We start from the raw sequence: 230,686 nt of genomic DNA, 5'->3' as shown, positions 1-230,686 counted from the left end.
GAAATTTCCGAGGCGCTGGGAGTTCCGAAAGAAGATGTGGTTTTTGCTTTAGACGCCATCCAGGACCCGGTCTCCTTGTTCGAGCCAATCTACCATGACGGCGGGGACCCGATTTATGTGATGGACCAGATTAGCGACGATAAGAATAAAGATGTCTCTTGGATTGAGGAAATTGCATTGCGGGAAGCGATGCGCAAACTGGGCCAGCGCGAGAAGCGGATATTGTCCATGCGTTTCTTCGAGGGCAAGACCCAGATGGAGGTCGCCGATGAGATTGGGATCTCTCAAGCCCAGGTTTCCAGACTTGAGAAATCGGCCATCCAGCAAATGCAAAAGCATGTGAAGACCTGAGTAACAGCGATAGATGAACCAGGGGTATCCAGGAGGCTATAAACCCTTCTGGATACCCCTTTGTATGTAGAACTGTATTGGAAAATATATATTGCATTGCATGTTGCCAAGCCCGAACAACATATATTGGACTATATGTCTGAAAGTACAGGGGTGGCGAGGTGAACGAGGATTCAATAGGCACAGGCAAAAAAATGAAAATCTCCGATTTTCAGACCAAGGATGTCATTAATATTGTTGATGGCAAGCGGCTTGGGCAAATCAGTGATCTGGAGCTCGATCTGCGCCGCGGAGTCATTGACGCAATCATTGTGCCCGGGTATACACGCTTTATGGGGCTCTTTGGAGGTGGCGCTGATTTGATCATTCCCTGGAGGAATATCGTTAAGATTGGTGCTGATGTTGTGCTCGTAAAGATAGAGGAGTCCAGAATGCCCCAAGGTCAGGAAGAGCGGGAAACGATGTATTTGGAACGGGGAGACCGCAGTGAAAGGCGCACATATTAACCGGGTGCGTCTTTTTTTGGCGGAAACGGGTATAGAGCTTATGTAAGAAGTACAGCCCATAACCGGGAGATTGTTCGGGGGTTTTGAAAAGTACTTGAGTAAGCTTCGAGGTCTTAACAACACTTTATGGGGAGGTCTTGTGGTACACTTAGGCGGAGGTGAGAAGATGGAACCGTTCGTACAAATCGACAGAACGCCTGTGCAGCTTCATCTGGAGCCGTGGTGTTCAGCACATGCCCAAATTACTGCCGGCTTTACAGGAAGACAAGGTGGTGCGGGCAAGGCGCCGTATGACAGCTTCAACTGTGCTCTTCATGTCGGCGATGATGTGGAAGATGTGATCAGCAACCGGAGGATGCTCGCCGAGAGTCTCGGTTTTACACTGGATTCATGGACATGCGGGGAACAAACTCATGGGAAAAATATTGCGGTTGTTACCAAAGAGAACCAAGGATACGGCAATCTGGACAGAGCAAGCGCCTTTCAGTCCACTGATGGGCTGCTGACCAATGTGCCGGGGGTGCTGCTGACTTCCTTTTATGCGGACTGTGTGCCGCTATATTTCTATGATCCTTTGCAGCAGGTGGCCGGTCTTGCGCATGCGGGCTGGAAAGGGACTGTAGCAGAAATTGCCGGGGCTATGGTCAGCACAATGGGTGAGGTCTACGGCAGCCGTCCAAAGGATATCCTGACAGCCATTGGACCTTCTATCGGTGAATGCTGTTATGAGGTCGATGATTATGTAATGAATCATGTCCGCCGGTTGGAGGATGAACTTAGCACACTGAATTTGGCTGAAAACGCTCCGGTCTTATACAGAAAGTCGGATGCAGATGACAGCAAAAGCATGCTGAACTTGAAAGAAATGAATCGACGCATTATGATTAAAGCAGGAATATTGCCGACTCATATCGAATGTACAACTTGGTGTACAAGCTGTAACAGTGATCTCTTCTTCTCATACCGCAAGGAAAACGGAGTTACAGGAAGAATGACGAGCTGGATCGGAATAAAGGAGAGCTGAAAGTTGGGTTTGACACTGCAAGAAAGAATAGCCGAGGTCGAGGAACGTGTGGAACGGGCTTGCGCGGCAAGCGGCAGGGATGCAAGTGACGTCAAGGTTATCGCAGTGACGAAATATGTATCGCTGGAAACGGTATCCGCTGTGCTGGAAGCGGGTCTTGAGGACATTGCTGAAAGCCGCTGGCAGAACGCCGAACATAAATGGAACGCCCTGGGCAACAAAGGTACATGGCATTTCATCGGTCATTTGCAGACCAATAAGGTAAAGGACGTTATCGGCAAATTTCAATATATACACTCTTTGGACCGGTTATCGCTGGCACAGGAATTGCACAAGAAGGCTGAGGCCGCCGGTATAGACGTAAACGTCTTCCTTCAGGTTAATATCTCGGGAGAAGATACGAAATTTGGTTTACCTCCTGAAGCGGTACCTGAATTTTTGCGTGAAATCGCTCCTCTGCATCGTGTGAAAGTAATCGGCCTTATGACGATGGCGCCTTATGAAGGGGACCCCGAGCTTACCCGCCCGGTCTTTCGCGGACTCCGCGAACTGCGCGATGCGCTCAATCTGCTAGCTTTGACACCTGAGCCTATACAAGAGCTGTCGATGGGAATGTCGAATGATTTTGAAGTGGCGATACAGGAAGGAGCCACCTGGGTGCGCCTGGGAACGGTATTAGTAGGTCATGAGGAGGGAGCTTGATGGGCGTGATGAACCGGTTTATGAGCTTTTTGGGCTTGCAGGAGGAAGAGGAGATTGTGGAGCGGGAGCAGATTTCCCGTGAAGAGGATGAATACGAGCCCGCCCCTGTAGAAAACCGTAAAAACCAGCGGGCCAACGTCGTCAGTATCCATTCGCAAAAAAATGTGAAGGTAGTGCTTTATGAGCCCCGTTCTTATGACGAAGCTCAGGAAATTGCCGACCATCTCCGTTCGCACCGCACAGTCGTAATTAATTTGCAGCGCGTGCGGAATGACCAGGCAATGCGGATTATTGATTTTCTCAGCGGAACTGTTTATGCCCTGGGTGGAGGAATCTCCAAAATTGGGGGCAATATATTTATGTGCACACCGGATACGGTCGAAATTCAAGGTTCCATAACGGAAATTCTGGGTGACGATCAAGACTACAACAGAATGAGGTGAACGGGCTTTGTCCCAAATCGATTTAATTATTAATTTACTTTTCAAGATCTACTACTACATGATTTTCTTCTATATCCTCATGTCCTGGCTGCCCAATGTCCGTGACAATTTCATCGGAGAGCTGCTCGGCAAGCTCGTGGAGCCTTTTCTGAGTCCATTCCGCCGGATTATTCCGCCGCTGTTCGGAACGCTGGATATTTCCCCGATCATCGCGCTGATTGTGCTTCAATTTGCGGAAGGCGGCGTGCACTCCATTGTGGGCCTGCTCTTCCGTTAATGACATGAAGAATGAAATCTATGGTCATTTTCACCCTGACGAACGGCAATTTGTGGACAAGGCCTGGGAATGGGTCACTCATGCAGGAGAGTATCATGAGCTCAAGCTGACTGAATTTCTCGATCCCCGTCAGAGTTATATTCTGCAGAGTCTTGTGAACCGTCATCCCGATGTTACTATAAGATGGGAGGGCGGCTCAGAAAATGCTGAGCGGAAACGGGCAATGGTGGCACCAGATTACCGTGACCTTTCAGAAGAAGATATGGAACTCAAGGTGCTTGCCATCACCTCCGGGGAACAGAAGTTTTTGGCTTTGGAGCATGGCGATTATATGGGTTCAATTCTTGGACTGGGCATCAAAAGAGGCAAAATCGGTGATATTCATGTGCTTGAGGATGGCTGTCATGTTGTAGTGGCAGCGGATATCGCTAATTTCCTGGACGTGAATTTAACCGGAGTACACCGGATTAATGTCAGCACAGAGATACTGCCATTGTCCGGCTTGCGGAGCAGTGAGGTTAAGCTTGAGATCATGGAGTTGACTGTGGCTTCCTTGCGGCTTGATGGGATCGCTGCGGATGTGACCCGGCTCAGCCGGAGCAAGATACTTGCCCCGATCAAAGCCGGAAGGGTCCGGGTGAACTGGAAGGTGGAGGAAGACCCCTCCTGTGGACTTAAAGACGGCGATATGGTCTCCATTCAAGGTTTTGGCCGTTTTAAGGTTCTGGAGATCGGAAGTTTGACGAAAAAAGGCCGTTACCGGGTTCAGGTTGGCAAATTTGTCTGAATCGTTTGCAGGAATCCGGATTTGCTTGTCGAAATTCATTATCTCTAGGGAAGCAAACATTTTGAAAGCTGGGCGCCGATACTTGTAGAAGAGGCGGATCCTTAAACGGCATTCGGAATGATAACCAGCCTTATTTTTCTTGCAGAAACACTTGCCGCTTTATCCAGGCGGGTATGTTCGTTTCTTCTTAAAGTACAGTCTTTCTTCTTTGTCTGCCGGGACAAATTATGTTTTATGGGCATAAGAGGTCCGAAATTTCTAGGAGGTGCACAGCATGCCATTAACGCCGCTCGATATACATAACAAGGAATTCTCCCGGAGAATCCGCGGTTATGATGAAGACGAGGTCAACGAATTTCTGGATCAGGTAATCAAGGATTACGAAAGTGTCATTCGTGAGAACAAGGAGCTGCACAATCAGCTATTGTCTATTCAAGAGCGCCTTGATCATTTTGTGAATATTGAAGAAAGCTTGTCCAAGACAATCATCGTCGCACAGGAAGCAGCAGATGATGTCAAGAACAACTCCAAAAAGGAGTCACAGCTGATTATCAAGGAAGCGGAAAAGAACGCTGACCGGATTATCAACGAAGCGTTATCCAAATCCCGGAAAGTAGCGATTGAGACGGAAGAATTGCGCAAGCAAGCCTCTATCTACCGCACCCGTTTCCGGACTCTCGTCGAAGCACAGCTTGAACTGCTGTCACAGGATGATTGGAATGCCCTGGAGAGCCGAGAAGTCAGCGAGAACGTGCTTTAACCTTCTAATAAAGCTGAGCATATCATGAGAGATGAATATCTCTTGTTTTCCGGCCACTGCTATACCGTGGTTATGAATATTGACATTTTGTCTTAAAACGTCTATAACTAAAACATATCTGTACCATAATCATTCGATGACGGGACAAGTACGATAAGGTTACGTTCTCCAGAGAGTCGGTGTTTGCTGCGAGCCGATTGTTCACACCTTGCCGGAAGATCTTCCCCTAGAAGCTGAGCTGAAGCGTTAATTCGTGCGTAAGTTTAGCCGTCTGCCGGACGTTATCCCGGACCCGTGCGTTTAGATTGTCTGCGCGGAACTGAGATTGTGCTGAATACACTCCCCCTGAGGATGTGCGTGAAGCGCAGAATTAGGGTGGTATCGCGAGCGTCGTCTCGCCCCTTAGGGGGCGGGATGGCGCTCGTTTTTGTTGTTGCGGGGTGCGATCCCCCTAAATCCCCCTTTCCAAGGGGGACCCCAAGGGCTGGCCGCCCTCTGGACACCCGCAACAAGGGCATTGTGTAGAGAGTGGCGTCCGCGGACGGGTAGGGATTTGTTCGACGGGGGAGCGGCCCTTCTTAGGCTCCCCTGGCGGGTACGCCTGCGGGGCCTTTCCTGCTCAAGAGCAAAAGCAAAGACGGCTTGCGGCGGCTGCGCCCCGCCGCGGGGCACCCCGGCCCAGCGCTGCCCTAACGGGATCGCGGGCCGGGGGCCCAAGGCAAGAGCAAGGGCAAAGACAGCTTGCGGCGGCTGCGCCCCGCCGCGGGGGCAACCCGACCCAGCGCTGCCCTGACGGGATCGCGGGCCGGGGGCCCAAGGCAAGGGCAAGGGCAAAGGCAAGAGCAAAGCCTGCGAGCGGGCTGCGCGCCTAGCGTGTTTGAGGTAAAGCGGGCCGCTTGCGGCGACAAGCGGGGACAACACCAAAATGAACTCTACATCCACCTCTCCCTGGAGTTTAGACAATATTCCGGGTGTCCAGAGGGCCGGGGCCCTCGGGGTCCCCCTTGGCTAAGGGGGATTTAGGGGGATCGAGCAGCTTTATAGACTAAACCAAGGAAGGATTGACCAGCAATGCAAAAAGTAGATGTCAGAGAAAAAGCGCGGGCAAGAGATGTCCGCATTCTGAAGAAATGGAGCGATGAGAATACGTTCCGCAGATCCATGGAGAACCGTGAGGGCCGTCCGAACTATGTGTTCTATGAAGGACCTCCAACAGCTAACGGCGTACCGCATATCGGGCATGTGCTGGGCCGGGTCATCAAGGATTTCATCGGCCGCTACCAGACGATGAAGGGGTACCGCGTTGTGCGCAAAGCGGGCTGGGACACTCACGGCCTGCCGGTTGAACTCGGCGTGCAGAAGAAACTCGGAATCTCCGGCAAGCAGGAAATTGAAGAGTACGGCGTGGAGAAGTTCATCAAAGAGTGCAAACAGAGCGTGTTCGGCTACGAGAAGCAGTGGCGTGAGTTCACGGAAGCTATCGGCTATTGGACCGATCTGGATAACCCGTATGTGACGTTGGATAATACGTACATCGAAAGCGTGTGGAACATCCTGGCTACGGTGCATGAGAAAGGTCTGCTGTACCGCGGACACCGCGTCAGCCCGTACTGTCCGAGCTGCCAGACAACGCTGAGCTCCCATGAAGTGGCGCAGGGTTATAAGACGGTGAAGGACCTCAGTGCAACGGCCAAGTTCAAGCTGGATGGCAGCGGCGACTATGTGCTGGCCTGGACGACCACCCCTTGGACGCTTCCGGCGCATATGGCGCTGGCAATGAACCCGGAGATGGAATATGTCCGTGCGCAGCAGGAAGACTGCGTATACGTGCTGGCCAAGAACCTCGTGGAAGAGGTGCTGAAAGGGGAGTATACGGTTCTTTCAACGCATAAAGGCTCTGAATTTATCGGTCAAAGCTATACCCCGCCGTTTAGCTATATTCAGGCGGAGAAACATAATGTGATCGTTGGTGCATCCTTCGTAACGGATTCCAGCGGTACCGGGATCGTGCATATGGCTCCGGCACATGGTGAGGATGACTATAAGAGCTGCCGCGACAACGGCATCAGCTTTGTCAATGTGGTGGATACTTCCGGTAAATATACTGACGTGGTAAGTGATTTTGCCGGACGGTTTGTGAAAGATTGCGATTTAGATATCATCAAGGTGCTGTCCGAAAAAGGGCTGCTGTACAATAAAGAGAAATACGAGCACAGCTATCCGTTCTGCTGGCGCTGCGATTCTCCGCTGCTGTATTATGCGACAGACAGCTGGTTCATCAAAACGACAGCGATCAAAGATCAGCTGATCGCCAACAACAACAGCGTAGACTGGTATCCTGACCATGTGCGTGAAGGCCGCTTCGGCAAGTTCCTGGAAGAGCTGGTGGACTGGAATATCAGCCGCAACCGCTACTGGGGCACACCGCTGAATGTTTGGGTTTGCCAGGACACAGGCAAAGAATTTGCGCCGCACAGCATCGCTGAACTCCGCTCGATGGCGATCGGCGAAGTCGCTGAGGATATCGAGCTGCATAAGCCATATGTAGACAACATCAAGCTGCGCAGCCCGTTCAGCGAAGGCGGCGTGATGGTGCGTACATCTGAGGTCATCGACGTATGGTTTGACAGCGGCTCGATGCCGTTTGCCCAAAGCCACTATCCGTTCGAGAATGAAGACAGATTCGCCGACCAGTATCCGGCAGATATGATCTGTGAAGGAATTGACCAGACACGCGGCTGGTTCTACAGCCTGCTTGCGGTATCGACGTTGTTCAAGGGCAAAGCGCCTTACAAGGCAGTTATTGCCCACGGCCACATCTTCGATGAGAACGGCCAAAAAATGTCCAAATCCAAAGGCAACGTCATTGACCCTTGGGAAATCATGAACGAATACGGCACCGATGCCTTCCGCTGGGCAATTCTGTCCGACAGTGCGCCGTGGAATAACAAACGTTTCTCGCGCGGTCTGGTCGGGGAGACCAAATCCAAGGTTGTGGATACGCTGGTCAACACGCACGCGTTCCTGACGCTTTATGCCGGTATTGACGGGTACGACCCTGCAGAGCATCCTTTCAAGGTATCCGGACATAAGCTCGACCGCTGGATTCTCTCCCGCTTGAACAGTCTGATTCTAGTTGTGGAAAAAGGCCTCGCCATCAACGACTTCGTTAATTCGTCCAAAGCGATTGAGAACTTCGTGGATGAACTGAGTAACTGGTATATCCGCCGCTCACGCGACCGGTTCTGGGGAAGCGGGCTTGGCGAAGAGAAGCTGGACGCTTACCGTACGCTGACACATGTGCTGCTCACAACGGCTACGCTGATGGCACCGTTCACACCGATGCTGTCGGAAGATATCTATACCAACCTTGGCGGCGGGGAAAGCGTACATTTGGCGGATTATCCGGCTGCCGACGAGAGTCTGATCGATCTTGAGCTGGAGCGGGATATGGAGAGTGCCAGAGGCATTGTCGAGCTTGCCCGCAACGTGCGCAACGAGACTGGCATCAAGACACGCCAGCCGCTGTCCGAGCTGATCGTTTCCCTGGACGGCAGCTTTGATGTAACGGATTATGAAGAGATCATCAAGGATGAAATCAATGTCAAGGGAATTGTGCTGGAGAACAGCGACAGCGGGTTTGTTGATTTTACGCTGAAGCTGAACCTGAAGGTAGCCGGTAAAAAATACGGCAAGAGCGTAGGCTTCCTGCAAGGCTACCTGAAAGGGATGGACAGTGACGCTACCCGCAAAGCGGTACAGGACGGCGTGATTGCCATCGTGTCGCCGGAAGGGGAAGAGCTGCAGATTACTGCCGAGGAGCTGCTTGTTGAGAAGCAGGCCAAACCGGGTTTTGCATCAGCTTCCGGTTACGGGCTCACGGTAGCACTGAACACGGAAATCACTCCTGAACTTGAGCAGGAGGGCTGGGTCCGCGAAATTGTCCGTGCAGTGCAGGATTACCGCAAACGCCTGGATCTGGCGATCGAGAAACGGATTGCGCTCACGCTGCAGCTGGATGATGAGCTGAAAGCGGCAGTGACTGCTTTTGAACATGTATTGCGTGAAAATGTGCTAGTGACTACCGTTGAGTTTGACGGAGCGCATCCATTTGAATCGGTGGATGCCGGCGGCAGATCCATTGGTATCCATATCGGAGCCTAAAGAGAAGCTAAATGCTGATCCCCGTATCGCTTGTCTCCAAATGACATATACTAGCGGCATAAGAAGAAACGTCCAGGCCTTTAGCATAGGGCAGGGGTTTTCGAGAATGGTGGTATGTGTACCGCTAATCAGGAAGCCGTTTCTGCGGAAATATGAGGATCTTTACTGAGAACCTTATATTTATGCGCAAAATGACGAGCCCCGTGTTCGGGGAGAGATTGCCTCTCCCCGAACCGGGCTCGTTTATTTTGTGGACGTTAGGGAAGGAGCAAGAGTGTTTTGGAGGGTCGGAAAGAAGGAAGCAAAAGCTCCGGGCAGCAGGGAGAAATCTCCGCCGCAACTGGCGAGGGCAGCGGACCGGATCAGGCGCCGGATTTCAAACGGGAGACTGAAGCGGGAGCAGAGGCCCTTTCCCCGGATGAAAAATTGAGCGCGGTATACCGGCTGACATTGGGGCTGGCCCGGGAGATGGAAAAATCGCGGATTGCTGAATATACACAGCTGCTGCATTCGCCCTGGCGGCTGATCTGGCTGAACATAATATCAGGGATAGCGCGCGGGGTGGGGATTGCCCTCGGATTCACTTTTTTTGCAGCGACGATCATTTATGTACTGCAGATGCTGGGGGCGCTGAACCTGCCGATTATCGGAGATTATATTGCAGATATTGTGCGGATCGTACAGCACCAGCTGGAGCTTAAGACTTTTTAGGGGTTAGTGAATCATTGATCTGGCGTGTGTACCTAAAAAAGGAGCAGCACATGGCTACTCCCTTTCCTTTTTAGCGGACGGATCCAGCAGGTAGCTGCCTTCCTCGGTGTCCATATAATGGCGGTAACTGGTTCCTTTGATGATGGTCAAATGGTTTCCGGCGATATCGGTTGCCACAAAGTTCTCCCACGGCTCTACGAAGCCTTCGGTTTCGTCGGCCTCAATCTCCATATCGTTGTAAGAGCTGATATCATTGCCTTCGGCCATGGCCGGGGAGTTGGAGCTGCCCCAGCTTTCGACGATCTGCCAGGCATCTTCGCCGTCAAAACCGTTTTGCTCATCGCGTTCGTCAAGGCTGGTGCGTCCAAAAGGCGGGGACAGCAGCTCTTCTTCGACCGGCCGGGTAAACGGTGCGTTCTGGCGCGGGGCATGCTCCTTGCTGTATCTGGTGGATGGAATGGCTGAGAGCCGCTCATATGGAATCGGGTTGCCGCTGGCGATACAAATTCCGTAGGTGCCCTCATCCATGGCCTGCAGGGCGGCTTCGATATCGTCCAATTCATGCTCGTCGCGCTCCAGCAGGGAAATATCTATCGAGCGGTTATACAGCTCAGTGGCGGCATCGCCGGGATGGTTGTCGATTTCGGACAATTCCCCGGTTGTATCGCGCATGGCTTCCTGCAGACCGTAATGCTCGTTATTTTGCAGCCTGTGGCGGATTTCCTCCTGCTGCTGCTGCAGCGCTGCCCGCAGCTGCGAGAGCTGCTGTGATGTCAGATGGCTCATAGGCGAGTGCTCCTTTCAGATGCTTTTGTCATAACGTACGCTTCCCGGCATTCCTGCCGGTTCGTTCTTTGATAGCTTGACCGGAGAAGCGTCTTTTTAGCGATGGTAAATAGTCCCCCGGCCTTAAAAGGGTTATACGGTCCGCAATAGACGGCTTCTTGAGGCCTGTGCTACAATATACAAGTCTTTATTCAGTATTCGTACCGCTATAACGCGGGAAAAATAAGAACGGAGTGACAACTTCTGTGGTGTACTATCTGATTGCGCTAATTGTGTTTTTGATTGACCAGGGTACCAAATATGTGATTGCTACCCGGCTGGAGCTCGGCGAGCAGATTCCGGTCATAAACGACTTCTTCATTATTACCTCCCACCGCAATAGTGGAGCCGCATTCGGAATTCTTGAAGGACAGCAATGGTTTTTCTTTATAGTTACGGTTGTTGTTGTCGTCGGAATTGTCTGGTATATGAACAAGGCCAAAGCCTCGCGGAAGCTGCTTCCTACCGCTCTGGCATTGGTGCTGGGCGGAGCAATAGGCAACTTTTTGGACCGGATGCTGAACGGTGAGGTTGTTGACTTCCTGATGTTCAACTTCGGGAGCTACACCTTCCCTATTTTTAATGTCGCCGACTCCTGCATCGTGATTGGGGTTGGACTGATTATTCTCGATACACTGCTGGATATGAAGAGCGGAGACGAAATCATCGAAGTTAAGGAATCAAAGGAAGTAAAAGAAGGGAATGAATGATTTGAACAAGGACGTCAATGAGCAGGCAGGTGCAATTGCCTACGAAGAAGAAAGGGACGTCACGGAGTGGATTGTTTCCGGAGAGAATGCCCGGGAGCGGGTTGATAAATATATTACGGAGGCCTGGGAAGAAGAAATTTCACGCTCTCAGGTACAACTGTGGATCAGTAGCGGACATGTTAAGGTTAACGGTTCTCCGGTTAAGGCCAACTATAAGCTGAACGAAGGCGATGTTATCGCTGTTACGGTTCCAGAGGCTGAAGTTACCGATCTGATTGCGGAGGATATTCCGCTTGAAGTGGTCTACGAGGACAGCGATGTTATTGTAATCAATAAGCCTCGCGGCATGGTTGTGCATCCGGCAGCAGGGCATCCGTCCGGCACGCTGGTCAATGCGCTGATGTTTCATTGCAAGGATCTGTCCGGCATCAATGGCGAGATTCGTCCCGGGATTGTGCACCGCATTGATAAAGATACTTCCGGTCTGATTATGGCAGCCAAAAATGATGCCAGCCATGCTTCACTCGCTGCCCAGCTCAAAGAGCACAGTGTAACACGCCGCTACATCGCAGTGGTGCATGGTAATCTGGCCCATAGCCAAGGAACCGTAGACGCTCCGATTGGCCGTGACCCGCATGACCGCAAGCTGTACACGGTAACCGAGAAAAACAGCAAACGTTCCGTGACCCATTTTACCGTGCTGGAACGCTTTGGCGACTGCACACTACTGGAACTGCAGCTGGAGACCGGACGGACGCATCAGATCCGCGTGCACATGAAGTTTATCGGGCATCCGCTGGTCGGCGATCCGGTATACGGGCGCAGCAAGGGGATTATGATGAATGGACAGGCTCTGCATGCCGCCGTACTGGGCTTTAAGCATCCTTCCACGGGTGAGTATATGGAGTTCAGCAGACCGATTCCGGCAGATATGGAAGAAGTATTGTTTACGCTGCGCAGCAGATAAGTACAAATGAAGTGATCATAAATCCATGGTTTTGGAGACGATTTTGCTTCATATTTAATGATATATTTAATAATAGCCAGGAGATGAGAACAAAATTATGAGTATCGAACAGTATCAAGAGACTTTCATTCAGACTAATTTTGCGGACCGCATCGGCGGTGCGAACTACGGCAAAGATACAGCCATTTACAAATTCGAGAAAATCAAACGCGCCAAAGCATCGGCGAAACAGGATTTTCCTAATATTGAATTGATCGACATGGGCGTCGGCGAACCTGACGAGATGGCGGATGAAGGCATTGTTGCAAGACTTGCCATTGAAGCGGCCAAAGAAGAAAACCGCGGTTATTCCGACAACGGAATTCCTGAATTCAAAGCTGCCGCTGCAGCTTACCTAAAGGATGTATTTCGTGTAGAGGGGATCGACCCTGTAAACGAGGTTGTGCATTCCATCGGCTCGAAGCCGGCATTGGCCATGCTGCCATCCTGCTTTATCAATCCGGGTGACATCACCATTATGACGGTTCCGGGTTATCCGGTACTGGGTACCCACACCAAATATTTGGGTGGACAAGTCTATACGGTGGAACTCAAGAGAGAGAACAACTTTCTGCCTGATCTGAATTCCATTCCGGAAGATATTGCACGCAAAGCGAAGCTGCTCTACCTGAACTATCCGAATAACCCTACGGGTGCCAGCGCAACTCCTGAATTTTTCAGCGCCGTTGTAGACTGGGCCAAAAAATATAACGTCGTAGTCATCCATGACGCTCCGTATGCAGCGCTGACTTATGACGGTGTGAAGCCGTTGAGCTTCCTGTCCGTACCCGGCGCGAAGGATGTCGGCGTAGAACTGCATTCGCTCTCCAAGTCCTACAACATGACAGGCTGGAGAATCGGGTTCGTTGCCGGCAACCCGCTGGTCGTGAAGGCATTCAGCGATGTGAAGGACAACAATGACTCCGGCCAGTTCATCGCGATTCAGAAGGCTGCTGCCTACGGTCTGGAACACCCTGAGATTACCGAAGCGATTGCCGCCAAGTATTCCCGCCGCCACAACATGCTGGTCGATGCGCTGAACAGCCTGGGCTTCAAGGCAGAGAAACCAAAAGGTTCCTTCTTCCTGTACGTAGCAGCACCAAAAGGTGTCAAAGGCGGACGCCGCTTCGAATCCGGCGAAGACTTCTCGCAGTTCCTGATCCGTGAGAAGCTGATCTCTACTGTGCCTTGGGATGATGCAGGCCCATTTGTTCGTTTCTCCGTGACCTTTATCGCCAAAGGTGAAGAGGATGAGAAACGTGTAATCTCCGAAATTCAAAGACGCCTCAGCGACGTTGAATTCGAATTCTAAAATAACGGACAACTAAGAAGCCGCCGCAGAGAAATCTGCGGCGGCTTCTTGTTGCAGCACGCTCAAGGTAGGCGGTAAGAATTTCTATGAAAATTGTTAATATAACGGAATAAGGACTCTCCATTATCTTCGACAGCAACCCCTTGCTTCAGCGGGCGCAGCATTGCCTGGTACGGCTCCGGCACCCAAATATATTGATGGATATACGGTGTCAGCTTGAAACCTTTCCGTTCCCAGAAATGAATACGCTCAAGATGCGCAGCTGTGTTTCCGGCTTCCACTTCAATGATAATTCCACCGGCGTTATGCACTTGTTCAGCCCAGTGAATGATTTTTTCCAGGAACAATGAACCAAGGCCTTCTCCGCGTGACTTCTTGGCAACTGCCAGATAATCAATGATAAGCCGCTTGTCGGCCGTCCCTCCAACGATCCCGGTTACAGCCATTGCTACAACCTGTCCATCAGATAGGCCTGCATGCAAATACGCTATTCCTCTGTCCAGCATATTGTGCAGAATTCCTGCCGGTTTGGCCCCGCTGGGAAAAGCCTCCTGATACATGGGTTCAATTAACTCCCATAAGCTATCATTCCAATGCGCAGCTGTGATAAATTCCAGTTCCATTATCAGTCGCCTCCGGTCTTTATCATATCAGAGCGGAAGCAGGGAGGTAAAACAAGCAGAGGGTCTTGATCATCATCAGTTTCATGAAATAAGCTGATATTCTTTCTGCTTCTTTACTTAAACTGAAAAATTTCACGTTTAGGTGGAAGCAGCGGAGGGGATTTTGGAACTGTAGGAGCGAATGCGTCCGCCTTTAGGTTTGGATTTCTACCGCTAGTAGCGGTACCAATCAAGAAATCCAAATCTAACAGCGGCCGAAAGTCCAAACATTCCCGCAGTCTGCGTCCTCTCACCTATACAATCTAATATTTTCAGTTCCACTCTCTCCCATTTGACACAAGCCATGACTTCTGTCATAATTCTGTTAAATGAATATGCGCCTTTAATTCAGTCCCGTGAGGCTGGCAAGGTAACGTGAATCGAGGTTCGCGACTTAAGAAAGGAATCCGTATGAGTACGGAGGGTCTTTTTATGCGCGCGGACACGCCATCTTTTTGAATCTGCGGATTTCACTCCTTGCCTGCTTTGGGCAAGGAGTTTTTTGATTTCCGGGAGCTTGAACGGGCGTACAAGCAGGAGGATGACGGATTATGGTTACTGAGAAAAACGTAATTATGGACGAAACAGCAATTCGCCGCGCACTGTCGCGCATTGCCCATGAGATTTTGGAGAAAAACAAAGGTATCGAGAATTGTCTGCTGGTGGGCATCCGGACACGCGGAATTTACCTGGCCCAGCGAATCGCAGAACGTATCAAGGAAATTGAAGGTGTTGATATTCCTTACGGCGAGCTGGACATTACACATTACCGCGATGACCGCGAAGGCGGAGATAACCGGGAAGAGATGGACCGGGCGGTAGTGAAGAGCTACCTGACCCTGCCAGAAGGCAGCAGCGGCATCCACGACAAAAAAGTAATTTTGTTCGACGATGTGCTGTACACCGGACGCACGATCCGCGCGGCGATGGATGCTCTGATGGATTGCGGACGGCCAAGGATGATCCAACTCGCTGTACTGGCTGACCGTGGACACCGGGAGCTTCCGATCCGTCCGGACTACATCGGCAAGAACGTACCTACCTCCAGGCATGAGCAGATCGAAGTGGCGCTGACCGAATTCGACGGCAAGGATGAAGTTTACATTATTTCAAACCGGGAGGAACGATAACAATGATGACGGCAACCAAGGTGAAGGAACGCAGTCTGCTGGGGATTAAAGAGCTGGACAGCTCGGAAATCCATGAGCTATTGGAGAGAACAGCGTACTGGGACAATCAGGCCGAGAAGCTGACCCCGGTACTGAGATCACATTTTGTTGCCAACATGTTTTTTGAGAACAGCACGCGTACCCGCTTTTCCTTCGAAATGGCCGAGAAACGCCTTGGTGTTCAGGTGCTGAATTTCACGGCTGCGGCTTCCAGTGTAGAAAAAGGCGAGTCGATCTACGATACAGTACGCACACTGGAATCAATGGGGATCGATGCCGGAGTTGTGCGTTTGAAGCCTGCGGGCGTGCTGCAGCAGCTGGCCGAGAAGGTGTCCATTCCGCTGATTAATGCCGGAGACGGCAATAACGAGCATCCGACGCAAGCGCTGCTGGACCTGTATACAATGAGCAAAAATTTTGGCGGGCTGAAGGGCCTCAAAGTTTCGATTATAGGGGATATTATGCATAGCCGGGTTGCACGCTCGAACCTCTGGGGACTGACAAAGATGGGGGCCAAGGTGCAGTTCTGCGCGCCGGAGAATATGCAGGCGCCGGAGCTAGCTGCCTACGCCCCTTATGTGAGTATGGAAGAAGCGCTTAAGGCTGATGTAGTCATGATGCTGCGGGTTCAGCTTGAGCGCCATGCATCCGGCATACTACTGTCTGCCGAGGAATACCGGAAACAGTATGGATTGACGGAAGAACGGGCGGCCCGGCTCGATAAGAACACGATCATTATGCATCCGGCTCCGGTGAACCGCAACGTAGAGATTGATGACGCAGTGGTCGAAAGCAGCCAATCGCGGATTTTCCCGCAGATGTCGAACGGCGTGCCTGTGCGGATGGCCGTGATGGAGAGAGCCCTTCAATAGCATCTCTTCAAGTTTAAAAAAGCTGACATAAATACACTAATAAATATACACAAAGATGAATTTTTATTATATAATAATCAGAGAGCTTGCGGCTGCGGCCTGCAGGTAAAAGGAGAATCATAACCGTGATCATTAGAAACGCCAGCGTGCTCAACCAGGAAGGCGAGTTAGAGACTAGACATATCGTAGTTAAGGACGGCGTAATTTCCGCAATTGAGAGTAATCTGGATGCGCTCGATGAATCCACTGAAATCATAGAAGCCGAAGGCAAACTGCTGATCCCGGGACTGATTGATATGCATGTGCATCTCCGCGAGCCTGGCTTTGAGCATAAAGAAACGGTAGAAACCGGAGCCCGTTCGGCTGCCAAGGGCGGATTTACTACCATCGCCTGCATGCCGAATACACGCCCGGTAACGGACAGCCCGGAAATCGTACAGTTTGTGAAGGATAAAGCGCGCGAAGCCGGACTGGTGAAGGTGCTCCCTTATGCGGCGATCACGAAAAATGAGCTGGGACGCGAGCTGACCGATTTTGCCGCACTTAAGGAAGCTGGAGCCATTGGTTTCACGGACGACGGAGTAGGCGTACAGACTGCCCAGATGATGAAGGATGCCATGAAATTGGCTGCCGGACTGGATATGCCTGTAATCGCGCATTGTGAGGACGACTCGCTGGTGGAAGGCTGTGCGGTTAACGAAGGCAAGTTTGCAACTGCGCATGGTCTCAAAGGCATTCCGAACGAGTCGGAAGCGATCCATGTCGGACGCGATATTCTGCTGGCTGAAGCAACCGGTGTTCACTATCATGTCTGCCACGTCAGCACGGAACAATCGGTGCGGCTGATCCGCCAGGCCAAACAAATCGGCATCCTTGTGACCGCGGAGGTATGCCCGCATCATCTGCTGCTGTCGGAGGAAGACATTCCGGGGATGGATGCCAATTGGAAAATGAACCCGCCGCTGCGTTCGCGCCGCGACGTGGAAGCCTGCATTGAGGGTCTGCTGGACGGGACGCTGGATATCATCGTGACCGATCATGCACCGCACAGCGAGGAAGAAAAAGCGAAAGGCATGCAGCTTGCACCGTTTGGCATTGTCGGATTTGAGACAGCATTCCCGCTGCTCTACACCGCTTTTGTGGCAACCGGCAAATGGGATCTGTCCCTGCTGGTGCAGCGGATGACCGCTGATCCGGCCCGGGTGTTCCGGCTGAATACAGGCCATCTCACGGTTGGGGCGCCTGCCGATTTGACGCTGATCGACCTCAAGGAGGAGCAGGAAGTAGATCCGGCTTCATTTGCCAGCAAAGGACGCAATACTCCCTTTGCCGGATGGAAGCTTAAAGGCTGGCCGGTTATGACATGGGTAGACGGCACAGCGGTATGGACAAAAGCTAATTAATGAACTGGTGGAGCGAAGATGCCGGCTGTATGGGGCAAGGTGAACATGCGGCGGCATTTTGGCGCGTTACACTCCGCTAATGATGCAAGGCATAGAATCAGACTACAGAAACAAGAAGGAGTGGATGGGAATGCAGGCGAGATTGCTGCTACAGGACGGAACGCTGTTTACAGGCACCGCATTTGGTGCTGAAGGCGAAAAGACGGGCGAGGTTGTATTTAACACAGGAATTACGGGATATCAGGAGGTGCTGTCGGACCCTTCGTACTGCGGTCAAATCGTCACAATGACTTATCCGCTGATCGGAAATTACGGCATTACCCGTGATGATTTCGAATCTGTGCGTCCTTTTGTACACGGTTTTGTTGTACGCCGCCATGAGGAAGTGCCAAGCAACTGGCGCGCCGAATACAGCGTGGATGACCTGCTGAAGGAATATGGCATTCCCGGAATCAGCGAGATCGACACGCGGATGCTGACCCGCATTATCCGCCACCACGGCACGATGAAGGCCATTCTAACCACTTCCAACAAACGTGTGGAAGAACTCATGGAAATGATGGGCGACACGACCATTGAGGAGCTGCGCAATCAGGTAGCCCGGACATCTACAACCAAAACGTACAGCAGCCCTGGGAACAAAGAACGGATCGTGCTGGTCGATTACGGCGCGAAGACCGGTATCCTGCGCGAACTGAACAGCCGCGGCTGTGATGTTGTAGTCGTGCCGCATGATGTGACTGCAGATGAGATCCGCCGCCTGAACCCGGATGGCATTCAGCTCTCCAACGGCCCTGGGGACCCTAAAGACGTGCCGTATGCCGTCAACACGATCTCCGAGCTGCTCGGCGAATACCCGATCTTCGGCATCTGCCTGGGTCACCAATTGTTCGCCCTGGCTTGCGGCGCCGACACAGAGAAGCTGAAATTCGGCCACCGCGGCGGGAACCACCCGGTTAAGGAACTGGAGAGCGGACGCTGCTTCATTACCTCGCAGAACCATGGCTACACAGTAAACGAGGATTCAGTTGTCAATACCGAGCTTGAGGTTACGCATATCAACAACAATGACAAGACAGTCGAAGGACTCAAACATACCCGCTACCCCGCATTTTCGGTGCAATACCATCCGGAAGCGGCGCCGGGACCGCATGACAGCAGCTATTTGTTCGACCGTTTCCTGCAAATGATTGCTGATCACAAAGCGAAGACGCCAGCAGGCTCACGCCAGGCCCAGCTTGCCGCAAATGCCAGAATCACGGCACCACAACCCAAAGCACAGCTTGAAGCCGTGAAAGGAGCTCTATAACATGCCAAAAAACGATAAACTTAAAAAGATTCTCGTCATCGGCTCCGGCCCGATTGTCATCGGCCAGGCTGCCGAGTTTGACTACGCAGGAACACAGGCCTGCCAGGCGCTCAAAGAAGAAGGCGTGGAGGTTGTGCTGATCAACAGCAACCCGGCCACGATCATGACCGATACCAATATGGCCGACAAGGTATACATCGAGCCGATTACACTTGAGTTTGTTACGGCGATTATCCGCCAGGAACGCCCGGATGGCCTGCTGCCGACACTGGGCGGACAGACCGGCCTGAACATGGCCGTTGAACTGGCCCGCGCAGGTGTGCTGCAGTCGGAGAACGTGAAGCTGCTGGGCACACAGCTGGAATCCATCGAGAAGGCAGAAGACCGTGATTTGTTCCGTGAGCTGATGCGCGAGCTGGATCAGCCGGTACCGGAGAGCACAATTATCACGACTGTGGAAGAAGCGATGGGTTTTGCCGCAGGAATCGGCTACCCGCTAATCGTTCGTCCAGCCTATACGCTCGGTGGAACCGGCGGCGGCATTTGCGACAACGAGGAAGAGCTGCGTGAAACCGTCAAAGCGGGTATCCGTTACAGCCCGATCGGTCAATGTCTGGTGGAGAAGAGCATCGCCGGCATGAAGGAAGTTGAATATGAGGTTATGCGGGACGCGAACGACAACTGTATCGTTGTCTGCAATATGGAGAACTTTGATCCTGTCGGCGTACATACAGGCGACAGTATCGTTGTGGCACCAAGCCAGACGTTGTCCGACCGCGAATACCAAATGCTGCGCAGCGCGTCACTCAAGATCATCCGCGCGCTGAATATCGAAGGCGGCTGCAACGTGCAGTTCGCACTTGATCCGCAAAGCTATCAATATTATGTAATTGAAGTAAATCCCCGGGTCAGCCGCTCCTCGGCGCTGGCGTCGAAGGCGACCGGTTACCCGATTGCCAAAATGGCAGCCAAAATCGCTCTCGGCTACACTCTGGATGAAATCGTTAACCCGGTTACAGGACAGACATACGCCTGCTTCGAGCCGACACTGGACTATATCGTCAGCAAAATTCCGCGTTGGCCGTTTGACAAGTTCACATCGGCGAACCGTAAACTGGGCACGCAGATGAAAGCAACCGGTGAAGTCATGGCGATTGGCCGTACCTTTGAAGAGTCGATTCATAAAGCAGTCCGTTCCCTGGAAATCGGTGTCCACCGTTTCCGCCTGCCGGGCGCAGAGCAGCTGGAAGACAGCGTGCTGCGGGGTCGTCTCGCCAAAGCGGATGACGAGCGGCTGTTCCTGATCGCGGAAGCGTTCCGCCGCGGCTATGGCCTGCAGGAGATTCAGGATATCACCAGCATTGATTGGTGGTTCCTGTCCAAGATTGAAGGCCTGGTGAACTTCGAGGATGTGCTGCGCAGCGAAGAGACGCTGAGTGCCGAAACCTTGTATCAAGCGAAACGCAAAGGGTTCACTGACCGGGCAATTGCCGAGATCCGGGCGGAAGGACGTCCGGGCGGAGCTCAGACGAAGGAAGTGGATGTTCGTGCCATGCGCCTTGCGCAGGGACTAACTCCGGTCTTCAAAATGGTAGATACATGTGCGGCTGAATTCGAAGCCTCCACACCTTACTACTACTCCACTTATGAGACGGAGAATGAGGTTATCCATTCCGACAAGCAGAAGGTTATCGTGCTCGGGTCCGGACCTATCCGGATCGGTCAGGGGATTGAATTCGATTATAGTACCGTACATGCGGTCTGGGCGATCCAGAAAGCCGGCTATGAAGCTGTAATCATCAACAACAACCCTGAAACGGTATCGACCGACTTCAACACCTCGGACCGGCTCTATTTTGAACCGTTGTTCTTCGAGGATGTCATGAATGTCATCACCCAGGAGAATCCGATTGGCGTTATCGTCCAGTTCGGAGGACAAACTGCCATTAACCTTGCTGCGCCGCTGGCTGCAGCCGGTGTAAATATTCTCGGCACCAGTCTGGAAAGCATCGACGAAGCTGAAAACCGCAAGAAATTCGAAGCGCTTTTGGCCCGACTGAATATTGCACAACCTAAAGGCAAGACGGTAACCGATGTGAGTCAAGCCGTAGAAACAGCGCAATCGCTGGGATATCCGGTACTTGTACGTCCTTCCTATGTACTGGGCGGCCGTGCAATGGAGATTGTCTACAACGATGCGGAATTGCTGAGCTACATGGTTGAAGCGGTGAAGGTGAATCCGGAGCATCCGGTGCTGATCGACCGCTACATGCTGGGCAAAGAGGTCGAAGTTGACGCGATTTGCGACGGGGAGACCGTAGTCATCCCTGGTATTATGGAGCATGTAGAACGTGCGGGTGTCCACTCCGGTGACTCCATCGCTGTCTACCCGCCGCAATATCTGGATGAAGGCCTGAAGCAGAAAATAAGCGAAATCACCATCAAGATTGCCAAGGAACTGAAAACGATTGGCCTTGTCAACATCCAGTTCGTTATTTACCAGAATGAAGTATATGTGATCGAAGTGAATCCGCGCTCTTCGCGTACGGTTCCTTTCCTGAGCAAGGTAACTGGCATTCCTATGGCTCATCTGGCTACCAAGATCATTCTCGGCGGCAAGCTGAAAGACGATGGCTACACCGAAGGCCTCTGGCCGGAAAGCGACTATGTGTCGGTAAAAGTGCCGGTGTTCTCTTTTGCCAAGCTGCGCAGAGTAGAGCCTACCTTAGGACCGGAAATGAAATCGACCGGCGAAGTCATGGGCCGCGACAAGCTGTATGCCAAAGCGCTCTATAAAGGTCTGATCGGAGCAGGCATGAAAATTCCGGCAACCGGAGCAATCATCGTTACGGTAGCAGACAAAGACAAAGCTGAGGCAGTTGAGCTGATGAAGGGCTTCCACGCCATGGGCTACAAAATCATTGCCACCGGCGGTACGGCGCAAGCCCTTGAACAGGCAGGCCTGAACGTGATGAACGTCAACAAGCTGGATGAAGGAGAGCCGACAATCCTTGATCTGATCCGCGGTGGTCAGGCCAACTTCGTCTTCAATACGCTGACTAAAGGCAAAACGCCGGAGCGTGACGGCTTCCGCATCCGCCGTGAAGCGGTAGAGAACGGTGTCGTATGTATGACCTCACTGGATACGGTAACGGCGCTGCTGATCATGCTGCAGACGATCAACTTCTCGTCGCAGTCCATGCCAGCTTTTGTCGGACAATAACCTATAGATGTATGAGCAGCCCATTCGGGCATGCCACTGGAACGGTTTGCGTTATCGCAGACCGTTCCGCTATGCCCGGGGACCCGGTAACCGTTAATAAATGACCAAAGGAGCTGAACCGTACGTGAAACAGATGGACCCACAGCAGCTTGAACACGAGAATATCGGAGAAATTACCAGACGGGATGAAATGGCTGGACGGCTGATGATTGCCCTGGATTATCCTGATGCAGCGCAAGCGAGGTTGCTCATTGAGAAGCTGGAAGGCATTCCTTGTTACATGAAGGTTGGGATGCAGCTGTTCTATACAGCCGGACCAGACTTCATTAGAGAACTGAAGGCCCGCGGTTATTCCGTGTTCGTCGATGTCAAAATGCATGATATCCCCAATACGGTGCGGGGTGGGGCGGAGAGCCTTACGATGCTCGGTGTGGATATGTTCAACGTACACGCCTCCGGCGGCTCGGCCATGATGGCTGCAGCGCTGGACGGGGCTGCTCAGGCGGTCAGCCTGCACCCGTCGCTGAGAATGCCGCTGATTATCGCAGTGACACAGCTCACCAGCACCAGTCAGGCAGTGATGAACAGCGAGATTGGCATTGCCGGGAATGTAGCGGACACCGTGGTGCGTTACGCCAAGCTGGCGGCTGGAGCCGGCCTGCACGGCGTGGTAGCTTCACCGCAGGAGTCGGCGGCGATCACTGCCGCATGCGGCCCGGAGTTCCGCACGGTTACCCCGGGCATTCGTCCGGCAGGGTCTTCCCTGGATGATCAGTCCCGGGTGATGACACCGGGACAAGCCATCCGGCAAGGCAGCCACTACCTTGTAGTGGGCCGGCCTATTACGGCTGCGGCGGATCCGCGCGCAGCCGCACTATCTATTATTGAGGAGATGACTCAAGCATGAGCACATTATCGAATACAAGCCAGCAAGTCGCCAGCTATCTGCTGGAGATTGGCGCAGTGGCGCTGCGTCCGCAGGAGCCTTTTACCTGGACCTCCGGCATCAAGTCGCCGATCTATTGCGACAATCGCCTGACCATGTCCGTTCCGGCAGTTCGCGGCTACATTGCCGCTGGCTTCGCAGAGCTGATCAGAGCCAGCTACCCGGACGCTGAAGTGATTGCGGGCACAGCAACTGCGGGTATTCCGCATGCGGCCTGGGTGGCCGACAAGCTGGATCTGCCGATGGCATATATCCGTGACAAAGCCAAAGGCCACGGCAAGCAGAACCAGATCGAAGGCATTATCTCTCCCGGACAGAAGGTCGTTGTGATCGAGGACCTGATTTCTACCGGCGGCAGCTCCATTAAGGCGGCGCAGGCCGTACAGGAAGCTGGAGGAGAGGTGCTGGCCGTGCTGGCCATCTTCAGCTATGAGCTGGACCGGGCCACTGAGGCATTTGCGGCAGCTGGTGTACCGCTGCAAAGCTTGTCCAACTACAGCACATTGATTGATGTAGCGCTGAGTCAAGGCACAATCGCTGACACCGATGTAGCGCTGCTGCAGTCCTGGCGCAAAGATCCGGCCTCGTTCGGCGTGTAGCAGAATTATATCCGGCAATGTTTCTCAGGCCCTCACCGCAAGGTGAGGGCCTTGCTGTTTTTTTATTGGCGGATACCGTATTCGGCGGCTTATATTTTAAAAACTGGGCATGATAACTTCAGGGAAGGAAGACATCCATTATCGTAACAAAGGAGAAGAAGGCATCATGAACTGGATATACTTCGCGAAGCTGTTCAGGACGAGATTTCAAGCAGGCTGCCTGGCCAAGAGGCTGGAGCAGGACGGCTGGATTTACGGCTATCATGATCCGCGATTTGTGGAAATTTATCGCTCCCGCAAGGGCCGCTACGGTGTACGTTTCCTGCTCTGAATAAATTAACAAAATCATCCTTGACTTTAGTGCCTGGTATATTGTATATTAACTATTGTCGCTGTTTGAATATGATTACTGACGCGGGGTGGAGCAGCCCGGTAGCTCGTCGGGCTCATAACCCGAAGGCCGCAGGTTCAAATCCTGCCCCCGCAACCAATTTATTTTCCTACAGCCATTGTATATCATACGGATACTTTAGATCCGGGCCCTTAGCTCAGTTGGTTAGAGCGGTCGGCTCATAACCGATTGGTCACAGGTTCGAGTCCTGTAGGGCCCACTTCACTAAACCCCTTGCCTAGCAAGGGGTTTTTGCTATATGTAGGCTCGTCGGAGCGAATATGCTTGAGTGGGGAAAGGCCATTTTTTTAAGCTTGCTAACGGATTTGCTAACGGAGACTTTTATTCCACAAGTTCAAGCTGCTTTTCTGCGAATTTATTGAGTTCATTTTCAATTCTGTCAACGGCCTCTTCCTGCATGATTGGGAGAAGATGTGAGTACCTCTCATTGAACATTGCAGGAGTCATTCCCAATCTTTCGGCAGCCACCTTCGGATTGATTCCAATTGCAAGCAGGAACGAAGCATGGGTATGCCGCTGATCGTGAAATCGGATCTTTTTAACCCCGGCTTTACGAACTAGAACATCCATACCTTCAGTGATTCGCTTCGGCTTAATATAACCTCCTCCGGGATAGCAGCACACCAGGTCATTATCCTCGTAGGCTTCCCCATATTCCTTTCTGTACGCTTCAATTTGTGAATAGCGCTCCTGGAGATCATCTATAATATTCTGAAAGAGCTTGACCCGCCGGATCGAATCATTAGTCTTGGGCCGCTGGATCACCAATCCATCCCGCGTCCAGTTCGCTGTTTGAATAACCTTTAACTCTTTCTTCTCGAAGTCAATATCTTTCCACCGCAGCCCCAGAATTTCACCACGCCGCATTCCCGTATATACTGCTAATGAAAAGGCAATGTAATGAACATGATGCTTCGACGATTGCAGAAATTGAGTGAATTCTTCAATGGTCCAGAACTGCATTTCTTTCTGTTCGTTTGCATTTACCTTGCTACGCATAGATATTTTTGCCCATGATGTCTTCAGCCAGTAACCCTGATTCGGTATATGCTGGCGGAAGCTTATGCGGACGCCAATAACTCGGAAATGGAGTGAATTCCCAGTCGCTGGGGATTAGGCCCACTGGTTTAGGATTGATGTTTTTTGTTTACATAATGTTCCAATCATGATAATCTCTTTCTAATGTTATAATATGAAAGGTGGAAAATAGTTGCTTGAAAAGGTTAAAAAGATTAGTAATCCATTAACCATTGTTGCTATATTTGCCAGTCTAGCAGAAGTGGCGGGTACTGTTTCATTAGGGCTTATTGACCTGGAAATACAAAAGGTTTTTATTTGGTATGTGATGGGATTCCCTGTCTTGTTGGTTTTGGCATTTTTCTTTACTCTTAATTGGAACACAAAGGTGATGTATGCTCCTGGAGATTACGCAGATGAAGACAATTTTATGAGTATTATAAGAAAAGGGAAATTAGCAAAAGAAGAAATGCTAGAAGAATTCAGTGAGGCTACTGAGCTCATTGACAAGACAAAAAAAGAAATTTTATTTGAAATTCTAAATGAAATTGGTGATATGGATACTAAAAATAAAAAGTTCGTAGAAGAACTGATAGATCAAAAACTAGGTGTAATATCAAATAAGATTGAAGAGACCAAAAGCAACGTTAATGTTTTCAATGAAGGCTTTGCCCTGGTTGATATAAGTAAACTTACTATGGCCGAATTAGAAGTTTTTAATGCAATATCAAATGAACCTCATATTAGCATAAAAAATTTGTCAAAGCTACTTGATTTACCACATAATAATGTGATGTCAATCTTATATCAATTAAGAAATAAAGGTGTAATTAGCCTAAGAGCGATAAGAAGGAAGATCAATGAAGACAAAAGTGCATAATACCGAAAAATATCAGTCCAATAGAATCGTACTCCCTCCTTAATAGGTGGGAGTTTTTTGAGTTTTCTAGTCTCACTACCCGCGAAATACTTTCCACATCATTAATCGGTACCCACACTGACCCATCAATCTAACTTAGTGTAGACGATCTAGGTAATAATGCATGTTACAATGGCTGTGCACCTATCCGAGTTTGCCTTAATAAGATGTTGGGAAGTTGCATAATTTTAGGGAGGTAGACAACGGATGAAGAAGAAACGGCCTACAATAAAGAAGATAAGAGCAGGCTCCACTCAGGCACAGAGACACGTACATGAATTTGAAGGGAGCACTAAACTGGCTGAAGAAGGTGCAGATCGGCACAACCACCGGTTCGCAGGTGTTACAGGACAGGCGATTCGGGCAGGAGCAAGTCATGTCCATGAGATTGATTTGGAAAGAACCGATTTCTTTAACCATTTTCATAATTTGAAGAAGATTAGAACAGGACCAGCTATTCCAGTAGGAAACGGCAAACATGTCCATTTTGTTACGGGTCAAACTACTTTAAATGATGGTCACGTACACAAGTTCAATTTCGCAACATTGATTCAAGCGCCTCTCGTATAAATAGGATTAATATGGAATTATGTAGTCTAAATGGATAAGGATAGGCTCTAAGAGCTTGTCCTTTTTTGGTTTACGGCTGCCGGACAAACTTCCTCCGTTGCTAGCGAGACTGGATTGTGAGATTATAGGGAAGTATAAATTTGAGATGGAATAGAGGCAGGCGGAAAATGCTTAAAACGATCTTTAAAAATTATCCTTTGTGGTTCATGATTATTTGGGGTTGTGTAATGATTGGGTTTGTTGTGTTGTTTATAACGGGCATCAACCTGTCGCTAATGATGGCAGGGCTCATGATCCTATATATTGCAAACACAATTCGTGCCTGGAAAAATGAACGGATTATGGGTGTTATTTCTTTGGTGCTGGTTGTTGTATTTGCAGCAGCAACATACGTAACATTCATGGCGGATAAATAAACCAGACCGGCTGAATGCATAACAACACATTTCCATTTCACCCAAGCAGTGAAGGACATTCTGCATATTCTATGCTGTACTCACTTTTGAAGGAGGAATGGGAAATGGGTTCATGTGGATGCGGAGAAAATGTAGGTCATGTTGGCGGTATTGGCACATCGACTGCGGCAATTCTGGTATTGTTTATTTTGCTCGTAATTATTACCAAATCATTCTGGCTGTAACTTCTGCTTATCTAGCTTCCTAAGTTACACACACACAAATGCAGCGGCTGCCAAGAGTATTGTTTCTGCTCAGGCTTCCGCTGCTTTATTGTTTACCGGTTTATCCGCCGGATCTCTCATAAGGCAGGTTCAAGGTATCGAAACTGTAGGTTACCTGCTGGAACTTTACTTCCGTAGCCTTATGAAAAGTAAAGGTGCTGTCACACACCACGCAGGCCAGTACTACAGCTTCCGCGGTATCTGCAACTAATTTAAGCTGGAACTTCTTTTTTTTGAACTCCTGATTGAACAGCCGGTCTACATACAGCAGGCCTTCTTCATAATGAATTGTAAAATGCCAGCCCATTGGCGGAAAGCAGTACACCCCCGCGAAGTGTCTATATTGTTCATAGTCCGCGGCGTCCGCAAGTTCCGGTTTGACTATTATGGAGGTCGCCCCAGTGTACAGAATGCTTCTCAGGCCCTTTACAAGGCGGGCTACAGGGCTGGCATCGTTATTGCTGAGTACAATTACGGTGAGGTCCCCGGATATGTACCGTTGCAGGGTGCAGGTGTATCCATAAATATTCCCGTCCATAAACATTTCTTCAGCAGGCTCACCCTTTACACAACAGCCATATCCCACCGAAGCCTCCAGGTACCACAAATATCCGTAAGGAGTAAGCATACGTTCATAGGCTTCCTTGCTTATTACTGTGCCGCTGCCCAGCGCCTTGGTCCATGTGAACAAATCGGCCGCAGTGGAATAGAGAAATCCGCTTCCAAAGGCACCAGACATATCGTAATACTCTGCACAGACTACGCCTTCACCCGAGCAGGAATACCCGTATGCCTTATTGGGGAGAATCTCCTCATTGCAGCTTATTCCGGTATGTTTAAGTCCGAGCGGAGCAAATAAAAATTTCTCGTAATAAGCGCCGATCTCCATGCCCGACACAATCTCAACGATTCTGGCGAGGAAGACAAAATTCGAGTTGCTCTTCTGCACTTGCTGTCCAGGTTCACCTTGCAACGGTTCGTGATTTAACCACTCCCGAATGCTCTCGGCAGAAAGCCGGTCTCTTGGACTATATTGGCTCAGCTCTGTGTAATCCGGTATCCCCGAGGTGCAGGACAGTAAATGATGAATGGTGATGCGGTCTCCGTGTCTATAACCGGGAAAATAAGTTTCCATAGGATCGTTCAGGCGAAGCTTCTGCCGGTCATACAGCTGCAATACAGCCGCTGCCGTGAACAGCTTAGTGATGCTGCCTATATTATAAATAGTGGAGGGGGTATTCGGCATGGCATACTCATGATTTCCGTAGCCATATCCCTTCTCCAATAAAATACGATCTCCTTGGGCAACCAGCACGGTTCCGCTAAAGCGTTCCGCATCCTCCCAGGTTTGCATGTATTGTTCCAGCCTGATTTGAATATTTGTCATGTCTACCTCCTAATTCCTGTATTGCTCTATTGTATAAGGCATGACAACAACTGAATTGTAAAAAACGGACAGACTTAGTTCATATTTTTGATATATTCACTGGGAAGCAGCCCGCAGATGCTTTGAAATTCATGTATGAAATGAGCCTGATCATAATATCCGGTCTGCAGTGCGGCATCGGTCAAGTTTTTGCCTCCTATCCTGTTCAGCATCCCGAGAACGCTTTGAAAGCGCATGATTCGCGTAAAGGTTTTGGTACCTACGCCGGTGCGTTCATAGAAGATTCTCCTCAGCTGCCGTTCACTGACGCATTCTCTTCGTGCGAGCTCTTTGACCGTGAGAATTCCCTGAGCTTGCCAAATTTGGACAAGGGCGTTCTGAAAAAGATCATCCCCGGCCGGGCAGTCACTTAATCTGGAAAGAAGGCTGCGGTCGGTCAGAAGTATAAAGTGTTCCGTGGAAGCAGCAGTCTGCAGATGGCCGGTTAACTCCGTCTGGAGTTCTTTCCATATCTCGCTTAGGTCAAGGATTTGGTTCGTGAATAAATCAGCCGGTTCCCTCAAGAAAGCCTGCAGCCCTCCCGGATAAAATCGGATTCCGAAGGTGTGCAGGCGGTCATACGCCAGATCCACATAAAGTGACCGGTCCAACGTGCCAACGATCATGCCATGAAGGGTTGCCCTATCTTGTCCTATCTGGAATACGATATCGATGCAGCCGTCGGGGGCAATCATTTCCTTCCTGCCGGATATTGAAATTGGGCTTAGGGAGTCTTGGGAACTGCGGATGGCAGACATCCAGTAACAGTATACATATTTATGTAATTTAACACTTGGCCTCCATTCGTTATATTTACCGGGCAAGTTAAGAATGGAGGAGCGGGCTTGAACTGGGACAAAGGGGGAGCTCATCAAATGTCCTCCTAATCTGAAAGATCATCAAAGATAAAAATATAGAGCAGAATACCCGCTACAACAAGCGCAGATACCCATCTGAGGATAAGCGGTTTGGAGGCATCTTTCCCGAAGAAGCTGGTTATGAAGGAACCATTGTATATTTTTACTTTATATTATAGCAAATATTATCTACTGCCTATAAAAAAGAGGCGGCAGCGAATCGTTTGATGAGTATTAACATTCAGGGGACATGGATCGCATTTTACCTTGGTGTATTAGTGATTGAAGAATATATTGGGATAAAGGAGGAAGTCCGATGTTTTATGACCAGACACCGTATAAAGTCAAAGTGGAATGGGGACAAAGAGGAGCGCGGGCCGCGTCTGAACGTGGGGACATTGTGATCATAGTTGATGTGCTCAGCTTCTCTTCTACGGTAGTGACTGCGGTTCAGCACAAGGCTAATGTCTTTCCGTATCCCCCGCCAATCAATGAGAATGCCAAAGCCTATGCCAGAGCCAACAGTGCGGAAATCGTCTGGGGAAGAGCGGAGGCGATAAGAGAAGGCGGGCATTCCCTGTCACCATTGTCGTTTAGTTCTGCTGATTTTGGCCGTGACTTTGTATTATGTTCATTAAATGGTGCTGCTTGTACATGGATTGCTTCACAGGTGCCGGCGCTGCTCATCGGGTGTTTCCTTAATGCGTCTGCCGTGGCTGAGGTTGCTAACCGTTTAATGCAGCAATTGCAGGCAAACATCACTGTGGTTCCCTGCGGTGAAAGGTGGTCCGATGTTAGGGATGGTGAAAATAATTTGCGTCCAGGCATTGAAGATTATTTAGGTGCAGGTCTGATTCTTTCCCAATTAACCGGCAGCAAATCTCCTGAGGCTGAGGTCTGTATTGGAGCTTTGAAGTACTCCAGCAAAACCATCAGGGAGCTTATATGGGATTGTGCGAGTGCCCGTGAACTCCGTGAGCGCGGGTATGAAGACGATGTGACCTATTGCTGCCAGGTGAATATTAGCAGTGCTGTGCCTATTCTTCAAGATACCCGTTTTATAAATGCTAAGGATCTTATTTCATAGACCAGATTTCCCCATTGGATGAAGTCCAGGTTCTATCGCCGATAGTAATATTCCATGAGTAGCTTGCGGATTTCTGATCCAAAGAGGCCTTCCAGGATAAACCGTTCCATTCTCCCTCAGGTCTATCCATGATGGGGGTCCAATGACGTCCATTGTCTTGCGTTGCATAGAAGAGTAGAGAGGTTTCAGTCTGGCCTTTCTCGTTCAGCAGCCCGATCTCATTCAGTAGGACGATTCCATAATTTGTAGAGGTGAAAAATATAGGAGAGGCAGGATTAAACTGAACGGCAGCGTATTTGGAAGGTACTTCAAGCTGCTCTTTGGTCCAGTGAATTCCGCCATCGGTTGTCTTATATAGTCCAATATCGCCTTGTCGTGGAGAATGGATCGTAATCCATCCAGTGTCCTTCGTCTTAAACTTGAGGTCTCCAATGGGGCCGCTTGGCAAAGTGCCGCTCAAGGAATCGCTCAGCTTATGCCAGGATATGCCTCTGTCATTACTCATATAGATACGGTTATCTGCCTGATACATTCCTGAACCTGCAGAAGTTGCCTTCCAGCTATACCCAGCTTCTAAAGAATATTGGAATGTACGGATGTTATTATCTTCATCTATGTTACCGGCTTGCGGACTGTATGCGAACATAAGCTGGATTACGGACATAAGAACCCAGAGTGTTTTCATGGAAATCCCCTCCTCCTCCCATAGTAAAGGAATAAATTGGGAGATAGGTTACAGAGAGATGAAAGAAAGGTTAATTTCCTTTTATGAAACTTTTTGGATTTGGAAGCGTTTTATTGAGTATACACAGAAAAAGGAGATGGAGAATATGTCTGAGCAAAAGAAAATTCAAGAGCTTGAGCGCCGGATAGCTACGCTGGAGAATCAAGGCGGGCATCCACCCGGCAATGACCCCGGAAAAATATTGCGCAGGGTAATATGGGGGATTCTGATCGTGTTTTTCCTGCTGACGGCAATAGGCGTAATGCAGTTTGTGAGTGCAGGCTAGCCAGCGTGTTCATTCGTTCTTCTCATGAACGCATAGTGTAAGTCAGACAAGCGCTATCAGGATGAACAAGAATACATGCTGCGATTTCTACGATACTATCATAGGGACTAGGGCGTGTCTTCAAAGCGCTTGACCCGCCAAAACCTGCTGCTGTATGCCCTAAGGAATCATGGGTACAGTAGCATTTTCTGATCACACGCGGAGAAAGGCATTTCGCCACTAGGTAGTTTTTTCGGTGGAGGCTTACGTTTCGGTGTTTCAGAGACTTCGCACTTCTTCCGAAGGCGTGTGTGCGTCCGGAAAGTTTATTCCTGACTCTAGCATGAATGGACCGAGTTGCACTTATTTGGAGATTTTAGCCTGTTACAGTAGGAAAACGGACTCCAGCGCAGTTATTTCTCCCTGATGGCCGCTTCTTGATAGAATGCAGAGCAGATAATGTCGTCTGGGTCCGCAAAAGAGAATAAACAGGGGTTTTACTCTCCATAGCGTCTCCTGAGTCCGTCCCTCGAGTACACGAACCCGCTGCAGGCTTTTAGGGGCCCTACTTTCAAATCTCTGCTTCCCCAGAGCTCTTCCAGTTTGAAGACACGCTCTAGTAAAAGATTCAGTTCATCTTCAGCGGGATTTCATTAGGGCTTAAGCTAACGGGCTTATAGTATACACATACCCCCCTTATTAATAGATATGGACCCTGCCGGACGCCGGCGGGGTCACTTTTTTTGTCCATGGGTTCCCTTAATCTTCTTCCTTCGGTTCTTGCAGCAGAATGGAGAAGGTCTGGGTTTCATGATCGACCTCAATGGTCTCAATGCCAACAAAATCCGGGATATCGGGATGAACTGCATCCACGCTGTAATCCGGATGGGTCATTAATAACTGGATGACTTGAATGGCGTCCATTTCGTTCCCCCTTACGGGTAAATTCACCCTATACATAAGGTCTCTGCATTTCATTATGCATAGACTTATTATCCCCGCAGCGTTTACCGAATATGTCGGTGGATTAAATTTCTGTCTTCGTTCCTTTCCATCACAGCCATCAATTGCCCCTGGAACACTCGCCTCTGAATCTGGTCAATCCGCTGCATGGCCAGCTCAGCAGGGACCTGAAAGGTTGAAGCGATATATTGGACGGCATCTTCACGGAGTTCAGGTAATGTTCTGGCGGAAATCATGGAGTAAGGCATCGCCGCATAAAGGATAAAACGCTCGGATTCATCCTCCTGTGACTGTGTGAACTGTTCGGGCATCAGCGTGTGGTTACCGGCATGGCGAAGCAAATGGCAGAGCTCATGGAGGAACTCAAGACGCTGCAGCCCGGGAGGAAGGCGGCTGTCAATAAACATGCTGTACATGCCTGCAGAGGCTTCAATGCTCTTGCTTCTTACATCCAGATAATGAATCCAGATATTCAGCCGCTCCGATATGTACTCGATGGAGATTTGCGACGGCTGTTGCACGTTCAACCGCTGATATAAATCTTCAGTCCATTTCTCCAGGGCGGTCATTTGATAGTAGGATTGCATGGGAATCACCTCGATATAGGATCGTATGTTCGTATTATTGGCCAAAAGAAAAGCCCAAAGGGCTCAAGGATAACCGGAACTCATGTTCTTATGTATATAAGCATAAATCAATCAAACTACAATATCAAGTGTTTTTCCCAAGTTGGGGTGTGGGCTCTGCTGGAGCATTTGGACCAGATTCTGGCTTTGGATCTCAGTCGTTTTTGTGGCAATATTCATGACTTGCAGCCCTGCAGCCTGGTGTAGGGACGCTTGACTCATCGCCATTGATAATGCAGCAATGTCCATGTTGCACCTCCTGAAAGTTTTTTGAAGCTTTACTACTTTAGATGCTGCGTCACAAAAAACTCGCTTCGGAAGCATGCGCTAAGTTTTGTGAGCAATGCTTCCTGAAAGTTCTTCGTACAAAGCTCACATCGAAAGCATACGCTAAGTTTTTTGAAGCTCCACTGCTTTGAATTTACATACTGTATATCGACAATGACAGGCCGATACTTTAGGTGAATGACATTTCTTTGCCGTTTGGCCCATACGGTAGATCAGGCTTTGACATATTCTGTGCTGTATTCAATATTCACGAGGAGGAATTTAAATAATGGGTGTAGATTATGGTTGCGGTTGCGGTAATAACGTCGGTGGAGTAAACCAAGGTCCTCCGGTAGTTGTGCCGGTAGTAAGTCCATGGACATCGACAACCTCCATTCTGGTTCTCTTTATTCTTCTGGTAATTATTACAAAAGCCTGTATATTCTAAATCAGACTCAATCGAATGCTGCCCCGTCAGGCATATGCCAGATGGGGCTATTTCTTTTTTTTACGGGCTGTGGGTCCAATCTGACGTTTGATTCTTCCCGTGGTTTCGTCGACTTCAATGATATAGAGTTCTTTTACCGTGCCTGCAAGTGCAAACCATTCCTTGAAGGCTTCTTCCTCAGACATGGGCCCGTAAAGCCTTTTTCCCCGATAACAAATATAGAACACCTTGGCTCTCCGCGCGTGGAATATTATCCCACTTTATATTACGCCTAATTCACGGAAGATTGCATAAAGAACGTTTGTTCGCATATAATACATACAAATATTCCTGGGCTTTCTAAAGGAGGCGGTTTACATGAGTGCAAAAGAATTGGAGAAGCTGATCGGGCAGGTTATTGAGATCATATATGAGGACAAGTCGGGGAACATCACCCAGCGCAGAATTGAGGTTCATGGGATTAAAGGCGGGCTGCTCCGGGCCACTTGTCTGACCACGGGCGGTCCAAGGGTATTCCGGACAGCAAACATCCTTGCCTGGCGACAGGCAAAGGCCCGTTATGCTGATGATACAGCGCGCAAGCTGCTGAGGATCATGTACCATTTCAGCAACCATTTCCGGAGGATGCCAACACTGCCAGAGCTTGCAAGGCTCAGCGGGCGGACACCGGCGGGAATCTATTCCGGATTTCGCGAGCTGGTGCTGGAGGGTCATATCCAATGGCAGCCGCCACAGCCAATAGAATCGGCGGTTATTTTGGTGGCCTGGGAAACTCCCGAGCCTGGAGCGCATACTTCGATCAGCGGCCACTGGAGGGACTGAAGCAATCTGCGTAGCGCTATTTACACAAAGAAACGGATACCCTCCGGGAGGACGGCATCCGTTTCTTTGTTATTTGAACATGAATTCTACCTTTGTTCCGTCGGCAAAATCCTCCAGCTGATTGCCTACCCAGCTTCCTGCCCCGCGGTTATCGCTTGGCGTTATGTATTCAATGTCGGCTCCGGCGCCGCCTTCGTCACACATGGCCATCGGCCATTCATCACGGTCGTAGCCTTTTTTGGTCGGCACCCCTTTTAAGGATTCCTTGCGGTTCGCTTCGGCTTCTCCCCGGTTGATGGTGCAGATCGCCGATTCTCCGCTGCTGATTGCCTCCTGGATATGTCCGGCTGTCTCCGGGTAACGATCCGCCGGGAATTCGAGCTGGACTACCTCGGAGTCTTCCGAAGAAGGCGTCGTGACGTTCTGGTCATTATCTTCAAACCAGTAAGCTGCCAGGACCAACAGTGCAATGATGATAAGACTGGGGATGAATTTCTTCTTTTTCACATCTGCTCCTCCTAAAAGTTTTGTGAGCATAGCTTCGTGGACTCGGTTTCGTTAAAACTGGCATCGGAAGCATAGGCTTAATTAGTATAGCGTAAATTCAGTGTCCTTTAGTATACTAAGTTAGGAAAATGAAGGGGGGACAGGAAGATGGGAAAAGAGATTTCAATTGAAGACCAGACGCTTATCGCCTCTGCGGTAGAGATTATCAAGAAACGGTATGAGTGGGAGCGGCATCATGTCAGTGCGGCCCTGCGCACCAAGACGGGAGAGATCTTCACGGCGGTTCACCTCGAGGCCAGCCTCTCCCGGGTTACTGTGTGTGCGGAAGCGATGGTGATCGGCAAGGCAATTTCCGAGGGGTACAAGGAGTTCGATACCATCGTTGCAGTGAGGCACCCGGACCCGGACAGCGAGGACAGAGAGATCAAGGTTGTCTCACCTTGCGGCATGTGCCGGGAGCTGATCGCTGACTATGGCAAGGATTGCAAGGTCATTCTAATCGAGGATGACAACCTGACCAAGGTCGACATTATTGATTTGCTGCCTTTGCGGTATGCGAGGTAGGAGGCAGCCGTACCGGCATTATACATACGTCTAGAGTCGATGAGATCGGCAGGCCATGCTAACCCAGGCCGGAGACACAAACCAAAGAGCCTTCGGGCTCTTTTTTGCTAGCACTGGAAACGGAGAGCGGAGCCGTTTCTTTGTGGGAACCGATAATTTTGTCCGTTTGTTGTCCATCCGCCGCCACTTTGTCCCATACCTTGTCATAACATGGTATAAAACCAAGGGAGGGTGAACAAGGATGGAACAGCGTATACTCCGGGGTATGCTCGATTCGGCTTCAATGCTGGTGAATGATGCCCAGTGGCAGGCAGCATTCAGCAGTCTGCTTAGAACTCCGGCGGACACCGAACTGGCGCCTCCGGCCTTGAAGCTGCTGAATACGTTATATTCGCTGCAAGGCACAGCGATCCTCAGCGGGCAGCATGATTATCTGGAGAGTCCGGATGAATTCAGCAACAAGCTGAAGAATACCTGCGGACAATCTGCCGCGCTCCACGGCTATGAGCTGGGTGCGATCAACAATCAGACAGAGACAGTTATAGAGAGCCAGCGTCAGGCGGTGGTGGACAGTGCAGTGCGCTGGCATAAGGCGGGCGGAATTGTGACGATGAGCTACCATGCCCATTTACCGGGTACGGCTCCGGCCTGGTCCAATGTCTCTATGAGTCTTAGCGAAGGTGATTTTGCCAAATACCTCACTCCCGGCACCGCTCAATACAATGCGTTAATGAAGGATCTGGACAAGACGGCCCTTTCTTTAAAAAAACTGAGGGATGCCGGTGTGCCCGTGTTATGGAGACCGTACCATGAAATGAACGGCGGATGGTTCTGGTGGGGGCAAAAACGCCGCTTTACCGAGCTTTGGAACCTTATGTTCGAACGGTATACGGTTTATCATAAGCTGCATAATCTGCTCTGGGTGTGGAGCCCGAATGCCAAAAATCAGTGGTGTGACGAGCCTGCGGGTTATTATCCCGGTGCGGGAAGAGTGGATGTGCTGGCGCTGGATATTTATGAGGGTGATTTCAAAAAGAGTCACCACGACACCCTTTGGGATCTGGGGCGGGGCAAGCTGATAGCCATTGGGGAGAACGGGCAGCTGCCGTCCCCGGCCCTGCTGGCAGGTTCGCAGAATAAATGGTCGTACCAGATGACCTGGGGCAAATTGCTGTACGAGAATAACAGCGATGCGGTTATTAAGTCTTTTATGAAGGACAGCTTTGTACTCACGCGGTCAGAGTATACGGTCAAGGCTGCGGAACCAGTCACGGCGCCTCCGGCAACTTCGTTGCCAGGACTTCGGGGAGAGTATTACAATAATGCGTCACTTAGCGGCAATCCGGCGCTGGTCCGCACCGATGCCAATATTAATTTCATCTGGAAGCAGGGTGCTCCCGATCCGGCGGTTCCGGCCAATTTATTCTCAGTGCGCTGGAGCGGCAGACTGAAGGCGGGCTACAGCGAGGGCTATACGATTTACACTTCCTCAGACGACGGCATCCGGGTGTGGGTTGACGGAGTGCTGGTGATTGACAGCTGGATGAAGCAAAGCGGGCAGGAGCGCAAGGGCAGCATCGGCCTGATTGCCGGCAAGCTGCATGAGCTGAAGGTGGAGTATTATGAGAACCAGGGCGATGCGAAGGCGGTGTTAATGTGGGAAAGCTCCAGCCAGCCTAAAGGCGTTATTCCGGCCGGAGCGTTGTATCTTCCGTAACGGCTGCCGCAAAAGCTTAGATTTGCTCGCGGTAGCTGATGTTGTTGGCAATTTTTTCGTTGCGGACAGCGCCTCGCAGCACATCCTTCACAGACTGCACCTTGCGGATTTTCCGGAACAAAAGCTGTGGTGATGAAGGATCATCGGAGAACACGGTAAGCGTTCCGATTCCAAGCAGACGGTCCGGAATGGACTGGGCCACCGAGAAATCATTTACCCGCAGCAGTTCAACTTCTTCGAGATCCTTGCCGATAAGTCCGGTCTTGACCATAATCCGCTGACTGGTGATCGTGTAGGTAGTTGTGTTAAGGCCTATGAGGCCTTTGAGGCGGTCGGAAATGCCGGCGGGTTTGCCCTCCCACAGCTCGACTTCCGGACCTGAGCCGGAGCCGGACATTCCTTTAGCCGACGTTTGGTGCGGTGCCGCTGGAACCGTTCCATCGACAGGTGCTCCGCATTTTCCGCAAAATTTGGCACTCTGCTTGTTTTCTGCGCCACAGGCTGTGCAATAAGCCATAAGGGATCTTCCTCTCTTATTCCGGATGAAATGATTATAGTATACCATTAGATTTCCGGTCACGGCCGGAGATCTTTTTACCCATGAATACGCTTAATTTTAGGAAAATGTTTCATTCGGGGCCATTTTACAATATTTTCATTTGCACTTTGCAAAAGCCGCCATTATTCTGTTAAGTGGAGGGATTCAAAAATGAGAAAAGCTTTACTGACAGGATTACTTATGGTGGTGGTTATCCTCAGCGCCTGCAGCAATAATAGTTCAGCCCCTGCATCAGCGGAAGAAGCGCAGGAGACCGTACAAAACTTCTACGACAAGATGTCAAAATTCGATGAAAAGGGCAAGTCTTCCCTGGATAATTTCAACACTACTTTAACCTCTTATTCGACAGGAAAAGCCTCGGATAAGGAGCTGGAGAAAGCGGTTGATCAATTTCAGGATACGACATCGGAAATTTCCGATGAGGTGGGGGATGTGAAGATTTCCAAAAGCCTGCCTGAAGAGGTTCAAAAACTACTGAGTGAATCAATGATCGCTTTTAAAAGCGCGTACTCCATTAAAGAGCAAGCCTCGAAAAGCGCCGTTTCTCCCGACGTTACGGCCGATGAGTTCAATGCAATGAACCAGCAGGCGGATGTGGCGATGCTGTATGGCATTTCCAAGCTGAACGAAGCAAGGGCTGCCGTAGGGCTGATCGAAGACGAGATCGGTACAGAAGCTGCGGGGACTGCGGATGCGGAGTCTGGTAAAGCAGTGGGCAGTACGGACGTAAAGCTGGCTCCGACGACAGAGAATAGCACAAATTCCGGGACATCGACCGTTACCGGCGGCAAATAAGGAATACGCACAATTAATGTTGAGGTCCGTCCTTACAAAATGGTAAAAGGCGCTTCACAGCTACAGGCTGTGTGCGCCTTTTTATTCGTTATTGGGAATGGAGCAGCCGATTTTTTCATTTACAATATATAGTATTATAGATCTATTTTGTGGAAAACAGTCACTTCCCTCTGTCATTTATTTCTGGTTGATTAAAAAGCGGAACTGCGGATATAATACAAACATACGTTCGTGTTATATAGAGCATAAGTGATGTATTAACCATCGGGGGGGAATGGCAATGACACTCGGCAAGAAGCTGAAAGGCAATGGCCTGTGGGAGAGCAGCCGGATGATGCTGCCGGAGCATAAAAGCCGGATTATAAGAGACGAACGGGAAACGTTGCGCACGATTAAGCCGATTCTGGATGAACAGAAGCTGGAAGAGATCGAGTGTACGCTGGCTCTGTCGCTGCGGGCGCATGTCCGTGTGACGGTTGTTCTGTTTGATCCTTTTGAGCGCAAGCTGCTGAGCGGCTTTGTGACCTCCATTCACACCCACTCGCGCGAATTCAAGCTGCAGTGGGCGGAGGAATGGAAATGGGTCAACGTGGATGATATTTTAGAAGTCTACATCGTTTGATGATCGGTTGCCGGAATGCATGCGGATTATATTTTTTTGTAGGAGAAGACCATCATCAGAAGTGCCGCTGCTCCATAGAAGCCGGTGATCCAGCCATTCCCCGAATTGCTGTAAACGTTCAGGACCTCTATCTTTTGAATGATGCCCATATACCACATCAACATGTACAGGACATTGAACAGATTAGGGGGAACAACAACGGTGAGGCTGGCGGATGCAACGGCAAACGTAATTCCCACAATGAGCGAAAGTATCCCGGCGTACTGAGCGTGTACGAATAAATTGAACAAGGTCCCGGAGAAAAATAAGGCAAGCAGCAGTATATACATGATTATTTTACTGAAATAGTATTTATTCTTATAGGCTACAGTGGCGTAAATATAGGCCTCTTGCTTGTGAAACCCGCTGCCTGACAGAATAAACAGAGGCATTAGGGAGGCCAGCCGGAATCCTATCGCATGCAAGCTGTATATGGACGGGAAATACTGGGCAGCAAGCAAAGGGAGCACCAGCAGCATTAGCTTTTCAGATCCCCTGAAGGCAATCCTCAGTTCGTAAGGGATGATGCTGATGAATTGGGCCTTAAAAGGTTCTGGAGCCGGGGCCGTATAGGCTGGATTCACCGGTACTAGAGATTTCGCCAGTTTCCGGGCTGAGCTGCGGTTTGCTTTTGCCGGTTTGACCCGGGTACGGGAGGTTCCGAAGATCCTTTCATAGCTTGTTAAGGCAACGAGCAGATGCATAAATATAAACGCAACCAGCACGATAACGATCCGGCTGATCACAAATTTGAACTCCCAAGTCATGGTGTACATCTGAAAAGTGTTGTTATAATCGCCGATCGTCTCAAAAAAGGAAATGGAAGGATCATTTGGACGGGGCAGCGCAAAGTACTGCCTGAACTGGCTGAATACATTCTTAACGATAAACTGCAGACCGGTAACATCGAAGTACGGATTGATCTCTGTTTTGTTCGCACCGGCGAATACGATGGAGAGATAGGCGTAGGACAGGATAAACAACAGCAGATTGCCGAGATTTCTGCGCAGCGGGGGGAGTAGCTCTATGCAAACCGTCACGCTGGATAATACATAGATAAAGGGTAAAATCAGCAGTACAAAAGGCGCTATGTAGGAAAGAGGCTCAATCGCATAACTTTCGCCCCTGCTGAGCTGCATGATCAGAGCCATGACTTCAACGGCCATGGCAACCAGCGCAAGGTAGAGGAAATTTGCCAAACGTTTGGATTCCGCATATTGATGCACATTTAGGGGAGAGGTAGTATAGTACATCTCCAGTTGCAGCGTAACATCTTTTCCGATGGAGTTTCGGATCAGGAAGATGCCCCCGAATAGCAGCAGACAGTTAAAAAACAACACCACCAGCAGACCCATCCATACGGAGTTATAGGTCCCTCTGTAGTGCCCGTCAAGGAGACTGTTTTTAATAACGGTGGTTAGGCTGCCGGTAGTATCACTCGCCGGAAAGTAATAATAAGTACAGCACGCAAAAACAACGATTGTCCACAGAAAGCTTGCTCTTCGTATGCGTTCTTTCACCAGGACCAGAGATACAGACAGGAGATTTAAGGCGGAGGCTCTTGTCATGCTGGTGATTCTCCTTTGATCTTATCCTGGTGGATGAGATAGAGGTAGACATCCTCAAGGGTGGGATAGACCGGCTCGGCCCCGGCGCTTGGCGGTGTTGAAGAAAGGACACGGACCTCAATTCCGTCGCTAGATCTACTGCTGCTGCTGCATATGTATTTGTCCTGAAGGGTAGCAAGCCCGCTGTAATCCACGTTCATCTTCCATACCAGGCCTTCTACAGGTTCTGTCAATTGGTTCACGGCTCCAGCCGCCAGAATTCTGCCTTGCTTCATGATAATAATGTTACCTGCCAGTGCTTCAATATCGGACACAATATGGGTGGAGTAGATCACGGTTGCGTCTTGCGCGGCCTTGGTAATGAGATTCTTCAAATTCACCCGTTCGTCGGGATCGAGTCCCACCGAGGGTTCATCCAGCAGCAGAAACTTGGGATTGTTAAGCAAAGCCTGGGCAATGCCGATCCGCTGCCTCATCCCGCCGGAGTAGCTGGCGATATGCTGGTCACCGACTTCATTCAAGTTAAGCGCACTTAACAGCTCTTGTATTCTGCCGGCTGCATGCCTCTTGGATAATCCTTTTAGAGCGGCAACATACATCAGGAATTCTCGGCCTGACAAGGCCGGGAACAGTCCAAAGGTTTGCGGCAAATAGCCGATCCTGCTTTTATACTCGTTCTGAATCGTGTTGATATCCACACCGTTGCAGTAGACAGTTCCGCTTGTCGGCTTTTTGGCCATGGTCAGAATATTCATCAAGGTGGACTTGCCTGCTCCGTTTGGTCCCAGCAGACCGTAAACCCCTTCGTGAAATTCCAAATCAACCGGATACAGTGCATGGCTGTTATTCCGGTACACTTGTTCTACATTATGAATAGTGATGTTCACATTTGCCCCCCAAACCCAGTTCAAGTTTTCAAAATACAAAAGGCACTCCTCGTGGAAGTGCCCTGTAAGGTCATGGCAATAATCTCCCTGTGAAGAGTTTCACAAATGGATTTTACCATGTGAATCTATTATTTTCCACATCTGATATGAACTGCTTATCCCGGTATTTCATTTCAATTTACGCCGGTTGCCTCCGTCTTCTCATAAGCGATCAGGGTAACGGCCTTGTTGCCTGTAATTTGGGCAATTGCCGCTTCGGCCTGGCGGATCACCTCCACGGCATCTTCCTGATCGGCAAGTACAGCCACCTTGTAGCTATCGCTGTGAATCTCCATTGTGTTATCCCACCCTTCATTGTTATTTTAGCCTTTTCCTGCGGAAATCATCCACCGGGAGCTTGATCAAGACAGGTATACAAGCAATGCAGCATGAGAAGGCATTTACTATACCAGGGGGTGATTATATGCTGACATTGGATCAGGTTAAGAGTAAATCTGCCGGATCGCTGGGCAAACTTCATCCCGTGCTGCAAGCTGCTGCGGATGAGTTGATCCAGCGGAGCTATGCCAAGGGTGTACCCATCATCATTACTCAGGGGATGCGCACAATTGCAGAGCAGAATGCGCTTTATGCGCAGGGCAGAACCAAGAAGGGACCAATTGTTACGAATGCCCGGGGAGGCAGCAGTTATCATAATTACGGATTGGCCATTGATTTTGCGCTGCTGCTGCCGGATGGCAACAACGTGTCCTGGGATATGAACCGGGACGGAGACAGCGATAAGGTTGCAGATTGGCAGGAAGTGGCTGAGGTAGCTAAACAGCTGGGGTTTGAATGGGGCGGTGATTGGACTTCCTTTAAAGACTATCCCCATCTGCAGATGACCTTCGGACTTACAACCGCTCAGCTACTGGCCGGAAAGCGTCCGACTGAACAACAGGTGCAAGAGGCTCTGGCCAAGATCAACGGAAATGAACCGGCAGAGGAGCAGGGGATCACCATCATGCTGAACGGGGGTAAGCTCACAACCGGACTTGTGGAGAACGGGACAACGTATGCGCCTGTGCGGGCAGTGGCGGAAGCGCTTGGCGCCAAGGTAACTTATGATGCCGCAAGCAAGACCGTCAACCTCGTTAAGGAATAACTTGTATGAATAGATGCCGCACCTTGTGGGGAAATTATCAGCGACAAACCATGAAGGGGGCATAACAACTTGAAGAAGCTGATCACAAGCCTTGCATGCGGTACAGTATTATCGATGAGTTTGCTTGGAGCCGGTTACGCAGCGAATGCTGCGGGTACGGGAGGAATGGGCTCGGCAGTTCCTGATACGGGAATAAACGGACTGAAGACTGAGAACAGAACAGAGAATAGAACAGGCAACACCATGGGCAACATGGGGACCAGAACCGGAGCCCCTATGCTTAACCAGGAAGACAATACCCTGATGAACCGGACTACAGGAACGACACACAGGAACGATTCGATCATGAACGATAAGATCCGTACAGGAACAAACGACACCTTGACACAATATCCGGATACCTCGCGTGGCACCAAATACCGGGCGACCAGCACCACTACAGCTGCCACAACCAACGGCAGAGGCTCCAACTGGGGCTGGCTAGGACTCGTAGGCCTGCTGGGGCTGGCCGGTATGCGCAGCAGAAGCGGTGAACGCGATCGCCACTAGCACCCGTGCGCTTGAACTTGACCCGTCCCGGCTCCGGCCGGGATGTTTTTTTGCAAATAAAATTTTTGGGATTTTGATTGCGTGTTTGCTGGATACGTGATATTATATTTCTTGTCGCGTTACAACGCACATTTCATGCCGGGGTGGCGGAACAGGCAGACGCACAGGACTTAAAATCCTGCGGTACGTGAGTACCGTACGGGTTCGACCCCCGTCCTCGGCATCAATAGTAATAGTGAAAAGGCGCATTCAAGTGAATGCGCCTTTTCTTTGCACGTAAGTTAGAAAAAGGATAATGTAATTAGAGAATCGAATTAAGAATGTGTTGAAATCTGTAGTTCATTAAAAAGATAAAGAGCATCTTTAAATCCCTGCAAATAGATGGAGCGCTCAAGAATGGCTTGAAGCGACAACTGAGTGTCCTCATACAGGAAAGCAGCTTTCTGCTGTTCCTCGGGGAGAGCGTTCCTAAGTTGCTGAAAGCACTGATCGCTTTCCAGTAAAAGCACTTTATAGTTAGTATCGGTGTCCAACAGTTCACGGTACATCGCTTCAAGCCGTATGCGAATCAGTGGATCAGTTAAAGCTTCTAAAGATTCAAACAAACAGGACACCTCCAAGTTTTTTAACTTTATAAGGTCATTATATAACCTTGTGGAGTTAATTGTAAAGCTGAATTTTAACTCTATAAGGTCAATTGGTTGTCTGCAATTATCATACATAATAGTTGGAGGGGAACATTTTGTTGAAAAGCAATTTAAGAGTTCTAATGGCTAAACATCGCATAGACGACATCACCGAATTAATGGAGAAATCAGGTCTTAGTCGAAATTCAATTAATAAGCTGTACAGAGAAGCCAACCTAGAGACTATTAAGTTGGAGACGCTATTTAAACTTTGTGATATGTTTCAATGCAAGCTGTCAGACTTAATTGAGTATGTGCCAGAAGAATAGATGGTTATTGAAGGAGCACTCGGGAGAGTGCTTTTATTATGGCTTTAGCCAGTTGAGTACGCGAAGCGTGCGAAACAAAAAGGGGCTGACCCAAAAGCCATGAAATGGCTGCTTGGGTCAGCCCTTTTTTAACGTAGGAGATACGTAAGCTTTTTGGGTGGACGCTCCGCGAACGGACCGTTGTTCCAATCGCTGTTGTCCCCAGATTTTATTTATTCTCCTTAGCGGTGAAAATCCGGGGACAAAGGCGACCGCTGCCGCTTCTCCACAATCGTTCCGTCCTCTCCGCTGTTTAAGCGGGAATTGGATCTACAATCTTTAAAAAACGCAAAAAAAGAAACCATCCTTTGGTAAAATGGAGTTACCACACAACCATTTCAAAGGAGAGGTTTCTTTTGTACATTCAATATACCATGGACCAACTTTGCTTGCCAATGGATCTGGAGGAAGATATTCCAGAACATCACCTCGTTCGTATCGTCAACGCCGCCGTTAACCGGCTGGACGACGGCATTTTTGACGTGGCCTACCCGGGTGGTGGCCGTGACAGCTACCATCCTAAAATGCTGACCAAAGTCATTATTTACGCCTACACGCAGCGCATCTATTCCTCTCGCCAAATCGCCAAATCCATTCGGGAGAACATCCCCTTCATGTGGCTCGCCGGTCGGCAGCGGCCAGACTTTCGGACGTTGAATCGATTTCGTTCCCAGCGGATGAAGAACGTTCTCGAAACCGTATTTACCGCCGTGCTTCAATTTCTGGCTGACGAAAAATACGTTTCCCTCGAGCATTACTTTGTGGACGGAACCAAAATCGAGGCGAACGCCAATCGCTACACGTTTGTTTGGGGAAAAGCCGTCAGTAAACACAAAGCCACACTGCAGGACAAGGTACATGCCCTGTTCGCTGACATTGAAACGGCAGAAGAGCAGGAAGAACAAGAGAATCCAGGTAAAGATCTGGCTGAACTCGGCACAGATTCCGAAGTGAGCAGCGTGAAACTTGAACAGGTGGTGCAAAAGCTCGAAGCTCAGCTGGCCCAAAAACCGAAAGACAAGCCCTTGAAAAAGGCTGTTCGGAAGCTGCGCAAGGATTTGCTTCCCCGACTGCTGAAGTACGAACAATACCAAAAGCTGCTTGGTGACCGGAACAGTTTCAGCAAGACAGATCCAGATGCAACGTTTATGCGGATGAAAGAAGACCACATGCGAAATGGCCAGCTGAAACCGGGATACAATGTGCAAATCGGGACCGAAAACCAATTTATTTTAGCCTACAGTTTACACCAAAGACCGACCGATACCCGCTGTTTAGAGCCGCATATGGAAAAAGCGCAGCAGATCCTCGGAAAACTGCCAAAGACAGTCATTGCGGATGCAGGCTACGGCAGCGAAGAAAACTACGCCTATCTGGAAAAGAAAGAGATTCAGGCGGTGGTGAAGTACGGCAGCTACCACAAGGAAAAGAGCAAGGCCTGGAAAACGAATGTTGGTAAAATCGAGAACTGGACATACGATGCAGCCGAGGATAACTGGACGTGCCCAGCCGGGAAAATGCTGCATTTCCACAGGGAAAGCAAGGAGACCTTAGAGAGCGGCTATGAAATTCGTAGACGTCATTACCGAAGCAGCTCCTGTGACGGCTGCCCCCTAAAGGAGCGTTGCACGAAAGCGGCAGGAAATCGGGAGGTGGTCGTCAGTCTGGAACGGCTGCGATACCAGAACCAAGCGCGGGAACGGTTGCGGAGTGAAGAGGGCTACGCCTTAGCTGTACGTCGAATGACGGAGCCAGAAAGTGTATTTGGACAACTAAAAAATAACCGGGGCTTCCGGCGTTTTCTGCTTCGCGGGATAGAAAAAGTGACGCTAGAGGTCGGTTGGCTTTCGCTTGCCCACAATCTACTGAAGCGAGCAGCCATGGACCAAAAACATAGAGCAGCGCTCCTCCAATAACAGGAGGAGCGCTGCTCTATTGACTTTTATGCTTTTAAAATTGAAGGTGGCCTGTCTCCGCTCATAGAAAATCTACTTTTGAGACAGCCCCGTAGTGATGCTTATAGCAAAAAACCACCTGATGCGAGCGTTATAATAGGAGTGTTCAAGCTACTATGTATAACGAAAGGAGAAGGTGGTTTTTTGTGGCACAAGCAGAGAAGGCATGGCACACACCAAATGGATGTGCAAATACCATATCGTATTCACCCCAAAGTATAGACGAAAGGTGATCTACAATCAATACAAGGAAAGTATCCGTGATATCCTAAAGCAACTCTGTGGCTATAAAGGGGTAGAGATTATCGAGGGACACCTCATGCCAGATCATATCCACATGCTGGTCAGTATCCCACCGAAAATGAGTGTATCTAGTTTTATGGGATACCTAAAAGGGAAAAGTGCGCTGATGATCTTCGATAAGCATGCAAATTTAAAGTATAAGTATGGAAATCGTCATTTTTGGGCGGAAGGCTATTACGTAAGCACCGTAGGACTCAACGAGGCAACAATTAAGAAATACATCCAAGAGCAGGAAAGTCACGATATTGCGCTGGATAAGCTGAGTGTGAAAGAGTACGAAAACCCCTTTAAGGGGTAGCCGGTAGTCCAAGCACCCCTTCAGGGGTAGGCAAAAGAGGCAAAGGCATAGTAGCTTGAACGAAGTGAAAGCCAGCGCCTTTAGACGCTAGCCGGCACCAGAGGCTTATAGCCTCAGAGCAAACCACCCGTTTGACGGGTGGTTTTGATTTTTGTCAGATAAATGTTCTTCAAATAGATCTTATATTGATAAATTCAAGACAATGCATTTGAAGTCGTGCCTAACGTAAGCGTCAAATAAATAACCAACGGCTGTTCCAGCGCCGGGGAATATTGCTGTGCCAAGTGCTGCTCCGAGCGGAAGATCAAAGTGATCGGCATCGACTCCATCAGCGGAGTTCGAAAATCTCTCGATTATATTGTGAGCTTGATCCGTGAATGCGGAAATCCACCAGAAGATATTAAAAATGTAATTGATTGTGTGGTTCAACTTCAGTCAATATATAGAGAAGAGCATATTAGTACCGAGAGTGATATTACCGGAATATGGCTTGCTTTCATGTCTAGCCTGAGGACTTGCCGGGGACAGTATGCCGGGTATTTAGGAGTTCGTTTTTCTGATTTTTTAAAAGTGAGCAGTGATATGTTTACAAGAATCAAGCGCGGAATGAGCGTTACAAAATCGCGCGAAATACGGGAGAATTATATGTTTACACGGACTGCCGAGGAGATAAGGGCCAACGACAGCCGGTATAATTACTTTGGCCAATTCGGAAATTCTCATGTCGGAAGTCCATTTAACATTATTGAACCGTTTGCGAACCGCTTGAATGATTCTGATGTATCCCCAGTCCGAAATTCCGTCGTTAGAATTTGCTGTATTTATAATGATTGCGACGAACTGCTTGAGTCCGGAAACCGTTTTAAAATCAAAAAAATCAGTTATCCCGTGCCGCTGCAAGCGTTGTTTGAAGGAATATTTCCTGACGGAGCGACGGTTGTAAAACTGGACCATGAGGGATCGCCCTTTACGATGCTGAGCGGGAAAGAAGATGCCTTTCTTCGCGATTTTTATCCCGGTAACATTCAGTATTGCATTGTCATCAATGGATCGGCTGCAAGCCACCCGCTATGAGTCCGGAGGCACCTGGGAATTCTGCATGAAGAGGTGGTTAGCAATGAAGATTATGATTGTGGAAGATGATGAGACCATTCGTGAAGAATTATCAATACTGGTGTCGTTTAACGGTTACTCGGTATGCGCACCGGTCCATTTCTCCAATATCCTTGAAGAAGTCGCGTTGGAGAATCCGAATCTGATTCTGTTGGATATCAACTTACCTGGTATTGACGGTTTTAAGCTTTGTTCACTAATACGCGAGGAATCGGGCATTCCGATTATTTTTGTAACGAGCCGGAATACAGATATGGATGAATTAAACGGCATTATGAGAGGCGGAGATGATTTTATTACCAAGCCTTATAATGCTTCTATTTTGCTTGCCCGTATTACGGCATTACTCAGACGTGCGTTCCCGAACGAGAATAAAGATTATCTGTCCTGCAGGGATGTCTACTTCTATTCGGACACAGGTAAAGTCCATTATCATGGCGAGAGTGTGGAGTTGACGAAAAATGAAAGCAAGATACTAGCTTATCTGTTCAAGCATCAGGGACAAATGGTCTCCAGAGCAGATCTGGTGGAATATTTATGGGACAATCAATTGTATATTGATGACAATGCTTTAAGTGTTCATGTCACAAGGCTCCGCAGCAAGCTCAGCCAGATTGGCATCGATAACTTGATTCAGACTAAATATGGGCAAGGATACAAAGTATGAAGAAAAGCCAATATCTTAAGGATCAGCTGTTAGTAGGTGTACTGAATGTCTTTGGCATGCTGACTTTAACCTTGCTCCTGCTCACGCTCAATATTCAGTTTGAAGAGGTACTATTAATTATTCTGGTGTGGCTTGCAGGTGCAGTAATGTATAGCTTTCTTGATTACCGTGGAAAGAACAAAAGAATTAGCCGGACGTTTGCTCTTCTGGAGGAACTTGAACATAAGTATTTGTTGTCGGAAGTTATGGATGTTCCGGATACAGGTGAAGGCTTAGCTTATTTCAAAATATTGAAGGCGTGCAACAAATCTATGCTGGAAAAAGTATCGGCAACGAAACGTGAACGGAAAGAGTACAAGGATTACATTGAGCAATGGATTCATGAGGTGAAAACACCGATCGCCGCCATTCAGATTATGTGTGCCAATAATAAGTCGGAACTCTCATCGAAAGTACTTTCCGAACTGCAAAAAATCGATCTGTATGCCGAGCAGGCCCTGTACTATGCCCGCAGCGACGAAGCAGAACGCGATTTTCTGGTAAAAGAGGTTTCGGTTACCGATATGGTTCATCAAGCCATCGCCGACAATAAACAGATTTTGCTCAGAAACAATGTCCATGTTGACGTAGAGTCCTCACCTCATACTGTTTATACAGACCGTAAATGGGTGGAGTTCATTCTGAAGCAGCTGATTACAAATGCCGTACAGTACCGAAATGTGCACTCTCCGGAAATTCGATTTCAAGTCGTTCCGGCTTCCAGTGGCTTGGCACTCACGGTAAAAGACAATGGTATAGGCATCAATGAGAGCGATTTACCCCGGATTTTCGACAAGGGCTTTACCGGCGAGAACGGAAGGATCCGGAAGAAATCAACGGGGATGGGCTTGTATATATGCAAGCGCTTAGGCGATAAGCTGGGAATACATCTGGAGGCGGAATCTTATCCGGATGAAGGAACTTCTATTATCTTGGAATTTCCGAAAGGAAGCTTCACCAAAGTGTAGCGGACAGGAACTCGAATCTTTCAAAGATGAAAGATTTTAGAAAGCATTCCGGATACAATGTTTTACCTGCTCAAGGTACACTGTAGTGGAGGTGAAAAACATGAGTGAGTTACTGAAAATCGAGCATGTAGAGAAATATTACGGTAATGGTCCTTCCGTTACGAAGGCGATCGATGATCTCAGCTTCGCGGTCAAACAGGGAGAATTTATTGGTATTATGGGTGCATCCGGATCGGGGAAAACAACGCTCCTGAATTGCATCTCTACAATTGATACGGTTAGTGCAGGTCACATTTATCTTTCGGAAACCGATTTGACGGAAATACCGGAAAGCGAGCTCGCGCGTTTTCGCCGGAGGAACCTCGGTTTTATATTTCAACATTTCAATTTGCTGGATACCTTGACCATTGGTGAGAACATTGCTCTTGCGCTTACGATTAACAAGACTCCCCCCCATGAAATCGATGTGCGTGTCCGGCAAATCACCGTTCAGTTAGGCATTCATGATATTCTGCATAAATTTCCTTATCAAACATCGGGAGGGCAGCAGCAGCGCTGTGCCTGTGCGCGGGCGATGGTGAACGATCCCAAGCTTATCCTTGCCGATGAGCCGACCGGAGCGCTGGACAGCAGATCATCACAAATGCTGCTGGATACCATACAAAGCATGAACGAGCAGCTGGATGCCACAATTCTGATGGTAACCCATGACGCTTTCTCTGCGAGTTATACCAAGAGAGTGCTCTTTCTCAAAGATGGGCGGATATTTAATGAAATCTATCGCGGCAGTAAATCCAGGAAGCAGTTTTTCAATGAGATACTGGATGTGATGGCCCTGCTTGGGGGGGACCTGTTCGATGTACGCTAAAATGATCCTGCGGAATATCAAGCGCTCCAGAAAAGATTATTTGATCTATATGGTCACACTGATTTTCTGTGTCGGGCTGTTCTATGCATTTATGGCTTTATCAAGCCGTTACTATAATCCCTCACTGGGAGAAGAATTCACCTTCTCCTCGGTCCGCGGGGATATGACATTGCCTATACTGGCGATTACAGCCATTCTCTTATTTTTGATTAAATACGTAAATGACTACATGATTAAGCGGAAGCAAAAAGAATTTGCAATTCAGACCATTCTGGGCATGGAGCAAAAGACTACAGCGAAGCTTTTTTTTGTAGAGACGCTTGCCATGGGGGGAATTGCGGTTAGCCTTGGAATCATTATGGGATGTTTTCTCTCTCAATTGATTACGGCTATGCTGCTAAGCACCTATGACCAGCCCTTCAAATTCACCTTTCCTCTTTATACCGACACGCTGTTGTTCACTCTATTGTTCTTTGGTTTGGCATTTGGCCTGATCGGATGCCTGAACATCAGGTCCATTCGGAGAATCAAGATTATTGATATGCTGCATGCCGATAAGAAAACGGAAACGGATTACAAGAGCAGCGCCTGGATGTCCGTCTGGGTCATTCTGGCCGCCGCCACGGCAGCATTAATGCTGTTCCGGGGGATTTATATCTTCCGGAAATTCTATTCGGACAGCTTGCCCGAAAGCCTCCAAATATCTCTGTACGGCAGCGTAATATCTCCGGCAATTATGGTCTTGTCCGTAATATATTTTGGACTCGGGAGATGCTTTTCTAAGCGGTTGGGCTTCAATGGCCTGTTGGGAACTCTGATGACTCTTGGTATTTTTAATGTGGTATTTTCTTTTCGGGTATCCCGAAGCTCTCATGTAACCGTAAGTTCAAATGTTGAGATTGCAGCCGCCTTTTTTTTCGTGGCGCTCAATGTTTGCGGCTTCTTCTACTTCCTGAACCGCTGGATAGCCTATTTGAAAGAGAAATCCCCCGGACTTACATATAACGGTGAGAATCTGTTTCTCTTTGGACAGATAATGGCCAAATTAAAAACGACATCCAAAACCATGTCCATCATTTGTCTTATACTGGCGCTGTCTCTATTTCTGTTTGCCTTGGAGCCGGTCATGACGGGGTGGATGAGCGGTCATTTGGAGAAAAAAAGCAAGTATGACGTTCAAGTGTTCAGCCAGTACAACAATATCCGATACGAGAAGAACATAGCTCAGGCCGACTATGGCTTTGTGGCCGAATTCTTAAAGCACAGGAATGTCCAGTTTGCCGGGATCCTTGAATTCACCAGCTATTTCGTTAACCGTGAGAATTTCAATAAGAGAAATAAATATCAGTTCCCCGTGTTGGCACTCTCGCTATCCGACTATAACTTTCTGCGAAGCTTGAATAATCTGGAGCCTATCCGGCTGAGCGAAGAGGAATTTACGACTCAGTGGAATGCGTTAGCAGATCCAAAAGTGATCAACGGATTCTTGAACGAGCATCGGCAGCTCCGTGCAGAGACGGCGGACCTTGTCATATCCTCCGCGCCTTTTTATCAGGATGATCTGGGACCGTATTTGTATAACACCTACACAGAGGCATTATATGTATTTCCGGATAAAGTCTGTGCGGAGCTTATGCCTGCTAATCAATTGCTCTTCATTAATACTGCAGATCCGCTGCCCTATAAGGATGCAGAACAATTGAGAACTCTCTTTGATCAAACTGTTCGTACTGCTGATGCTACAACAGGAAATTCAAGTGAGATCAGGCTAAGCACTCTGCAGATCAATGACAGTACGGCAGGAGGATTCACAACAAAGGCAATGCTGAACTATACAGGCGTAGTACTGCTGATTATCTGCTTCACTGTTTTGTCTTTGCAGCAGCTTTCAGACTCTTCAGATTTTAAATACAGGTTCAGCATCTTAAGAAATATGGGAATATCCGAGCGACAATTAAACCGTATTATTTTGAAGCAAATGGGGATCTGGTTCGGTACACCCGTTCTGATGGCCTTTATTATTAACATCCTTTTAATATTCTTCATGATTGACAGCTTTTACGCAGAACTGTCCGCTTATATCGGAATACAGAGTGTATTGACGAGTAGTTTTGCAGCGCTGTCTGCCGTTATAGTGCTATTGGGTTGCTATTTTATAAGTACGTGGATATTGTTTAAACGCAATATCGCATAATGATTAATGGTTGCTATGCTTTCCTAGTCGAGTTATTGTTCATCCGAAGCAGCGGTTTGTTAACTAAATTCGAAAATGAGAAGGGGAAAAGACATTGATCAGAGTAGCGATATGTGACGATGAAATCCGGATTCACGAAAGGTTGCAGCGGTACTTCTCACAGCTGCAAATCGAGACCTCTTACGATTTCAAAATCCACTTTTTCGAAGCAGCTGAAGAATTGCTTGCTTATTATAAGGATGCCGGATCATACGCTTTTCATATTGTAATTATGGATATGGAGATGAACGGGATGAGCGGTTTGGAAGCTGCAAAGACCATCCGTTCCTTTCCGGATTACGATGTCCAATTTATTTTTATCACCCATTATCCAAAGTATATGTTGAGCAGCTTTGAGGTCCAGCCATTTCAATTCTTAGTGAAGCCAATGGATTATGATCTGTTTAAGTATACATTCAATCGATTGTGCAGCTATCTGTTTGCGAACGATAGCCGCTTCGTGACCATGAAGTCGGAGAATGGCTATATTGTCTTGCGTAAGCCCGAGATCATAGCCTTAGCTAAGATCAAGCACAGCCTGCTTCAGAATAAAATCAAAGTCGTGACCATCCATCATAACTTTTGCGTGACAGGGACACTGACGGAGTGCCTGGCGAGAATCAATGAACCGTTCAAGCTGATTCACCGGTCGGTTGTCATTAATTTGGAGCATGTTCGCAGATTTACAGCCACTTCAGTCATTATGTCCAACGATGAAGAATTTCCTATAGGCCGTACCCAGGCCGGCACTGTCAAAAATGCTTTCGCTGAATTTATTGTGGGAAGTTCCAGAATATGAGCAGCCTCTTTTTATACAGCATGTTGTGGTCGACTGGAATAATAGTTGTGCAATTAGTATTGACGCATCAATATTTTAAGATAGTGTCAAATAACTGTTCAACTGGGAAATGGTTAAAGTTCACGCCTTGTTCCATTTGTGGAATATTTATTTATTTGCTGTGCTATTTCTTGTCATTTGGATATGAGACATCACTGCTGTTCTATCTCAGTATCTTTCTTATTGCGCATGCCTATATTGATTCCCTCGGACTGAGAATGTCTTATAGCGCGATTTATATTTTTGTGTGCCTAATCTTGGAGTTTGCTTCGGCATGTTGGGTTTCGGAACAGCAAATACCGGAACTGGGCATTTCGTCCGGCATAAATTATCGTCAACTCGTTTTCATCTATGCTTCACTGCCTAAACTTCTCCTGGTGCTGCTGCTCAGGATTTATAGGCATAGCCAAAGCTGCCGTATTAACAAAAGTGACTATCTGATTATGCCGGTAATTATTGCTATCAATATGTATGTAATACATCGTCTCTGTCTAGATCAGCCGCAAAGAATATCTATCTCTGTCACTGTAACTTGCATATTTCTGATTACTGTGTTCTTAATCCTGATAATCGAGCGGTTAATGAGGAATTACACATTGGAGGGCGAAAATCATCTGTTGCAGCAACACAAAGAATACTATGATGTAATTTCGAATGAATCCACCAGTTCTATTGAAGAAATCAAACGAATTGTACACGATACCAACAAGCAGTTGCTATACATACAGACATGTATTCAGGAAAAGGAGTACCATGAAGCCCTTGTGCACACGAATAAAATGCTAAGAGAGCTCAACGAATCTGATAAAAGAATTTTTACGGGGAATCTAGTAATTGACGCTTTAGTGAGTAACATGCTTAACATTGCCCAAGAAAACCATATTAACGTACAGCATGAAATCTATATTGGCGCATCAGATATCAAGATTGATCCTTATGACTTATGTATTTCTCTTGGAAATGTTCTTGATAATGCACTGGAAGCAGTCAGCCTTGTTCCTGAACAAGAAAAGAGATTCATCCGTCTGCAAATCAATTCTGCCAATCAGGTTCTGCTCATTCATGTCTCCAACTCCAGGCCAGATTGTACATGCAGCAAGAAGCACCTTACCTATAAGAATGCTAAATTCCACGGATTGGGTTTAGGTAATGTCCAGAATGTGACTTCCAAGTACGGCGGATATTTGAGAAAAATTACAAATTACAAGCAATTTGAAGTCTTTGTTGTCCTTCCGCTTAGCAGATAACAATATTTTATAAACAGCCTCCGACCGGAGGGCTAATACATACTTTTGCTTGAAAAAGAACCTAATCCAAAAGGTGGGAGACCCCCTAAAGACAATTGAAAGATGCTCAATGCCATGCTTTGGGTAGCACGTACAGGTGCACCGTGGCGTGATATGCCAGAACATTACGGCTCCTGGTCTTCCGTGTATACTCGGTTCCGCCGATGGCAAAAGGCCGCAGTATGGGATCGAATATTAGAAAAAGTTTGAATCTGACTTCGAGAGCGTAATGATTGATGCAACGATTGTTCGCATCCATCAGCACGGAGCTGGAGCAAAAGGGGGCAACAATTCCAGGCTATGGGACGATTAATTGCCATCATAAGCAGAGGTATTAAAAAACCGCAATGCTCTTTTGCAAAAGAGTATCGCGGATTTTTATTTTCCCCTTTATTTTTTGAACATGACTACTGTGCATCAAAAATATTAATAAATTTTTGTGTAGCTGTTGACAGAGGCATCCCTTTTTTTGTTGCTATTCCCAGACTTCTTGAGGGTATCTTTTCCGCAATCACTAACTCATATAGCAGTTTGCTTTTCAATTCTTTTTGAACATAATCCTTCATAATGCAAGCAATCCCTAATCCCTTAATGGCGAATTCTACCATCAAATCCATGTTGCTTAGTTCGATTTGTGGGTCTATAGCGATTCCGTGAGAACGAAAATATTCATCAATATATTCTCGTGTACTCCCACCCTGTTGAAGGAGGATAATAGGGTAGTTTTCTGTAAGCTTTTGAATGGATAAAGATTCATAACAAAGATGTTTATACTTTTCGCCTACAACGAAACAGTCCTTCATTTGTAAGGTTTTGATAATATCAAGATTACTTTCATCCGTATTGTAGAGATTCAAAATACCGATATCAATTTCGCCTACGTTTAATAGCCTCGCTATTTCATGACTCGAATCATCTTTTATATACATTTTGATATTTGGGTATTCACGATTATATTGGCTGATATATTGTAATAAATCGTATTTGCATACCGCACTGCATACTGATATCCGTAATTGTCCCGCCTGCATCTGCTTCAGTTCAGAAAACTTCCGCTCGGCTGTCAGCATCAGACCGTAACCCTGCTCGATGTACTGAAACATAATTTCTCCCTCAACGGTCAGTGAAACACCTTTTGCATTTCTATAAAATAACCGCCCCCCAAGTTTCTCCTCTAATTGCTTTATGGATTGACTTATTGCGGGCTGAGAGCTAAATAACTCCTTCGCAGCTTTAGAGATACTTCCCAATTTTGCAGTCGTATAAAAAATTTTATAAAGCTCTAAATTAATAGACATATAAGAATTCAGTATACCTCCTATCCGAAAATCGTATTTCACTTATATCTATTTATTCAATATAATGAGCTGAAAGAATGTAGTCAATGACTTATCCGCAAGGGAGGCGACAAATATGTCACTACTGTATTATCTGCTTTCATTTTTATCGGGGATTTCTCTAACCTTACAGGTTGGAATAAATGGACAGCTTCGCTCAAAAGTCGGAAGTCCAATTCTCTCCTCTTTCATTAGTTTTGCTGTAGGGGCATTGGGTCTTGCTCTTGTGTTTTGCTATACTTTAGCAAACGGTACCTATACATTGTCGGGTGAAAATACGATTAAGGGTGTCCGTTGGTGGATGTTAACAGGTGGTCTATTTGGTGCGTTTTATATATTCACAACCATATTTGCTTCTCCTAAAATCGGATTTGCCAATATGTTCAGCCTGGTAATCTGTGGTCAAATCATTCTTGCCATTTTATTTGACCATTTCGGTCTTTTAGGAAATGATGTTCACCTAATCAACCCTTATAGAATTGTGGGTGTAGTTTTACTTGTGTCGGGCGTGTACATCATACAAAAGCATTGAATGAATTGTATTTTACATATTGGAGGGTCATCATTGGACATTACTGATTTTCAAGAGTGGGTAAAACAGTATTATCAAGACAGAGGCTGGTCGGATTTGGATATATTCATTCGTATTGGCTTTTTAGCCGAAGAAACGGGTGAGGTTGCAAGAGCTATCCGGGCACTGGAAATCGGCAGAGATCGGCCTGATGAGAGCAGAGGATCATTTGAAGAAAATAAAAGCCAATTAACGGAAGAACTTGGGGATGTGCTTGGAAATCTTATTGTTATCGCAAACAAGTATGATATTTCATTAGAGGAAATATTCCACTCCCATAAGAAAAAGCTAGCCCAAAGGTATTCATGAGCGGGTATTTCCGCAAACCAGAATAATAGCGAATTCTGTGTGCTTCAAACGGGCTGCCACAGCCGCACAGGATTCCCTGCTAGAGGTCCTCATCTGAGCTATCTGTTCTTAACAAAACAGATAGCTCAAATGAGGATTTTTTTATGGCGTCACTCGTAAACAAAATCAACGCATAACATCGGCTCGTTTAATTTCACTGCCCAACCAGGAAACTTTTAAACTGATGGAGGATGACTTTCATCCCCGCACCTATGAGATACGTATAGATGCAGCAAAAGCTAAGACGCTAGTTCCCGCACAATTTTTGACTGAATTTGTTCTCTCTGAAAAAATTTTGGAATTTAGTGTGATTTCCTATTACCAATGTAATGGTATATATGAGGCCGCTTTTGAGAAACTGCGAAAAGCTATAGATTCTACATATTTATTTATCCTCCAGCTTTTCATAGTAATCTGCAATGTAAAGGAGATGATTAGTGGAAACAGGAAGTATAGGATGAATACCGTCGCCGCCTCATTGAGAAAGATTGCCAGGAATCGACAATCAAGAGGACCTCAAAAGGATTAGCTTATATGTTGCGGATCAGAGTTCAGAGTAATAATAAAACAATTCTAAGGAGGAATTTCTATGAAATTCGGCAAAAAATTAATTGCTAGTACTTCTATTATTGTGGCATCTCTGGCGGTTGCAGTAACTGCGTTTGCAAATACGGACACCAAAAATGTAAACGGCTATGGTACTCTGAAGGGTACCTTGTCGGCTTCGGGCTCCACTGCAAATTATTCGACTTCGGTAAGTTCTAACAGTGACAGAGCCTACCTGACAATCGCCGGCTCTGCACAAAATGTAAACGGCACTACGGTTATTACGAAGTCGCAGATCAATAGTTCAAGAGGCGCGACCAGCTACAATGGATATTTGTCACCGTTAGGGTCGAACGTATATGTTGTTTATGGGACACACGGGGTGCAAGGCGGCAGCACATATAGTGCGGATGCTGTTTTCACATATACACATCTCTAATCATTGATGGTTATTTGAAATAAGTTTATGCCATGCAGAATAGAACTGAGGAGATACGCTCTATCTGCATGGGCATAAACTTTTTTCTATGTAGTACATAAGTAATTTGTACTTATATTTGACGATTGTAAAAAACTCATTGACATCTATTTTTGACGATTGTAAAATATTGAAAAAAGACAATTGTCAAAAAAGGAGCAGGCTACATGAAAATAAAGAAACTTCCAGAGGCCGAGTTTGAAATTATGCGGGTGGCCTGGGCCAATGAACCACCTATTACGACAGCGACGATAATGGAACAGCTTGGTAAAGAGCGCGAGTGGAAAGCTCCAACGGTGATCTCCCTTATGCTGCGGCTGGTGGAACGAGGGTTTTTACGTACGGAGAAGGAAGGCAAAGAACGCACGTACTACCCTTTGGTCGATAAGGATGTGTATCTCGCTTTGGAGACGGAGCATTTCTTGAAGCAATATCATGATGATTCATTTTTAAGCTTCGTTAACACACTTTATAACGAGAAGCGTCCGAGTGACAAGGAACTGGATGAGCTGCTGAAGTGGGCGAAGGAAAGGAGGGAGTGACAATGCATAGCTTTCTCATCACTCTGCTCGAATGTTCGGTCTCTATGACGGTTATTGGGACTATCTATATGGCGGTTACGCCTCTTTTGCAAAATAGATTTACAGCAAAAGGAAGATATTACGCCTGGCTGGTCATTGTTATCGGCTTTATTGTTCCGTTTCGTTTCCATCTTCCCGTCTCAATTATTTCTGTGGATACGTTATTCCCTACTCTGGGCAGTACCGGTCCTTCCAGCATTAATCCGCTAACAGCGGCAGCTTTTCCCGGGATTACCGCAACAGCATTCCCTTGGCTTAGTGTAGCTGTTGGCGTTTGGATGACAGGAGTTGTCGTATTCGTCGCCTGGCATATGGTCCGGCACAGACGTCTGTTGCGTTTGATAAAACGCTGGAATGAAAATTCCAACGACAGACAGGCATTGCGATTGTTGCAACAGATAAAAGTTGAACTGAATGTCACCCGGCATGTAGATTTGCAGATTTGTCCCGCTATTTCGGGTCCAATGCTGGTGGGGTTAGCTCATCCTGTTATTTTGCTTCCTTCGAATCGTCTCTCGATTCAAGCCTTGCGGTTCATCCTGAAGCATGAGCTCATTCACCTCAAACGCAAGGATTTAGGCTACAAGCTGCTCATTTTTACAGCTGCTGCGTTGCATTGGTTTAACCCGTTCGTCTACCGGATGGCACGGGAAATCGCTATTCAATGTGAGCTTTCCTGTGATGAAGCAGTCGTTATGCACTCCGATATGAACAACCGGCAGCAATATGTAGAGACTATTATTAATGTTGTGAGGAATCAATCTATAGGACGCAGCGCGTTCTCCACCAGCTTTTCTGACAATAAACTGAGTTTAAAGAAAAGAGTGTATTCCATTATGGATACCCGTGGTAAAAAATGGGGGTTTTCCCTTCTCATCGTAATTTCTTTAGCAGCCGTTGGAACAGGCGTAGTTTTGCAACTGAATTCAGCACAGCCTGAAACAGCGTTGCCAGCGTCGTCAATACAAGCCGCAGCAAATGAGATTGTATCCAACCAGGAAGGGAGCGATCCAGAAGGTTCAGCACTTCCCTCACCCGTAGCATCGCCTGTTCCTTCCTCGTCTCCAATCAAAGAGGATCACCCGGTGAATGAGTTGAAAAAAGAAGAGACAGGAGCTGTTTTAAGAGAGGGTGTTGGGGATGGTGTTAAATCAAAATCCGATTCTGCATCTATGTTACCCGAACTCAGGGAAAGCAAAAAGTGAAAATATATTATTACACAAAGGAGATGAAAATGTGAATATACGAAAGGGATGTAGACTTGTTTCATTAATGCTTATCATTTCATTAGTTCTTATTGGGTGCTCTGCGGATAAGACGCAAACCTTGAATTCAAGTCTCTCTCCTAGTGCTGAGCCTCAAAAGGCAAGTGCTCCATCCCAAAATCCATTTGAGACAGACGGAGAGAATCAAGTGATTTTAGGCAGGATGAGTCATAGGTTTGCTAATCCAAAGCTGGATCAAAGAGGACAGAGGGCTCCTATGGCGTACAATGGCGGGGAAATGAAAATAGATTATGAGGTGGCCGCCTCTGGAAAAGCCAATAATGTTGGATTTCTCATTTTTATCAATGGACAGCCGCAGCCTTACAAGTTTAATTCAACAGATACTCCGTATGAGTATATGCACATTTTTGAGGTGCCGGATGATGATGAACACTATACTCCATTTACTTTTGTATTCACCCCAATCACGGGGGAAAAAGGGGATCAGCTTTCAATCAACATCATCAGTGTATATAATCCTGGCTTCACTCCAGATATGAAAGAAACTTCTTCTTACGGAGGTTACCAAACGACATTGCAATTGGATGGAATCATTAGTTTTAATACGGATCCCAAGCCACTGGATGACCCCTCCATCCTGAAAGAAGAAGTGTTAAGTGACGTTCGTCAGACCACGGAGCCCATTACCCAGGAATTACTGGAAAAGGCCAGCGGATTCGAAAAGGTAGACCTCAATGCATTAGATAAAAAAGTCTATAACGAGCTCCAAATAGATGGTGCCGTGCGTATGGACAATTATTCAATCGAAGGAAAAGATAAAGTACATGTAACCTTCAAGTTATTCGGTCATCCCGGTGTACAATATCGAAGTACATTCTATATCAACCACCAAGCCATTAGTGCCAAGAAGGTTTCTTTTGAGACAAAGCTGACCAAAGGCAATGTATCGGTAATTGAAGCCGACATTGAAGTGGAGAAACTGGAGGATTTCAATACGTTCTATGTCGTTTCCGCCCCCCTTAACGCGAATGATTTTCCTGATGATGTGATCATTTTGGATAAAACAGCATCCGTACTGCTCTACAAGGGAAAGGAGTGATGGGAATGAAATCAAAACAAATCGGCGCTCTTCTGCTATTGCTCGTATTTGTGATAACAGGATGCATCCGTACCGAACCTGACAAAATAATCACGGGTCAAACCGTCAGCTCCAATCATGCAACCTCCGTTGCCTCGACCCATAGTGTGGGGAAGGCAGGGGAGCAGCCCTTATCGAGCTCATCCACCGTGCAGGCTCCTGTCTCTTTGTCATTCGGACAAATAAAGGGGGATATCCGAAACATCTACTACGCGGATGAGAATAAGGCTTTTTTATCGGCAGATCAATTGGTACTGGTTGACCTGCAAACTGGACGAGCAATAGCTGAGACTGCTGGAATGGATTTCGATCAGCAATTGATGTGGACAACCAAGCGTGGATATGTAGCAGTCGGTGTGAAAATCACTACCGGCAATAGTAGCAGTGGAGGGTTAACAACGGGTGGCGAAGTCGCGTTCCGCGCTGTGTTTTATGACCAGATGCTTAAGCAACTAACAACGTTTGACTTTAGTCCATTGCTTAATAAGAATGAGCATATTTCATTTTTGAAGGCCATTGCGATTTCTTCTGATGGAACACAAGCGGCCTATGCTACAAATAACGGACTTTATTTGTATAACTTCAATACTAAGAAAAAAACAACTGTCATTGATTTGCAAGCAAAGGATATCGCAAAACGTTCAGGTATCGTTACTTTTGAACAAATTGGTTTTACCAATAAGGACAAGACTTTGGCTTTTAAGGCGCAGAGTTTAGAAATCCCTGTGGCACCCGGCAAGACTTCCTTCGATTCATGCGGAACGGTGAGTCTGAATGGCAGTGGCCTGGCAAATCTGACCTTTGACGACTACACCTGCAAGGAGTTGACGGCATATGACCAGAAGCTGCTTCTCGCAGAGGATTTTACAATTCCCTCCGGAAGATTGCTTGTCATGGGGACTCCCGGGAGCAAAAGGAATTTTCTCAGACTGACCGAAAAAGGGGAGAGCGGATTTGTAACAGGGTCAGACAAGGGGCGTTTTTTTGCCACCACACTTGCGGAAAAGGGCAAAACCGGTTGGAAAATTCGGGTGTATGATACCAGCACCGGCAAGCTGCAAGCGGAGCAACACCTATCAAGCGGCGGAGAGGCCCGTTATATGGCCAACGACCCGATTGTAAAAGTCTTCGATGATGAGAGAACCTATATCGTATTGCTGGGAGCACGGCAGCTCGATATCAAACCGAAAATCGTGGCCAAGCGGTTTTAAAGGGAGTGATCAGCCTGTGAAGGTCACATTTAAAGGGATTTCCAAGCAATACAAGGGGAAGTTTGCCTTACAGGACTTTTCGGCAGAGATGGATAACGGGATTTATGGACTGCTCGGGACCAACGGGGCGGGAAAGACGACACTGATCAATATTTTTGTCGGCATTTTGAAAAGTGATAAAGGTCAGATCCTGATCAATGATGTGGATGCGCGAAGCCTCGGTGTGAACTTCCTGTCCCAAATCGGCTATTTGCCGCAGTTTCCGCAATTTTACAAAAATTTCGAAGTGTTGGAATTCCTGAAATACATGTCCGTCCTGAAGGAGATCCCCAAACCGCAAGGAGAGAAACGGGCAAAGGAACTGCTGGAGATTGTCAACTTAACCGGTGCCGCCGGTAAAAAAATCGGCGCTTTATCCGGCGGGATGCGCCAGCGCGTCGGCATTGCCCAAGCGATGCTCAATGATCCTGCTATTCTGATTCTTGATGAGCCGACCGCAGGACTCGATCCCCAGGAACGCATCCGTTTCCGCAATCTGATCACCAAGTTCTCGGAGAAACGGATTGTTCTGCTGGCCACGCACATCGTTTCCGATATCGAATTCATCGCTAACCAGGTCATTTTGCTGAAGGACGGGCGGCTTTTAAAGCAAGATACGCCGCATGCGCTTGTGGACGGGCTGGCTGGAAAGGTGTGGAAGGTAACCGCGTCGGAGGACACACTGGACGAGAAACTGCACCGGCTCAAAATCAGTAATATGCTGCGGGAGCAGGAAGAGATTCATTTACGGGTCATAAACGATGAAAAGCCGGATATCCGCGCCGTGAATGTGCAGGCCAATCTGGAGGATGTCTTCCTGTATTATTTCGGAGAGGGCGAGCAATGGTAACGTTAATCGGCTATGAATGGCGCAAGCATTTTCGCAAAGGGTCGCTTATCGCCGCGCTGCTTTTATTTACAGTGTTGAATGTCGGGAAAATTTATAGTGTGCACGAGAGTAATTCGCTGCTTGAGAACCCGGGATGGGGGGCGTTGTATGCAGAGCAGTTTCACGACTTCGGCGGAACGATTACGGATGAGAAGATCAGGAAGCTGATGGCTATTTACCAGCCACTGGCGAACCAGACCGCCGAGCTGACGACAAGCACAACCTATCGCCCTCCGGGTACACGTTTGAGCAATGTCTATACCGATTGGAACTTTTTTCGTTATTGTTTTGTGAATCCGATGAAATATGACTACGACTACAAGGCATATGCCGAGGGTGTAGTGACCAGCGCCAAGGACAACATAACGTTTTATGAAGCATTGGGCAATCATTACGATTCTCGAAAGAATGCAGCCATTGCGGAACTGTTTCAAGGACGGTCGATCACCAGCTTCGCCTACACGGAGATGTACAACTACTATGTCCAGTACGACTTCTCTGCTCTGCTGGTATTGCTAATCTGTCTCTACGGTCTCTTGAACGTATTTTTGTCCGAGAAGGAAACGGAGATGGACACGTTGCTATTGACCACTAAAGCGGGAGGCGTAAAAACCGTTTGGGCTAAACTTTTGGCCTCGGCTCTGTTTGTATGCAGTGTCTCGTTTTGGTTTTGGCTGGTTGATTTTTTCGCCTTTTCCCTCCTCTTTGACTCGTGGGACGCAGCCTTTTCTCCATTGTATGCTCTGGAGGATTTCATCCACGCTGGGCTGAATATGAACCTGGGTCAATACGCCTTGTTATCTGCGCTGGTGAAAACGGCGGGCATGCTTGTACTTGGACTGTTGTTCCTGTTGATCTCTTCCTTGTTTCGTAACGCGTTGCTCCCTTTTATTCTCAGCTTGCTTATTTCTTTCGGTTGCATGTACCAGCAAGAAGCCTTCGCGGGCTCCGGGCGTATCCTGCTCAAAATTATCAATCCGTTTGTCCTGGTTGTTAATCGCGAGCTGTTCCGGAGAGCGGAATTTGTATCTCTATTGGGCTACCCGTTGCCCAGCTATATCGCCGCTCTCTTGATTGCAGCCAGCTTGGGGATTGTCTTTCTTTGCGGCCTGGCAATTTTCATGAGAAAGAATGCACTGCGCAAGGGGGATGGAAATCGTGTCAACTTGGATGTATGAGATGAAAAAAATGTTCCTCCTGCAGAAAGGCTTGTTATTCATCATTTTGTATTTTGTCTTGAGTGCGGCGGTTATGCTGGTTCTGGATAAGCCCGAGAGCCCGGACATGGAGATGAACGCTTCGCTCTATTCGCCCTATCTGAAGCAAGTGCAAGGACCGTACACAGAGGAAACCGAACAGTTCTTTACGGAGGAGGCCGCCCGGATATCCGACGCCAAGGTCGCTCTGCAAAAAGCGACCGATGATTACTATGACGGGAAAATGGGGAAAGCAGCGTTTCTGTCCACGTCCGGCCCGCTGGAGGCGCTCCTGCAAAACGAGAAGGGCTTTCAGCTGATCTATGAGCAATATACCTATGTCCGTGAGCATCCGGTCAATCGTTATTTTCTATACACGAATGGCTGGAACGGACTGCTCGCCCATGACAGCCTGGATTTATTGTGGGTATTACTGTTGCTGCTTCTGGTAACACCGGTGTTTTGCTTCGAATATGAGAGCCGGATGGATGCCCTCCTCCTTACGGTTCGCAAGGGGACCCGGTACCATGCGGTCTGCAAGATTGGACTAGCGTTATCAACGGTTGCTGTGCTTTGCCTGCTGTCCACAGGCTTGCAGTATATCTTCTATCAGATTCAATACGGGCTGGGTAACGGAGGTTACCCACTGCAAAGCCTGTCTTACTTCGCGACGTCCACCCGGGATTGCACCCTGTTTGAAGCTTTTTTGTGGGTAACGGCGGGCAAGCTGTTCGGCAGCTTGTGTTTTGCCACGCTGATTTTGTTGGTTTCGGTGTGCCTGAAAAAATATGCGGTTGCCTTGTTTTCCTGTACGGCGGTGATTCTGCTTCCCTACTATGGACTAAGTCTGGAATCGACGAAATACTTTTTGCCAGGGTCCCTGGGGTTTCTGGTATCCACCGGGTATCTGCGTGGCACAGAGTACGAGCGTAATCCACTGAATAATCAGTTGGATGTGGTCTTTCGGGAAGTCTCTCTTGCTGTGTGGAGCGTCGTATTTGCGGTTACGCTCATTCTCTGCCTCGGTGTACTGGTTGTGATTTTGAAACGGCGTACTAATATGTGGAGCACAGGGAAGCGAAAGCGGGGAATAAGAGCGGCCAGCTTGATGCTCACTTTATGTATGGCATTGTCCGCGCTTGCCGGCTGTTCCTCTCGTGACAATACGGGAACAAGGGTTATCTTTAATTATTCCTCCAAGCAATCCTATGAAAACGAGCATTATCGCTTTTTCGTAGACGAAACAGATCTGAAGAATATTCGCATTGTTTTTGAGGATAAACAAACTGGTGAAAAGCACAACTTTATCCGCAACCCTATGCCCTCCTTAACCCGAGTGGAGAATGCGTTATTTGGAAAAGGCACACATGTCTACTACATAAAATATGATTCGGACAAAGCAGGGTTCAGGGAGAATGTGAATCGATTTTCCGTGATTGAGGTGGATACAACGACTTTTCGTGAACGGGTTGTCTTCGAAAAGAAGCTGAGTATGAACAAAAGTCCTCTATTGGGTCTGGCGAAGGCGAATGCTCAAGATGTGAATTTTTTTAAGAGCATGAGTGCTTTCTTTCTGGATGAGCATAGCTTGTACTTCATCGGCCAAGATGAAATTCGGCGAGTCAATCGGCTGACCGGGGATATGCAGGTTGTTCTTCGGGCTCCGGTCATGAGAAGCGTAGCGTTTGACGGCCGCATGATTTATTATGTCGATGGAAAATCCCAGGTCGTCCAACATGACACGAAGACGGATTCCGAGACGGTAGTCCCCGACCTTATTACACAGGCCTTTGTCTTGACCGATACCGAGCTGCTTTTTTTAAATCGGAAGGACCAGCAAAAGCTCTATGCCCTGGATTTGCGAGATTCTGACCTCCACAAGCTAACAGATATGCCTGTACTGAGCTTCTATTGCGAGGGGCAATCGATCTTCTACGTGAATAAGGAGGATCAGAAGCAATACCGTCTGGATCGGAGCGAAACCGGCAGTTAGCTTCCATTTGTCTATTACAAAGCATTTTCAACTGCTTAAGAGTGCGAAAATTATAGGAACAAAAATAGATCAATCGCAATGGGCTACGTTTCGCCATTGCGATTGATTTTTAGTATAAAGATTTAGCCTGATTCTTCAATGTAATCGACTACAATCCAACCCCAGACGCCATGGTTGTAGCTGTATACATTTTTCCAAACATAACCGTCTGCTGTCACGTCTGTTCCCCCCGTTTGAGCGTTTACAAGATCGCCGTTATAGAGCAACCCGAGAACCTTTCCAGACAGTGAAGGAGTGCTTCTGAGCCGAACCCCATCCGCAGTGACTGTATAAGTAGAGCTTCTGGCGGTTGAGCTTGGTTCTAACCCGGCTAGTACTTCCCTATTTTCTGCTTGCACTTGTTGTTGGGAGTTTTCACTGCTATAAATAGTTTCAGCTGCAAAGGCCCCTTGAGTAAGTAATAACATGGCCGAAATCATAAACGAAAAGCTGACAAGCTTCTTAAACATATGAAATCCTCCTTTTATAATTTTGTGAATATTGTAACAAAGTATCTCGTGAAACCTCTGGTGTCTAAGCAGCTGTTTAAGGTGGTCTCAAATGAAGCATCTCTTTCCCTCCTTCTCATATAGAACATTACATTCATTAGCTTGAATCACATGTTTCTCTTAACTATTTTCATTTATAAGGTTTTTCTTAGTAGGGTATACCCATGACATTACTCTTCACCTATGTATTTTTTGTAACATTCTGGATGCTGCCAGTAAACTATTATATAATAAGGGAAAATATATAAGAATTTACAATGATATTGGGAGACGCATCTTGTAAGTAATCCTCCTTTGGTTCTTCCGATAAGGGTATGAAGGGAGAGAGCAGCATTTGTGGGGAAGAAAAGGTAAGCAGCAAGATGATTTTTACGAAGAACTTTGTGTAAAATATTTCAAAAATATCTATGGCTATTGCACTCGTTTAACCAAAGGGCAATTACAACTGAGTGACATTGTAGAAGAATGCACCCAAAATACTTTCCTTGAAGCCCGGAAGCAGATTGAGAGATTGCAAAACCATCCTAACGTTGAAGGATGGCTCTATGTTACCGCGAGGAACTTGGTCAGAAATAGCTATCGCAGTATGTACATAAAGAGGCGGCATGAGATCGTATTAGATGACAGAATGCAATTCTTTAGTGATGATGATGAACTTGCAGCATGCCTGGAAGATACATATGAAATAGATGAATTGAGTGAAAAAGTTTTGAGTGGTCTTAATGAAAGTGAATATCAATTGTATAACGATTATTTTAGAAATCAATTACCAGTACAAGAATTGGTCGACAAATACCATATTTCCAATACTGCCGTAACCACAAGAATCTATCGGGTCAAGAAAAAAATAACAAATAATATACGTGATTACTTTAAGGAGATGTAGTTATTTTAATTTGTCTGTATAACAGTGTTAACGAGTTACATTTAAGTCTAAGTCGTCCACATAAATTTTTTATGAAATACATTGTGATCTCAACGGACGAATGTAATGTACATAATGGGGAGAGTAATAGCTATGAATAATCGGAAAGAGGATCAAAGGATCTTTAAGGAAATTCTGCAAGAAAGGAGTAGTGATGCTGCTGCTAAAGATAAATTCTATCGGATTTTGCATGAGGCTTCGATGGCTGATGCGGAGACGATGGATACCGATTTGCTAAAAGAATGTGTTCAGACCCTTGATTTACTTGAGGAAGACACAGTGCCGCTTTCAGATGAAAAGGCGCAAGCAATGCAGAGGAATATTGAAAACCAATACAGGACCTGGAAATTGGCTAAACATAGAACTGTTGTGAAAAAATTAATAATTAGAGTTTCAGCCGTTTTCTTATTGTTTTTTTGCTTCTCCTCCATTGTAGCCAATGCATTCGGGTTAAACTTTTTCAAGATAGTTGCCAGTTGGGGAGAAGAAACTTTCGATTTTATGGCAGAAACAAACCTGCGGCCAACCGATAATGCGGCAAACGATCAAACCTATGAGAGCATTGATAAAGCTTTTGAAAATGTGGAATCCAGGCCACTTTTGCCGGAGTGGTTACCAGAGGGTTTCCATTTTAAGTATGCAGAGAAATTTGAACGAACAACAAATACTAGAATCATGTTGTATTATTCCTCTGAACAAGCGGATGACATTCTTATTATTGATTATTTGTTGTATAAACAAGGATATGTAGTTGAAGGAGGGACTTCTTTCGAAAAGGATGAAACGCCCGTAATAACCTTCGATCAAAACGGCATCAAATATTACATTTTTCATAACTTGGAGCAAACACAAGTTGTTTGGGCAAATACCAATTTAGTAATCAATATCAATGGCAGAATTTCCGTAGAGGAAATGAAGAAGATGATTGAATCTATACCTACAAATGGAGGTCAAGACTGATGAGTGTGTTGCGGAAGTATGTATCGTTATCGATGGTTATGATTCTATTGTTATCCTTTTATTCTACGGCTTTTGCAGCCGGGGATGATCAAGTGCTTCGAGCAAGTCCATACATTCGATCCTCAAGTATTAACGTTTTTGCGGATGGAAACGGAAAGTTAAGGGTTGAATCCTACGTGGGAGCTACAGGTGTTGTTGACAAGTTAGGGATTAAGGAGTTATCGATCCAAAAAAAAAGTAACGGTTATTGGGTGCCTGTGGAAGTCTTGATTAGTGATAATTATAAATATGATGCTATCAGTTATATCTACGATACGTTCTACTATGGTTCTGCGGGTACAACTTATAGAGCCTATGTTGAATTTTATGTAGAAAAAGATAATGGGTCAGAAACAAAAATATCTGTATCTTCTCCTGTAACAGTGGAATGATCAGTATTATGTTTATTAATTCTTCTAGCACGTAGGAGCCGTATGCGATGACCCGCACGTACAAGTCTGTGAGAGGCCCATGCAATTGCGCATGGGCCTACTTGATTCTCTAATAATAAGTAGGTCGGTGGGCAGCTCCAGGCATGACAGTAGCTGTTGTCTCCACCAGTACCGTCCAGATCTGGCATTGCTGCTATATTTGTATTGCATTAACCTTGGAATCGCTTAGTTGTCTCACGTATAACCAAGCTTGTAGGCAACATGACTTTCTTATTGCCGTAGGATGAGCCTTCGGTAATTTCGAACAGCAGCTTGGCACTCTCATAGCCAAGGACGTCGAAATATTGCTTCACTGTGCTCAAGGCGACCTTGGCGAACTTGGAGCTCTCGAAATCGTCAAAGCCGATTAGGGATACTTGTTCAGGGATACGGATATCAAGTGCGGTCAGCCGTTCTATTACCTCAAGGGCCCGCTTATCGTTCGCGCAGAAAAGTGCGGTCAGCTCCCCGCTTTGAATCAGGTGTGCAAGCACAGCGTGATCCATTTCCTTATCCAGGAACAAGAGAGACTCGGAGATTGGAATGGACGCATTCAACATGGCATTGCGATAACCGTTATATCTGTCAATCTCCGGACTCAGATGATAGTCGTAAGCCGCAAATCCGATTCGTTGATGGCCTTGCTGTATCAAGTATTCTACTGCTTCATAAGCACCGTCGTGGTTATTACAAGTGACGACGTTGACTGGATAGCCGGAGGGCGAACGATCAAGCATAACGAATGGAATCGCTTTTTTTCGAATTTCCCCGAGATAGCCCTTTGCAGCTTCGGGATCAGAGGAATAGATGAGTAATCCTCTTAGTTCCGTTTGAATCAGCCCCAGAACGAGCTCGCGTTCCTGTTCGAAGTCATTTTCCACGAATTCAATGATCAGCTTGCAGCCATGTTTGCCCAGAAAGGACTGGATGCCCCTCATGATCTGCATATACGAACTATCGTACAGTTCGACGCCGGAAATGACGAAAGCGACCAGATTCGAGGTCTTTTCCGGGACGGCCGCTTGACTGGCGACGAAGCTCCCCTTACCCCTGATACGGTAGATCACGCCCTCGTTCACCAGCTCTGACAGTGCTTTGCGCACAGTGATAGTGCTGACATCCAGCAGCTTGGAAAATTCCGACTCGCTAGGAATTCGATCTTCCTCTGTAAATTCCTGATTCTCAATCTGGGATAAGACATAGTCTTTAACCATCTGGTACTTTGTCAGAGTCAAATCCTTCTTGCTCAAGTAAGTTCACCTCATATCGACATTTCCTCAATTATAGCGTATATCGTTTTAAAAAGTATACGTACTTGGAGTGTGTTTTAAATGGATTTTTATCAAATAAGCAGGATATTCTCGGAAATTAAGTAATAATGGGACCTAATAACATAAAAAATTTGAATTTTGTGCAGGTCTGTATTACTATGGGGTCAAATAAAGTATGCTATTTCATTAACTTAACATAATAGCTTTACTGCAGTCCGCTACGCCGTCAACGGACAACAAAAAGAGCCGCTGGCAAATCCAGCAGCTCGACGCTTGAGAATTTCATTTAAATAGTAACAATGGCACCTTCCTTCTCGAACGGGTAGTCGATGACAATACGACCAACTTCGCAATCGCCGATGCCGCTGTACAGATTGACCTTGCCATCGGGACACATTTCGATGCCGGCGGTGAATGTGCAGTCCGTCAGATGCGGTTTCTTGGCGGGACCCTCTGGATAACAAGGACGCGTGCCGATGATTTTCAACTCTGAGAATTGATTCGTCTGCGGGTCCAATACGAAGGCCATGTTCATATAGGTCGATATATCTCCTTGAGCATAACAGATATGGCCAATGACGCCGATCTTCCCGTTCTCAAGCAAGTAGGCCTGGTTGCAGCCCCCCCACTCATCCTCATGGAACAGGCCTCGGATATTAGGGGCGTTCTCGATAACCTCCGGAGACAGGTCGTCGAGGCTGTTGATGACTGTGAATCCAACTAAAGATTCACTTCCGAATTCCTTGCGTACTCCTTCTCCGCGTGGTCGTGAGAAGACGCCGATCCTGCCATCCTGAAGCTCTACGAGCCGAATGTCTTTCATATAATCCGGACCGGTCGTGAAGTAGAAGAGATCATGAATATCACGGCCTTTGTAGAAGTAACCGTAGAAAGTATCAAGCTGCCCCTGTTTGTAACGGACATGCGTACCGCCCAATACGAGCTGCTTACCGATCATGCTAATATAAGGGTCTTCAAGCTGATAAATCATTGTGTCCGGCACGCCTGTCCACTCATCCGGACCGCTCTGCTCGAACAGGCGAACCCAAGACCTTGCCCACTCATGGCGTTTTTCCAGGCGTCCATAAATGTAGCGCTTGCCGTTCCATTCAAACGGGATCGTAGGATTGTAGACATCGAAGTCTTCGACTCCGTGGAAAACAAGCTTGGCGCTTTCATAAATGCGTTTGTTTGCTTCAAATTGCTGACGCAGTTGCAATAAGTTCATTTGTGGCAATCTCCTTTCAGGCTTCAATAACAATTCTATCCTAATGGATAGCTATGTCCCAATTCTTGCTCCAATTTTGAATACATTATGGTGGTTTGACATTGCAAGACTTGTCTTTATCAATGTACATATACGAACAAGGAGGAATATAGCCAATGTTGAAGCTTCTCGCGGCGGACGGCATTGATTCTGAGATTCAGGCCCATTACCGGCTGATTGCTTCGGTGCGCGATACGATCGGCATGCATAGTCATGACTTTTTTGAATTGTTTCTTATTCTGAAGGGAAAAGTTGTGCATGTCATTAACAGCAACCGTCAGTTGTTGCAGGAAAATACTCTCGTGTTCATACGGGACCGGGATGTGCATTGCTATGAGCAGACAACAGATAGCGATTGCCAGTTCATCAATTTGTCGTTCAACCGGGAGGTCCTGGATGACCTGATTGCTTTCTTGGGAGAGGGATTCCCCAGTGGAAGGCTTCTTGAGCCGGCCATGCCGCCGTCGACTTTGTTGTCCAAAACGGAGAAAGAATATGTGCGGTATCGGCTGGAGCAGCTCAGTCTGATCCCGCAGGAGAAGAAGCTGGCTATCAAAGCAGAGGTAAGAGCCATCTTGACCGATCTGTTCTCCCGCTACATCAAGGCCGAAGCGGAGCCGTTCGAACCGGCAGGACAGCCGGAATGGTTAAAGGCTCTATGCAGAGAGGTGCAAAAGAAAGAACAATTTACGCGGGGAGCGGCCGCGCTTGTCCAACTGTCAGGTAAATCGCATGCCTACGTATGCAGAATGTTCAGAGAGCATCTTGGAATGTCTCCGACCCAGTATATCAATGAATTAAGGATTTCCTACGCCGAGAATTTGCTGCTGAACACGGATATGGAAATCGTGGATATCAGTTTGGAGATCGGACTTGAGAATGTTAGCTACTTCTATGACTTGTTTAAGCGGAGGCACAACCTGACGCCCCATCGATACCGCCAATTCGGGAAAATTCATAAATAGTATACGAAATAAATCTAATTTGTGTTTGAATTTTATATATTGACGCAGTAAATGGTATGTGCTATTTTTTACCTAGCATAATAACTTTCGGCATCATGATGGACTAATCTGTATAACACGGAAAGCAGAAGCAACTCGGTTTCGACGACGTTGGGATCCAATCTGGAGGTGAAAATGAATGCGCTTGCAATCGGCTGAATCGCGGAGTTCACGCGCCTGTGAGCCTAGTACCAGCCGTATCAGACTACAACATGTTGGCAGTCAGGAGGTGTTTCTGTGAAGACAAGTAATAACAGGTTCATAGCCAGAATTATCAGGCACCGCTATCTCTACCTTATGGTGCTTCCCGGCTTCCTGACGCTGTTGGTTTTTCACTATTTTCCGATGTACGGAATTTTAATCGCTTTCAAGGATTTTAACGCTTCCAAGGGGATATGGGGAAGCGAGTGGGTGGGATTCAAGTATTTTATTTCTTTTTTTAATGATCCCATGGCGTTTAGGGTTTTGAAAAACACATTGCTTCTCGGTTTGTATACTTTATTCTGGTCATTTCCGGCGCCGATTATATTGGCACTGCTGTTCAATGAACTGAGGAACAAAAGATTTAAGAAAATTGTTCAGACGGTATCTTACTTCCCGCACTTCATTTCGGTCGTCATTGTTGCGGGGATGCTTAAGGAATTTACGGCAAGGGATGGCTTGTTTAACAATATTGTCGCCTTTTTCGGCGGAGAACCGGTTATGTTTCTTCTGGAGTCGGATTTTTTCCGGTCCATCTTCATCTCTTCCGGTATATGGCAAGGCGTCGGGTTCGGCACGATCATCTACCTTGCCGCATTAAGCGGAATAGATCCAACGCTTTATGATGTGGCTGAAGTAGACGGCGCAGGGCGATGGAAGAAGGTTGTGCACATTACATGGCCTTCGCTCAAGCCGACCACAATTATATTGCTGATTTTCGCCGTAGGGGGAGTTCTTGGAAATGATTTTCAGAAGATCATTCTGCTCTATTCACCTGAGACTTACGAAGTAGCGGATGTCATTGGGTCCTATGTTTATCGTCAAGGTATACTGGGTGCGCAATACGAGTACACAACAGCAATCGGAATGTTCATGTCGCTTATTTCCTTTATTATTCTTTACTTGACCAATTGGATTAGCCGGAAAGTATCAGAGACAAGTTTGTTCTAGGTGGTGAGAAGTTGAAAAGGGTTAGCTTAGGTTCCAGAGCTTTCGATGCAATAAACGTTGTGATCATGCTGTTAATCCTGGTTGTTGTGCTGTATCCGATTCTGCACATTGTCGCGACATCGCTTAGCGGCGCAAGTTACATCTCTTCCGGGAGCGTAACGATTTGGCCTAAGGGATTTAATCTGGAAGCGTACACGACGGTATTTCATGATCCATACATTTTTAAAGGGTATCTGAACTCGATTATTTATGCGACAGGCTCAACGGGCATTATGCTGCTTTTTACGGCAATGATGGCGTATCCGCTCACGATCCCTGGATTTGCGGGTAAGAAATTTTTAACCTTCTTCCTTATGATAACGATGTTTTTCGGTGGCGGTTTAATTCCGACCTATCTGCTTATGCGCAGTCTGAACCTGTTAGACACGGTATGGGTCATGATTCTCCCGGGCGCAATTAGCGCTTATAATGTATTTTTATTTCGTACCTTCTTTCTTAATATTCCTTCTGAGCTGAAGGACTCCGCTTATATCGACGGGGCGAATGATTTAGTGGTCCTATTCAAAATCATACTGCCGTTGTCGAAAGCGCTTTTTGCGACCTTTGCTCTGTTCGGTCTGGTCGGAAGCTGGAACAGCTGGTTCGAAGCTTTGATTTACTTGCGGGATCAGGATAAGTACCCTTTGCAGATGGTGTTAAGAAACTATCTGTTCACTTTGGATACGACTGCGATTCAAGGGCGGGTAGGAGGCGGTGCTGTTGCTGTCAATGCCCCGGGAGAAACGCTTGATCCGAAGGCGGTACGAATGAGCGTCATTATTATTACCATGTTTCCGATTATGTGCATCTATCCCTTCTTTCAGAAGCATTTCACCAAGGGATTATTCGTAGGCTCCGTCAAAGGCTGAACTGCGGATGTGCCGGTATAAAGTGGGGAGTGCCCGGACGGTTCATTGTTAATGATGAGATTTGAAAAAACGGTTTATCGTACAAATTAGGGGGAAATGAAATGAACAAGCTGGCGAAAATACTTGTCCTCGGGTTGGCCGCACTGATGATTTTTTCAGGATGTTCGAATGATTCCAAGAATTCTGCCGCCAATGGAGAGAATCAGGAAGTGATGCGCTTTTCGGTGACTCTGCCTACGTATGGCGTGGATAATCCGAATAGTCTCGTAGGCAAGGAATGGCACAAACGCATGGAAGCATACATGGGTAAAAAGGTGGAAATTGAATATAACTATATTCCGTCTTCCGAGTATGACGAGAAGGTCAAACTCATGATTGCAAGCGACGATCTGACGGACTTCTTCGTGACGCCGTTATTTTATGATACAAGTGAAATGGCCGGTCAGGGCCAGCTTCTCGAATTAGCCCAATATAAAGATTTAATGCCGAATTATATGAACTACATTAGCAAGGTGAAAAATGGAATGAAGCGGGTAACGAATCCGGACGGCGAGATGTATACCTTTATGGAAACTTCCACTCCAAGGTTCCCCGAGGATCGCGGCATGCTCATTCAGAATACGTCCTCTTACCGCTATGACGTGTTCAAAGCGAATGATATCGAAATTCCGGTAACACTTGATGAATTTTATGAGGCTGCCAAAAGCCTTAAAAAACTCTATCCCGACAAATATCCCGTCGCAACCAAATGGAACAGCCTGAGATCGCTGTTCTCTGCGAACCATATCAAGGACGAAATCTTCTGGAACGGCGAGAAATATGTATATGGGGTTCTGGAAGAAGGGTTTAAAGATGCACTCCAATTTGCAAATAAGCTGTATGCGGATAAGCTGTTAGATCCGGAGTATACGATTGATACAGATGATACGCTGAAAAGAAAAGCGCTGAATGGCGACAACCTTATGTGGCTGACGCAGTGGTTTACCACTCCGGCCGAGTACACAAGAACGGCCAACGATGGCAAGATTTTTGCAGTTTCCCTGTATCCTGACAATCCGAAATACGGGAAAGCCTGGCAGGAAGTGGTGAATGGCAATACTCCTGATTTGGGCTGGGCAGCTTACGGTCTAAGTTCAAAAGTGAAAAACCCCGAAGAATTGATCAAATTCATTGATTATCAATATTCGGATGAAATGATCAGACTCATCACCTGGGGGATTGAGGGCACGACCTATACGATTGGGGAGAATGGTATTCCGACCTTTGTGGACTCGTTGAAAAATGCCAAGGATCCGTGGCTGGAAGGCGATAAATACGGCATGCGGGCAAGCCGGAATCATAACCCTGGCCTGCAGATGGTTAGTGACGCAAGAGCGTTTGTAGATTTTGCCGCGACAGACTATACCCTATTTAACGGCAAATATGAAGAGGTGCCGATTGAGAAGTCACAATTCCTGACGAGCTTACCCATGCCTGAGAACGAATATGTTCCTTCCTGGCTGAGCGAACCTTCGATTCAACTCACAGGCGATGAAAACCAGCGGATCTCGGAGATTATGAACCCGGTAAAAACGTTTGTTACGGAAGAACAGGCCAAATTCGTGGCAGGCAAGAGCAGCTTCGATGATTGGCAGGTATTCATTGATAAGGTCCAAAAAATGGGCGCCATTGATGAAGCGCTGAAAATTTATAACGATGCTGCGCAAAGAGTAACAGCAAACTAATAGAGATTGTCCCTCCGTTGCTGATTGCTTCGGGGCGGCAATATATCGCAAAGCGATAGGATGTAAGATAACGAAACCATAGGATGTGAGAAGAGCTTTGAACGAGAAAAAAGAGATTTTATTCCATGTCGAAAAGCTTCTGAATAAAAGAAATCAATTTATGATTACAAAGGTTTCTCCAATGGAGTTTTCAGGTTTTACGACAAAGGAACAGCTGTTCATTCATGAAATGGATGAACAACCGTTCCAGAGCATAACCAGGGGACAACAGTGGGGAGAGAATTGGGGGTACGGCTGGTTCCGCTCCACAATCATCGTCCCTAAGGAGACCGAAGGCAAACGGCTGGTGGCTATGCTTGATTTTGGATCCGAAGCGACCGTGTATGTTGACGGCGTCGTGAGTGGTGCAAAGGACCTTAACCATCATTACGTAACCTTAACCCGTTCGGCGAAAAGCGGCGAGCAATTCGAGATTGTCGCAGAGGCGTACGCCGGCCATTCTGATTCTCAGCCGATGTTCGGAGAGTCGCAACTCTGTATTTTTGAAGAAGAAGTGTACCAGTTTTTTATTGATTTGGAATGCCTGTACGATCTTCGCAATCATCTCGATGTCAAATCTCTCCGCGTTGCGGAGATTGATCGTTGTCTGACTCAGGTATTTGCGACGGTCGACCTGACCCTGCGTCAGGAATTGCTGGGAGAGAACGTAAAAGAGTGCAGGGAGATTATGAAACCGCTTTTATCCTGTGTGAACGGTTCAACGGCGCCTACCCTGTACCTTATGGGACAGTCCCACCTGGATGTGGCCTGGCTGTGGCCGATTGAGGAGACGAAGCGTAAGATTGCGCGGACCATGTCCAATCAGCTTGCACTCATGGACGAATATCCGGAATATACGTACACGCAGAGCCAGCCTTATTTATTCCAGTTGGTCAAGACGCTGTATCCTGAGCTGTATACGCGCATCAAACAAGCGGTGAAGGAAGGCAGAATCATTCCCGAAGGCTCCATGTGGATAGAGCCCGATACGAACCTCCCTAGCGGCGAAAGCCTGATCCGCCAGGCGATGCACGGCAAGCGCTTCTTCAAGGAAGAATTCGGTGTAGACAACGAAATGCTGTGGCTGCCTGACGTGTTCGGCTATTCCGGGAACCTGCCGCAAATCATGAAGGGTTGCGGGATAAAGTATTTCGGTTCCGTTAAATTGTTCGGTACTTATGATAATGTAGCTGATCCGTTCCCGCATAATACGTTTCTGTGGGAAGGGATCGACGGTTCGCAAATCTTGTCGCATCTGCTCAACTATGGAGACTACTACCCGATTCGGATCAGTCCGTCGTTCTTAATCCATCAGTGGAAAGACCGCGTCCAGCTTGATGGGATTTCTACGCGGCTCACGCAGTTCGGACATGGTGACGGTGGCGGAGGCTCCAACCGGGACGATCTTGAGTTTATGCGCAGGCTCGGCAATTTGGAGGGCGTCCCGAAGACGAAGCACGGCTCGCCAATCGAATTTTTCCGGGATCAGACCGAAAAGGGCATTCCTGATGTCAAGTACGTAGGAGAGCTCTATTATCCCGCTCACCGCGGGACTTATACAACACAAGCGGTCATCAAAAAGCTGAACCGGAAGGCGGAAATTGGCTTCCGTGAGGCGGAGTTATGGGGGGCTGCAGCGGAGCATTTAAATAACCGGACCTATCCTTACGGGGAGCTGGACCGTCTATGGAAGGTTTTGCTGCTGCACCAATTCCACGATATTCTGCCGGGCTCATCTATCCACCGCGTCCATGAAGAGGCGCAGCTTGAACTGATGGAATTGAATAAGAACGTGTACGACATGGCTTCCGAAGCAAGAGATGCAATCACGGACGGCGAGTCCTCCAGTGTTACCGTATTTAACTCGTTGTCCTGGATAAGACGGGAACTGGTAGCATTACCTAGTGGCGTTCACGGGATTACGAATGTGAATGGAGCAGTTCTGCCGGTGCAATTGCACGAAGGTGTTAGCTACGCCCGGCTGGAGGCTCCTTCCATGGGCTGGTCGACGTACAAGACTGAACTGGAAGTGCCGGTCGTTCCTGTTCTGTCGACAGTCTCTGCAAGTGAATCGCATATGGAGAATGAATGGATTGCGCTTGGAATTAACGAAAAGGGTGAGATCACACGGATTTTCGATAAGGAGACCGGCACGGAATGGGCAGCAGACTGCTGCAATGTCATGCGGATGTACCGGGATCAAAACTCGGATTTCGATGCCTGGGAGATTGACCGGCGCTACCGCTTGGCGCCCATTGAGCTGAACGCAAACGCCCGGGTATCCGTTACTGCGAATGGGCCGCTCTTCGCGAATCTTCGGGTTGAGCGGGAAGTAAATCACTCGACCATGATTCAGGATATCCGCTTGTGTGCGGGCAGCCGCCGGGTGGAATTCCATACAACGATTCAGTGGCGCGAGAAGAATAAGCTGCTGAAAGTCGATTTTCCGGTTCGCATTCATACGAACGAGTCCCTGCAGGAAATTCAGTTCGGTCACGTCAAGAGGCCGAATCATGCTTCGCGGCCGCATGATGCGGATCGTTACGAAGTGGTTCAGCATAAGTGGTCCGCTCTTGCAGAGGCAAACCGCGGCTTCGCATTGCTGAACGACTGCAAATACGGCATCTCCGTCAACGATAACATGATGAGCCTAACGCTGCTTCGGGCTCCGACTTGGCCGGATGAAACGTCCGATCAAGGGGTGCATCATTTTACTTATGGATTTACATTCTGGAACGGCGCATTTCTCGACAGTCCTGTCGTGCGCGAAGCTTATGAGCTTAACTATCCTGTCAGCCTTGTGCCTGGAGGAGGGGGTGGGGCACAGTCCTTACTCTGCATCGATCAAGCCAATGTGATTGCGGAGACGGTCAAGCTTGCCGAAGACGGATCGGGCGAGTGGGTTGTGCGTCTGTACGAGAGTAAAGGGGCCTCGGTCGTCTGCAAACTTCACATCGGGCTGTCTGTTGCGGCGGTTAGTGACGCAAATATGCTGGAGGAGAAGATTGCAGAAGTGCCGCAAGAAGGCGGAGATCTAAGGCTCCAATTCCGTCCATTCGAGGTGAAGACCATTCGATTGGCGCTCCGCAAGGAGCGATATGAATAAGCAGGGGGTGGCTTGTGGGAGAGAGTACACATCAGTGGTTTGAACAGATGGCGTTTTGCAGCGCAACGATTTCATTCTATCAAATCTACTAAGGCCTGGAGGTCAACAAAATGAAAATGAAACAGTGGAAAAGTGCGGGAATATGGATTTGCCTTGTGCTGATGATTATGACGGCGCCGGGCGGCGCGTTTGCAGCGCAGGCGGCGGAAAGCGGCGCCGGGCAGAATCTGAGCAGCGCAAAGAAAGGGGTTCAGGAGCCGTTCAAGATCAAGGTCGTGGATGCCGAGACGGGCCGGGGCATTCCTCTTGTTGAGCTGAAGACGACGAACAACATTCTGTATTACACGGATAGTGCTGGTGTAGTGGCGTTCAGCGAACCCGGATTGATGGATCAGCCGGTCTTCTTCCATCTGTCGAGCCACGGTTATGATATCCCCGCCGATATGTTTGGCAATCGTGGGCAGGCTGTACAGATTATGCCCGGGGGGATGATTACAATCGAGATGAACCGGGTCAACATCGCTGAACGGCTGTACCGGATTACGGGCCAAGGCATTTATCGCGACAGTATGCTCCTTGGTTTGGGTGCGCCGATTCAGGAGCCGCTGATAAACGGTCTGGTCATGGGACAGGATTCCGTGCAGACGATCACGTACAAAGATAAGCTGTATTGGTTCTGGGGTGATACCGACAGACCGGCGTATCCGCTGGGGAACTTCCGGGTGACGGGAGCAACTTCTCAGATGCCGCAAAACGGCGGATTGGATCCGGACGCCGGCGTGAATCTGGACTATTTCACAAAAGAGGACGGTTTCGTCAAAAGCTTGGTGCCGCAGCTGCCTGACGGCGCCGGAATAGCTTGGGTGTTCGGTTTGATGACCGCCAAGGACAGTGCCGGACATGAGCGCCTGCTCGCCGGATACAGTACCCATAATCCCGGACTCAGCGCCTTCGGCATTCTTGCCTTTAATGACAATATTAAGGAGTTCGAGCAAGTCGTCCAGTTCCCTTCCAAAGACGATTGGCGCCATCCGGGCGGGCAGGCGACCTATTATGAAGAGAACGGGGCGGGCTATTGGCTCTTTACCGAACACCGGATGCCGAATTTACGCGTTTCCGCAAGCTATGACGCCATCATCGACTATACTCAATATGAATCGTTTACAGCTTTAACTCCGGGAACGACGTACAACGGAGCTCAAACGTCATTGGAACGCGACACAAACGGCCAGCTTGTATGGGGTTGGAAAAAGAATACTCCACCGCTTAAGCAGGATCAAGAGAAGGAACTGATCCGTTTAGGCGTGATTCAAGCGGCCGACTTGCATTATTATCAATTGAAAGATGCTGATACCGGCGAAGAGGTTCAAATCTCCTCAAGCTCCGTCGAATGGAACGATTACCGGCAGCGTTACGTGATGATCGGGCAGCAGCTGCAGGGAAAGACATCGGTGCTCGGAGAAATCTGGTACGCGGAAGCTCCGGCGCCTCAAGGTCCGTGGACTCATGCCAAAAAGATCGTAACGCACAATAATTATACTTTTTACAACGTTGCCCAGCACAAAAACTTCAATAAGGATGGCGGCCGGGTGATCTACTTCGAGGGGACTTTTACGAATACGTTTACGAATCATGTCGCAACACCACGGTATAACTACAATCAAGTCATGTACAAACTCGACCTGGCGAATCCGAAGCTAGGGCTTACTCCGGTTCAAGGAAAGAACGGTCAATAGAGTGCCAGATCAGATGTGCTAACTGAATAAGGACCCTTCCGGAAGCGCTATGAACTCCGGAAGGGTCCTTTATGCAGGGTGTGATAGCTGCCTGTGCCGGATGGGAATTGGGTAGTCTATGCAGAAATTGATGGGAGGATTTACTTTGGATTTTGACTTTACCAAGTACACCAGGCTGATGGGAAGATTTGATCTGACTGAGAAGGGGAATCCGAAATGCGGATGGGTTAACAGTGCTGTTCATCTTGCCTTCCGGGGTACGGCCATCTCTATGACAGCAGAGGATTCCGGCGGCCAGGATTACGTTGAAATCGTATTGGACGGGATCGCCCGTAATTGGATTAATCTGAAGAAGGGGGTTCATGTATACATAATCGAACAGGGACTCCCGGATGGTGAGCACACTTTGGAAATCCACAAGCGAACGGGGATTTTGACCGGAAATATCGCATTTCATCATTTTGCTCTTCCTAACGGCGGAAGCTTCCTTGCCCCGCCTGCGGCCGGACCTATCCGGCTTGAATACTTTGGGGATTCCATCACAGATGGAGCAGGGATCGGCCATCCGCATGTGCTCGCTGAAGCCCCGCATCTTGACGACGGCTACATGTCCTATGTCGGGATCAGCGCCAGAATGTTGAACGCGGAATATCATACGATGGCCATTTGCGGCATTGGCGTTTGGCAGGATGCCGTAGGGAACAGGCATGGATTGCCGGAGCATTTTTTCGGGACCCTCGGCAAAGAGACAGCGCCATGGGACTTTTCCCGATATACTCCTGATGGAATTGTCATTAATTTGGGTCAAAACGATTATTCTACGCCAATTGATGATGAGGAGTATATTGCCGCTTATATAAAGTTCATTCAGGTTATCCTGGAGCAATACAACGATCCCTATGTCTTTTGCTGTGTTGGAACCATGAACAACAACTATCTTGCCAGTGTGAATAAGGTCGTGGCCTATTTTAATCAAATTGGAAACGGAAAGATTTTATTGGTTGATTTAGGGCTGATTCATCCAGAGGTGGAAGGATGGGGCGGCCGTTACCATCCCGGCTATCAGACGCATTACCGGATGGGGTGGGAGCTGGCCTCTTTTATATCCGCCAAGACCGGATGGGAATTGCTTAAGCGTCCGTTGATTGCTACGGAATGCGTGTTCTGAACCTAATAGCGGGGGATGGAGAGTGGTCAGAGGGTTTTGATACCATAGAAAATCTTAATCTGCTCCCCGGTAACTATAACGGCTACGTAGCATTTTCTGATCACACGCGGAGAAAGGCGTTTCACCACAAGGTAGTTTTTTGGTGGAGGCTTACGTTTCGGTGTTTCAGAGACTTCGCTCTTCTTACGAAGACGTGTGTGCGTCCGGAAAGTGTATTCCTGGCTCCTAAGCATGAACGGACTGAGTTGCGCTTATTTGGAGCTTTTAGCCTGTTACAGTAGGAAAACGGACTTCAGCGCAGTTATTTCTCCCTGATGGCCGCTTTTAGATAGAATGCAGAGCAGATAAGGTCGTCTGGGTCCGCAAAAGAGAATAAACAGGGGTTTTACTCTCCATAGCGTCTCCTGAGTCCTTAACGAGTAAACGAACCCGCTGCAGGCTTTTAGGGCCCCTGCTTTCAATACTAAATCCCTGCTTCCAAGAGCTCCTCCAGTTTGAAGACACGCTCTAACCGGGTGGACATCATCAACGATTGAACGTTTGCGAGAGGGAGTATAATCAGAGGACAAGAATATAAATAAAACAAGGCTCCGTCAGTGATTATACTGGCGGGGCCTTGTTTAGGTGAATCATTGCTTCTAACCGGACGATTTTATGCATCGTTTTGCCTTATAACATTGAAAAAGACGTATACTCCGCCCCTCTTCACTCAAAACAAAATTGATGTGATGATCAATAGTCTTCTTAATAGACATCCCGCGCATACCGCTTGGATAACGACATTTCTTTTACATAGTTAATCGCTTCATCCGCAGTCATACCGCCGTGTTGCTGGATAACCATCTTAAGTGCGGCATCTACTTCTTTGGCCATTTGCTGGGCATCTCCGCATACATAGAAGTGCGCGCCTTCCTGAAGCCAGGCCCATAGCTCGGCTCCATACTCAAGGATGCGGTGTTGTACATAGATTTTGTCAGCCTGATCGCGCGAAAAGGCTGTATCCAGCCGATGCAGGAAGCCTTCCGTCTGAAGAACTTCAAGCTCATCGCAGAAATAAAAATCACAGTCTTTCCGCTGTTCCCCGAAGATCAGCCAATTTTTTCCTTTGGCTCCGGATGCTTTACGCTCTTGCAGGAAGCCGCGGAACGGAGCAATGCCTGTACCCGGACCGACCATAATCATCGGGGCATCAGGATTTGCCGGTGGACGGAAATGGACATTCTTTTGAATGAAAATGGGAATGTCCGTATCCTCTGTAGCGAGGTCGGCGAGAAATGTGGAGCATACTCCCTTGCGGGCGCTTCCGTTGTTCTCGTAGCGAACGGTGGAAACAGTTATATGAACCTCGTTCGGATTTGCTTTCGGACTGGAAGAAATCGAATAGAGGCGAGGCTGCAAGGGCTTGAGCTGTTCCAAAAGTTCCTGTGCACTGAGGGAAACCGGGAATTCCTGCAGCACATCGATCAGTTGACGACCCCAAAGCCATTGCTTGAGGTCCGCCAGGTTCTCACTTTCTAGGAGCTTGCTTAACCCGACATCCTGAGCGCGGTCCCGGATGAAGCGGAGCATGTCTGGAGTAACCCGGGCAATCTCAAAATGACGGAGCAGTGCTTCGGTCACCGATAGTTCTCCCTGGTCTTTGACCGTTACCGGGGTAGCAGGCTCAATGCCCAGTGTATGCAGCAGATTGCCCACTAAATCAGGGCAATTGGCAGGCCACACCCCCAGAGCATCGCCTGCTTCGAACTGCACTCCGGCAGGTGTAAGGTCGAAGGCATAGTGGCGGGTTTCCTTTTCAGATCCGGTCTTGTTCAGATTCTGCTTGAACAGCAGCCGTGAAAGTACCGGGTGGTTCCGGTGATATCCGCGTGGTTCCGAACTTGGGGCAACCGGGATGGATTCGGCAACCGGAGTGGATGAGATACCGCTTGCTGCGGCGGGTATAACGGGTTTCGGGCTGCCTGTAAATCCGCCCAACAGTGCAGAGACATCATTCGTCCATGCATCTGCCTGCTCCTGAAAGTCCGTATCGCAATGGGCACAGTCAAGCAGCCGCTGTGCACCAAGCTCCTCCAGACGGGTATCCAGATTCCGCCCGAAGCCGCAAAAGAGATCGTAATTGGAATCCCCGAAAGCGAGCACGGCATACCGCAGATCCTGGAGCTGTGGAGCATTCTCTGCCCTGAGGGATTGGAAGAAGTTTTCTCCATTGTCAGGAGGATCGCCGGCTCCGAAGGTGCTGGCGATAAACAGGACAGACTGGTTTTTGGCCAGATCGCTCACGGAATATTGATTCATATTTACAAGCTGCACATCATAACCGGCTTGCTGTAACTTCTTGGCACAGTCAATAGCTGCGCCCTCCGCATTTCCGGTCTGCGAGGCCCATAGGATGGTTACCGGAAGGTTGGCTGTCGTGGTGTTCTCCGGGAACGGGGCAGCATCCGAAGGGGCTGGATCCGATAACGGTTGGGGTCTTGAGTCAGCTTCCGCCCCGGGAAGGGGAGTGCGGGAGAACATGCCCGCCAGCAGGCCATCTACAAAGAAGCGGGTTGGTGGTTCAAAAGGCGCAGCGGGCGGCAGGACCGGAATGCCAGATGCGGACCGGCCAGCCTCGGTGCGCAGGCTAGTGATGAAGCCGGACAGATAAGCCTGTTCGTGGCTATCCAGAATCATGGTTGCGGGGGCTTCTATCCCAAGCATGCCCGCGAGCGTGTCGAGTTGCTTCATAGTTACGGCCTCCTTCGGACGGGCGGTCTCAGCGCTGGCTGGAGTTGAAGTTGGAATACTGTCCATAACCGGCGCATGCGGTTCCCCGAAAGGCTGGCCTGCGGCCTTGACCAGTGACACAGAACAAAATTTCAACTCGGGCTGTAAGGACAGGGGGTCGACGGTATCATTGGTAACTTCATTGACAGCCAGTTGTGACCCAAAGACATCATTCCAGTGAAAGGGGGCAAAGCAGTTGCCGGGGCGCACGCGGTCTGAAAGGACCGCCGGGAGAATTGCCAGCCCCCGCCGCGATCGGAGTTCCACCGGATCTCGGTCTTTAATTCCTAGCACCTCAGCATCTTCCGGGTGAATTTCCACAAAGGGGCCCGGGTTCAATTTATTGAGCTTGGGAACTTTGCCTGTTTTGGTCAACGTGTGCCATTGGTGCTGCAAGCGGCCGGAATTCAGCACAAAGGGATAATCGCTGTCCGGCATCTCTGCAGGCGGCATATACGGACGTGCCCAGAATACGGCTTTCCCGCTTTCTGTCGGGAACACGATATCCGGAGAACTGTCATTTGGAGGCCCACTTAGTGCAGTGCCGCCTTGACGGTTCAAATAACGGATCGGATTTCGGTCGTTCGGCTGATCCGGCGCACTAGGCCACTGCACAGGCGTTTCACGCAGCCGTGCATAGGTGGCCCCTCGCAGGTCGTATCCTGTTTTCGGATTCCAGGCTTGCTGGATTTCCGCATAGACCTCTGCCGAAGAAGAGTAGGAAAAAGCTTCAGCATAACCCATTTCAGCGGCTACCCGGGCGATAAGCTGCCAGTCCGGCATGGCCTCTCCAGGCGGCTCGACGGCTTGCTGCATTAAGGTCAGGTTGCGCTCCGAATTAATCATCACCCCTTCACCTTCAGCCCATAAGGCTCCGGGCAGCAGGATATCCGCATACCGGTTGGTCTCCGTATCCAGGAAGCTGTCCTGGGTAATGACCAGTTCAGCCGCTTCCAGGGCAGCGATTACCTTCTTGCGGTTGGGAACGGTAGCCACCGGATTGGTGCAGATGATCCAGCAGGCTTTGATTTTGCCTGAGATCATGTTTTCGAACATGGAAATGGTGCCGCCGCTGGCATCGGTTCGAAGCGTTCCCCGGGGGATCTCCCACAGCTTTTCTATGAAGCTTCGGTCGGTTTCCGACAACAGAGAACGCTGACCCGGCAAGCCTGGACCCATGTAGCCCATCTCCCGGCCGCCCATGGCATTGGGCTGTCCGGTGAGTGAGAAGGGGCCGCTCCCCGGACGGCAGATGGCTCCTGTAGCAAGGTGCAGGTTGCAGATGGCATTCGTGTGCCAGGTGCCGTGGATGCTCTGGTTGAGACCCATGGTCCAGCAGGACAGCCACTCCGGCGCTTCACCGATCCACTTGGCTGCCTGCCGGATATCAGCTTCCGGGATGCCGGTTATTTCGGAGACTTTATCCGGCGGATAATCCTCCAAGAATTCCTCCATGCTCTCAAAGCCTGAGGTGAAGCGGCCGATAAAGGCCGGGTCCGTATGGCCGCTTTTTACAAGCAGATGCAGCAGTCCGTTGAGCAGGGCGAGATCCGTTCCGGGTCTGATCTGCATGAACAAATCGGCTTTCTCCGCAGTTGCCGTCCGCCGGGGGTCAACGACAATCAGCTTGGCTCCGCTCTTCACCCGGTCCATCAGCCGGAGGAACAGAATCGGATGACAGTCGGCCATATTGGCGCCAATAACGAAGAATAAATCCGTTTGATCCATATCCTGATAAGAACCCGGAGGCCCATCCGCTCCCAGAGAGAGCTTGTAGCCATTTCCGGCACCTGCCATGCACAGACGTGAATTGGACTCAACATTTGGCGTCCGGATGAAGCCCTTGGCCAGCTTATTAATCAGGTACTGGGCCTCCAAAGACATCTGGCCCGATACATAGATGGAGAGGGCTTCCGGTCCGTGTTCCTCCAGAATGCTGCGCAGCCGCTGCGCGGTATCGCGGATGGCTGCATTTATTTCCATTTTGACAGGTTCAGTCCCCCGGGACGGGCGGCTGTATGCATACTCCATCCGGCCGGATTCTGTGATCGCGGCCGCAGCAGTACTGCCTTTGGTGCACAGCCGGCCGAAATTGGCCGGATGCTCCTTATCTCCGGTGATTTTGACCACGCGGTTATCCGATACTTCGAGTACGATCCCGCAGCCAACTCCGCAGTAAGGACAGACGCTTTTGATTTTGCCAGTTGTCATGTGAGTTCACCGCCTCAAAGTTTTCTGCACAAGCTGGTTAGAAATTCACCCCGGATTCTGCCTTCGCCCAGGATTTTCTCCAGGATCTTGTTACCGCGTAAAAGATAAGGGTGGTAAGGAGCACGATGGAACCGACCAACAGAAATCCGGTGACCTGTGAGCCTGTGGACTGCTTCAGCGGGCCCAGGATATAGGTCGGCAGCAAATATCCGCCAAGACCTCCGGCAGCACCGACAATTCCGGTAATGACTCCGATCTCACTGGAGAAACGCTGGGGGATGATCTGAAAGACTGAGCCGTTACCCATCCCGAGGCAGGCCATCATTACGCTGGTATAGAGCAGCATCACCAGGAATGAACCCGGCATTGACGCTATGGCAAACGCACATGCTGAAATCACACTGTATAAAACAAGAAGGAGGCGCATGCCGCCAATCCGGTCCGCGATCCAGCCGCCTAAAGGCCGGAAGAAACTGCCCGCAATGACTGTGATGGTAACCAGGTATCCCACCTGAACTTTGGTTAGACCCCCGGAGTGTACGCCGTCCCCATACACATCATAGAAGAAAATGCTCGCATAGTTGGCGAACCCGACAAACCCGCCGAAGGTAATGGCGTAGAACATCGAGAACCACCAGGTATCCGCATGCCTGAAGACGCTGAGGTAGTCTTTGAGCGGCTTGGGCGCAGGGGCATTCGGGGCATCTTTAGCCAATATGGCAAAAACAATCATAACGATCGCCAGAGGAATCAGCGCAAGCCCAAACACACTGTGCCATCCGTAAGCCTGGGCGATCTGCGGTCCGAAAAAAGTGGCCAGCGCGGTTCCGCTGTTCCCTGCGCCGGCAATGCCCATCGCCAGCCCCTGATATTGCGGAGGGTACCAGCGGCTTGCAAGGGAAAGCGATACGGCAAAGCTTGCACCTGCGAAACCAAGCAGGAATCCGATCATATGGACCTGAAGCAGGCTGGTTCCGCCAAGCCAGCCCCACAGAAGAGGGATAATGGTGAGGAACATCCCGATTAGGCCTGCTTTTTTACTGCCAATGCGGTCAGCCAGTATGCCCATCGGAATCCGGAATATCGAGCCGCCGAGGATAGGGATGGCGACCATAGCTGCTTTTTGAGTATCCGATAATCCGAAGTCCTTGGTAATGTAGAGCGATAGAGCTCCACACAGCACCCAAATCATAAAGCTTACGTCAAAATACAAAAAAGCTGAGAACAAACTCGGGGCATGACCCGCCTTGCGAAAACCTTTGGCTTCCATTGCTGACATCCTCCTTTTTATGAACCCCAAGTAAGTGAATTGACAAAAAAGGGCCGACTGACAGAACCCGCACTGCGGATTTTGTTAATCGGCCCCATTGCCAATTGCAGCCACGTCATCGTGACTGACTTTATAAGTAGATGTAGTAATACCGGTGCAACAAGCCATCCGAGCCACAGCATTGTGGGGAGAAACCGTTGCGTCCTTCGTTGACACAATGTTGTGTCGTTGAAATCTTATATTGTCAATATAAATAGTCACACCGCAAATGTCAATAATAATAACATAAAATTTAATAATTTTAATATTTATGCACTTTTAGAGCGTATTACTGATTTTGTGTGTTATATATTATGACATATTAATATTGATTTTGGTGAGTGGACTCTTTTAATTCCGCTGCACCACGGACTGGACAGCCCGCTGCCAGCCTGTGTAATTATTTTGGCGGGTGGCTGCATCTAACTTGGGTTTGTATGTCTCGTACAGCGTAAGTTGGGCTGCAAGCTGCTCGGGGTCGGACCAAACACCTGTGCCGAGCCCGCCGAGATATACCGAGCCCATGGCTGACAGTTCAGCGCAGGTCGACCGAGTCACCACTTTGCCCAGGATATCGGCTTGAAATTGCATGAGCCAGACATTGGATGAAGCTCCGCCGTCGGTCCGCAGACCGAGCAGTTGAATGGCGGACTGCTGCTCCATGAATTCCACCGCATCCCTAACTTGATAGGCAATGCTCTCCAGAGCAGCCCGGACAATATGGGCTTTGGTGGTTCCGCGGTTCATGCCAGTAATAGCCGCCCTGGCGTAAGGATCCCAATAGGGTGCACCCATTCCGACAAAGGCAGGCACAAGATAAACGCCGTCGTTCGCGGGAACACTTTCGACCAATTCTTGCATTTCCTCTAAGGTAGAGAAAAGCCCTAAATTATCCTGCGTCCATTTGATGCTATCACCTGTTGTCCGGATGATGGCTTCAAGCGCGTACGTCACCTTTCCCCCCGCCCCCCAGGCGATAGCAGTTACAAGACCGTCACCGCCATCTATCGGGGTGTCGCCTATATTCATCAACACAGAGGTGCCGGTACCAAAGGTGGCCTTGGCACTTCCGGGCTTAAAGCAGAGATGGCCATACAATGCGCCCTGGGAATCCCCGATCACACCTGAGATCGGGACTCTTTCATTAAAAAGGCTACTATCCGCCGTATATCCAAATATGGCATCGGACGGCTTAACCTCAGGCAGCAGGGAAGGTGGGACATCGAAAATCCGGAGAAGCTCTTCGTCCCATTCTAAGTTATGGATATTAAACAGCGAGGTGCGGCTGGCGTTTGTATAGTCGGTAGCATGTGTGCTGCCGCCGGTCAACTTCCAGATCAGCCAGCTGTCTATGGTTCCTGCGAGCAGCTTTCCTTCGGCCAGCAGTTCTGCTGCTCCTTTTGCATGCCTAATGATCCAGCTCCATTTGGTGGCGGAGAAATAAGGGTCGAGCATAAGTCCTGTTTTGGCACGGATGGTGCTTTCGTGACCCGCTTGTTTCAGCCCGGCGCATAGGTCCGCAGTACGCTGGCATTGCCAGACGATGGCATTATATACCGGCTGCCCGGTTGTCTTATCCCACATCAGCGCAGTTTCCCGCTGGTTCGTGAGGGTCAGGGCAGCCAGCTCCGCTGGGTGGATGCCGGTTTGCTCCAGCACGCTGCGGGCCGCTTTTATGACATTATCATAAATTTCGAGAGGGTCATGCTCTACCCAGCCGGGCTGGGGAAAGTGCTGTTTATGCGCCATTCCGCTGCGGGCAATGACTGCTCCTTCAGAGTTTACCAGGAGTGCTTTGGTGCCTGAAGTGCTCTGGTCAATGGCCAAGATATATTTCTGATTGTGGTCCATATGTTTCGCCCTTTACTTGTTGATCAATTCGAGTGCGATTTGCTTGATATTGCCGCCCGTAAGGCCGTAGTGGCGGAAGACCTCCGCTGTTTTGCCGGCAATGGCCGGCTCATCCGGGATGCCGAGCACCTTCATCGGAACGGGATGATGCTGGACGACAACCTCCGCCACGGCAGCGCCAAGACCGCCATAAATGCTGTGCTCTTCAACTGTAATAATGCGTCCGGTCTCCCGTGCCGCAGCAATTATGGCCTCTTCATCCAAGGGTTTGATTGTATGCATGTTGATGACCCGTGCGGATACGCCATTTTCGGAGAGAGCCTTGGCGGCATCGAGGGCAACGCGTACGGTTTCACCGGCGGCAATGATCGTAATATCGGAACCTTCCTGCACAATTACAGCCTTACCTATTTCAAACGGGTAATCGTCGGATTCGTATACGTCCTCGACCGGGTTGCGTCCGATCCGCACATATACGCCGCCGTCATATTTAACCAGTGCTTCGGTCAGCTTCTTCGTTTCGTGGCGGTCGGCGGGAAGCACAATCGCCAGTCCCGGAATGGCGCGGGCCACCGCGATGTCCTGTACGGAGTGATGGGACATGCCAAGCGCGCCGTAGCTTACTCCGCCGCTGATCCCGATCAGCTTCACATTGGTCCGCGAATAAGCGACGTCAACCTTGATTTGCTCAATGCTGCGCATGCTCAGGAAGCAGGCAGGTGAAGTGACAAAAGGTTTCTTGCCGCTGTGGGCCAAGCCGGCGGACATGCCTACAATGTTCTGTTCTGCAATACCCACCTCGACGAATTGCTCCGGAAATGTATTGGCGAAAGGAGCCATCGCGGCAGAACCGCGTGAATCACTGGCTAGTACCATAATATCCCGGTCGTCTTTGGCCAATTCCAGCAGTGTGTCACAGATGACTTGGCGGTTAGGAATCTTGTTCATTGTTATTACACCTGCCCTTTCTGTGTCAATTCCTCAATGGACGCGCTCAGCTCAGTCAGGGCCAGCGCCAGTTCCTCATCGTTTGGCACATGGTGGTGCCAGGCGGGAACATTTTCGGCGAAAGATACACCCTTTCCCTTGGTCGTATTGGCCATAATCAGCGTTGGTTTGCCGGGTACTTCCGGTACGGCGCGGAATGCCTGCAGCAGTTCTTCCATATCGTTGCCGTTGATGGAAACAACGTTCCAGCCGAAGGCAGCCCATTTCTCGTCCAGCGGGTCGAGGCCCATGACCTCTTCGGTAGTTCCGCTGATTTGAAGCCGGTTGCGGTCGATAATGCCGACCAGATTATCCAGTTTATAATGGGCGCCTGCCATGGCGGCTTCCCAGTTGGAGCCTTCGGCCTGCTCGCCGTCTCCCATCAGACAGAACACACGGTAAGACCGCCCGTCCCGCTTGGCCGCCAGTGCCATGCCGACGGAGATGGGCAGACCATGGCCGAGCGCGCCGGTATTCATCTCGATGCCGGGAACCTTGTTGTTCGGGTGGCCGATGAGGCGGGTGCCGAACTGGCTGTAGGTTTCCAGTTCTTCTCTGGGGAAGAAACCGCGGTCAGCCAGAACACACCATAGTGATTCTACAGAATGGCCTTTGCTGGCAATGAAGCGGTCACGGTCATCCCATTTCGAATTAGCGGGATCAATATTCATAATTTCATAATATAAAGCCGTTAAAATGTCCGTGTTACTCAAAGAGCCCCCAGTATGACCGGTTTTGGCGCGGTGAATAATAGTCAGCAGATCCATCCTGATTTGTGCGGCCTTGACTTTCAGTTCCTGGATTTCCATAATATCCTCCTCTTATAGATGTTAATAGAGCAGATCTTTTCTTTACACGTGGAGATTTGACTGTTTAGTGCGGGCAAGATCCGAACCCCTGAGCCAGCTTTGGATTTCCTGTTCTGTAGGGTCTACAGGGTCCGGCGTCAGGCCGGGGATATAGTTGCAGGCCTCGTATATGGCCGGAATAACATTGGCATGGATGCCTACGGAATGATGAACATAAGGACCTTTGACGAGCTTTTCTTCCCACAGTGGCCAGTCATTCACTTCCACCCATACATAGGAGCCGCGGGTATAAGGGCCTTCGATGCCACGGGCTTTGCCCAGGAACATCGAGTATTCACCCTGGTCGCCGTCGAACCGGGCAATGGTCATGCCGCCGCCGCGAATTTCACCTTCATGGGTTCCTGGAGCATGGTCGTCAAAGAGGAAATGCTTACGCAGCTTCGGCTTCTGCTCCACAGAAAGCGAGACAGGGAAATTTCCGCAATGGAAAAGCAGCTCCCCGTTGTCGTTTTCGGGGTGTCGGATGGTAATGTCCGCAAAAAAGGTTGGCAATTCATTCATGGCGGCAGCCTGCACCATAATGGAAGTAATGGCTCCATGGATGTCCGTTTCACAGGTGACTGGAATTTGTTCATCCGTCAGGATTGCATTGGCCAGACAGGGCATGATCGACAGGGCCTCCTGCAGCGAAGACCAGCACTGGATAGCGATAGCACTGCTTCCCGTCTCGCGGGCAAAGGACTTCATGGCAACCTTTAAAGCGGCGATTCGCCTTACATCATCCTCGGTCACTTCGCTGTAATCGAGCTTTTCTTTAATGTAATCCATCGTATCCAGCAGCTCGGCGCTGTTGCCGGCCGCAATTTTTCGGGTGCGGAGCTGAATATCAACAAGGGTAATCGGATGAATTTCAATGCCGAAGCGTTCAAGCAGCTCGCCCTCATTGCACATCATGGTCCAGAATGAAGCAGGACGCGGACCAATCTGGAGAATGCGCAGGCTCTTGAACTGGCGCACAACATTGGCTGCTGCGACGAAGTTGGTGAAGCCCCGCTCGAATACTGGATCATTCACCCAGCTGTTGGTTACATAAGTGAAGGGGACGTTGAATCTGCGCAGTACTTTGCCTGTGGCGAAAATACCGCATTGAGTATCGCGCAGGCGCATGCCGTCTGCAAGCGGCGCTTCATCCCGCGGCCCCCAGAGCAGAACGGGCTTGCCGAGCGCTTTGCCAACGCGGGCTACGGTGTCTTCGGTGCCGAAGTTACAATGCGGAAAAAATACGGCATCGACTTCTTCCTCTTTGAACCGCTTGGCAATCAGATCGGCATTAATATGGTCGTCGTACAGCAGCCCTTCCTCGTTTAGGCCTTCCAGGTCCACAATGTCAATATCCATTCCAAAGCTCTCAATTTGCTTGCGGATTTCTACTTTGTACTTGAATGCATCCTCAGCACTGAACGTAAAACGTCGTGTTGGGGCATAACCCAACTTTAACTTCTTCATCATCATTTCTCCTCGGTATGGAATATTTCAATCCTGCTGAAATGAAAACGACAACTAAACAACATTATTTAGTTTAGTTATTTTAACTTAATTTAATATATTTTTTTATTACGACGCCATGTTAACATTGGAATTAAGCGGTGTCAATGAATAATTTAGTTTTGTTTAGTGGTGATATCTAAACTTATAACTAAACTTAATGAACTTAATTCAGCTAAACATTGCATCAAATTCAGTTTCGGTGTACACTTCACGTATCACATTGTTGTGTTTGTTAACTTATTAGGAAATGGAGAATCAAGGCATGAAGATGGAAGATATCGCTAAACTGGCCAATGTATCCAAAGCAGCCGTTTCGTTGGCCTTCAGTGGCAAGCCGGGAATTGGCCCGGATACGCGAGAACGCATTCTCCAAGTAGCCTATGAAGCTGGATACAGCCCCAAGAGCAGGGAAGTAGCCGTTACAAAAGCAGATAAATCGTTGCTTTTTCTTGTATGTACAAATTCAGGGATTATCCTTGAAGAATATTATCAGCAGCCATTTTTTAAAGAATTGATTCATTTTATTGAAGAACGCTGCCGCCAGAAAGGATATGCCCTGATTTTTTCAACGTTAGATGTAGAATTTTTTCAGAGGGATATCCAGGTGGTAGCCGATGAGAAACGCAGTGTCGGAACCATAGTGCTGGGCACCAATTTGACCCGTGAACAAATCAGGGATATTCATGCCAAACTGCCGAATCTGATTGTGCTCGATACCTGCTTTGAGACGTTGCCTGTACAATTCATTCAAATTAATAATGTAATGGGTGCATATCAGGCCGGGGTCTATTTGTGCAACATTGGACATACCTCGATTGGCTATATCGCTTCCAATTTGCGAATTCACAATTTTGAGGAACGTAAACGCGGCTTTATGGCGGCGCTTTCTGAGCGGGGTCTGAGGGTACCTGAGGCAGCATATTTGTCCGTAGCGCCAACTATTCTTACTTCTCAGGATGAGCTGAAACGGCAGTTGACCACCTATCTGGAGAACGGGAACAGTATGCCTACGGCCTGGTTCTGCGAATGTGACTATATAGCTATCAGCGCCATGAAGACGATGAACGAGTTGGGCATCCGGGTACCGCAGCATACTTCGGTCATTGGCTTTGATAATATTAATGAATCGCTGGTTGTCACTCCGGAGTTGACAACTATTCACGTAGATAAAGAAAGAATGGCCAGTCTGGCAGTTGATCTGCTGACTGATACACTCTCGCAGGGCTCACAGGGGACAAGCAAAATTATAGTGGACACCATTTTGGTGGAACGGAATTCCTGCGCGGCTCCTGCCGGTTCCGGGCTTGCGGGACAAATGCCGGACAGCTCCGGGCTGGACTGAAATCGTATTGCATTTATAAGAACAGGGGGACCTTGAATGAATTCACGCATGGTTTCGATTTTACAGCATCTGCTGGCTGCGGACATTCCTGTCAAAAGCGAGCATCTGGCAAAATTGATCCAGGTTACTTCACGCACCGTACGCAGTGACATCAGAGAGCTGGATGAGTTCCTGGCCAAGCATGGAGCATCGGTTCAACCTGTTCGCTCAAGAGGGTATGAACTGAAGATTACAGACGACAGCAGCTTTCGTATGCTGCTGCAGCAATTGTTTATGAACAATGAACCGGAAGATTCGGGATCACCTGAATACCGGCAGCTTTATTTAATCAGGCGTCTCCTGCTTGCCGGAGCGTATTTGAAGCTTGAAGAGCTGGCAGATGAGCTCTATGTCAGCAAGTCCACTGTTCAGAACGATTTCAAAGAGGTCAAGCAGACGTTGCTTGCTTATGGGATTGGTATCGACAAGCGCCCGAACTATGGCATAAAGCTGAGAGGCGATGAAGTACGGTTGCGTTTGTGCATATCTGAATTTGTGGTGAACCGCTCGGATGAAGAGCGCGCCGGAGGAATACAGGATGCGGCTCGCATTGTCTCTCCCCGCGAGATGACGCTGATACGCAGCATTATTCTGGAACAGATTCAGAAGCTTGGCGTGAGCCTGTCGGATGTTGCATTCAGCAATCTGTCTATTCATATTGCGATCGCCTGTAAGCGGATTCGTGACGGGAACCGGGTCGCGATGCTTGTGGATGAGAAGGAAGAATTCCGGGCCGCTGAGGAATTCCAGGCCGCTGAGCAGATTGTTGCGCTGATTGAACGAGAGCTGGACTTATCTTTTCCCGAAGATGAGGTTGCCTATATAGCCATGCATCTGGCCGGCAATAAGTGGTTTGCGGGGGTCACCGGGGAAGAGAAGGAAGATGCCGGTCCCGAGAAGCTGTTGGATCGCAGGATTTATGAGCTGGGGAAGGAAATCCTTGCTGAAATTGACAGGGACCTTAACTTGAGAATCAGCAGGGATCAAGAGCTGTTGATGGGCATTTGCCTTCATTTGAAGCCGGCACTGAACCGTGTCAGATACGGGATGAGCATCCGCAATCCGATGCTTGAGCATGTGAAGAGCAACTATCCCCTGGCTTTTCAGGCAGGTGTCATCGGAGCCAAGCTAATTGAAAGTAAGCTCAATATGTTGATTCCCGAGACGGAAATGGGGTACCTGGCTATTCATATCGGTGCAGCCATGGAAAGACAGCAGATGGATATCAGGCCCAAACGTTGCCTGGTCGTATGCACTTCGGGTTTAGGCAGCGCGCGTCTGCTTTATTACAAGCTAAGGAGCAAATTCGGCGAGAGACTGGAGGTTGTGGGGACGACCGAGTTTTACAAGCTGCAGCAGGTCCCTTTGCACAACATTGATTTTGTAGTAAGCACAGTCCCCATCCCACAGCCGTTTTCTGTTCCGGTGGTTGTCGTGCAGACACTCCTGGGGGGTGGGGATATGGATAACATTAATGCTTTGCTGAATGGTGAGAAGCCGTATTCCTTCCGCTACATTATGGAGGAGCTCGTGTTTCTGAGACAGAGCTTTACCACGAAGGAAGAGATCATTACTTTCCTCGGGGACAAAATGTCTGAATTCGGGTTGATCCGCTCTTCCGAAGGTTTCATCGGCCTGGTTCTGGAACGGGAAAATGCCGCACCGACAGCCTATGGGAATTTGGTGGCCATTCCCCATCCCATCATTCCGCAAAGCAACCGCACGGTATGGGCCATCTGTACACTTAAGTCTCCGATTGACTGGTCCGGCCGGCCAGTACAATTTATCTGCCTGCTCAGTATTGACAAGAGCGGCGAAGAACCCCAGGCGAAAATGTATCAACATCTGATGGGGCTGGTCGACGATTCCGAGATTATCCAGCAAATGCTGAAATGCAAAACGTATGCGGAGTTTGCCAGAATTATTGTCAAACATAAACTGTATTGATGGACCAAGGATCTGTATGGTGTTTGACCGGATTTTCGGTCAGGCAGCGGTGCAGACCTTTTTATTTTTTTCAGGGAATATTGTATTCAGCTTCTTTTGGTGTTGAATACGTACGGATGTAAGTATTTCCGCTTGTAGCGGAAAAGGATTACGTTTAGAAGTGAGTTGTAATCGTATACACTGATCTTGTAAGACAAGAAATGAAATGTAAGAGGTGAACGCAATGGATGAGTATCAGGAAATTATTATGGGGATTATAGCCAATTCAGGGTTCGCGAAGAGCAAGGCTATGGAAGCTATTACCCTTGCCCAGAAAGGCGATTCAGAGCAGGCAGAAGAATGTCTGGTGGAATGTAAGAAGGAGCTGGTGAGTGCGCATAAATCGCAAACAAGGCTGATCCAGCAGGAAGCGGGAGGAGTTGCACATGAAGTGACACTGTTGATGGTACATGCACAGGATCATCTGATGTCAGCCATTACGACAAAGGATTTGGCTGGACATATTGTGGAGCTATATAGCAGATTGAACCGCTATGAAGCGGCGGTTGTCCATAACACTACAATCAGGGAGGACTAAGAATGAAACAGATTACTCTGGTATGCGCAGCGGGAATGTCTACAAGTATGCTGGTACAGAAAATGCAGAAGGCGGCCCAGGCCCAAAATGTTGAGGTAGAGATCAGAGCCACTTCCGAAAGCTCCTTCAAGGAGTATGCGGACAAGACGGATGTGCTGCTGATTGGGCCGCAGGTTGGCTATCTGGAAGGTGATTTTAAAAGTAAATATGAACCTAAAGGCATTAAAGTGAGCGTAATCGACCGAATGGACTATGGCATGATGAACGGTGAGAAAGTGCTTGCCGATGCTTTAAGCCTGTGATCTTATGAGTACGGTCTGAAGCAGCTGCGCGGATTCGCAAGAACAGCTTTTATTGGCAAGAATGTAATTTCATCAAATGGAAGCGTTATCTAGATGATGGTTATCAGATGAAATTCTAAAGCAGGAGTTGAACGGATATGGCAAATGAAAAAAAGCTATCCCACAAGCTGCAAAGATATGCAGGTAAAATTCAGCAAAACCGCTATATGAGCGCTATTTCTAATGGTCTGATGTCAACACTCCCTTTTCTGATTGTCGGGGCGTTCTCGACGCTGTTCTCTGCGCTTGCCTGGGAGCCTTATCAGAACTTTATTGCACCGGTAAAGGGAATTATCGGGTTGGCATCAACCATGACTACGGGGGTTATCGCCCTGTATGCCGTATTCTTCATTGCTTACAGACTGGCGCAGGCTTTCGACAAGGACCCGTTGGTTCCCGCTGCGACTGCACTGCTCTCGTTCCTTATCCTCACGCCGGTAGAGACCTTCGACAAGGTTCGGGCGCTGCCACTGCAATGGCTTGGCGCACAGGGGTTGTTTGTAGCCATGTTTGTCGGCTTGATCGCCTCGAGATTGTATATATGGATTGTTGACCGCAACTGGACCATTAAAATGCCGGAGGGAGTTCCGCCTACGGTCGTCAAAACCTTTTCGGGATTAATTCCGGCGATACTCGTAGCTGTTGTATTCGTAGTGATTTCGGGCCTGTTCATGCAGACCTCCTTCGTTACGGTTCATGAGTTTATTTATACCTATCTGCAAGTGCCGCTGGAAGGGCTGGGCGGATCACTGGGGGCCATGATTATCGCGCTGATCATTATGCAGGCGCTCTGGATGTTCGGGATTCACGGAGCAATCGTGACTTTGGCCATCGTGAAGCCTATCTGGATGAGTCTGGATCTTGCGAACCTCGAAGCCTTTCAGGCCGGTGCACCGCTGCCGAACATTATCGGATTGGCGTTCTGGTACATTTTTGCAAATTATGCACCAATGCTCGGATTCGCACTGTTGCTGGTCTTCCTCGCCAAGAGCAAGCAACTTCGTACGATTGGGAAACTGGGCCTCCCGGGGACGTTTTTCTCGATACACGAGCCCCTGAACTTCGGCATACCGGTCGTTCTGAATCCGCTTCTGGCGGTTCCGTTTATCGCTTCCCCTATCGTTTGCGTGGTGCTTGGCTATTTTGCGACCACCATCGGCTTGCTGCCGGCACCCATCGGAATATATCCCGCATTCGGCACTCCGATCTTTGCGCTGGGGATCATCGAAGGCAGTTGGAGACTTGCAGTCGCACAGCTTGTGCTTATTCCAATCTGTATGCTGATTTACTATCCGTTCTTTAGAACGCTCGACAGACAGGCGCTGAAGAGAGAACAAGATGCACAGGAAACCTCGGAGAAGGAAGAAACGACCGGAGTCAATGCCGGAGCAATCACCTCATAACCGGACAATAAACCCGGAAAACGGCGATTCATCGCCGTTTTCTGTCATTACTCCAGAAGGGGGGAATATTGTATGATCAAGCTTGGCATAGCGGAGAACAAACGTTATTTCGTCAGCGAGGGGGCTCCGTTTTTCTACCTGGCGGATACGGTCTGGAGCGCATTTACCAATATCTCGCTGGAGGAATGGAGCTATTACCTGGACTACAGGAAGAGCCAGGGCTTTAATGTTCTGCAGATCAACCTGCTGCGGCAGTGGGATGCCAGCGGCAGTGATTTAATTCAGGAGCCGTTTGCCCTGTGTGAAGACGGTACTTATGATTTTTATTCGCTAAATGAAGAGTATTTCGCAAGAGCCGAGCAAATGGTGGAAATAGCGGTGGGCAAAGGGTTTGTGCCGGCGCTGGTCCTGCTCTGGTGCAATTATATTCCGGACACCTGGGCGTCCAGAATCCGGGAAGATAGAAAGATGCCGCTTGATGCAGTGGAACCATACGTGCGTTATGCAGCGGAACGCTTCTCCAAATACTACCCGATCTATGTCGTGAGCGGGGACACCGATTTTCCGTCCGATCGGGCGAACGAATATTACCGGACGGCACTTCATGTTGTGAAAAGGCATAGCCCGGAGTGCTTGACCACTCTGCATATTCAAGGAAGAACAGCGGCGGTGCCGGACGAGTTCATAAACGATCCCGACTTGGATTTCTACATGTACCAGTCCGGCCACAATTCGCAGTTTCAGCCTATGGCCTACACCTTAGCTATGGATTTCAGCAGCAAGCCGGTAACACGGCCGGTGTTGAACTCGGAGCCTTGCTACGAAATGATGGGGTACAGCCGCCAGGTGTACGGCCGGTTCAGCCGTGCCGATGTGCGCAAGGCTGCCTGGCAAAGTCTTTTATCCGGAGCGGCCGCCGGGGTAACCTACGGTGCGCACGGAATCTGGAGCTGGCACAAAAAAGGCAGGCGGTTCGGAGTTACCGGAGAAGGGTTTGACAGCCCCTATGATTGGCAGACCGCCCTCAAATTCGAGGGGGCTTGGGATTACGGATTTGCCAAATGGCTGTTTCAGATGTACGGGCTGACCGACTTGCAGCCGTGGGACATTGTGCTTAAGAACACGGAAGAGATCCGGGCAGCGGCAACCGCCAGCTTGTCCAAGGTCGCCATTTATGTCCCTGTAAATACAGTTCTGAGGTTAAATGCGGACCTTGGTGAATACGAGTTTACCATCATCGATCTTGAACACCGCAGATTTGCGGCAGCTGTAATAACTGTTAAAGAGAGAACGACAGTTATAGATATGCATGAATTCGAAAGCGATGTTCTTGTGATTGGTGTAAAAAAATCATATGAGGTGATCTAGAATGGGGTTAGGTCCTAACTTTCTGTGGGGCGGCGCAACCGCGGCAAATCAAAGTGAAGGCGGATATAATTTAGGAAACCGAGGTTTAGCAACTGTTGATTTATTGCCTATGGGCAATGATCGGGCAGGAGTAATGGCCGGGAAAATTAAAATGCTTGAATTTGATGATCAGCACTTTTATCCGGCTCAAGTAGCAATTGATATGTATCACCAGTATATTGATGACATCAAGTTATTCGCTGAAATGGGCTTTAAAACTTATCGCATGTCGATATCATGGACCAGAATTTTCCCCAATGGGGATGAAGAGAAACCGAACGAGGAAGGTTTAACCTTTTATGAGAATATATTTCGGGAATTACGAAAGCACAATATCGAGCCATTGGTAACTTTAGCCCATTTTGATGTTCCAGTTACTCTTATCAAAAAATACGGTTCATGGCGTAATCGTAAAATGGTTGGTTTTTTTGAGAACTATTGTCGTACCGTATTCAATCATTTCAGAGGGCTGGTAAAATATTGGTTGACCTTTAATGAGGTGAATATGATACTGCATGCACCGTTTTTGGGCGCGGGCTTATGCTTTGAACCAGATGAGAATGAAGAACAGGTAAAATATCAAGCCATGCATCATCAATTAATGGCCAGTGCTGTTGCAACTAAAATAGCGCATGAAGTTGATCCCGAGAATAGGATTGGCTGTATGCTGGCAGGAGGAAATAATTATCCTTATTCTTGCCGTCCAGAGGATTATGCTAGAGCAGTCGAAAAGGATCGGGAAAATTATCTGTTCATTGACATTCAAGCCCGGGGCGCCTATCCGAATTATGCACTAAAAAAATTCGAACGGGAAAATATTCATATTGTGATGCAAGAAGGAGACCAAGAATTATTAAAACATCATACAGTTGATTTTATTTCGTTCTCCTATTACTCATCCCGGGTTGTTGCCACCGATCCATCTGTTGCTCATGAAACGGCTGGAAATATATTTAAATCCATTAAAAATCCTTATTTGAAATCTTCCGAATGGGGCTGGCAGATCGACCCCTTAGGGTTGAGGTCAGCGTTGAATATTCTATATGACCGTTATCAGAAGCCATTATTTATTGTGGAAAACGGGCTTGGTGCGGTGGATACACCAGATGAAAACGGCTATGTAGAAGATGATTATCGAATCGAATATCTGCGTGAGCATATTAAGGCGTTTAAAGCGGCAGTCGAAGAAGACGGTGTTGAGCTGATGGGGTATACGACTTGGGGATGTATTGATCTGGTTAGTGCAACCAAGGGCGAAATGAGCAAGCGTTATGGATTTATTTACGTTGATCGTGATGATGAAGGTAATGGGACACTGAAACGTAGTAAGAAAAAATCATTTTATTGGTATCAAAAGGTTATCCAAAGCAACGGTGAAGATTTAGAATAAAGCGGATTTCAAACACTAAAGTAACTGTATTTAGTGAAAACAAATATTGACCATCTCCTTTACGGGGGTGGTCTTTCTTTTCTATAAGGGAAATATCCAGATTGAAACTCAGGCATTACTCCTAGTACGCTATTACAGAAAGAAAAGAAGAGATTTATGAGATTAGGGTCAGCCCTTCGTATTGCATACAAGGATAGCGGGATGATTCATAGTGTTATACAACAACCGGTGATTCAAGATAATGGTTTCATTTGAACGGCAGGGTAGAGCAATACCGACAGGACCTTATCCCAGCAGTTCTTTAGCTCCGTTCATCACTAAGGGCATAGTCTGTCTAACGAATGATTCCGCACTTATTAGACGCCCCTCATTGTTCCAAACGTAAGCCGCACCATATATCCCCCAACTTAACATGATAGAAGCTGTATTTATTAAGAACTGCGCGTTTGGACTCGATAGCATCTTGTCTTTGTCTATAAAGGAAAGAAGTATTGTTTGAATTTTATCCTTTATTTGAATTTCGAATGCAGGTCCAAGCGATTTATACCTTCTTTTGCACATAGTGCTTAGATCCTTGTGAAAATCGCATACACCCAGAAAAATACTCTGAATTGTTTCTTCATTTAATACTTGGTGACCGCTTATTCTACGATTTATGATTGTCATAAATGATTCCATTAGTTTGGTTTCAAGAATTTCGAATTTATCTACAAAGTGCGCATAAAAAGTCGCTCTGTTAACAGTAGCCCGATCTGTAATATCCCTAACGGTTATCGCTTCAAAGTCTTTTTCTTGAATTAATGAAGCAAAAGCGTCTTGAAGGAGTCGCCGTGTACGTATCACACGAGGATCAGCTTCATTCTTTTTAATTGTCATGGTTAAGATCTCCCCAATAAAACGACATTATAGAAATGATGTTGTCTATACAACGGTTTATAGTTATTGATGATTGCGTACCATTCGGTTGTTATTATAACATATAAATACAACAAGTGTTGTTCAAGCGACTAATGTTGTATTGAATTAAAATTCTGAATGCTGCTTTTCCAAAAGGAGGAGAGAACCATGTCGATTTCACAACCGTCACAAACGATGGAGCACCAACTTTTTTTTGATGTTGTTCGAGAACGCCGGTCTGTTCGTAGCTATGATCCCGAGATCAAGATTTCGCGGGAGGAATTGACCGGAATATTGCGGCAAGCCACGCTGGCTCCTTCAGCGGCTAACCTGCAGCCGTGGCGGTTTCTTGTTATCGACTCGCCGGAACTGAAGCAGAAGCTGCTTCCGATCGCATTCAATCAACAGCAAGTGGTCGAGGCTTCAGCTGTCATTGCGGTACTCGGAGATTTGGAGTGTTATAAATTGGCCGAGAAAATTTACGGAATGGCGGTCGATGAGTGTTACATGCCTGCAGAGACGGCTAAATCGTTCGTGGAACGCTATACCAGCATGTATTCGAGCATGCCGCCTGAGGCTATCGGCCAAAAAGTTTATACCGACGGCGGGCTAGTATCGATGCAACTCATGCTTGTCGCCCGCGCTAAAGGCTATGATACGGTCCCGATGGGCGGATATGATCAGGCTAAATTTGTAGAAGCGTTCAATATTCCGGAGAGATACGCTCCTGTTATGCTCATCGCCATCGGCAAGGCGGCGAAGCCCGGTCATCCGACGGTGAGACTGGCTGTCGATGATGTAGCTTTCTTTAACGAAATACCTATGGAATAACAAAATGTAAAAGACCTTGGCACCCGCATAAATAGCGGGGAGCTAAGGTCTTTTACAGGTCACATGGGATGGGAAGCAACATCATTGATTACGCTGCCGCGGACTACACTTATCTTTATTTCTTAAGACTTTTACAAAAAAGGAAGCTTGCTCTTAAAGTATATAAATAATGATAGCTCCGAAACCTAATTCCGGTTGAGCATAATCCGGAGCGGGATCGAAGTTATGTTTAAATTTCTTTTCTTTCCCTTGAGTTCCTTAAAGGCTTGTACTTTGATTTCAGATAAATCCTTGGGATTCAATATGTGAATATCATAATTATCGAGTTGTGTTCCCTTTGCTGTCTCTAGTTAAAGACCAAGCGAATTCCTTGGTTACTATCTACTCAGATCGTTCTATCAGTTCTATGAGGCAAATTTCGAATGGCTCCAGGATGACTTGTATCGGGAGAGAACCCGATGCGGTAACACACTTTTTGCTGAGTTTAGGTACGGATATGCTGCGCAGATAATTAATTTCTTCAACAGAATGCCCCGCGGCTGTTCCAAAACTGTTCTCATTGTCAAATGCGCTTCCGAACTGCTGATTCACGATATGCTGCACAAAGTCATAGTTGCCATTAACCGGCGATAATTCAAAATTAAACTCCTTTCGTGATTTTATCGGGAAATGAGAGTACCGTTCGTGATAGGAGATACTTATAGAAACTCCTTGAGCGTAGACCTCATCATAATGATGATAATTATGCAGCAAAATCTGAAAGCCGGTTCGTGATTTGGTAATGAAATATCCATCGCCGCGCGCAATCAACTCATCCCCCAGTTTGTTAAGGAGGAAGAAAGCATGATAAGACGGTTTTTTAATATTGTTATAGGTGAAGAGGCCAAGCCCTCCGTGGAACAACTGCTGCGGAAGGAGATTTTCCTCATGCAGATCGGTTAACAGCCAATACCCAAAAGCATCCAGACGGTCATAGTTCTCGGTGAGATTCTTAATGATATAAGCCGATTTGAAGCAGGTATCACTCATCAGGTCTTTATGGGAGACTGTCGAATTCCACTCCGTGAGATATACCGGCAGCGAGTCGAACTTGGATTCCTCAAGTCGCTGCTTCAGCCGGTCAATAAATTCAGTGAAGGAATGGCTCACTGGACTTAGATTCAACTGGTTATCTTGACCATTATAATCCCATAAATCGATATCGTAATAATGGATCGTAATGAAGTCCGGCGTGCAGCCCGCAGCTCTGGAGAAAGCCAGAAACCGAAACAGCCAGTCTTCGTTCTTGTTATAGGTGGAGAAGGCAGCTGGCCCCCCGAAGGGAATGGAAGGATCAATATTCTTCACGGTTTCATAAGTATTAAGGTACAGCTTATTGAAGATGTCGTCATTGCTGAAGCCAAACAGTAAATTGGAGGAACTGGGTTCATTCCATACGCAAAACAGCCATGTCTTGACTTCTCCCAAGCCGTACCGCTGAATCAGATGCAGTGTCAGCGCCCGGATGAGTTGATTCCATTTATCTATGCTCTTTGGAGGACTGGTGTTTATTTGATTGTAAAAGACGGTTTTCTCCAGATTGCTGGCGAGCAGCTTTGGCATGAAGGAGAACTGCACCAGCGGCTTCAGGCGGATGGAGAGCAGAAAATCAAATACCATATCAATAAAATGAAAATTATAGATTGCTTTTCCCTCTGCGTCCTCACTATAAACCATCATGTCATCATCCAGCAGGCTGTGCATTTTTATATATTTGAAACCAATTTCCTCCTGTGCGATGCGCAGTGCCTGCTGCACATCGGCGAGCAGAACCTCCTTGGCCCGGCTTACTCCAATAAAGTTCTTGAAATGATGGTGAAGTGCCATCAGGCAGTTGGAAACTGGAACTTCAATCAAAGAAGTTCTACTGCTGCCCACCCGCTGAGGCAAATTGACGGGGGCGGATTCCAGATTGCTCTCTATGAAGGCTGAAATATCCTCATAATAAGAAAGCGGCTCATCCTGATAGTAATTCACGGATTTTTCTTTGGTAGCTTCTATGCTTCCCAAAATTTCGCCTGCATGCTTTTTCCTCCATACACTCGGAACTTCCCCGTATTTATCAGTGAAAGCCACGACGAATGATCGGACATTGGGAAAGCCGTTCTGTACCGCCACCTTGTCAATAGTCAGCGACTCATTCGTAAGATCATTTACTGCATGATGCAGGCGGATATCCTTCAGGTAGTCACTGAAGGATATACCCATGCTCGTTTTGAAGTATTTAGATAAATAGGGGACGGATAAATATTCTGCTTTGGCCACATTTTGCAAAGAGATTCGATCATTGTATTTGCTGTTGACATAATCCAGTATTCGGCTCAGCCTATCCAGATTATCTTGGGAGTAGCTGAGACCTTCCTCCTTGTCACTGCTGAAATTGGAGCATAGTTCATAGATCAGCTCATACACCAGTGAAATATTTTTGAGATCGATATACTCGTTGGAGTTTATATTATATTTCAGAATTTGGGCAACGATCCGCTTAATATTTTTGAATCGTTCTGAGTCGCCGGAACGGGCTGAGTTGCAGTCATAATACATTCTCTGAATATCCATAGTTGATTCTTTAAGCAATTCAAGTTTGATTTGTAATGCTATCATTGTCGCATTGTCCGCATGCAGCTCATGAACTTCGTTAGAATTAATCAGAATAATATCTCCGGGTCCAAGCTCATAGGACAAGTTGCTGACAGTTATATGCACATTTCCTTTGATATTGATAATAAGCTCCAACGATTGATGCCAGTGGCGGTTAACATACCCGATGCGGTGAAGGAAGAATTTAATAGGCAGTTGTTTGGGGAAACTAATAACTTCGTGTCGGAATTCCATATCATCGCCTCTTTCTATAGGTGGTTATTTAATCTTCAATGGCAATATATTAGGCACTTATTTAATCTAAAAGCTCGAAATTTGCAATAGGAAGTACTTGGATTCTTATTATAGATTAAATTTATGCTCTAATCTAGTTAACATGGACAGTTAAGATTAGCTGTAGTACATGTTAGGATATATTCGTGGGGTAAGCGATATCATATGGCAAAAGGGATGTTGGATATGGATAAGCAAGTTTTTCTGGAGACCAAGCAGATAAGTAAAAAATTTAATGATGTAACCGCTGTTAATCAGGTCAGCATGAATGTAAAGCTTGGAGAAATTCGAGGTCTTATCGGAGAGAACGGTTCCGGTAAATCAACCATTTCGGCCATGATGAGCGGCCTGTTGTCCGTCACGAGCGGTGAAATGCGTATTGATGGCGCAACCTACCGTCCCAAGGACACACTCGATGCGAGGGAGCATAAGATTTCAATGATTGTGCAGGAGACGGGCACCATTCCCGAATTGTCAATTGCAGAGAATATGTTTCTTGGCGAGGAGCAGCGGTTTGTTAAGCGGGGATTCGTCGATTATAAACGAATGAATCAGGAAGCGGAGCGAGCGCTGGAACTGATTGAGCTGCGTGAGCTCGATGTAACCAGACCCATGTATACGCTAGGTTTTGAGCAGAGAAAGCTGATCGAAATCGCCAGAGCCCTGTACTATGATCCTACATTGTTCATTGTCGATGAGACAACTACCGCTTTGTCGCATGAAGGCAGAGTTCTGATCCACCAGATTATGCGCAGGCTTAGAGACCAGAATAAGGCCGTATTGTTTATTTCCCACGATCTTAGTGAGTTGATGGATGTTTGCGATGTGCTGACGGTTATGCGGGACGGCGAACTGATTACAAGCATTGAGAAGCAGGATTTTGATGAGAATCACATTAAGCAATCCATGGTAGGCAGGGTCATTGAAGGAAATTATTACCGGGTTGATTACGATGGTTCCTATGACGATCAGGTTATGATCCAGGTCAGGAATGTCAGCAGCTCCGTTTTGAAGGACATCCAGTTGGATCTGCACAAAGGTGAGATTCTGGGGATAGGCGGGCTGTCAGGCAGCGGAATGCATGAGTTGGGCAAGTTATTGTATGGGGGTCTAAAGCCAGTGAAGGGAGAGGTCCTTGTCTATGAGAATAAGGAGGACGGCACTCCTGCTATTCCCCGCAAACTGAAGAGTATTAAGGCGGCAATGGCCAGCGGGATCGGTTATGTATCCAAGGACAGAGATAAAGAAACTCTAATTATGGAAGCGTCGATCAAGGATAATCTGGTTTTGTCCGCGCTGGACCAGCTTTCACACTTTGGTTTGATTCTGCCCGGCGAAGAGAAACGGTTTGCCTTGAGACAGATTGAGGGGTTGAAGATTAAAGCCAGCAGTATGAATCAGAACGTAGGGGAATTGTCGGGAGGCAATAAACAGAAAGTGTCCTTCGGCAAATGGATCGGGAACCACTCGAAAATTCTGATTTTAGACAGTCCTACCCGAGGTGTGGATGTAGGTGTTAAAACCACTATGTACCAGTTGCTCTATACTTTGAAGAAAGAAGGGTATTCCATACTGATGATTTCAGAGGAATTACCGGAACTGATTGGTATGAGCGACCGGATTCTGATGATGAAGGACGGGAGAATCTGCAAAGAGTTCTCCAGGGCGGAGAATCTCAGTGAGGCTATGCTAATTGAACACATGATTTAGAGTAAAGGCGGGAGCTTAATGGAACACGGCAATACAGCTACACAAGGAAGACTCGGCAGGGGAAGATTCCCGGGCACTCTCGGCTTTCTAAAAAAAAATAAAAATACATTAATTCAATATGCAGGTTTGGCGCTTGTCATCGTAGTCTTTGCCCTATTGACCGGTGGGGACTTGCTGTCAAGCTTTAACCTGCGGACGATTATCAAGCAGCTTGCTGTACTATTCACGATTTCAGTAGGAATGGTCTTTATCTTCTCCCATGGCGGCATGGATATATCAGTAGGGGCGGTTATGGCGCTGAGCTCCTTAACTGCGGTTTATACGCTGAATGCTGGAGCACCGCTTGCAGTTGGCATCCTAGCTGCCATTGTCGTGTCCGTCATTTGTTATCTGCTTAATGTGTTTATCGCTATACAGTTTGGGCTGATGTCGGTAATTTCCTCCCTCTCGGTGATGTTTATTGCTAGAGGGCTGGTGACCTATAAGGTATCGACGGCGACCGAAAAACTTAGCGTTGTGGATACAGAACAGCTCAAGCTGCTCGGCAGAAACATTCCGTTTATTCTGATTTTTCTTATTCTAATAGGTCTGATAGGAATCGTACTGTTTCATTACACAAAGATTGGTAAATATAACCGGGCCATTGGCGACAATTCCCTGGCAGCTATGCAAAGCGGGGTACAGGTGAAAAAGGCTAAAATCACCGGCTATGCTCTGGCAGGTGTGCTGGTAGGCTTTGCTTCCATCTTATCTTTAGCTCGTTCAACGGTCATCAGCGAGAACACGGGAGCCGGAATGGAGATGGATGTCATTGTGGCCCTCATTCTGGGTGGCTTATCCCTGAACGGAGGCAGCAAAGCGAAAATGAGCTCGGCGATTGTAGGCAGCATTACTTACATTTTACTCAATAACGGGTTGGTCATGGTGGGAGTAGCTCCTGAAATGGTCTCCTTGGTGAAAGGTGTTGTATTTTTACTCGTGGTGTTCCTGCTGCTCAAGCGTCCTTCTTCTGAGGTTATGCCCCGGTAATTCTAAAAAATTCATGTAAAAGAGGGATAAGCAATGAAAAAAAGTAAAGTAACCCTTATTCTAAGCGTGCTTATGATGCTGGTTGGAATCGTTCTCACCGGCTGTGGTGACAAAGCTGATAATACAGGCGGCAAAGAGAAGGATCAGATTAACATTGGGGTCATGTTGTACAATTATACGGATATTCAAGGCCAGGAAATCAAATCTTACGGCTCCTATCTGGAAGAAAATTTCAATGTGAAGTTCAATTATGCAACCGTGGGTTCAAGCGAGGAGGACCATATTAAAGGTCTTGAGAATCTTCTTGCCTCAGGTGTGGATGGAGTCATAAGCGGTTATGATACCGCGCTTGAACAAAGTGTGAGCTTGGCGGAAGAAGCCGGTGTGTATTATTCGGTAGCGCTGGGGGATGTGGATGGAAGTATAGCCAGTGACTACTTTGTCGGAGGGATCAAGCAATTCGGCGACAACCCGGCGGACTTGGGTGCCTTGTATGCTGAGCAGGCTTACCGCGCAGGGGCCAGAAATATCGGAGTCACTTCATTTCCTGAGTTTGCTTTCTTGGACGCTCCGGCAATCATTTCGGGTCTGACTGAGAAAATGAAAGAATTGGACGTTGACCATCAAGTTACTATCTATCCAACGGAATACCATTCCTTCGCGCCAGAGAACGCAAGTGATGCAGTAACCAAAATCATCTCCGAGCATCCGGAAGTGGATACGATCTTTGGTCTGGGTTCAGGGATGGACTTTGTTTACCCGGCTATCCTGAACAGCTCTTCTCCCGGAATCCATCTGCTTGCGCTGGGCTATAACAACTCTACAAGTTCGGGTCTTGCGAGTGGCAATGTCTTGATGGCTGGAACAAACAATTACACGCAGATTGTAGCCAACGCCTTTGCGCAGCTGTACGACCGGATTCATGGAAAAGTGTATTCCGATTGGCAGCCTAATGGAAGAGTCAACTATGTAACGCTGAGCTCAGTAGAAGAAACTGATAATTTCAACAAATATGTGATTCCATCCGACAAGTCGAAAGGTTCGGTTACCGCTGATGAACTTAAGCAAGTAATGCTGAGCTTCAACGAATCCGCTACATGGGAATCGCTGCAGGCATTAACCAGCCGTACCTTGCCAGAAATTCAACAGGCCAGAAATGAATAGATCAGGGGATGGCCTTACGTGTCCCAATGTAACGGAGTGAGTGCATGAAGAATCTTTGGATTAAGAGAGTTTGGGGTTTGCTCAAAACATTTTTGTTCCCAGTATTAGTATATGTAATCTTTCTGCTAATTACCTTCATGATGGATCGGTCAGGCTATGCAACATCAGGGGCATTTGACCGAATCATTAGAAATAGCGTGCTATCCACGATTATAGCCTATGCCATCGCGTTGCCCTTGTCGGGAGCGCGATGGGACTTCGCACCAGGGATTATTATTATTCTCTCAGGCATAATTGGCAGTAATCTGGCGATCGATTTGGACGGGGGTCCAATGACACTTTTACTGCTGACAATGGGAATTGCGGTGGTTCTTAGTCTGCTGGAGGGTGTTCTGTACCTGGCAATCAGAGTTCCGACCATCATTGTTTCACTTGGTGTAGTGATGGTGTACGAAGCGTTGTCGGGCATCGTCTATGGCGGGACTGGGACACAACTGTACATGCATCCCCAACTAACTGTTTTTGCCCGGTCTCCATGGATATATGTTGTGCTGCTGATTACTATGACGCTGTTCTATATTCTGCTGGGCCGGACGAAATTTGGTTATGATATGCGTTCACTTTCGGCTAGTCCCCGTCTGGCGGTCAATATGGGTGTTAAAGAGAAAAAGAATATTATTATTACTTATTTGATAGTGGGTGCATTGCTCGGCGTTGCCGCTGTTATCAATGCCTCCACGGTATTGGTGTCACCGGCTAACAATCTAAGCTCCACCTCGCTGATGTTCTCATCAATGGGGCCGGTATTGGTTGGACTTTATTTGGCACGTTTCTCTAATATCCCCCTTGGGATTTTTGCCGGTGCGCTGGGAATGAATGCCCTATCTTATGGCATGGTCGTCATGGGGATTGACAGCTCTATACAGACCGTTAATCTTGGTGTGTTCATTGTGGCTTTCATGGGATATACCTCTAATCAGGAGAAGATACGCGAATTTTCCAAGAAAATCAGAATCGGTGCCAAAAACAAAAGCATTAGGCGACAATCGCAGTAAAGATAGGAGTGGGAGAAGTGGATATTAACCGTTTGAGAGAGAAGCCATTTAATCTGAATGAAGAAGACATGAAATGGGTACAAGTGACATTCGGGAAAATGACGATGCAGGAAAAGATCGGGCAGTTGTTTTTCATGGTTGGCTACAAACAGGATGAACCGTTCTTGAAGCATATTGCAGAAGAGATTGGCATCGGAGGTTTGATGTGCCGTTCTATGGCCAAGGAAGAAGTGGTTGCCACTGTATCAACCTTGCAGAAGTCGGCGCAGATTCCTCTGCTTATAGCCGCCAATCTGGAGGCGGGCGGACAGGGCATAACTAGTGACGGCACCAAAGTTGGTTCGAATATGGCAGTTGCCGCAACCGGAAACGATGAGTTGGCTTACGAATTAGGAAGAATATGCGCTATTGAAGGCGGTAGCGTAGGCGCCAACTATGCGTTTGCTCCCGTTGTCGACATTGACTTCAACTTCCGCAACCCCATCACCAATACAAGAACCTTCGGGAGCAGCACGGAGCGGGTTAAAACAATGGGGGCCGCTTATGTGAAGGGCTGCCAGGAGCAGGGCATGGCCGCTTCGATCAAGCATTTTCCTGGCGACGGTGTGGATGAGAGGGATCAACATCTTGTGACTTCTGTTAATTCCTTAACAACAGAAGAATGGGACCATACCTTCGGAAGTGTGTACCGGCATTTGATCGATGAAGGAGCCAAGACGGTAATGGTCGGGCACATTGTCCTTCCTGAATACTCCAAACTTTTGAATCCGTCTCTTCGCGATGAGGACATTCTGCCCGCATCACTGGCAAGCGAGCTGCTTGGTGGGCTGCTGCGGGAACGGCTTGGCTTCAATGGACTGATTATCACCGATGCGACAACGATGGCGGGGATGAACATTCCGATGCCGAGAAATGAGCTGGTGCCCCGGGCGATTGAAAACGGCTGCGATATGTTCCTGTTCACGAAAAACCTGGAAGAAGATGTGAAGTTTATGCGGGAAGGTCTGGCGGCAGGTATGCTCTCCACTAACAGATTAGATGAGGCTGTTCTCCGCATTCTGGGGCTCAAGGCATCACTCAAGTTGCATGAGCGGGAGAATGTACCGGTACTTGCCAAGGCTGAGCAGGTGCTTAGGCATGATAGCCACCGGGAAACTGCCAGAGCTATCGCTGATCAATCCATCACATTAGTTAAAGAGGAAGAGGGAGTATTCCCTATTATACCGGAGCGTTTCCCTCGTGTGTTGCTTTACGGCATCGAGAGTGAGGCTAACGCGCTAGGTTACAACAAGACCAGTGGCCTGGCGGCTTCATTTATTCCACTGCTCGAGAACGAGGGATTCTCCGTAACCCTTTTTGAGCCAACGGGCGTCTACGAAGGACTGCAGGGCTCTTATACAGAAATGAAAAAAAGCTATGATATTATAGTCTATCTGTGTAATCTGGCAACCAAGTCCAATCAGACAGCTGTCCGGATTGAGTGGCTTAATCCGATGGGCATCAATGTTCCAAATTATATTAATTCTATTCCGACAGTGTTTATTTCTACAGAGAACCCATATCATCTACTTGATGTTCCGCGTGTCAAGACCTACATTAACACTTATGGAGTCAATGAGTATACATTGCCGCTGCTGATTGAGAAGCTGATGGGCGTATCGGAGTTTGTAGGCAAGAGCCCTGTTGATCCGTTTTGCGATAAATGGGATACAAAATTATAGAGAGGGGATTTACTGTGATTCATCAAAAGCTTCCGCTGCTGGATAACTCAGCAGCTACACTCACCACCTATATTCTGGATGATGGAGAATTCGACCGAAAAAACCTGGTGCGTCCAGCTGTTGTGATCTGCCCTGGCGGCGGTTATAACGTCATTTCCCAAAATGAAGGAGAACCGGTAGCGCTCGCCTACAGCAGAATGGGTTACCACGCTTTTGTCTTATCCTATTCGGTGAAAATTGATAATCCGTTTCCCACTGCGCTGCTAGAGTTGGCCCATGCGATGGCTGTCATTCGGGAACATGCGGATGAATGGCTTGTGGACAAAGACAATATTTCAGTGGTTGGCTTCTCTGCCGGCGGGAATCTTGCGCTTAGTCTGGGGATTTATCATAATCAGCCCCTACTTAATGAAGGTACGGGATTACGCGCCTCCCAAATCAAGCCCAATCAAATTCTGCTTGGTTATCCGGCGGTTACACTGGAGCCTCGTTCCGAGAAAACTCCCGATTTCGTCATTGAACTGATGGAGAAAGGCTTGATGCCTGATATGAGAGGGCCAAGCATCCGTGAAATCCTGATGGGCAAAGAGAATTTGTCGGATGAAGAGAAAGATTCTTTAAATCTGCTGCATTATATCCATTCAGAGCTTCCCCGCACATTCATCTGGGGCACTTATCAAGATACGGTGATTCTACCGACGGATTTATTTGGCCTGGCTGAGGCATTATTCCGCAATGAGGTACCCTGTGAACTGCATATGTTTGAAAAAGGGCCGCATGGCATGTCGCTCGCCGATGAAACGGTCAAAGCGGCGGAGCAGTTACAGCACTTGCATCTCTCCGAGTGGTTTCAACTGAGTGTGAAATGGCTGAAGCAAGGAGTGGGGCGCAGTGAGTAATCTTCCCAAAGCGGTGATTTTTGATCTGGACGGGGTGATTACAGATACAGCGGAATTTCACTTCCTGGCCTGGAAACAGCTCGGCGAAGAGCTTGGAATTGAAGTTGACAGAGAATTGAATGAGCAACTGAAAGGAGTCAGCCGACTGCAGTCGCTAGAGCGGATCATTGCTTCTTCACCTAAGCAACCGGTACGGACGATCGATGAACTGGAGCGGCTGGCGGCCAAGAAAAATACACATTATACTTGGTTAATTCAGTCTGTCTCGCCAAACGATATTTTGCCCGGCATCGACACTTTGATTAAGGAGCTGCGGGCAGCGAACATTAAGCTGGCCGTTGGCTCGGCGAGTAAAAACGCTCCGTTCGTACTGGAGCGTCTGGAGTTGACCGGTGCTTTTGACTATATTGTTGACGCGAGCAACATAAGGCATGGCAAGCCGGATCCAGAAACCTTCACCGATGCAGCGGATTATCTGAAAGTTCCGTATAAGGCTTGCATTGGGATAGAGGATTCGGCTGCAGGCATTGAGGCTATTAAACGGGCAGGCATGTTCGCGGTTGGCATCGGAGCAGCGGAATCTTTACATCAAGCTGACTATCTCGTCCGCGTTACGGATAATCTCAGGATGAGCACGATTTTGGAAGCATACAGTCAATGGAGCAACGGAGCTTGAGCGGATTGCAAACAAAGCTGAGCTATACAGAGAATAATAACTGATCATTAGCGTGCACTGGCATATTACGGTGCGCGCTGTTTGTCATTACAAGCTATGCTGTTCTTACTGTATTCCCGCCTCGGTGACCATTTTTCAGTATGGGATGTTTAGATGGATTTACGGAATTCAGCAGGGGTCATACCAGAGAAGTTGCGGAAGAGTTTAATGAAATAGCTGGCATTGTCATACCCTAACTGCTCTGCAATATCTACAATAGTGAGGTTACTTTGATTTAACAGATCCTGAGCACGCTCCATTTTTATTCTAGTAACAAACTCAATGAAAGTGAGACCAGTATCTAATTTAAATAAACGGCTAAAATGAGTAGGGTTCAGGCCAAGGCGGTTCGCCATTTCTTCCATTCCCACCTTCTCACCAATATGATTCATTACATACCGCTTCGCTTCGGCCACTTCCTTTCTAACATTTTGCTTCCACATGGAACTTAGCATCAATACTTTTTCTTTCAGAAATCCTTCAAGCCATTCCATTAATTGATCAAGTGTTTCAAATTCTCGTATAGAGCGCTGATGCATTTCATACAGCTCTGTCTTTTTCAAGAGATTCAGGTGTTGCAAAAATGCAATTTACGCAACATGGGAAAAATATTTTATTTTTTTCTTGATATTTATAAAATATCTTAAAATGCAATCTGCACGAATTTGAATAATTCGCTAATATGAAAGGTCACCTCCAGGTTGTTTTTATAACCTTTAAACAAGATGAATGAAATAGTGTGGTTATTTTGCGACTGTTACATCTAATCCGAATAAGAAAAAAATAGAGTTGAATTTCACCTGTCTATTCCAACACGCTTATTAATCATTAAAGAAAAAATGCGCTTAAAAAGAGAGTGTTCAAAAGAGTGAGTCGCAAAAAATCTACAGAAAAAAACCTTGATTTAGAGCTATTTCGGGCCTGTTGACCCGTTCTTTTTTCTGTAATACGATGACATTGCGAAATATTTCACAAGAGATTTAAGGCATGCGAAGCAATAGTTTTATTTTTTAATCAAAAAAGTGAAAATATTCACATATGAGGGAGCAGATTAAATGACAAAAGTAATTTCAGCCGCAAAAGCAGCGGAACTAATTAAAGATGGTGATACAGTTGCAGCCAGCGGGTTTGGATTATCATGCTGGGCAGAAGAGATGGGAATAGCCATTGAAGATCGCTTCGTGCAAACAGGACAACCGAAGAATTTGACTGTAATGCACGCGAGTGCAGTCGGCAACCGCCGCGACAAAGGAATGAGCCACTTAGGCCATGAGGGATTAATTAAACGATGGATTGGTGGAATTGCAATTGCTTCTCCCGGGATGGCTAAGCTCATCGAAGAAGACAAATGTGAAGCGTACAATTTGCCCCAAGGTGTAATTACTCAGCTATACCGGGAAATTGCAGCTAAACGTCCTGGTGTGATTACCAAAGTAGGCATGGAGACGTTCGTAGATCCTCGGGTCGAAGGCGGAAAAATGTCCCCGTCTACGAAGGAAGACATAGTGAAGGTTATTGAATTAGAGGGCGAAGAGTGGTTGTTCTATAAATCTTTCCCTATTAATATCGGCTTGATCCGCGGAACCGTGGCTGATGAGAATGGCAATTTGACTCTTGAAAAAGAAGGCCTGCATATGGAGGTTCTGCCTATCGCTCAGGCTGTCCGCAACTCGGGAGGCATAGTTATCGCCCAGGTAGAGACGGTCGCAAAGTGTGGCACGCTTAATCCTAAAGATGTTAAAGTGCCAGGGATTTTAGTAGATTATATTGTTGTTTCTAAACCGGAAAATCATTACCAGACAGAAAACACTCATTATAATCCGGCATTCTCCGGTCATGTAAAAGTACCTACAGAGTCAATTGAATCCCTACCGCTGGATGAGCGCAAAATCATCTCCCGCCGAACTGCAGTAGAGCTTCAACCGAATACGATCTTGAATCTTGGGGTTGGAATTCCGGTTAATGTTGCAAACATAGCAGCAGAAGAGGGAGTAAGCGACCAACTGATTTTGACAACAGAGGCGGGTTCGATTGGTGGTGTTCCCGCAGGTCTGAAAGACTTCGGTCATGCTTATAACTCTGAGGCTATTGTAGATCATGACTCGCAGTTCGATTTCTATGATGGTGGCGGAATCGATTTATCTGTCCTTGGCTTGGCTCAAACAGACGAGTTCGGGAACGTAAATGTCAGCAAATTTGGAACTCGCGTAACTGGATGCGGTGGGTTTATTAATATCTCTCAAGCTGCCAAAAAGCTTGTGTTCGCAGGTACATTTACTGCTGGCGGGCTAGAGGTCAAGGCTGAAGATGGAAAATTGCAAATACTCCAAGAGGGAAAAGTAAAAAAGTTCATTAAGAAGGTGCAACAAATCACGTTCAGCGGTTCATATGCCGCCAAAGTTGGGCAACCCGTTGTATATGTTACTGAGCGCGCAGTATTCGAATTGCAGGATGGAAAAGTTACACTAACTGAAATCGCACCAGGTGTTGACTTGCAGACTCATATTCTGGATCAAATGGAATTTGAACCGGCGATCTCACCAAATCTTAAAGAAATGGATCAAGCCATGTTCCAGGAAAACTGGGGAAAATTGAAGTCTATTATTGCCGCGAAAAATCGGATTTTATTGGAAGTATAGTGATTATTTATTGATTTAATAAACCATACAAGGGGATGATGTCATGAATGTAAAGTTGAATCGTTGGAGGATATTGATTGCATCAACGATCATTAATATCTGTGTAGGTGCAATATACGCATTCAGTATTTTTGCACTGCCATTAACCAAAGTATTTAATGTTACGATGCCGGATATTATGATGGCTTTTACTATTAACGCGGCTATATCTCCAATTCCAATGATCCTGGGAGGGAAATTGGTGGATAAAGGGGGAGCCAAGAAGGCTATATTCATCGGCGGAGCAATGTTTGGGCTTGGATTTATTCTTTCCGGATTGGCAACCGCTCCTTGGATGCTGTATATCACATACGGTGTAATTACCGGAATAGGTCAGGGAATTGTGTATTCAGCTACAATTGGGAACAGCGTTAAGCTGTTCCCGGATAAAAGAGGATTAGCTGCCGGAATTGTTACAGCGGGATATGGCGGTGGGTCCATCGTTATAGCACCTATAGCTAACGCGTTAATTAGCGGCAATGGTGTCCAGCCAGCCCTGATAATGCTCGGGGCCGCCTTCTTAGTAGTCATTCTAAGCCTTGCTCTACTCGTTAAAGCATCTCCGGCCGGTTATATCCCTGAGGGCTGGACGCCTCCGGCTGCTGCAGCTTCTAAGGGTGGAGTTAATGTAGAGTGGCACGAAATGATAAAGAAGCCATTATTCTATGTGATAGCCTGCCTGTTCTTAATCGGTGCCTTGTCAGGAATGATGGTAACAGCTAATGCTTCTGTAATCGGTCAGAAGATGTTTGGACTTTCAGCCGCAGCCGCAGCACTATATGTAAGTTTATACTCTCTCAGTAACTGCATTGGTCGTGTATTCTGGGGCGCTGTGTCCGATAAAATTGGGCGGGTAAAATGTCTGCTCATTATCTATCTGGTCATTGCGGGCATGATGTTGACTATAGCATTATCTACAACAATAGCCGGATTTGCGGTAGCCATCGTAGGAATTGGCTTATGCTTTGGCGGAACCATGGGAATATTCCCTTCTATTGTCGGTGAGAAATTTGGTATGAAATATTACGGTGTGAACTATGGTGTAACTTTTATCGGTTATTCAGGAGCAGCATTCTTCGGACCGAGAATTGCCGGTAAGGTTGCAGCAGCTAATGACGGAATGTTCACGAATGCTTTTTACATCGCTCTGGTTATCTCCTTGGTTGGTTTTGCCTTAACCTTTGTTTTCAAAGCAATGGAACAACAACAGCCAAAACCAGAAGCCACTAAAGCTGCTTAAGAAACTTAGTTACATTAACGATCAAAAACGATCAAAAAATGGAGGTTTTTAAGAATGTCGATTACAAAATTATTAGGTATTAAATATCCGATTTTTCAAGGTGGTATGGCTCAGATCGCCGTTTCTCCTCTAGTAGGTGCTGTTTCTAATGCGGGAGGGCTAGGCATTATCGGTTCAGGCGGATTTACTGCTGATCGTCTTCGTGACGAGATTCGTAAGGCAAAAGAAAGCACCAATAAACCCTTCGCTGTAAATTTGATGTTGATGATGAACAATATCCCTGAACTTATTCAAGTCATTATAGAAGAAAATGTGAAGATTGTTACCACTGGTGCAGGCACGCCCGCTCCATACATGAAGACTCTCAAAGAAAATGGCATTATCGTAATTCCGGTAGTCCCTTCTGTAAAAATCGCTAAGAAAATGGAAGCATTAGGTGTTGATGCGATTGTTGCTGAGGGAACAGAAGCAGGCGGACATGTTGGTGAAACAACGACCATGGCTCTTCTGCCTCAAGTAGTTAGTGCGGTTTCCATTCCGGTTATTGGAGCCGGCGGGATTGCGGATGGCCGTGGAGTAGCAGCTGCATTTGCGCTCGGAGCACAGGGCGTTCAGGTTGGAACCCGGTTCCTGGCTACAGTGGAATGCCCTACTCACGAGAACTTCAAACAAGCAGTAATTACCGCAGATGATACGAGCACAACGGTTACTGGCCGCAGCCTGGGTGGTCCTGTTAGAAGTATTAAGAATAGTATGATTGCTGAATTCCTTAGACTTGAAAATGAAAAGGCTTCTCGTGAAGAATTAGAGAAATTAAGTTTGGGATCTTTGCGCAGAGCCGTATTCGAAGGAGATACGGATACTGGCTCTGTAATGGCAGGACAAATTTGTGGGATGGTTAATGAGATTACCACGGTTGAAGAGATGATTACCACTATGTTTGAAGAGGCTCAAGAAATCCTTGAGAAGCTGGGGAAATTATCAGTTGTTGGTGCATAATTAAAGTGTAATGTATATTAGCCAAGTGGTATCATTTACGTAATGATATCATTTGGCTTTTTTTCTAAATATGAAGTAAGCGTTAATACAACTGTATAGGACTGATAAATTTGACTAAAAGAAATAAAAAATCAGGTAAACGTACGATAGACGAAATTATTGGAGAATTGCCTTCTACTTTATTTGTCACCGATCCAAACGGAAATATATTAATTTCCAATGATTTTACCGCTTTAACCATTGGAGTTCAATTAGAAGATCTGCTAAAGGCCAATGTCCAGGATTTGGTGAAGGCAGGCTATTATGGTCATTCCATTACGATGGAAGCCATTCAAAGTAAACAAAAAGTATCTAAAAATATCATTACGTCAAGAGGGTTTCATATATTCTCGACAGCTATTCCTATTTTGGATAAGGATGGGGAGGTGCAGCTGGTAGTCACCACTTCAAATGAATTCAAACAGGAACACACCTATTATGAAGCTAATGTACCTGTAACCCAGCAAATCAACAAGCAATTAGGAGAAGCTGCAGCGGGGAAAGGGAAAGGTATTGTTGCCGAAAGTTTGGCAATGAAACAAATTATTAAAGTCTGCAACCAAATAGCATCCTACGACAGTAAAGTGTTAATATATGGTGAATCCGGAACGGGTAAAGAGGTTATAGCGAAATATATTCATCTAAAGAGTGAAAAGTGGAAGGGTCCCTTCATTGCGATTAACTGCGCAGCTATTGCTCCGGCCGGATTTGAATATGAATTGTTTGGATACGAAAAAGGAGTCTTTGAAGGGCAGGCGGAAGTGAAGACGGGAATGATCGAAATTGCCAATGACGGGGTTCTATTTCTGGATGAAATTGCTGATTTGCCGCTCGAGATGCAAGCCAAATTATTGCGGGTTCTTGAGAATCAGGAAGTGAGACGAGTCGGCGGCATTACTAATATACCGATCAATTGTCGTGTTATATCAGCTACTAGTCGGGATCTGTGGAGTATGGTAAAAAAAGGTCTGTTCCGGGAAGATTTATATTATCGGATTAATGTGATCCCGATTCATATTCCTCCGCTTCGCAACCGCAAACTAGACCTTGTAGGATTAATCTCCAGTTTTATAGCCAGCTTCAATCAAATGTACGGTAAGAAATATGTCTTAAGTGCTGAAGAGTTTGATAAGATGCTTAGTCAGCCTTGGCATGGGAATGCGAGAGAGTTAAGGAATTATATCGAAAGACTTGTGGTTACGGAATACATGGGAATTAGCCAACAGGAAGAGGATAATGTTGCGGATTGGTATTCAATAGACCACTTCATAGAAAAAAATAAACATCAGCTGTCTACTCTGAAAGACTTCACTGCAGTAGCAGAGGGGCGTTATATAAAAAAAGTACTGAAAGATTGTTATGGGAACGGAACAGAAGCGGCCAAGAAATTAAGTGTGGACAGATCGGTTATTTACAGAAAGCTGAAGAAAATGGAAGAAGTGCTGGCCCCCAAAACCTTATAACTGGGCAAGCTGTCCTGAATGGAACATTATTAAAGCTTGATTCTGGTAGGGGATTTGAATAAACTGAAGCCTGCCATAAATTAATTCACGGGCTTCAAGTGGCTAATTCTCGTTATTCTTCTTTATACTTATCGTATAAATCCTGTCTGTTTCACCACATCACAATGTTTGTTCAGGATCTGTGAGAGGCCTATGTCAGCGACAAGGGCCTCTTTATTTATGAATAATAGCTAAATAGTAAAAACATTAATGTATATAATCAGATACAATTTGTATATTATAATTTACAAAATGAATTACATCATATACAATAAATCAAGGAGATGATGCACTTGAGTGAACTGGTTAACCGCGTCCGTGAACTGCGGGCCAGGGACAGATTGTCCCAGCAAGAGCTGGCACAGCGAATCGGAGCCTCCCGCCAGACGATCGCATTGATCGAAAGGGGCGATTATTCCCCCTCAGTGGTGCTGGCTCTGAAGATTGCTGCAGCCTTTAAAGTGCAGGTTGAGGATATATTTTCCATTCGAGAAGAGGAGCGTGAGCAATGATGGACAGCACAAACAAACCACTCAAAACCAAAAAAGCATTGTGGCTGATTCTATGGGCATTTATTGGAGGGATGATCGGCTACATCTTTGCCTCGGGTGCAATTACTGTTCCGGAGAATGCCGACTTCAGCTTTTCGCTTGTTTACGAATATGATCTTATGTTCGCCTTGTTGGCGCTGATTGTGCTTGTTCTGCTGGTCTGGAATGTGATTGGCCTCAGCCAGTTGAACGCCATGCACGATGAAGACCAGTATTCAGATGAGCCGATGAGTCCGAAGGAGAAGCTGCTTGGTACAATCCTCAAGGTCAGCTCGTATAACACCATTGTCACCCTGCTATGGCTGGTGCTTGCTTTTGCCCATGCCCTGGGAGCGGGCAGTCCGAGGGAGACCATGCAAACTTACATGCTGGTGAACATGATCAGCGGCTGCGTCACGATGTTTATGGCCATTTTTCTCCAGCACCGCACGCTTGTGATCTACAACGAGGTCTATCCGGATCGGACGCTGAATCTGAAATCCAACAGCGGGAAAGAAGCGGCACGTGAGCTGTTTGCCAAAATGGACGAGGGAGAGCAGTGGACGGTATACCGGTCTGCCTATTCTGCTTATCAGATTACCAACGTGATGTTAATTGCAGGCATCGTGCTGTTTACGCTGTACTCCCTGCTGTTCGGCTTCACACCGCTGCCCATTGTCGTCCTGGGCATCATTCTGCTGGTGCAGCAAACGGTCTATTACCGTGAGGTGGCCAAGGCGTATAAATGAATTTAATGAATCCGTATCCATGAAATTCCGTAATAACCGCTATACCTATTATTTTATTGGAAATGGAGTGAAGTGAATGAATTTGTCAATGTTGCGTAGCGGTCCCGCTTTTTGGACGAGGACAGTGCTTGCCGCTACCCTGATTCTGACTCTGATGGCCCCGATGGTGCATGCGTCTGCCGTTTCCCCTGCGTCTCCTCCTCCGGCATCTGCTAAAGGGCAAGCTAAGCCGCTGACGACAGAGAATGCCGCGGCGTTCCTCAAGCAATTCTTCAGTATGAAAGAGGTGAAAGCGCAGCTTGCAGGTGCGGTTGTCATTGTGGTCAAGGATGGCAAGACGGTGATTGAAGAAGGCTTCGGCTATGCGGACAAGGCCGGTAAAACGGAGGTAGACCCTGATGAAACGGTCTTCCGCATGGCCTCGGTATCCAAAACCTTCACCGCCGCTGCCGCTATGCAGCTGGTAGAGCAAGGGAAAATTGATCTGAAAGCGGATTTTCAGACCTATACAGGACCGATTGAATTCGAGAATCCCTTCGGGGTTCCGGTAACGGTGGAGGATTTGCTGACCCATACCACTGGGTTCCGGATTCAGGACCCCCAGCCGGAAGATATCAATGATGATTTCGGGACAAAGGTATCTATTGAGGATTATGTGCTGCAGCACATGCCGCCGGTTGTCCGAGAGCCGGGCACTTCTTACATGTATGACAACTTCGCTTCGCTGTTGCTCGGTCTGGTAGTGGAGAAGGCCAGTCACGAATCCTATGAGGATTATATGGAGAAGCATGTATTTGCACCGCTGAATATGGATAAAAGCGGCTTCCTGCTGGAAGGCAAGCTGAAGGAAGATCTCGCTACGGCCTATGATGCCGCAGGCAAGGCGCTTGACTTGTATACAGTAACTCCAACCGTCATGCCGCATGGAGGCATGCTGTCCACCGCCGATGATATCGGCAAGTTCATGACTGCTTTTCTGAATGGGGGCGTGGCGGGAAATAACCGTATTCTGGCTGAAAGTACAGTAGATTCCATGAAGGAATATCGCTCCTCCATCCACCCGTTGTTGCCGAATACCACCTACGGCTTTGAAGCGCCCATGCAGCTTCCCGGTGCCGGCAGCAGCTCCAAGATTATCACCAAGGCAGGCGATTTAATCGGCTTCAGCTCTTATATGTTCCTGATTCCGGAGCAGAATACCGGGGTTTTCATTGCCTATAATCAGCAAAGCGTGCTGCGGGAGCTGTTTTACCCGGCGTTTATCCAGGCGTTTTTCCCGCAATATGCCGCACCAGCGAAGCTGGGAACCTTCCAGCCGCTGAGCGCCGAAGCCCTGGATGCGTTCACCGGTTACTATGCGGATCTCCGTCTCAAGAGCTTGGTCTCCACGGTTGCTGTAAAAGATGGTGCGCTTAGCATTAGCGATGCATTGCTGGGCACCCGCCAGCTGCGTCAGGTGGACGATAATTTGTTCATTGATGAGCTTACCAAGAAATTTACTGGCTTTGAAATGACTTCGGGCGGGCAAGGCGCCTATCTGAAAGAACCGTACCTCAATCCTTACAGCTATGAGCAAAAAGGGCCGGATGGTGTCGGTTATGCCGATGTCACCCCGAGCCATCCGTATGCGACCCCGGTTATGATGCTGCAGTCGCTGGGATATCTGCCGAATGATGCGGCGCTCAGCTTTCAGCCTGAGGCGGGAACTACGCGTGCCGAGTATGTGCGGCTGATGCTGGAGAGCAGCAATATAAAAGAGAGCAAGACAGCGAAGCTGGCATTCCCTGATCTGCAGGGTCATCCTGATGCCGCTTATGTACAGATGGCCGTTGAACTCGGAATGGTTCAAGGAACGCCAGGGGGAGAGTTCCAGCCTGACCGGGTCATTTCCCGCCAGGAGGCGGCGGTAATGGTGTGGAAACTGCTCAGCGCACAGTACCCGGATGAGCTGTTCAAAGATGTGAAGCTGGCCGGCAAAACAGATAAATGGGCGGTTCCGGCGGTGAGGATGGCCGTGGCTTTGGGACTGTACGGACCTGACATCAAGGCTGATACCAAGGGGGCTGTTGATTTCAAGTCCAGAGATGCGCTGAGCAAAAAGGAGAATGCTGCAATTCTGTATGCTCTGTTCACGAATCCGATCAATCAGATCGTTGCCGGACTGACGGAGAAGTCCGGGGAGGCGGGCAACTGAAAGGGCGGACAACGGGAGATTGCGCCCGATGAATCTATTGGGCTGTAATACAAAAAGCAGAGCCTGCAGACATTGTCCGCAGGCTCTGTTCTTTAAGGATTTGGGAGGACGGTCTAACTGCCGTCTTTTTTTATTTCTTCTCTCCGCCCTCGGCATGGAGCTTGGCGATCAGCTTATCGCCCTCGACATCGAGGTTCGGAAGCAGACGGTCCAGCCATTTCGGAAGCCACCAGGCTTTGTCTCCAAAGACTGCCATTACGGCCGGAACGAGCGTCATACGGATGATGAAGGCATCAATCAGGATACCGAAGGCCAGCGCGAAGCCGATCTGCTTAATCATCGCGTCAGGTGCGAAGATAAAGCCGGCGAAGACGGAAACCATGATTATGCCCGCTGCAAGCACGACGCGGCTGGCGAGATCATAGCCGTGAACGACGCTGTCGTTGCCACGGCGTCCGTGGACGTATGCCTCGCGCATGGAGCTGACCAGGAACACCTGATAGTCCATCGCCAGCCCGTACAGGATGCCGGTGACCAGAATCGGCATGAAGCTGAGCAGCGGACCTCCCGTGTCAAAACCGAACAGGGAGTGCAGCCATCCCCACTGGTACACGGCTGTGGTAAGGCCGAAGGTGGCGAGGACGCTGAGAATAAAGCCAACTGTCGCTTTGATCGGAACAATGACTGACCTGAAAACGAGCAGCAGGATGATCAGCGACAGAATTACGATGATGCCAATATATATTGGGAAAGCATCGGAAAGCTTGGAGGACATATCAATATTAATGGCGGTGAAGCCGGTCACGCCAAGCTTAACATCATTCCCGGATGCGAGGCCGGAAGCGGGATCGCGCAGATCCTGCACCAGATCTCTTGTCGCTGTATCTGTCGGGCCGGTTTTTGGAATTAGACTGATAATGGCGATATCTCCGGTCGAATTGACACCCATTGGGGACACCAGCGTGACGTTATCATACATTTGCAGCTCCTGAACCAGCTTGCCCAGTGTCTGCATAGAAATCTTGCCGGACGGGTTATTCGGCTGGGCCACCAGCAGCAGCGGTCCGTTGAAGCCTTCGCCGAAGCCCTTGGAGATAATGTCATAGCTCTGGCGTGCCGGGGTGTCCAGGTTCGCCGAGGCACCAGACGGAATGCCCAGCTCCATTTTTGTTACCGGGATCGCCGCTGTTCCAAGACCCAGAACCACCAGAATAATGATGATCCAGCGGTATTTCACGGTAGCGTTCGCCCAGCGGTGTGAGAACCCGTGGCGGGCTTTGTTAAGGGAAGCAACGTTCTTGGAACGGGCCTTGGCGGTGCAGATCCGTTCACCGACCAGACCCAGCAGCGCAGGCAGCAGGGTCAGCGCCAGCAGGACGTTGATCAGAACGCTGACAGCGGCCACCAGAGCCATGGTCGACAGGAAGCCAATGCCGATGACCAGCATGCCGCACAGGGCGATGATAACGGTCAGACCGGCGAAAAATACGGCGCTGCCGGCGGTACCTAATGCCCGGCTTGCTGCTTCGCCGGCGCTTAATTTCTCATCGAGAATCAACCGTCGCTGCCGGTTGACGATGAACAGCGAGTAGTCGATGCCGACAGCCAGACCGATCATAACGGCGAGAATCGGCGTGATGTCGTTCATCTGGATGATACTTGAGAGGGCAAACGCTCCGCCGACGCTGATCCCGACGCCAAGGAGTGCGGTGATCAGCGGCAACCCTGCCGCAACGACCGAGCCAAGCGTAATAAACAGCACAATCGCTGCAACGACAACGCCTACCGCTTCCGTCGATCCGATGGACGGAATACTCTTCAGTGAATCGCTCGGAATGGCTGTGATGCCAGAGCCTGCCTGCTCGACTTCGGTCACGGTGTTGATGATGTTATCCGGTACGGAAGATGGCAGCGACGTCTGCTGAACAGTGAATTGAAACTGGAACAAGGCGATGCTGCCATCGGCGGATAGCATGACGCCGGGAACCGGAACACCGTCAGCCAACAGCGGTCCGTAAGGAGCTGCCTGAGCTGCAGCCGCCGCTTGACCCGCTGAGGCCGAAGGATCTGCAGTGGCAGATTGACCACCGGCAGCGGCTTGTCCCGCAGCATCAGTCTGACCCGTAGCGGCTGACGGGTCTGCAGTGGCAGATTGACCACTGGCAACAGCTTGTCCCGCAGCATCAGTCTGACCCGCTGCGGCCGAAGGGTCTGCTCCTGTAGCTTGTCCCGCAGCAGCGGCGGCTTGGGCGGCCAGGTCGGCCGGGTTGATGATATAATCCATGCTGTAGACATCATTGATAGCCTTCAGAATCAGCGGTGTCCGTTCCGGCGTGTCCAGCCGTTCTCCGTCAGGTGCGGTGAAGGCAACACTCGCTTGGCCGCCGGCAGCAGCAGGAAGCTCTTCAGCCAGCATATCCAGCACTTTTTGCGATTCCGTGCCCTCAATTTTCATTTCGGAGCTGGACTGGATGCCATTGACGCCTAGCAGGGCGCCTACAACACCGAGAATAAGAATCCAGGCTGTAAGGAAATACCATGGTTTGGAATAAGCCGATTTTCCCAATCGGTACAGAAATGTTGACATGTAGTGGTTTCTCCTTTTTATCTCTGGTTTAGAAGCCGTTGCGTAAATAAGCAAACATGGAATTCAAATATTGATCAAACGACATAGCACCGGAGTGTTCATCCTGTGCTTCTCCCGGCAGCATTACGTTTAGCCGTCCGTCCAGAATCGGCACGAACGCTCCGTAGACAGCACCGGCAAGAAGATGGGTATATCCGTCGGCGTAACGTCCATGAGAGAACTGCTCGAGCGTCTGCTGTGCAGCGATCTGCAAACGGCGGAATACGCTGAGGATATAAGGCTCCAGCGACGGATACTGATTCGCAAGTGATACGAACTGGCGTAATTGATACAGAAACTCGGAAGTAAACTGCAGCTTGAGCAAGTTGTACAAGGCATCCAGCGGTGTTGCATCCGGAGACAAGCCTGTTAGCAGTATATTCTTGTCCTCTTTTGAAATGTTGCCCATAAAATACTCTGCTACCGCCTCCTCTTTGCACGAGAAATAATTGGCAAAGGTCCGCCGGGAGTAACCGGCCTTCTGGACAACATCATCGACAATGAAGCCGTCCATACCCAGCTCAAGCGCAAGCTCGAAGGCGGATTGGGATAAGGCATAAGCTGTGGCTTCCTTCTTTTTATCGCGCAGTGTCGGCTTGGGGTTCAAGTTCCAAGCGACCTCCTTTCTTGAGTACAGAGGATGCTCTGCTCTCTATTTGCTATTTCTATATTATTGCCCAAAGAGCAAAATTGCACAATGGGCAATTTTTTTGCGGATCTCTAGCGCAGCATCTTCCGGCGATTCAACACGAAGAACACGCAAGCAATATTGAGCCTAATCAACCGAATATATTCCTGGATTCATCCATGACGGATCTTTTTTTGTTCAATAGTGAAAATTATTGTTCAATCGCCTGCTACTAACCTCACATGCCTAAAACTATAATCAAACTATATGCTGAGTTCATTCAGGGCATATTTCGGAGAATGGAACGGGTGAAATGCTCCCCTCAAAAAATACTATGCATGGAGGTTATATTCATGATACGTGGCAGTGAAGCAGAGGATAAGTTAGAGCTGTTCAAAAGTAATACTACTGTACATATTTATGTGTCTGAAAACGAAAACAGTGCGGTACAAATTGCAGTTGATAATCTCTTGCGGGATATCCATTCGGTGTGTGGCTGCAAAGCCGTACGTTCCAAAGAAATGGATAAATGCAGCGTCATCATCGGTACGATAGACAATAATGAAACGTTTAGCGGAATCATCAAGGAAAAGAACGTACCGGTAGAAAAATTACAGTCGGAGGATGGCTCCTTCCATTGGGAAGCTTATCTTCAAGAAGTAAGAGACGGTGTATTCTACATTGTTGGAACAGACAGACGCGGTACCATCTTTGGAATCTACGACTTATGCGAGGAACTAGGCGTGTCGCCTTGGTATTACTGGGCGGATGTGCCTGTCAAAATCCGGAACATCTTCCAGATTCCTATGAGCTTTTCAAAAGCGGATTGGCCCTCGGTTAAGTACAGGGGGATCTTCGTGAATGATGAAGAGGAATTTGATGATTGGGCAAAGCTGCATACACCCGATGGCACGATTGGTCCTGAGGCGTACCGGAATTTATTCGAGCTGCTGCTGCGATTGAAGGCGAATTATATCTGGCCGGCTATGCATGTCAATTATTTTAATGAGAATCCGCAAAATGGAAGATTGGCAGAAGAAATGGGGGTTGTGGTAGGGACCTCACACTGCGATATGCTGCTCCGCAGCAATCAGAACGAGTGGGAGCCGTGGATCGAGAGCAAAGGATATACTGACGCCGTATATGATTATTCCATCGAAGGCCGGAACCGGCAGATTTTACAGGAGTACTGGCAGGAAAGTGTTGAACTTAATCAAAATTACGAAGTCTCCTATACGATGGGGATGCGGGGAATCCATGATTCCGGATTTCATACCTTGGCCATTGATGAAGATACTTCACTGAACGAGGAAGAAAAGATCGATGCCAGGGTCAATCTTCTGAGTAAGGTTATCCAGGATCAAAGAGAGCTGATCAGGAATGTTCTGGGAGAGAAAAAAGGCCAAGAGGCTTTGAAGACCTTTGTGCCTTATAAGGAGGTACTGTCGCTGTATGACCGGGGCCTTGACTTGCCTGACGACATGACCCTGATTTGGGCGAATGACAACTTTGGCCATATGCGCCGTTATCCGAATGAGGCCGAACGTAAACGCAGCGGCGGGAACGGACTTTACTACCACGCTTCTTACTGGGCGCCTCCCGGCACGGCAATGAGTTATCTGTTCATCAATTCAATCCCGCTGGCCCATACCGGTAACGAATTGAAAAAGTCCTATGAGTCGGGCATACGGCAAATATGGGTATTGAATGTGGGCGGTCTGAAGCCTATCGAGCAGGATATGGAATTTTTCCTGAGGTATGGCTGGGAGGCAGGCAAAGAAGCGGGAATAACCAAGGATACGCTGCAATTTACCGAGCATTGGATCAATTCTAATTTTTCGGGCAATCACGGACCGGAAGCCGCACAATTATACGAAGCCTTTGCCCAGGCAACCAACGTGCGTAAAATTGAGCATATGGATTCGAATGTGTTTTCACAAACCATTTATGGAGATGAAGCCGGACGAAGGCTGATGCGTCTGGAGGATATTTTCCAGCGCGGAAATGCAATTCTGAGGAGTCTTCCTGAAGGGGAGCGTGCTGCATTTTTCCAGCTGTTTCTGATGAAAATTCATGCTTCCTACTATACCAATCATGAATACTATTACGCCGACAGGAGTACGCTTTCGTATAAGCGCGGGAATATGCAGGCGGCGGACCTGTATGTGGAGCTGTCCAAACGGATGCTGGATAACAAACGGAGCATGCTCCATTTCTATAATAAAAAGATGAGTGGCGGCAAATGGGACCGGATTCTAACACCGGAAAGCTTTCCGCCACCGCCTACCGCTATGTATCCTGCGAGAAAACCTGCCTTAAGCATTGCTGGAAGCGGTATTCAGATAAACCTCTGGAATGAAGCAGAGATACTGAACTTTTCGGTGTATGGTCAGAGACAGAAGTGGTTTGAAATCGGGAACCAGGGAGCGGGAAGTATTCCCTTCACCATTGAGGTGCAGGCGGGAGCGGACTGGATTGTTCTTTCCGAAACAGAAGGGACGATACTAACGGAAAGCAGAATTCTCGTAACGGTGCTGGATCCTGAAGAACATGCGGGAAAGCAAGGGCTGATCGCAGTTCATAATCTTAAGGATGGCGTTGTTGTGCCGATAAAGGTTCAGGTCGAAGAAGCTGCGCTGATTCCGGAGGGTTTTAACGGATATGTGGAGTCAGACGGATATGTATCCATACCGGCGGCAGGCTATGCCGGGAACAGTGTTCAAGATAATCAACAAGTTGAAGCCCAAAGATACGGCTGGCTGACGGTGCCGGGCATTGGAAGATATGAGGGTGCTGCCGTGATGGCGTGGCATTCGGAATTAGGGTCTATGGCCGGGAACCTTAAGGACAATCCTAAGTTGGAATATGATATTTATTTAACTCAAGGTGGAGCTCATCTGCTGGAGATACAACGTGTTCTTACTTTGGATTCCACGGGCCGGATTCGTTTTGGTATAGGCATGGATGACTGCGAGCCAATGATGGTCGAAACGGACACCCGTGACGAGTGGATGGGCAAGTGGCAGGATTCTGTTGTTAATAACGGGGAGAAGGTATTGGTGGAACTGCCCTTTTTACCAGCTGGCGCTCACCGCTTGAAGCTATATATGGTGGATCGTTATGTGACTATTACCAAGCTCATTCTGTATACCAGTGAGCGTAAGGGGGCAAATTTAGGCCCGGTAACCAGCTGGCATAATTATACACCGGTTGCAGAGTACGGACTCGAGAGCCCAAGCGTGGACTGGAATGAACTCGAAGCGCTGTGTACCGGGTTTTATCTGACAACAGCAGATGAAGTTCCGCCGCTGAATGTTTTATATGCGACACGAAGTTTTTTCGACACAATTGATATGATCTTTCAGAAATGCTATGATCGTCCGCAGATTGCGCTGGGGGACAAACGGTATGCCAATCTATGCAATAGCCAGGGAGAAAAGGATTTCATCCGGGAGTTTGGTTCTGGTGTATTCCATGAAGCGGATGGCATCGTGGCGATTGAGGCTGAATATGCACTTGAACAATCGGACAATGCATATCTTACACCCAGTATAGACGGAAGCCATGTGTCATGGAGCCATTTGGAGGCGGAAACCAACGGAAGAACCGGATTGGCTATGCATGTTGACCAGCCTGGAATCCTGTGGGAACAACCGGAGAGTGCTCCAGGAATGCATTATCGAATAAAACTCAACACAGGGGGCATCTATCATGTGTGGATGCTGATCCGGCATTACAATGATAAGTCGGATTCCTGTTACCTGGTAGTTGATGGTGGGGCAAGGCCGTTATCGGAGCAGTTCGGAAAGGGGGAGCTGCACACCTACAGCACCTCGCAAGTCTATTACTGGTGCCTGATCTCTGATCTGGAATTAACAACAGGTGAGCATGTGTTGTCTATCCTTGCAAGAAAGTCGCAGCTTCGTGTGGACCGTATTTATCTGACCAGAGGCGATGAACTGCCGCCTCTTGACGCCGAGTGGAAGGATTCTATAAGAAGCTGAACCACTTATTCAGATAGAGTATTCTAGCTTGTATGTATTCGAGAAGCCTTTTGGAAGCAACGGGTAAAGGACGGTGGCAACTTGTCCGTCCAGAACCTGTGCTGTGGAAAAAAGGCTTTTTTGTGCTGCATTTATTGTTCTTCAGAATTGATGAATAGTGAAAGAAATGGATTCATTCCTCTCCTTCATGCAAAGGGTGAGCCGACTTATAATGAAGAAAAGTTCCGACACCACATGAAAGATAGGAGTAAAAACATGAACAAAGCAGCTGTAAAGCAAGTGCCTGCCGTTCCTATGAAAACGGTACCAAAGATGAGAAAACTAAGGGGGCGCTGGGAGTCTCCCATTGCAGGCTATTTGTTTCTATCTCCCTGGCTAATTGGTTTCTTTCTGCTTACTCTTGGACCGATGCTGATGTCCTTGTATTATTCGTTTACGGATTATTCACTGCTCGATGCTCCAAACTGGGTAGGGCTGGAGAATTACAAGAATATTTTCACCAAGGATGATGTATTTCCTGCTTCGCTCCGGATTACGATTACCTTTGTGTTGCTGACGGTGCCGCTGCGGCTGATGTTTGCCCTGTTGATCGCTATGCTGCTTAACCGGAAAATCAAAGGGATCTCCTTCTACCGGACCATGGTGTATTTTCCTTCCCTGATCGGAACCAGCATTGCGGTATCTATTCTCTGGAAAAACATTTTTAGCCGCAACGGCTTCATCAATGACTTCCTCAGCATCTTCGGTATTAAAGGACCCGCGTGGATTGCCGATCCGGACTATGCGCTAGGCACTCTGATTGTGCTGATGGTCTGGCAGTTCGGTTCCTCCATGATTATCTTCCTGGCAGGTCTGAAGCAGGTTCCCGGTGATCTGTATGAAGCCTCCTCCGTGGATGGCGCCAGCAAATTTCGGCAGTTCTTCTCAATCACGCTGCCGATGCTCTCGCTGATTATTATGTTCAACGCTATTCAGACCATGATCAATACCTTCCAGATGTTTACCCAGGCATTTGTTATCACAGGCGGCGGTCCGGTTAAATCGACCTTTGTCTATGTCATGTATCTGTACGAGGAAGCATTCACGAAATTCCATATGGGCTATGCGTCGGCTCTGGCCTGGATCCTGCTGCTGCTGATCGGCTTGTTCGCGGCAGTGCTGTTCGGAACTTCGAAATACTGGGTGTTCTATGAATCGCAAGGAGGCAAAAAATAATGGAATCGATCAGCAAAGGGAAACGGACCCTTACACATGCAGCACTTCTCGCTGTCAGTTTAATCATGATGTACCCCATCTTCTGGTGGCTGGGAGCTTCACTTAAAACGAACGAGGAAATGAGCTCAGCGAATCTGTTTCCTAAGGTTCCACATTGGAACAATTTCTCCGAAGGCTGGGTATCGGTACCGAACTTTTCATTTGCCCATTTCTATGTCAACACGTTTGAGCTGGTCCTCGGGGTACTCTTTACGAGTATTGTATCCTGCAGTCTTGTAGCCTTTGCCTTCTCCAGGCTAGACTTCCCGCTGCGGAAGCTATGGTTCGCCATCATGCTGGTTACTCTGATGCTGCCTACACAGGTAACGATTGTTCCCCAGTATGTGATGTTCAGCGAATGGGGCTGGATCAATACCTATCTGCCGTTCTACATTCCCCATTTGTTCGCGGGCGGGATAGGTGGTCCATTCTTTATCTACCTTCTTGTGCAATTTATGCGGTCCGTTCCGAAGGAGCTGGACGAAGCAGCCAAGATTGACGGATGCTCCTGGTTCAGTATCTATTGGAGGATTATGATTCCGCTGGTGAAGCCTGCTCTAGTTACTGTTGCTATCTATTGCTTCCTGTGGAACTGGGATGATTTCTTCGGACAAATGCTTTATATTAATACTATTGAAAAATATACCATTAACCTGGCGCTGAAGCTCTTCATCGATTCACAAAGCTCAGTCCCATGGGGGCAAATGCTGGCGATGTCACTGTTGTCCATTGTTCCGTCAGTATTGATATTCTTCCTTGCACAGAAGCACTTCGTAGAAGGAATATCTGCAGGTGCGCTGAAGGGATAGATGGTTTAGATATTCGGAGGATTTTAGCTGCGAGCAATCGCAGCTCTTTCTCTTTTATAGATCCGGGAGGTATGCAAATGCGTGGCAACCCTTTTAAGACGCTGCGGATCGATGTTGTTTTCTTTTTTAGCTTCGCGCTGATTGTGGTGGTGTTTGTGGGTTTAATCGTTATCTTCAGCTATATGAGCGGTTCTAAAGAAATTGCGGACAACACGTCCTACTATCAGCAGAAGCTGCTCATTGAACTGCACAAGAAGCTCAATACCAACCTGGAGGACATCGAGCAGAGCTCCAACACAGCCGCACAGAATTTCAACGACCAGTATGAAGCGTTGCTGGGCGGCAGCCAATATGACCGGATGCGCGGACAGGCAGGCATCCGCTCGCAGCTGAATAATTATGTGTTCAGCATGCCCATGCTGCATTCGATCCACGTCTATTCCGATCTGACGCCGTCCTACAGTGTACAGGAGGAATACGTCCAATTTCTTACCATGGAGCAGATGGAAAAAGAGGCCTGGTATGAGGATCTGCGCAATTCGGACTATGCCTGGCTGAGTGAACGGATCATCAAGACCAATACCGGAGATGATTCGGTCATCAGCTTTGCCCGCAGAGTCTACAACCGCTTTAACCGTGCATTTGCCGTCATAGTCTTTAATGTTCGTGTTCCGGTGTTTCAGTCCCTGATTGCCACCGAGGACAGCCGTTCCAGTCTGGCCCTGCTGGATGCGACCGGCAAGCTGATCACACATACCGGCAACGAATTCTTCTTCCTGGATCATATGGAGGAAATCAAGCGCCAGCTGGAATCGCAGACGGCCGGAGCGAAGCGGACCGATGATGAATTTCTTGTCTGGTCCTCTTCGTTGGACTCCCAGTGGTCGCTTGTGGAGATGACCTCCTGGAGCCAGATCACAGCCGGAAGCCTGAAGCAGACACAGATCATCCTTGCGCTGGGCATTGCCGCGATTATTATGATTCTGCTGCTGGCTGTCTTCCTGTCGCGCCAGTTCGTGAAGCCTATTGGCCTCCTGCTCAAAGCGATGAGCAATTTCTCACTGAACAAGAGAATACCGCTGCCGGAGGATTACCGGAATGAATTCGGGCGGCTGTTCCAGGGCTACGAGAAGCTGACTTACCGGGTTGAAGAGCTATACCAGAGCCTGGAAGAGCAGCATGAGCATCAGCGGGCGGCAGAGATCAAGGCACTGCAGATGATGATTAATCCGCATTTTCTCTACAATTCGCTGGATCAGGTGAACTGGCTTGCTATTGAAGCTAATCAGCCGCAAATCAGCAGCATGCTGTCGAATCTTGGTCAATTTTTCCGTCTGGCGCTGACTAACAGTGACAGTCTGGTGCCCTTTAGCGAAGAACTGGCCCATATTGGTAGCTATCTGCAATTTCAAAAAGTACGCTGGGAAGAGCGGCTTGAATACAGTTTCAGTATTGCTGATGAGGCTAAATCCTTGTTCGTGCCCAAGATTATTCTCCAGCCGTTTGTAGAGAATGCTTTCATTCACGGGTTCCATGGCAAACAACAAGCTTCCTTAACGATTACTGGTAAGGTAGAGGAAGGGTGCCTGCAGATTATTATTATGGATGATGGCCGCCAGCTTCAGGACAACTGGATGGAGAAACGCAGCGCCAAGGGCGGTTACGGGCTGCAAAATGTGCGTGAGCGGATTGAAGCGATGTTCGGGGACGCCTACGGTTTCCATTTAAGCAATTCTCCGGAGGGTGGAACACAGGCTGTCATTACCTTGCCGTTATTATATTCATCATCTCTCAAAGGAGGAAGACAGGATGTGGAAGGTAGTCATCATTGATGATGATTTTCAGGTTGTACGCGGATTGCGCAAGGCCATTCCCTGGGATGAGCTTGAAGCGGAATTTGCCGGGGAAGCGATAGACGGGGAAGCCGGGTTGAAGCTGATTGAAGAGGTGAATCCCGATATTGTTCTGACGGATATTTATATGCCGGTGATGAACGGTATTGAGATGATTGAACAGTTGAAGCAGAGGGATTTCACCGGACGGTTCGTGATTTTGAGCGGATACAACGATTTTGAATATGCCCGGACAGCGCTGCGCCTGGGAGTAGATGATTATCTGACCAAGCCGGTTACACTGGAACAGATCCGCAGCGTATTGGCCGAGACGATAGAGAAGCTGGAAGAGACCTATCTGCAGCGAATGGAGCATACCAGAACTCAGACGGGGAAGCTGGGGGCAGCACCGCGTAAGGAAGAATGCCTGTCGGCGGTATTGAATGGCTGGAACAGCGAAAATGTGCTGAGTTCCTATCCATCTGCGGACATCTGGGATAAGGAACACACCATGATGGTGATAGAGGTTCTATGGAATGAGCGTATCCGCAGCATCTCGCTGGCGGACTGGAATTTATTCAAATTTGCCGTCTCCAATATCATTACTGAGGTTTCAGGCGAGAAATGGCCGGATGCCATCTTTGTCTGGCTGTTCGGCAATCATGCAGCGCTGCTCCTGCCTTCCGGCGCAGGCAGTCCGACAACGGAGATCCAAGAAGCGGCGGACCAGCTGGGCAGCCTGATGATCAGCAGTATGCATACTTTTCTGGGGCTGGAGATCCGGTATGCCCTCGGGAAGGTTGGGCACAGCTTCATGGAGAGCAAAGCTTCCGCCGACGAAGCGATGCAGAAGCTGTTTGACAGTCAGGCCATTATCATGGACAGCGAAACGCCAGGCGGACAAGGGACACTTGCAGCTGAAAGCAAAGCAGCGGATAAGTTCTCATTAAATGATTATTATCAGGCGATTATCCGTGCCCTGCAGGAGGGACAAGATAGCGAAGTAATGTCATTAATCCGTTTGTTCCTGGATCACCGGCAGCCGGAGGAGGAGCGGAATCCGCTGGTGTACCGTGTGCTTGCAGCTGAGCTATGGGCCTTGCTGCATAATGCCATGCTGATTGCAGGGCTGCCTACAGGAAAAAGCGAGGAGGAAGCTCTTGCACTGCGTGAGCTTAGCGAAATGACGGAACGGGCGCGGATCGAGGAATGGCTCGAAACACAGATCCGTGTCCTGCGCAAAGGGCAGGCTCCGGCGATTCATGAGAAGCACAGGAAAGCGGTGCAGTTCATGATTGAATATATTCATGAACATTACGCCGAAGACATTACCCTGGAGCAAATGGCCTCCCAGCTGTATATTTCCAAGAATTATTTGAACCAGCTGTTCAAAAAAGTAACCGGTGAAACCTTGACCAATTATGTAATCCGGGTACGGATTGAGAAAGCCAAAACGCTGCTTCTGGACGGAGATCACCTGATATATGAGGTGTCGGAAATGGTCGGCTATCAGAATGTCCCTTATTTCAGCACGCTGTTCAAGAAGTTCTGCGGTGTCAGCCCCAGCGAACTGATCAAGCGATAGGATAGTAGTGAATACTGAAAGATTTGTGTTCATTACTCTTCTATACGATCCAGAGGGCGGATGTTACGATCTAGCTATAAATGTTGGCGGAGCTGACAGAAGGGGGAATAACAAAATGAGCAATACGGTAAAGAAAAGTTTTCTTGTAATCGCTTTATTTATGATGATGCTAGTATCAGCTTGCGGGAACAGCAACAACGGAAACAGCGGCAACAAAGAAGCCGGGGCCAACGGAGGAACTGAAACAGCGGAACCATCGACAAATACGGGGAAATCGGGAGGCGACTCCGGTGAAAAGGTAACGCTTACCATTGCATGGTGGGGCTCGCAGATCAGACATGATGCGACACTTAAAGCATTGGATCAATATAAAGCGCTCCATCCTAACGTCACCTTCCAGACTCAGTTCTCCGGGTGGGACGGATACTTTGACAAGCTTGCGGTTCAGTACTCGGCCAAAAGCGCACCGGATATTATCCAGATGGATGCCGGTTACATCAATGACTACGCGGGCAGAAACCTGCTGGCTGATCTGAAGGATGTCAACGTTGCCGATATTGAACCGAATACGGTGAACAGCGGAAAGGTTAAAGACGTACTGTATGCCATCCCTTCAGGAGTTGCGGCCCTCGGTATGGTGTATGACAAAACTGTAGTGGAGAAGCTGGGACTTGAAGCTCCATCCTTTAGCTGGACCTGGGATGATTTCTTCGCCTTTGGTGAAGCAGCTAAAGCCAAATTTGGGGACGACAAATATGTGTATGTTGACCAGAGCGGCGACCTGGTAGACTATACTGCTTATCAGTACAGCATGGGGAAAGGTTACATTTACGATGACAGCGGAAATCTTACCATCGACAAGGATACCTGGATCGGATACATGAGCAAAATGGGTGAACTGCGGGATAAAGGCATTCTGACTCCTGCTGATATCACAACAACGGATAAAGAGCTGGACCCACAGCTTGACAGTGTGATCAACGGCAATGCGATTGTGCGCCATTCGTTCTCCAATCTGGTTGGCTCCATGGATTCGCTGAAGCCAGACACCTACGCCTATGCCTCCATGCCATACGGTACGGAAGCGGGAGGCTGGCTGAAGCCCAGCATGTTCTGGAGCGTAAATGCCCAATCTGCGAAGCAGGCGGAGGCAATCAAGTTCGTCGACTGGATGCTGAACGATCAGGAAGCCGGCAAGACGCTTGGCCTGACGCGCGGCACACCGGTAAACAAGAAGGTTATCGAAGCTTTGACCCCAACCTTCAGCGAAGCGGATAAAGTCTCACTTGATTTCCTGGAAAAAGTGACTCCGGATGCCCAGTTGTTCATTAATGATCCTAAAGGCTGGGGCAATTTCAAAACGGACTATAAAACGGTAGTGGAGAAGCTGCAGTTCAAACAGTCCACACCTGAGGAAGCTTACGAGGAATTAATGAAAGTTGCGGAGCAATATGCGGCCGAAGCCAGCAAATAATTATACAAGGGAAGAACCGGTCAGCGAAAGCAGACCGGTTCTATTGAAATTCGGATAACAACGAAATAGAATGGAGTGTCGTAAATGAGAATAGAATTATGGCCAGAAGGAGCTCCGCTGGCGATGGGAAACGGAACCGAGGACCGGCCGGTGCTGAACGGATATGTGCTGGAAAAAGGGGAGCCGCGGGGAGCCGTCATTATTTTGCCGGGAGGAGCGTATTGTGAGCGAGCGGCTCACGAAGGTGAACCGGTGGCCCGGTGGCTGAACGGACTGGGTGTATCGGCATTCGTGCTCGATTACCGTGTATCGCCATACCGGCATCCCGCTCCACTGCTGGATGCACAGCGGGCTATTCGTTATGTGCGGCTGCATGCCGCTGAATGGGGGATTGACCCGGAACGGGTGGGCATATTGGGCTTTTCAGCCGGCGGGCATCTGGCATCGACAGCCGGTACGCATTTCGATCAGGGAGACAGCGGGGCAGAGGACCCGGTAGAGCGTATGTCCAGCCGGCCGGATTTCATGATTCTCTGTTATCCGGTGATCAATTTGGGGAGTTCCGGGCATATCCGCTCCCGGACCAACCTGCTTGGATCAGATCCTTCGGAGGAAGAGATCCTTTTACTGTCAAACGAACTTCAGGTGTCGCCGGATACACCGCCGGCCTTCCTCTGGCATACCTCCGACGACCCCGGCGTTCGTGTGGAGCATTCGCTGCATTTTGCCGGTGCATTAAGCAGACACGGGGTGCCGTTTGAGCTGCATTCGTTCATGACCGGCCTGCACGGCCTTGGACTTGCCGAGGATCACCCTGAAGCACGGGCGTGGCCGGGGTTGTGCGCGGCGTGGCTGAAGCGGAGGGGCATCTTCACGGAAACAGTTGCCGGATGATGCAGACCATTAAAATGGCCAATCATGCGGCTGTGTGGAACAATAATATATATAATTATGAGCATGCGGAAGATAACCTTCGCATGCTTTTTTTGTCTAAAGGGCTGCCCAAAAGGGCAGATCCTCCGTGCCCCTTTGGACGATGGCAGAAGGTCTCCCGGTCTATAAGATAAAGGCATAGAGAAAAACATTTAGCACAGAGGAGACGATACTGAAATGGCAAAATTATTATACCGGCTGGGGTTTTGGTCGGCGAAGAACCGGATTAAAGTCCTGCTGGGAAGCATTACACTTTTGGTGGCAGCAGCTATTGTAGCGCTGTCGATGGGCATCCATTTTGGTGAGGAGACCTCCATTCCCGGACTTGCCTCGCAAAAAACACTGGAGGTTATGGAGAAGGAATTTCCAAACCCGCAGGGTGACCTCGGGAAAACCCAATTGGTGCTGAAGGCTCCCGGCAATGAAACGTTATCCTCTGAAGCAGCGCAGCAGCTAATTGCGGAGAAGCTTAAGGAAGTGGCAACGGATCAGGAGGTAGCTTCGGTTGTAAGTCCGTATGATAACCATTCATTGAATGCAGACAGCAGCATTGGTTATGCCACAATTACGTATAAAGTGCCAGGTGATGAAGTTACAGAGGCATCGAAGGATTCAGTTACCGAGATTGCGGAAGGCCTGCGGGATGCCGGCTGGCAGGCCGAATTGATCGGCGACGGCTACGTAAAAATGGCAACCAGCAGTCCGGCCGAAGCACTCGGGGTATTGGTGGCCTTGGTAATTCTTGCGGTTGCTCTTGGTTCTATCCTTACCGGCGCTTTACCGATCTTAACGGCAGCTTTAGGCCTTGGCTTTGGCATTATGCTGATTATCATCGGAACGAGTATATTGGACATTCCGTCGTTTGCTTTATCGCTGGCCGGTATGCTTGGACTGGCTGTCGGCATCGATTATGCATTATTCATTATCGCCAGATACCGCCAGCAGCTGGCTGAAGGCTATGAAAGACGGGAAGCAATCGCCATTGCGAATGGAACAGCCGGGAGTGCAGTGGTGTTTGCTGGAATAACAGTTATTATCGCTCTTCTTGGTTTCTCTTTCGTTGGAGTACCGTTCCTTAGCGCCATGGGGATGGCAGGTGCGCTATGTGTATTGACTGCTATATTGATGACGATATTTGTGGTGCCGGCAATACTAGAATTGATGGGAGGTAAAATCAAAGCACCGGTCAAGCGTTCCAAGGGCTCAGAAAGCAAGCAGAAGCCGGCAGGCCGCGGGAATTTGTGGGGAAGATTTGTTACCGGGCAGCCTTTAGTGGCTGTAGTGCTGGGTGTAGCGCTGCTTGCAACCATTGCTCTGCCATTCTTCCACATGGAGACGGGCCTTGGGAATGACGGTCATAAATCGCCTGATAAAACCGAGCGCCGGGCCTACGACCTCCTAAGTGAAGCCTACGGTGAAGGGTATCATGGGCCGTTAGTAATATTGGCAGAAACAGATGGCGGAGAAGCGGCCGCAGCCAATCTTAATAAAGTGATTGAAGAGGTAAAGACCTACCCCAACGTCGTTATGGTAAACCCGCCGGTGACTGGACCATCCGGAAAAGTGTCGCTGATTACCGTCATGCCGGCTACGGGACCCAATGATTCAGAAACCTTAGACCTTGTCCATCTGATTCGTGATAAGGCTTCGGAAATTGAGCAGCAGGATCATGTCAAAATTGGGGTAACCGGCAGCACTGCTGTCAATATTGATATCACCCAGAAGTTGAATCAGGCCTTGCCTAAATTTTGCCTGATCATTGTTGGCTTGGCCTTTGTACTGCTAATGCTGGTGTTCCGTTCGATTCTGGTTCCGATCAAGGCAGTGCTCGGCTTCATTCTGTCGCTCGGTGCGACCTTGGGATTTGTCACCTATGTGGTTCAGGATGGTCATTTCCAGAAGCTATTTGGATTCTATGCGGAAGCTCCGGTGTTCAATTTCCTGCCGATCATTGTAGTCGGTGTTCTGTTCGGCCTGGCGATGGACTACGAAGTGTTTCTGGTCAGCCGGATGCGTGAGGAATTCAAGAAGAGCGGAAATGCCAAGAAGTCTGTTCTTGCCGGTATGCACCACAGTGGCGGAGTCGTAACCGCAGCCGGACTTATCATGGTTGCCGTCTTTACCGGATTCATTCTGGCAGAGGAGCCTATGGTTAAGGTCATGGGACTGGCACTCGCCTTTGGTGTTCTGTTTGATGCCTTTGTAGTCCGGATGCTCATTGTTCCTGGTCTTATGACCTTGCTTGGGAAGTCGGCCTGGTATTTTCCAAAGTGGCTGGACCGGCTGCTTCCCAACCTGGATGTGGAGGGTGAGGAAGTTATGAAGGAAGTAGAACAGAAACAGCTGAAATTTGTGAAGGAAGCTAATATCAGATTCTTGGCTGAACCCTTAGAATAAGTTGGCTTAAGAAGCGGCAGTCGTTGATTAGTACAATATTCAATGACTGCCGCATTGTTATCCATAAATCGTTAGGAAACTGGGGGAGGTTGCAGTGAGGATAGGCGTTATTGGGGCGGGGTACGTGAGATTGGTGTACGGTGCAGTAATTCATTGGCAAAGAGGTGTTGCTCCATGACCCGCCTTTCAGTGATCGCACCTGTCTATAACGAAGAGGGTAATATTTATGATCTTTACTTAAGTATTACGAACGCGTTGAAAGAGAAAGTAGAAAGCTATGAAATAGTGCTGGTGAATGATGGCAGCAGAGATCGAAGTGCTGTCCTGCTGAATGAAATCGCCCAGATGGATGAGGCGGTCAAGGTCATTCATTTTGAGAATAACTACGGGCAAACGGCTGCGATCTGGGCCGGAATCAAGAACTCTACAGGCGAATTAATCGCCCTTATGGATGCAGACCTCCAGACAGATCCCCGGGATATCTTCAGACTGATGCCTTTCATTGAGAGGATCGATTTTGTGAATGGAAAACGGGTGGATCGCCAAGAACCCATGCTTAAGAAAATATCTTCGCGGCTCGGAAATAGAATCCGTAATTGGATTACAGGAGAAGCAATTTATGATACGGGTTGCCCTATGAAGCTCTTCACCCGGGAGGTGGCAGACAGCTTTCATTTATACAATGGAATGCACCGTTTTCTGCCGACACTCGCAAAGATGAATGGATTCTCTGTTCTTGAAGTCACGGTAACCCATCAAAGAAGGAAACACGGCGTATCTAAATATGGGATTTTGAAGGAGGGGTGTACAGGTTTCATGGATGCCATGGTCATCGGCTGGCTCAAAAAGAGAGGGATTATGTACCGTGTTAAAGGAGGAAATTAAGATGAAATTACACAATAAAGTAGCGGTTGTTACGGGTGCAGCGTCAGGGGTAGGCCGAGCTATAGCGGAATTGTATGCGAAGGAAGGTGCCATGGTTGTGGTGGCCGATCTTAACGGGGATACGGTCTCTGAGGCCGTGGACGGGATCAATCTGGCCGGAGGAACAGCCGTGGGCATCGTTGCTAATGTGACGAAGGAAGAGGAAGTGCAAGCGATGCTGGAGAAGGCGGTGATAACCTTCGGGAGTGTGGACATTCTCGTGAATAATGCAGGGATTATGGACGGCTTCCGGCTAATCGAAACGTTGGAGGATGACCTGTGGGAACGGGTTCTTGCGGTCAATTTGACCGGCCCGATGCGAACGATCCGCAAAGCGGTGCCGCTGATGCTCAAGAAAGGCGCAGGTGTGATCATCAATATCGCCTCAACCGCGGGCATTTCCGGAGGCAAGGGGGGCGTCGCCTATACGTCTGCCAAGCATGGTCTGGTAGGTCTGACCAAGAATGTTGGCTACATGTATGCTAAATCCGGCATTCGCTGCAATGCCATTGCACCCGGCGGTGTCCGCACCAATATAGCTAATACTCTGGGACAAATCGATATGGACGGTATGCAGGTATTCAGAGAAGGTGCAGGAACTCAGCGCAGTGAGGCGGTTGAGCCTATAGAAATTGCGACCGTTGCACTTTTCCTTGCCTCCGAGGATTCCAAATTTGTCAACGGAACTGTGATTGCGGCAGATGGAGGCTGGACGGCGTATTAACCCATAGGCACGCTAAATGAATATTCGTAAGCAAAAGCTTAAGAGGCATTGATGGAGATTTCCATGCAATGTCTCTTTGTGTGTTATAAGGAGTCAGCCACACTGCCCAAAAGGGCAGAAATCATTTGCCCTTTTGGACGGTGTGGAAAGTCTTACAACATTATAGAATTAAAAGAAGTGGAAAATTATAAAGTTAGGGATGCTTTTACATGTATTAATTAGAGGATTGCAGCAAAATACAGTTAGGGTAAAATAAAACTTAAGGATCAGGAGAGGACGATCAGGGGGAGGACCATTGAACAATAAAAAAAACGGACTGCAGAATATTAGTGAATTATTCGCTTCTAGGCTGCCGACTTTGATTTGGGTATCAATCGTTTATGCGGGAACGATAATATTGCAATTTATAAAGGAGCCTTTGATTTTAGAGGGTGCTGTATTTACAGGTTTGTTTACAGTTCATGTATTGTTACACTGGAATTCCTATAGAGTCACTCACAATAAATTTTGGCTGTATTTCACAGTTCAAGCCGCTTTAATTTATTTGTGTGCGATTTTAATGCGAGATGGTTATCAGGCGGTTTTAATCGGACTGCTGCCTATACTGATAGCTCAGAGCCTCAGTTTTTCCTTCCGGGTGAAGAGAGCCGTATTTGTTTCACTTATCAGTATTGTGGTGTTTTTTGATTCTGCTTTGACTGTTGGAGATACCGGTGAGCTTATCTTATTTCTTCCTATATTTATTCTGATGCTGATTATTGTGCTGGCTTATGCAAATTTGTTCTTCAAGCAGGTTCAAGAGCGGCTCAGAATTCAGAGCTTTCTGGAGGATCTGAGAGAAGCCCATGAGAAGGTGGAGGAGTTAACCCTTGCGAATGAACGCCAGCGTATGGCCCGGGATTTGCATGATACACTGGCACAAGGGGTTGCCGGACTCATTATGCAGCTCGAAGCCGCAGATGCTCATATGTCACAGAATCATGCGGAGCGGGCGCAGGAAATTATCAGGCAGTCGATGCAGCATGCCCGCCGGACATTGGCCGAAGCCCGGAGAGCGATTGACAATCTGCGCTTGAAATCAGCACCCGAGGTTGATTTCAAGGAGGCCATTGGCGATGAAATTGAACATTTTAATGATGCCACCGGGATCCTTGTATCCACGGAATATCATTTGAACAAGCGGTTGTCCAGATTGCTGATGGAACACAGCCTGCATATCATTAAAGAATGTCTGACCAATATTGCCCGCCATGCAAAGGCTGATAAAGTATGGGTTGTGGTTTCCACGCAAAACGAGAGGCTTAGTATTGAGATTAGGGATAATGGCATTGGATTTAAAACAGATGATATTGGCAAAGATGTCGGACACTATGGGTTGCTGGGAATTAAAGAGCGGGTAAGACTAATTGGAGGAGAGATTAACGTGGACAGTAACTCAGAAGGAACCCGCATTAAGCTGGAGACGCCTTTCATAGAAGGAGAACTTACATGAATGTATACAAAATTCTGATTGTAGACGATCATTTTGTTGTCCGGGAAGGATTAAAGCTGATTCTGGAGACAAGTGAGCAGTTTCAAATGGTTGGTGAAGCCGAGAACGGTTCAGAGGCACTGCAATTGATCAAGGAGCTGCAGCCAGATGTGATTCTGATGGATTTGAATATGCCAGTGATGGGCGGCCTGGATACGATGAAGGAGTTAAGGAACCAAGGATGCACGATTCCGGTAATAATTCTCACAACCTATAACGAAGACGATCTAATGATCAGTGGCCTGGCCATGGGGGCGAAAGGATATTTGTTGAAAGACACCAGCCGTGAGAATCTGTTCAGAAACATTGAGTCGGCAGTACGTGGAGAAACCTTGCTCTCCGCTGATATTATGGAACGGGTAATTGCAGTCAAGACGCAGCAGAAAGATCCAATCCCTCTGAAAAATGAAGCCAATCGCTTGACAGACAAAGAAATATTCATCCTGCAGTCTGTCGCCAAGGGGTTCAAAAGCAAAGTAATTGCCTTTGATATGGGAATCTCCGAGCGTACCGTAAAGGCGCATTTAACGACCATTTACAATAAGCTTGGAGTGGATTCACGTTCGCAGGCGGTTGCCGTTGCGCTGGAGCGGGGGATTTTGGAAATGTAAGATCGGGGGCAAGCATGCGAAAGAAATCTTTCGTATGTTTTTTGTTTCAACACTTCGTCGATCAAAATATCTGAAGGCAGAATCATTTACCCTCCAGAGAGGGAGTGCCCTTCACCTTCCGCCATAATCCAACAAGTAATAAAAGCATTGGGAGGCCCAGCATGTTCACAGGCAACGCAACAGGCACCCAGTAGCGCTGCATATAATTCGTTGTGGCCTCCGTTACATTTTGCGGAATCAGCGCAAAGGCGAACATTACCGGAGCAATGAACCAAATCATCAGCTTCCAGTTGCGTACCTTCAGAAATTGGGCGGTTCCATAGCTTACTAAGAAGAGATAGACGGCCAGCTTAATGAATACACTTGAAATCCAGATCACGACAGGAACCGCGTCGAAGTTATCTACGAAACCAAACAACGATATTTTTTGAGTCATCGCGAAAAACGGATACCACATGTTAGGACTAACATTGACACCAAGGATGACAATGATCATTATGGTGGTGATAAGTACCATGAAGTTCGCAACCAATACCGCCCAGACCGCATAACGCCCCTCCTTACGGGGCTGCCGCAGAAATGAAGCAAACATAAGGTACTCGACAGAATGGCCAAGATAAGAAGCAGGGGCCAGTGAACCGCGCATAATCTCCTTTATTCCGCTATCCGCATAGACAGGAAGGATATGCTTCCAGTGAATATTGTTACCATTGGCGAGCAGAACAAGCAGGACCATGATCATAATGATCGGTCCCAGGAATTCGCTGCAGCGGGCAATCCCTTCGATCCCTCCCGCATAGGTCGCATAAGTAATTAACAGGACCATCAGCAGAATAATTGATTCTTTAGGCGTTTCCGGAAGCAGCATTATATTAACAAGGTCGGTAAACTGGCGAAGTACAATCGGGAGAATCGTATACCACTGAACAAGATAGATCATAATTACCAGTTTGCCTATCCATGTTCCGAGAATCAATTCACTGTATTCAATCAGACTTTTACCAGGGAACAGCCGGGCGACTTGTGTTACCAGTACGGCAATAAGCAATGCGATGCAGCCTGCCAAGACAATCGAAATCCATGCATCCTGCTTGGCAGCCTGCAGGCTTGGTGTAATCGTCATGACCAGTGTCATGCCGAGGTTCATACTGAAGATGAGCCAGAATACCTGCATGCCTGAGATTTTCAGATTCATTGTGAGCATCCTCTTCATTTTTTGGATTTGCTATTTTCTCAAATAAGCACGGCCTTGCGTTTTTCCTATTTGTTCAATTTGGATGTCAACCTCTATGGTCACTGGCATTCCGGGGAAGATGTCATTCCAGGAGTCCCGTATTTTTTTCCAGTAATAAGGATGTTCGATATGGATTTCCTCACTAATACCAAAGATATCCGACTTCATCTCTTTTTGAACATGTGTCAGCATGCGCTCGATCCTGGTGTGCAATTGCTCGGAGAATTGTTTTTCTACAATTTTTCTATCCCGGGCACTGTTCAAATCAAGCCTCGAATTGTTAGAGACCACCCGGACTAAAGTGCGGAATGAAACTTTGGCCTCGGGGTGCTCATTTTTTATCAACGTCTTAATCTTTACTCTGCTCTTCGAAGACTTGACACTGATGGTTCCTTTGTAATCCTTGTCTTCCGGCTCAGCTTGAATGGTAAATCCCAGGCGATAGGGGTCTCCTATCCACCAGCGCAGCAGCTGAAGTTCATCGGGGGGAATAAATCCGCTCAATTTATTGCCAAGGTAGACTGCAGCCCTGTCGATTGCAATTGATTCTTTATCGGTACCTTTATGGACGACCCGGATTGCTGCAGTTACCGGCGATGTTCCAGGCGATGATAAGTCCTCCAGAAATTTATCGAACTTCACGGAGAAGCTGAGCCTGCTGCTTTGTATTTTGCTGATTGCGAGTGCCGGAATAAGCTCCATTTGATAGGGTGAGCTTAAAATTTCTTTGGCTGTTGCTCCATAAGTTGTTAATACGTAGCTGTTGTAACGGGTCTCGGGGAATCGTGTAAACAGATCCTCAATTTGGTTGAGGCCATGCCGTGCGCAGTTCTCGCCAATTAAGAATATCTCCCGGTGCCCAAAATAACTGTATCTGGACATTTGCTCTTGTATTCGGCCAACGGCTTCTTGAATATCATTTCCCTTAGCCGAGATGACTACTACCTTTTTCTGGGGTCCCCCTGATTTCACAGCACTCGGTATTCCCGTTGGCAGCGCAATTTGATAAGATAACTCAATCAGTCCGTTATCTGTAAGGTCGATCCCACTGCCCATAATCAATGCGAGATCATCCATTTCTTTGCGGTCCCAGCAGCCGGTCGTCATACTGAGAATGATCAGGATAACCACACATCTAAATGTAATTGCCACTTTGTTCATGTTCTATCCCACTCCAATTAACGCCTTGTATGTTTATGGCGTTTCCTCATGATTTGCCACGGGGCCCTCAACAATGTATCACCCAGTCCGTTGAAATTTACAGGTGCAAGAGGAGTCATATAAGGCACACCGAAGGAACGCAAATTTACCAGGTGCACCAGCACAGCGAGTAAGCCGATACCCAGTCCATAAAGGCCGAATGTTGCAGCGAGCAGCATGAGTGGAAAGCGGATAATGCTGATCGCCTGGCTCATTCCCGGATTAGGTATCAGAAAAGAAGAGATTCCTGTTATGGATACGACAATAATGATCGTGGCCGAAATGATGCCTGCCTGAACTGCAGCCTGTCCTATAACAAGCGCACCTACAATGCTGATTGTCTGGCCTACAGGACGGGGAAGGCGAATTCCTGCCTCGCGCAAGGCCTCGAACGTGATTTCCATGATCAGCGCCTCCACGATTGCCGGGAAAGGAACAACCTCACGGGCAGCTGCAAGACTTAAAGTTAAACTTGTCGGAATCATCTCTTGGTGGAACGTAGTAACTGCAATAAATATGGAAGGTAGGGTCATGGCAAAAAAGGCGAACAAATATCTCAGCCAGCGCAGCATCGTGGCATACATGAATTTCATATAATAGTCCTCTGCGGACTGAAACCCGAACCAGAAGGTAACGGGCAGGATAAGGACCATTGGTGAGCCGTCGGTGAGAACGGCAACCTTGCCTTCAATCAAAGAACCTGAAGCCATATCAGGACGCTGGGTCGCCTGGATGACAGGGAAGGGCGAATAAGGATGGTCGCAGATCAATTCCTCGATATAGCCGGATTCGAGCACGCTGTCCATGTCAATTCCCGCTATACGCCTTTTCACTTCCTCTACCACACTCTTCTTGGCAATATCCTCAATGTAGACAATGCTAATATCAGTACGGGAGAGACTACCGGCACTAAGCTTTTCCGTCTTCAGCCGGGGGGTGCGGAGCCGATGACGAATAAGGGCAAGATTAATATCCATTTTCTCGATGAATCCGTACCTTGGTCCGCGGATAACCGCTTCCGTTGAGGGTTCATCCAGCGGCCGGTTCAGTTTATCTTTGAGTGCAAAGGCAAATGCCTGAGGGGAGGATTCAACGAACAGGATCGTCTCCCCGCTGACAATACGTCCAGCGGTTTCATTCATAGTCAAGACAACCGCGGGCTGCACAATGGAAGAAAATCTAAATTCAAGCTGCTCCTTGAGCTGAGAGGAACTGTCGATTGGAGGTGTCTCCTGTTGCATCAAAGGCTCCAGGAAGCCGTCGTCCCAAAGCTGCTTGTCGATTAGAACATCAAGATAAACCACCATGGCGGGCATGGATCCGAACATAAGGAGCCTCCGCACGACAAGGTCGGAGCAATTCGCAAATACTTGAGTAATGGCCGTTTCATTGTCGTCCAGCCGCTCAGAGATGTTTAAGTCAATTTCAGGCTCAAGCGCCTTCAGTTTTTGTGAAAAAGGATTCGTTGCCTTTTTTTTCAGTTTCATCTGCCTGTCCCCCTTTTCAGATAACATTCTCCATCTATTACCGGATTATCCAATTACATAAGAAAAAGGCTATCCGCAAGGTTAGTTCAGACCTTGTGAGATAGCCGGTTCTACTTGGGTATATTTTCCCTGCCGCTGTACATACTTCATCCAGAACAACAGGATGGTTGCGGAAAGGGTGTGAAGGAGAATGAAGGTTCTTGGAAAGGCTATGGCCTTCTTGTTGATTATTGCCTTATCGGGAGCATTGCTGTATTATTCCACCGCAATGGGGGATTAGCTAAAATATTTTGTTACGATCTTCTCCGCTGTCCGTGTGGCCAGCGCCTGGGTCGTAAGTGTCGGATTAGGCCCGCCGATCCCGTTGAAGTGCACACTGTTATCTGCAATGAATAAGCGTTTCACTTGCAGCGCTTCACAGTTCGTATCGGTGACATAGCCCATCCGCATCGTACTTTCCAGATGGAGCATAAATCCGAAAGGGGTATCTGAACGGATAATCTGTTTGGCACCGGCCTGCCGCAAGGTTTCCGAAGCGTATCTTGCCAGTTGATCGCGCCTCTTGAGTGTCTTCACGCTGGGGGTGTAATAAATGATCGGGACCGGGCCATGTTCGTCTTTCAGCAGAGGGTCAACCTCAACCCTGTTGCGGTAGAGCGTTTCATCATCCGTCAGCAGCAGCATGGTCATCGTCCGGCTATAGTTCATCATCAATTCCTTCAGCCGAGGACCGACGACCCTGCCGCGAATATTCCATGGCGCACCAGGCTCCGGCGGGTTCAGTGCGTCAAATCCCGCTTCACTGAAGCCATAAGTCAGGAAGGACATTATTCCGGGACTTAGGCATGAAACCTGGAAGATCCCTGTTCCGGGAATGTCGACCCTGGCTCCCGAAGTATGACCCACATACGGATAGACTGCCGGCAGACCCATAATACTCATAAGATCCTTCTCATCAAACACGCCGCCAACCCAATCAAATCAATGATTGGTCAAGCCTCTTCCCACCCATTCGTTACGGGGGAGATCCGAATTCAGCCACAGACGCGGTGATTCGATGCAGCCGGCTGCCATAATGACTATTCTGGCTGTCAGTTCGCCGATTTCTCCCGTCCACGTATCCCGGAACTGAACACCGCTCGCGCGGATTCCTTCTTTGGGGTCGTGCGACGTAAGAATTTTGATGACGAAGGAATTGGGCCGGATCGCAACATTGCCGGTTTTCAGAGCGAGCGGGACATAACTGACCAGCGTACTTCGTTTGGCTATTCTGTCAACAGAAGGGCCCGACGCGCATCCATTGACGCAATTCCCTCTCAGTGTACATCCTTCCATATTGGATAATTGATCGAGTGAATACCCGGTATCCATCAGATGCTCGTTGGGCGGCAAAATGGCATTGGGATTCGGCCGGTATCCCGGAGTGGTTACGTTCAGCGTAGGATTCAGCTGCCAACCAGCTTTCTTTGCACCATAATAAAAAAGCTCTTCTTTAGGTGTTGTAGGCGAAAATTGAACGGGCAGCGTGGCTTCGGCTTTCTCGTAATAAGGAATCAGCTCCCGGTAGCTGAGCGGCCAGACCTGATCAACGGCCAGAGGAAAAGCCCGCGGCGACTGTCCCCAGTAATGCTGCGTCGTTCCGCCGACTCCGGAAGCCTGCCAAATATCGCCCTTCTGCCGCATAATACGGTGCCATGGGGTACGGCGCCGGTCAGCAGGCCCAAAGCGGAATACACCGGATACTACATCATTCATATTGTTCTCATACGCATTGAAGACCTTCTTGTAAATCCCGATATCCAAATCCTTATAATCAGCGCTCCATTCTCCGCCGTGTTCACTGTTCGGATTCACCCATTGCTTGTTGCCGTACCATGCCCCTGCTTCCAGTACGAGCACTTTCAGCCCGGCTTCTCCAAGCTCTTTAGCCGCAACGGCACCTCCGCCGCCGGACCCGATAACAATTACATCAGCATCGAACATGGTCTCAGCTGCACACAATGGATGATCCCCCTCCTTGTCGCTCAATGGTCAACACAGTACCAAGCAGGGCTCGATAACCAGGGACAATTCCCGGGTATTCCGCTTGTATCCAACCCACCGGAAACCCTTCCAGTCTCCGCTTCGTCGGAACACTCAGCCGGGTCTTTCCATATGCCGGCCATTCCGAATAGTTCCCAAACATGGTCTGTCTGTTGAGGAAATCTATGATATACCGTATAAGACCTGCATCATTCCGGAAGGGGGGCGGTACAGTTCCAAGATCGAGGTCCGCATGCTCCAGCATGGCTAGCACCCGAATCCGGTCTGCAGGGCGAAGGGAGGCGAATGGACTTCCCGCCCAAACGGAATAATCAATAACATCCTGCATCTGTCCGGAGGCGACGAATTGAACGGCACCGCAATTGAGCAACCCGGCGACAGGAGCGGATAGCGGTACAACTGTCAAATAAAAACCTTGTACAAGCGAAAGAGAGTGGTCCAGCTCCCAGATCATATACTCGTGAACACATAAATTAACAGCACCTGCAGTTTGCACGTCCCCGTATACGGAGCCTGTCGCAGTATTTGGGATTATTGCTTCAACAAGAGCACGAAATGTGGTACAGGTATGGGGACAGACGGTTGCGGCGTAGGTTGCAGCCGGATGCATGACAAATCCCCCTTTGCTATAACGGATTTTACTGCTCATCAGTTTCCCGTATATAGATATCTATTCCTCAGAATTCACTTTAGACGCTGTTCAGCAGCAAGAATCTGAAATCTTAAAGAGTTGAATAAATGGAGCAGGCTGTATTAATGAAGTAGCTGGCGATGCCCGATAAAAATACCTGAGTGCCAAGATGATTTACATTCAGTTTAAACATTTATCTTACATTAAAATGAATTCTCAGATATGGAGGTAAGATCTTTTGGAATTGTTTGAATATATTTTGCTGATGCTGGCGGCAGTCTCTTTATCCAACTTAGTGAACCGGTTTATCCCTTCGGTCTCCGTGCCTATTATTCAAATCGTGCTGGGGATGGTGATCACTTGGCTGCCCGTGCACTATGAACTGAAACTAAATCCGGAGCTGTTCTTGTTGCTGTTCATTGCCCCGCTGCTGTTCAATGACGGCAGGCATGCCGACAAAAAAGCACTTTGGAAGCTGAAGAAGCCCATTCTTTTGCTGGCGCTGGGTCTGGTCTTTGTAACGGTAGGGGTCATGGGATATTTTCTTAATTGGCTGCTTCCGGTCATCCCGCTGGCGGCATCCTTTGCACTGGCGGCTGCATTAGCGCCTACCGATGCCGTGGCCGTGGGCGCATTGGAGCAGAAAGTCAAAATCCCCCACCGGACGATGCAAATCCTTGAGGGAGAATCTTTAATAAATGACGCATCGGGTCTGGTCTCCTTTCAGTTTGCTGTGGCCGCTATGGTCACTGGGGTGTTCTCCTTCAAATCCGCCGGGCTCAGCTTCATTTCTATTTCACTAGGCGGTGTGGTGCTGGGTCTTCTGCTCACGCTAGTGAAATATGGAGTGGTGAAATGGCTGCGTAGACTGGGAATGGAGAATGTCACACTTCACATGCTGATTGAGATTCTGACTCCCTTTTTGATCTTTATGGCGGCCGAGGAACTGGGGGTTAACGGCATCCTTGCCGTCGTCGCTGCAGGTATTGCCCATTCTTTCGGTTACAAGAAAATGAATCCCGAAGTAGCCAAGCTTAGCATTGTCTCCAAAAGCACCTGGTCGGTCATTATTTTTGTATTGAACGGGCTGGTCTTCCTGCTGCTTGGCACCCAGCTTCCGGAGATTATTCAGACGATTTGGAACAGTCCGGAAATAGGGAATTTTAAAGTGATTATGTACACGCTGCTATTGACTGCGGCTGTACTCGGGCTGCGCCTTATCTGGGCGCTTCTGATGGATATTCCCGAAGGGACCGAACCGCGCGGCCCATGGCAGCTTAGGTTCAAAAAGGCGCTTATCCTTAGTCTGTCAGGAGTCCGGGGAACGATCACACTGGCGAGTACGTTGTCGCTGCCGTTTTTTCTAGATGATGGCACAGCATTTCCGGCCAGAGATCTGATCATTTTCCTGGCGGCCGGAGTTATATTGTGGACCCTGCTGGCCTCCAACTATCTGCTGCCGCTTTTATTGGGGAAAGAAACGCAAACAGAGCAGGAAGAGGAGGAGATTCAGGCGAAAATTGAGATTCTGAGGAATGTTGTTAGCGGATTAAACGACCTGACCACGGACCAGAACCGGCTGGCTACTGCCCAGATCATCAATACGTATACCTCCAGAATCCGAATGCTCAGGAAAGATGAGAAGAAGGATAAGGTACAGCAGTCCTTGGGCCTGGCTGTTCTGCAATGGGAAAGAGAGAACACGCTGCTTGCGCTGGAGAAAAAAGAAGTGAATCCATATACAGCGTACCGTTATCTGAACAGAATTAACCGGTTGCTGTTTATGCACACACGGAATCCCCAGTATAAAAGAGAGCTGTTTCCCGTTAAGCATTGGGATGAGGTGGTCGGGGTGCTGCAGCAAGCCCGGTTAAGCATCCGCGAAAGACGCGCCGAATTGAACAGCCTCAGAATTCAAAATATTGCTTATGTTATTAAGCAGCTAAAGACTCTGCTTACAGAAGGAGCGCCGGATATGGAGGCAGTCAACTCGGTAGTTCTGCAATATGAACGGATGCTGCTGCGCCTGACAAGAAGCGAATCGGACACCGGCACCCGAAAAGAGTTCGACGTGTCGATGCTGGAGCTGGCCCGGGTCGGAATTCAGCTGGAGAGAGATCACATCCAATCCATGTTCGAGACAGGGCGTCTCTCCAGACAGGGCATGAAAGAAATGAAACGCGATATCCTCTTCATGGAGCATGATCTGCGAGAAGAGACGAGTTAAGGAGGGCGGTCTTGCCGCAGAAGGCGCTCATATCCATAAGGGTGCTTGACCGTTGAAATAGGATAACTTATGCTTTCTTAGAGTACCAGCGTCCCCCCAAAAGATACTGCTTACAATGGTATGAAAAACAATCAAAGGAGAATTTCGAATGGAACAATCAATCTTTGATGATTTTGAGTGGATCAACCAAAGCAAGGTGAGCTATGTAGACGACAAACTGATTATTGAAGCACCGGCTGAAACGGATTTCTTCTGTAATAATGGTGCCATTTCGGAAACAGGAATTACCCCGGAAAGCCTCTTAAATGCCCCCTTTTACTACAAAGAGGTAACCGGAGATTTTGTGATGCGGGTTCAGGTTTCGCATGATTTCAAGGATACTTATGATTCGGCGACGATTATGGTGATGCAGGATTTTCAAGTATGGGCCAAAGCCTGCTTTGAAAAGACAGACTTTGATACCCATGCTGTAGTTAGCGTTGTAACCAATCATACTTCAGACGACGCCAACGGCTGCAATATTAACGGAAATATTGTATGGCTGCAGGTTGCTAGAGTAGATAATGCATTCTCTTTCCACTATTCGCTGGATGGGATCAAGTTCGACATGATGCGGTTTTTCACTTTACCGGTGGATCAGACCCTTAAGGTTGGTCTTGTAGCGCAGGCACCGATAGGCCAAGGCGGGGAACGGATTTTTCATAATTTTTCATTGATTAATAGAACGGTAAAAAATATCCGGTTTGGCGAATAAACTTCAACCAGTTACATAGAGAATCATATGGAAGTAATACGTTGGCCGCTCTGCATAGAGCGGCCTCTTTTTGTATTAATCATAGAAGCTAAATTAGTACATAGGTTGCTCTCAAGGGCCCATGAACCCCGACAACGAGCTGCATTTCAATATCGGCCGAATTCGAAGGACCGGAGATGAAGTTGATGGATGACCCCATAGGCTCACCTGCTTGAACTCGCCGGTTTAGATCGGCTGCGGCCTGAGTGGAGCGAAGCACAAGCCTCTTTTTTTCAATAATCGCAATATAATGGGCAGGGAGAAAGTGGAGCGAGCGGCCTTGATCCGGGCGGCTTTCTACGACAATCGTTCCTGACTCGGCTAGTGCGTAGTCGGCGAAGACAATCGCGGTATTGGCTGATTCGGAGCGGAGAATATTCTTCTCTCTTCCTGCCGCTTCCTCCCAGACGTAAGAATCCGGGAAGTTTAACCTATAATCGGTAAACCGGGTATCTCCGGAAGTGATTACAGCGCCTCCGCCATTCGCTTGAATCAGATCATCCAATGTTCTTTGCAAAATCTCGGGATTCGACTCAATCAACTGGGTGTGGATAAAAAAGCACTGCTCTTTAAGAATCTCTATCAGCTCATCGGTTGTTAAATCGCCATAGCTGTCTGGGATCCACTCTTTCAGGTCGGGCCGCTGAACATCATGTACACGTTCTCGCCCCAGCTTGGAGGCGATTGTGTTTAGAAAAGACTCCTTGCCCGTTACCGTCATTGGCCAGCCCCTCCTTTGCGTTTGTCAAACCACGCCCGGAAGCTGACTTGCTGCTTGACCGGTTGACTAAGATCACGAGCGTTGATCCAGCCGCGGACTAGGCCCGGTCCTCTAACAATTCGTCCCTGTCTGCTGATCAGCTGGCTGGCCGGGTTGGCAAACCGCAGTGCTTTGCCGAACAAAGCTTGGGAAGACAGCAGACGGCTTGCCGCCTTCATCTGAAGTCTATCTCCTGCACCGGTTCTGTTTTGTTCCACAATTTTCTGACGGTGCAAGATAAGCTGCTCGTGAAGCGGGATTTTAACCGGACAGACATCCGTACAGGCTGCACACAGGCTGGAGGCAAAAGGAAGCTCTTTGTAGTCATCGTATCCGCCCAGCAGCGGGGTGATTACTGCGCCAATCGGACCCGGATAAATGGACCCGTAAGCATGCCCGCCAATATGGCGGTAGATCGGGCAGACGTTAAGACAGGCACCGCAGCGGATGCACTGCAGGGCTTCGTTGAATTCGCTGCCTAGAATCTCGGAACGGCCGTTGTCCACTACGACTAAATGGAACTCTTCCGGACCATCCGTTTCCGCGGCTGCCGAGGGACCTATTACAGTAATATAGCTGGTCAATTTTTGCCCCACAGCACTTCGGCAGAGCAGATTATCCAAAACCTCCATCTCCTCAAGCGTCGGGACGATTCGTTCCATCCCCATCACAGCGATATGTGTTTTTGGTATGGCGGCTGTAAGATCACCGTTGCCTTCATTAGTCACCAGATTAATGGCTCCGAGGTTAGCGATGGCAAAGTTGCAGCCCGTAATCCCGACATCCGCTTCCAGGAACTTTTGCCGCAGCACCGTCCGGGCAAAACGGGCGAGGTTCTCAGGGCTTTCATCGCCTGTATATCCAAGCTTCTCAGTGAATACTTTATGGATTTGCGTCCGGTCTTTATGCAGCGCAGGGGCCACAATATGTGAAGGCGGGTCCCAATCATCCATTTGAAGGATGTATTCCCCAAGATCGGTCTCGATCAGCTCGCAGCCTGCTTCCATCAGGACATGATTCAGCTCAATTTCCTCGGTGACCATTGATTTGGATTTGACGATTTTTTTAGCCTTTTTTTGTACGATGATGTCCCGGATATAACTGCTTGCTTCCTCTTTGGTTTTTGCAAAATAGATGTGCCCGCCCTTTTTCTCAATGTTATCTGCCAGCTGCTCTAAGTAATAATCCAGATGTTTCAGCGTATGCTGGCGGATTTGCTGGCCGATGGTACGCCACTGCTCCCAATCCCCAAGAGAGGCCGCGGCGGAAAGGCGCCTGGTCTTCAGGCTGTCCTGGGCTGAGCTTACGGCGCTTCTCATGAAGGGATTACCAAGGCCATCTGTAGTCCGTTCGCTGAAATCCCGTTTATCCGTTTGCAGGCTCATGTCTGGCTCCCTCCTTGGCAACAGCAGTATTGTGATGGTTCAGCGCTTCTGCAATATGCATTATTTTCACAGGTTCGCCCTTGCGGGATAGGCGGCCGCCGATGTTAAGCAGGCATCCCATATCTGCGCTGATCAGAATGTCCGCTCCGGTTTCAACGACACAACCGCTTTTTTCATCGACCATTTGCTCGGAGATCTCAGGCATTTTCACGGAAAAGGTTCCACCAAAGCCGCAGCAATTATCACTGTTTTTGAGCGGCTCCAGTTGGAGTCCCTGTACCTGTTCAAGCAATTGGATGGGGGTTTCCTTTTCTCCCAGCAGTCTTGTCATATGGCAGGAACGGTGGTAGGTGGCGGTGCCTTCAAGCCTTGCGCCAACATCGGTAATACCAAGCACCCTTACGATGAATTGTGTGAACTCATATGATTTCTCTTTTAAAGCAATCGCTTTCAATTCCCAGTGTGGATCTCCTTTGAAAATTTTCGGATATTCATGAAACATAGCGATACAGGAGCCGGATGGACCCACGACATAATCGGAGCTTTCGAAGGCAAGCATCATGTTTTTCATCGCACGCTTGGAATCTTCAAGATAACCGCTGTTATAAGTAGGTTGACCGCAGCACACCTGGGAAGCCGGAAAGTCGGTTTCACAGCCGAGCCTTTCGAGAACTTGGACCATAGCAATTCCGACATTCGGGGTCATTAGGTCTACTAAACAAGTCGAAAAAATACTGACTTTCATTTCGATCCCTCCCAATGCAACCTTGATAAGAATAGCTTAACTCAATAAGTCAATGAAAAACAACACAAAAACAAATAAAAAATGTGAATGTTGTTGACATAAAATAATGATAACGTTTACACTAAGAAAGGATCGAATGGAATAATCTACCTTGAGGGGGAGAGTCAGTGGAAAAGCATTTGATGTATATCAACGGCCAGTTTACGGAATCAGAAGGCAACGAGTGGATGAATGTAACCAATCCATCAACAGATGAAGTCATTTCACAGGTTCCCAAAGCTACAAGGAATGATGTGGTGCGTGCCATTAACGCAGCGGAAGAAGCCCAGTCAGCCTGGGAGGAAACACCTGCGGTTGAAAGAGGAAAGTACCTTCATGCCATTGCCGATGGGATTCGGGCAGAGGTTGATATCCTTGCCAGACTGATCTCCGAAGAAGTAGGTAAGACCTTGGAATTGTCCACGGTAGAGGTTAACTTTACAGCAGACTATATGGATTATATGGCAGAATGGGCACGACGTTATGAAGGGGAAATTGTTCAGAGTGATCGTGATAATGAGAATATTTTTGTGTTTAAACGGGCGATTGGGGTCACCACAGGCATTCTGCCATGGAACTTCCCGTTCTTTCTGATCGCCAGAAAAATGGCACCGGCGCTGATCACCGGAAATACGATTGTAGTCAAGCCTAGTGCTGAATCTCCGAACAATGCGGTAGCTTTTAGCAAAATTGTTGACAAAGCTGGTCTTCCTAAGGGCGTGTTCAACCTGGTTACCGGTAAAGGCGGAGAGGTCGGCAATGAATTGGCCAGTAACCCTAAAGTCGGCATGGTCAGTCTAACAGGCAGTGTGCCGGCAGGACAACAGGTGATGAAGGCGGCTGCTGAAAATATCATCAAGGTCAGTCTGGAGCTTGGCGGCAAGGCGCCTGCCATTGTCATGGATGACGCCGATCTGGATTTGGCTATTAAGGCAATTGTGGATTCCCGGGTGATCAATACAGGGCAGGTCTGCAACTGTGCGGAGCGGGTCTATGTGCATGAGAAGATCAAGGACGAATTCACCACCCGTCTGGTTGAGGCGATGAAGGCGGTGAAGTACGGCGATCCGCTGAAAGACAAGGATATTCATATGGGGCCGTTGATTAACAAGGCGGCACAGGAATCCGTGCAGCAAAAGGTAAACCGTGCAGTACAAGAGGGCGCCAAGATCGCCTGCGGCGGTAAAAAGGTAGAGGGAGCAGGCAGCTTTTTTGAGCCGACGGTCATTACCAGTGCCACCAATGATATGGAAATCGTACAAGAGGAGATCTTCGGACCGGTTATTCCGATCATTTCTTTTGCTAACCTGGATGAAGCGATTGCTCTCGCCAATGACAGTGAGTTTGGACTGACCTCTTCCCTGTATACCCGGAATCTGAACGTTGCGATGAAAGTCATCAAGCGTCTCAAATACGGGGAAACCTATATTAACCGCGAGAACTTTGAAGCAATGCAAGGCTTCCATGCAGGCTGGAGAAAATCCGGCATCGGCGGCGCGGACGGCAAACATGGTTTGAACGAATATCTCCAGACCCATGTAGTTTATTTACAGTATGATAAATCCGTCAACTAAATTAGTGGGAAATGAATCATGCACTTATCCGATACGGTCCGAAAGGGCCGTATTTTTGTGTGTAGGGATGTAACTCTTTTAATTGTAGACAGCAAATTTTTGGAGCAGGATAGAGCTGTACATAATCACAGGGAGAAAGGATGTAGGACATGGAATAGAATAAGGACTGCATGTATTGTATGGAGGATGAAAGAAGGGACAACCTTATGATTGAGGTGGCTCAGCTGGAGGTTTCGACCGTGTTTCTGTTCAAAGAGCAGACGTATAAAGGCAGATGTAATGTGGTTTATAAAGATCACGTAAAAGAGTTATTTCAGCTTACAGCAGAAGTATTATCGGCATTCATGAGGGATGTGCAAAAAGTGGCAGCAGCTATGGATCAGGCTTTTGGGCCAGATAAATTGAATTACGGGGCTTACGGAGACAAGCTGCATCACCTGCACATGCACATCGTCCCTAAATATGCAGATCAAAAGGATTGGGGCTCCACCTTCCAAATGAACCCGGGCGATACTTATTTAACTGACGAAGAATATATTGAAATGATTGCTCAGATTAAAAAGTATTTATAACCGGTTAGGTAAGTCTCGACGCTCTATTGATGTAAAAATGAATTTTGGCTGTGGAGATAGAAAATCCCTGATCACTCTTAGAGTGATCGGGGATTTTCTCATTGGATTGACGGTGTCCTTGTGTTGTTTTGAAATACATTATTGCATTATGATAAAGATAATGAATTGTAAAAGTTGACAAAATGGAAAAAAAAGGTTTATATATAGATGTATTACATAAATTACTCAATTAGGAGAGTGGGTGGATATGATTTTTTTTAGTAGTTAAATTTAAAAAAAGGGAGATGTATGTGTTAATGGAAAAACTAAATAAGATGGTTCTCGTATCCGTTCTGGCATTTTCATTACTAGGTTCTACCTCTGCATTCGCGAACGAAGCAGCAGTACCCGAATCTCCAGAAGCACCTATCATAACTACTGCTCCAGACACTCCAACACCAACGCCCTCTCCAGAAGACGGCGGTATTATTACACCCATGGCAGAACTAATTAATCAAATTATCAATTTCGATGGAAACGGACAGGCTTCTTTTACTTACTCCGGAGACTGGACTTTGCGATTCTACCTTCAAAATATGGGATCGAGCAGAATTCATGTTAGACTAGATTTCCCTGGTGGGAACAATCTTGCTCAATTCGATTTGAATGCTGGGGAAGCCAATACTTTTAATTTTCCTTTATATGACATTTATGGCCCCGGAGCATGGGGCACCTATAATGTTTATGTACACAATGATGATGGATCGCAAGGAAAGTTCTGGTTAGCTGCTAGAACAATAAAAGAATAAATCCATTATGAACTCAGCAATCTTAATATGCAGAGTTCCGTTCGCTGATATTGATCAATTTATTGAGTTTAGAAACATTGTGGGGCTGTCCCATAAGTGGATCTTTCTGCGACAGAGGTAGCCGTTCATCATTGTAGGACCATAAAAAGGTAGAAAAGCAGCGATCCTCTGGTTAGTGGAGGATCGCTGCTTTTTGTTTTTGGTCATTTGCAGCTTGCAGTATATTGTGGGCAAGCGAAAGCAATCCGACTTCAAGCGTTACTTTTTCCATGCCGCGAAGCAGAAAGCGGCGGAAGCCCCGGTTATTTTTTAGTTGTCCAAATAACTTTCGGGTTCACCGCTAAGGGGAATGAAAAAAAATCTGGAGAGTACAACGATTGGAACAACGGTCCGTTCGCGGAGCGTCCTCACCAATTGCCCATGTGGAACCTATTCCAAATCCAATTAGAAATCTGTGACATAACTCACAAATTGGACATATCTTTTTATGGTATAGCTACATTGAGCTATAGACATGTAGCTTCCTGTTCTAAGTAAGAATTGGGATATTAATTGTAGTTATCCTCTTCTTCATGATCACGTACTATTGTGGCGCAGAAAGTGCTAATACCAGTTAGGAAGTGATTCCGCTGCAGCCGATCATAGATGCAGCTCAAAATGGAAATTCAATCACTTTGGCTCCAGGAACTTACATAGGTCCAATCCGCATTAATAAAATGTTGAAGTTTAGTGGAGAAGGAAAAGCAACAATATTGAACACATCTCCAGAAGCTGAGGTTGCAGTCCGTATCCTTTCCGATGGCGTACAGCTCGAGAGTCTTAACATTCAACAAAATAATAACGGAGAAGCAGCCGCGGTACGAGTGGAAGCCGACAAGGATACATTGAAGAATTTGGCGATTCATACCGCAGGCTTAGGTATTGTGCTCCGTGAGGCCAACGGCGGCATTATTTCGAATAATAAGATCCGTTGGTTGGTTTATCCCTAGAGGGGCTGCTCCGGGAACAAGAGGAAATGGTATCGATCTCTACAACGCTTATGGAACAGATATCAGAGAGAATGAAGTCTCCTATCTGCGGGATGGCATCTATCTGGAGAATAGCCGCAATACGGTGGTAGATCAGAACAAGCTCTTTTTTTACGATATGGAGTTCACTGTATGTATATCAATGGATCGTTTGTCACCAATAATATAGGGGAATATAACATAACAGGCGCGATGGTGATGGGCGTGACAGATGTTGTGCTGTCTGGCAACTCATTTCGCAAGCAGAGTCAGAATGTTCATTCCCAAGGAATTCTGCTCTATGATGTACGTACTTTAAGTATTGTGAACAACGTGGCCGAAGGTAACCGCTTTCAGCGCAATGGCTTCGTTGCGAATGTAATTGAAGCGCAGGCGAAAGGAAGCAAGAATAACGAGATGAACGGAAACTTTTGGGACTCATTTGAATGTGGTTGAAGGCTATACCGCAGTCACAGGTTCCATGTTAAGCCTGATTCTATATCTATTGCCGCTTATGACTTTGTTTCAGGGCTCATTCTCGTTGACCTCGGAAAAGGAAGAGGGCAGTTGGCAATTGTTGTCTACCTATCCGGTAGGAACGTTGTCATTTATTCTGGGCGAGTATATGGGACTGGCGTCCGTGCTGCTTATCATTGTGGCTTTCGGCTATGGTTTAATGGGCTTAATTTCTAGTTTAGGTTTATTGCCTTATCTCTGGGTCAAGCCCTTGCTCGTGGCACGTACCATACTTAATCCTGCAGAGCTTGTGCGTTTATTCGTTGTGATTAAGCTAGGCGGAGGTTCCGTGCTGGGGCCTGAATATTATCAGTGGGTAGAGTGGATTAACAGATCCAATGGTAGCCTATTGTTTTTGGTAGTCTGTCTGGTCTGGATACTGGTCTCGATCGTGTCAGTATATTGGGTCTGGGAAAGGGGGCGCTCCCGTGGATAACGCATTAGTGGATGTGAAAGGAATCTCCAAGATGATAAAGAAGCAGACATTGGTGGAAGAGATTGGCTTTAAAATCCCCCGTGGCAGCATACTTGCACTATGTGGGGGCAACGGAGCAGGCAAAAGCACGGTTCTGCGAATGATTGCCGGTATTCTCCAGCCGACGGCGGGAGAAATAATAGTGAACGGTCTTCACTGGAGCAAGTCACGCAAATAATTCTCAAGACAGATTGGGTATATGCCTGATGATTATCAGTTTAATCATGGCCTATCCGCAGAGGAGACTCTGAGTTTTTGGGCGGCTCTTCGGAAGATTCCCAGACGGAAATCCAGAGTTGAAGAAGTGCTTGCTTTAGTAGGCCTGGAGGACAAACGTAAGGGTCTGGTCAACACTTTTTCCAAGGGGATGCGCCAGCGTGTTTTGTTTGCCCAAGCGCTGCTGGCCAAACCGCCACTACTGATTATGGATGAGCCCACTAACGGCCTTGACCCATTCTGGATGAATGAATTTGTTAACCTGCTCCAAGGGATTAAGAAGGAAGGGTATAGCGTAGTTTTTTCCACGCACCAGTTAGAAATTGCAGATAAGATAGCCGATCAAATCGAGCCAAGGCAGAAATGTTGGTTCGGGTTCGACCGAAGACTTTCGTTCCGGATTCGGCTCACTTTATGCTGCCTTTAATCAAAGTTTGGGTCTCAAATGAACATACAGATACGCCGGGCTGTTACCGTGTTGATTCTTGTTGCTGCAATTGCTACTGTAACGCGGGTATTCTACCCTTTCAATTCGGACGGAGAAACGGGTTCCACAGGAAAAATAGCGGCGGGTGCTCTTGCGCCTGATTTTGATGCCACTACCCTGACTGGCGAAAAAGTTAGTTTGAAGGATTACCAGGGGAAGAGGGTGCTGCTCAACTTCTGGGCCTCCTGGTGCAAGCTATGCATGCGGGAAATGCCGCTGCTTAATAAAATTCACATCTCTTCAAAGACGCTCAAATCGAAACATTGTTTATCAATGTTGGAGAATCTAAAGGGGCGGTATCGGATTATATGAAGAATCACCAGTTCTCCTTTCCCGTCATTGATGTTACAGGGAAAATATCTGCCACGTACGGAGTTACTGCGCTTCCCGCTACGTTTATTATTCTTTGCAAAAGGCCGGAAAAATATAATATTTGCGTGAGAGGCATATTGAAGATTTGAGGACAACAGACCGAGCTTACTTGTCATTAAGCTATCGGGAAACGCTAGTTTAATACATCGGGCAGATTAAAACCTCTCCTTAGAAGCAAACTAGATTTAATAGCTTCTAAAGGGAGGTTTTGTTATGAATTTAAATGAGTTGTGGAGTTTGTATGAGGCTGACAAACGCATTCAAGGGTTCAGTCCAAAACATTAAAAGCATACGCCTTACAGCACAAGATGTTAGTGCTGGAGCTAGGTAATCTCGATGTCACAGAGGTAACGTTAACCATACTGAAGGAGTACTTGGCAAAACAAGCAGTTCGTTTGAAGCCAAACAGCCTTGGTCATCGGATTCGTTTTATTCGTTCTCTTTCCCGATATGCTTATAAAGAGACGTATCTGACTTCAAATCCTTCTCTAAAGTTGAGAGAACCCAAATTAGATAAGCGCATTCCTAAGTTTTTGATTGAGGAAGACGTCATACATTTGAAAATCTCATGTCAGTCACTCAGGGAAAGAGCACTGCTTGAGTTTCTCTACAGCACCGGCTGCCGGATTGGGGAGGTAGAAAAGATCAACATCGAAGATCTAAACTGGGAGAACTGCTCAGCAATCGTTAATGGCAAGGGATCGAAGCAAAGAGAAGTTTACTTTACGACAGAGTGCAAAGTATAGTTAAAGAAGTACCTGGCCAGCCGTGAGGATTCCTGCAAAGCCTTATTTGTTACCGATACGCATCCAACAAAACGAATGGCTATACCTACGATTAGGTGGGCAATAAAACGGCTTGCAGATCGGGGAGAACTTGAAGTGAATGTGTACCCGCATCGCTTTCGACATACTTATGCATGCTAACTCCTTGATAATGGTGCTCCATTGGATTTCATTCAAGGAATGCTCGGTCATGAGAAAGCATCGACCACTCAAGTCTACGCACAACTCCGCGGCGAACGTCGGAGAGAACTTTATCGACGGTACTTTTAGTTTGTAATGGCGACGGATCAGCTTTGGTATCCGTCGCTATTCAACTAAAGGGCAGTTTAGTCGAATATATAATTGGGGCTATAGGATAATTATAGTAATTCATGTACTATATTCATAAAATAAAAATTTGTATAGGCTTTAGATACGTCAGAACTGACTAATAAGGACTAGCTAAGTTTCCACTACTTACATAAACTACTCTATTACTTAAAGATGAAGAGGAATTCAAGACTATATAGTAAATTAGACTAAATTGTCTATTCATCATAATAGTTTACGTTATTAAGTATTATTGAAGTGTTCGAAAGGTTAAACAAATATACAGTAAGGCGTTGAAATCTCATGTTACTAGATCAATTATACGATTATCTTCGATCTGAAGATGAAGAACCTTTACTTGACAGATCGAATCTGACACAAACTCAGTTAAATAGAGTTCAATTCTTGGATTTTTTTGAAGGATTAGCTATGAATCATGTAAGAGAGGCTAATCACCCCTCTATTTTGATTAAACCAAATAACAATCAATTTCATTTTCTTTATATCAATAAAGACTCTCTTAATGCATTTGCTACTATCTTTCAAGACATTGACGTCGTTGCGCTTAATATTGGTACGATTATAGAAATTGATAACTATTTTATTCGAGCTGTAAATACAGGTATATTTGAGTGGTTAGATAATCAATTAGCAAGAAGAACGTTGGTAAATGTACTAACAATAATGGCTATTGAATTTATAATTCTTCATGAATTAGGCCATATATATAATGGACATTTAGAGTTTGATTCTGTTTCTAGACTTAGAAGAATGTTGTTACATGAGGGGAATTTAGAAAGTAGAACTATTGAAATGGACGCCGATGCATATGCTACAACAAGGTCTTTCAGCAAATATCTTCAACAAAATATAGAAAGCGAAATGAAAATAATTGCATCAAATAAATTAGATATGTTAAGATTTTGGGTTTTTGCAACACATTCATTTTTTTTCTTATTTGAGCAAACATTTTTAAATTATGATGAAATGCATTTGGAGGATTACTATCCTAGAATTATAAGACAAGCTCTAAATATGGAGATATCAACTCGAATTGTTAGCGAGTATGAACCTGATCTAGTAGAAAATTATGAAAAAGTTCTTAATGATACATTTTCTCTTGCAGAAAATGTTTACAGTCGAATTGGTGGGAGAAGTGCTTCCCGTCGAAAAGAAGAAATACTTACCATAAACGATCCAAGAGTGGTATCTTATATGGAACAGGTTGACGAGTATTATGAAAGTACACTGCGTCACAAGCTTGGTAAATATGCCCGACATAATTTGTATCATAGACAATAAAGTTATCTAAAAATTTCTTATCGAATCGTAATCATCATTAACCTAACGGGAAACTTTAGTTGAATGATACACATTAATAAGCAGGCGCTACGGTTGCCTGCTGTTTTTATTGAAGTAACGGGCAGGATACTAAAAAAGGTATTCTCGAAAATTACGAGAATGCTATTAAACGAGGCAGCAGGCATTATACAGTAAACAGGTTGTCTTGAAGGAGGAAGCAATATGCTGTATATATTTGGCGGGTTGCCTGGCACCGGCAAGTCTACGTTATCATCAGCTTTAGCAAGTGAACTTCGAGCAACGTATCTTCGGGTCGATGTCGTAGAACAGGCTATGCGCGTTGCCGGGGTCAAGGTTGACGGACCTGAGGGTTACATCGTTTGTTACGAGATAGCGAGGCAGAATCTCATTTTAGGGCTGGATGTGATAGCAGACACGGTCAATCCCATTCGCTATACACGCCAAGCTTGGCGTAATGTAGCAGGGTCTCTGGAAATTCCGTTTGTCGAAATCGAAGTGGTCTGCTCAGACGAATGTAAGCACGAGCATCGAATCACTACGCGTATAACAGATATTCCCGGCTTTACCCTCCCCACTTGGAATGAGGTGAAGAACAGACATTACGAAGCTTGGGACCGCGACCACATCGTGATCGACACGGCTCATCAAACCGTGACGGAAAGCCGGATGGCGTTATGTGAACAGCTAGGTCTGAAGGATATCGTTAATCGATTGAGTTAACGAAGAACGATATAGTTGAACATAAAGGGTTTCACATATTAGTCATGACTAATATGTGAAACCCTTTATTATATCTGGCTTTCTTAAATTTAGGTCTTGATAAGTTCGGATAATAAAGTTGTAGACTGAGAAGGTTAGCCAGTCTACAACTTTATTATCTCTGTACAGCAGGCCGTAGAGGTAAAAAACAGCGACAATCAATTTTGGATAGGCTCAAGTCATATTATTGCCACATACAGTGCGATATGACTGATTTTATCCTGCGAATAGAGGTGTTTTTATGTCTTCTTGTTGTTATTATGTCGATAGAAATAATCCGAGATACCCACTTGGATATTATTATCGAGTGTGCATGCCTGGAGCATGCCCGCCCGTGTGGCAAGGTTACCTACTATACGGTCGTTATCCCGTTTCCGATTGCAACTCCTGTCCTTTTTATAGCGGTCCAGTACCTCCTCCACCTCCACATACTTCGGATAATGGAATTAGTGAAATAAAGAATGGCTACATTGTCTTTAAACCTGGATACGAGCCATATTACGGTCCAGATGTACCTAGAATTCCATCTTATATAAAATCTAAATACGGATGGAAACTCTGTGTCGATCAAAATGGAAGGAAATTTTGGGCAGCTATGAACGAATCTGAAATCCGAAATGAACTCAGTAAATACCTGGGCGTTAACCCGACAACCATTGATATAGAAAAATACTTGTTTTGTAATTGTGATCCTTGGGATTGTGGCACTAACCGCTGGTGTCATAGGGTCAGCGGTCCTAGCGGCCAATGGTGTGAGTGTAGTGCCGAACTTTCCTACACATATCCAGGCATTCACTGAATGCAAATGGGTGGGCAGGGAAAGATACTGGATCGAAATCAAATAATTCGAGATTGAGCTAACGGGAAAGTACGACAAGTTCTGCTATAAGCACCCGGCGGTGTGAAAAGCAGGAGATTCAAAATTAGGAATCTCAACTTTATAACCGAGGATGGGAATGACGGAACCATGTTTCCCGAAACCATCCCGCCAATACTCCTGCATGCATCATGCCTGACAGAGCATGGGGTGTGAAGTACAGGTGGAGTCGGCAGAACAGAGGCTGAAGCCTCCTCACGGAAAGGTATGCCAATGGATATGCCGCGCGGCTGAAAAACTGGATATGGTGAGAATGTTCATTCTTTTTTTTTGAACTGACGAACTTCCGAATGTACGGGTCTAAAGTTAGAACGTATGGAAACATGCGGGCCATCAAGCGATGGTGTGAGTGGCGTAAAGTAATAATTTTCCCTATGAAATACGCTATGCTGAACAATGGCAGCTTCCAGCTCACAGGCTTAGAGGAAGCACCTACGTCCTGAATGGATAGCTAGGTTGTAAGGGACTTGGAAAGCAAGGCACGTCGCAACAAGGGCTGTTACCCAAGACGGTTGCAATAAGGCACATGCCGAAATGCATTAAGCCTTGTGAGGGCAGGGGCACGACTGATGAATCTTCTGTAATGGGAGTGGAGGAACAGCCCCAAGTCTAATGGAAAGAACGATCATTCTCCAACGTGAATTGCACCGATCGGGTAGGAACGTGGGAACATCACCTCTACAAGGAGGGATGCCACAGTGCAAGCTCTTCGATACTGGGATTACTACGGCATGACGGACACATTCACAGCGTTATACGATAGTGCCTTGAAAAAGGAAGTTTTCCCGCAACTCTACGACATCATCACATCCAGAAAAAACATCCTCCTCGCCTATCGAATGATGAAATCGAATAAAGGATCGCGGACACCTGGAACCGATGGGAAAACCATTACGGATATCCAAAAGCTATCCGAAGACGAACTAGTCCTTGATATCCAATACAAGTTAAAGAACTACCGCCCCAACAAAGTCAGACGGAAGCGCATTGAAAAGGATAACGGCAAATGGAGACCTCTCGGAATTCCGTGTATTTTGGACCGTATCATTCAGCAGTGCTTTAAGCAGGTGCTTGAGCCAATCGCGGAAGCTCACTTTTATAACCATAGCTATGGTTTCAGACCGTTGCGGTCAACTCACCATGCTATGGCTAGAGTGCAATTTCTAGTGAATCATTCGCAACTCCACTATGTTGTCGACATCGATATTCAAGGCTTCTTTGACAATGTAAATCACGGATTGCTGATCAAGCAGCTATGGAACCTTGGCATTCAGGACAGGCGAACATTAGCATGCATCTCGAAGATGCTAAAGGCAGAAATTGATGGAGAAGGTGTACCTTTCAAAGGAGTTCCACAAGGCGGAATCCTCTCTCCTCTTCTATCCAATATTGTCTTGAACGATCTGGATCAATGGATTGCTGGGCAGTGGGAACTGTTTCCCATGAACGAGTCATACAAGACGAGAACAGGAGAATTGTACGCGAAAAAGCGATCTACTCTGAAAGAAGGATACATTGTCCGCTATGCGGACGACTTCAAAGTTCTCTGCCGAGACTGGAGAACTGCCCACAAGTGGTATCATGCTGTTAAACTGTACCTGAAGGAACGCCTGAAACTGGACATCTCCCCGGAGAAATCGCAGATTGTGAATCTGCGCAAACGGGAGTCCGAATTCCTCGGTTTCACCATCCGTGCGACTAAAAAGGGCAACAAACGAGTGGCGCATACCGGCATTAAAGCCAAAAACAAGCGGAAGATCAAAGAAGAAGCCAAAGCGCGCATCAAGAAACTTAGAGCTTCCCCAACCGCACAGAATGCACTGCTGTTCAATAGCTTTGTTCTAGGGATTCATAACTATTTCAAATGGGCAACCCACGTCAACCCCGAGTTCTCACGTCTTGCCTACGATCTACGTGCCTTCATGTTCAATCGTCTCAAACAGATTGGGAAATACGAACACCCTGAAAACCCGCCGCCAACGTACAAGAAATTCTACAGTCGCGGCTTCAGGACATTTAAATTGGCAAACGTGTATTTATATCCTCTTGCTGATGTGAAGACAAGAAATACCATGAGCTTCAGTCAACAGCTGACCCTTTATACAGCAGAAGGAAGAGAGCAAATCCACCAAAAGCTACGGTCAGATTTGCAACACGAAATTGCTTCATTAATGAAATCCCATATCCCAAGTCGAAGTGTAGAGTACATGGATAACCGAATCAGTCGCTACAGTATGAAAATGGGGAAATGCGAAGTTACAGGCATGTATCTTTCTGCGGCAGATGTTCACTGCCATCATTTTGTACCGCTTCATCTGGGCGGCAACGATAAATTCTCTAATCTTCGTATCCTCCAAAAGGAGGTTCATCGGTTAATCCATTCTACATGCAAGCAGACAATTGACGGGCTCATGGCTAAGCTTGGAATAACTGAATCCATGCAGAGCCTGATCAACCAATACCGCACTAAATGCGGATTGGAACCGATCAGTTTTTTTTTTCCAGAACCTAGAGTAACGGGGAACCAATGATCAAGTAGCTTTCATTAGATGGAACGCCGGATGCCGGGAAACTGGCACGTCCGGTGTGGCGCAGGGGAAAAGCCGGAGATTATATCAAACGCTTACCTATTGCAACCTATAGCTCAGTACAGACAGAAGCAGCCGGGCTTGAGGACCGGCTGCTTCTCGTTACGTTAACGGGCAGGATAATTTAATATTTCGCTCATTACTGTTATTTTATCATTTACTGTCATGTGGAACCGAAGAATTAGTTTTATTGATAATATCATGCTTATGTTTCTGCTGGTTTACAAAAAAAAGGTATTTTTATATTGACTTATACAGTCTAACTATATATAATGACGATATACAGTCAGACTGTATAAGTGAGTTTTTTTAAATGACTAATTAAAGTAGGAGGGACTACAAAATTGAATAGGAATAAAAATCTACCGCTAACTGAAACAGTATATTATATTTTATTGGCTTTAATTGAACCAGCACACGGATATTTGATTATGCAAAAGGTTGAAGAGTTAAGTGAAGGGGCTGTGAGATTAGCTGCTGGAACGTTATATGGCGCAATTGAAAACCTTCTTAAACTCAAATTTATTAAGCCTGTTAAGAGTGAAGATAGTCGCCGCAAGGTGTATGTCATCACAGAAGAAGGAATTGAAATATTACAACTAGATACTGCAAGAATGAATCGTCTGATTGATACTATGAAGAAAGTTTTAAAAAATTAATGGAGGTGTTGAAATGAAAAAATGGATGTTCTTTACGAATTTTGAAAAAGAAGAAAAGTGGTTGAATGAGATGGCTAAGCAAGGTTATCAAATAATAAAAAAATCATTTTATTCTAATATGTACGAGTTTAAAACTATAGAACCGGAAAACTCTATCATTAAAATTGATTATCGCAAATTTAATAAAATAGAGGAATATAAAAATTATCTTACACTCTTTGAAGACAGCGGATGGGAACATCTCGCTGGAACTAAAAAATCGGGCTATCAGTATTTCAAAAAGGTTGACATCAGCGGTAGCGATGATATTTTTTCCGATGTTGCTTCTAAAGCTGGACGATACAAACGCTTATCGGACATGTCAATTACACAGCTTTCGTTTTTACTACCAATATTCGCTATATTAATTGCAACAGACTTAATAGAACCCCTAGCTATTTTGAATCCCAAAGGACTATATTATACACCAGGATTGTGGGAAAGAAGTGGCGGAGATTTTACCAGAGCTTTTCTATTCGAGACACCCTTTGCTTTATTTAGAGGATTTCTCGTGGCGTTAATTCCTGTTACTATTGTAATGTATTTTGTATTTGCAATTAAAGCAAGTAGCGAATATAAGAAATCGATTAATCGGTGGCTCCATTAAGCTAAAGGGAAACGATAGTTGAATCAAACAAAGAGCAGTTTGCCACGGCAGAGTTGCTCCCTGTTTTCGTTAAACTAAAGGGCTGGATAACTTGGTCAAGTCACGGATATTTGTATATGAAGAATGTTACGGGATGTGTTATTAAAATGAGCCTACAGTTGGTGCCATTAAATATTCCGTCAGATTGGACTGTCGTTTGGAATCATTTTTTCGAAATTAATCCCGATGACTTTCATGACGACTCATTTCCTTATGTATGGGAACTACATGAGGATATATTCTATTTCAGAAATGAAAAGAAAGGATTAATTTTAGATTTAGGATGGTATCCCTCTATGAGTTCAAAGGGGGCGTATACATTGTATTTAGTGAAAATAGGTGATGAAGAAACTGGAGCTGAATATTGGGCTAATCCTATTTTGAAATATCGTTCCCGCAACATTTACGAGATAACAAATAAAATCCATGAAGTCCTCGATAAAGAGCAATCTGATTTGCCTGAAACAAAGTAAATCATTGATTGAAAGGAGAACGATAGTTGAATCTACAAGGAGCAGTTTGCCACGGCAGAGCTGCTCCTTGTTTTCATTAAACTACTATGAAAATTCATTGCACCAAGGTGTGGAAAAGCACAAAAGAAGACGCAGCTCGTTCGTTTTTTTAAAAGGGGAGAGCACCTGAATAGCTTTTTATTGCAGTTTTATATAGATCAAGAGCCTTCTGGTTCAGTGATGGTAATGGAGTAGCCTTCCCCTAGATCAACATACATTTCTTTACGTCCATGACTTTCTTCTTTTGAAATATCTAGACCGACAACTGGATTCATTCATCTCATCTCTCCCTTTAAGTTTAGATTCACCGGCATTCCCTACGGTTCTTCTTGTCGCTCCATAGCATCGCTTGTTATACGGGATCTTACGTCCCAACCAGCCTCAATCATGGTCATGACAAGTAGGGGCGAACACTATAGCGCTCGGGATCAAGTCCCACAGGCAGGATAGTTGAGTTGGTAAATCCTAATTTATGGTAGTATAAAGCGCGAGGTGATTCAGTTGAAGGCTGAACGTAGAGAGTACGCTGAAAAAGTTTTAACTCATATTTTTATTGGGAGTCAAGTAGATGGTGTTAAATTCGGTCTAGGTCCTACAGCGCTTTTAATACGCTTTGAACACTACGGAAACCATTCTCCCGACCAACTTTGGCTTAATATTGAGTCAAGGTGGAGGATATATCCTAAAAACAGCAATGATTTTCCGAATTCCGAAGATGAAATGAGTGAGCTTTCGGAAGAGGATGAGTATAAGATGATATTTGAACTACGCAGAGAGAAAGTAGCCAGCATTAAGCTTGGCAAGCTTGCCCCGCATCTACATATTGAGTTTGAGTCGGGGAAAACGCTTTTTGTAAATGGACATCATCTGAAATATGAGTGTTGGCAAGTTGGAGATGGCTTAGGATATACTGGCGATGAATTTGTAGTGGCTACTCCTGGATATGGTATTTCTACCTGGGCACCTGAATCATTGAACTAACGGCAAACGTTAGTTCAATGAAACAGAGACAGTCTAGGACGTCTAAATCTTATTTTATGGAGTCTGCCGGTATGACAATTCTAAAAAACACGTTGAATAAAGACATCTAGTCTAATACTCTATTTTTTTGTTGACTCACGTAACCCGATCTGCGACCATCCCGACATAAGCCGGGAGGTTTCCCGCGAACCGTTAAGACTGATCAGGCGATTATAAGTCAAACTCTTCCCATTCTGATGCCAATAAGAACCTTTGAGGCTTCTTCTAAGGCTTCCGGTTCTATTACCATTAATAGCGGCTCTCCAATATCTATCATTGCACCAATACGCTTACTGTAGCCTTCGAAGGTTCCGATGGATATAATTTCACCGCACCGTCCGCCAAACCCACTATCATGACCTTCTACGATCTGCACGGTTAGCCCCGGATTCAACTCATTCCATTTCATAATGTTGGTGCCCTTCCTTTCGTATTCAAAGTTCATTCATCCTCGCCGCCGGTCCAAGGCTTATAGCGCACATCAGGTGGTGTCGTCTACTTTATTTAGTGCTGCCAGTACAATCTTGATATCTCGCACCTTGGCAAATGGTGAACGGTCACTTTCGACGATGGTTTCTATCCGGCTAAGAGCTGCAGCTCGGCGGAACCTCACATCATGTTTTCCGGGGGACTGTTCAATCAAATGCTTGGTTAATTCAACTATGACTTTTTCTCGATCCATTTTATCCTCCTTTAGAGGGGCTAGAGGGCCAGATTATCAAAATACTCTCTTATTAAACCCCAAACCTCTGATCATTTTCTGAACATCAGCGATATGTATCTAATATTATGAGTGCGTATGATAGTGTGCAGAACGTAAGACGAAGTTAGCTGGTGTTTATTTTGTTCGGTGATGGTTTGAGAATCGGGCTTGTATGCATCGATTTTACGGGATTTCTGCAACATATCATTTTTTGAGCTGTCTGTTCTAATAAAAATGATAGCGGCAAAGAAACGTTTACAGCGTTCCGCATGAAATTCCTGCAACGTAGTTCTGTCAAGAAAGTTACTGAGCTAGCGGGCAAGCTCATCAAACTCCTCTTCAGAATGCCGCTTCCTCCAAGCCTCTACGGTTTCAGATGTTTTCCGGCTTGCCTGACGGTAATGCGGATCATTGGGTACAACCTTTTCATCTGGGCACAAATTACCATGAAATAGCTGATCATTATCTGGTCATCTCTATCAAGAAATTCACCGAGTATATTCTGCAGAATGGGATTTATTTTTGATTTGAGGTAACAAATGGAAGGCGTGATATGCTAAATTTGATATAATTTGATAGTGGTTATTTATAGGATGGAGATGAACAAGACATGGCGAAAGCAATTTTTCTTGATTTTTACGGTACGCTGGTATATGAAAACAGTGAAATTACTCTGGAGGTAATCGACCAAGTCTATAATACTGGAAATGCAAAGGACAAAATGGAAGCTGCCAGTTTTTGGTGGAGATCTTTTGCAGAGCTGCGTGCCGCTTCATTTGGAGAGACGTTTCTGCCACAGTATGAACTGGCTGTCCAGGCGTTTGAGACAACCATTCAGCATTATTCTTCCACAGCGGACGCCAAAAAGCTTGCTGACAGGCTTGCAGAACATTGGAGTAATCCTCCTGTCTACAAAGATGTCGAGGCTTTTCTCTCAGCCAACCGGTTGCCGATATACATTGTGACGAATTGCGATACTATTTTTGTGGAAACAGCATTGTTCAACATGGGGTTACAACCAAATGGACTGATTACAAGCGAGCTGGCAAAAGCTTATAAGCCCCGCAAGGAAATTTTCGATCTGGCCTTGGAGGTATCCGGGGTTAGTGCTGACGAAGTGATACATATTGGCGATTCATTAAGCGGTGATGTCACGGGTGCTGCTAATGTTGGAATTCAACCGTTGTTTTTAAATCGGGAAAACAAAGAGACGCCTCCTGGAGTAACGTCGATTCATTCGTTGCCTGATATTAATAAAATTCAGCATATTTAACTGTAAGAAGGATGGGAGTACTTTGACAATGCGTAGAAAGTATTTATTGTTTGTTTTAACCATGGTTATCTCTGTAATTTCATTAAGCGGGTGCGGAAGTGTAAAAGAAGCGGACCTGAAAAAACCGGTTGAAAATTATTTGGATGAGCGATATGGCTTCAAGGAGCCGTTTAAATTTCTGACATGGGATGATAATTGGTTTGAAGGTATTGATCATCAGACAGCTATTGAAATCGGCAAACCCTATCATGCGACTGCTTATATTATGCTCGAACGGGATACTTACAAAATTGCAGAGGAAAGAAGTGATAATGTATTTTTTGAATTATATAAAGGTGCCTATATCGAACAGCATCCAGAGGTAATGAAAGTAACAGAACAACTGATTGACAAATATGATTTAATGAAGAAATCGGCAAGTGAGTACGATAAAATGAAAGGGAATTACTACTACTATCTTAATGTTAATCTGAATACAAAACAGGCGGATGAACTTATAGATACTTTCAGAGGGACTCAAAAAATAGATACCCTAAATTCTCTGCCCGACATGTCTGATCCATTAAGTAAAGAGGGTAACCGTTATCGGGGCGTAATTAATTTTAATTTTGATTTTAACATCTATAAACAAGACAAAGACGTTCCTCAAGCAGAGGATATTGTAAACGATTTCGAAAAAAGTCATGTTCTCACTGAAGGGCTCTATTGTATCTCTGTGCATACTATAGAGGTTCATGATAAGGGAGTTTCTCAAGGAATGGATCCCAGGAATAGTAACGTTCGTTTTAAGGTCGATAAAAATGGTGAGTTCAAAAATATAAGTGTGTTGGAAGAGTAAAGGTCGGAGTCCTGTGTGGTTAAAAGCCATATCAGGGCTTTTTTGTTTATCTCAGATGATAGCCTTGCTTACAAGTCGGACAAAAATTTAACAGCTTGCAACAATTCCACTTTGTAATTTGTATATATAGTGAAAAGGCACCTGAAAGCAACCAAAAACGCAAATGGAGGGTTTTATTATGAAAATTACAAAATCGATGATCACAGCGGCCTGTCTGGCAAGTTGTCTGTCGGCAGGCAGTATGAGCTTGGCAGGAAAGGCTTTTGCAAATATTTCACCGGTGAAAGTAGTGGACAACGTTAAAGTAAACAAATCAAACAAATCTGCACAAGAGAGCGGGCATGTGAAAAAAGTGGCGGCAGGCGAAACGTTTGAGATTACGCTGGAGGAAAATGCATCTACCGGTTACTCCTGGAGTTATGCCGCAGATGGCGATACACTTGAGCTTATTGCCGAAAAAAGTAAATATCCCGAACAGACAGATCCCCCAATGGTGGGTGCTGCAAGCCAAAAAACCTGGACATTTAAAGCAACAAAAGCAGGCACGTATACGTTGAAGTTTACGTACACTCAGGCGTGGGAGAAGGATCAGAAACCTGCGCAAACGGTGAATTATACCATTCAGGTGAACAAGCAAGGCGCCAACGGCAGCAAAGCGGCAAAACAACAGCCGTTGGCCGTTTTGAAAACGGGAAAAGTGAATACTGTGAAGGCCGGTCAACCATTTCATGTGAAGCTGGAAGAGAATACGACTACTGGATACTCCTGGAGCTACGATATCAACAGCAATGCGGTTAACCTGATTGCTGAAGAAAACAAATTTCCGGCCCCAATTAATGTTGATGGAGCGCCGGGTGAGAAGATATGGACATTTAAAGCGAAAAAAGCTGGCACATATACATTGAAGTTTACTTATATCCAGTCCTGGGAGAAGGAACAAAAACCTGCACAAACAGTGACATATACCGTGAAAGTAAACTAATATGCCTATTTGCCTGTAAAAGAAACCATGGTATAGGTGTGGATGCATGATGTTTGGGAGGTCTTGATTTGCTTACAATTGAACAGGGGAACCACAACCTGTTACACCGGTTAATACGATATATTATCTATTTATACAACAGGCTGGCACTGATTTGGCGACCGGCTCTAAAGGTGGAGCCTGGCCACGGGCAATCGGTTGTTCTGGATAGATTCCAGCAACGGGTAGAAATGAATATAAAGGCGGAGCAGCTTCTAGGTGACTATGGAACCTCCATTTTGCGGATGGCCTATTCGTATCTGCACAGTCTTGCTGACGCCGAAGATGTGCTGCAGGATACCTTAATCCAGTATCTAAAGGCAGCGCCCCGTATTGAAAATACTGCACATGAAAAAGCATGGCTGCTAAGGGTAGCGATTAATCTCAGCAAAAATAAAATCAGTTATAACAAGAGGTGTGATACCACTGAACTTAATGAAGAAGTGATTTCTGCCGGGGAACTGGATCTGCAGTTTGTATGGGAGGCGGTGAGCGGCTTGCCGGTCATGTATTCCGAAGTTTTGCATCTGTTTTATCATGAGGGATGTTCGACTGCACAAATTGCGGAGCTATTGGCTAAAAAGGAATCCACGATTCGTTCGCTCCTTCACCGTGCCAGGGTAAAGCTCAAGATCATTTTGAAGGAGGAATATGACTTTGCCGAATAAATATAATGAGATCATGAGCAGAGTTACGGTGACGTCCGACATGCAGGAGCGGATCATAGACAACATTCGCCGGGCGGATTTGGCCCCAAAAGGCTATCGGCTTCAGCAACTGTTCAGACATAACAAAAGGGTCATGTATATCGCTGTCTGCTTTCTGTTGTTATTGACCGGTGTGTTTGTGACGACACAAAATATAAATCAGAGTGAAACCGTTCAACCCATAGATCAGGTGACCGGCCCGGTATTGGGAGCGCCCGACATAACCGAATACCCGTCAGTGCAGGAGCTTGCCGCAGGTATTGGCTTTGAAGTGAAGGAGGTCGCACAAATTCCATTTCAGGTGGGCCAGACAGACTACTCATCCGTATCCGGAGAAATGGCACAAATTCATTACAGCGGTGCCGATAACAGCCTGATGTTTAGAATGTCGCCGGGCAATAACGATATTAGCGGCGACTTTAAGCAATACAGTGATACAAAAACTATTTCATCAAAAGACGAAAGAGTGACGATTAAAGGAAACGGTGGTAAGTATGAACTGGCGATTTGGCAATCTAACGGATTCTCGTATTGCCTGAGTACAGAGAAAGGAATCAGTGAAAAAGATTTGATGCTTACGGTACAGTCCGTACAGTAGTTCCTTAAACCAGCTTAGAAAAGAACAAGGAAGATCGCAAGGCTCTCATGAAGTAATGAGGGTCATGCGATCTTTTTTAAGTTCAGAATACCACTTACAGAAAGAACACTTTCAAAGCAAGACACAAAACAAAGATTCGTCCCGCTCTCTAAGGACAAGCTCATCCCTCTTCTGTAAATATCGCAAGTGCGCAACCGTCTCCCCAAGCGCAAAACTTACGGAGGCAGGATCGGCCACCTTGGGGAATAAACGGGTGCTGATCTCATAAGGGGTGAGTTCTCCAGCGTTGGAATGTTTCCATATGGACCGGATCTCCTGAAGACGTTCAAGATGATGCTCAATTACGCGGTCGATGAACGATTCGGACAACTCAAATGCTTCGCCGTGCCCGGGAAGGACAGTTTGTATATGTAAGGTTTGCAGCTTTTTTAGGGTATCAAAATAATCCTGCAAGGGGTCTGAGCCGGTACTGTAATCATACGTAATATTAGGTGTGATTTTCTCAAGCAGAAGGTCACCGCCTATGAACAATCCGCTGGCCTGGTGGAGAAAGCCAACACTCCCTTCAGCATGACCGTTACCAAACTTCACTTGAAATTGCGTTCCGCCTAGTTGAATGTCCTCCTCTGGCTCCAAGAGCACTTTGGCCCCTTCGATCGGCTTCACCCAAGTAAACAGTTCTTCATTGTGTTCAGTCATTTGGGCAACAAGCGAAGCAGGAACACCGCATTTTCGGCTGAATTGGGCGGATTTCCTGATAGATTCACTATGATAGGTGCGGTCTGCCCAGTCAAAAGTCTCCTTGCTGCTGTAAACAGCGGCATCCGTCCACTGCTGAAACATCCCCGCAAGACCGTAATGGTCCGGGTGGTAATGAGTCACGATAATCCTTCTGATGTCCCCGAAAGTCAGATCATAACGCTGCAAAGCTTCAGTCCAGACCGTTAAGGTATTGTCTGTAGCTAAACCAGGATCGATCACGCTCCATCCTTCTTCATCTTCTATAAGATAACTATTCACATGATTGAGACGCAGGGGCAGAGGCAACCTCACTTTGTGTATGCGCAGCTCTAAAGGATTCATTAGTATCTCCTTTTAAATTAATCCGGTTTATCGGAATTATAAAAATTAGTTTGAACTATTATCGAGAAATGCGGTAGTGTCAACGTTTTTAATTTAAAATTGTTTATTCACAATTGTGTTGACAAATTAATCATAGCGGTTTAGTATGATTAAAAATGTTTCGTTGGCAAACAAAAAGGAGGTGACACAGCATGAAGGATGTAATCAACCGGGAGCAGATTGAAACCTTGCTTAGAAGCTCGGCATATCACCGCTTTTTGGATGTTCAAGTTGAAGAACTAAATGAAGAGTCCATTACGATTTTACTACCTGACAACAATCTGTTTGTTACAGGGGACGCTGAATATATTCACGGCGGGATCATTGCAACGCTGATCGACATCGCCGGATACTTTGCGGTACATCGCAAGGTGAATCTGCCTACGCCTACTATTGATTTGCGGATTGACTATTTGAGGCCGGCAGCGCCTGGTGTTCTGCGTGCCAAGGCCAATCTGGTCAAATTAGGGAGAACGGTTAGTCTGGCAGATATTTCGGTAACAGACCATACAGGCAAGGAAGTTGCTGTCGGCCGGGGATTGTTTAGCTCGAAGCAGTAACCGTATATATTTGGAGGTCAGCTCTAGAAAGGGAGGTGTTATGAGTACGTATAATTTTGCGAGCATCATTCAAGAATCTGCTGCACGTTATCCTTCAAAGATTGCCTTGATCACGCCCCAGATTACATTGAATTATTCAGAGCTGGCCCGGCGTGTGAATCAAGCGGGGAACCTCTTTCTAAACCTGGGTGTTCATCCGCAAGACCGTGTCAGCATATTGTTCACTAATGATTACCGGTTCCTGGAAATTTGCTTCGGGCTGATGTCGATCGGAGCTATTCCGGTGCCGATGAATGCCAAGCTGGGTGCGGAGACGTTAGCTTATGTGTACCGCAACAGCGGAAGCCGGGTTCTAATTTTTCACGATGAACTGAATGAGAAGGCACAGGCTGTGCAGCAGATCAGTGAAGCTTCTATACTGGTACGCTGTGCTAGCGTGAATGAACAAGCAACTCCCGTTGCACTGTCCTACGATGAGTTGCTTCCTCAGCAGTCCGAAAGTTTGGAGCTGTACCCGTCAGAGGAGAGAGCGATCTGCTTCCTCCCCTATACATCCGGTTCAACCGGGAATCCCAAAGGATGCAGGCTAACTCACCGGGGGCAGCTATGGAACGTTCAGTCTACCTCGCAGCTAAGAGGTTTAACGGATGAGACGCGGGTGATCATCTCTCTGCCTCTCTATCACAAAAATGCAATGACGACGATGAAGACCATTTTCTATCTCGGGGCATCAGCCGTCGTACTCCCAAAAGCGGATCCAGAGCAGATCGTGAAAGCCATTGAGACTCACCGCTGTACATATATGACGGGTGTACCCGCTTTATATCGAATGATAGTAAGTTATCTGAAAGAACATCCGGGGTTCGATCTTACATCCTTACGTTTTGGCATATGCGGTTCCTCCGATACGCCTAGCGAGCTGTTAGAAGAGGTGCAGCAGCTCTTAGGAATTCCAATGTATGAAGGATATGGGCTTACTGAAGGGGGGCCTGTCGTACTGGAATCCCGGGAAGGTATTCAGCGGATAGGCTCTGCAGGTATTCCTGTGCCGGGTTGTAAGATTCGAATTGTGGATGAACAAGAGAACGAGGTCGGTCCGAATGTAACCGGTGAGCTTTGGGTGAATAACCCGGGCGTAGCTGACGGGTATTGGAATCTCCCGGAGGTCACTGCCCGCAGGATTACGCCGGACGGCTGGTTGAAGACAGGCGATGCAGCTTGCAGGGATGAAGATGGATTCATTTATATTGTTGGACGTAAGGACGACATGATGAATGTGGGAGGAGAGAACGTCTATCCCAAAGAGGTGGAGAACATTCTCCTGAAGCATCCTTTGATTGAGGATGTCTGTGTCCTGCCTATTCCTCATGAAGTGAAGGGTGAGGTTCCTGTAGCCGTCATTGTGACAGGCAAGGGCGGTGAGTTAAAAGAGGATGAAGTGAAGCAGTTCTTTATTCATAACGGTCCCGCTTACGCTCATCCCCGCAAAGTCATCTTCGTGGATGCCTTGCCGCTTACCGGACCTGGCAAGCTTGACCGAACGCGATTAAAAGAGCAAGTCACGCAAAATATAATTTAAGAGGAGAAGATATCCAATGAGAGCTGCACTTATTCTTGAACACGGAGATCGAAATAATGTTGTTGTGGGAGAGTATCCGAAGCCTGAAGCCGGGCCGAAGGAAGTTGTCGTTAAGGTTGAAGCTGTCTCCCTGAACCATCTTGATATTTTCGTACGGCGGGGAATTCCGGGGAGAAAGCTCCCTCTGCCGCATATCTCTGGCGGGGACATCTCTGGAATTGTGGAACAGGTAGGAGAAGGAGTTCTAAATGCCAAGCCTGGTGACCGGGTTCTCATTGATCCATCCATCCCGGGTCATGGAGCACTGGGGGAAGACCTGACAGGCGGACTTGCCGAGTATGTAAAGGTTCCGGCGCAGAATCTGATTCCGCTGCCTGATGAGATCTCCTTCGAGGAAGCCGCGGCTCTTCCGATTGCTTACGGAACAGCCTGGAGAATGCTGATCACCCGCGGCAAGCTGCAAGCCAATGAGACGATCCTGATTCTCGGTGCTAGCGGCGGCGTAGGGAATGCGGCCGTGCTTATCGCTAAGCTGGCCGGTGCCAAAGTCATTGCTGCAGCCGGATCGGATGACAAGCTGGAGAAGCTTAAGGAGCTTGGTGCGGATCTGGTCATTAACTACAATACAACGGATTTCTCGAAAGAAGTCTGGAACTACACCGGCAAAAAAGGAGCGGATGTCGTCGTTGACTATACTGGTAAGGCAACCTGGCCGCAAAGCATCAAGGCGACTGCCGTCAAGGGAAGAATTCTAACTTGCGGTGCAACGACTGGCTATGAAGCGGTGACGGATCTGAGATATGTATGGGTGCGTGAAATTACAATTATCGGTTCCAATGGCTGGGAAGCGGGCGATCTGATCACTTTGCTTGAGCTTGTGCAAAGCCGCAAGCTGAAGCCGATTATTGACAGAGTGTTGCCGCTGGAGGAAATCAGGGAAGCTCACCGCATCATTGAAGAACGTGAATTCTTCGGGAAAATCATTATCAAGCCATAAGGAATAAGGGAGGCGGACATTATCGGATTCACATTGAAGTTTGATCATATTGTTCATTATGTAAATCAGCCGGAACAGGTATTTGAAGAGTTGAAACCTTACGGTATCCATGCCATACATGGCGGGAGACATGAACAGATTGGGACATATAATGCACTCAGCTATTTCGATCTAAGCTATATCGAGTGGATCGGTGTATTCGATCACAGTCTGCTTCCGCTTGGAGACCGGACAAGCCGTTATGGTTTGATTGAGACGTTGGCCAAAGATGGATTTCAGGAAGGGCTGAGCAGGATCGCACTTCGTACCCATGATATTGAAGGTCTTGCAGCGCATCTGCGCAGTCAAGGTCTAGAGGTATTCGGGCCGGAGGCATGCAGCCGCAGAAGACCGGACGGTACGCTGGTAAAGTGGAAGCTGTTATTCGCAGGAGAAGCCGGCGTTGAACACGGACTTCCGCTGCCCTTCTTCATCCAGTGGGAAGGAGAAGACCCGGAGCGGAAGCTGGAACTGCAGGAGGCCGGAGTAATCCTTCCGCATGAACGTGGACTTCTCCAGCTTAGAGAGGTCGGGTTTACCGTGAGTCGTCTGCAGGAGACCGTTGAAAAATGGGCGAAATGGTTCCGCGTCCACGCGGGTGAAGTTACCTATGATCCTATATTGCGGGGCAATCGGCAGACTCTGGATCTGCACGGAACTTTACTCAGCTTTGTGGAGCCAGTGGAAGAAGGTCCGGCTTCAGAAGCCTTAAAGTCCCGTGGACAGCGGCCGTTCCTTGTAAGATTGAGCTCTGGAGAACCCGGAAGTCAGGAGCAATATGTAAAGATTCTGGGTTCACTATATCACTTGAACTAAGGCTGCCTGTCAAACATCAACTGACAAAACTGGCATAGAAGGGGAGGTTACTGTATGGCCAAAGAGAGGAAAGGCCGAACGGGGCAAAAACCTCTTTGGATTATTATTGTACAGGTCGCATTTGTAATACTGCTGCTGGGGTGGATGGAGCTCGCAGTATCCAAAGGCTGGGTGAGTCGAGTTTTCCTGGCTTCACCAACCCAAATTTGGAATGAGCTTGTCTATACGATTCAAGAAAATACACTGTGGCCGCATCTGATCCTTAGTCTGAAGGAGGTTACAGTAGGTTACTCGATATCTGTCGTTGCCGGAATCGGACTCGGTGTGCTCTTCGTGTCGTTCCCGACATTGGAGAAGCTGATAGATCCGCTGGTAGCCTCAGTAATGGCTATCCCGAAGACAGCGATTATGCCGCTGCTTATCGTCTGGTTTGGGATCGGGTTTACGAGTAAGGTTGTGCTCGTCATTCTCTTCTGTTTTTTCAATATTCTCTACAACACCGTTACAGGTGCCAAACAGACCCGGAACGATCATATCAAACTAGCCAGGGTCTTCAAGGCAAGCAGAGCTCAGACGGTATTCAAGGTGCTTCTGCCATCGGCACTGCCAAGCATTTTCAACGGGCTGCGGATCACGGCGGCCACAGCGATTACCGGCGTTGTCTTTGCAGAGATGGCTGCCTCCAAGGGCGGATTAGGATTTATGTTGAATGAGTCTCAAGCCGTACTTAATACTCCCAGGCTTTACCTGGTTATTATCATCGTAACAATTTTGTCCGTCTTATTCGTGAACATCGTCAATCTTGTCGAGCGGATCACTTGCCGCCGCTGGATTACGAGCCCACATCAATCTAAATAGAGTAGGTGCGAACCATATGAAGAAGCCTAATAAAACATTCAGCCTTTTATCCATTATTCTTATCCTATCGCTCCTCTTGGCAGCGTGCGGTTCTAACTCTGCATCCAATACTACAAGCAATAAATCTACTAATAATTCCAGTAATACCTCCAGTAATACCTCTGCAGATTCCTCATCGAATACAGGCAATAAGGAGACTGTGTCCTTGAATCCAGCCGACGGAGTACCTCCCTGGCAGGGCCGCGACAATGAGCGTGTCAAAATCAATGCCGGCTTCGCCAAAGGGATGACCGGGATAGCCAATCAATTTGCAATAGCGAAAGGCTGGTATTCTGATGCCGGCATAGATCTTGATATTGTGGATATTCCCAATCCTGTAGCGGCATTCGGCGCGGGCGAGGTAGACATTGCCGATGGTGACCCGGGTACTTATATTCCTGCCATCGCTAATGGCGTTAAGATGAAAATCGTCAGCAATATGTGGAGAAGCCGGGGGGCCTACTGGATTATTGCCAAACCGGAGATTAAGACTTGGGCAGATCTGAAAGGCAAGACCATTGGAACCGGTCAAGCCACAGGCGGTATGCCTTTGACGCTCAAGGAGGTTCTTAGCCAGAACGGCATTGATTACAAAAAGGATGTAGAATATGCGGCGAACAGCTTTTATCAGGAAGCCTACGCATCCTTTGTGAAGGGCGAAGTTGACGCTACGATCATTCACCAGCCGTTCGCCACGCTGGCTGAACAAGAAGGGACTGGACATGTTCTTGCGAAAACCTGGGAGTTTGTTCCCGAATATCAGACAGGCGTGCTTGTAGCCAGCCAGAAGTTGATTGATGAACAGCCAGAGGTCGTTGAACGCCTGCTTGAAGTCTACTTTTATGCGAATGAATATGCCAAGACTCATCTGGATGAATTCTATCCTTGGGCAGCTGAATATTTGAATCAGGATGAAGAAACGATTAAGAAGGCCATTAATTCCGAGATCATATTGTGGGAAAATAACCCGATCGTCGATACGAAGCGTCTTCAGGTTACAGAAGATCTGCTAACCAAATATGGCATGCAGCGTGAAGCGATCTCTGTTGACGGTGTTGTAGATAATACATTCGCCGATAAGGTTGCGAAGATACTGCTGCTTGGAAAATATGCTAAACAATAAGCACGCAGGGAGGAGCGCTTATGCCTACTATTGAACTCCGTAACATCAACAAGGAATACTCCAGTGTGGATGATGAGCAGACTTTAGCGCTCAAAAATATAAATCTTAAGGTGAGTGATGGCGAGTTCGTCTGCGTGCTTGGGCCAAGCGGTTGCGGGAAGAGCACGCTGCTCGAAATCGTGGCGGGCCTGCTTAATCAATCCAGCGGTGAGATCATTTTGGATGGCAAGGTGCAGGCTGGAACGAGCAGAGATATCGGAGTTGTATTTCAGGACTCCGCTCTATTTCCTTGGCGCACTATCCGCCGAAATATCGAATTCGGGCTGGAGATTGCAGGGGTTCCCCGTTCAGAGCGGCGCGGGCGGGCGGAACGCACGATTGATCTTGTAGGGCTAAGCGGCTTTGCGGATAAATATCCTCATCAATTATCCGGAGGTATGCGCCAGCGGGCCGGCTTAGCCCGGACGCTGGTAGCTGATCCGCAAGTGATTTTGATGGATGAACCCTTCAGTGCTGTCGATCACCTGACGCGGTTAACACTGCAGGATGAGATTATACGGATCTGGCAACAGGAGAAGAAGACGGTGTTCTTCATTACTCATGATGTGGCTGAAGCCGTATATTTGGCAACACGCATCGTCCTGCTCAGCCCTCGTCCAGGACGCATCCATCAGATCTTCGATGTTCCCTTTGAAAGACCGCGCAACAGAAACGATGCCGAGATTCTGAACATTGTGGAAAAGATCTATATCAGTATCAATAATCCCCCCGCGGATCAGACCGAGTATTTCATTTAGCAGATCACATCTCAACAAATAGCCAAGGAGGTGACAGGATGAATATATTGATTACCGGGGGAAGCCGAGGAATTGGACTTGCAATCAGCCGGAAGCTTGGCGCAGGCGGGCATCGGCTGCTCCTATCCGGGCGTGACGAAGGCCATCTCGAATCTGCGGCAGCACTGCTCCCTGAGGATGCGTTGTATTTGGCTGCAGATGCCGGGGACCTGTCCTCGATCAGCCAACTGGTCCAATATGCCAAAGAACAAGCATTCTCGCCGGATGTGCTGGTGCTTAATGCTGCGGCATTCTATGATGCAAGCCGTTCGGTGATTGAGCCTGATGTGGAAGAGCTGGATCGTATATTGCGGGTAAATCTGCTGGCGAATGTAGCTTTGGTCAAGGCTTTTCTTCCAGCAGTTAAGGCAGGAAGCTACCCGCGTATATTTTTCATAGGATCAACAGCGGCTCTCCGTCCGGACAGCTCTTTCTATGCTATATCCAAAGCAGCCTTGAGCAATTACGCCCGTGGCCTGAGAGAAGAACTGAAAGTGTCTGGCGTAGGGGTGACTCTCATTCATCCTGGGGCGACATTTACTGAAAGAAGAGTACCGGGAGAAGGTATTGCGGAGGACAGATTCCTTGCCTCGGAAGATATAGCCAAGCTCGTCGAAACGATGCTTGAGCTCAGCCCGCAGGCAGTCGTCGAAGAGATCAGTATTCGTCCTATGCTGGGTGACACTTACTGAGCCTACGAAAAGATAAAGAATACCGCGATCCAGCTATCAACATGAGATTGGAATTTTTGTTTGACGAATCCTGTGGAGTACGTATAGTATGAAATTGTTTCGTAAGAAAACAAAATTTCAAGAGGAGCGTTAAAGATTGGAGAAATTTCATGTTGAGCTGGACCGCTCCTTGGTCCGTATGTTCGAGGTCTATAATACACTGAACAAGAGGCCGAGAGAGTATAGTCCCGGAGTCGTCTTGTATTTATCCGAAATTCATATGATTGAAGCCATTGGTCACCATCCAGATTGTAAATTAACTGAAATCTCAAATGTGCTTAATATTACCAAAGGAACTACTTCCAAATTATTGACCAAGCTGGAAGCCAAAGGTCTTGTTTCGAAGTATCAGGTTGAAGGGAACAAGAAGGAAGTGTATTTCAGGCTGACTGAACTGGGACAAGGCGCCTTTGAAGGCCACTATAAGTTACATGAGACGAGAAGTTCGGATATCGATAGAGAATTTGACAATTACTCTCCTGAAGAGCAGAAAATCATCCTTAGGTTCATCCATATGTATACGGAAGAAATGGGACGTTATCTGGAATAAGGCTATCTCGTAGACATTAGGAGGAAATGCGTTGAAGAATTTGGAGCAGAAATTGCAGGGAATTCGTCATGATTTGCATGAAAATCCGGAGTTATCCAATGAAGAATATTCGACAACAGGCAAGCTGAAGAGTTGGTTGGAAGAGGCGGGAATCCATGTCCTGGATACGCCTCTACTGCGAACAGGACTTGTCGCGCAGATCGGCACGGGACAAGCACCTATCATTGCCATTCGTGCAGACATTGACGCTCTGCCGATACAGGAAGAGACGGGGCTGTCCTATAGCTCCCAAGTGGCTGGCAAAATGCATGCTTGCGGACATGATGTACATACAGCAGTAATTCTGGGGGCCGCTTATAGTCTTAAAGAGCGGGAGGAAGAGTTGCCTGGAACTGTACGCATCCTCTTTCAGCCTGCGGAAGAGACCGGGCATGGGGCCAAGCAGATCATAGAATCGGGAGGTCTCGAAGGTGTTGAGGCAATCTTCGGCTTGCACAACTGGCCTGAACTTGCGGTAGGCGAATTGGGAACGAGGGCTGGCGCAATTACTGCAGGTGTAGACCGGTTTGAAATCACGATCAAGGGAACGGGAGCTCATGCTGCGTCACCGGAGAAAGGGACAGATTCAATTGTACTGGCCTCACAAATTGTGCTGGCTTTGCAGACCATTAGCAGCCGGTCTATTAGTGCACTTGAATCTGTAGTAGTGAGCATAACGCGGATTAGCGGGGGAAATACATGGAATGTGCTTCCGGAAAGCGTGGTGCTTGAAGGGACGGTTCGGACTTTAAATACATCGGTTCAGCAGGAGATCCCCCGCAGAATGGATCAGATTCTTCAGGGGTTGGCTGCTGCAGCCGGGGCCGAAGTGCAATTGCACTGGTATCCTGGGCCGCCTGCAACGATAAATGATTCCAGATGGTCTGAATTCATGAGTGTGGTGGCTGAAGAGCAAGGGTATCGGGTGCTTGAGATAGGCCCCCAGATGGGCGGGGAGGATTTCTCTTTTTACCTGCAAACGATTCCTGGAGCCTTCGTTATGATCGGATCAGGAGCATCGTATAATCTTCATCATCCAAAGTTTGCGCCCGACGAGACCTTGCTGCTTCCTGCAGCAGAATATTTTGCTGCCCTGAGCGTGCAAGCTCTGAAAGAATTGAGTAAATAATATACGAAAGTTGATTCTATGAAATTCAAACAAAAACAGCGTGGAAGCTCTGCTTCTATGCTGTTTTTGTCGTAAAATCGTTCGAAATAATATTTTAAATTGTGTTATTGAAACCATTGACGATTATGCTAACAAAGTAATATTCTGTAATGGTTAGAAGGCTGCTGGAAACAACGGGCCTCATAACCATTGATTTAATGGTGTGCCAAATATGTTGTGGGAACCATTAGATCATTGCATCTAGAGCTCTTTTTAAATAAGAGAGCGCTTTCAATTTGTGAATAACGAGGAAGGAGGAGGATGTTTTTTATATTTTAGTGCCAATTTAAGTGAAAGATGTAACGAAATTAAAAATTTATTAATTAATGGGAGGAATGTTGCTTGAAGAAAATTTTAGCTTTTGTTATGATGTTTGGTTTGCTTATGGGGATGGTAGCACCAATTCAGGCAAATGCAGAAACAAACATCGCACTCAACAAAACTGCAACTGCAAGTTCAAGTGAAGATTCAACAAAAACACCGGATATGGCTATTGATGGAAACGCTTCAACAAGGTGGTCCTCCAGTTATTCTGATCCTCAATGGATTAGCATTGATTTTGGAAGCGCAATCAATGTGAATGGTGTAATGCTGAACTGGGAGGCTGCCTACGCAAAAGCTTACCAGATTCAGCTATCCACAGATAACAGCAACTGGACTACAGTGTTTTCCACTACAACAGGAGACGGTGGAGTCGATACGATTTCATTTGCAACCCAAAGTGCAAGATATGTAAGAATGTATGGAACGCAAAGGGCAACCGAATACGGGTATTCTCTATGGGATTTTGAAGTGTATTCGGATAGCGGACCCGTGGATAATGGAATTATTTCTGGTGCGGTGTATAAGCTTTCAGCACAACATAGCGGCAAAAACCTGGATGTAGCAGGAGGCGCTACTTCAGACGGTGCTAATGTACAGCAGTGGACAGATAATGGAAACTCCCAGCAAAAGTGGAAAGTCATTGACGTTGGCGGCGGAGCCTATAAATTGATTGCTGAGTCCAGCGGCAAGGCATTGGATGCCGCAGGCCCTTCGGCCGATGGAGCCAATGTGCAGCAGTGGACGGACAACGGTGCAGTCACTCAGAAGTGGGCAATTATTGATGCAGGTAGCGGGTACTACAAATTAATCTCCAAAAGCAGCGGTAAAGCCTTGGATGTAGCAGGAGGCTCATCTGCAGATGGAGCTAATGTGCAGCAGTGGACAGATAACGGAAATGCGCAACAGAAATGGAAATTTACGCAGATTACAACGACCTCAGATACCTCAGCACCAACCACACCAACAAATCTTATAAGTTCCTCAAAAACGGCAACAAGCGTAAGCCTTGCTTGGGCAGCATCCACAGACAACGTAGGCGTAACAGGGTACGACATATACAATGGAACGGCTCTGGCCGGATCTAGCACAACAACAAGCTATACCGTAACCGGCTTGACTGCAAATACAGCATACAGCTTCACGGTAAAGGCAAAGGACGCAGCAAATAATATATCGGCAGCAAGCACGGCTCTGAGTGTAACAACCAGTGCAACTGCCACCACCCAGGGATTCTATATTAACGGAACAACTTTATATGATGCAAACGGAAAGCCATTTGTTATGAGAGGGATTAACCATGCTTACACTTGGTACAAAGGTCAGGAGTCCGTTGCCATTCCTGCAATTGCCCAGACAGGCGCAAATACCGTTAGAATTGTCCTTTCAGACGGGCAGCAATGGTCGAAAGACAGTCTGGCAGCCCTACAAAATCTCATCACCTTGTGCGAACAGAATAAATTAGTGGTAGTCGTCGAAGTCCATGATGGAACTGGCTCGGATAGTGAAGCAGTACTTGATAATATAGCGAATTACTGGATTGAAATGAAAAGTGCACTCATCGGAAAAGAAAAAACCGTCATCCTCAACATAGCAAATGAGTGGTACGGCACATGGGATGGCGCAAACTGGGCCAAAGGGTATACTTCTGTAATACCAAAGCTTAGAAATGCCGGAATCAAAAATACCATCATGGTTGACGGAGCGGGATGGGGGCAATATCCGCAATCCATAGTTGATTATGGAACACAGGTGTTTAATGCAGATCCGTTGAAAAATACGATGTTCTCGATCCATATGTATGAATACGCCGGAGGAAATGCTGCGACGGTTAAGAGTAATATAGACAATGTATTGAATAAAAACTTGGCTCTTGTTATCGGTGAATTCGGAATAAAACATACTAACGGAGATGTTGATGAAGCGACGATTATGAGTTATTCCCAGCAAAAGGGTGTCGGCTATATCGGATGGTCGTGGAAAGGAAATGGTACCGGGCTGGAGTATCTGGATATGTCACATGATTGGGCAGGAACCAGCTATACAGAGCAAGGGAACGCCATCATTAACGGTCCAAACGGAATTAAAGCAACTTCGAAGCTGAGCACAGTATTTCAATGAACCTCGGACAATCAGGCGCTGACCACACCTTCGAATTTGTCCGGTACATCACCGCATCTGCGGGAACACTCCTTATTAAAGACTTTGAGTTGAATTTCTAAACAGCAAAAAAACAAAGCCTCCAAGCTCAACTTGGAGGCTTTGTTTCTTAAATAGCGGATGTTATGTCTAGATCATGCTAAAGCTGTGACTTTAAAATTAAGGTTTGGTACGGCTGTCAGCAAATATAATGTGGATATGCGGAAATTGCAGCAAACAATAAAATGGATAGGAGTGCGGCTTGATGGAATATACCAATCCCGTTATACCCGGCTTTCATCCCGATCCCAGTATATGCCGGGCGGGTGACGATTATTATTTAGTAACAAGTTCGTTTGAATATTTTCCGGGAGTGCCTATTTTTCACAGCAAAGATCTTGTTCATTGGCGTCAGATCGGGCATTGCCTTACAACGGCTGAACAACTGCCTCTGGCGAATGCCTGGAGCTCGGGAGGAATCTTTGCGCCGACGATCCGTCACCATAATGGCTGGTTTTATATGGTGACCACTAATGTAAGCGGAATCGGCAATTTCTTTGTCAAAACGAAGAATCCGGAAGGGGCATGGTCAGAACCGATACCTGTTGCCCAAAACGGTATAGATCCATCCCTTTTGTTCGATGATGACAACCGCGTATACTTTCAGTCTTCCCGGACCGGCGACCAAGGGGACGGGATATACCAGTGCGAAATCGATATTGAAACCGGGAAGATGCTGACGGAGAGCCGATTGATCTGGAAGGGGACAGGCGGCGCTTATCCCGAAGCTCCTCATCTATACAATATTAACGGTATATATTTTTTGATGATTGCTGAAGGCGGTACTGAGTATGGTCATATGGAAACGATCGCCAGAAGTAATCTGCCGTATGGACCTTATGAGCCTTGTCCGTATAATCCTATCCTCTCCAACAGAAGCTTGAACAGCAAGATACATGCAACGGGGCATGCGGATCTGATCGAAGCGCAGGACGGCAGCTGGTGGGCTGTTTGCCTGGGAATTAGACCTGCCTCTTATCCTATGGGTCATCATTTGGGCAGAGAGGTGTTTCTGGCCCCGGTGACCTGGACGGCAGAAGGTTGGCCGGTTATCGGTAAGGATACGCATATTGAGCCGATCATGGAGGCACCGAAACTGCGGGAAGTCCTGTGGCGGGAGAAGCCTGTCAGAGATCATTTCAATGATTCGCTTCTCAGCTTTGAGTGGTCTTTTTTGCGCAACCCGGTAGAGGGGAGCTGGTCGTTACAGGAACGACCGGGGTATCTGGTTCTGCACGGACATCAAGCCCTGCTGGATGAAGCAGCCTCTCCCGCATTTGTAGGCCGCCGACTATGTCATTTCTCTTCCAACATAGAAACTGAACTGGAATATGAGCCGCAGGATGACGGAGAAGAAGCAGGGTTAACCATTTATATGGATGAAAAACATCATTACGATCTTGCCATAAGATCCTTACAGGGACGCAAAATAGTCGTTTTCCGCCGGACCGTCGGTTCATTGAAGGTGGAGGAAACTAAAGAGTGCCCTGAAGGGCCTGTTGTGCTGCGAATTCAAGCGCTGCCTGACAAGTTTACAGTGTCGTTTCAATCAGCACAATCCGGAATAATTGAAATGGGTTGGGGGGAAACTCATCTGCTCAGCACAGAAGTTGCAGGAGGCTTTACCGGTGTATTTATTGCAATGTATGCAACCTCCACAACGGGAGGATCTGCCCCTGCGTCGTTCGATTGGTTCGATTATGAACCCATTGGTTAATTTGAAAATCAAAGAAATGATTGGAGCAGCGGCTGATTCAGGCCGGCTGCTTTTTTTAGTATAAGTGTAGCGGTAAATAACAAATCACTGCTGCTCTACAGTTGTTGCTGCTTTCGAAAAGCTTTGGGGGACATGCCGTACATTTTTTTGAATTGACGCGTCAGATAATTACTGTCATTAAATCCGCACTCGTAGGAAATTTCTGTAATGGAACGATTTGTTTGTTTTAACAGCGTGCAGGCTTGTTCCAAACGAAGGCGCTGAATATAAGCGATTGGCGTTGTCAGATAATAGGCCCGGAAAATCCGGTTTAAATGCCTGACGGAAATATCCGACTTAGCCGCAATTTCTTCCAGCGTAACCTGTTCACGATAGTGGTCTTCAATGTAAGAGATGGCATTTGCCAGGTGCATCAGGCTGTCCACGCCTTTCTCCTGGTTGTCATAATGTCTGGACAGATATACGACCAGCTCCATGAACTTGGAGGCAAGCATGGTTTGATATCCATGAAGTTTCTCATCGTATTCCTTGATCATGGCCGTGATAAGCGATGAGACATACTCCAGGCTAACAATGGACATGTTCAGTTTGCTTTTATAAGAGTTAATACTGCGGTAGAACGGTTCCAGAACAAAAAGTGCCTGGTACCCATTCAAGGTTCTTAGATCCGGACCGGCTAACTTAAGCATTTCGGCCTTATACATGATGTTGCAGATTTTGAAATCGTACGGGTCTTTATAGGCATGGGGGGTACCACCGTTAATGACGAATACATTTCCTTTTTTAATAAAGGATTCTTCATGGTTGACAACATGCGTAGCATGTCCATTCAGCACGATTACGAGCTCGGAAAAATCCACATGTTTGTGGAAGGATGTGTCTTCTTCATGCCCGCCATATTGAATATAAAAGGGAAAATACTCATCCGTTGTAAACCAGCTTAAATATACATTACTCAAACCATTCCCACCTAAGAATATGTAATTAATGTCTAAATAATGCTATTGCATGACCTGAATGTCAAGGTTTTCAGCCATAATGGACGATAAAATGTAATCGAAGCTCAGGAAAATCAACAGGTGATGTAAATATCAGGTATAAGGGGGACACAAGAAAGATGAACGGAAACTATCCGAAAAAATTAGGAACGGTGCTTCTGGCAAGCACGCTGCTCCTTTCGGCAGGCTGCAGCAGTTCTGGAAGCAACTCTGAGAATACTGAGAAGGTGAACAGCAGTGAAGATACGAGCCCGGTAACTCTGACGTTCTTTGGCGCTGATGCCAGCCCGAGCTGGAACAAAATGCAGGATGATGTCGGGAAAGAAATTACCGCTAATACGGGTGTTACTCTGAGTGCGGAATTTGATGTGGGCAGTGGTGGGGGACAAGACAAAATCTCTTTGATGGCGGCCAGTGGTGAATATCCGGATCTGATTTACGCCAAGGGTGAGCTCGGTAAACTGGTAGATGCCGAAGCGATCATAGATCTGACCGATCTGATTGATAAATACGCTCCAAATATTAAAAAGATTATGAGCGAAAATACGAACCGGATGAGATACAGTAATGACGATCAGGCCATTTATGCCATTCCAACCAATGTCGGTGTGGACCAGCAGTTTTTCGATGCAGACAGCGGTTTTCAGGTTCAACACCGGGTATTGAAGGAGCTGGGCTATCCGCAGATCAAAACGGTCCAGGATTTTGAAAACGTACTCAAAGAATATACGGTCAAGCATCCGACAACGGACGGACAGCCGACCCTTCCGCTAACGCTGAATGCAGACGACTGGAAGATTATGATTACTGTAACTAATCAGGCTGCCGCCACAACAGGAGGAGCAAATGACGGTGAATATTATGTGGACCCGGACACCTATGAAGCGATTCTTCACTATAAACGTCCGGAAGAAAAAGAGTACTTCCGCTGGTTGAATCATATGTATAATGAAGGACTGCTCGACAAAGATGCCTTTGTTCAACAAGACGACCAGTATAAAGCCAAAATCGCCAGCGGCCGGGTACTGGGCCTCACCTCTGTTGAATGGGAATATCAGGACGGGGAGAATGCCTTGAAAGCTGCAGGCAAAGACGATTATACCTACGCGCATTTCCCGGTTACGATGGGTGAGCAATATAAGGATCACGCCATGCAGTCCATCGGGGTTGACGGATATGGAATCAGTATCACAACCGCCTGTAAAGATCCGGTCCGCGCTATCAAGTTCATTGACTGGTTGTCCTCTGAAGAAGGTCAAGTGCTGAGAAACTGGGGGGTAGAAGGTAAACAATATCAAGTTGAGAATGGGAAACGTGTCATACCTGACGATATTCTCAAACAAAAGGTCAATGACGCGGCGAATTTCACTATGCAATCAGGTATCGGATTATATTCCATCTTTGGAGTCCGTTACGGAGATGGCGTTAAGGATTCTACAGACAACTACTATACAACGAACTTCCCGGAACAAATTGTTGCCAGTTACTCGGATGCGGAGAAGGAGACTTTGGCCGCTTATAAGGCGAAAACATGGAAAGACCTCTTTCCTGGAGAAGATGAATTCCCGGTCAAAGAATGGGGAGCACTATACAACATGCAGGTCCCAACGGATGGAGACTATCAAGTCATCTATCAAAAAACGCAGGATATTGTTCGCAAGCGGATTCCGGAAGCGATTCTTGCCAAAACAGCCGAATTTGATACAATCTACGATGAATTTATCGAAGAGCTGAACAAAGCCGGCGCAGAGAAGATGGAGAAACAATATACCGGCCTGGTAAAAGCGAGAACCTCACTGTTCACTGGCAAAAGCATTAAATAGCAAAAATTCGAACGTGACTATAACTAACTAGCGGATTACAGAAAACCAGCGTGCCTCCCGTATAATAGGGGGCACGCTGGTTTTGCTTTGCAAGACATCACTATTTTCCGGCGCAAGCCAGGCTATTTACTGCTGCTTGGCGTACCATTCCGAGAACTGCTTTTGATATTCGGCGATATATTTGTCAATTCCCGCTGACTTCAGTCTTTCCAGCGCTTTAGGGTAGGCGGACTCATAATCGCTGAAGCCGCTGCCGATTGGCGCGAGGTATTCGGTAAATACTCCGTTCAGCTTCGTTTCTTCATTCTTGACCGGCGTATTGTCGAAGTTGAAGCCTGCGCCTTTGGAGATGATTGCCCCGTCATCCCAGACTTTATATCCGGCAATAAAATCATCCGGCACCGTGTTGTCGAAGCGGATGAAATTTTTGTTCATCAGCAGCCAGTCGGGAATCAGCGGATCGGTGGTTATTTTCGTGAGCCGCCCTTTGTCATCCAGAGAGAAGTCGGTTCCCTCAATGCCGTAGGCGAACAGGTCATACAGCTCCTGATTTTTTTGCAGCAGGTTGAAGAACATCACGTAGCGTTCCGGGTCCTTCGCTGCGGCAGAGACGAAAAAGGCGCTGCTGTAGGTGCCCCGGCTGATCTTCGGACGGCCGCTGCCAAGGAAATAGTTAACCAGCTTGGCTTCAGGCACCGCTTGCGAGATCGTAGCCGCACCCTCGAAAGGACGCGCTGCCGTACCGGCCCAGAACATTGCTTTGCCGGAGTTCCAGTCGGATTGCAGCTGCGGGACATTGGTGGCGGCATATTTCGGGATGATCCCTTTCTCATACCAGCCGTGCATCAGCTTGGCATAGCTCTTGAATTCTTCGCTTTCAAACCAGCTGATGATTTGATCGTCCTTAGCAGACTCATCAAGCGCAATAAAATCATTTTGCCAGTACAGATTCTTGTCCGTGTAATCATATTGCAGCATTCTGCGTGCATCTGTGGAGGCATAACCGATCAGCTCCGGATGAATGGCATGGACCTTGTCATAGAACTGCTCCAGCTCTGCCAGCGAGGTGACCTTGGTCATGTTGGCCTCCTCCAGCAGATCCTGTCTGACCAGCACGCTGTAGAATTCTGCGGAATTCGGCTTGTTGCCGACAGGGATTGCATATTGCTTGCCGTCCAGCTGGAAGGCGCTGAAGGAAGCCTCGTCAACATTTTTACTTAGGTCAGGTGCGGCATCCACATAAGGGGTAAGATCGGTATACAGCCCTTTGGCGACTGATTTCACCATATAATTACTATCGGTATAAGTGGCGAAATCCTCTCCCGTGGACAACATCAGGTCAGTTTTGCCCCCGCCGTATTCGGTCCAGGGCAGAAACTGGAATTCCACCTCGGCATTGATTTCTTTCTTGATCACATCATGGAATTCTGATTTGCCCAATGCTTTCATCCGGTTCGACTCATCCCCGTACAGCACAATTTTCAGCTTGGCGGGAGCCAGGCCGCTGCCTGCTTTGTTATCGCTGCCTGCAGAGGGGCTTGTACCTTCACTTCCGGCTCCTGTAGTAGAGTTAGCGCTTTCATTGTTGCCCTGGGAGCAGGCGCTTAACAAGAATACAGCGGACAGGAGCAAACTTAACCAACCTTTTTTCTTTTTCATGATGAACCCTCCTGAAATAGAATCAATATGCTTGAAGCTATATTGCAATGGCAGTGCTCCCTTACGTCCCATTGTACAACAAGTTGAAGCAGGGGAGCATTAGCCTGGTGCAATCCAAATTAGGGCAAAACCTGGCGGGGAATCAGCCTTTGACCGAACCCACGACAATACCTTTGACGAAAAAGCGCTGGAGAAAAGGATACAATATGGCGATCGGCAGGACGGTCAGGCAGGTCATCGCCATTTTGGCCGTCTCCAGCGGCGGAGCAATAATTGCGCCACCGACCTGTGCGGCGTTGCCGGAAGCCAGGAACTGGATGTTCGCCATCATGTTGTACATCAAATATTGGATCGTATAGAGATCCTGGTTAGACACCAGCATCAGCGGCAGATAGAAATCGTTCCAGAACTGCAGCGCGTAGAACAGGGAGATGGTGACCAGTCCGACCCGGCCGAGTGGAACCATAATACTAAAGAAGATCCGCAGGTGACCGGCACCGTCAATTTCCGCCGATTCAACAATTTCATGCGGAATGCTGCGGAAATAATTGGCCATCAGGAACATCAGGAACACGCTCAGCAGATAAGGCACGAACAAGCCGAGCAGTGTGTCGCCGAGATGATAATATTTTGTGCTCAGTAAATACCACGGCAGGGTGCCTCCGCTGAAGAGCATGGTGAAGTAAGCGAAGAAGGCGAAGACATTTTTGAGCCGGAAGCTTTTGACAGAAATAACGTAGGCATAGGCAGTGGTAACCAGCACTGCGGAAAGAGTACCCAGCACTGTAACGATCACCGACATGGAATACGCCTTCAGAATCTGCTGCGCCTTGGAGCCGAACAGAAATTCATAGGTTTCAAAAGTGAAGCCCCGGGGCCAGAAGGAGTAGCCTTCCGCAGCGATTCGCGCTTCGGTGGATAATGAGCCGGATACGGCCAGAACAAACGGCACGAGACAAATGACCGAGAATATGGCAATACAGAAATAAAAGAAAATGAGCAGCCCTTTGCTGTCAGTAGTTGGCATCTTGCGGCCTCCTAAAATAGTTTGCTGTCTTTGTCATACCAGCCGGCCAGCTTGTTGGCCACAAGCACCAGAAGGAAGCCAAAGACGGATTGATAGAGGGTAATGGCTGAAGCGAAGCCGAATTCGCCGGAACGAATGGCTGTACGGTATACGTACACATCAATAATATCGGTGGTGGGCAGTAACAGCGGATTCAAGAAGGTTACCCCCATAATCATGCTAAGATCGCCTTTCAGCATGCCGCCAATCCCGAGCAGTGTCATCAAAATGATGGATGGAATCAGCATCGGCAGCGTGATTTTGGTAATGATCTGCCATCTTGAGGCGCCGTCGATCCGCGCTGCTTCATAATAGGAGGGATCTATTCCTTGCAGCACCGCATAATAGATAATCGCTCCGTAGCCTGCGCTTTTCCAGATATTCGCCAGCACCAGGATGATAACGAACAGCCAGGGGCTGGAATACCAGTCGACTTGGGCAAGTCCAAGCGAATGGAAGAGCTGGTTGAGAATACCCTTGTCATAATCCAGCAGGGAGAAGAGAATCGCTCCGATAATAATCCACGAAATAAAATAGGGGAAAAACATCACGCTCTGCGTTACCTTGATAAACCATTTGCTGCGCAGCTCGTTCAAGATGATGGCGATCGCCACCGAAAAAAACGTGCCCGTCAGCATATAAAGCGCATTCAACATTACCGTGTTGCGTGTCGCCCTGAGGGCATCCTCCATACTGGAGAAGAAAAACTCAAAGTTGGAGAATCCTGCCCAGGGGCTGCCGAAGATCCCGTCGTTAAAGTTGTAGTTTTTGAAGACGAGAATCAGTCCGCTCATCGGCAGGTACGCAAAAAGTATCAACACGACGATGCCCGGCAGTGCGAGCAGATACAGAGAGCTGTCCTTCCTCAGAGATTTGCGGAAACTTCGGCTTCTGGCCGTCCGGGTCTTCAGACTGTGCCGCCCAGTGGTCTCCGGTATAGCCTCTTGGCTCATTAATCGTCCACTCCTTTAAAGTAGCATTATCATTTCTGTCCCGTGTTCCAGGAGCATGTTCTACAAGGCAAAGCATAAAGCCGAAATCGATGTAAACGCTATCATAATAAACGAAAAAAAATTAAAAAAACGGAATGTATAGGCTTAAAAAAAGCAAAAAAGCAGCACTTTTTTGCTTTTTAGGCTAAGAATAGCCCCATTTGAGGGTGAAATCCGTACTGAGGAAGCCTGAGTGATGCAGGCGGTCTACACCAAAAGGGGATGCCCCCGGCTGCTCTATGGCAGCCGGAGGCATCCCCTTCGGATTACTTGGATTGCAGAATATGATTCATTCTCCATTTGGAGGGTGTAACTCCATAACGTTTTTTGAATTGGGTTGTAAAATAGGTGCTGCTGTTATACCCTACCTTCTCTGCAATTTGCCGGATATCCATCTCCAGGTCCGTAACCAGCAGTGATTGCGCCCGCTCAAGACGCAGCTGGTTGATGAAATCGGGGAAGCTGCTGTCTACCTCTTCGGCAATCAGCCTGCTGAGATAAGCAGGACTGAGCGACAGCTTCTCGGCAAGGGCATTCAGGGACAGCCCGGGATCTGTATAATGCTCCCTGATATAGCTAATAGCTTCAGTGGCAATATTCCGGGTCTGTACAGCACTCATGCTGGCAATCCGCTCAAGGGCGGTGTAACAGCACTCCTCAATCCAGCTCCGCAGCTTGTCATAGCTCTGGATGTGCCGGATCCGCTGGTAATCGTCCAGAAAGCCGGAGTGCCGGGTGTCAGCACTCAGTTCGGCTGTGCGGCTCAGCTCAAAGGCAAGCCTCGATAAAGCGATATTGGCAGATTCCGCACGGTAGCTGCAGGCCACGGCCAGCAGCCGTTCCACTGCCTGCGGGATGTGGGCCGCCTGATCACTCTGCCTGACGGCCAGTAGCACCGGTTCAAGGGCACTGTCAGGCAGCGGACTGCTGTTCAGATGGATGGTATCATCGGCAAATATAATGCTCTGCCGCTCATGAAATTTAATATATTGCAGACCCTCTGTTGCTTCATTATATTTGCTTCTCAGCAGGCCCATATCATTCGAGAACCCGCTGATCCCGATCGCGCAGCGGACACCGATTTCGGGAAGAGAGGCCGCAATCTCTTCCCATTTGCCGCGGTACAAGGCATAATCTCCGAAGCTGCCGCTGTGAAGTTCACTGAGAACGAGTACGGCGGTTCCCTCATGCGGCCGGAAGGCTTGTACCGCCGCCAGCCCGCTGAATGCGGTGCGAATCACCTCAATGCCCTTTCCGCCGGACTCTAAGGTCTCTGCTGCCGGTCCAGGTTCCACTATGGCCAGCACGCATACACAGTAGGCCCCTCCGGGATCACCGATGCTCATCACTGGCGTATCGCCATTGTCAGAGGCTTCACGGGGAGAGAGCAGCCAGCGCATCAAGGCGCTGTCGTCGCTTTCTTTTTTGAGCTGCACCAGCTTGACACCGATCTGCTCCAGCTCCAGGCTTGCGGCGTCGAAATCACCGCCTGTCTTCAGCGCTTCTTCATTGCCGGAGAGGTGAACAATATTGCCGAACAGCCGCCCGATGGGTTTGTAGATCCGCCGGGAGATCAGGTTGGCGCTTACCGCTGCCGCCAGCATGAGAGCCAGGCACAGGCTGATCATCAGATTGCGGGCATTTGAAATGTCGCGGATGCTGTCCTTATAGGATGTCTCCGAAATAAACCATAGCTTGTCCTTAGCGGAATAAATATAGGTAATCAGCTGCGCTTCTCCGGTACCCCTGTAGACAAAGGAGCCTCTCTCAGAGGTGGAGGCAACGACCTGCTTCAGCATGTCCGCCTTTAAGGGGCTGCCGGAGAGTGCGCTGTGCATCAGCACATCGGCATTTCCGTCAAGCACAGCGTATCGCGTGACTTCACCTTCTTTTTGCGTGAAGAGATTGTTCTGCAGCTTGCCCAGATTAACGGTCAGTGCTACTGCGCCGTAATACTCACTGCTGGCAAATGCACGGTCATTATAGAAGACGGTCAGCAGGGTTACGGGGGTTCCATTGTTCAAAGTGGCCTTCCACAGAAACGGAGATTCGACGATCCGGCTGGTCCGTATCCGCTGAAACAGCTCCAGCTTGGATTCGGGGCTAAGCGGCAAGTTCTCGAACATCGCCACAGGTTCATTCGTGCCGAAGATGTAAGCATTCTCCAAATACTGGTTGACCACCAGTGCGCCACGGATCTGGCTAAGGGCACTGTAGAGCTGGTCGCTCCAGCTCGTATCCCCGTTCATCATCAGCGCGTTGATGTTGGGATTCGCATAGAAATCCATGGTGTAGTTCTGGACAATCTCTTTATAGTTCATATAAACGGTTTCAGTATTCAGCAGCACATTTTGGTTCGCCTTATTGACATTATCTATGGATATATTCCGGTACAGGTAGAAGATCACGACGGCCAGAACAAGAATACAGCCTACCGAAATCAGAGTCAGGCTCATAAAAAAGCGGGTATACAGCTTCTTTTTCTTTCCCAAGATGATCGCCCCTTTAACTAAATCCTAGTATACCCATTCTAGAGGGACAACCGATTCATTGACAAGCGGTAAAAGATTACGAATTGAGCATGAAAGTATAAAAATGAAGAAATAGAACATAGAAAATGCAAGAAAGTTGAACTTGTACGAACTATAATTGGTGGTGCTTACAATTCGTTCGTTTGAAGGAGGACTTCTGTGTTGAGAACATTCCGTAATCCGGTGCTGCCGGGATTTTACCCTGACCCCTCGGCCATCCGTGTGGGAGAAGATTATTACCTTGTGACGTCCAGCTTTGAGTTTTTTCCTGGTGTTCCGATCTTCCACAGCAAGGATATGGTTAACTGGCGCCAGCTGGGTCATGTGCTGGACCGCCCGTCCCAGCTTAATCTGGATCAAACCCTTCCGTCCATGGGAATCTGGGCACCGACAATCCGTTTTCATGAGGGCATCTTCTATATGATCACGACGTATGTCGACAATGATAAGAATCAGCATAATTTCTATGTGACGGCAACGGATCCGGCCGGTGACTGGTCAGACCCCGTCTGGCTGGAGGATGCTCCCGGCATCGACTCGTCCCTGTTCTTCGATGAAGACGGCAAAGTGTACTACACCGGCAACCGTGTTCCGCCCGAAGGGCAGGATTATCCGAAGCATATGGATATTTGGCTGCAGGAGATTGACCTGGGCCAAGGCAAGCTGGTCGGACCGAAGCATAGCATTTGGCAAGGCGCACTCAAGGTGGCCCACGCGCAGGAGGGACCCCATATCTACAAGATCGGCGGCTGGTATTATGTCCTGATTGCCGAAGGCGGGACCGGACATACCCATGCGATTACGATTGCCAGAAGCCGGAGCGTGACCGGCCCCTATGAAGGCCACAAAGCTAACCCTATTCTAACGCACCGCCATCTCGGCAGAGCCTATCCGATCGTCAATGTCGGCCATGGGGAACTGATCGAGACGCAGCATGGAGACTGGTGGATGTTCTGCCTGGCTTCCCGGACCAGCGGCGGCTATTACCGCAATCTCGGACGTGAAACGTTCCTGACACCGGTGGCCTGGGAGAATGAATGGCCTGTGGTGAACCCCGGCAAAGGGGTGCTGGAGTTTGAATCGCCAGCTCCGGACCTGCCGGAAACGACATGGCCGCAGCTGCCTGCGTGCGATGATTTTGAAGGAGCGGAGCTGGCACCGGTCTGGAACTTCCTGCGCACGCCGCGCGGTGAATTCTGGAGCCTGAGTGATCATCCGGGCTTCCTGCGGCTGCGCCTGAAGCCCGAACGTCTCTCGGAAATCGGCAATCCCTCTTATGTCGGAAGACGCCAGCAGCATCTCAGCTTCAGGGCGGCACTGGATATGACATTCCAACCCGCTGCCGAAAGTGAAGTTGCCGGACTTGTGCTGCTCCAGAATGCGGACTACCACTTCCGGTGTGAATTGGGTCTGGAGGCCGGGGAGCCGGCACTGCAATTGATCGAACGCCGCGGCGGTAGTGAACAGCTGCTTGCTTCGGTGCCTTATTCGGGAGACAAGGTGCAGTTGAAGGTGGAAGCCAAGGGGCAGGACTACAGCTTCTATTATAGAAGCTCCGAAAGCGACAAGTGGACAGGACTATGCGGAAAAGCGGACGGAACAGTGCTCAGCACAGATCTGGCGGGCGGTTTTACAGGAGCTTATCTCGGCATGTATGCCAGTTCCCAAGGCGCGGAAAGCGCCAATTACGCCGATTTTGGCTGGTTCAGCTATGAAGGTCTCGAATAGATAGGGAGGTACAGTTCAAATGAGTGGCAATCGCAACAAAGTGGATTATGCCCTGCCCGAGCTTCCGCAGATTCCGGTACGGACCTTTACGATTACAGATTATGGGGCGGAAGACGGCGGACTTTCGCTGTGTACCTCCGCCATTCAGTCCGCGCTGGACGCCTGCGCAGCTGCCGGAGGCGGCAAGGTGGTGATCCCTCCCGGCCTTTGGCGCACAGGGCCGCTTACTCTGCGCAGCCGGATTAATCTCTGTGCCGAGCGGGGCGCGCTAGTGCTGTTTGACCCCGATCCCGCTCTATACCCGCTGATCTCTTCCCATTTCGAGGGAACGTCCGGCTGGCGCTGCCAGGCCCCGCTGGACGGAGAGGGCCTGAGTGATGTGGCCGTTACAGGGGAAGGAATCTTCGACGGCAGCGGTGAAGGCTGGCGTCCGGTGAAGCGGTTCAAGATGACGGAGCTGCAGTGGAACAGTCTGACCGCCTCCGGGGGAGCGCTTGATTACAAGAGTGAGATCTGGTGGCCTTCCCGTGAAGCCATGGAGGGAGAGGCAGTCTGCCAAATGCTGCGGAAGAGCGGGGAGACGGGTATGGAGGCTTATCTGCCTGCCCGCGCGTATCTCCGTCCGGCGCTGCTCAGCCTGCGGAATTCCCGGCGGGTGCTGCTGGAAGGACCAACCTTCCAGAATTCTCCGGCATGGTGTCTTCATCCCTTGGGCTGCGAGCACATTACCGTGAGGAATATCCGGGTGCGCAATCCGTGGTATTCGCAGAACGGGGATGGCCTCGATCTGGAATCATGCACGCACGCTCTTGTCGAGCACTGCAGCTTCGATGTGGGCGATGACGCGATTTGCCTGAAGTCGGGAAAAGACGAAGAAGGCCGCAGATTGGGGATGCCCTGCCGGTATATTACGATCCGTCACTGTACGGTCTATCATGGGCATGGCGGAGTGGTAATTGGCAGCGAGATGTCCGGCGGTGTGCATGCAGTCAGAGTCAGCGACTGTGTGTTCATCGGCACGGACATCGGCCTGCGGTTCAAAAGTACCCGGGGAAGAGGCGGCGTAGTGGAGGATATTGTCATAGAGAACATCCGCATGAGCGGCATTCTCCATGAGGCCGTGTCTTTCCACATGTTCTATGAGGGTGTTGAAGGGTCGGAAGGATACAATGAGCAGCATTTCCCGGTTACCGAGGCAACCCCGCAGTTCCGGAATATTGCCTTGAAGAACATTGTCTGCCATGGAGCGGCAACCGCACTGCTCGTGAATGGGCTGCCGGAGATGCCGCTCGCCGGACTGAGCGTCGAGAATTTCCATGCGGTGAGTGAGCGGGGAATTGTTCTTAGGCATGCCGACAGTCTCTCGCTGGACCGTATCCGGCTGCAGACGGCTAAGCTGCCTAAGCTGCAAATGCAGCAATGCAGCAATGTATCGCTACTCCGATCAGAAGATCTGGAAATGGTGGAATGATGGTTATCCTTTGAATGGGGACGAAGGCTGCGATTTGACTTCTTTCCGATACTGCAGCGGGGTCAGCCCGGTCGATTTTTTGAATGTCTTATTGAAGTGGGAGAGATGCTCGAATCCGACCGCGGAGGCGATTTCCTGAATTTTGCCTACAGATCCCGCAAGCAGTCGTTCAGCTTCCCGGATGCGTATATGGACGATGTATTCACGAAAGTGAAACCCCGTCAGCCGATGGAACACCCGGCTCAAGTAAGAAGGGCTAATGAAAAAATGCCCCGCCGTCTCTTCCAGAGTCAGCACCTCACGGTAGTGCTCGCGGATGTAAGTGGCGACATCCGTCACCAGATGATGAAGCGGATGTTTCGTCCCGCCGGTCTGCGACGTACTCTCTGAACGCTGCAGCAGAATCATCAGCTCGGCGAACAGTGTGACTACCGAGATTTCGTAATACGCCCTCTGGAGCCGGCATTCATCCAGCATCCGGTTCAGCAGGCTCTGCACTTCGTCTTGCTCGCGCAGGGTCAGCCGGAACAGGCGGTATCTGCGGTTATGGAACCACTTGGATTCCTTCCGCAGCAGGGACGGCAGCAGCTCCGGGTCGTAATTAATCAGTACCCGCTCGAACTCGGCAATTTCGGAGCTTGCGGTGGCATGGAGCTCCCGGCCTTGAATGAGAATAAGCTCACCCTTGTGCACCGTAACTACCCGTTCGTCTACAAAGTACACCCGTTCCCCCTCCGTGAGGTAGTACAGCTCGGTCAGCTCATGGCTGTGGGGGCGCGGCATGGCAGTGATGCCCTTGCGTTTCATGTGCTGAATACTGAACCGGCCTTCTTCAATATGATATTTGGGATTGGGGCTGCTCACGCTGTTCATGAATTTCCTCATCTCTCTCGAACCGTTACGGTTATTATAGAATAAACACAGGCTGATAGGAAAGGAGCCGCAAATGTTAATTACAGTATCGAAGAATGGCAATGAAGGGTACACCAGTCTACAGGAAGCGCTGGATTCCATTCCACAGGGACATCCTTCGGAGGTAACAATCCGGATCAAACCGGGCATTTACGAGGAGAAAATAACGGTGGATAAGGCTGCGCCGCCGATTCTGCTGCTGGGGGAAGACCCCCATTCCACCGTCATCACCTGGTCTGACAATGCCCATACGCTGGGCAAGGACGGAGAGCCGCTGGGCACCTTCCGGTCCGGCACCCTGAATGTGTTCGCCGAAGGCTTCACCGCCGAGAATCTGACCATCCGCAATGCTTCTGGCCCGGGTACCGGGCAAGCGGTGGCGGCTTTCGTCGATGCCGGGCAGGCGGTGTTCCGGCGGGTGCGTCTGCTGGGCGATCAGGATACGCTCTATACCGGACAGGGCAGACAATATTATAACGAATGTTATATCGAAGGCGATGTGGATTATATTTTTGGTGCCGCCACGGCTTTGTTTGATCACTGCCATCTGCACAATAAGCGCTCCAGAGGTTATATTACTGCTGCTTCCACACCGGAGGGCGCCCCGTTCGGTTATGTGTTCCTGGACTGTAAAATCACCGGCGGCGAAGGGGTAAGTGAAGTGTATCTTGGACGCCCTTGGCGGCCTTTTGCGCATGTTGCCTTCATCCGAACGGTCATGGATGGTTCGGTCATCGGGGAAGGCTGGCATAATTGGGGGCAGCCGGACCGGGAGAAGAGCAGCCGGTATGAAGAATTCGGCAGCAGCGGAACAGGGGCGAATCCGGCAGCAAGAGCGCCATGGTCCCGGCAGCTGACTGCAGAGGAAGCTGCGGAGTATAGGGTGCTGCCCGTGCTGGACGGCTGGCATCCCGAAGGTTATTAAGCTATATGCACACTGCGGATTGGATGAGGAGGATAACTTCGGATGGAACCACTGGAACAATACATGAAACAGCTGACCGATTCTGCACCGCGCAGCTCCGCTTTCCGTACGGACATTCCCTACGGGCAATGGCGGGTCGGTCTGGCGGCAGGCCTCGCCAGACGGCTGGGCGGGTTCCCGGAGAGGCCCGCCCAGCTTCAGCCCATTCTTATGGAACGGACGATTTGTAACGGGTATACAAGGGAACGGATCGAGATCACTACCTATGAAGGGCTGCGCATGCCGCTCTATCTTCTGATCCCGGAGCAGCCGCTGTCTTCTCCCGCGCCCGCAGTTCTTGCCATTCATGGTCATGGCTACGGCAGCCGGGAGATCACCGGCCTGCAGCCGGATGGCTCGGATCGCGAAGGGGATCCGGGACTGCATAAGGATTTTGCCGTTTCACTGGTGAAACGGGGGTTCGTAGTCGCCGCACCCGAGCTGCTGGGATTTGGCGACAGGCGCCTTGTGGAGGATCTCGCCAGCGGTGAGCCCGGGCGCAATTCCTGCTTCCGCCTGTCCTCGGCACTGCTGATGGCTGGTCAGACGATGGCCGGCTACCGTATCTACGAAACCATGAGGGCACTGGATTATTTGCAGACAAGGGAAGAGGTTAGGAGCGAACGTATCGGAATTATGGGCATTTCCGGCGGCGGATTGGTAGCAGGTTTCACCGCTGCGCTTGACGAACGGATTGCCTGTGCAGTTGTAAGCGGGTATGCCAATACGTTCGCGGACAGCATTCTGACGCGGAATCACTGCCTGGATAATTATATTCCCGGTATTCTGCTGGAGGCGGAAATGCCGGATCTGCTGGGCCTGATTGCACCGCGCGGCTTATTCCTGGAATCAGGAGACGCTGATCATCTGTTTGGCCCGGACGGAGTAAAGCTGGCTTTGGCCAGACTGCAGCAGATTTACACTGCCTCGGGCAGTGGCGGTCAGGTCGAGGCGGACTTTTTTGCAGGAGGGCATGAGATTCACGGTGAACCGGCATTTGCCTGGCTGCTGAAGCAGCTTTGCGGTACTGAAAGTCAAACTTAGCTAGATACACAAGCGACAGGAGGAATAGCGATGAGTATAACTGAAGCAACAACCGGACGTTGGTCCCGTAAAATCGCGGATACAATTCTCGGAGCCTGCAACGGGCAAGGGGAGGACGAATACGTGCTGGAACGATGGGCCTATGTCCCGGGTATGCTGCTGATGGCTATGGCACGTGCCGGAGTCCAGCTCGCAGAGCCTGAATATCTCTCGTTTATGACGCGGCATATGGACAGCTTCATCGGGGAGGACGGCTCGATCCGTTCCTATACGCTGGAGGAATACAACCTGGACCAGATCAACCAGGGCAAAAATCTGTTCCGGTTGTATCAGCAAACCGGAGAGACGCGTTACGCCGAAGCTGCGCACCTGCTGGCTGCGCAGCTTATCGGGCATCCCCGCACCTCCGAAGGCGGATTCTGGCATAAGAAGGTGTATCCTTTCCAGATGTGGCTGGACGGGCTTTATATGGCATCACCCTTCCTTGCGGAATACGGCAAAGTTTTTCAGCGCCCTGAATTGATTGACGAGGCGGCCCATCAGCTGCTGCTGGTGGAGCGCAGAACCCGCGATCCCCGTACCGGTCTGCTCTATCACGGCTGGGACGAATCCCGGGAGCAGGAATGGGCCGACTCGTCCACCGGCTTGTCCTCCCATTTCTGGAGCCGGGCGATGGGCTGGTATGCGATGGCTGTGGTGGACTGCCTGGAGCATTTCCCGGTTACTCATCCGCAGCGGGGAACGATCATCGGGATCTTCCAGCGGATGTGCGGCGCACTAGCAGAGGTTCAAGACGCAAAGACCGGCCTCTGGTACCAGGTACTGGATCAGGCGGGACGGAAGGGCAATTATCTCGAAGCCTCCGGCTCCTGCATGCTTGTGTATGCGATGGCCAAGGGGCTGAGGCTGCGCTATCTGGAGCCCTCTTTTAAAGACGTCATGCTCCAAGGTTATGAAGGCATCCTGGCCCATCTGACCTCAGAGGATGAACAGGGTGTTCATTTGCACAAGATCTGTCATGGAGCGGGTTTGAGCAAGGACCGCAACGGCTCCTACGATTACTACGTTTCCGAGGCTATGGTGTCTGATGCAGCTATGGGAGTGGCGCCGTTTTTACTGGCTTCCCTGGAAGTAGAGGGGTATCGCGATAGCCTTTAAAGTCCATCTGGAGCTAGCTGCCGGTTACGCGCGGGAAAGCCGCCAAGTCCCTGTATTATATGTAGGTCTGGTGCGTGCGGCGGAAACTGAAAATCATGTTTTAAATTTACCGGGTCAATAATTATAGCTGCAGTCCAATCATTCGTGATGAAAGTGAATGGTTGGGCTGTTTTTTTTATGATTTGGATATTACAAGGTGTCCCCAAGAGATTATTTTCCTTTAATTTGTCTAGTACATCTTTAATTTATCTCCTATGGGGTTCAACATTATATTCGTTATATTAGATGTGCATCAAATCTAAAAAAAGAGGTGATAAGGTTCAGGCTATTGTGAATACGCTTGCAATTCCACCATTGCTGAATTAGGTGATCCAAGGATTAAACCAAAATGAGGAGAGTGGACAATGGTATCTTATGCCCGAACTAAAAAGCTTAAAAAACTGACTTCGGCGGTTGTAGGCGCAGCGCTTCTGGTTACATTGCTGCCGCAAACTGCCTTGGCGGGAGATACGTGGCCGTTCAAGAATGAAAGCGCTCATGGCAAGAATCAACCGAGTGTTCACGGCTATACCAGCAATCAAATCGCGGACTGGAGTCCTGAAACAGATCCTTATGCAGCGCTTCTCAGATCCCGTGTGCCCCTGCAGCAGCGTATTGCTCCACTTGCCGCTACACAGGCTAATCCCAAACTTGATCCTAAGGTGCAAATGATTACAGTTGCCGGGGACTATGGCAACGCCTTTATCGAGAATGCCCCTTATACCAACAAGTTTGCCCAGTATCACTTCAACTACTGGCAATATATTGATTATTATTCCTACTGGCACGGCACGGCGACTGCCTATACACCGCCAGAATATTACGACGAGCTGGCGCAGAAAGACTGGCAGCAGAAATGGTTTGAGTTCGGGATATTGAATATTCCCAACCCGACCTATACCGATGCGGCGCACAAAAATGGGGTGATGTCCCTGGCCGGGATATTTTTCTCTGACAATGACCGGGGGCAGCAGACTTACAAGCAAATGCTTGTAAAGGATCAAACCGGGAAATTTCCGGTGGCTGAGAAATTGATCGAAATGGCGCATTACTTCGGCTATGACGGTTATTTCATCAATCAGGAGGAAATCAGCCCTAACAATGTAGCGCCAGCAGACATTTCGGATTACATCGCTTTTGTGAAGACGCTCCAAAAAAACGGGCTGTATATACAATGGTACGATTCCCTCAATTCATCCACAGGTAGAAATGAATTTGCCCGAACAATCAATGACAACAACATCTCCTTTCTGTACGACAAAGCAGCCGGTGAGAACGTTGCAGATTCCTATTTCTTTGATTATGGCGTCGGAAATACACAGATTAACAGTGCGGCTGCATACTTAAATAAACTGAATAGTTCGGCCGGAACTAACTTCAACTTGTCCGATGTCGGTTTTGCCGGTCTGGAAGCAGGCAGAGACCGGTTTAAAAGTGTTCAAGGGACGGCGCTCAATAATAAGCTGAACAACGGACTTCCCCGCCTAAGCCTTGCCACACTGGGGGCAGATTTCGTCCATGCCGGCCTGGATGAGGATATGGGACTATCCTGGCCGGTTTCCCACCGGTCGGAGAACAATTATCAATGGATGACCAACCTTCGGGAGCAGCTCTGGTGGTCCGGTCCGAATGTGGACCCGAAAAACACGGCGAAATCGGCAACAAACACCGTTGCGGATGTTTACGCGGACAACAGATACTGGCCGGGGATTGCTTCGGTCATCTCGGAACGTTCTGTGCTTAAGAATTCCAATTTCTACACCAATTTCAACACCGGGCACGGGCTGTCCTATTATGTGGACGGAAAGATCTCGAATCCTGATGAATGGTCCAACATGAGTCTGCAGGATGTGCCGGTAACCTGGCAGTGGTGGCAGGACACCAAAGGCAACCGGTTAACGGTTGATTACGACTACGGTACCGAATATGATATTTCGGGAACAAACCGCCTGAGCTATCAACAGCTGGGAGGCTATAACGGGGGGAGTTCCTTGGCTGTGAACGGTAATCTTTCCAAGGAAAACTTCTTGCGTTTATACAAAAGCGACCTGAGCGTGAACTCCGGCTCCAAAATGTCGGTCACGTACAATAAACCTTCTGCCGATGATCAGTCTGTAACGCAAGCAGGCATCATCTTCGAGGATCAGCCGGCGGTCGTGGTTAAAGTTCCCCTTCCGGACAGCGGAAAGAAAACCGCGGGCTGGGTGACCAAAGAGCTGGATTTAAGCGCATATGCCGGCAAAAAAATCGCTGCTTTCGGACTGGTCTTCACACCGGGTCAGAAAACCATAACCAACTATCAGGTGAACGTTGGCCAGATCCGGATTTATGACGGTTCGGCAGTCCAGCCTGCACCTCCGGCTGGTCTGGAGATTACCCAACTGCTTCCCAACACGAATGAGATGTACATGAACTGGAGCCTCAATTCCGATTATTCGAAGGTTAAGCAGTACAATGTATATGTGAATGATGTCTATGTGGGCGGAAAGTACGACGAGACCTTTTATATTAAAAAACTGCCTGCCAAATCCGGAGTGGTTAAGGTGGCCGCGGTTGGAGCGGACGGACTGGAAGGTGAAGCCGCAACGGTATCCTTTGACCTGAATTCAGCAGTCTCGGGCATCGGAACAGAGGGCGGTGCTGACGGTAAATTCGTCGTCAAATGGACGAACCCGCAGCCGTCTTCCGGCAGTATTACAGTGACTGTGAATTCCATTAACCAGATTACGACTCCGCAGCCCGTAACCGCGCAAAAGGTATTGCCGGAGGGCAGCACGTCCGCATCTTTCGGGCAAATGCCGGTTAACGGTGATGAGTTTACAGTTACTCTGAAGGCGGGTCAAACGAATACGGTTACTTATAACGGCAGGTTCACCGATACAATTTCCGAACCCTATGCCGGGAACTGGTCATGGACAGGAAATACACTGAACCTGCCGATGCCAAGCAGCAGGGATTGGCGCTACCTTTACATTTATGAGGACGGCGTAGCCAAATCCTTCCCCACCACGTACAGTTCAGGTGATAAGCCGATGATTATCCGGGGAAGAACGACCAAAGCAAGCCTTTCCTTTACCTCGACCGCGCGTGTGGTAACAGCGGTTATGGAAGATTACAGCGGCAATCGTTCAGAGCCGTTATATCTCCGGGGCAAATAGAACCTTGCCGTTGACGGGAATGGATTTTCTGAAATGAAGCAATCCTCAAGGCGCTTGCCCCCCTGGCTTCAACAAGGGGAGGCGGGCGCCTCTTCAGTATCAAAGAAAGGTATATTTCTCCTGTGTTCCAGAAAAAACGACATGATATACTTGATTTCGACAATAGACAATATATCAAGGAGGGTTGCTTATGCGGAGAGAAACCCTGTATCGCAGGTATTTTAAAGATAATTTATTTTTGCGTTTTATTCTGATTGTGTCGTGCATATTCGTTGCCAGCATTATAGTTTTTTCCTATCTCATGTTGATGCTGATATCACAATCTGCGGTGCAGAGGCAGATGGATATTCAACGAAAGACGATGGAGAGCGTCAGCAACTATGTCGAGCACAAGTACCAATCCGTCCAGGACATCATGCGGGATGTATACCGGGATGGGGATCTGGCCAGCAATACCACCTTTCTGCTGGAAAATCCTTTCGGAGAATATGTCGAGCACCGCCTGGACCGTTTTTTTATCTCGAACGAGTCGAATTCCGATGTTGTGCAATATTTTCAGAATAAAATCGACGATGACCCGGATATCAGAAGCTTGATGTTGTACAGCGCCAACCAGCAGGTAATGTATTTTTACAGCAACCGCAGGCAGTTTGATATGGTGTCAACCAATGCCGCCCATTCGTTTGTCCCGGATACGATGTATCTGGATGAGGCCAGCAATGTTTCCATTCCGAATATCTGGGTGCTTAAGAGCCTCGGAATGCAGCGGTCGCCGATGTTCTCGGTGCGTGTTCCCATCAGCAATAAGGCATCGCTGCGCAATATTGGCCAGATGCTCGTGTATTTTGATTCCGCTTCCATTTGGCAGAGCATGAAGAATTATCAGCAGGATTTCAAAGGCACCATTCTTGTGCTTTCCGCTCAAAATGATGTGTTGTTCGATACCTCCGGCAAAGAATACGGTAAAAAATATCTGAAATTGCAAGATATGACTTCCGATGAGGATATATCCCTTGACGGTATGGTGGCTACCCGCCTGACCCAGAGCCAAGCCGGTTATTCGGTAGTCAGCCTTATCTCCAAGCAAGAGCTTGAGGAAACGTACAGCAGTGCCCGCAATACGATCATTACCATAGCTGCCGTATGTATTTTGTTCGCGGTATTATTGCCGGCTATGTTCATTTCCAGTTTCGCCAAAAGGACACATCGCATTATCCGCTTTACCCGCAAGGTGAAAAACGGGGATCTCAATGCGCGAATCTCGGATAGCCGGGAAGATGAACTGGGACAGATCGCTAAAAGCTTCAACGACATGCTGGACGAATTGAACCAGTATATTGATAAGGTGTTTAAAGCTGAAATCAAACAAAAACGTACCGAAATCGCTACGCTTGAAGCACGGGTGAATCCGCATTTTCTCTATAACACCTTGGAAGTCATCCGCATGCGTGCCGTTTCCAGCGGCGCCAAAGACGTGGGCGATATGATCTACAGCCTGTCCGTCTTGTTCAAATCCTATGTCCGGCCCAAAGCCAGGTATACGTTCAAGGATGAACTGGAGGCATGCAAGATGTACCTGGAATTGTTCCGGATCCGCTACACAGACCGCTTCGCGTATACGATCGAATGCGAGAAGGAGCTGGAGAATTTGCCGGTGTTGAAAATGACGCTTCAGCCGGTCATCGAAAATTATATTTTGCACGGAATGCGGACCGGGCAGAAGGATAACTGGATTAACATCAGCGTCTATCCACAGGAAGGAGTAATCCGTGCCGTCGTTAGTGACAATGGCCGGGGCATCGCGGAGGAGAAACTGAGCCGGCTTCGGCAGGGTCTGGAGCAAGACGACGGGGTGTCCGAATCGGAGTCGTTTGGTCTGCGGAGCATTCATGACCGCCTTAAGCTAATGTACGGAAAGCCTTATGGCATCGAGCTTATAAGTGAAGAAGGAGCGGGAGCGGGTACAACAGTCATCATTACTTATCCCTATCCCGGCGAGGAGGAAATGAACCATGTATAAGGTGTTTATTGTGGATGACGAGCCGTTCATACTTACAGGGTTGCGCGACATATTGGATTGGGAGCTGCTCGGGCTGGAGATTGTCGGCCAAGCCGAGAACGGACAGGAAGCGTTGGATATGCTTAGGGAAGTGCCTGCTGATATTCTGATTACCGATATCTCCATGCCTGTCATGTCAGGACTGGAGTGTATTCGTGCCGTAACAAAATTCCGCCCGGAAATAAAAGTGATTGTGCTCAGCGGATATGATGAATTCATGTACGTCAAAGAGGGCTTGTCTCTGGGAATTGAGAACTATCTGCTCAAGCCGATTAACCTGGCGGAATTCCAGAGTACCCTGGAAACTGTCGTCGAGAAGCTGAATGTCTCCAGAGTAGATATGGAGTGGTCACAGTATACGGCATCCGTACTCAAGGATAATATGCTGCTGCGCTGGATGCGGAATCAGATTGACCGGAACGAACTGTCGGAGCGGCTGCAGCTGCTTGGCTTGCCGATCAATAAGCGGTTTATTCAAGTAGCCTTGATTCAGACAGAGATGGAAACGGAATCATTTCAGGTGAATACCGCTGCGCTGGCTGAGAGCAACCCTTGGTTCTTCACCTTCTGGGACGCCGATAATGATTTTGTACTCGTACATAATTTTGAGGACAAAGACGCCGGGACTGCGGAAATGGATGCCATTCTAAAGAGAATGATCGGCACCTGTCCTTCTGATCTGCGGATTCGCGCTGCTGTTGGAGCGATAGAGGAGACGGAAAACGCTGCTCACCTAAGCTATGAATCAGCAAAACAGGCGCTGGAATTTTTGATAATCCATCCGGAGCGCAAGCTAATCTATTATGAACAATTGAAGGAGCGCAAGAAAGATTTAAAAGACAGCCTGCCGGAGGACTGGAACGAGTATACGAAGTTAATCATCTCCAAGGATACGCCAGCGTTAATGGAGAGAATTGACTCGTATTTGTCAGAGGAGCGGATGGAAGGGATCACGCCTGACCTGCTTCAGGAGATCGCACTGGATTGGATTCTGTATTTCCGCATGCTGATCAAGGATATCCGAAGCGAGATGGAGCGGGAGCTCATTGCGGATGTATTGACCTCCATCAGAACGGCGAATTCCCTCCCGGCGCTGTCTGTGGCTTTGAAGAATACGGCCAAAAAAGTCATTGAGCTGCTGGAGCGCGAGGTAAAAAGCCCGGTGGTCAATCAGGTGCTGAACTACATTGAGAAATCCTATGGCGAGGATCTGTCCCTGAAAAAGCTGGGTTATTCGTTCAATATTCATCCGGTGTATTTAGGGCAGCTATTTAATAAAGCAGTCGGTGAATCTTTTGCGGAATATCTGAACCGTTACCGGATTGAGAAAGCCAAGGAACAGCTTCGCACGACGAATTGCAAGGTTCATGAAATCGCGAAAAATGTAGGTTATTGGGAGATGGGCTATTTTTACAAGCAATTTAAAAAGTATGTAGGCATTTCTCCGACTGAATTCAAAGGGCTGCTCTAACGGTTGCCCTTTATTTTTCTTTATTTTATACATCAGTTTATATAGTTTATCTTCTATTTGAAAATGCTTTCATTCAATAAAATGGAGACAGAGCTTAAGGAAACAGGTTGCCGGTGATAACAGGCAGGTCTGGATTCCCAAGCTAATAAAAAGGGAGGTACAGCAGATGAGCAAGAAAAAGAAAAGCTTCTCCTTATTGCTGACATCGTTGTTAGCGCTTTCTCTAACGTTAAGCGCTTGCGGAGGCAATAACAACAACAAAACAACTAACACCAATGGGGAGAACAAGGCGGGCAACAACACCGCGACAGAAACGGGAAGTTCTGAGAAACCCGTAGAGTTGACCTGGTATACCATTGGAGCACCGCAGAAGGATTTAGATAAAGTGCTTGAGGAAGTTAACAAATACACGCTCGAAAAAATCAATGCAACAATTGATATGAAAATGATTGATTTCGGGGATTACACGCAAAAAATGCAAGTCATGGTCGCCTCAGGTGAGCCTATGGATATTCTGTTTACTTGTTCCTGGGCTTTTGATTATGTGCAGAATGCACGTAAGGGTGCGTTTATGCAGCTGGATGAACTGCTGGATAAACAAGGAAAAGGTATTAAGGATACGATTGATCCCGCCTTCCTTGAAGGCTCCAAAGTCGACGGCCATAATTACGCTGTTCCGGCGAATAAAGAGCTTCCGGCACAAGAGGTATTCCGCTTCAATAAAGAATTGCTGGACAAATATAAGCTGGATATCACCAACGTGAAAACTATGGAAGGTCTGGAGCCTCTGCTGAAAACGATCAAAGAAAATGAACCGGAAGTGACTCCATACGCAATGGTCAAGGACTTTATGCCGGTCATGCCTTTCGATTACATTATCGAGAAAATGCCGATGGCCGTATATATGGACACCAAGGACTACAAGGTAGTAAATATCCTGGAATCTCCTGAAATTAAAGAAGCCCTTAAAACGGTTCGCAAATTCTATAAGGCAGGCTATATCTCTCCAGAAGTAGCAACCACCTCATCGGTTGATGACTTGTACAAATCAGGCAAATGGTTCACGGACCGTGCGGCTACCCAGCCGTTGGCCGACAATCTGTGGTCCGCAAGCTACGGTTATCCGGTGGTCTCCACTCCAGCCGGTCAGCCTTACATCTACAACTGGTCCGTCATGGGCTCCATGCAGGCCATCTCCGCCAACTCCGAACATCCTGAGAAAGCGATGGAATTCCTTAATCTGTTGAACACAGACCCTGTACTGCGCAATATGATTGATTCCGGTATTGAAGGCGTGCATTACGAGAAGGTCGGCGACAACATGGTCAAGAATCTGCCGGATGCGAAGAACTATGATATGCCTACTTTTTCACTCGGCAACATCATGATCAACTATTTGAACGAGGGCGATCCTGAAAACAAATGGGAAGAGTTCAAGAAATTTAACGATGCCGGCATTAACGCGCCGCTGCTCGGGTTCAACTTCGATACGTCGAAAATAACCAATGAAATCGCGGCGGTACAAAATGTTAAAGAGGAATTCTGGGCCCCGCTCATGACGGGAGCGGTAGATCCGGAAGAATATCTGGCCAAAGCCAATGAAAAGTTCAAGGCTGCCGGACTGGATAAAATTATTACTGAAGCTCAATCACAGCTTGATGCCTGGAAAGCAGCGAACAATAAGTAGAAACTTATTCAAGATCGGGCGGGTGATTAGACTTTGCCCGGTCTTTTGATTATGAAGACATTGATCTTTGCGGGATAGGAGGAATAAGTATTATGGGTAAAATTCGAAATACAACCCGAGATGTTGTGAGAAATAAAGTACTGCTGTTCATGGTTCTTCCGGGTACGTTATGGTTTTTATTTTTCTCCTATCTGCCAATGATCGGGACGGTCATTGCCTTTAAAGAATACCGTTTCAGCCGGGACGGGTTCTTGGCCAGCATCGTAAACAGCAAGTGGGTTGGCTGGGATAACTTCAAGTTCTTATTCACTACGAACGATGCGTATCTGATTACACGCAATACACTGTTGTATAACATGGCTTTTATCGTGGTGGGACTGATCTTATCGGTGCTGCTGGCGGTAGTGCTCTCTGAGATTGCCAATAAAAAGCTGGCCAAGCTGTATCAGACGGGAATGTTCCTGCCGTATTTTCTGTCCTGGGTGGTCGTGGGCTACTTTGCTTTCAGCTTCCTCAGCTCGGAGCGGGGATTGCTGAACGAAATATTCGGAAGCCACATTTCATGGTATTCAGAATCGAAATACTGGCCTTTTATTCTTATCTTCGTGTACTTGTGGAAGGCAGTAGGATATAACAGCGTAGTCTATCTGGCCGCGATCATGGGTATTGACAAGTCGCTGTACGAAGCGGCGATGATCGACGGAGCAAGCAAATTCCAGCAGATCCGCAACATCACGCTCCCGCTGCTCAGCCCGATTATCACCATAATGACCCTGCTTGCGATCGGAAAGATTTTTTATGCGGATTTCGGACTGTTCTATCAAGTGCCAAGAGATTCGGGGACGCTCTACAGCGTGACCAATGTTATCGATACGTATGTGTACCGCGGACTCAAGACGACCGGTGAGATCGGCATGAGCACAGCTGCGGGCTTGTATCAATCAGTGGTTGGTTTTGTTCTGGTCATTACCTCCAATTACATCGTGCGGAGATTCGATAAGGACAGTGCCTTATTCTAGGTCAATGAAAGGTCAATGAAGGAAAGTGAGGGAATCCTATGTCTGCAAATCCTGCTAAAGCGCGCAACTTCCATCAGCTGTCTAAAGGATGGAACATCATTTTTAATTGCATTGCCGGCGCTTTTGCTTTTCTTTGTATTTTTCCGTTTCTGTTTGTGGTGATCATCTCGTTCACCGATGAAGGAGCGCTTGCCCGGGAGGGCTACAAGTTAATCCCCTCTAAATGGAGCATTGGTGCCTATCAATATATCTTTGATTCAGGTGACACTTTACTCCGTTCGTACGGGGTGACTATCTTTGTAACAGTGATCGGCACCATTGTCAGCCTGCTGTTTATTGCGCTGTACGCCTATGCCATTTCACGTAAAAGCTTTAAATACCGCAATTTCTTCGCGTTCTTCGCCTTCTTCACGATGCTGTTTAACGGGGGGCTGGTGCCGACCTATATTGTCGTGACCCAGTTTCTTGGATTGAAGGACAGCATTTGGGCTTTGATTCTGCCGCTGGCCGTCAATGCCTTTTATATTATGATTCTGCGTACCTTCTACAGCACCAGCGTGCCGGATGCCATTATTGAGTCCGGGAAAATCGACGGGGCCGGCGAATTCCGGGTTTTCCTTACCCTTGTTCTGCCGCTGTCGCTGCCCGGCCTGGCTACGATTGCACTGTTCAGCACGCTCGGGTACTGGAACGACTGGTTCAACGCCTTGCTTTATATTGATAATCCCGATCTGGTGCCGCTGCAGTCGATGCTGATGCGGATTGAGACCAGCATGCAATTTATCCTGCAAAACTCGCAAAACAGTTCGCTTAGTCTGGAGGCGCTGCGTTCGATGCCTCAGGATACATCGCGTATGGCCATGGTGGTGCTTGCCACAGGTCCGATCATTTTTGCATATCCATTCTTCCAGCGTTATTTCATCCAAGGTCTTACCGTAGGTGCAGTTAAAGAATAGACAGAACAGGAGAGCGGGTGTGGGGATAAAATGATTTACAAAGACCGTACGAAGCCGATTAAGGAGCGGACAGCGCACCTGCTTGGGCTGATGACGCTGGAGGAGAAGGTGGGCCAGCTGATTCAACTTTTCGGCTGGCAGACCTATGAATATACAGAAGGCAGAGTAGAGCTGGACGAAAGCTTTAAACGTCAAGTCCGGGAAGGCGGCATCGGCTCCTTGTACGGAACCCTGCGGGCCGACCCCTGGACCGGTGTTACGCTGGAGACAGGACTGAGCCCGCGTGCCGGGGCCGAGGCGGTAAATGCCATTCAGAGCTATGTACTGGAGCATTCCCGGCTCGGAATTCCCATGCTGATCGGGGAAGAGTGTTCCCATGGACACATGGCTATTGGCGCAACCGTATTTCCCGTTCCGCTGCTTCTCGGCAGCACTTGGAATGTCGATTTATACAGGGAGATGTGCCGGGTAACCGCGCTGGAGACCCGCGCCCAAGGCGGAACAATTACGTATTCGCCGGTGCTAGATGTGGTGCGTGATCCCCGCTGGGGCCGCACCGAGGAATGTTTTGGAGAGGACCCTTATCTTATCGGCGAGTTCGCCGCCGCTTCCGTTGAAGGGCTGCAGGGCGATGCACTGGATAGCGAATCCAGTGTTGGCGCTACGCTGAAGCATTTTGTTGCCTATGGCAGCTCGGAGGGCGGCAGGAATGCAGGTCCCGTGCATATGGGGAAGAGAGAGCTTCTGGAAGTGGATATGTATCCCTTCCGCAAGGCAGTCGCAGCCGGTGCCGTGTCAATCATGCCTGCCTACAACGAAATTGATGGAGTGCCTTGCACCAGCAATACTGAGCTGCTGCGGGACGTGCTGCGTGGAGAATGGGAATTCGACGGCATGATCATCACCGATTGCGGTGCCATTGACATGCTGGCTTCCGGCCATGATACGGCAGCGGACGGTGAAGAGGCTGCTGTGCAAGCCATTCGGGCCGGTATTGATATGGAGATGTCTGGCGAGATGTTTGGCCGTCATCTGCTGCAGGCCGTCACTTCCGGCCGTCTGGAAGAGTCGCTGCTGGATGAAGCCGCTGCCCGTGTGCTGGACCTGAAATTCCGGCTGGGCCTGTTTGAACAGCCGTTCGCCGATCCTGATCGGGCGGAGCGGGTCATTGGCAGTCCAGAGCATGCCGGTTTGGCGCGTACGATCGCCGTAGAAGGTATTGTGCTGTTGAAAAATAACGGTGTCCTTCCGCTGTCCAAACGCGGAGGCACGGTCGCTGTCATCGGACCCAACGCCGATGCCGGCTATAATCAGCTCGGCGATTACACCTCGCCGCAGCCTCCATCCAAAGTGGCAACTGTTCTGGATGGCATCCGGCATAAGCTCTCGGCAGAGCCGGAGCGGGTAAGATACGCGCCGGGCTGCCGTATCAAAGACCATTCCACCGAAGGTTTTGACTTTGCAGTGGAGGCGGCGGCCGGGGCGGATACGATTATCCTCGCACTGGGCGGGTCCAGCGCCCGGGACTTTGGCGAAGGAAGTATTGATTTAAGAACCGGAGCCTCCAAGGTTACGCACAATGTACTCAGCGACATGGACTGCGGTGAAGGCATTGACCGGATGTCGCTTCAACTGTCCGGTGTTCAACGGGAACTTGTGAAGCGCCTGAAATCTCTCGGCAAACCTATAGTGGTCGTCTATATCAATGGCCGGCCCATCGCCGAGCCGTGGATAGATGAGCAAGCGGATGCGATTCTTGAAGCCTGGTATCCGGGACAGGAAGGCGGCCATGCTATCGCGGATATTCTATTCGGCGATGTGAACCCTTCGGGGCGGCTGACTGTATCCATCCCGAAGGATGCAGGGCAACTTCCCGTACACTATCTGGGCAAACGGTCCCGCGGCAAACGTTATCTGGAGGCAGATTCACAGCCGCAATATCCCTTCGGCTTCGGGCTAAGCTACACCGAATTCAGTTATACGAATTTGCGGGCAGAGCCCGCTGTTATTCACGCGGACGGGACTGCCGAAGTGACGGTGGAAGTGGAAAATACCGGCCGTTGCAGTGGAACGGAAGTGGTTCAGTTATATATTTCCGATCTTGTCAGCAAGGTAACCCGACCGGCCAAGCAATTGAAAGGATTCCGCAAAATCTGCCTGGAGCCGGGTGAAAAGCAAGTGGTTGCTTTTACGGTCAACGCCGAGCACTTGAGCTATATCGGGCCGGAGTACACACCAGTGATTGAACCGGGAATATTCAGAATTGGAGTTGGCAGAAATGTCAACGATACGCTCAATATTGAACTTGCGGTGGTGGAGGAATAGACATGGAACGAATCAATCGGTTTATCCGCGAATTGGCCGAGCGGCAATGGCTTGAATACAAGGCCATTGAGGATTGGCAGGTGTACTCAACGGAATATCGGCAGCCGGGAGATTATGACACGCTGCAGGTATTCCCGGGCAGTGAATCCTTTGGATTGTTTCCCAGTGTGCAGGGGACGACTTATATTCTCCGCACCACCTTGGAAATCCCTCCGGAATGGCCCGTAAAGGGAATCGGACTCATCTTCCAATCCGGCGGAGAAGGCCTGCTGCGCCTTAACGGAAGGTCCTGGCAGGGATTGGACCGCAACCATACCTTCGCAACATTGAATCCGGAGGTGGCCGGAAGAAGTCCGAAGCTGGAGATTGAATTGTATGATCCCATTCCGGAGCCCGACGATCCGCTGAACAAGCAGGCGGTAATACAGCCGCCGATCCGTTCCCTCACCACCGCGCTGGTGAGGGTTAACCGGCCTGTGCAGTCCTTAATGTATACTGCGACCGTAATCCGTGATTCGGCGCTGCTGCTGCCGGAGCAGGATTTCCGGCGTGCCCGCTTAATGGAGGCGCTGAACCGGGCCATGGATTCATTTGTCCTGTTGCACCTTGAAGAGGTAAAGGACGGCAGCCTGATCGGCGGCATCGAACAAGCACTGATCGAAAGTGTCCGGAAAATCGGCGGCAACAGTGAAGGCTTGATTCATATGGTAGGGCAGTCGCACATTGATATCGCCTGGCTGTGGCCAAAGCGGGAAACCGTCCGCAAGGCCAGCCGGACCTTCTCGACAGTGCATTCGCTGATGGAGGAATATCCGCATTACCGCTATGCCCAGAGCCAGCCCCAGCTTTTTGCTTATCTGAAAGAGAATGATCCTGAACTGTACAGCAAAGTGAAGGAGCGGATTCGGGAAGGACGCTGGGAACTGGTAGGGGGCATGTGGGTAGAGCCGGATTTGAACATTCCCAGCGGCGAATCCCTGATGCGTCAAATGCTCTACGGCCAGAGTTTCTATCAGGAGGAGTTCGGACAACACTCCGAGATTGAATGGCTGCCGGACACCTTCGGTTATTGCGCTTCGCTGCCGCAAATATTGAAACACGGCAAAGTGCGTTATTTCATGACGACCAAGCTCGGCTGGAATGATACGAACCTGTTCCCTTACGATTTGTTCCATTGGGTCGGTATTGACGGCACCTCGATGCTCTCTTATATGAACCATGGTGTGAATGAGAACACCCTGCCTAAGGATATCCATGACCACTGGCAGTCTTACCGTGAAAAGTCAGCCCACAGCGAGCAAATGCTGCTGTACGGGCATGGCGATGGAGGCGGCGGGGTTACTAGAGAGATGCTGGAATATATTGACCGTTCCGAGCTGATGGTAGGTCAGCCAGCTTCAGCTTATAGCACCGCGGCCGGATTCTTCGCGGGAATTGAGCAAGCCCGGCCGGAGCTGCCTTCTTGGCAGGGAGACCTGTATCTGGAGCTGCACCGTGGAACGTATACGACACACTCCCGGAATAAGCGCAATAACCGCAAAGCTGAAATTCTGTACCGGGAAGCGGAATTGTGGCAGACACTGGCAGGCAGCCTCCTTGAGCCGGACCAGTCCGGAGAAGTGGGCCGTGCGCTGCATAAGGGCTGGAAGCTGATATTGCTGAACCAGTTTCACGATATTATCCCGGGCTCATCCATTCCAGAGGTCTATCAGACCTCGGAGAAGGAGTACCGCAGCATTTTCAGCCTAGGCGAAGGCAGCCTGGAGTTGGTCATGGAAGCGGTGATTACCGGTATCGATACACGCGGGGAGGGCGCCCCTTATGTGGTGCTGAACAGTCTGGGCTGGCAGCGGGACATGATTGTTGACATACAGACTGGGATCAAGGAAGACAGAGCCCTGTCCGCCTATCAGGAGGATGGAACCAAGCTGGAATCGGAGACCCTCGTCATTGATGCTAAAACTATCCTTCGTATCCGTGTGCCTGAAGTTTCCCTGTTTGGGTACAAGACAGTCTGGTTGAGAGAAGTAGACCAGTCAGCGGAAATCGACCGGAACTGCGCAGCTTCCTTTGAAGATAGCTGGGAAACCGCATATTATCGCCTGAAGTTCAATGAACGGGGGGAAATCGCCAGTCTATACGATAAACAAGTTGGGCGTGAGATTGTCAAACCGGGAGAGCAGGCCAACCGCTTTCACTTCTTCCATGACCGTCCTATTCTATGGGACGCCTGGGACATTGACAGCCGCTACGAACAGCAGCCGGCCGGAGAGGCCGTTCTGCTGGAGAAGAAGCTGATCTCCTCAGGGGAAGTCTGTGATGTGCTGGGCTTCCGCTGGAGTATCGGCCAATCCGAAATCGAGCAGGAACTGGTTCTGTACCATCAAGATCCGCGGATTGATTTCAAGACCAAAGTGGTCTGGAACGAAGCCCATAAATTGCTGAAGGTAGGTTTTCCAATAGATGTAATGACCACCAAGGCGACCTATGAAATCCCATTCGGTGCGCTGGAACGGGTGACACACCGCAATACAACCTGGGAACAGGCGCAATATGAGGTGTGCGGGCATCGTTTTGTGGATGTGGCGGAGCATAGCTACGGCGTCAGTCTGCTGAACGACTGCAAATACGGGTATGACGTACAGGGCAGCACGATTCGGCTGTCGCTGCTGCGCGCGCCGAGATGGCCGGATAAGACGGCGGATATTGGCACTCACGAATTCACCTATTCACTGTACCCGCATGCGGGAGATTGGCGTGAAGCCCATACCCTGCGCAAGGCTGCCGAGCTGAATCTTCCGGCACATGCGGCTGCATGTACACCAGAAGAAGGCAAGCTGCCGGCTTCGGGTTCCTTGATCGGCTTCAACGGGAATCACGTAGTGCTGGATACGGTCAAATTGTCGGAAGACGGGAGCGGCAGCATTCTGCGGCTGTATGAATCGGCGGGTGGCCGTGAAACGGTGGAGATCAGCTGGCCGCTGCCGCATGCGAAGGTATGCCTGTCTAATGCGCTGGAGGAAGAAACAGAGGTACTTCATGAACAAGCAGGGAGTCTCCAACTGGAATTTGCTCCTTTCGAAATCAAGACGATCAAAATCATTCATTCCTAGACTAGGCAGAAGGAGAGATTCATATTGGAACAATTCAGACTTCCTCATATTGTGATGCCGGAGCTGCCGCTTCCTCCGTCGATTGCGGCGGTACTGGCGGAAACCGATCAGAAGCTGGCACACCGGCCGAAGCTGCGGCAGCTGTTCCGCAACTGTTTTCCCAACACCCTGGAAACAACAACCAAGCTGCTGGAGGACGGGACCACCTTCGTCATTACGGGCGATATTCCGGCAAGCTGGCTGCGTGACTCGGTCGAGCAGGTCATTCATTATGTGCCATTTGCGGGCAATGATCCCGAGCTCCAGCGTATCATCAGCGGGCTGATCAAGCGCCATATTCAATACGTTCTGATCGACCCCTACGCCAATGCGTTTAATGAAACGGCGAATGATTGGCATTGGAATGCCGGAGATGTGACGGAGATGTCGCCATGGGTCTGGGAGCGCAAATTCGAAATCGACTCGCTGTGTTTCGTGATCCGGCTGGCCCATGCGTATTGGGAAGAGACGAAACGGACCGACTTCTTCACGGCGGATTTCAAAAAAGCGCTGCGGCTCATTACCGATCTGTTCAAGCGGGAACAGCATCACTTCGAGCAATCCCCGTACCGCTTCACCCGCAATAACGGGATTCCCGAGGATTCGATCCGCAACGGCGGACTGGGCATGCCGGTCAATTATACCGGGATGATCTGGTCCGGCTTCCGTTCCAGCGACGATGCCTGTGATTTCCATTACAACATTCCGGGCAATATGTTCGCGGTTGTGGCCTTGCGGCAGATGCAGGATTTCGCCGAATGGGTCTTCCGCGATCTGGATTTCCTGGCGGAGCTTAAGGCGCTGGAACAGGAGGTCGACCATGGCATTAAGCTGTACGGCATCTACCGCCATCCGGAATTTGGGCCGATTTATGCATACGAAACGGACGGCTACGGCAACTACAGCCTGATGGACGATGCCGGAACGCCGGGCCTGATCTCCATTCCTTACCTTGGCTATGTGAAGAACGACGACCCGGTATACCAGAATACGAGACGTTTCGCGCTCAGCAAGGAGAACCCTTTCTATTTCGAAGGCAAAGTTGCCAAAGGCATCGGCAGTCCTCATACACCGCCGGGCTATATCTGGCACATGGCGCTGTCGATGCAGGGATTAACGGCGGACAACAAGGAAGAGAAGCTGGCGATGATCGACATGCTGGAAGCAACCGACGCCGATACCGGGTACATGCATGAAGGGTTCCTGGCAGATGACCCGCATATCTTTACCCGCAAGTGGTTCGCCTGGTCAAACAGCCTGTTCTCGCAATTGGTCTGGCAGGCGTTGAGAGAAGAAATCTTGTAACTGAAAAGGAGACATGATCATGACTACAATTATTGGAGACAAATTATCAAATATCCCTTGGCAGGATAAGCCGGCAGGCATAAATGCGCCCGTATGGCGGTATAATGCCAATCCGATCATTGAGCGCAATGCCATACCGAATTCCAACAGTGTATTTAATTCGGCTGTCATTCCCTTTAAGGACGGGTTTGCCGGCGTCTTCCGCTGCGATTCCAAATCCGTCAGCATGGATATTTTCGCCGGCTTCAGCGAAGATGGCGTGAACTGGAAGATCAATCATGAACCGATCGTGTTCCAAGGAGACCCCGAAATAATTACGCGGGAATACCGTTACGATCCCCGGGTTTGCAAGATTGATGACCGTTATTACATCTCCTGGTGCAACGGCTATCACGGGCCAACCATCGGGCTTGCCTATACCTTTGATTTTCAAACCTTTCACCAGCTGGAAAATGCCTTCCTGCCCTATAACCGCAACGGCGTATTGTTTCCGCGAAAGATCGGCAGCCATTATGCCATGCTCAGCCGTCCGAGCGATACGGGGCACACGCCTTTCGGAGATATTTTCTACAGTGAAAGCCCTGATCTCACCTTCTGGGGCAAGCACCGCTATGTAATGGGCACTGTTAATGGGGATGCATCCGCCTGGCAGTCCAAAAAAATCGGCCCGGGCCCCATTCCGATTGAGACCGACAAGGGCTGGCTGCTGATCTACCACGGCGTAATCAACACCTGCAACGGGTTTGTCTACCGCATGGGCTGCGCGCTTCTGGATCTGGACGAACCTTGGAAGGTAAAGGCACGTTCGCGCAACTATATTCTCGGCCCGGAAACCTTGTATGAATGTGTGGGCGATGTGCCGAATGTAACCTTCCCTTGCGCGGCGTTGACGGATTCGGCTACGGGACGGATCGCCATCTATTACGGCTGCGCCGACACCGTGACCGGACTCGCCTTTACCACTGTGGATGAGCTGCTTGAGTATATGGAGGAATTCCCTTTGAAGGCTGAGGTGTAGCACACTTGAACAAACAACAAACGGCTCATATCATTTCGCATACCCACTGGGACCGGGAATGGTATTTGCCCTATGAGCGGCATCATATCCGTCTCGTCCAGCTTGTGGACAGCCTGCTGGACAAACTGGAGCAGGACCCGGACTTCAAAAGCTTTTTCTTTGACGGTCAGACAATCATTATCGAGGACTATCTTCAGGTCCGCCCGGGCAACCGGGAGCGGCTGGAACGGCATATCCGTGAGGGAAGGATTTTTATCGGGCCCTGGTATATTCTCCAGGATGCCTTTCTGACCAGCCCGGAAGCCAATGTGCGCAATCTGCAGATCGGCCATAAGGACGCCCGCGTGTATGGGGAAGTTTCACGGATTGGTTATTTTCCCGACACCTTTGGCCTGACCGGACAAATTCCCCAGCTTATGGCGCAGGCCGGAATTACTAACGCATTCTTCGGGCGCGGGGTCAAGCCGACGGGATTCAATAACACCGTTTCCGACGACGGTTATGAATCCTCCTTCTCCGAGTTGCTCTGGGAAGGGCCGGACGGCTCGAAGGTGCTGGGCATCCTGTTCGCCAACTGGTATTCGAACGGCAATGAGATTCCGGTCGATCCGGCGGAGGCGAAGGTATTCTGGGACCGGAAGCTGTCCGACGCCGAACGATTCGCGGCTACGGATCAACTGCTGTTCATGAACGGCTGCGATCATCAGCCGCTGCAAACCGATTTGCCGGAGGCGATCCGTACAGCGCAGAGGCTGTATCCGCAGACGGATTTTGTCCATTCCAACTTTGCGGACTATGTCGGGGCTGTGGCCGCCGCTGCCCTGGACCGCGGCCTCTCTACGGTCAAGGGCGAGCTGCGGAGCCAGCGCACCGATGGCTGGGGGACGCTGGTCAATACCGCTTCGGCCCGGGTGTACCTGAAGCAGATGAACCAG

Annotated in this window: 199 protein-coding genes, 3 tRNA genes and 6 pseudogenes (2 of these 208 only partly in view); 158 read left to right on the top strand and 50 right to left on the bottom strand. The window is 48.2% G+C overall.

All coding sequences use genetic code 11. The features are described 5' to 3' along the window. The 10 genes from sigG to MHI45_RS10175 form a co-directional block, all read left to right on the top strand. Positions 1-351, top strand: partial view of an RNA polymerase sporulation sigma factor SigG gene (sigG, locus tag MHI45_RS10220; protein WP_038595349.1) — the 3' end only. It extends 432 nt beyond the left edge of the window; only the last 351 of its 783 coding nucleotides appear in the window; its start codon lies off the left edge, out of view; it ends in the stop codon at positions 349-351. Between the two features lie 194 nt (positions 352-545). Beyond that, entirely contained in the window at positions 546-857 is a 312-nt protein-coding gene (locus tag MHI45_RS10215) for a YlmC/YmxH family sporulation protein (protein ID WP_038600462.1), read from the top strand. Positions 858-1,023: 166 nt separating this feature from the next. After that, complete coding sequence (gene pgeF, locus MHI45_RS10210; protein WP_340896975.1) at positions 1,024-1,881, top strand: peptidoglycan editing factor PgeF; 858 nt, start codon at positions 1,024-1,026, stop codon at positions 1,879-1,881. A 9-nt stretch (positions 1,882-1,890) separates the two neighbouring features. Beyond that, entirely contained in the window at positions 1,891-2,583 is a 693-nt protein-coding gene (locus tag MHI45_RS10205; RefSeq protein WP_340899754.1) for a YggS family pyridoxal phosphate-dependent enzyme, read from the top strand. Beyond that, positions 2,583-3,026 (top strand): cell division protein SepF, encoded by a 444-nt coding sequence (locus MHI45_RS10200; RefSeq protein ID WP_038595346.1) that lies wholly within the window; start codon positions 2,583-2,585, stop codon positions 3,024-3,026. The genes MHI45_RS10205 and MHI45_RS10200 overlap by 1 nt, the downstream gene beginning before the upstream one ends. 7 nt (positions 3,027-3,033) lie before the next feature. Next, positions 3,034-3,303 carry a YggT family protein gene (locus tag MHI45_RS10195; protein WP_038595345.1) on the top strand — a complete coding sequence of 90 codons (270 nt, stop codon included), beginning with the start codon at positions 3,034-3,036 and terminating at the stop codon, positions 3,301-3,303. 4 nt (positions 3,304-3,307) lie between these two features. Next, the gene (locus MHI45_RS10190; RefSeq protein WP_038600456.1) at positions 3,308-4,090 is read left to right on the top strand and encodes a YlmH family RNA-binding protein; all 783 of its coding nucleotides are present in this window, start codon (positions 3,308-3,310) and stop codon (positions 4,088-4,090) included. Between the two features lie 274 nt (positions 4,091-4,364). Continuing rightward, positions 4,365-4,850: a DivIVA domain-containing protein gene (locus tag MHI45_RS10185; RefSeq protein WP_038595344.1), complete on the top strand. Its 486-nt coding sequence runs from the start codon at positions 4,365-4,367 to the stop codon at positions 4,848-4,850. A gap of 1,071 nt (positions 4,851-5,921) precedes the next feature. Next, the gene (gene ileS, locus MHI45_RS10180) at positions 5,922-9,014 is read left to right on the top strand and encodes an isoleucine--tRNA ligase (RefSeq protein ID WP_341119039.1); all 3,093 of its coding nucleotides are present in this window, start codon (positions 5,922-5,924) and stop codon (positions 9,012-9,014) included. A gap of 279 nt (positions 9,015-9,293) precedes the next feature. After that, positions 9,294-9,725, top strand: coding sequence for a DUF5665 domain-containing protein (locus tag MHI45_RS10175; protein ID WP_076109055.1), 432 nt, complete (start codon positions 9,294-9,296; stop codon positions 9,723-9,725). Between the two features lie 54 nt (positions 9,726-9,779). Here MHI45_RS10175 and MHI45_RS10170 read toward each other — a convergent pair whose 3' ends face one another. Further along, positions 9,780-10,511 (bottom strand): TraR/DksA C4-type zinc finger protein, encoded by a 732-nt coding sequence (locus tag MHI45_RS10170; protein ID WP_038595339.1) that lies wholly within the window; start codon positions 10,509-10,511, stop codon positions 9,780-9,782. A gap of 245 nt (positions 10,512-10,756) precedes the next feature. On the opposite strand from MHI45_RS10170, the gene lspA reads away from it, so the two are divergent. The 3 genes from lspA (at position 10,757) to MHI45_RS10155 (ending at position 13,578) form a co-directional block, all read left to right on the top strand. Then, on the top strand, positions 10,757-11,260 hold the full coding sequence (lspA, locus tag MHI45_RS10165) for a signal peptidase II (protein ID WP_076109056.1): 504 nt from the start codon (positions 10,757-10,759) through the stop codon (positions 11,258-11,260). Then, positions 11,253-12,227, top strand: coding sequence for an RluA family pseudouridine synthase (locus MHI45_RS10160; protein WP_076109057.1), 975 nt, complete (start codon positions 11,253-11,255; stop codon positions 12,225-12,227). Before lspA ends, MHI45_RS10160 begins: the two co-directional genes overlap by 8 nt. A gap of 97 nt (positions 12,228-12,324) precedes the next feature. Next, complete coding sequence (locus MHI45_RS10155; RefSeq protein WP_076109058.1) at positions 12,325-13,578, top strand: LL-diaminopimelate aminotransferase; 1,254 nt, start codon at positions 12,325-12,327, stop codon at positions 13,576-13,578. Between the two features lie 62 nt (positions 13,579-13,640). Here the strand turns inward: MHI45_RS10155 and MHI45_RS10150 are convergent, their stop codons facing one another. After that, positions 13,641-14,201, bottom strand: coding sequence for a GNAT family N-acetyltransferase (locus MHI45_RS10150; protein WP_083675449.1), 561 nt, complete (start codon positions 14,199-14,201; stop codon positions 13,641-13,643). A 590-nt stretch (positions 14,202-14,791) separates the two neighbouring features. On the opposite strand from MHI45_RS10150, the gene pyrR reads away from it, so the two are divergent. The 10 genes from pyrR (at position 14,792) to MHI45_RS10100 (ending at position 24,372) form a co-directional block, all read left to right on the top strand. After that, complete coding sequence (gene pyrR, locus MHI45_RS10145) at positions 14,792-15,370, top strand: bifunctional pyr operon transcriptional regulator/uracil phosphoribosyltransferase PyrR (protein WP_076109059.1); 579 nt, start codon at positions 14,792-14,794, stop codon at positions 15,368-15,370. 2 nt (positions 15,371-15,372) lie between these two features. Next, positions 15,373-16,281: an aspartate carbamoyltransferase catalytic subunit gene (locus MHI45_RS10140; protein ID WP_076109060.1), complete on the top strand. Its 909-nt coding sequence runs from the start codon at positions 15,373-15,375 to the stop codon at positions 16,279-16,281. Between the two features lie 119 nt (positions 16,282-16,400). Beyond that, positions 16,401-17,684, top strand: coding sequence for a dihydroorotase (locus tag MHI45_RS10135; RefSeq protein ID WP_076109185.1), 1,284 nt, complete (start codon positions 16,401-16,403; stop codon positions 17,682-17,684). A gap of 130 nt (positions 17,685-17,814) precedes the next feature. Then, a complete protein-coding gene (gene carA / locus MHI45_RS10130) occupies positions 17,815-18,993 on the top strand; it encodes a glutamine-hydrolyzing carbamoyl-phosphate synthase small subunit (protein ID WP_076109061.1) in 1,179 nt (392 codons plus the stop codon). A 1-nt stretch (position 18,994) separates the two neighbouring features. Further along, positions 18,995-22,216: a carbamoyl-phosphate synthase large subunit gene (gene carB / locus MHI45_RS10125; RefSeq protein ID WP_076109062.1), complete on the top strand. Its 3,222-nt coding sequence runs from the start codon at positions 18,995-18,997 to the stop codon at positions 22,214-22,216. Between the two features lie 133 nt (positions 22,217-22,349). Beyond that, positions 22,350-23,123 (top strand): orotidine-5'-phosphate decarboxylase, encoded by a 774-nt coding sequence (pyrF, locus tag MHI45_RS10120; protein WP_076109186.1) that lies wholly within the window; start codon positions 22,350-22,352, stop codon positions 23,121-23,123. Beyond that, positions 23,120-23,761 carry an orotate phosphoribosyltransferase gene (pyrE, locus tag MHI45_RS10115; RefSeq protein WP_076109063.1) on the top strand — a complete coding sequence of 214 codons (642 nt, stop codon included), beginning with the start codon at positions 23,120-23,122 and terminating at the stop codon, positions 23,759-23,761. Before pyrF ends, pyrE begins: the two co-directional genes overlap by 4 nt. A gap of 166 nt (positions 23,762-23,927) precedes the next feature. Further along, entirely contained in the window at positions 23,928-24,092 is a 165-nt protein-coding gene (locus MHI45_RS10110; RefSeq protein ID WP_179091672.1) for a hypothetical protein, read from the top strand. An 82-nt stretch (positions 24,093-24,174) separates the two neighbouring features. Next, a tRNA-Met gene (locus MHI45_RS10105) sits at positions 24,175-24,251 on the top strand. Between the two features lie 47 nt (positions 24,252-24,298). Then, a tRNA-Ile gene (locus tag MHI45_RS10100) sits at positions 24,299-24,372 on the top strand. 122 nt (positions 24,373-24,494) lie between these two features. Here the strand turns inward: MHI45_RS10100 and MHI45_RS10095 are convergent. Then, positions 24,495-25,172 carry a site-specific integrase gene (locus MHI45_RS10095; RefSeq protein WP_256718013.1) on the bottom strand — a complete coding sequence of 226 codons (678 nt, stop codon included), beginning with the start codon at positions 25,170-25,172 and terminating at the stop codon, positions 24,495-24,497. 211 nt (positions 25,173-25,383) lie between these two features. Between MHI45_RS10095 and MHI45_RS10090 the strand changes: the two genes are divergently transcribed. The 4 genes from MHI45_RS10090 (at position 25,384) to MHI45_RS10075 (ending at position 27,319) form a co-directional block, all read left to right on the top strand. Further along, positions 25,384-26,070 carry a hypothetical protein gene (locus MHI45_RS10090; protein ID WP_076109064.1) on the top strand — a complete coding sequence of 229 codons (687 nt, stop codon included), beginning with the start codon at positions 25,384-25,386 and terminating at the stop codon, positions 26,068-26,070. Positions 26,071-26,316: 246 nt separating this feature from the next. Further along, positions 26,317-26,679: a YmaF family protein gene (locus MHI45_RS10085; RefSeq protein ID WP_076109065.1), complete on the top strand. Its 363-nt coding sequence runs from the start codon at positions 26,317-26,319 to the stop codon at positions 26,677-26,679. Between the two features lie 167 nt (positions 26,680-26,846). After that, positions 26,847-27,095 carry a hypothetical protein gene (locus MHI45_RS10080; protein ID WP_038595321.1) on the top strand — a complete coding sequence of 83 codons (249 nt, stop codon included), beginning with the start codon at positions 26,847-26,849 and terminating at the stop codon, positions 27,093-27,095. Positions 27,096-27,199: 104 nt separating this feature from the next. Continuing rightward, positions 27,200-27,319 carry a sporulation protein YjcZ gene (locus tag MHI45_RS10075; RefSeq protein ID WP_144024222.1) on the top strand — a complete coding sequence of 40 codons (120 nt, stop codon included), beginning with the start codon at positions 27,200-27,202 and terminating at the stop codon, positions 27,317-27,319. Positions 27,320-27,419: 100 nt separating this feature from the next. Here MHI45_RS10075 and MHI45_RS10070 read toward each other — a convergent pair whose 3' ends face one another. Beyond that, entirely contained in the window at positions 27,420-28,745 is a 1,326-nt protein-coding gene (locus MHI45_RS10070) for a serine hydrolase domain-containing protein (protein WP_076109066.1), read from the bottom strand. A gap of 74 nt (positions 28,746-28,819) precedes the next feature. Continuing rightward, a complete protein-coding gene (locus MHI45_RS10065) occupies positions 28,820-29,656 on the bottom strand; it encodes a helix-turn-helix domain-containing protein (protein WP_076109067.1) in 837 nt (278 codons plus the stop codon). Between the two features lie 301 nt (positions 29,657-29,957). Here MHI45_RS10065 and MHI45_RS10060 point away from each other — a divergent pair, with 301 nt between their 5' ends. Next, positions 29,958-30,728 (top strand): 2-phosphosulfolactate phosphatase, encoded by a 771-nt coding sequence (locus tag MHI45_RS10060; protein ID WP_076109068.1) that lies wholly within the window; start codon positions 29,958-29,960, stop codon positions 30,726-30,728. Here the strand turns inward: MHI45_RS10060 and MHI45_RS10055 are convergent. Further along, positions 30,718-31,413, bottom strand: a complete 696-nt coding sequence (locus MHI45_RS10055; protein WP_076109069.1) for a WD40/YVTN/BNR-like repeat-containing protein — start codon at positions 31,411-31,413, stop codon at positions 30,718-30,720. The genes MHI45_RS10060 and MHI45_RS10055 overlap by 11 nt on opposite strands. A 145-nt stretch (positions 31,414-31,558) precedes the next feature. Here MHI45_RS10055 and MHI45_RS10050 point away from each other — a divergent pair, with 145 nt between their 5' ends. Next, a complete protein-coding gene (locus tag MHI45_RS10050) occupies positions 31,559-31,738 on the top strand; it encodes a hypothetical protein (protein WP_144024223.1) in 180 nt (59 codons plus the stop codon). Between the two features lie 738 nt (positions 31,739-32,476). Here the strand turns inward: MHI45_RS10050 and MHI45_RS10045 are convergent. The 3 genes from MHI45_RS10045 to MHI45_RS10035 form a co-directional block, all read right to left on the bottom strand. Continuing rightward, a complete protein-coding gene (locus tag MHI45_RS10045; protein ID WP_156130946.1) occupies positions 32,477-32,641 on the bottom strand; it encodes a hypothetical protein in 165 nt (54 codons plus the stop codon). A gap of 83 nt (positions 32,642-32,724) precedes the next feature. Then, the gene (locus tag MHI45_RS10040) at positions 32,725-33,267 is read right to left on the bottom strand and encodes an ImmA/IrrE family metallo-endopeptidase (protein ID WP_076109071.1); all 543 of its coding nucleotides are present in this window, start codon (positions 33,265-33,267) and stop codon (positions 32,725-32,727) included. A 111-nt stretch (positions 33,268-33,378) separates the two neighbouring features. Next, entirely contained in the window at positions 33,379-33,555 is a 177-nt protein-coding gene (locus tag MHI45_RS10035) for a YjfB family protein (RefSeq protein ID WP_076109072.1), read from the bottom strand. A gap of 307 nt (positions 33,556-33,862) precedes the next feature. Between MHI45_RS10035 and MHI45_RS35150 the strand changes: the two genes are divergently transcribed. After that, positions 33,863-34,021 (top strand): sporulation protein YjcZ, encoded by a 159-nt coding sequence (locus MHI45_RS35150; protein WP_144024224.1) that lies wholly within the window; start codon positions 33,863-33,865, stop codon positions 34,019-34,021. A gap of 47 nt (positions 34,022-34,068) precedes the next feature. Here MHI45_RS35150 and MHI45_RS10030 read toward each other — a convergent pair whose 3' ends face one another. Next, the gene (locus tag MHI45_RS10030) at positions 34,069-34,206 is read right to left on the bottom strand and encodes a hypothetical protein (RefSeq protein WP_156130945.1); all 138 of its coding nucleotides are present in this window, start codon (positions 34,204-34,206) and stop codon (positions 34,069-34,071) included. A gap of 172 nt (positions 34,207-34,378) precedes the next feature. On the opposite strand from MHI45_RS10030, the pseudogene MHI45_RS10025 reads away from it, so the two are divergent. Next, positions 34,379-34,561: pseudogene (locus MHI45_RS10025) on the top strand (hypothetical protein); the annotation flags it as partial. Positions 34,562-34,912: 351 nt separating this feature from the next. Here the strand turns inward: MHI45_RS10025 and MHI45_RS10020 are convergent. Then, positions 34,913-35,350 carry a NucA/NucB deoxyribonuclease domain-containing protein gene (locus MHI45_RS10020; RefSeq protein ID WP_076109073.1) on the bottom strand — a complete coding sequence of 146 codons (438 nt, stop codon included), beginning with the start codon at positions 35,348-35,350 and terminating at the stop codon, positions 34,913-34,915. Positions 35,351-35,497: 147 nt separating this feature from the next. Between MHI45_RS10020 and MHI45_RS10015 the strand changes: the two genes are divergently transcribed. After that, on the top strand, positions 35,498-35,914 hold the full coding sequence (locus MHI45_RS10015; RefSeq protein WP_038595311.1) for a cytidine deaminase: 417 nt from the start codon (positions 35,498-35,500) through the stop codon (positions 35,912-35,914). 241 nt (positions 35,915-36,155) lie between these two features. After that, positions 36,156-37,631 (top strand): glycosyl hydrolase, encoded by a 1,476-nt coding sequence (locus MHI45_RS10010; RefSeq protein ID WP_076109074.1) that lies wholly within the window; start codon positions 36,156-36,158, stop codon positions 37,629-37,631. Positions 37,632-37,647: 16 nt separating this feature from the next. Here MHI45_RS10010 and MHI45_RS10005 read toward each other — a convergent pair whose 3' ends face one another. Continuing rightward, positions 37,648-38,148: a PH domain-containing protein gene (locus MHI45_RS10005; RefSeq protein WP_038595308.1), complete on the bottom strand. Its 501-nt coding sequence runs from the start codon at positions 38,146-38,148 to the stop codon at positions 37,648-37,650. A 192-nt stretch (positions 38,149-38,340) separates the two neighbouring features. On the opposite strand from MHI45_RS10005, the gene MHI45_RS10000 reads away from it, so the two are divergent. Beyond that, positions 38,341-38,985, top strand: coding sequence for a hypothetical protein (locus tag MHI45_RS10000; RefSeq protein ID WP_076109075.1), 645 nt, complete (start codon positions 38,341-38,343; stop codon positions 38,983-38,985). 280 nt (positions 38,986-39,265) lie between these two features. Beyond that, positions 39,266-39,607 carry a YolD-like family protein gene (locus tag MHI45_RS09995; protein WP_038595306.1) on the top strand — a complete coding sequence of 114 codons (342 nt, stop codon included), beginning with the start codon at positions 39,266-39,268 and terminating at the stop codon, positions 39,605-39,607. A gap of 26 nt (positions 39,608-39,633) precedes the next feature. Here the strand turns inward: MHI45_RS09995 and MHI45_RS09990 are convergent, their stop codons facing one another. The 3 genes from MHI45_RS09990 to MHI45_RS09980 form a co-directional block, all read right to left on the bottom strand. Then, positions 39,634-41,214 carry a hypothetical protein gene (locus tag MHI45_RS09990; protein WP_076109076.1) on the bottom strand — a complete coding sequence of 527 codons (1,581 nt, stop codon included), beginning with the start codon at positions 41,212-41,214 and terminating at the stop codon, positions 39,634-39,636. After that, positions 41,211-42,101 carry an ATP-binding cassette domain-containing protein gene (locus MHI45_RS09985; protein ID WP_076109187.1) on the bottom strand — a complete coding sequence of 297 codons (891 nt, stop codon included), beginning with the start codon at positions 42,099-42,101 and terminating at the stop codon, positions 41,211-41,213. The genes MHI45_RS09990 and MHI45_RS09985 overlap by 4 nt, the downstream gene beginning before the upstream one ends. A 173-nt stretch (positions 42,102-42,274) precedes the next feature. Further along, on the bottom strand, positions 42,275-42,436 hold the full coding sequence (locus tag MHI45_RS09980) for a hypothetical protein (protein ID WP_179091674.1): 162 nt from the start codon (positions 42,434-42,436) through the stop codon (positions 42,275-42,277). A gap of 128 nt (positions 42,437-42,564) precedes the next feature. Here MHI45_RS09980 and MHI45_RS09975 point away from each other — a divergent pair, with 128 nt between their 5' ends. The 3 genes from MHI45_RS09975 (at position 42,565) to MHI45_RS09965 (ending at position 44,017) form a co-directional block, all read left to right on the top strand. Then, on the top strand, positions 42,565-43,245 hold the full coding sequence (locus tag MHI45_RS09975) for a M15 family metallopeptidase (RefSeq protein WP_076109077.1): 681 nt from the start codon (positions 42,565-42,567) through the stop codon (positions 43,243-43,245). A 69-nt stretch (positions 43,246-43,314) separates the two neighbouring features. Beyond that, positions 43,315-43,794, top strand: a complete 480-nt coding sequence (locus MHI45_RS09970; RefSeq protein WP_076109078.1) for a WGxxGxxG family protein — start codon at positions 43,315-43,317, stop codon at positions 43,792-43,794. 137 nt (positions 43,795-43,931) lie between these two features. Further along, positions 43,932-44,017 (top strand) — tRNA-Leu (locus tag MHI45_RS09965). A 91-nt stretch (positions 44,018-44,108) separates the two neighbouring features. On the opposite strand, the gene MHI45_RS09960 is transcribed toward MHI45_RS09965, so the two are convergent. Then, on the bottom strand, positions 44,109-44,399 hold the full coding sequence (locus MHI45_RS09960) for a hypothetical protein (RefSeq protein ID WP_144024227.1): 291 nt from the start codon (positions 44,397-44,399) through the stop codon (positions 44,109-44,111). 137 nt (positions 44,400-44,536) lie between these two features. Here MHI45_RS09960 and MHI45_RS09955 point away from each other — a divergent pair, with 137 nt between their 5' ends. The 11 genes from MHI45_RS09955 (at position 44,537) to MHI45_RS35145 (ending at position 55,566) form a co-directional block, all read left to right on the top strand. Beyond that, positions 44,537-44,749, top strand: a complete 213-nt coding sequence (locus MHI45_RS09955) for a helix-turn-helix domain-containing protein (protein ID WP_076109079.1) — start codon at positions 44,537-44,539, stop codon at positions 44,747-44,749. A 395-nt stretch (positions 44,750-45,144) separates the two neighbouring features. After that, positions 45,145-46,704, top strand: coding sequence for an IS1182 family transposase (locus MHI45_RS09950; protein ID WP_341119037.1), 1,560 nt, complete (start codon positions 45,145-45,147; stop codon positions 46,702-46,704). Between the two features lie 205 nt (positions 46,705-46,909). After that, positions 46,910-47,344 (top strand): IS200/IS605 family transposase, encoded by a 435-nt coding sequence (gene tnpA, locus MHI45_RS09945; RefSeq protein WP_340899572.1) that lies wholly within the window; start codon positions 46,910-46,912, stop codon positions 47,342-47,344. A 309-nt stretch (positions 47,345-47,653) separates the two neighbouring features. Then, positions 47,654-48,418 (top strand): hypothetical protein, encoded by a 765-nt coding sequence (locus MHI45_RS09940; RefSeq protein WP_076109973.1) that lies wholly within the window; start codon positions 47,654-47,656, stop codon positions 48,416-48,418. 43 nt (positions 48,419-48,461) lie between these two features. Then, positions 48,462-49,124 carry a response regulator transcription factor gene (locus MHI45_RS09935; RefSeq protein WP_038595296.1) on the top strand — a complete coding sequence of 221 codons (663 nt, stop codon included), beginning with the start codon at positions 48,462-48,464 and terminating at the stop codon, positions 49,122-49,124. Continuing rightward, positions 49,121-50,131 (top strand): sensor histidine kinase, encoded by a 1,011-nt coding sequence (locus MHI45_RS09930; RefSeq protein WP_076109972.1) that lies wholly within the window; start codon positions 49,121-49,123, stop codon positions 50,129-50,131. The genes MHI45_RS09935 and MHI45_RS09930 overlap by 4 nt, the downstream gene beginning before the upstream one ends. A gap of 100 nt (positions 50,132-50,231) precedes the next feature. After that, complete coding sequence (locus tag MHI45_RS09925) at positions 50,232-50,999, top strand: ABC transporter ATP-binding protein (RefSeq protein WP_076109971.1); 768 nt, start codon at positions 50,232-50,234, stop codon at positions 50,997-50,999. Further along, complete coding sequence (locus tag MHI45_RS09920; RefSeq protein WP_076109970.1) at positions 50,989-53,193, top strand: FtsX-like permease family protein; 2,205 nt, start codon at positions 50,989-50,991, stop codon at positions 53,191-53,193. Before MHI45_RS09925 ends, MHI45_RS09920 begins: the two co-directional genes overlap by 11 nt. A 94-nt stretch (positions 53,194-53,287) precedes the next feature. Then, the gene (locus tag MHI45_RS09915; RefSeq protein ID WP_076109969.1) at positions 53,288-54,031 is read left to right on the top strand and encodes a LytR/AlgR family response regulator transcription factor; all 744 of its coding nucleotides are present in this window, start codon (positions 53,288-53,290) and stop codon (positions 54,029-54,031) included. Between the two features lie 635 nt (positions 54,032-54,666). Then, positions 54,667-55,317: a sensor histidine kinase gene (locus MHI45_RS09910; protein ID WP_179091709.1), complete on the top strand. Its 651-nt coding sequence runs from the start codon at positions 54,667-54,669 to the stop codon at positions 55,315-55,317. Between the two features lie 102 nt (positions 55,318-55,419). Beyond that, the gene (locus tag MHI45_RS35145; RefSeq protein ID WP_083675541.1) at positions 55,420-55,566 is read left to right on the top strand and encodes a transposase; all 147 of its coding nucleotides are present in this window, start codon (positions 55,420-55,422) and stop codon (positions 55,564-55,566) included. Between the two features lie 197 nt (positions 55,567-55,763). Here the strand turns inward: MHI45_RS35145 and MHI45_RS09905 are convergent, their stop codons facing one another. After that, positions 55,764-56,654 carry a LysR family transcriptional regulator gene (locus MHI45_RS09905; RefSeq protein ID WP_076109967.1) on the bottom strand — a complete coding sequence of 297 codons (891 nt, stop codon included), beginning with the start codon at positions 56,652-56,654 and terminating at the stop codon, positions 55,764-55,766. Positions 56,655-56,769: 115 nt separating this feature from the next. Here MHI45_RS09905 and MHI45_RS09900 point away from each other — a divergent pair, with 115 nt between their 5' ends. From MHI45_RS09900 to MHI45_RS09855, 10 genes are all read left to right on the top strand, one after another. Continuing rightward, the gene (locus tag MHI45_RS09900; RefSeq protein ID WP_076109966.1) at positions 56,770-57,225 is read left to right on the top strand and encodes a DMT family transporter; all 456 of its coding nucleotides are present in this window, start codon (positions 56,770-56,772) and stop codon (positions 57,223-57,225) included. Positions 57,226-57,258: 33 nt separating this feature from the next. Further along, positions 57,259-57,573: a MazG nucleotide pyrophosphohydrolase domain-containing protein gene (locus MHI45_RS09895; RefSeq protein WP_038595282.1), complete on the top strand. Its 315-nt coding sequence runs from the start codon at positions 57,259-57,261 to the stop codon at positions 57,571-57,573. A gap of 628 nt (positions 57,574-58,201) precedes the next feature. After that, positions 58,202-58,597 carry a hypothetical protein gene (locus tag MHI45_RS09890; protein WP_076109964.1) on the top strand — a complete coding sequence of 132 codons (396 nt, stop codon included), beginning with the start codon at positions 58,202-58,204 and terminating at the stop codon, positions 58,595-58,597. 206 nt (positions 58,598-58,803) lie between these two features. Next, a complete protein-coding gene (locus MHI45_RS09885; RefSeq protein ID WP_076109963.1) occupies positions 58,804-59,178 on the top strand; it encodes a BlaI/MecI/CopY family transcriptional regulator in 375 nt (124 codons plus the stop codon). Positions 59,179-59,180: 2 nt separating this feature from the next. Continuing rightward, entirely contained in the window at positions 59,181-60,422 is a 1,242-nt protein-coding gene (locus MHI45_RS09880; RefSeq protein ID WP_076109962.1) for a M56 family metallopeptidase, read from the top strand. 31 nt (positions 60,423-60,453) lie between these two features. Then, positions 60,454-61,542, top strand: a complete 1,089-nt coding sequence (locus tag MHI45_RS09875) for a beta-glucanase/beta-glucan synthetase (RefSeq protein WP_256718068.1) — start codon at positions 60,454-60,456, stop codon at positions 61,540-61,542. A gap of 5 nt (positions 61,543-61,547) precedes the next feature. Beyond that, positions 61,548-62,792, top strand: coding sequence for a hypothetical protein (locus tag MHI45_RS09870; protein ID WP_076109961.1), 1,245 nt, complete (start codon positions 61,548-61,550; stop codon positions 62,790-62,792). A gap of 16 nt (positions 62,793-62,808) precedes the next feature. Further along, on the top strand, positions 62,809-63,681 hold the full coding sequence (locus MHI45_RS09865) for an ABC transporter ATP-binding protein (protein WP_076109960.1): 873 nt from the start codon (positions 62,809-62,811) through the stop codon (positions 63,679-63,681). Then, a complete protein-coding gene (locus MHI45_RS09860; protein ID WP_076109959.1) occupies positions 63,675-64,898 on the top strand; it encodes an ABC transporter permease in 1,224 nt (407 codons plus the stop codon). The genes MHI45_RS09865 and MHI45_RS09860 overlap by 7 nt, the downstream gene beginning before the upstream one ends. Next, positions 64,879-66,909 (top strand): DUF5050 domain-containing protein, encoded by a 2,031-nt coding sequence (locus MHI45_RS09855; protein WP_076109958.1) that lies wholly within the window; start codon positions 64,879-64,881, stop codon positions 66,907-66,909. Before MHI45_RS09860 ends, MHI45_RS09855 begins: the two co-directional genes overlap by 20 nt. 122 nt (positions 66,910-67,031) lie before the next feature. On the opposite strand, the gene MHI45_RS09850 is transcribed toward MHI45_RS09855, so the two are convergent. Further along, entirely contained in the window at positions 67,032-67,418 is a 387-nt protein-coding gene (locus MHI45_RS09850) for an SH3 domain-containing protein (RefSeq protein WP_076109957.1), read from the bottom strand. A 373-nt stretch (positions 67,419-67,791) separates the two neighbouring features. On the opposite strand from MHI45_RS09850, the gene MHI45_RS09845 reads away from it, so the two are divergent. The 3 genes from MHI45_RS09845 to MHI45_RS09835 all read left to right on the top strand — a co-directional run bounded on the left by MHI45_RS09845 (position 67,792) and on the right by MHI45_RS09835 (position 69,773). Next, on the top strand, positions 67,792-68,343 hold the full coding sequence (locus tag MHI45_RS09845; protein WP_076109956.1) for an RNA polymerase sigma factor: 552 nt from the start codon (positions 67,792-67,794) through the stop codon (positions 68,341-68,343). A gap of 132 nt (positions 68,344-68,475) precedes the next feature. Then, on the top strand, positions 68,476-69,342 hold the full coding sequence (locus MHI45_RS09840) for a DUF4367 domain-containing protein (protein WP_179091707.1): 867 nt from the start codon (positions 68,476-68,478) through the stop codon (positions 69,340-69,342). Next, positions 69,342-69,773: a hypothetical protein gene (locus MHI45_RS09835; RefSeq protein ID WP_076109954.1), complete on the top strand. Its 432-nt coding sequence runs from the start codon at positions 69,342-69,344 to the stop codon at positions 69,771-69,773. The genes MHI45_RS09840 and MHI45_RS09835 overlap by 1 nt, the downstream gene beginning before the upstream one ends. A gap of 209 nt (positions 69,774-69,982) precedes the next feature. Here the strand turns inward: MHI45_RS09835 and MHI45_RS09830 are convergent, their stop codons facing one another. Both MHI45_RS09830 and MHI45_RS09825 read right to left on the bottom strand, forming a co-directional pair. Beyond that, on the bottom strand, positions 69,983-71,062 hold the full coding sequence (locus MHI45_RS09830; protein WP_076109953.1) for a GntR family transcriptional regulator: 1,080 nt from the start codon (positions 71,060-71,062) through the stop codon (positions 69,983-69,985). A 307-nt stretch (positions 71,063-71,369) separates the two neighbouring features. After that, complete coding sequence (locus MHI45_RS09825; protein ID WP_076109952.1) at positions 71,370-72,311, bottom strand: MTP-1 family protein; 942 nt, start codon at positions 72,309-72,311, stop codon at positions 71,370-71,372. 155 nt (positions 72,312-72,466) lie between these two features. Here MHI45_RS09825 and MHI45_RS09820 point away from each other — a divergent pair, with 155 nt between their 5' ends. The 7 genes from MHI45_RS09820 to MHI45_RS09790 all read left to right on the top strand — a co-directional run bounded on the left by MHI45_RS09820 (position 72,467) and on the right by MHI45_RS09790 (position 83,187). Continuing rightward, entirely contained in the window at positions 72,467-73,315 is an 849-nt protein-coding gene (locus tag MHI45_RS09820; protein WP_076109951.1) for a helix-turn-helix domain-containing protein, read from the top strand. 276 nt (positions 73,316-73,591) lie between these two features. After that, a complete protein-coding gene (locus tag MHI45_RS09815; RefSeq protein WP_076109950.1) occupies positions 73,592-74,506 on the top strand; it encodes an ABC transporter permease in 915 nt (304 codons plus the stop codon). Positions 74,507-74,517: 11 nt separating this feature from the next. Continuing rightward, on the top strand, positions 74,518-75,414 hold the full coding sequence (locus tag MHI45_RS09810; RefSeq protein WP_076109949.1) for a carbohydrate ABC transporter permease: 897 nt from the start codon (positions 74,518-74,520) through the stop codon (positions 75,412-75,414). 101 nt (positions 75,415-75,515) lie between these two features. Further along, complete coding sequence (locus MHI45_RS09805) at positions 75,516-77,138, top strand: extracellular solute-binding protein (protein WP_076109948.1); 1,623 nt, start codon at positions 75,516-75,518, stop codon at positions 77,136-77,138. A 97-nt stretch (positions 77,139-77,235) separates the two neighbouring features. Then, on the top strand, positions 77,236-80,283 hold the full coding sequence (locus MHI45_RS09800; protein ID WP_076109947.1) for an alpha-mannosidase: 3,048 nt from the start codon (positions 77,236-77,238) through the stop codon (positions 80,281-80,283). A 110-nt stretch (positions 80,284-80,393) separates the two neighbouring features. Beyond that, positions 80,394-82,019, top strand: a complete 1,626-nt coding sequence (locus MHI45_RS09795; RefSeq protein ID WP_076109946.1) for a hypothetical protein — start codon at positions 80,394-80,396, stop codon at positions 82,017-82,019. A 145-nt stretch (positions 82,020-82,164) separates the two neighbouring features. Then, positions 82,165-83,187, top strand: a complete 1,023-nt coding sequence (locus MHI45_RS09790; RefSeq protein ID WP_256718067.1) for an SGNH/GDSL hydrolase family protein — start codon at positions 82,165-82,167, stop codon at positions 83,185-83,187. 744 nt (positions 83,188-83,931) lie between these two features. Here MHI45_RS09790 and MHI45_RS09785 read toward each other — a convergent pair. The 6 genes from MHI45_RS09785 to MHI45_RS09760 all read right to left on the bottom strand — a co-directional run bounded on the left by MHI45_RS09785 (position 83,932) and on the right by MHI45_RS09760 (position 94,629). Beyond that, on the bottom strand, positions 83,932-88,167 hold the full coding sequence (locus tag MHI45_RS09785; RefSeq protein ID WP_341119036.1) for a sulfite reductase subunit alpha: 4,236 nt from the start codon (positions 88,165-88,167) through the stop codon (positions 83,932-83,934). A gap of 37 nt (positions 88,168-88,204) precedes the next feature. After that, entirely contained in the window at positions 88,205-89,437 is a 1,233-nt protein-coding gene (locus tag MHI45_RS09780) for a nitrate/nitrite transporter (RefSeq protein ID WP_340897025.1), read from the bottom strand. A gap of 390 nt (positions 89,438-89,827) precedes the next feature. Further along, entirely contained in the window at positions 89,828-91,327 is a 1,500-nt protein-coding gene (gene glpK / locus MHI45_RS09775) for a glycerol kinase GlpK (protein WP_341119035.1), read from the bottom strand. A gap of 12 nt (positions 91,328-91,339) precedes the next feature. After that, the gene (locus tag MHI45_RS09770) at positions 91,340-92,275 is read right to left on the bottom strand and encodes a transketolase family protein (RefSeq protein WP_340897026.1); all 936 of its coding nucleotides are present in this window, start codon (positions 92,273-92,275) and stop codon (positions 91,340-91,342) included. Positions 92,276-92,280: 5 nt separating this feature from the next. Beyond that, positions 92,281-93,123, bottom strand: coding sequence for a transketolase (locus MHI45_RS09765; protein ID WP_340897027.1), 843 nt, complete (start codon positions 93,121-93,123; stop codon positions 92,281-92,283). 42 nt (positions 93,124-93,165) lie between these two features. Then, positions 93,166-94,629 (bottom strand): L-fucose/L-arabinose isomerase family protein, encoded by a 1,464-nt coding sequence (locus MHI45_RS09760; RefSeq protein ID WP_038595274.1) that lies wholly within the window; start codon positions 94,627-94,629, stop codon positions 93,166-93,168. A 304-nt stretch (positions 94,630-94,933) separates the two neighbouring features. Between MHI45_RS09760 and MHI45_RS09755 the strand changes: the two genes are divergently transcribed. The 7 genes from MHI45_RS09755 (at position 94,934) to MHI45_RS09725 (ending at position 103,117) form a co-directional block, all read left to right on the top strand. After that, entirely contained in the window at positions 94,934-96,013 is a 1,080-nt protein-coding gene (locus MHI45_RS09755; protein WP_340897029.1) for a LacI family DNA-binding transcriptional regulator, read from the top strand. A gap of 36 nt (positions 96,014-96,049) precedes the next feature. Beyond that, the gene (locus MHI45_RS09750) at positions 96,050-97,999 is read left to right on the top strand and encodes a BglG family transcription antiterminator (protein ID WP_076109939.1); all 1,950 of its coding nucleotides are present in this window, start codon (positions 96,050-96,052) and stop codon (positions 97,997-97,999) included. A gap of 223 nt (positions 98,000-98,222) precedes the next feature. After that, positions 98,223-98,576 carry a PTS lactose/cellobiose transporter subunit IIA gene (locus tag MHI45_RS09745; RefSeq protein ID WP_076109938.1) on the top strand — a complete coding sequence of 118 codons (354 nt, stop codon included), beginning with the start codon at positions 98,223-98,225 and terminating at the stop codon, positions 98,574-98,576. 2 nt (positions 98,577-98,578) lie between these two features. Then, positions 98,579-98,878 (top strand): PTS sugar transporter subunit IIB, encoded by a 300-nt coding sequence (locus MHI45_RS09740; RefSeq protein WP_076109937.1) that lies wholly within the window; start codon positions 98,579-98,581, stop codon positions 98,876-98,878. Between the two features lie 137 nt (positions 98,879-99,015). Beyond that, a complete protein-coding gene (locus MHI45_RS09735; protein ID WP_076109936.1) occupies positions 99,016-100,320 on the top strand; it encodes a PTS sugar transporter subunit IIC in 1,305 nt (434 codons plus the stop codon). Between the two features lie 72 nt (positions 100,321-100,392). After that, positions 100,393-101,688, top strand: a complete 1,296-nt coding sequence (locus MHI45_RS09730; protein WP_340897030.1) for an apiosidase-like domain-containing protein — start codon at positions 100,393-100,395, stop codon at positions 101,686-101,688. 1 nt (position 101,689) lies between these two features. Beyond that, positions 101,690-103,117, top strand: a complete 1,428-nt coding sequence (locus tag MHI45_RS09725) for a 6-phospho-beta-glucosidase (protein ID WP_076109934.1) — start codon at positions 101,690-101,692, stop codon at positions 103,115-103,117. 285 nt (positions 103,118-103,402) lie between these two features. Here the strand turns inward: MHI45_RS09725 and MHI45_RS09720 are convergent, their stop codons facing one another. Next, positions 103,403-103,993, bottom strand: a complete 591-nt coding sequence (locus MHI45_RS09720; protein WP_340897032.1) for a TetR/AcrR family transcriptional regulator — start codon at positions 103,991-103,993, stop codon at positions 103,403-103,405. Between the two features lie 189 nt (positions 103,994-104,182). Between MHI45_RS09720 and MHI45_RS09715 the strand changes: the two genes are divergently transcribed. Next, positions 104,183-104,845, top strand: coding sequence for a nitroreductase family protein (locus MHI45_RS09715; RefSeq protein ID WP_340897033.1), 663 nt, complete (start codon positions 104,183-104,185; stop codon positions 104,843-104,845). A 381-nt stretch (positions 104,846-105,226) separates the two neighbouring features. On the opposite strand, the gene MHI45_RS09710 is transcribed toward MHI45_RS09715, so the two are convergent. Next, a complete protein-coding gene (locus MHI45_RS09710; RefSeq protein ID WP_076109932.1) occupies positions 105,227-107,719 on the bottom strand; it encodes a GH39 family glycosyl hydrolase in 2,493 nt (830 codons plus the stop codon). Between the two features lie 225 nt (positions 107,720-107,944). Here MHI45_RS09710 and MHI45_RS09705 point away from each other — a divergent pair, with 225 nt between their 5' ends. The 7 genes from MHI45_RS09705 to pgmB all read left to right on the top strand — a co-directional run bounded on the left by MHI45_RS09705 (position 107,945) and on the right by pgmB (position 116,012). Then, positions 107,945-109,468: a sugar ABC transporter ATP-binding protein gene (locus MHI45_RS09705; RefSeq protein WP_340897035.1), complete on the top strand. Its 1,524-nt coding sequence runs from the start codon at positions 107,945-107,947 to the stop codon at positions 109,466-109,468. A gap of 18 nt (positions 109,469-109,486) precedes the next feature. After that, positions 109,487-110,497, top strand: a complete 1,011-nt coding sequence (locus MHI45_RS09700) for an ABC transporter permease (protein ID WP_038587535.1) — start codon at positions 109,487-109,489, stop codon at positions 110,495-110,497. A gap of 33 nt (positions 110,498-110,530) precedes the next feature. Beyond that, complete coding sequence (locus MHI45_RS09695; protein ID WP_076109931.1) at positions 110,531-111,661, top strand: sugar ABC transporter substrate-binding protein; 1,131 nt, start codon at positions 110,531-110,533, stop codon at positions 111,659-111,661. Positions 111,662-111,738: 77 nt separating this feature from the next. Next, on the top strand, positions 111,739-112,716 hold the full coding sequence (locus tag MHI45_RS09690; RefSeq protein WP_076109930.1) for an ABC transporter permease: 978 nt from the start codon (positions 111,739-111,741) through the stop codon (positions 112,714-112,716). A 17-nt stretch (positions 112,717-112,733) separates the two neighbouring features. Beyond that, complete coding sequence (locus MHI45_RS09685) at positions 112,734-114,437, top strand: glycoside hydrolase family 3 protein (protein WP_306080816.1); 1,704 nt, start codon at positions 112,734-112,736, stop codon at positions 114,435-114,437. A gap of 14 nt (positions 114,438-114,451) precedes the next feature. Next, the gene (locus MHI45_RS09680) at positions 114,452-115,336 is read left to right on the top strand and encodes an alpha/beta hydrolase (protein WP_076109928.1); all 885 of its coding nucleotides are present in this window, start codon (positions 114,452-114,454) and stop codon (positions 115,334-115,336) included. Beyond that, positions 115,329-116,012: a beta-phosphoglucomutase gene (gene pgmB, locus MHI45_RS09675; protein WP_076109927.1), complete on the top strand. Its 684-nt coding sequence runs from the start codon at positions 115,329-115,331 to the stop codon at positions 116,010-116,012. The genes MHI45_RS09680 and pgmB overlap by 8 nt, the downstream gene beginning before the upstream one ends. A gap of 149 nt (positions 116,013-116,161) precedes the next feature. Here pgmB and MHI45_RS09670 read toward each other — a convergent pair whose 3' ends face one another. Then, on the bottom strand, positions 116,162-116,590 hold the full coding sequence (locus MHI45_RS09670) for a helix-turn-helix transcriptional regulator (RefSeq protein WP_076109926.1): 429 nt from the start codon (positions 116,588-116,590) through the stop codon (positions 116,162-116,164). 516 nt (positions 116,591-117,106) lie between these two features. On the opposite strand from MHI45_RS09670, the gene MHI45_RS09665 reads away from it, so the two are divergent. The 7 genes from MHI45_RS09665 (at position 117,107) to MHI45_RS09635 (ending at position 125,982) form a co-directional block, all read left to right on the top strand. Further along, positions 117,107-118,690: an acyl CoA:acetate/3-ketoacid CoA transferase gene (locus MHI45_RS09665; RefSeq protein WP_076109925.1), complete on the top strand. Its 1,584-nt coding sequence runs from the start codon at positions 117,107-117,109 to the stop codon at positions 118,688-118,690. Between the two features lie 43 nt (positions 118,691-118,733). After that, positions 118,734-119,969: an L-lactate MFS transporter gene (locus MHI45_RS09660; RefSeq protein WP_076109924.1), complete on the top strand. Its 1,236-nt coding sequence runs from the start codon at positions 118,734-118,736 to the stop codon at positions 119,967-119,969. Positions 119,970-120,023: 54 nt separating this feature from the next. After that, a complete protein-coding gene (locus tag MHI45_RS09655) occupies positions 120,024-120,968 on the top strand; it encodes a DUF561 domain-containing protein (protein ID WP_340897038.1) in 945 nt (314 codons plus the stop codon). A gap of 110 nt (positions 120,969-121,078) precedes the next feature. Beyond that, the gene (locus MHI45_RS09650; RefSeq protein WP_076109922.1) at positions 121,079-122,470 is read left to right on the top strand and encodes a sigma-54 interaction domain-containing protein; all 1,392 of its coding nucleotides are present in this window, start codon (positions 121,079-121,081) and stop codon (positions 122,468-122,470) included. 332 nt (positions 122,471-122,802) lie between these two features. Beyond that, positions 122,803-123,021 carry a helix-turn-helix transcriptional regulator gene (locus tag MHI45_RS09645; RefSeq protein ID WP_379141271.1) on the top strand — a complete coding sequence of 73 codons (219 nt, stop codon included), beginning with the start codon at positions 122,803-122,805 and terminating at the stop codon, positions 123,019-123,021. Further along, on the top strand, positions 123,018-123,788 hold the full coding sequence (locus MHI45_RS09640) for a DUF3169 family protein (RefSeq protein WP_076109920.1): 771 nt from the start codon (positions 123,018-123,020) through the stop codon (positions 123,786-123,788). Before MHI45_RS09645 ends, MHI45_RS09640 begins: the two co-directional genes overlap by 4 nt. A 76-nt stretch (positions 123,789-123,864) precedes the next feature. Continuing rightward, a complete protein-coding gene (locus tag MHI45_RS09635) occupies positions 123,865-125,982 on the top strand; it encodes a serine hydrolase (protein WP_076109919.1) in 2,118 nt (705 codons plus the stop codon). Between the two features lie 130 nt (positions 125,983-126,112). Here the strand turns inward: MHI45_RS09635 and MHI45_RS09630 are convergent, their stop codons facing one another. Beyond that, entirely contained in the window at positions 126,113-128,569 is a 2,457-nt protein-coding gene (locus MHI45_RS09630; RefSeq protein ID WP_076109918.1) for an MMPL family transporter, read from the bottom strand. 28 nt (positions 128,570-128,597) lie between these two features. Further along, the gene (locus MHI45_RS09625) at positions 128,598-129,215 is read right to left on the bottom strand and encodes a TetR/AcrR family transcriptional regulator (protein WP_076109917.1); all 618 of its coding nucleotides are present in this window, start codon (positions 129,213-129,215) and stop codon (positions 128,598-128,600) included. A 374-nt stretch (positions 129,216-129,589) separates the two neighbouring features. On the opposite strand from MHI45_RS09625, the gene MHI45_RS09620 reads away from it, so the two are divergent. The 12 genes from MHI45_RS09620 (at position 129,590) to MHI45_RS09565 (ending at position 147,314) form a co-directional block, all read left to right on the top strand. Beyond that, complete coding sequence (locus MHI45_RS09620) at positions 129,590-133,240, top strand: glycosyl hydrolase 115 family protein (protein ID WP_341119034.1); 3,651 nt, start codon at positions 129,590-129,592, stop codon at positions 133,238-133,240. 255 nt (positions 133,241-133,495) lie between these two features. Next, the gene (locus tag MHI45_RS09615) at positions 133,496-134,455 is read left to right on the top strand and encodes a carbohydrate ABC transporter permease (RefSeq protein ID WP_341119033.1); all 960 of its coding nucleotides are present in this window, start codon (positions 133,496-133,498) and stop codon (positions 134,453-134,455) included. Continuing rightward, positions 134,455-135,303, top strand: a complete 849-nt coding sequence (locus MHI45_RS09610) for a carbohydrate ABC transporter permease (RefSeq protein WP_341119032.1) — start codon at positions 134,455-134,457, stop codon at positions 135,301-135,303. The genes MHI45_RS09615 and MHI45_RS09610 overlap by 1 nt, the downstream gene beginning before the upstream one ends. Positions 135,304-135,380: 77 nt before the next feature. Further along, positions 135,381-137,135 carry a sensor histidine kinase gene (locus tag MHI45_RS09605; protein WP_076109913.1) on the top strand — a complete coding sequence of 585 codons (1,755 nt, stop codon included), beginning with the start codon at positions 135,381-135,383 and terminating at the stop codon, positions 137,133-137,135. Beyond that, on the top strand, positions 137,113-138,720 hold the full coding sequence (locus MHI45_RS09600) for a response regulator transcription factor (protein ID WP_341119031.1): 1,608 nt from the start codon (positions 137,113-137,115) through the stop codon (positions 138,718-138,720). Before MHI45_RS09605 ends, MHI45_RS09600 begins: the two co-directional genes overlap by 23 nt. A gap of 115 nt (positions 138,721-138,835) precedes the next feature. Next, positions 138,836-140,194 (top strand): ABC transporter substrate-binding protein, encoded by a 1,359-nt coding sequence (locus MHI45_RS09595; protein WP_076109911.1) that lies wholly within the window; start codon positions 138,836-138,838, stop codon positions 140,192-140,194. Between the two features lie 84 nt (positions 140,195-140,278). Next, on the top strand, positions 140,279-141,088 hold the full coding sequence (locus MHI45_RS09590) for an alpha/beta hydrolase (protein ID WP_341119030.1): 810 nt from the start codon (positions 140,279-140,281) through the stop codon (positions 141,086-141,088). A gap of 216 nt (positions 141,089-141,304) precedes the next feature. Then, entirely contained in the window at positions 141,305-143,524 is a 2,220-nt protein-coding gene (locus tag MHI45_RS09585; protein WP_341119029.1) for an MMPL family transporter, read from the top strand. 174 nt (positions 143,525-143,698) lie between these two features. Next, a complete protein-coding gene (locus MHI45_RS09580; protein WP_341119028.1) occupies positions 143,699-144,409 on the top strand; it encodes a glycosyltransferase family 2 protein in 711 nt (236 codons plus the stop codon). 1 nt (position 144,410) lies between these two features. Continuing rightward, positions 144,411-145,172 (top strand): SDR family oxidoreductase, encoded by a 762-nt coding sequence (locus MHI45_RS09575; protein WP_076109907.1) that lies wholly within the window; start codon positions 144,411-144,413, stop codon positions 145,170-145,172. A gap of 295 nt (positions 145,173-145,467) precedes the next feature. After that, positions 145,468-146,664, top strand: coding sequence for a sensor histidine kinase (locus MHI45_RS09570; RefSeq protein WP_341119027.1), 1,197 nt, complete (start codon positions 145,468-145,470; stop codon positions 146,662-146,664). Then, positions 146,661-147,314: a response regulator gene (locus tag MHI45_RS09565; RefSeq protein ID WP_076109905.1), complete on the top strand. Its 654-nt coding sequence runs from the start codon at positions 146,661-146,663 to the stop codon at positions 147,312-147,314. The genes MHI45_RS09570 and MHI45_RS09565 overlap by 4 nt, the downstream gene beginning before the upstream one ends. A gap of 82 nt (positions 147,315-147,396) precedes the next feature. On the opposite strand, the gene MHI45_RS09560 is transcribed toward MHI45_RS09565, so the two are convergent. From MHI45_RS09560 to MHI45_RS09540, 5 genes and pseudogenes are all read right to left on the bottom strand, one after another. Next, on the bottom strand, positions 147,397-148,509 hold the full coding sequence (locus MHI45_RS09560) for a GerAB/ArcD/ProY family transporter (RefSeq protein WP_340897042.1): 1,113 nt from the start codon (positions 148,507-148,509) through the stop codon (positions 147,397-147,399). Positions 148,510-148,539: 30 nt separating this feature from the next. After that, a complete protein-coding gene (locus MHI45_RS09555) occupies positions 148,540-149,709 on the bottom strand; it encodes a Ger(x)C family spore germination protein (RefSeq protein WP_340897043.1) in 1,170 nt (389 codons plus the stop codon). A gap of 17 nt (positions 149,710-149,726) precedes the next feature. Beyond that, entirely contained in the window at positions 149,727-151,235 is a 1,509-nt protein-coding gene (locus tag MHI45_RS09550) for a spore germination protein (RefSeq protein ID WP_340897044.1), read from the bottom strand. Between the two features lie 276 nt (positions 151,236-151,511). Then, positions 151,512-153,218: pseudogene (locus MHI45_RS09545) on the bottom strand (GMC family oxidoreductase N-terminal domain-containing protein). Positions 153,219-153,222: 4 nt separating this feature from the next. Then, the gene (locus MHI45_RS09540) at positions 153,223-153,888 is read right to left on the bottom strand and encodes a hypothetical protein (protein WP_341119026.1); all 666 of its coding nucleotides are present in this window, start codon (positions 153,886-153,888) and stop codon (positions 153,223-153,225) included. A 259-nt stretch (positions 153,889-154,147) separates the two neighbouring features. Between MHI45_RS09540 and MHI45_RS09535 the strand changes: the two genes are divergently transcribed. Together MHI45_RS09535 and MHI45_RS09530 are read left to right on the top strand one after the other, a co-directional pair. Then, positions 154,148-156,136, top strand: coding sequence for a Na+/H+ antiporter (locus MHI45_RS09535; protein WP_341119025.1), 1,989 nt, complete (start codon positions 154,148-154,150; stop codon positions 156,134-156,136). Between the two features lie 148 nt (positions 156,137-156,284). Further along, positions 156,285-156,890, top strand: a complete 606-nt coding sequence (locus MHI45_RS09530; protein WP_341119024.1) for a DUF1349 domain-containing protein — start codon at positions 156,285-156,287, stop codon at positions 156,888-156,890. An 88-nt stretch (positions 156,891-156,978) separates the two neighbouring features. Here MHI45_RS09530 and MHI45_RS09525 read toward each other — a convergent pair whose 3' ends face one another. The 3 genes from MHI45_RS09525 to MHI45_RS09515 are packed head-to-tail and all read right to left on the bottom strand — an operon-like array spanning position 156,979 to position 159,819. Next, positions 156,979-157,650: a LutC/YkgG family protein gene (locus tag MHI45_RS09525; RefSeq protein ID WP_341119023.1), complete on the bottom strand. Its 672-nt coding sequence runs from the start codon at positions 157,648-157,650 to the stop codon at positions 156,979-156,981. Further along, positions 157,647-159,074 (bottom strand): LutB/LldF family L-lactate oxidation iron-sulfur protein, encoded by a 1,428-nt coding sequence (locus MHI45_RS09520; protein WP_341119022.1) that lies wholly within the window; start codon positions 159,072-159,074, stop codon positions 157,647-157,649. The genes MHI45_RS09525 and MHI45_RS09520 overlap by 4 nt, the downstream gene beginning before the upstream one ends. After that, positions 159,055-159,819, bottom strand: coding sequence for a (Fe-S)-binding protein (locus MHI45_RS09515; protein ID WP_340897046.1), 765 nt, complete (start codon positions 159,817-159,819; stop codon positions 159,055-159,057). Before MHI45_RS09515 ends, MHI45_RS09520 begins: the two co-directional genes overlap by 20 nt. Before the next feature lie 167 nt (positions 159,820-159,986). On the opposite strand from MHI45_RS09515, the gene aldA reads away from it, so the two are divergent. The 3 genes from aldA to MHI45_RS09500 all read left to right on the top strand — a co-directional run bounded on the left by aldA (position 159,987) and on the right by MHI45_RS09500 (position 162,792). Continuing rightward, a complete protein-coding gene (gene aldA / locus MHI45_RS09510; protein ID WP_341119021.1) occupies positions 159,987-161,432 on the top strand; it encodes an aldehyde dehydrogenase in 1,446 nt (481 codons plus the stop codon). Positions 161,433-161,602: 170 nt separating this feature from the next. After that, a complete protein-coding gene (locus tag MHI45_RS09505) occupies positions 161,603-162,004 on the top strand; it encodes an HIT family protein (RefSeq protein ID WP_341119020.1) in 402 nt (133 codons plus the stop codon). Between the two features lie 296 nt (positions 162,005-162,300). Further along, positions 162,301-162,792 carry a hypothetical protein gene (locus tag MHI45_RS09500; protein ID WP_341119019.1) on the top strand — a complete coding sequence of 164 codons (492 nt, stop codon included), beginning with the start codon at positions 162,301-162,303 and terminating at the stop codon, positions 162,790-162,792. Positions 162,793-162,964: 172 nt separating this feature from the next. Here the strand turns inward: MHI45_RS09500 and MHI45_RS09495 are convergent. Then, positions 162,965-163,117, bottom strand: a pseudogene (locus MHI45_RS09495) (transposase); the annotation flags it as partial. A gap of 295 nt (positions 163,118-163,412) precedes the next feature. Between MHI45_RS09495 and MHI45_RS09490 the strand changes: the two are divergent. The 16 genes and pseudogenes from MHI45_RS09490 to MHI45_RS09425 all read left to right on the top strand — a co-directional run bounded on the left by MHI45_RS09490 (position 163,413) and on the right by MHI45_RS09425 (position 175,343). Next, entirely contained in the window at positions 163,413-163,781 is a 369-nt protein-coding gene (locus tag MHI45_RS09490; RefSeq protein ID WP_341119018.1) for a hypothetical protein, read from the top strand. Further along, complete coding sequence (locus tag MHI45_RS35140; protein ID WP_445667501.1) at positions 163,723-163,989, top strand: NosD domain-containing protein; 267 nt, start codon at positions 163,723-163,725, stop codon at positions 163,987-163,989. Before MHI45_RS09490 ends, MHI45_RS35140 begins: the two co-directional genes overlap by 59 nt. Further along, a pseudogene (locus MHI45_RS09485) lies at positions 163,944-164,255 on the top strand (hypothetical protein); the annotation flags it as partial. The gene MHI45_RS35140 and the pseudogene MHI45_RS09485, both read left to right, overlap by 46 nt. 25 nt (positions 164,256-164,280) lie before the next feature. Next, positions 164,281-164,751 (top strand): hypothetical protein, encoded by a 471-nt coding sequence (locus MHI45_RS09480; RefSeq protein ID WP_341119152.1) that lies wholly within the window; start codon positions 164,281-164,283, stop codon positions 164,749-164,751. Between the two features lie 31 nt (positions 164,752-164,782). Further along, positions 164,783-165,172 (top strand): annotated as a pseudogene (locus tag MHI45_RS09475) (ATP-binding cassette domain-containing protein); the annotation flags it as partial. Next, the gene (locus MHI45_RS09470) at positions 165,158-165,433 is read left to right on the top strand and encodes an AAA family ATPase (RefSeq protein ID WP_341119151.1); all 276 of its coding nucleotides are present in this window, start codon (positions 165,158-165,160) and stop codon (positions 165,431-165,433) included. The pseudogene MHI45_RS09475 and the gene MHI45_RS09470, both read left to right, overlap by 15 nt. Positions 165,434-165,451: 18 nt before the next feature. Further along, positions 165,452-165,805: a redoxin domain-containing protein gene (locus MHI45_RS35135; RefSeq protein ID WP_445667500.1), complete on the top strand. Its 354-nt coding sequence runs from the start codon at positions 165,452-165,454 to the stop codon at positions 165,803-165,805. Between the two features lie 434 nt (positions 165,806-166,239). Next, a complete protein-coding gene (locus MHI45_RS09465) occupies positions 166,240-166,611 on the top strand; it encodes a tyrosine-type recombinase/integrase (RefSeq protein ID WP_341119017.1) in 372 nt (123 codons plus the stop codon). A 219-nt stretch (positions 166,612-166,830) separates the two neighbouring features. Continuing rightward, positions 166,831-166,920, top strand: a complete 90-nt coding sequence (locus MHI45_RS09460) for a hypothetical protein (RefSeq protein ID WP_341119150.1) — start codon at positions 166,831-166,833, stop codon at positions 166,918-166,920. Between the two features lie 342 nt (positions 166,921-167,262). Further along, positions 167,263-168,261: a hypothetical protein gene (locus MHI45_RS09455; protein WP_341119016.1), complete on the top strand. Its 999-nt coding sequence runs from the start codon at positions 167,263-167,265 to the stop codon at positions 168,259-168,261. 222 nt (positions 168,262-168,483) lie between these two features. Next, entirely contained in the window at positions 168,484-169,002 is a 519-nt protein-coding gene (locus MHI45_RS09450) for an AAA family ATPase (protein ID WP_341119015.1), read from the top strand. 1,614 nt (positions 169,003-170,616) lie between these two features. Then, the gene (gene ltrA / locus MHI45_RS09445; RefSeq protein WP_341119014.1) at positions 170,617-172,449 is read left to right on the top strand and encodes a group II intron reverse transcriptase/maturase; all 1,833 of its coding nucleotides are present in this window, start codon (positions 170,617-170,619) and stop codon (positions 172,447-172,449) included. Between the two features lie 401 nt (positions 172,450-172,850). Beyond that, complete coding sequence (locus MHI45_RS09440) at positions 172,851-173,165, top strand: PadR family transcriptional regulator (protein WP_076114578.1); 315 nt, start codon at positions 172,851-172,853, stop codon at positions 173,163-173,165. Between the two features lie 13 nt (positions 173,166-173,178). Further along, positions 173,179-173,811 (top strand): DUF2812 domain-containing protein, encoded by a 633-nt coding sequence (locus MHI45_RS09435; RefSeq protein WP_341119013.1) that lies wholly within the window; start codon positions 173,179-173,181, stop codon positions 173,809-173,811. Positions 173,812-173,927: 116 nt separating this feature from the next. After that, positions 173,928-174,323: a hypothetical protein gene (locus MHI45_RS09430; protein WP_341119012.1), complete on the top strand. Its 396-nt coding sequence runs from the start codon at positions 173,928-173,930 to the stop codon at positions 174,321-174,323. Between the two features lie 540 nt (positions 174,324-174,863). After that, positions 174,864-175,343 carry a hypothetical protein gene (locus tag MHI45_RS09425; RefSeq protein ID WP_341119011.1) on the top strand — a complete coding sequence of 160 codons (480 nt, stop codon included), beginning with the start codon at positions 174,864-174,866 and terminating at the stop codon, positions 175,341-175,343. Between the two features lie 217 nt (positions 175,344-175,560). On the opposite strand, the gene MHI45_RS09420 is transcribed toward MHI45_RS09425, so the two are convergent. From MHI45_RS09420 to MHI45_RS35130, 3 genes and pseudogenes are all read right to left on the bottom strand, one after another. Then, entirely contained in the window at positions 175,561-175,791 is a 231-nt protein-coding gene (locus MHI45_RS09420) for a hypothetical protein (RefSeq protein ID WP_341119010.1), read from the bottom strand. A 72-nt stretch (positions 175,792-175,863) separates the two neighbouring features. Beyond that, positions 175,864-176,064 carry a hypothetical protein gene (locus MHI45_RS09415; protein ID WP_341119009.1) on the bottom strand — a complete coding sequence of 67 codons (201 nt, stop codon included), beginning with the start codon at positions 176,062-176,064 and terminating at the stop codon, positions 175,864-175,866. A gap of 332 nt (positions 176,065-176,396) precedes the next feature. Then, a pseudogene (locus MHI45_RS35130) lies at positions 176,397-176,534 on the bottom strand (DUF6809 family protein); the annotation flags it as partial. 161 nt (positions 176,535-176,695) lie between these two features. On the opposite strand from MHI45_RS35130, the gene MHI45_RS09410 reads away from it, so the two are divergent. The 5 genes from MHI45_RS09410 (at position 176,696) to MHI45_RS09390 (ending at position 180,522) form a co-directional block, all read left to right on the top strand. Then, positions 176,696-177,358, top strand: a complete 663-nt coding sequence (locus MHI45_RS09410; protein WP_341119008.1) for an HAD family hydrolase — start codon at positions 176,696-176,698, stop codon at positions 177,356-177,358. A 28-nt stretch (positions 177,359-177,386) separates the two neighbouring features. Then, complete coding sequence (locus MHI45_RS09405) at positions 177,387-178,196, top strand: hypothetical protein (RefSeq protein ID WP_341119007.1); 810 nt, start codon at positions 177,387-177,389, stop codon at positions 178,194-178,196. Between the two features lie 178 nt (positions 178,197-178,374). Next, positions 178,375-179,178, top strand: a complete 804-nt coding sequence (locus MHI45_RS09400) for a protease inhibitor I42 family protein (protein ID WP_341119006.1) — start codon at positions 178,375-178,377, stop codon at positions 179,176-179,178. A 68-nt stretch (positions 179,179-179,246) separates the two neighbouring features. Beyond that, complete coding sequence (locus tag MHI45_RS09395; RefSeq protein WP_341119005.1) at positions 179,247-179,885, top strand: RNA polymerase sigma factor; 639 nt, start codon at positions 179,247-179,249, stop codon at positions 179,883-179,885. After that, a complete protein-coding gene (locus MHI45_RS09390) occupies positions 179,875-180,522 on the top strand; it encodes a hypothetical protein (protein WP_341119004.1) in 648 nt (215 codons plus the stop codon). Before MHI45_RS09395 ends, MHI45_RS09390 begins: the two co-directional genes overlap by 11 nt. A 111-nt stretch (positions 180,523-180,633) precedes the next feature. Here the strand turns inward: MHI45_RS09390 and MHI45_RS09385 are convergent, their stop codons facing one another. Then, entirely contained in the window at positions 180,634-181,605 is a 972-nt protein-coding gene (locus tag MHI45_RS09385; protein ID WP_341119003.1) for an MBL fold metallo-hydrolase, read from the bottom strand. Between the two features lie 191 nt (positions 181,606-181,796). Here MHI45_RS09385 and MHI45_RS09380 point away from each other — a divergent pair, with 191 nt between their 5' ends. From MHI45_RS09380 to MHI45_RS09325, 12 genes are all read left to right on the top strand, one after another. After that, positions 181,797-182,204, top strand: coding sequence for a PaaI family thioesterase (locus MHI45_RS09380; protein ID WP_341119002.1), 408 nt, complete (start codon positions 181,797-181,799; stop codon positions 182,202-182,204). 40 nt (positions 182,205-182,244) lie between these two features. After that, positions 182,245-183,783: a class I adenylate-forming enzyme family protein gene (locus MHI45_RS09375; protein ID WP_341119001.1), complete on the top strand. Its 1,539-nt coding sequence runs from the start codon at positions 182,245-182,247 to the stop codon at positions 183,781-183,783. Between the two features lie 16 nt (positions 183,784-183,799). Next, positions 183,800-184,780, top strand: coding sequence for a zinc-binding dehydrogenase (locus MHI45_RS09370; RefSeq protein ID WP_076114374.1), 981 nt, complete (start codon positions 183,800-183,802; stop codon positions 184,778-184,780). Between the two features lie 33 nt (positions 184,781-184,813). After that, complete coding sequence (locus tag MHI45_RS09365) at positions 184,814-185,635, top strand: VOC family protein (protein ID WP_341119000.1); 822 nt, start codon at positions 184,814-184,816, stop codon at positions 185,633-185,635. A 54-nt stretch (positions 185,636-185,689) separates the two neighbouring features. Further along, on the top strand, positions 185,690-186,493 hold the full coding sequence (locus MHI45_RS09360) for an ABC transporter permease (RefSeq protein WP_076114372.1): 804 nt from the start codon (positions 185,690-185,692) through the stop codon (positions 186,491-186,493). A gap of 205 nt (positions 186,494-186,698) precedes the next feature. After that, a complete protein-coding gene (locus MHI45_RS09355) occupies positions 186,699-187,655 on the top strand; it encodes an ABC transporter substrate-binding protein (protein ID WP_341118999.1) in 957 nt (318 codons plus the stop codon). Positions 187,656-187,675: 20 nt separating this feature from the next. After that, positions 187,676-188,452 (top strand): ABC transporter ATP-binding protein, encoded by a 777-nt coding sequence (locus MHI45_RS09350; protein WP_076114370.1) that lies wholly within the window; start codon positions 187,676-187,678, stop codon positions 188,450-188,452. Between the two features lie 38 nt (positions 188,453-188,490). After that, positions 188,491-189,183: an SDR family oxidoreductase gene (locus MHI45_RS09345; RefSeq protein WP_341118998.1), complete on the top strand. Its 693-nt coding sequence runs from the start codon at positions 188,491-188,493 to the stop codon at positions 189,181-189,183. 136 nt (positions 189,184-189,319) lie between these two features. Then, on the top strand, positions 189,320-189,772 hold the full coding sequence (locus tag MHI45_RS09340; protein ID WP_341118997.1) for a MarR family transcriptional regulator: 453 nt from the start codon (positions 189,320-189,322) through the stop codon (positions 189,770-189,772). A gap of 31 nt (positions 189,773-189,803) precedes the next feature. Continuing rightward, positions 189,804-190,940, top strand: a complete 1,137-nt coding sequence (locus MHI45_RS09335; RefSeq protein ID WP_341118996.1) for an amidohydrolase — start codon at positions 189,804-189,806, stop codon at positions 190,938-190,940. A 405-nt stretch (positions 190,941-191,345) separates the two neighbouring features. Beyond that, positions 191,346-193,421 (top strand): cellulase family glycosylhydrolase, encoded by a 2,076-nt coding sequence (locus MHI45_RS09330; RefSeq protein ID WP_445667517.1) that lies wholly within the window; start codon positions 191,346-191,348, stop codon positions 193,419-193,421. 283 nt (positions 193,422-193,704) lie between these two features. Next, positions 193,705-195,216 carry a glycoside hydrolase family 43 protein gene (locus tag MHI45_RS09325; RefSeq protein ID WP_341118994.1) on the top strand — a complete coding sequence of 504 codons (1,512 nt, stop codon included), beginning with the start codon at positions 193,705-193,707 and terminating at the stop codon, positions 195,214-195,216. A 95-nt stretch (positions 195,217-195,311) separates the two neighbouring features. On the opposite strand, the gene MHI45_RS09320 is transcribed toward MHI45_RS09325, so the two are convergent. Next, on the bottom strand, positions 195,312-196,175 hold the full coding sequence (locus tag MHI45_RS09320; RefSeq protein ID WP_341118993.1) for a helix-turn-helix domain-containing protein: 864 nt from the start codon (positions 196,173-196,175) through the stop codon (positions 195,312-195,314). A 158-nt stretch (positions 196,176-196,333) separates the two neighbouring features. On the opposite strand from MHI45_RS09320, the gene MHI45_RS09315 reads away from it, so the two are divergent. Beyond that, a complete protein-coding gene (locus MHI45_RS09315; protein WP_340897061.1) occupies positions 196,334-198,037 on the top strand; it encodes an ABC transporter substrate-binding protein in 1,704 nt (567 codons plus the stop codon). A 126-nt stretch (positions 198,038-198,163) separates the two neighbouring features. Here the strand turns inward: MHI45_RS09315 and MHI45_RS09310 are convergent, their stop codons facing one another. The 4 genes from MHI45_RS09310 to MHI45_RS09295 all read right to left on the bottom strand — a co-directional run bounded on the left by MHI45_RS09310 (position 198,164) and on the right by MHI45_RS09295 (position 204,246). Then, a complete protein-coding gene (locus MHI45_RS09310) occupies positions 198,164-199,696 on the bottom strand; it encodes a DUF3502 domain-containing protein (protein WP_341118992.1) in 1,533 nt (510 codons plus the stop codon). A 142-nt stretch (positions 199,697-199,838) separates the two neighbouring features. Next, positions 199,839-200,723, bottom strand: a complete 885-nt coding sequence (locus MHI45_RS09305; protein WP_076114482.1) for a carbohydrate ABC transporter permease — start codon at positions 200,721-200,723, stop codon at positions 199,839-199,841. A gap of 11 nt (positions 200,724-200,734) precedes the next feature. Beyond that, a complete protein-coding gene (locus MHI45_RS09300) occupies positions 200,735-201,715 on the bottom strand; it encodes an ABC transporter permease (protein ID WP_076114481.1) in 981 nt (326 codons plus the stop codon). 305 nt (positions 201,716-202,020) lie between these two features. Then, positions 202,021-204,246, bottom strand: coding sequence for a helix-turn-helix domain-containing protein (locus MHI45_RS09295; RefSeq protein WP_341118991.1), 2,226 nt, complete (start codon positions 204,244-204,246; stop codon positions 202,021-202,023). A 201-nt stretch (positions 204,247-204,447) separates the two neighbouring features. Between MHI45_RS09295 and MHI45_RS09290 the strand changes: the two genes are divergently transcribed. Next, entirely contained in the window at positions 204,448-206,013 is a 1,566-nt protein-coding gene (locus MHI45_RS09290; protein ID WP_340899759.1) for a glycoside hydrolase family 43 protein, read from the top strand. 19 nt (positions 206,014-206,032) lie between these two features. After that, complete coding sequence (locus MHI45_RS09285) at positions 206,033-207,484, top strand: glycoside hydrolase family 28 protein (RefSeq protein WP_341118990.1); 1,452 nt, start codon at positions 206,033-206,035, stop codon at positions 207,482-207,484. Positions 207,485-207,487: 3 nt separating this feature from the next. Here the strand turns inward: MHI45_RS09285 and MHI45_RS09280 are convergent, their stop codons facing one another. Next, positions 207,488-208,357, bottom strand: a complete 870-nt coding sequence (locus tag MHI45_RS09280; protein ID WP_341118989.1) for a helix-turn-helix transcriptional regulator — start codon at positions 208,355-208,357, stop codon at positions 207,488-207,490. Between the two features lie 73 nt (positions 208,358-208,430). On the opposite strand from MHI45_RS09280, the gene MHI45_RS09275 reads away from it, so the two are divergent. The 14 genes from MHI45_RS09275 to MHI45_RS09210 form a co-directional block, all read left to right on the top strand. Next, positions 208,431-209,321, top strand: a complete 891-nt coding sequence (locus tag MHI45_RS09275; protein WP_076114476.1) for a pectinesterase family protein — start codon at positions 208,431-208,433, stop codon at positions 209,319-209,321. Between the two features lie 42 nt (positions 209,322-209,363). Beyond that, entirely contained in the window at positions 209,364-210,404 is a 1,041-nt protein-coding gene (locus MHI45_RS09270; RefSeq protein ID WP_341118988.1) for an alpha/beta hydrolase family protein, read from the top strand. Between the two features lie 30 nt (positions 210,405-210,434). Further along, positions 210,435-211,562, top strand: coding sequence for a glycoside hydrolase family 88/105 protein (locus tag MHI45_RS09265; protein WP_341118987.1), 1,128 nt, complete (start codon positions 210,435-210,437; stop codon positions 211,560-211,562). 404 nt (positions 211,563-211,966) lie between these two features. Next, positions 211,967-214,759, top strand: coding sequence for an endo-beta-N-acetylglucosaminidase (locus MHI45_RS09260; protein WP_340897068.1), 2,793 nt, complete (start codon positions 211,967-211,969; stop codon positions 214,757-214,759). Between the two features lie 340 nt (positions 214,760-215,099). Next, positions 215,100-216,779: a sensor histidine kinase gene (locus MHI45_RS09255; protein ID WP_340897069.1), complete on the top strand. Its 1,680-nt coding sequence runs from the start codon at positions 215,100-215,102 to the stop codon at positions 216,777-216,779. Further along, entirely contained in the window at positions 216,772-218,289 is a 1,518-nt protein-coding gene (locus tag MHI45_RS09250) for a response regulator transcription factor (protein ID WP_076114343.1), read from the top strand. The genes MHI45_RS09255 and MHI45_RS09250 overlap by 8 nt, the downstream gene beginning before the upstream one ends. Positions 218,290-218,455: 166 nt before the next feature. Continuing rightward, on the top strand, positions 218,456-219,976 hold the full coding sequence (locus MHI45_RS09245; protein WP_076114342.1) for an ABC transporter substrate-binding protein: 1,521 nt from the start codon (positions 218,456-218,458) through the stop codon (positions 219,974-219,976). Positions 219,977-220,068: 92 nt separating this feature from the next. Beyond that, on the top strand, positions 220,069-220,995 hold the full coding sequence (locus MHI45_RS09240) for an ABC transporter permease (RefSeq protein ID WP_076114341.1): 927 nt from the start codon (positions 220,069-220,071) through the stop codon (positions 220,993-220,995). Positions 220,996-221,033: 38 nt separating this feature from the next. Further along, entirely contained in the window at positions 221,034-221,951 is a 918-nt protein-coding gene (locus MHI45_RS09235; protein ID WP_340897070.1) for a carbohydrate ABC transporter permease, read from the top strand. 30 nt (positions 221,952-221,981) lie between these two features. Next, positions 221,982-224,276, top strand: a complete 2,295-nt coding sequence (locus MHI45_RS09230) for a glycoside hydrolase family 3 N-terminal domain-containing protein (protein ID WP_340897071.1) — start codon at positions 221,982-221,984, stop codon at positions 224,274-224,276. Positions 224,277-224,278: 2 nt separating this feature from the next. Next, a complete protein-coding gene (locus MHI45_RS09225) occupies positions 224,279-227,389 on the top strand; it encodes an alpha-mannosidase (protein WP_340897072.1) in 3,111 nt (1,036 codons plus the stop codon). 24 nt (positions 227,390-227,413) lie between these two features. Further along, on the top strand, positions 227,414-228,733 hold the full coding sequence (locus tag MHI45_RS09220) for a glycoside hydrolase family 125 protein (RefSeq protein WP_340897073.1): 1,320 nt from the start codon (positions 227,414-227,416) through the stop codon (positions 228,731-228,733). Between the two features lie 19 nt (positions 228,734-228,752). Continuing rightward, entirely contained in the window at positions 228,753-229,751 is a 999-nt protein-coding gene (locus MHI45_RS09215; RefSeq protein WP_076114336.1) for a glycoside hydrolase family 130 protein, read from the top strand. Between the two features lie 5 nt (positions 229,752-229,756). Further along, on the top strand, positions 229,757-230,686 hold the beginning of the coding sequence (locus MHI45_RS09210; RefSeq protein WP_340897074.1) for an alpha-mannosidase. The gene runs 1,815 nt beyond the window's last position; 930 of the gene's 2,745 nt are visible here — the first part of the coding sequence; the start codon lies at positions 229,757-229,759; its stop codon lies off the right edge, out of view.

Origin of the sequence: Paenibacillus sp. FSL H3-0321, assembly GCF_038002865.1 — a bacterium.
Classification (GTDB): Bacteria; Bacillota; Bacilli; order Paenibacillales; family Paenibacillaceae; genus Paenibacillus_AQ.
Note: the sequence above shows the minus strand (reverse complement) of the source record. Positions and strands in the feature narration are given on the sequence as shown.

Excerpts from the sequence above, each read along its gene's own strand:
- MHI45_RS10215 (WP_038600462.1), top strand. The coding sequence starts at position 546 with ATGAAAATCTCCGATTTTCAGACCAAGGATGTCATTAATATTGTTGAT.
- pgeF (WP_340896975.1), top strand. The coding sequence starts at position 1,024 with ATGGAACCGTTCGTACAAATCGACAGAACGCCTGTGCAGCTTCATCTG.
- MHI45_RS10200 (WP_038595346.1), top strand. The coding sequence starts at position 2,583 with ATGGGCGTGATGAACCGGTTTATGAGCTTTTTGGGCTTGCAGGAGGAA.
- MHI45_RS10190 (WP_038600456.1), top strand. The coding sequence starts at position 3,308 with ATGAAGAATGAAATCTATGGTCATTTTCACCCTGACGAACGGCAATTT.
- MHI45_RS10185 (WP_038595344.1), top strand. The coding sequence starts at position 4,365 with ATGCCATTAACGCCGCTCGATATACATAACAAGGAATTCTCCCGGAGA.
- ileS (WP_341119039.1), top strand. The coding sequence starts at position 5,922 with ATGCAAAAAGTAGATGTCAGAGAAAAAGCGCGGGCAAGAGATGTCCGC.
- MHI45_RS10170 (WP_038595339.1), bottom strand. The coding sequence starts at position 10,511 with ATGAGCCATCTGACATCACAGCAGCTCTCGCAGCTGCGGGCAGCGCTG.
- MHI45_RS10160 (WP_076109057.1), top strand. The coding sequence starts at position 11,253 with ATGAATGATTTGAACAAGGACGTCAATGAGCAGGCAGGTGCAATTGCC.
- MHI45_RS10155 (WP_076109058.1), top strand. The coding sequence starts at position 12,325 with ATGAGTATCGAACAGTATCAAGAGACTTTCATTCAGACTAATTTTGCG.
- MHI45_RS10150 (WP_083675449.1), bottom strand. The coding sequence starts at position 14,201 with ATGGAACTGGAATTTATCACAGCTGCGCATTGGAATGATAGCTTATGG.
- pyrR (WP_076109059.1), top strand. The coding sequence starts at position 14,792 with ATGGTTACTGAGAAAAACGTAATTATGGACGAAACAGCAATTCGCCGC.
- MHI45_RS10140 (WP_076109060.1), top strand. The coding sequence starts at position 15,373 with ATGATGACGGCAACCAAGGTGAAGGAACGCAGTCTGCTGGGGATTAAA.
- carA (WP_076109061.1), top strand. The coding sequence starts at position 17,815 with ATGCAGGCGAGATTGCTGCTACAGGACGGAACGCTGTTTACAGGCACC.
- carB (WP_076109062.1), top strand. The coding sequence starts at position 18,995 with ATGCCAAAAAACGATAAACTTAAAAAGATTCTCGTCATCGGCTCCGGC.
- pyrF (WP_076109186.1), top strand. The coding sequence starts at position 22,350 with ATGGACCCACAGCAGCTTGAACACGAGAATATCGGAGAAATTACCAGA.
- pyrE (WP_076109063.1), top strand. The coding sequence starts at position 23,120 with ATGAGCACATTATCGAATACAAGCCAGCAAGTCGCCAGCTATCTGCTG.
- MHI45_RS10110 (WP_179091672.1), top strand. The coding sequence starts at position 23,928 with ATGAACTGGATATACTTCGCGAAGCTGTTCAGGACGAGATTTCAAGCA.
- MHI45_RS10095 (WP_256718013.1), bottom strand. The coding sequence starts at position 25,172 with ATGCGTAGCAAGGTAAATGCAAACGAACAGAAAGAAATGCAGTTCTGG.
- MHI45_RS10085 (WP_076109065.1), top strand. The coding sequence starts at position 26,317 with ATGAAGAAGAAACGGCCTACAATAAAGAAGATAAGAGCAGGCTCCACT.
- MHI45_RS10080 (WP_038595321.1), top strand. The coding sequence starts at position 26,847 with ATGCTTAAAACGATCTTTAAAAATTATCCTTTGTGGTTCATGATTATT.
- MHI45_RS10075 (WP_144024222.1), top strand. The coding sequence starts at position 27,200 with ATGGGTTCATGTGGATGCGGAGAAAATGTAGGTCATGTTGGCGGTATT.
- MHI45_RS10070 (WP_076109066.1), bottom strand. The coding sequence starts at position 28,745 with ATGACAAATATTCAAATCAGGCTGGAACAATACATGCAAACCTGGGAG.
- MHI45_RS10065 (WP_076109067.1), bottom strand. The coding sequence starts at position 29,656 with ATGAGCTCCCCCTTTGTCCCAGTTCAAGCCCGCTCCTCCATTCTTAAC.
- MHI45_RS10060 (WP_076109068.1), top strand. The coding sequence starts at position 29,958 with ATGTTTTATGACCAGACACCGTATAAAGTCAAAGTGGAATGGGGACAA.
- MHI45_RS10055 (WP_076109069.1), bottom strand. The coding sequence starts at position 31,413 with ATGAAAACACTCTGGGTTCTTATGTCCGTAATCCAGCTTATGTTCGCA.
- MHI45_RS10050 (WP_144024223.1), top strand. The coding sequence starts at position 31,559 with ATGTCTGAGCAAAAGAAAATTCAAGAGCTTGAGCGCCGGATAGCTACG.
- MHI45_RS10045 (WP_156130946.1), bottom strand. The coding sequence starts at position 32,641 with ATGGACGCCATTCAAGTCATCCAGTTATTAATGACCCATCCGGATTAC.
- MHI45_RS10040 (WP_076109071.1), bottom strand. The coding sequence starts at position 33,267 with ATGCAATCCTACTATCAAATGACCGCCCTGGAGAAATGGACTGAAGAT.
- MHI45_RS10035 (WP_076109072.1), bottom strand. The coding sequence starts at position 33,555 with ATGGACATTGCTGCATTATCAATGGCGATGAGTCAAGCGTCCCTACAC.
- MHI45_RS35150 (WP_144024224.1), top strand. The coding sequence starts at position 33,863 with ATGGGTGTAGATTATGGTTGCGGTTGCGGTAATAACGTCGGTGGAGTA.
- MHI45_RS10030 (WP_156130945.1), bottom strand. The coding sequence starts at position 34,206 with ATGTCTGAGGAAGAAGCCTTCAAGGAATGGTTTGCACTTGCAGGCACG.
- MHI45_RS10015 (WP_038595311.1), top strand. The coding sequence starts at position 35,498 with ATGGGAAAAGAGATTTCAATTGAAGACCAGACGCTTATCGCCTCTGCG.
- MHI45_RS10010 (WP_076109074.1), top strand. The coding sequence starts at position 36,156 with ATGGAACAGCGTATACTCCGGGGTATGCTCGATTCGGCTTCAATGCTG.
- MHI45_RS10005 (WP_038595308.1), bottom strand. The coding sequence starts at position 38,148 with ATGGCTTATTGCACAGCCTGTGGCGCAGAAAACAAGCAGAGTGCCAAA.
- MHI45_RS10000 (WP_076109075.1), top strand. The coding sequence starts at position 38,341 with ATGAGAAAAGCTTTACTGACAGGATTACTTATGGTGGTGGTTATCCTC.
- MHI45_RS09995 (WP_038595306.1), top strand. The coding sequence starts at position 39,266 with ATGACACTCGGCAAGAAGCTGAAAGGCAATGGCCTGTGGGAGAGCAGC.
- MHI45_RS09990 (WP_076109076.1), bottom strand. The coding sequence starts at position 41,214 with ATGACAAGAGCCTCCGCCTTAAATCTCCTGTCTGTATCTCTGGTCCTG.
- MHI45_RS09980 (WP_179091674.1), bottom strand. The coding sequence starts at position 42,436 with ATGGAGATTCACAGCGATAGCTACAAGGTGGCTGTACTTGCCGATCAG.
- MHI45_RS09975 (WP_076109077.1), top strand. The coding sequence starts at position 42,565 with ATGCTGACATTGGATCAGGTTAAGAGTAAATCTGCCGGATCGCTGGGC.
- tnpA (WP_340899572.1), top strand. The coding sequence starts at position 46,910 with ATGGCACACACCAAATGGATGTGCAAATACCATATCGTATTCACCCCA.
- MHI45_RS09935 (WP_038595296.1), top strand. The coding sequence starts at position 48,462 with ATGAAGATTATGATTGTGGAAGATGATGAGACCATTCGTGAAGAATTA.
- MHI45_RS09930 (WP_076109972.1), top strand. The coding sequence starts at position 49,121 with ATGAAGAAAAGCCAATATCTTAAGGATCAGCTGTTAGTAGGTGTACTG.
- MHI45_RS09925 (WP_076109971.1), top strand. The coding sequence starts at position 50,232 with ATGAGTGAGTTACTGAAAATCGAGCATGTAGAGAAATATTACGGTAAT.
- MHI45_RS09920 (WP_076109970.1), top strand. The coding sequence starts at position 50,989 with ATGTACGCTAAAATGATCCTGCGGAATATCAAGCGCTCCAGAAAAGAT.
- MHI45_RS35145 (WP_083675541.1), top strand. The coding sequence starts at position 55,420 with ATGCTCAATGCCATGCTTTGGGTAGCACGTACAGGTGCACCGTGGCGT.
- MHI45_RS09905 (WP_076109967.1), bottom strand. The coding sequence starts at position 56,654 with ATGTCTATTAATTTAGAGCTTTATAAAATTTTTTATACGACTGCAAAA.
- MHI45_RS09900 (WP_076109966.1), top strand. The coding sequence starts at position 56,770 with ATGTCACTACTGTATTATCTGCTTTCATTTTTATCGGGGATTTCTCTA.
- MHI45_RS09890 (WP_076109964.1), top strand. The coding sequence starts at position 58,202 with ATGAAATTCGGCAAAAAATTAATTGCTAGTACTTCTATTATTGTGGCA.
- MHI45_RS09885 (WP_076109963.1), top strand. The coding sequence starts at position 58,804 with ATGAAAATAAAGAAACTTCCAGAGGCCGAGTTTGAAATTATGCGGGTG.
- MHI45_RS09880 (WP_076109962.1), top strand. The coding sequence starts at position 59,181 with ATGCATAGCTTTCTCATCACTCTGCTCGAATGTTCGGTCTCTATGACG.
- MHI45_RS09870 (WP_076109961.1), top strand. The coding sequence starts at position 61,548 with ATGAAATCAAAACAAATCGGCGCTCTTCTGCTATTGCTCGTATTTGTG.
- MHI45_RS09860 (WP_076109959.1), top strand. The coding sequence starts at position 63,675 with ATGGTAACGTTAATCGGCTATGAATGGCGCAAGCATTTTCGCAAAGGG.
- MHI45_RS09850 (WP_076109957.1), bottom strand. The coding sequence starts at position 67,418 with ATGTTTAAGAAGCTTGTCAGCTTTTCGTTTATGATTTCGGCCATGTTA.
- MHI45_RS09840 (WP_179091707.1), top strand. The coding sequence starts at position 68,476 with ATGAATAATCGGAAAGAGGATCAAAGGATCTTTAAGGAAATTCTGCAA.
- MHI45_RS09835 (WP_076109954.1), top strand. The coding sequence starts at position 69,342 with ATGAGTGTGTTGCGGAAGTATGTATCGTTATCGATGGTTATGATTCTA.
- MHI45_RS09825 (WP_076109952.1), bottom strand. The coding sequence starts at position 72,311 with ATGAACTTATTGCAACTGCGTCAGCAATTTGAAGCAAACAAACGCATT.
- MHI45_RS09820 (WP_076109951.1), top strand. The coding sequence starts at position 72,467 with ATGTTGAAGCTTCTCGCGGCGGACGGCATTGATTCTGAGATTCAGGCC.
- MHI45_RS09805 (WP_076109948.1), top strand. The coding sequence starts at position 75,516 with ATGAACAAGCTGGCGAAAATACTTGTCCTCGGGTTGGCCGCACTGATG.
- MHI45_RS09795 (WP_076109946.1), top strand. The coding sequence starts at position 80,394 with ATGAAAATGAAACAGTGGAAAAGTGCGGGAATATGGATTTGCCTTGTG.
- MHI45_RS09785 (WP_341119036.1), bottom strand. The coding sequence starts at position 88,167 with ATGACAACTGGCAAAATCAAAAGCGTCTGTCCTTACTGCGGAGTTGGC.
- MHI45_RS09780 (WP_340897025.1), bottom strand. The coding sequence starts at position 89,437 with ATGGAAGCCAAAGGTTTTCGCAAGGCGGGTCATGCCCCGAGTTTGTTC.
- glpK (WP_341119035.1), bottom strand. The coding sequence starts at position 91,327 with ATGGACCACAATCAGAAATATATCTTGGCCATTGACCAGAGCACTTCA.
- MHI45_RS09770 (WP_340897026.1), bottom strand. The coding sequence starts at position 92,275 with ATGAACAAGATTCCTAACCGCCAAGTCATCTGTGACACACTGCTGGAA.
- MHI45_RS09765 (WP_340897027.1), bottom strand. The coding sequence starts at position 93,123 with ATGGAAATCCAGGAACTGAAAGTCAAGGCCGCACAAATCAGGATGGAT.
- MHI45_RS09760 (WP_038595274.1), bottom strand. The coding sequence starts at position 94,629 with ATGAAGAAGTTAAAGTTGGGTTATGCCCCAACACGACGTTTTACGTTC.
- MHI45_RS09755 (WP_340897029.1), top strand. The coding sequence starts at position 94,934 with ATGAAGATGGAAGATATCGCTAAACTGGCCAATGTATCCAAAGCAGCC.
- MHI45_RS09750 (WP_076109939.1), top strand. The coding sequence starts at position 96,050 with ATGAATTCACGCATGGTTTCGATTTTACAGCATCTGCTGGCTGCGGAC.
- MHI45_RS09745 (WP_076109938.1), top strand. The coding sequence starts at position 98,223 with ATGGATGAGTATCAGGAAATTATTATGGGGATTATAGCCAATTCAGGG.
- MHI45_RS09740 (WP_076109937.1), top strand. The coding sequence starts at position 98,579 with ATGAAACAGATTACTCTGGTATGCGCAGCGGGAATGTCTACAAGTATG.
- MHI45_RS09735 (WP_076109936.1), top strand. The coding sequence starts at position 99,016 with ATGGCAAATGAAAAAAAGCTATCCCACAAGCTGCAAAGATATGCAGGT.
- MHI45_RS09730 (WP_340897030.1), top strand. The coding sequence starts at position 100,393 with ATGATCAAGCTTGGCATAGCGGAGAACAAACGTTATTTCGTCAGCGAG.
- MHI45_RS09725 (WP_076109934.1), top strand. The coding sequence starts at position 101,690 with ATGGGGTTAGGTCCTAACTTTCTGTGGGGCGGCGCAACCGCGGCAAAT.
- MHI45_RS09720 (WP_340897032.1), bottom strand. The coding sequence starts at position 103,993 with ATGACAATTAAAAAGAATGAAGCTGATCCTCGTGTGATACGTACACGG.
- MHI45_RS09715 (WP_340897033.1), top strand. The coding sequence starts at position 104,183 with ATGTCGATTTCACAACCGTCACAAACGATGGAGCACCAACTTTTTTTT.
- MHI45_RS09710 (WP_076109932.1), bottom strand. The coding sequence starts at position 107,719 with ATGGAATTCCGACACGAAGTTATTAGTTTCCCCAAACAACTGCCTATT.
- MHI45_RS09705 (WP_340897035.1), top strand. The coding sequence starts at position 107,945 with ATGGATAAGCAAGTTTTTCTGGAGACCAAGCAGATAAGTAAAAAATTT.
- MHI45_RS09700 (WP_038587535.1), top strand. The coding sequence starts at position 109,487 with ATGGAACACGGCAATACAGCTACACAAGGAAGACTCGGCAGGGGAAGA.
- MHI45_RS09695 (WP_076109931.1), top strand. The coding sequence starts at position 110,531 with ATGAAAAAAAGTAAAGTAACCCTTATTCTAAGCGTGCTTATGATGCTG.
- MHI45_RS09670 (WP_076109926.1), bottom strand. The coding sequence starts at position 116,590 with ATGCATCAGCGCTCTATACGAGAATTTGAAACACTTGATCAATTAATG.
- MHI45_RS09665 (WP_076109925.1), top strand. The coding sequence starts at position 117,107 with ATGACAAAAGTAATTTCAGCCGCAAAAGCAGCGGAACTAATTAAAGAT.
- MHI45_RS09660 (WP_076109924.1), top strand. The coding sequence starts at position 118,734 with ATGAATGTAAAGTTGAATCGTTGGAGGATATTGATTGCATCAACGATC.
- MHI45_RS09655 (WP_340897038.1), top strand. The coding sequence starts at position 120,024 with ATGTCGATTACAAAATTATTAGGTATTAAATATCCGATTTTTCAAGGT.
- MHI45_RS09640 (WP_076109920.1), top strand. The coding sequence starts at position 123,018 with ATGATGGACAGCACAAACAAACCACTCAAAACCAAAAAAGCATTGTGG.
- MHI45_RS09635 (WP_076109919.1), top strand. The coding sequence starts at position 123,865 with ATGAATTTGTCAATGTTGCGTAGCGGTCCCGCTTTTTGGACGAGGACA.
- MHI45_RS09630 (WP_076109918.1), bottom strand. The coding sequence starts at position 128,569 with ATGTCAACATTTCTGTACCGATTGGGAAAATCGGCTTATTCCAAACCA.
- MHI45_RS09620 (WP_341119034.1), top strand. The coding sequence starts at position 129,590 with ATGATACGTGGCAGTGAAGCAGAGGATAAGTTAGAGCTGTTCAAAAGT.
- MHI45_RS09615 (WP_341119033.1), top strand. The coding sequence starts at position 133,496 with ATGAACAAAGCAGCTGTAAAGCAAGTGCCTGCCGTTCCTATGAAAACG.
- MHI45_RS09610 (WP_341119032.1), top strand. The coding sequence starts at position 134,455 with ATGGAATCGATCAGCAAAGGGAAACGGACCCTTACACATGCAGCACTT.
- MHI45_RS09605 (WP_076109913.1), top strand. The coding sequence starts at position 135,381 with ATGCGTGGCAACCCTTTTAAGACGCTGCGGATCGATGTTGTTTTCTTT.
- MHI45_RS09600 (WP_341119031.1), top strand. The coding sequence starts at position 137,113 with ATGTGGAAGGTAGTCATCATTGATGATGATTTTCAGGTTGTACGCGGA.
- MHI45_RS09595 (WP_076109911.1), top strand. The coding sequence starts at position 138,836 with ATGAGCAATACGGTAAAGAAAAGTTTTCTTGTAATCGCTTTATTTATG.
- MHI45_RS09590 (WP_341119030.1), top strand. The coding sequence starts at position 140,279 with ATGAGAATAGAATTATGGCCAGAAGGAGCTCCGCTGGCGATGGGAAAC.
- MHI45_RS09585 (WP_341119029.1), top strand. The coding sequence starts at position 141,305 with ATGGCAAAATTATTATACCGGCTGGGGTTTTGGTCGGCGAAGAACCGG.
- MHI45_RS09580 (WP_341119028.1), top strand. The coding sequence starts at position 143,699 with ATGACCCGCCTTTCAGTGATCGCACCTGTCTATAACGAAGAGGGTAAT.
- MHI45_RS09575 (WP_076109907.1), top strand. The coding sequence starts at position 144,411 with ATGAAATTACACAATAAAGTAGCGGTTGTTACGGGTGCAGCGTCAGGG.
- MHI45_RS09565 (WP_076109905.1), top strand. The coding sequence starts at position 146,661 with ATGAATGTATACAAAATTCTGATTGTAGACGATCATTTTGTTGTCCGG.
- MHI45_RS09560 (WP_340897042.1), bottom strand. The coding sequence starts at position 148,509 with ATGAATCTGAAAATCTCAGGCATGCAGGTATTCTGGCTCATCTTCAGT.
- MHI45_RS09555 (WP_340897043.1), bottom strand. The coding sequence starts at position 149,709 with ATGAACAAAGTGGCAATTACATTTAGATGTGTGGTTATCCTGATCATT.
- MHI45_RS09550 (WP_340897044.1), bottom strand. The coding sequence starts at position 151,235 with ATGAAACTGAAAAAAAAGGCAACGAATCCTTTTTCACAAAAACTGAAG.
- MHI45_RS09540 (WP_341119026.1), bottom strand. The coding sequence starts at position 153,888 with ATGCATCCGGCTGCAACCTACGCCGCAACCGTCTGTCCCCATACCTGT.
- MHI45_RS09530 (WP_341119024.1), top strand. The coding sequence starts at position 156,285 with ATGGAACAATCAATCTTTGATGATTTTGAGTGGATCAACCAAAGCAAG.
- MHI45_RS09525 (WP_341119023.1), bottom strand. The coding sequence starts at position 157,650 with ATGACGGTAACGGGCAAGGAGTCTTTTCTAAACACAATCGCCTCCAAG.
- MHI45_RS09520 (WP_341119022.1), bottom strand. The coding sequence starts at position 159,074 with ATGAGCCTGCAAACGGATAAACGGGATTTCAGCGAACGGACTACAGAT.
- MHI45_RS09515 (WP_340897046.1), bottom strand. The coding sequence starts at position 159,819 with ATGAAAGTCAGTATTTTTTCGACTTGTTTAGTAGACCTAATGACCCCG.
- MHI45_RS09505 (WP_341119020.1), top strand. The coding sequence starts at position 161,603 with ATGTATTGTATGGAGGATGAAAGAAGGGACAACCTTATGATTGAGGTG.
- MHI45_RS09500 (WP_341119019.1), top strand. The coding sequence starts at position 162,301 with ATGGAAAAACTAAATAAGATGGTTCTCGTATCCGTTCTGGCATTTTCA.
- MHI45_RS09480 (WP_341119152.1), top strand. The coding sequence starts at position 164,281 with ATGTTAAGCCTGATTCTATATCTATTGCCGCTTATGACTTTGTTTCAG.
- MHI45_RS09470 (WP_341119151.1), top strand. The coding sequence starts at position 165,158 with ATGCGCCAGCGTGTTTTGTTTGCCCAAGCGCTGCTGGCCAAACCGCCA.
- MHI45_RS35135 (WP_445667500.1), top strand. The coding sequence starts at position 165,452 with ATGAACATACAGATACGCCGGGCTGTTACCGTGTTGATTCTTGTTGCT.
- MHI45_RS09460 (WP_341119150.1), top strand. The coding sequence starts at position 166,831 with ATGCTCGGTCATGAGAAAGCATCGACCACTCAAGTCTACGCACAACTC.
- MHI45_RS09455 (WP_341119016.1), top strand. The coding sequence starts at position 167,263 with ATGTTACTAGATCAATTATACGATTATCTTCGATCTGAAGATGAAGAA.
- MHI45_RS09450 (WP_341119015.1), top strand. The coding sequence starts at position 168,484 with ATGCTGTATATATTTGGCGGGTTGCCTGGCACCGGCAAGTCTACGTTA.
- MHI45_RS09435 (WP_341119013.1), top strand. The coding sequence starts at position 173,179 with ATGAAAAAATGGATGTTCTTTACGAATTTTGAAAAAGAAGAAAAGTGG.
- MHI45_RS09430 (WP_341119012.1), top strand. The coding sequence starts at position 173,928 with ATGAAGAATGTTACGGGATGTGTTATTAAAATGAGCCTACAGTTGGTG.
- MHI45_RS09420 (WP_341119010.1), bottom strand. The coding sequence starts at position 175,791 with ATGAAATGGAATGAGTTGAATCCGGGGCTAACCGTGCAGATCGTAGAA.
- MHI45_RS09415 (WP_341119009.1), bottom strand. The coding sequence starts at position 176,064 with ATGGATCGAGAAAAAGTCATAGTTGAATTAACCAAGCATTTGATTGAA.
- MHI45_RS09410 (WP_341119008.1), top strand. The coding sequence starts at position 176,696 with ATGGCGAAAGCAATTTTTCTTGATTTTTACGGTACGCTGGTATATGAA.
- MHI45_RS09405 (WP_341119007.1), top strand. The coding sequence starts at position 177,387 with ATGCGTAGAAAGTATTTATTGTTTGTTTTAACCATGGTTATCTCTGTA.
- MHI45_RS09400 (WP_341119006.1), top strand. The coding sequence starts at position 178,375 with ATGAAAATTACAAAATCGATGATCACAGCGGCCTGTCTGGCAAGTTGT.
- MHI45_RS09385 (WP_341119003.1), bottom strand. The coding sequence starts at position 181,605 with ATGAATCCTTTAGAGCTGCGCATACACAAAGTGAGGTTGCCTCTGCCC.
- MHI45_RS09380 (WP_341119002.1), top strand. The coding sequence starts at position 181,797 with ATGAAGGATGTAATCAACCGGGAGCAGATTGAAACCTTGCTTAGAAGC.
- MHI45_RS09375 (WP_341119001.1), top strand. The coding sequence starts at position 182,245 with ATGAGTACGTATAATTTTGCGAGCATCATTCAAGAATCTGCTGCACGT.
- MHI45_RS09370 (WP_076114374.1), top strand. The coding sequence starts at position 183,800 with ATGAGAGCTGCACTTATTCTTGAACACGGAGATCGAAATAATGTTGTT.
- MHI45_RS09360 (WP_076114372.1), top strand. The coding sequence starts at position 185,690 with ATGGCCAAAGAGAGGAAAGGCCGAACGGGGCAAAAACCTCTTTGGATT.
- MHI45_RS09350 (WP_076114370.1), top strand. The coding sequence starts at position 187,676 with ATGCCTACTATTGAACTCCGTAACATCAACAAGGAATACTCCAGTGTG.
- MHI45_RS09345 (WP_341118998.1), top strand. The coding sequence starts at position 188,491 with ATGAATATATTGATTACCGGGGGAAGCCGAGGAATTGGACTTGCAATC.
- MHI45_RS09330 (WP_445667517.1), top strand. The coding sequence starts at position 191,346 with ATGATGTTTGGTTTGCTTATGGGGATGGTAGCACCAATTCAGGCAAAT.
- MHI45_RS09325 (WP_341118994.1), top strand. The coding sequence starts at position 193,705 with ATGGAATATACCAATCCCGTTATACCCGGCTTTCATCCCGATCCCAGT.
- MHI45_RS09315 (WP_340897061.1), top strand. The coding sequence starts at position 196,334 with ATGAACGGAAACTATCCGAAAAAATTAGGAACGGTGCTTCTGGCAAGC.
- MHI45_RS09310 (WP_341118992.1), bottom strand. The coding sequence starts at position 199,696 with ATGAAAAAGAAAAAAGGTTGGTTAAGTTTGCTCCTGTCCGCTGTATTC.
- MHI45_RS09305 (WP_076114482.1), bottom strand. The coding sequence starts at position 200,723 with ATGCCAACTACTGACAGCAAAGGGCTGCTCATTTTCTTTTATTTCTGT.
- MHI45_RS09300 (WP_076114481.1), bottom strand. The coding sequence starts at position 201,715 with ATGAGCCAAGAGGCTATACCGGAGACCACTGGGCGGCACAGTCTGAAG.
- MHI45_RS09285 (WP_341118990.1), top strand. The coding sequence starts at position 206,033 with ATGAGTGGCAATCGCAACAAAGTGGATTATGCCCTGCCCGAGCTTCCG.
- MHI45_RS09280 (WP_341118989.1), bottom strand. The coding sequence starts at position 208,357 with ATGAACAGCGTGAGCAGCCCCAATCCCAAATATCATATTGAAGAAGGC.
- MHI45_RS09275 (WP_076114476.1), top strand. The coding sequence starts at position 208,431 with ATGTTAATTACAGTATCGAAGAATGGCAATGAAGGGTACACCAGTCTA.
- MHI45_RS09270 (WP_341118988.1), top strand. The coding sequence starts at position 209,364 with ATGGAACCACTGGAACAATACATGAAACAGCTGACCGATTCTGCACCG.
- MHI45_RS09265 (WP_341118987.1), top strand. The coding sequence starts at position 210,435 with ATGAGTATAACTGAAGCAACAACCGGACGTTGGTCCCGTAAAATCGCG.
- MHI45_RS09260 (WP_340897068.1), top strand. The coding sequence starts at position 211,967 with ATGGTATCTTATGCCCGAACTAAAAAGCTTAAAAAACTGACTTCGGCG.
- MHI45_RS09255 (WP_340897069.1), top strand. The coding sequence starts at position 215,100 with ATGGATATTCAACGAAAGACGATGGAGAGCGTCAGCAACTATGTCGAG.
- MHI45_RS09250 (WP_076114343.1), top strand. The coding sequence starts at position 216,772 with ATGTATAAGGTGTTTATTGTGGATGACGAGCCGTTCATACTTACAGGG.
- MHI45_RS09245 (WP_076114342.1), top strand. The coding sequence starts at position 218,456 with ATGAGCAAGAAAAAGAAAAGCTTCTCCTTATTGCTGACATCGTTGTTA.
- MHI45_RS09240 (WP_076114341.1), top strand. The coding sequence starts at position 220,069 with ATGGGTAAAATTCGAAATACAACCCGAGATGTTGTGAGAAATAAAGTA.
- MHI45_RS09235 (WP_340897070.1), top strand. The coding sequence starts at position 221,034 with ATGTCTGCAAATCCTGCTAAAGCGCGCAACTTCCATCAGCTGTCTAAA.
- MHI45_RS09230 (WP_340897071.1), top strand. The coding sequence starts at position 221,982 with ATGATTTACAAAGACCGTACGAAGCCGATTAAGGAGCGGACAGCGCAC.
- MHI45_RS09225 (WP_340897072.1), top strand. The coding sequence starts at position 224,279 with ATGGAACGAATCAATCGGTTTATCCGCGAATTGGCCGAGCGGCAATGG.
- MHI45_RS09215 (WP_076114336.1), top strand. The coding sequence starts at position 228,753 with ATGACTACAATTATTGGAGACAAATTATCAAATATCCCTTGGCAGGAT.